This is a genomic window from Sorangium sp. KYC3313 (assembly GCF_052075895.1).
In the GTDB taxonomy this organism is placed as follows: Bacteria; Myxococcota_A; Polyangia; order Polyangiales; family Polyangiaceae; genus Sorangium; species Sorangium cellulosum_B.
The window spans coordinates 5,512,950-5,743,635 of sequence record NZ_CP197255.1; the positions used below are offsets into that span (position 1 = coordinate 5,512,950).

At 71.8% G+C, this 230,686-nt stretch carries 156 protein-coding genes, 4 pseudogenes and 1 CRISPR repeat array (2 of these 161 only partly in view); of the genes and pseudogenes, 93 read left to right on the forward strand and 67 right to left on the reverse strand.

All coding sequences use genetic code 11. From position 1 onward, the window contains the following. Positions 1 to 2,952, forward strand: the 3' portion of a protein-coding gene (locus tag ACSRUE_RS21615; protein ID WP_441292646.1) for a protein kinase domain-containing protein. 1,065 nt of this gene lie to the left of the window's left edge; the window shows 2,952 of its 4,017 coding nt (coding positions 1,066-4,017); its start codon lies beyond the left edge, outside the window; the stop codon is at positions 2,950 to 2,952. Between the two features lie 16 nt (positions 2,953 to 2,968). Here the strand turns inward: ACSRUE_RS21615 and ACSRUE_RS21620 are convergent, their stop codons facing one another. Next, positions 2,969 to 5,032, reverse strand: coding sequence for a hypothetical protein (locus tag ACSRUE_RS21620; RefSeq protein ID WP_441292647.1), 2,064 nt, complete (start codon positions 5,030 to 5,032; stop codon positions 2,969 to 2,971). Between the two features lie 472 nt (positions 5,033 to 5,504). On the opposite strand from ACSRUE_RS21620, the gene ACSRUE_RS21625 reads away from it, so the two are divergent. The 5 genes from ACSRUE_RS21625 to ACSRUE_RS21645 all read left to right on the forward strand — a co-directional run bounded on the left by ACSRUE_RS21625 (position 5,505) and on the right by ACSRUE_RS21645 (position 11,202). Then, on the forward strand, positions 5,505 to 6,212 hold the full coding sequence (locus tag ACSRUE_RS21625) for an alpha/beta fold hydrolase (RefSeq protein ID WP_441292648.1): 708 nt from the start codon (positions 5,505 to 5,507) through the stop codon (positions 6,210 to 6,212). A 117-nt stretch (positions 6,213 to 6,329) separates the two neighbouring features. Continuing rightward, positions 6,330 to 7,838 (forward strand): NfeD family protein, encoded by a 1,509-nt coding sequence (locus ACSRUE_RS21630; protein WP_441292649.1) that lies wholly within the window; start codon positions 6,330 to 6,332, stop codon positions 7,836 to 7,838. Further along, on the forward strand, positions 7,835 to 8,308 hold the full coding sequence (locus tag ACSRUE_RS21635; protein WP_441292650.1) for an NfeD family protein: 474 nt from the start codon (positions 7,835 to 7,837) through the stop codon (positions 8,306 to 8,308). The genes ACSRUE_RS21630 and ACSRUE_RS21635 overlap by 4 nt, the downstream gene beginning before the upstream one ends. A 50-nt stretch (positions 8,309 to 8,358) precedes the next feature. Next, positions 8,359 to 9,351, forward strand: coding sequence for a flotillin-like protein FloA (gene floA, locus ACSRUE_RS21640; protein WP_438031888.1), 993 nt, complete (start codon positions 8,359 to 8,361; stop codon positions 9,349 to 9,351). A 180-nt stretch (positions 9,352 to 9,531) separates the two neighbouring features. Further along, positions 9,532 to 11,202, forward strand: a complete 1,671-nt coding sequence (locus ACSRUE_RS21645; protein ID WP_441292651.1) for a hypothetical protein — start codon at positions 9,532 to 9,534, stop codon at positions 11,200 to 11,202. Between the two features lie 279 nt (positions 11,203 to 11,481). On the opposite strand, the gene ACSRUE_RS21650 is transcribed toward ACSRUE_RS21645, so the two are convergent. The 6 genes from ACSRUE_RS21650 to ACSRUE_RS21675 form a co-directional block, all read right to left on the reverse strand. After that, on the reverse strand, positions 11,482 to 12,378 hold the full coding sequence (locus tag ACSRUE_RS21650) for a fatty acid desaturase (protein WP_437766082.1): 897 nt from the start codon (positions 12,376 to 12,378) through the stop codon (positions 11,482 to 11,484). An 884-nt stretch (positions 12,379 to 13,262) separates the two neighbouring features. After that, a complete protein-coding gene (locus ACSRUE_RS21655) occupies positions 13,263 to 14,252 on the reverse strand; it encodes an FAD-dependent oxidoreductase (RefSeq protein WP_441292652.1) in 990 nt (329 codons plus the stop codon). 309 nt (positions 14,253 to 14,561) lie between these two features. Beyond that, the gene (locus tag ACSRUE_RS21660; RefSeq protein ID WP_441292653.1) at positions 14,562 to 15,896 is read right to left on the reverse strand and encodes a formylglycine-generating enzyme family protein; all 1,335 of its coding nucleotides are present in this window, start codon (positions 15,894 to 15,896) and stop codon (positions 14,562 to 14,564) included. 220 nt (positions 15,897 to 16,116) lie between these two features. Beyond that, positions 16,117 to 18,033, reverse strand: coding sequence for a dihydroxy-acid dehydratase (ilvD, locus tag ACSRUE_RS21665; RefSeq protein WP_441292654.1), 1,917 nt, complete (start codon positions 18,031 to 18,033; stop codon positions 16,117 to 16,119). A gap of 61 nt (positions 18,034 to 18,094) precedes the next feature. Then, on the reverse strand, positions 18,095 to 18,331 hold the full coding sequence (locus tag ACSRUE_RS21670) for a hypothetical protein (protein WP_272094263.1): 237 nt from the start codon (positions 18,329 to 18,331) through the stop codon (positions 18,095 to 18,097). A gap of 100 nt (positions 18,332 to 18,431) precedes the next feature. Continuing rightward, positions 18,432 to 19,175 (reverse strand): class I SAM-dependent DNA methyltransferase, encoded by a 744-nt coding sequence (locus ACSRUE_RS21675; protein WP_441292655.1) that lies wholly within the window; start codon positions 19,173 to 19,175, stop codon positions 18,432 to 18,434. 1,082 nt (positions 19,176 to 20,257) lie between these two features. Here ACSRUE_RS21675 and ACSRUE_RS21680 point away from each other — a divergent pair. From ACSRUE_RS21680 to ACSRUE_RS21695, 4 genes are all read left to right on the forward strand, one after another. Then, complete coding sequence (locus tag ACSRUE_RS21680) at positions 20,258 to 20,776, forward strand: hypothetical protein (protein WP_441292656.1); 519 nt, start codon at positions 20,258 to 20,260, stop codon at positions 20,774 to 20,776. A gap of 220 nt (positions 20,777 to 20,996) precedes the next feature. Next, positions 20,997 to 22,841 (forward strand): type IV pilus twitching motility protein PilT, encoded by a 1,845-nt coding sequence (locus tag ACSRUE_RS21685; protein WP_441292657.1) that lies wholly within the window; start codon positions 20,997 to 20,999, stop codon positions 22,839 to 22,841. A gap of 1 nt (position 22,842) precedes the next feature. Continuing rightward, positions 22,843 to 23,913: a type IV pilus twitching motility protein PilT gene (locus ACSRUE_RS21690; protein WP_437766089.1), complete on the forward strand. Its 1,071-nt coding sequence runs from the start codon at positions 22,843 to 22,845 to the stop codon at positions 23,911 to 23,913. Between the two features lie 101 nt (positions 23,914 to 24,014). After that, on the forward strand, positions 24,015 to 24,830 hold the full coding sequence (locus tag ACSRUE_RS21695; protein WP_441292658.1) for an arylamine N-acetyltransferase family protein: 816 nt from the start codon (positions 24,015 to 24,017) through the stop codon (positions 24,828 to 24,830). Between the two features lie 96 nt (positions 24,831 to 24,926). Here ACSRUE_RS21695 and ACSRUE_RS21700 read toward each other — a convergent pair whose 3' ends face one another. Both ACSRUE_RS21700 and cysS read right to left on the reverse strand, forming a co-directional pair. Next, positions 24,927 to 27,533 carry a LamG-like jellyroll fold domain-containing protein gene (locus ACSRUE_RS21700; protein ID WP_441292659.1) on the reverse strand — a complete coding sequence of 869 codons (2,607 nt, stop codon included), beginning with the start codon at positions 27,531 to 27,533 and terminating at the stop codon, positions 24,927 to 24,929. Between the two features lie 709 nt (positions 27,534 to 28,242). Further along, positions 28,243 to 29,781: a cysteine--tRNA ligase gene (gene cysS / locus ACSRUE_RS21705; RefSeq protein ID WP_441292660.1), complete on the reverse strand. Its 1,539-nt coding sequence runs from the start codon at positions 29,779 to 29,781 to the stop codon at positions 28,243 to 28,245. Between the two features lie 177 nt (positions 29,782 to 29,958). Here cysS and ACSRUE_RS21710 point away from each other — a divergent pair, with 177 nt between their 5' ends. Next, on the forward strand, positions 29,959 to 31,026 hold the full coding sequence (locus ACSRUE_RS21710; RefSeq protein WP_441292661.1) for a class I SAM-dependent methyltransferase: 1,068 nt from the start codon (positions 29,959 to 29,961) through the stop codon (positions 31,024 to 31,026). A gap of 46 nt (positions 31,027 to 31,072) precedes the next feature. Here ACSRUE_RS21710 and ACSRUE_RS21715 read toward each other — a convergent pair whose 3' ends face one another. Continuing rightward, entirely contained in the window at positions 31,073 to 32,617 is a 1,545-nt protein-coding gene (locus tag ACSRUE_RS21715; protein ID WP_441292662.1) for a serine/threonine-protein kinase, read from the reverse strand. A gap of 219 nt (positions 32,618 to 32,836) precedes the next feature. Between ACSRUE_RS21715 and ACSRUE_RS21720 the strand changes: the two genes are divergently transcribed. Both ACSRUE_RS21720 and ACSRUE_RS21725 read left to right on the forward strand, forming a co-directional pair. Continuing rightward, on the forward strand, positions 32,837 to 36,712 hold the full coding sequence (locus ACSRUE_RS21720) for a protein kinase domain-containing protein (RefSeq protein WP_441292663.1): 3,876 nt from the start codon (positions 32,837 to 32,839) through the stop codon (positions 36,710 to 36,712). A gap of 280 nt (positions 36,713 to 36,992) precedes the next feature. Then, entirely contained in the window at positions 36,993 to 37,907 is a 915-nt protein-coding gene (locus ACSRUE_RS21725) for a hypothetical protein (protein ID WP_441292664.1), read from the forward strand. Positions 37,908 to 37,960: 53 nt separating this feature from the next. Here ACSRUE_RS21725 and ACSRUE_RS21730 read toward each other — a convergent pair whose 3' ends face one another. From ACSRUE_RS21730 to ACSRUE_RS21750, 5 genes are all read right to left on the reverse strand, one after another. Beyond that, a complete protein-coding gene (locus ACSRUE_RS21730) occupies positions 37,961 to 40,030 on the reverse strand; it encodes a protein kinase domain-containing protein (protein WP_441292665.1) in 2,070 nt (689 codons plus the stop codon). A gap of 111 nt (positions 40,031 to 40,141) precedes the next feature. Beyond that, complete coding sequence (locus tag ACSRUE_RS21735; RefSeq protein WP_437766098.1) at positions 40,142 to 40,777, reverse strand: hypothetical protein; 636 nt, start codon at positions 40,775 to 40,777, stop codon at positions 40,142 to 40,144. 26 nt (positions 40,778 to 40,803) lie between these two features. Continuing rightward, positions 40,804 to 41,325: a hypothetical protein gene (locus ACSRUE_RS21740; protein WP_441292666.1), complete on the reverse strand. Its 522-nt coding sequence runs from the start codon at positions 41,323 to 41,325 to the stop codon at positions 40,804 to 40,806. Between the two features lie 95 nt (positions 41,326 to 41,420). Beyond that, a complete protein-coding gene (locus ACSRUE_RS21745; RefSeq protein WP_441292667.1) occupies positions 41,421 to 42,521 on the reverse strand; it encodes a fibrinogen-like YCDxxxxGGGW domain-containing protein in 1,101 nt (366 codons plus the stop codon). A 90-nt stretch (positions 42,522 to 42,611) separates the two neighbouring features. After that, complete coding sequence (locus tag ACSRUE_RS21750) at positions 42,612 to 43,790, reverse strand: PAS domain-containing protein (RefSeq protein WP_441292668.1); 1,179 nt, start codon at positions 43,788 to 43,790, stop codon at positions 42,612 to 42,614. A 355-nt stretch (positions 43,791 to 44,145) separates the two neighbouring features. Between ACSRUE_RS21750 and ACSRUE_RS21755 the strand changes: the two genes are divergently transcribed. From ACSRUE_RS21755 to ACSRUE_RS21780, 6 genes are all read left to right on the forward strand, one after another. Then, a complete protein-coding gene (locus ACSRUE_RS21755) occupies positions 44,146 to 45,045 on the forward strand; it encodes a 1,4-dihydroxy-2-naphthoyl-CoA synthase (RefSeq protein WP_437766101.1) in 900 nt (299 codons plus the stop codon). 238 nt (positions 45,046 to 45,283) lie between these two features. Further along, positions 45,284 to 47,227 (forward strand): glycoside hydrolase family 9 protein, encoded by a 1,944-nt coding sequence (locus ACSRUE_RS21760; RefSeq protein ID WP_441292669.1) that lies wholly within the window; start codon positions 45,284 to 45,286, stop codon positions 47,225 to 47,227. Between the two features lie 252 nt (positions 47,228 to 47,479). Continuing rightward, the gene (locus ACSRUE_RS21765; protein ID WP_441292670.1) at positions 47,480 to 49,405 is read left to right on the forward strand and encodes a DEAD/DEAH box helicase; all 1,926 of its coding nucleotides are present in this window, start codon (positions 47,480 to 47,482) and stop codon (positions 49,403 to 49,405) included. Between the two features lie 102 nt (positions 49,406 to 49,507). Beyond that, positions 49,508 to 49,909 (forward strand): DUF4398 domain-containing protein, encoded by a 402-nt coding sequence (locus ACSRUE_RS21770; RefSeq protein WP_441292671.1) that lies wholly within the window; start codon positions 49,508 to 49,510, stop codon positions 49,907 to 49,909. A 17-nt stretch (positions 49,910 to 49,926) separates the two neighbouring features. Beyond that, positions 49,927 to 50,898 (forward strand): OmpA family protein, encoded by a 972-nt coding sequence (locus ACSRUE_RS21775; RefSeq protein ID WP_441292672.1) that lies wholly within the window; start codon positions 49,927 to 49,929, stop codon positions 50,896 to 50,898. Between the two features lie 53 nt (positions 50,899 to 50,951). Next, complete coding sequence (locus ACSRUE_RS21780) at positions 50,952 to 51,794, forward strand: CPBP family glutamic-type intramembrane protease (RefSeq protein WP_441292673.1); 843 nt, start codon at positions 50,952 to 50,954, stop codon at positions 51,792 to 51,794. Positions 51,795 to 51,822: 28 nt separating this feature from the next. Here ACSRUE_RS21780 and ACSRUE_RS21785 read toward each other — a convergent pair whose 3' ends face one another. Continuing rightward, positions 51,823 to 52,584, reverse strand: coding sequence for an SDR family oxidoreductase (locus tag ACSRUE_RS21785; protein ID WP_441292674.1), 762 nt, complete (start codon positions 52,582 to 52,584; stop codon positions 51,823 to 51,825). A gap of 295 nt (positions 52,585 to 52,879) precedes the next feature. Between ACSRUE_RS21785 and ACSRUE_RS21790 the strand changes: the two genes are divergently transcribed. Further along, positions 52,880 to 53,077 carry a hypothetical protein gene (locus ACSRUE_RS21790; RefSeq protein WP_441292675.1) on the forward strand — a complete coding sequence of 66 codons (198 nt, stop codon included), beginning with the start codon at positions 52,880 to 52,882 and terminating at the stop codon, positions 53,075 to 53,077. 58 nt (positions 53,078 to 53,135) lie between these two features. Here the strand turns inward: ACSRUE_RS21790 and ACSRUE_RS21795 are convergent, their stop codons facing one another. After that, complete coding sequence (locus tag ACSRUE_RS21795) at positions 53,136 to 54,389, reverse strand: SLC13 family permease (RefSeq protein WP_441292676.1); 1,254 nt, start codon at positions 54,387 to 54,389, stop codon at positions 53,136 to 53,138. A gap of 54 nt (positions 54,390 to 54,443) precedes the next feature. On the opposite strand from ACSRUE_RS21795, the gene ACSRUE_RS21800 reads away from it, so the two are divergent. Together ACSRUE_RS21800 and holA are read left to right on the forward strand one after the other, a co-directional pair. Then, complete coding sequence (locus ACSRUE_RS21800; RefSeq protein ID WP_441292677.1) at positions 54,444 to 54,995, forward strand: hypothetical protein; 552 nt, start codon at positions 54,444 to 54,446, stop codon at positions 54,993 to 54,995. 91 nt (positions 54,996 to 55,086) lie between these two features. Then, positions 55,087 to 56,154 (forward strand): DNA polymerase III subunit delta, encoded by a 1,068-nt coding sequence (gene holA, locus ACSRUE_RS21805; RefSeq protein ID WP_441292678.1) that lies wholly within the window; start codon positions 55,087 to 55,089, stop codon positions 56,152 to 56,154. A 42-nt stretch (positions 56,155 to 56,196) separates the two neighbouring features. Here holA and ACSRUE_RS21810 read toward each other — a convergent pair whose 3' ends face one another. The 3 genes from ACSRUE_RS21810 to ACSRUE_RS21820 all read right to left on the reverse strand — a co-directional run bounded on the left by ACSRUE_RS21810 (position 56,197) and on the right by ACSRUE_RS21820 (position 59,624). Then, entirely contained in the window at positions 56,197 to 57,180 is a 984-nt protein-coding gene (locus tag ACSRUE_RS21810) for a hypothetical protein (protein WP_441292679.1), read from the reverse strand. Between the two features lies 1 nt (position 57,181). Beyond that, a complete protein-coding gene (locus tag ACSRUE_RS21815) occupies positions 57,182 to 58,942 on the reverse strand; it encodes a MutS-related protein (protein WP_441292680.1) in 1,761 nt (586 codons plus the stop codon). Between the two features lie 157 nt (positions 58,943 to 59,099). Continuing rightward, on the reverse strand, positions 59,100 to 59,624 hold the full coding sequence (locus tag ACSRUE_RS21820; protein ID WP_441292681.1) for a DUF1801 domain-containing protein: 525 nt from the start codon (positions 59,622 to 59,624) through the stop codon (positions 59,100 to 59,102). 964 nt (positions 59,625 to 60,588) lie between these two features. Between ACSRUE_RS21820 and ACSRUE_RS21825 the strand changes: the two genes are divergently transcribed. Both ACSRUE_RS21825 and ACSRUE_RS21830 read left to right on the forward strand, forming a co-directional pair. Continuing rightward, on the forward strand, positions 60,589 to 61,614 hold the full coding sequence (locus tag ACSRUE_RS21825; protein WP_441292682.1) for an AAA family ATPase: 1,026 nt from the start codon (positions 60,589 to 60,591) through the stop codon (positions 61,612 to 61,614). After that, positions 61,611 to 61,823: a hypothetical protein gene (locus ACSRUE_RS21830; RefSeq protein ID WP_441292683.1), complete on the forward strand. Its 213-nt coding sequence runs from the start codon at positions 61,611 to 61,613 to the stop codon at positions 61,821 to 61,823. The genes ACSRUE_RS21825 and ACSRUE_RS21830 overlap by 4 nt, the downstream gene beginning before the upstream one ends. 255 nt (positions 61,824 to 62,078) lie before the next feature. On the opposite strand, the gene ACSRUE_RS21835 is transcribed toward ACSRUE_RS21830, so the two are convergent. Further along, complete coding sequence (locus ACSRUE_RS21835) at positions 62,079 to 62,762, reverse strand: HAD family hydrolase (RefSeq protein ID WP_441292684.1); 684 nt, start codon at positions 62,760 to 62,762, stop codon at positions 62,079 to 62,081. A 938-nt stretch (positions 62,763 to 63,700) separates the two neighbouring features. On the opposite strand from ACSRUE_RS21835, the gene ACSRUE_RS21840 reads away from it, so the two are divergent. Genes ACSRUE_RS21840 through ACSRUE_RS21850 form a run of 3 tightly spaced genes read left to right on the forward strand, consistent with a single transcriptional unit; the run spans position 63,701 to position 65,868 of the window. Further along, entirely contained in the window at positions 63,701 to 63,970 is a 270-nt protein-coding gene (locus ACSRUE_RS21840) for a hypothetical protein (protein WP_441292685.1), read from the forward strand. Positions 63,971 to 64,025: 55 nt separating this feature from the next. Then, the gene (locus ACSRUE_RS21845; protein ID WP_441292686.1) at positions 64,026 to 64,820 is read left to right on the forward strand and encodes a hypothetical protein; all 795 of its coding nucleotides are present in this window, start codon (positions 64,026 to 64,028) and stop codon (positions 64,818 to 64,820) included. Between the two features lie 19 nt (positions 64,821 to 64,839). Continuing rightward, positions 64,840 to 65,868: a helix-turn-helix domain-containing protein gene (locus tag ACSRUE_RS21850; RefSeq protein ID WP_441292687.1), complete on the forward strand. Its 1,029-nt coding sequence runs from the start codon at positions 64,840 to 64,842 to the stop codon at positions 65,866 to 65,868. Here ACSRUE_RS21850 and ACSRUE_RS21855 read toward each other — a convergent pair. After that, positions 65,834 to 66,595: a methyltransferase domain-containing protein gene (locus tag ACSRUE_RS21855; protein ID WP_441292688.1), complete on the reverse strand. Its 762-nt coding sequence runs from the start codon at positions 66,593 to 66,595 to the stop codon at positions 65,834 to 65,836. The genes ACSRUE_RS21850 and ACSRUE_RS21855 overlap by 35 nt on opposite strands. A gap of 374 nt (positions 66,596 to 66,969) precedes the next feature. Between ACSRUE_RS21855 and ACSRUE_RS21860 the strand changes: the two genes are divergently transcribed. Further along, positions 66,970 to 68,256: an efflux RND transporter periplasmic adaptor subunit gene (locus ACSRUE_RS21860; RefSeq protein ID WP_441292689.1), complete on the forward strand. Its 1,287-nt coding sequence runs from the start codon at positions 66,970 to 66,972 to the stop codon at positions 68,254 to 68,256. Continuing rightward, the gene (locus ACSRUE_RS21865; RefSeq protein WP_441292690.1) at positions 68,253 to 71,435 is read left to right on the forward strand and encodes an efflux RND transporter permease subunit; all 3,183 of its coding nucleotides are present in this window, start codon (positions 68,253 to 68,255) and stop codon (positions 71,433 to 71,435) included. The genes ACSRUE_RS21860 and ACSRUE_RS21865 overlap by 4 nt, the downstream gene beginning before the upstream one ends. On the opposite strand, the gene ACSRUE_RS21870 is transcribed toward ACSRUE_RS21865, so the two are convergent. Next, positions 71,412 to 72,776 (reverse strand): Vgb family protein, encoded by a 1,365-nt coding sequence (locus ACSRUE_RS21870; protein ID WP_441292691.1) that lies wholly within the window; start codon positions 72,774 to 72,776, stop codon positions 71,412 to 71,414. The genes ACSRUE_RS21865 and ACSRUE_RS21870 overlap by 24 nt on opposite strands. A gap of 10 nt (positions 72,777 to 72,786) precedes the next feature. Between ACSRUE_RS21870 and ACSRUE_RS21875 the strand changes: the two are divergent. From ACSRUE_RS21875 to ribA, 6 genes and pseudogenes are all read left to right on the forward strand, one after another. Beyond that, positions 72,787 to 73,337: pseudogene (locus ACSRUE_RS21875) on the forward strand (efflux RND transporter permease subunit); the annotation flags it as partial. A gap of 417 nt (positions 73,338 to 73,754) precedes the next feature. Beyond that, positions 73,755 to 75,524: a DUF4268 domain-containing protein gene (locus ACSRUE_RS21880; RefSeq protein WP_441292692.1), complete on the forward strand. Its 1,770-nt coding sequence runs from the start codon at positions 73,755 to 73,757 to the stop codon at positions 75,522 to 75,524. A 369-nt stretch (positions 75,525 to 75,893) separates the two neighbouring features. Then, positions 75,894 to 76,136, forward strand: a complete 243-nt coding sequence (locus tag ACSRUE_RS21885) for an addiction module protein (RefSeq protein ID WP_441292693.1) — start codon at positions 75,894 to 75,896, stop codon at positions 76,134 to 76,136. Further along, positions 76,133 to 76,459, forward strand: coding sequence for a type II toxin-antitoxin system RelE/ParE family toxin (locus ACSRUE_RS21890; protein ID WP_441292694.1), 327 nt, complete (start codon positions 76,133 to 76,135; stop codon positions 76,457 to 76,459). The genes ACSRUE_RS21885 and ACSRUE_RS21890 overlap by 4 nt, the downstream gene beginning before the upstream one ends. 137 nt (positions 76,460 to 76,596) lie before the next feature. After that, complete coding sequence (locus ACSRUE_RS21895; protein ID WP_441292695.1) at positions 76,597 to 78,399, forward strand: acyl-CoA dehydrogenase; 1,803 nt, start codon at positions 76,597 to 76,599, stop codon at positions 78,397 to 78,399. 339 nt (positions 78,400 to 78,738) lie between these two features. Further along, positions 78,739 to 79,416: a GTP cyclohydrolase II gene (gene ribA, locus ACSRUE_RS21900; protein WP_441292696.1), complete on the forward strand. Its 678-nt coding sequence runs from the start codon at positions 78,739 to 78,741 to the stop codon at positions 79,414 to 79,416. Positions 79,417 to 79,431: 15 nt separating this feature from the next. On the opposite strand, the gene ACSRUE_RS21905 is transcribed toward ribA, so the two are convergent. From ACSRUE_RS21905 to glmU, 4 genes are all read right to left on the reverse strand, one after another. Next, positions 79,432 to 80,235, reverse strand: coding sequence for a family 1 encapsulin nanocompartment shell protein (locus ACSRUE_RS21905; protein WP_441292697.1), 804 nt, complete (start codon positions 80,233 to 80,235; stop codon positions 79,432 to 79,434). A 2-nt stretch (positions 80,236 to 80,237) separates the two neighbouring features. Next, a complete protein-coding gene (locus ACSRUE_RS21910) occupies positions 80,238 to 80,621 on the reverse strand; it encodes an encapsulin-associated ferritin-like protein (RefSeq protein WP_437766132.1) in 384 nt (127 codons plus the stop codon). Between the two features lie 18 nt (positions 80,622 to 80,639). Continuing rightward, positions 80,640 to 80,819: an FmdB family zinc ribbon protein gene (locus ACSRUE_RS21915; protein WP_441292698.1), complete on the reverse strand. Its 180-nt coding sequence runs from the start codon at positions 80,817 to 80,819 to the stop codon at positions 80,640 to 80,642. A 373-nt stretch (positions 80,820 to 81,192) separates the two neighbouring features. Further along, positions 81,193 to 82,554, reverse strand: coding sequence for a bifunctional UDP-N-acetylglucosamine diphosphorylase/glucosamine-1-phosphate N-acetyltransferase GlmU (gene glmU, locus ACSRUE_RS21920; protein WP_441292699.1), 1,362 nt, complete (start codon positions 82,552 to 82,554; stop codon positions 81,193 to 81,195). Between the two features lie 229 nt (positions 82,555 to 82,783). On the opposite strand from glmU, the gene ACSRUE_RS21925 reads away from it, so the two are divergent. Continuing rightward, the gene (locus tag ACSRUE_RS21925; protein ID WP_441292700.1) at positions 82,784 to 86,662 is read left to right on the forward strand and encodes a hypothetical protein; all 3,879 of its coding nucleotides are present in this window, start codon (positions 82,784 to 82,786) and stop codon (positions 86,660 to 86,662) included. After that, the gene (locus tag ACSRUE_RS21930; RefSeq protein ID WP_441292701.1) at positions 86,662 to 88,164 is read left to right on the forward strand and encodes an OmpP1/FadL family transporter; all 1,503 of its coding nucleotides are present in this window, start codon (positions 86,662 to 86,664) and stop codon (positions 88,162 to 88,164) included. The genes ACSRUE_RS21925 and ACSRUE_RS21930 overlap by 1 nt, the downstream gene beginning before the upstream one ends. Here the strand turns inward: ACSRUE_RS21930 and ACSRUE_RS21935 are convergent. From ACSRUE_RS21935 to ACSRUE_RS21945, 3 genes are all read right to left on the reverse strand, one after another. Then, a complete protein-coding gene (locus tag ACSRUE_RS21935) occupies positions 88,130 to 88,630 on the reverse strand; it encodes a host attachment protein (protein ID WP_441292702.1) in 501 nt (166 codons plus the stop codon). The two genes, ACSRUE_RS21930 and ACSRUE_RS21935, sit on opposite strands and share 35 nt — an antisense overlap. A 280-nt stretch (positions 88,631 to 88,910) precedes the next feature. Then, positions 88,911 to 89,873: a prolyl aminopeptidase gene (gene pip / locus ACSRUE_RS21940; RefSeq protein ID WP_441292703.1), complete on the reverse strand. Its 963-nt coding sequence runs from the start codon at positions 89,871 to 89,873 to the stop codon at positions 88,911 to 88,913. A gap of 148 nt (positions 89,874 to 90,021) precedes the next feature. Then, entirely contained in the window at positions 90,022 to 91,884 is a 1,863-nt protein-coding gene (locus ACSRUE_RS21945; protein ID WP_441292704.1) for an AMP-dependent synthetase/ligase, read from the reverse strand. A 293-nt stretch (positions 91,885 to 92,177) separates the two neighbouring features. Between ACSRUE_RS21945 and miaB the strand changes: the two genes are divergently transcribed. The 4 genes from miaB (at position 92,178) to ACSRUE_RS21965 (ending at position 96,000) form a co-directional block, all read left to right on the forward strand. Continuing rightward, positions 92,178 to 93,677 (forward strand): tRNA (N6-isopentenyl adenosine(37)-C2)-methylthiotransferase MiaB, encoded by a 1,500-nt coding sequence (gene miaB, locus ACSRUE_RS21950; protein WP_441292705.1) that lies wholly within the window; start codon positions 92,178 to 92,180, stop codon positions 93,675 to 93,677. A gap of 1 nt (position 93,678) precedes the next feature. After that, on the forward strand, positions 93,679 to 94,263 hold the full coding sequence (locus ACSRUE_RS21955) for a gamma carbonic anhydrase family protein (RefSeq protein WP_437766141.1): 585 nt from the start codon (positions 93,679 to 93,681) through the stop codon (positions 94,261 to 94,263). Continuing rightward, positions 94,260 to 94,460 (forward strand): sulfur carrier protein ThiS, encoded by a 201-nt coding sequence (gene thiS, locus ACSRUE_RS21960; RefSeq protein ID WP_441292706.1) that lies wholly within the window; start codon positions 94,260 to 94,262, stop codon positions 94,458 to 94,460. The genes ACSRUE_RS21955 and thiS overlap by 4 nt, the downstream gene beginning before the upstream one ends. A 100-nt stretch (positions 94,461 to 94,560) precedes the next feature. Next, positions 94,561 to 96,000 (forward strand): VanW family protein, encoded by a 1,440-nt coding sequence (locus tag ACSRUE_RS21965; RefSeq protein ID WP_441292707.1) that lies wholly within the window; start codon positions 94,561 to 94,563, stop codon positions 95,998 to 96,000. A gap of 36 nt (positions 96,001 to 96,036) precedes the next feature. On the opposite strand, the gene ACSRUE_RS21970 is transcribed toward ACSRUE_RS21965, so the two are convergent. Together ACSRUE_RS21970 and ACSRUE_RS21975 are read right to left on the reverse strand one after the other, a co-directional pair. Beyond that, positions 96,037 to 97,620 carry a DHA2 family efflux MFS transporter permease subunit gene (locus tag ACSRUE_RS21970; protein ID WP_437766144.1) on the reverse strand — a complete coding sequence of 528 codons (1,584 nt, stop codon included), beginning with the start codon at positions 97,618 to 97,620 and terminating at the stop codon, positions 96,037 to 96,039. Positions 97,621 to 97,635: 15 nt separating this feature from the next. Then, positions 97,636 to 98,877 carry an HlyD family secretion protein gene (locus ACSRUE_RS21975; RefSeq protein ID WP_441292708.1) on the reverse strand — a complete coding sequence of 414 codons (1,242 nt, stop codon included), beginning with the start codon at positions 98,875 to 98,877 and terminating at the stop codon, positions 97,636 to 97,638. 191 nt (positions 98,878 to 99,068) lie between these two features. On the opposite strand from ACSRUE_RS21975, the gene ACSRUE_RS21980 reads away from it, so the two are divergent. Continuing rightward, positions 99,069 to 99,788, forward strand: coding sequence for a TetR/AcrR family transcriptional regulator (locus tag ACSRUE_RS21980; protein ID WP_441292709.1), 720 nt, complete (start codon positions 99,069 to 99,071; stop codon positions 99,786 to 99,788). A gap of 487 nt (positions 99,789 to 100,275) precedes the next feature. Here ACSRUE_RS21980 and ACSRUE_RS21985 read toward each other — a convergent pair whose 3' ends face one another. Then, positions 100,276 to 101,238, reverse strand: a complete 963-nt coding sequence (locus tag ACSRUE_RS21985) for an MBL fold metallo-hydrolase (RefSeq protein ID WP_437766147.1) — start codon at positions 101,236 to 101,238, stop codon at positions 100,276 to 100,278. A gap of 152 nt (positions 101,239 to 101,390) precedes the next feature. Continuing rightward, entirely contained in the window at positions 101,391 to 102,362 is a 972-nt protein-coding gene (locus ACSRUE_RS21990; protein WP_441292710.1) for an aldo/keto reductase, read from the reverse strand. A 267-nt stretch (positions 102,363 to 102,629) separates the two neighbouring features. On the opposite strand from ACSRUE_RS21990, the gene ACSRUE_RS21995 reads away from it, so the two are divergent. Both ACSRUE_RS21995 and ACSRUE_RS22000 read left to right on the forward strand, forming a co-directional pair. Beyond that, entirely contained in the window at positions 102,630 to 103,199 is a 570-nt protein-coding gene (locus ACSRUE_RS21995; RefSeq protein WP_441292711.1) for a hypothetical protein, read from the forward strand. 126 nt (positions 103,200 to 103,325) lie between these two features. Further along, positions 103,326 to 103,418, forward strand: a pseudogene (locus tag ACSRUE_RS22000) (ester cyclase); the annotation flags it as partial. Positions 103,419 to 103,448: 30 nt separating this feature from the next. On the opposite strand, the gene ACSRUE_RS22005 reads toward ACSRUE_RS22000, so the two are convergent. Both ACSRUE_RS22005 and ACSRUE_RS22010 read right to left on the reverse strand, forming a co-directional pair. Then, entirely contained in the window at positions 103,449 to 104,489 is a 1,041-nt protein-coding gene (locus ACSRUE_RS22005) for a methyltransferase (RefSeq protein ID WP_441292712.1), read from the reverse strand. Continuing rightward, entirely contained in the window at positions 104,458 to 105,717 is a 1,260-nt protein-coding gene (locus ACSRUE_RS22010) for a hypothetical protein (protein ID WP_441292713.1), read from the reverse strand. The genes ACSRUE_RS22005 and ACSRUE_RS22010 overlap by 32 nt, the downstream gene beginning before the upstream one ends. Positions 105,718 to 106,172: 455 nt before the next feature. On the opposite strand from ACSRUE_RS22010, the gene ACSRUE_RS22015 reads away from it, so the two are divergent. Beyond that, the gene (locus ACSRUE_RS22015) at positions 106,173 to 106,802 is read left to right on the forward strand and encodes a hypothetical protein (RefSeq protein ID WP_441292714.1); all 630 of its coding nucleotides are present in this window, start codon (positions 106,173 to 106,175) and stop codon (positions 106,800 to 106,802) included. A 166-nt stretch (positions 106,803 to 106,968) separates the two neighbouring features. Here the strand turns inward: ACSRUE_RS22015 and ACSRUE_RS22020 are convergent, their stop codons facing one another. Next, positions 106,969 to 107,712 (reverse strand): formylglycine-generating enzyme family protein, encoded by a 744-nt coding sequence (locus tag ACSRUE_RS22020; protein WP_441292715.1) that lies wholly within the window; start codon positions 107,710 to 107,712, stop codon positions 106,969 to 106,971. A 127-nt stretch (positions 107,713 to 107,839) separates the two neighbouring features. Here ACSRUE_RS22020 and ACSRUE_RS22025 point away from each other — a divergent pair, with 127 nt between their 5' ends. The 3 genes from ACSRUE_RS22025 to ACSRUE_RS22035 all read left to right on the forward strand — a co-directional run bounded on the left by ACSRUE_RS22025 (position 107,840) and on the right by ACSRUE_RS22035 (position 111,160). Then, entirely contained in the window at positions 107,840 to 108,607 is a 768-nt protein-coding gene (locus ACSRUE_RS22025; RefSeq protein WP_437766155.1) for a hypothetical protein, read from the forward strand. Between the two features lie 168 nt (positions 108,608 to 108,775). Continuing rightward, positions 108,776 to 109,615, forward strand: a complete 840-nt coding sequence (locus ACSRUE_RS22030; RefSeq protein ID WP_441292716.1) for a hypothetical protein — start codon at positions 108,776 to 108,778, stop codon at positions 109,613 to 109,615. Positions 109,616 to 109,636: 21 nt separating this feature from the next. Beyond that, positions 109,637 to 111,160 carry an NFACT RNA binding domain-containing protein gene (locus ACSRUE_RS22035; protein WP_441292717.1) on the forward strand — a complete coding sequence of 508 codons (1,524 nt, stop codon included), beginning with the start codon at positions 109,637 to 109,639 and terminating at the stop codon, positions 111,158 to 111,160. 85 nt (positions 111,161 to 111,245) lie between these two features. Here ACSRUE_RS22035 and ACSRUE_RS22040 read toward each other — a convergent pair whose 3' ends face one another. Together ACSRUE_RS22040 and ACSRUE_RS22045 are read right to left on the reverse strand one after the other, a co-directional pair. Beyond that, complete coding sequence (locus tag ACSRUE_RS22040) at positions 111,246 to 111,704, reverse strand: tellurite resistance TerB family protein (protein WP_437766158.1); 459 nt, start codon at positions 111,702 to 111,704, stop codon at positions 111,246 to 111,248. Positions 111,705 to 111,729: 25 nt separating this feature from the next. Further along, the gene (locus ACSRUE_RS22045; protein ID WP_441292718.1) at positions 111,730 to 112,509 is read right to left on the reverse strand and encodes a HAMP domain-containing protein; all 780 of its coding nucleotides are present in this window, start codon (positions 112,507 to 112,509) and stop codon (positions 111,730 to 111,732) included. A 489-nt stretch (positions 112,510 to 112,998) separates the two neighbouring features. Here ACSRUE_RS22045 and ACSRUE_RS22050 point away from each other — a divergent pair, with 489 nt between their 5' ends. The 7 genes from ACSRUE_RS22050 to ACSRUE_RS22080 all read left to right on the forward strand — a co-directional run bounded on the left by ACSRUE_RS22050 (position 112,999) and on the right by ACSRUE_RS22080 (position 134,177). Beyond that, positions 112,999 to 113,562: a hypothetical protein gene (locus tag ACSRUE_RS22050; protein WP_441292719.1), complete on the forward strand. Its 564-nt coding sequence runs from the start codon at positions 112,999 to 113,001 to the stop codon at positions 113,560 to 113,562. 1,016 nt (positions 113,563 to 114,578) lie between these two features. Beyond that, positions 114,579 to 124,397: an aminotransferase class III-fold pyridoxal phosphate-dependent enzyme gene (locus ACSRUE_RS22055; RefSeq protein ID WP_441292720.1), complete on the forward strand. Its 9,819-nt coding sequence runs from the start codon at positions 114,579 to 114,581 to the stop codon at positions 124,395 to 124,397. Continuing rightward, the gene (locus tag ACSRUE_RS22060; protein WP_441292721.1) at positions 124,394 to 129,961 is read left to right on the forward strand and encodes an amino acid adenylation domain-containing protein; all 5,568 of its coding nucleotides are present in this window, start codon (positions 124,394 to 124,396) and stop codon (positions 129,959 to 129,961) included. The genes ACSRUE_RS22055 and ACSRUE_RS22060 overlap by 4 nt, the downstream gene beginning before the upstream one ends. A gap of 44 nt (positions 129,962 to 130,005) precedes the next feature. Further along, the gene (locus ACSRUE_RS22065; protein ID WP_441293113.1) at positions 130,006 to 131,280 is read left to right on the forward strand and encodes an MFS transporter; all 1,275 of its coding nucleotides are present in this window, start codon (positions 130,006 to 130,008) and stop codon (positions 131,278 to 131,280) included. Continuing rightward, complete coding sequence (locus tag ACSRUE_RS22070) at positions 131,277 to 132,119, forward strand: aspartate/glutamate racemase family protein (RefSeq protein WP_441292722.1); 843 nt, start codon at positions 131,277 to 131,279, stop codon at positions 132,117 to 132,119. The genes ACSRUE_RS22065 and ACSRUE_RS22070 overlap by 4 nt, the downstream gene beginning before the upstream one ends. 2 nt (positions 132,120 to 132,121) lie before the next feature. Beyond that, complete coding sequence (locus ACSRUE_RS22075; protein WP_441292723.1) at positions 132,122 to 133,177, forward strand: MupA/Atu3671 family FMN-dependent luciferase-like monooxygenase; 1,056 nt, start codon at positions 132,122 to 132,124, stop codon at positions 133,175 to 133,177. Next, positions 133,170 to 134,177, forward strand: coding sequence for a TauD/TfdA family dioxygenase (locus ACSRUE_RS22080; protein ID WP_441292724.1), 1,008 nt, complete (start codon positions 133,170 to 133,172; stop codon positions 134,175 to 134,177). The genes ACSRUE_RS22075 and ACSRUE_RS22080 overlap by 8 nt, the downstream gene beginning before the upstream one ends. A 283-nt stretch (positions 134,178 to 134,460) precedes the next feature. Here the strand turns inward: ACSRUE_RS22080 and ACSRUE_RS22085 are convergent, their stop codons facing one another. Then, the gene (locus ACSRUE_RS22085) at positions 134,461 to 135,729 is read right to left on the reverse strand and encodes a lamin tail domain-containing protein (protein WP_441292725.1); all 1,269 of its coding nucleotides are present in this window, start codon (positions 135,727 to 135,729) and stop codon (positions 134,461 to 134,463) included. A gap of 552 nt (positions 135,730 to 136,281) precedes the next feature. Continuing rightward, positions 136,282 to 136,482, reverse strand: coding sequence for a hypothetical protein (locus ACSRUE_RS22090; protein ID WP_441292726.1), 201 nt, complete (start codon positions 136,480 to 136,482; stop codon positions 136,282 to 136,284). A gap of 222 nt (positions 136,483 to 136,704) precedes the next feature. On the opposite strand from ACSRUE_RS22090, the gene ACSRUE_RS22095 reads away from it, so the two are divergent. Next, on the forward strand, positions 136,705 to 137,079 hold the full coding sequence (locus ACSRUE_RS22095) for a molecular chaperone DnaJ (RefSeq protein ID WP_437766169.1): 375 nt from the start codon (positions 136,705 to 136,707) through the stop codon (positions 137,077 to 137,079). A gap of 383 nt (positions 137,080 to 137,462) precedes the next feature. Here the strand turns inward: ACSRUE_RS22095 and ACSRUE_RS22100 are convergent, their stop codons facing one another. Further along, positions 137,463 to 138,500 (reverse strand): PA0069 family radical SAM protein, encoded by a 1,038-nt coding sequence (locus ACSRUE_RS22100; RefSeq protein WP_437766170.1) that lies wholly within the window; start codon positions 138,498 to 138,500, stop codon positions 137,463 to 137,465. Between the two features lie 221 nt (positions 138,501 to 138,721). On the opposite strand from ACSRUE_RS22100, the gene ACSRUE_RS22105 reads away from it, so the two are divergent. Then, complete coding sequence (locus tag ACSRUE_RS22105) at positions 138,722 to 139,144, forward strand: cupin domain-containing protein (RefSeq protein ID WP_441292727.1); 423 nt, start codon at positions 138,722 to 138,724, stop codon at positions 139,142 to 139,144. A gap of 117 nt (positions 139,145 to 139,261) precedes the next feature. Here ACSRUE_RS22105 and ACSRUE_RS22110 read toward each other — a convergent pair whose 3' ends face one another. After that, positions 139,262 to 139,708 (reverse strand): CoA-binding protein, encoded by a 447-nt coding sequence (locus ACSRUE_RS22110; RefSeq protein ID WP_437766174.1) that lies wholly within the window; start codon positions 139,706 to 139,708, stop codon positions 139,262 to 139,264. A gap of 83 nt (positions 139,709 to 139,791) precedes the next feature. Between ACSRUE_RS22110 and ACSRUE_RS22115 the strand changes: the two genes are divergently transcribed. Both ACSRUE_RS22115 and ACSRUE_RS22120 read left to right on the forward strand, forming a co-directional pair. Then, entirely contained in the window at positions 139,792 to 140,982 is a 1,191-nt protein-coding gene (locus ACSRUE_RS22115) for a mechanosensitive ion channel family protein (RefSeq protein ID WP_441292728.1), read from the forward strand. A 65-nt stretch (positions 140,983 to 141,047) separates the two neighbouring features. Further along, entirely contained in the window at positions 141,048 to 142,010 is a 963-nt protein-coding gene (locus ACSRUE_RS22120; protein WP_441292729.1) for an L-lactate dehydrogenase, read from the forward strand. 326 nt (positions 142,011 to 142,336) lie between these two features. On the opposite strand, the gene ACSRUE_RS22125 is transcribed toward ACSRUE_RS22120, so the two are convergent. After that, the gene (locus ACSRUE_RS22125; RefSeq protein WP_437766178.1) at positions 142,337 to 143,539 is read right to left on the reverse strand and encodes an FIST signal transduction protein; all 1,203 of its coding nucleotides are present in this window, start codon (positions 143,537 to 143,539) and stop codon (positions 142,337 to 142,339) included. Positions 143,540 to 143,869: 330 nt separating this feature from the next. Further along, positions 143,870 to 149,575, reverse strand: coding sequence for a DNA repair ATPase (locus tag ACSRUE_RS22130; protein WP_441292730.1), 5,706 nt, complete (start codon positions 149,573 to 149,575; stop codon positions 143,870 to 143,872). A 485-nt stretch (positions 149,576 to 150,060) separates the two neighbouring features. On the opposite strand from ACSRUE_RS22130, the gene ACSRUE_RS22135 reads away from it, so the two are divergent. The 6 genes from ACSRUE_RS22135 (at position 150,061) to ACSRUE_RS22160 (ending at position 158,379) form a co-directional block, all read left to right on the forward strand. Then, positions 150,061 to 152,958, forward strand: a complete 2,898-nt coding sequence (locus tag ACSRUE_RS22135; protein ID WP_441292731.1) for a DUF4215 domain-containing protein — start codon at positions 150,061 to 150,063, stop codon at positions 152,956 to 152,958. Positions 152,959 to 153,120: 162 nt separating this feature from the next. Then, on the forward strand, positions 153,121 to 153,975 hold the full coding sequence (locus ACSRUE_RS22140; RefSeq protein WP_441292732.1) for a hypothetical protein: 855 nt from the start codon (positions 153,121 to 153,123) through the stop codon (positions 153,973 to 153,975). 558 nt (positions 153,976 to 154,533) lie between these two features. Then, positions 154,534 to 156,723 carry an RHS repeat-associated core domain-containing protein gene (locus tag ACSRUE_RS22145; protein WP_441292733.1) on the forward strand — a complete coding sequence of 730 codons (2,190 nt, stop codon included), beginning with the start codon at positions 154,534 to 154,536 and terminating at the stop codon, positions 156,721 to 156,723. Between the two features lie 228 nt (positions 156,724 to 156,951). Further along, complete coding sequence (locus ACSRUE_RS22150) at positions 156,952 to 157,644, forward strand: hypothetical protein (RefSeq protein WP_441292734.1); 693 nt, start codon at positions 156,952 to 156,954, stop codon at positions 157,642 to 157,644. A 158-nt stretch (positions 157,645 to 157,802) separates the two neighbouring features. Next, positions 157,803 to 158,087: a hypothetical protein gene (locus ACSRUE_RS22155; RefSeq protein WP_441292735.1), complete on the forward strand. Its 285-nt coding sequence runs from the start codon at positions 157,803 to 157,805 to the stop codon at positions 158,085 to 158,087. Next, on the forward strand, positions 158,077 to 158,379 hold the full coding sequence (locus ACSRUE_RS22160; protein ID WP_441292736.1) for a hypothetical protein: 303 nt from the start codon (positions 158,077 to 158,079) through the stop codon (positions 158,377 to 158,379). The genes ACSRUE_RS22155 and ACSRUE_RS22160 overlap by 11 nt, the downstream gene beginning before the upstream one ends. A gap of 172 nt (positions 158,380 to 158,551) precedes the next feature. Here the strand turns inward: ACSRUE_RS22160 and ACSRUE_RS22165 are convergent, their stop codons facing one another. The 5 genes from ACSRUE_RS22165 to ACSRUE_RS22185 all read right to left on the reverse strand — a co-directional run bounded on the left by ACSRUE_RS22165 (position 158,552) and on the right by ACSRUE_RS22185 (position 165,129). Beyond that, complete coding sequence (locus ACSRUE_RS22165) at positions 158,552 to 160,765, reverse strand: hypothetical protein (protein ID WP_441292737.1); 2,214 nt, start codon at positions 160,763 to 160,765, stop codon at positions 158,552 to 158,554. A 183-nt stretch (positions 160,766 to 160,948) separates the two neighbouring features. Next, positions 160,949 to 161,848, reverse strand: coding sequence for a glycine zipper family protein (locus tag ACSRUE_RS22170; protein ID WP_441292738.1), 900 nt, complete (start codon positions 161,846 to 161,848; stop codon positions 160,949 to 160,951). A gap of 250 nt (positions 161,849 to 162,098) precedes the next feature. Then, positions 162,099 to 163,064: a hypothetical protein gene (locus ACSRUE_RS22175; RefSeq protein WP_441292739.1), complete on the reverse strand. Its 966-nt coding sequence runs from the start codon at positions 163,062 to 163,064 to the stop codon at positions 162,099 to 162,101. Next, a complete protein-coding gene (locus ACSRUE_RS22180; protein ID WP_441292740.1) occupies positions 163,061 to 164,332 on the reverse strand; it encodes a radical SAM protein in 1,272 nt (423 codons plus the stop codon). Before ACSRUE_RS22180 ends, ACSRUE_RS22175 begins: the two co-directional genes overlap by 4 nt. A gap of 443 nt (positions 164,333 to 164,775) precedes the next feature. Continuing rightward, positions 164,776 to 165,129: a BON domain-containing protein gene (locus tag ACSRUE_RS22185; RefSeq protein WP_441293114.1), complete on the reverse strand. Its 354-nt coding sequence runs from the start codon at positions 165,127 to 165,129 to the stop codon at positions 164,776 to 164,778. Positions 165,130 to 165,276: 147 nt separating this feature from the next. Between ACSRUE_RS22185 and ACSRUE_RS22190 the strand changes: the two genes are divergently transcribed. Then, a complete protein-coding gene (locus tag ACSRUE_RS22190; RefSeq protein ID WP_441293211.1) occupies positions 165,277 to 166,515 on the forward strand; it encodes a hypothetical protein in 1,239 nt (412 codons plus the stop codon). A gap of 748 nt (positions 166,516 to 167,263) precedes the next feature. Further along, a complete protein-coding gene (locus ACSRUE_RS22195) occupies positions 167,264 to 168,583 on the forward strand; it encodes a DUF5690 family protein (protein WP_441292741.1) in 1,320 nt (439 codons plus the stop codon). Positions 168,584 to 168,679: 96 nt separating this feature from the next. Here the strand turns inward: ACSRUE_RS22195 and ACSRUE_RS22200 are convergent, their stop codons facing one another. Further along, entirely contained in the window at positions 168,680 to 170,179 is a 1,500-nt protein-coding gene (locus ACSRUE_RS22200) for a VWA domain-containing protein (RefSeq protein WP_441292742.1), read from the reverse strand. A gap of 302 nt (positions 170,180 to 170,481) precedes the next feature. Beyond that, the gene (locus tag ACSRUE_RS22205; RefSeq protein ID WP_437766189.1) at positions 170,482 to 170,994 is read right to left on the reverse strand and encodes a hotdog fold domain-containing protein; all 513 of its coding nucleotides are present in this window, start codon (positions 170,992 to 170,994) and stop codon (positions 170,482 to 170,484) included. Positions 170,995 to 171,427: 433 nt separating this feature from the next. On the opposite strand from ACSRUE_RS22205, the gene ACSRUE_RS22210 reads away from it, so the two are divergent. After that, on the forward strand, positions 171,428 to 172,720 hold the full coding sequence (locus ACSRUE_RS22210; protein WP_441292743.1) for a sigma-70 family RNA polymerase sigma factor: 1,293 nt from the start codon (positions 171,428 to 171,430) through the stop codon (positions 172,718 to 172,720). 40 nt (positions 172,721 to 172,760) lie between these two features. Here ACSRUE_RS22210 and ACSRUE_RS22215 read toward each other — a convergent pair whose 3' ends face one another. The 3 genes from ACSRUE_RS22215 to ACSRUE_RS22225 are packed head-to-tail and all read right to left on the reverse strand — an operon-like array spanning position 172,761 to position 176,739. Continuing rightward, positions 172,761 to 175,025 carry a hypothetical protein gene (locus ACSRUE_RS22215; RefSeq protein ID WP_441292744.1) on the reverse strand — a complete coding sequence of 755 codons (2,265 nt, stop codon included), beginning with the start codon at positions 175,023 to 175,025 and terminating at the stop codon, positions 172,761 to 172,763. Continuing rightward, on the reverse strand, positions 175,022 to 176,428 hold the full coding sequence (locus ACSRUE_RS22220) for a hypothetical protein (RefSeq protein ID WP_441292745.1): 1,407 nt from the start codon (positions 176,426 to 176,428) through the stop codon (positions 175,022 to 175,024). The genes ACSRUE_RS22215 and ACSRUE_RS22220 overlap by 4 nt, the downstream gene beginning before the upstream one ends. Further along, complete coding sequence (locus tag ACSRUE_RS22225; RefSeq protein WP_437708072.1) at positions 176,425 to 176,739, reverse strand: hypothetical protein; 315 nt, start codon at positions 176,737 to 176,739, stop codon at positions 176,425 to 176,427. The genes ACSRUE_RS22220 and ACSRUE_RS22225 overlap by 4 nt, the downstream gene beginning before the upstream one ends. A 364-nt stretch (positions 176,740 to 177,103) precedes the next feature. Between ACSRUE_RS22225 and ACSRUE_RS22230 the strand changes: the two genes are divergently transcribed. After that, a complete protein-coding gene (locus ACSRUE_RS22230) occupies positions 177,104 to 180,508 on the forward strand; it encodes a protein kinase domain-containing protein (protein ID WP_441292746.1) in 3,405 nt (1,134 codons plus the stop codon). A 31-nt stretch (positions 180,509 to 180,539) separates the two neighbouring features. Here the strand turns inward: ACSRUE_RS22230 and ACSRUE_RS22235 are convergent, their stop codons facing one another. Beyond that, positions 180,540 to 181,520, reverse strand: coding sequence for a helix-turn-helix transcriptional regulator (locus ACSRUE_RS22235; RefSeq protein WP_441292747.1), 981 nt, complete (start codon positions 181,518 to 181,520; stop codon positions 180,540 to 180,542). A 134-nt stretch (positions 181,521 to 181,654) separates the two neighbouring features. Between ACSRUE_RS22235 and ACSRUE_RS22240 the strand changes: the two genes are divergently transcribed. Continuing rightward, the gene (locus ACSRUE_RS22240; protein ID WP_441292748.1) at positions 181,655 to 182,110 is read left to right on the forward strand and encodes a GFA family protein; all 456 of its coding nucleotides are present in this window, start codon (positions 181,655 to 181,657) and stop codon (positions 182,108 to 182,110) included. A 211-nt stretch (positions 182,111 to 182,321) separates the two neighbouring features. Here ACSRUE_RS22240 and ACSRUE_RS22245 read toward each other — a convergent pair whose 3' ends face one another. From ACSRUE_RS22245 to ACSRUE_RS22260, 4 genes are all read right to left on the reverse strand, one after another. Continuing rightward, on the reverse strand, positions 182,322 to 183,686 hold the full coding sequence (locus tag ACSRUE_RS22245) for an SGNH/GDSL hydrolase family protein (protein ID WP_441292749.1): 1,365 nt from the start codon (positions 183,684 to 183,686) through the stop codon (positions 182,322 to 182,324). Between the two features lie 237 nt (positions 183,687 to 183,923). Beyond that, positions 183,924 to 185,066 carry a hypothetical protein gene (locus tag ACSRUE_RS22250; RefSeq protein ID WP_441292750.1) on the reverse strand — a complete coding sequence of 381 codons (1,143 nt, stop codon included), beginning with the start codon at positions 185,064 to 185,066 and terminating at the stop codon, positions 183,924 to 183,926. Positions 185,067 to 185,214: 148 nt separating this feature from the next. After that, positions 185,215 to 186,333, reverse strand: a complete 1,119-nt coding sequence (locus ACSRUE_RS22255) for a hypothetical protein (protein ID WP_441292751.1) — start codon at positions 186,331 to 186,333, stop codon at positions 185,215 to 185,217. Between the two features lie 17 nt (positions 186,334 to 186,350). Next, on the reverse strand, positions 186,351 to 187,871 hold the full coding sequence (locus ACSRUE_RS22260) for an RNA polymerase sigma factor (RefSeq protein ID WP_441292752.1): 1,521 nt from the start codon (positions 187,869 to 187,871) through the stop codon (positions 186,351 to 186,353). A 596-nt stretch (positions 187,872 to 188,467) separates the two neighbouring features. Between ACSRUE_RS22260 and ACSRUE_RS22265 the strand changes: the two genes are divergently transcribed. From ACSRUE_RS22265 to ACSRUE_RS22290, 6 genes are all read left to right on the forward strand, one after another. After that, the gene (locus ACSRUE_RS22265) at positions 188,468 to 188,896 is read left to right on the forward strand and encodes a GxxExxY protein (protein WP_441292753.1); all 429 of its coding nucleotides are present in this window, start codon (positions 188,468 to 188,470) and stop codon (positions 188,894 to 188,896) included. A gap of 110 nt (positions 188,897 to 189,006) precedes the next feature. Beyond that, complete coding sequence (locus tag ACSRUE_RS22270; protein WP_441292754.1) at positions 189,007 to 189,372, forward strand: hypothetical protein; 366 nt, start codon at positions 189,007 to 189,009, stop codon at positions 189,370 to 189,372. 663 nt (positions 189,373 to 190,035) lie between these two features. Further along, positions 190,036 to 191,496 (forward strand): hypothetical protein, encoded by a 1,461-nt coding sequence (locus tag ACSRUE_RS22275; RefSeq protein ID WP_441292755.1) that lies wholly within the window; start codon positions 190,036 to 190,038, stop codon positions 191,494 to 191,496. After that, complete coding sequence (locus tag ACSRUE_RS22280; protein WP_441292756.1) at positions 191,493 to 193,697, forward strand: hypothetical protein; 2,205 nt, start codon at positions 191,493 to 191,495, stop codon at positions 193,695 to 193,697. The genes ACSRUE_RS22275 and ACSRUE_RS22280 overlap by 4 nt, the downstream gene beginning before the upstream one ends. After that, entirely contained in the window at positions 193,694 to 194,752 is a 1,059-nt protein-coding gene (locus tag ACSRUE_RS22285; RefSeq protein ID WP_441292757.1) for a hypothetical protein, read from the forward strand. Before ACSRUE_RS22280 ends, ACSRUE_RS22285 begins: the two co-directional genes overlap by 4 nt. Positions 194,753 to 194,783: 31 nt before the next feature. Next, positions 194,784 to 195,854: a hypothetical protein gene (locus ACSRUE_RS22290; RefSeq protein ID WP_441292758.1), complete on the forward strand. Its 1,071-nt coding sequence runs from the start codon at positions 194,784 to 194,786 to the stop codon at positions 195,852 to 195,854. Positions 195,855 to 196,089: 235 nt separating this feature from the next. On the opposite strand, the pseudogene ACSRUE_RS22295 reads toward ACSRUE_RS22290, so the two are convergent. Further along, positions 196,090 to 197,477 (reverse strand): annotated as a pseudogene (locus ACSRUE_RS22295) (IS1380 family transposase). A 158-nt stretch (positions 197,478 to 197,635) separates the two neighbouring features. Further along, positions 197,636 to 199,221: a CRISPR direct-repeat array (repeat unit 36 nt; unit sequence GCTTCAATGGGGCCGCCGCCTTTCAGCGGCGGAGAG). Positions 199,222 to 199,263: 42 nt separating this feature from the next. Beyond that, positions 199,264 to 200,066: pseudogene (locus tag ACSRUE_RS22300) on the reverse strand (IS5 family transposase). Positions 200,067 to 200,881: 815 nt separating this feature from the next. On the opposite strand from ACSRUE_RS22300, the gene ACSRUE_RS22305 reads away from it, so the two are divergent. After that, positions 200,882 to 201,064 carry a hypothetical protein gene (locus ACSRUE_RS22305; protein WP_437766204.1) on the forward strand — a complete coding sequence of 61 codons (183 nt, stop codon included), beginning with the start codon at positions 200,882 to 200,884 and terminating at the stop codon, positions 201,062 to 201,064. Positions 201,065 to 201,154: 90 nt separating this feature from the next. Beyond that, positions 201,155 to 203,572, forward strand: a complete 2,418-nt coding sequence (locus tag ACSRUE_RS22310; RefSeq protein WP_441292759.1) for a hypothetical protein — start codon at positions 201,155 to 201,157, stop codon at positions 203,570 to 203,572. 111 nt (positions 203,573 to 203,683) lie between these two features. Here the strand turns inward: ACSRUE_RS22310 and ACSRUE_RS22315 are convergent, their stop codons facing one another. Beyond that, positions 203,684 to 204,721 carry a hypothetical protein gene (locus tag ACSRUE_RS22315; RefSeq protein ID WP_441292760.1) on the reverse strand — a complete coding sequence of 346 codons (1,038 nt, stop codon included), beginning with the start codon at positions 204,719 to 204,721 and terminating at the stop codon, positions 203,684 to 203,686. A 533-nt stretch (positions 204,722 to 205,254) separates the two neighbouring features. On the opposite strand from ACSRUE_RS22315, the gene ACSRUE_RS22320 reads away from it, so the two are divergent. After that, on the forward strand, positions 205,255 to 205,974 hold the full coding sequence (locus ACSRUE_RS22320) for a Uma2 family endonuclease (RefSeq protein ID WP_441292761.1): 720 nt from the start codon (positions 205,255 to 205,257) through the stop codon (positions 205,972 to 205,974). A gap of 346 nt (positions 205,975 to 206,320) precedes the next feature. Here the strand turns inward: ACSRUE_RS22320 and ACSRUE_RS22325 are convergent, their stop codons facing one another. Continuing rightward, positions 206,321 to 206,458, reverse strand: coding sequence for a glucuronyl esterase domain-containing protein (locus tag ACSRUE_RS22325; protein WP_441292762.1), 138 nt, complete (start codon positions 206,456 to 206,458; stop codon positions 206,321 to 206,323). A gap of 291 nt (positions 206,459 to 206,749) precedes the next feature. Here ACSRUE_RS22325 and ACSRUE_RS22330 point away from each other — a divergent pair, with 291 nt between their 5' ends. Beyond that, positions 206,750 to 208,519, forward strand: coding sequence for a DUF1592 domain-containing protein (locus ACSRUE_RS22330; protein ID WP_441292763.1), 1,770 nt, complete (start codon positions 206,750 to 206,752; stop codon positions 208,517 to 208,519). Further along, positions 208,516 to 210,129: a DUF1552 domain-containing protein gene (locus ACSRUE_RS22335; protein ID WP_441292764.1), complete on the forward strand. Its 1,614-nt coding sequence runs from the start codon at positions 208,516 to 208,518 to the stop codon at positions 210,127 to 210,129. Before ACSRUE_RS22330 ends, ACSRUE_RS22335 begins: the two co-directional genes overlap by 4 nt. A 159-nt stretch (positions 210,130 to 210,288) precedes the next feature. Here the strand turns inward: ACSRUE_RS22335 and ACSRUE_RS22340 are convergent, their stop codons facing one another. Then, positions 210,289 to 210,867, reverse strand: a complete 579-nt coding sequence (locus tag ACSRUE_RS22340) for a Uma2 family endonuclease (protein ID WP_437766222.1) — start codon at positions 210,865 to 210,867, stop codon at positions 210,289 to 210,291. A 126-nt stretch (positions 210,868 to 210,993) separates the two neighbouring features. Between ACSRUE_RS22340 and ACSRUE_RS22345 the strand changes: the two genes are divergently transcribed. The 10 genes from ACSRUE_RS22345 (at position 210,994) to ACSRUE_RS22390 (ending at position 226,136) form a co-directional block, all read left to right on the forward strand. Then, entirely contained in the window at positions 210,994 to 215,577 is a 4,584-nt protein-coding gene (locus ACSRUE_RS22345; RefSeq protein WP_441292765.1) for an nSTAND1 domain-containing NTPase, read from the forward strand. Positions 215,578 to 215,785: 208 nt separating this feature from the next. Then, complete coding sequence (locus ACSRUE_RS22350) at positions 215,786 to 216,319, forward strand: hypothetical protein (RefSeq protein WP_437766224.1); 534 nt, start codon at positions 215,786 to 215,788, stop codon at positions 216,317 to 216,319. Continuing rightward, a complete protein-coding gene (locus ACSRUE_RS22355; RefSeq protein WP_437766225.1) occupies positions 216,300 to 216,677 on the forward strand; it encodes a hypothetical protein in 378 nt (125 codons plus the stop codon). The genes ACSRUE_RS22350 and ACSRUE_RS22355 overlap by 20 nt, the downstream gene beginning before the upstream one ends. Positions 216,678 to 216,697: 20 nt before the next feature. Then, positions 216,698 to 219,175 (forward strand): SpoIIE family protein phosphatase, encoded by a 2,478-nt coding sequence (locus ACSRUE_RS22360; RefSeq protein WP_441292766.1) that lies wholly within the window; start codon positions 216,698 to 216,700, stop codon positions 219,173 to 219,175. Between the two features lie 183 nt (positions 219,176 to 219,358). Beyond that, positions 219,359 to 219,814, forward strand: a complete 456-nt coding sequence (locus tag ACSRUE_RS22365; RefSeq protein WP_437766227.1) for a hypothetical protein — start codon at positions 219,359 to 219,361, stop codon at positions 219,812 to 219,814. Then, the gene (locus ACSRUE_RS22370; protein WP_437766228.1) at positions 219,795 to 220,172 is read left to right on the forward strand and encodes a hypothetical protein; all 378 of its coding nucleotides are present in this window, start codon (positions 219,795 to 219,797) and stop codon (positions 220,170 to 220,172) included. The genes ACSRUE_RS22365 and ACSRUE_RS22370 overlap by 20 nt, the downstream gene beginning before the upstream one ends. Positions 220,173 to 220,189: 17 nt before the next feature. Then, complete coding sequence (locus ACSRUE_RS22375; RefSeq protein WP_437766229.1) at positions 220,190 to 222,679, forward strand: SpoIIE family protein phosphatase; 2,490 nt, start codon at positions 220,190 to 220,192, stop codon at positions 222,677 to 222,679. Between the two features lie 196 nt (positions 222,680 to 222,875). Beyond that, a complete protein-coding gene (locus tag ACSRUE_RS22380; protein WP_441292767.1) occupies positions 222,876 to 223,289 on the forward strand; it encodes a hypothetical protein in 414 nt (137 codons plus the stop codon). Beyond that, the gene (locus ACSRUE_RS22385) at positions 223,270 to 223,647 is read left to right on the forward strand and encodes a hypothetical protein (protein ID WP_441292768.1); all 378 of its coding nucleotides are present in this window, start codon (positions 223,270 to 223,272) and stop codon (positions 223,645 to 223,647) included. Before ACSRUE_RS22380 ends, ACSRUE_RS22385 begins: the two co-directional genes overlap by 20 nt. A 20-nt stretch (positions 223,648 to 223,667) precedes the next feature. After that, positions 223,668 to 226,136 carry a SpoIIE family protein phosphatase gene (locus ACSRUE_RS22390; RefSeq protein WP_441292769.1) on the forward strand — a complete coding sequence of 823 codons (2,469 nt, stop codon included), beginning with the start codon at positions 223,668 to 223,670 and terminating at the stop codon, positions 226,134 to 226,136. A 626-nt stretch (positions 226,137 to 226,762) separates the two neighbouring features. On the opposite strand, the gene ACSRUE_RS22395 is transcribed toward ACSRUE_RS22390, so the two are convergent. Then, entirely contained in the window at positions 226,763 to 227,437 is a 675-nt protein-coding gene (locus ACSRUE_RS22395) for a hypothetical protein (RefSeq protein ID WP_441292770.1), read from the reverse strand. Positions 227,438 to 227,506: 69 nt separating this feature from the next. On the opposite strand from ACSRUE_RS22395, the gene ACSRUE_RS22400 reads away from it, so the two are divergent. After that, entirely contained in the window at positions 227,507 to 229,480 is a 1,974-nt protein-coding gene (locus ACSRUE_RS22400; RefSeq protein WP_441292771.1) for an ATP-binding cassette domain-containing protein, read from the forward strand. A 37-nt stretch (positions 229,481 to 229,517) separates the two neighbouring features. Here ACSRUE_RS22400 and ACSRUE_RS22405 read toward each other — a convergent pair whose 3' ends face one another. Continuing rightward, a complete protein-coding gene (locus tag ACSRUE_RS22405; RefSeq protein ID WP_441292772.1) occupies positions 229,518 to 230,120 on the reverse strand; it encodes a hypothetical protein in 603 nt (200 codons plus the stop codon). Between the two features lie 206 nt (positions 230,121 to 230,326). Between ACSRUE_RS22405 and ACSRUE_RS22410 the strand changes: the two genes are divergently transcribed. After that, positions 230,327 to 230,686 carry the start of a hypothetical protein gene (locus ACSRUE_RS22410; protein ID WP_441292773.1) on the forward strand. It continues 591 nt past the right edge of the window, so 360 of the gene's 951 nt are visible here — the first part of the coding sequence; the start codon lies at positions 230,327 to 230,329; its stop codon lies off the right edge, out of view.

Here is a 230,686-nt window from a genome sequence, read left to right on the forward strand (position 1 = left end):
GATCGGGTGGTCGTGCAGCGCCGGATCCGGGCGCTGGGCGGCGATCTCGCGCACGCCTCCGGCTCGCGCTACGTGGCGGTCTTCGGCCACGAGGGCGCGGCGAGCCCCGCGCGGCACGCGCAGCGCGCGGCCGACGAGCTCCTGCGCGGCGGGCTGTGCGAGCGGGTGCTCATCGATCTCGCGCCCGTCTCGGTCCAGGCCCGACCGGGCGGGGCGACACGCTTCCTGAGCCCGCTCTTCTCACGCGCCGAGCGGTGGCCGGCGGCGCCGGGGCCGCCGGGGCCGTTCCTCACGCCCGCGGCCGCGGCCGCGCTCCCCGAAGCGCCCGTCGCAGCAGACGCAGAGCTCGTGCGCGAGCCCGCGAGCAGCACCGGAGGAGAGGGGCGCGACGCGACGGATCCCGAGGCTTTCATCGGTCGCCACGATGTCCTCGACCCCCTGCTGCATAGCGCGGAGGAGGCGCTCCGCCTCCGACAGCCCACCGTCGTGTCGGTGATCGGCGAGCCCGGCTACGGGAAGAGCCGCCTCTTCGTCGAGCTCGGCAAGCAGCTCCGCGCGCGCTTGCCGCACGCCCACCTGATCGATCTGCGCGGGCAGGAGCCGACGAGCGGCGTCTCGGACGCGACGCTCCAGGAGCTCGTGCGTGAGGCGCTCGACGTGCCCGATGCGCCACCGCAGAGCGGCGCCCGCGCCATTCTCGTGGAGCGGCTCGGTCCGGTGCTCGGCGAGGAGCTCGGCTCGGGGTTGGCGATGGCGCTCGGGTGGGTGGACGAGCGGGCGGGCGGCGAGGTCTTCCCCGAGATCGAGGCGCTCGAGGCCGCGCCTGGTGCGCTGCGCTCCGCGCGCGTGCGGGCGGCGGGCGAGTGCTTGCGTCGGCGCGCGGCCGTCGCGCCCGTCATCGTCGTCCTCGACGATGCACACTTCGCGCATGACGTGACGCTTGCGGCCCTCGAGTACGCCGCGCTTGCGGATGGCGCCGCTCCTCTGTGGATCTGCGCGATGGGGCGTCCGGCGTTCGCGGAGGCGCACCCCGCCTGGGGCGAGCGGGCCGCGCGGCGCGAAAGGGTGCGGCTCGGCCCTCTGGACACCGAGAGCGCGCGGGCGCTGTGCCGGCGGCTGCTGCTGCCTGCGCGGGGCGTGCCCGAGCTGGCGATCGATCGCCTGATCGAGCGCTCGCAGCAGGTGCCGTTGCTGCTCGTGGAGCTCGTGCACGGGCTCAAGCGCGAGGGGATCCTGCGGCGGCATCCGAAGGGCGACGCGTGGTATCTGGCGACCGACGAGCTCGAGCGCCTGCCCGTCTTGCCGCTCATCGATCAGCTGGCGCGGGGCGAGATGGCGGCGCTGGGGCCGGCGCTCGGGGCGCACGCGCGGCTCATCTCGCTGCTCGGCGCCGAGGTGTCGCTCGACGAGATCGAGGGCGTGCTGAACCAGCTGGATCAGCGCGGTGAGGGCGCGGCTTTCCCGCTCGACGCGCGCGTCGGGACCGAGCGCCTTGTCGAGGCCGGCGTGCTGGTCGCCGGTCGGAAGGGCCGGTTCGCCTTCCGTCACTCCCTCGTGCGCGAGGCGAACGCGCAGGGGATCGCCGAGGCGGAGCGGCGGCAGATCCACCTGGCCGCATACGAGCACCACCGGGATGCGGTCCACGAGAGCGAGGAGCAGCGGCGGTTCAAGATCGCATTTCATGCGGCCGAGGCGGGGCTCGCCGCGATCGCGGCCGAGGCCTACCTGGAGCTCGCCGAGCGAGCGCGGGCGCGGCACGCCTACGTCGAGGCGGAGCTCCACTACAGCCGCGCCCTCGCGCAGCCGGTCGAGGAGCGCGGGGTGCGGCGGAGGGCGGCGTACCGGGGTCGGGGCCTGATGCGCTACCGGCTGGGGCGCTACCACGATGCGCTCGGCGATCTCGAGCGCGCGCGTGCGATGGCCGTGGAGGAGGGCGACGCGATCGAGCAGATCGAGATCCTGCTCGACGAGGCGACGGCGCTCGACTGGATGGACGACTACGGGCAATCGAAGGAGCGGGTGGAGCAGGCGATGGCGCTCGTGCGGGGCGGTCTGTCTCCGGCGCTCGCGGCGCGTCTCTCGATGGGGGTGGCGCGCTCGCTCGTCCGCGAGAACCGCGAGAAGGAGGCGGCGCCGCAGCTCGAGCTCGCTGCCGAGCAAGCCGAAGCCTTGGGCGACGAGGCCTACGAGACGTTCGTGGTGTCGATGCTCCTTTTGAGCTTCATCTATCCTGGGCTGGGCAAGCTGGACGAGGCAGGGGTGGCGCTGGAGCGGACGATTCGGATGTGCGAGTCGCGTGGCGACCTCCTGCACCTCGGGCCTGCGATCAGCAACCGCGCGCTCCTGCGCGCGCACCTCGGGGACAACGAGGGGATGATCCTGGATCTCTGTCGCGTCCTGGCCATCTCGCGCGAGCTGGGCCTCGGAGCGATGGAGCTCATGGGGGAGTTCAACCTCGGCGAGTACCTCTACCTGATGGGCAACCTGGAGATGGCGACGCCGCACGTCGAGCGGGTCGTGTCGCTGGAGCGCCAGCAGCGGGGGGACGAGGCGCTGCCGCTGGTGCAGCTCCTTCTGGCCCGGCTGCTCCTTTACCGGGGCGACGAGAGCAAGGCGCGTGAAATCATCGAAGCGATCCGGGTCCAGCAGGCGAAGCTGGCCGCGGAGGGGCGCGAGGGCATGGAGATGGCTCCCGCGGAAGAAGTGCAGTGGTCGATGATCGACCTGGCGACGCGGGACGCGAGCGACGAGGAGTGGGACGAGCTCGAGGAGCGATCGGCCCGCTTTTTCGTGGGGCAGGAGCAGATCGAGGTCATCGAGGCGCGGGCGCGGGCGCGCTCACGGTGCGGTCGTCACGCGGAGGGTGCGGCGGCGCTCGAGCGGGCGATCGAGGTGGCTGGGCGGATCCCCAACGTCATGCGGGAGCGGCTCGATCGGCAGCGGCGCAGCTAGCGCCGGGCGCGCCGGCTCACCGCGGGACAGCCGCCGCGGCGCGGCGCGGTGGGTCGTCGCGGTGGGAGACGCCCGCGACGGCGCCCTTTGCGCCCGGGTGCGCAGCGGGGTCGCCCGTCGCGTCGAACAGGGCGAGCGCCCTCGAATAATCGAGCGCCGCCCCGGCGGTGTCGCCCCGCTCGCAGCGCAGATCGGCGCGCGCGTGGAGCACCGCGGCCTGGCCCGCGCTGTCCCCGAGCTCCTCGAAGAGCCGCAGCGCGTCCTCGTAGTCGCGCTGCGCGCCCGGGAGCGCGCCCCGCTGGCGGCGCAGGTCGCCGCGGGCCTTGAGCGCGGCGGCCTCGCCGCGGCGATCTCCGCTGTCCCGGTACAGCAGGATCGCATTGCCATAGTCGCGCGCCGCGAGCGCCGTCTGCCGCTCTCGCAGGCGCAGGTCGCCGCGGGCCTGCCACGTGCGCGCATGGGTCTGCTCGCACCCGAGCGCCCGGAGGAGATCCGGCTGCGGGAGCACCTCGCGCGCGGCGCGGGCGCGTGAGCTCGCCCCGCGACGCTCATCACGGCTGCTCGGCGGGGGCGAGCGCAGCTGGCTGAGGACGCGCTCCTCCACGCCCTCGAGGATGTAGAGCGCGCGGTCGTAGGCGCGCGCGGCGCCCGCGAGGTCCCCCTCCCTGAAGCACAGATCGCCCTGCGCCTTCAGCACGTTGGCCTCGCCCAGGCGATCGCGGCAAGCCCTGAGGAGCGTGAGCGCGCACCCGTAGTCGCTCGCGGCCCCCGCCAGCTCGTCCTGGTCGAGCCGGAGGTTGCCGCGCGCGAGCAACCCCATCGCCTCTCCGGCCCGGTCGGACGCCGCCTTGAACAGCGACAGCGCCCGCTCATGATCGCGCGAGGCGGCCGCGAGGTCCCCCTGCCGCCGGTGCACGTCGCCGCGGAGCAGGAGCGCCGTCGCCTGGCCACGCCCGTGCATGGCCGCCTCGAACGCGGCGAGCGCTTCGCCGTAGTCCGCCACGGCGGCCTCGAGCGCGCCCTCGGCGAGGCGCCGGTTGCCGCGCGCGAGCAGCTCCTTGGCGCTGCGGAAGACCTCGTCGTCGGCCGGCGGCGAGCTCCGCGCCGCCGCGCGCTGCGCGTTCGCGCGCACCGCCTTGCGGAGGACGTCGCGGTGACCAGGGCGGCCGCGCTCGCGAGCGGCCGGCGTCGCGCGGAGCGTCCCGAAGGTGCCGCGCCGCTTGCTCGCGAGCTCGGCGCGACGCGCGCTCTCGAGCGCCGCGAGCGCGCGCTCGCGCAGCTCGGGGAGCGCGTCGCCCGAGAGCCGCGCCGCCTCGTCGAGCAAGCGCTGCTGGAGCTCGGCCGGGAGCCCGAGATCGACCACCGTGCAGGCGTCGACGAGCGCCCGCGCCAGCACCTCGGCGCCGCGCTCGCCGTCCCGGAACGGCGCGAGGTCGAGGGCCGCGAAGAGCTCGCAGGCGACGCGCCGGCGCGACGCCGCCTCCGGCCGCCCCTCGGCCGCGGCCGCCCAGAACAGCAGCGCCTGCATCGCGTCCGCCGACCCCCGGTGGAGCGCGTCCCAGCGCCTCGCGTCGGCCGCCGCGTCCTCGCGGGCCGCGGCGCGCACGGGAGGCGTCATCGTGAAGGTCTGCGGGCCCTGCTCGAGCGACACCACCCGCCCATGCACGAGCAGCTGGAGCGGCCGCGCCGCGGAGGGCGCCGGCTTCCCCGCCGCGGCGGCGACCACCTCCAGCGGAATGCCCGCCGCGGGCAGCACGGCGAGCGCATGCACCACCCGGCGCGCCTCCTCGCCGAGCGACTCCAGCGCGTCGCCGAGCACCAGACCCACGATCTCCCCCTCGGGTCCCCCCGGGTCCAGCTGCGCCGCGTTCTTCCGCAAATACGCCTCGGCCGACATTCCCGTCCGTCGCAGCGTGGCTGCGGCGATCTCGATCGCGGCTGGCAGATACCCGAGCGCAGCGACGAGCGCATAGGCCCACTGGACCTCCGCGGCGGGCGGCGCGTCCGTCCCCCATGCACCCTGGGAGAGGACGGACATCGCAGCGGATACGGAGAGCGCCGAGACGCTGAGCTCGGCCATCTTCCGATCTCCGGACGTGGAGCGGAACCTCAACATATCGCCTCTGTCATTCCAGAAGAGCTGGTTGTCCGAGCAGGCGCCGTCCGGCTCTCGGCCCGCGGCGACATGCCTGCTGGCCCCCAATCAGCCTGGAGATTGACGTCTCGAAGCCTGTGTCCACGAGCTTAGCGCGGCGCGCGACAGGCTCAACGGCCTTCCAGGTTTTCATGCGATCCCCGCGGCGAATTCGCGGCGAACCAGCCCGCGCTGGCACGCGTCCGGCAACGGCTCGCCGATCATGGGAAAGCGCGCTCGACGAAGCGGAACGACGGGATCCTGCGCCGGACGCTCGCTCCTTGTCGCCGGCTCGTATGTCCCCCGGTCGGGTCGAGGAGAGAAGATCCTGCCCATCTCCGCGGGCCCCGCGGCGAGGCGGGAGGTTCGGGCGGAAGGCCGTGGGCGCGAGATCCGGGTCGGAGACGAGATCCTTTATGTGACCGAGACGGGCACCGGCAAGACCGCGGTGCTTCTGCCCAGCATGCTGATCGACGGCGCGACCTACCAGCCAGCGGTCGAGGCGATGGCGCGCCACGCGCGGGTGGTCGTCCTGGAGCTGCCCGGCTCGGGCCGCGCCTCGCGGCTGCGCGCGCCGTGGACCCTGGAGCGGTACGCGCGCTGCGTCGCCGAGGCCTTGCGGGCTTTGCGCCTCGAGCGCGTCACGCTGATCGGCCACTCGCTGTCTGGCGCCGTGGCGCTGATCGTCGCGGCGCTGCACCCCGAGCGGCTAACCGGGGTCGTGCTCGTCGATTCCATCGGATTCAACCCGCCGGGCTCGGTCCTTTCGCTCGTCCTCGCCCGCGCGGCCGAGGCGCTGCTGGCGCCCCGCTTCGTCGCGCGGGGGACGCCTGCTCTCCTCCACAACCTGCTCTTCCACGCGCGGAGCGCGCTGAGCCTCCTGCGGATCGCCGCGACCGCGGATCTGAGCGGTTACGCGGCGCGCGTGCGGGTGAGGACGCTGCTCGCCTGGGGCGCGCGCGATCTCACGGTGCCGATCGGCTCGGCCCTCGCCATCCAACGCTTGATCCCCGACTCGACCCTTGTCGTCTCCTCGAAGGGAAGCCACGACTGGATCGTGGAGCGACCAGCCGAGTTCGCGGACGCGGTGGCGAGGTTCATGGCGGGCAACGGCGGAGCAGCCTGAGCAGGGGGGTATCGTGGAGCGCCGCCATGCGCTACCCTTGTCGCGGCGGTCTTCGGCGTGAACCTCAGGGAGCATGGCGCGCGGCGCGAGCCGAGCCGCCATAGCAGGGAGCGGGGCTTGACTGGTTTGTGGCGCCTGCTGGAACAGGCCGCGAGGTGGGCGCGGCGCGCGACCCCGCTCCTCGCGCTCCTCGCGACGATGGCGCTGTGCCTCCCCGCCCGCGGCGAGACGGCGGCGCCCGCCGCGGGCCCGGGCGGCGCGGCCGGAGCCCCCGCGCCGCCGGGCCCGCGGCCGCTCCCGCCGATCCCCGGCGCGGGGAAGGTCACCGTGGTCGCGATCTCCGGGACGATCGATCTCGGCCTCTCGCCCTTCCTGGAGCGCGTCGTCGCCGCCCAGGGGGAGGGCGACCTCCTCGTGCTCGACATCAGCACGCTCGGCGGCCGCATCGACGCCGCGCTCGCCATCCGGGACGCGCTGCTCCGGGCGCGCGTCCGCACGGTGTGCTGGGTCAACCCGCGCGCGATCTCGGCCGGAGCGCTCATCTCGCTCGCCTGCGATGTCATCGCGGTCGCCCCCGGCGCCACCCTCGGCGCGGCGACGCCCGTGCAGATCGGCGAGGGCGGCGAGATGAAGCCTGTCGCCGAGAAGGTCGTGTCCTACATGCGGAAGGAGATGCGCGCGACCGCGGAGGCGAAGGGGCGGCGCGGCGACATCGCCGAGGCCATGGTCGACGCCGACGTGGAGGTCCCCGGCCTCGACGAGAAGGGGAAGCTGCTCACGCTGGACGGCGCGCAGGCGCTCGCGTGGGGCGTCGCCGAGGTGCAGGCCGGGAGCGAGGCAGACCTCTTCGGCGCACTGGGCCGCCCCCAGCCCGCGGAGATCATCCGCCCGCGCCCCAGCTTCGCCGAGGAGCTCGCGCGCTTCCTCTCGGATCCCACGCTCTCCGGGGTCCTCATGACCCTCGGGATGCTCGGCATCCTCCTCGAGCTCTACGCGCCGGGCCACGGCGTCCCGCTCGCCGTCGGTCTCTCGTGCCTCGCGCTGTTCTTCTTCGGGCACCACGTCGTGAAGCTCGCCGGCTGGGAGGAGCTCGCGCTCTTCGCCGTCGGCGCGATCCTCATCGCGGTGGAGATCTTGGTCCCGGGGCACATCGTCCCTGGGGTCGCGGGCGCCGCGTGCGTGGCGAGCGCCCTCCTCCTTTCGCTCCTCGATCTCGAGCGCGTGCCGGTCGACGTCGCCTGGCACGCCGGTTGGCTGCCGCGCGCCCTCGCCTCGGTGTGCGGCTCGCTCGCGGCGACGGCGGCGCTCGCCGTGGGCGCCGCCCGCGTCGCGCCGAGGACGCGCTTCGGGCGGCGGTTCGTTCTGGACGCGGCGATCCGCGGCGTCGCCGTCGGAGGGCCTCCCGAGGGCCCCGCGGCGCCCGCGTCGCTCGTGGACCGGCTCGGCACGGCCGCGACCGATCTGCGCCCCTCGGGCAAGGTCGCGCTCGACGGCCGCCGCGTGGAGGCGCTCTCGGAGCTCGGCTACGTCGAGGCCGGCGCCCGCGTGCGGGTGATCCGCGCGGAGGGGGGCCGGGTCGTCGTGAGGGCGGTCGCGCGCAGCGCGGACGAGGAGCGCGGAGCGTGACGCCCGCGCTGCTCGTCGTCGCGCTGCTCGTGGTGGGGCTCGTGCTGCTCGCCATCGAGGTGCTGGTCATCCCCGGCGTCGGCCTCGTCGGGCTCCTCGGCGGCGCCGCCGTGCTCGGCGCGGTCGCGCTCGCATGGGCGGCCCTCGGGGTCGGCTACGGCCTGCTCGCCCTGGGCGCCGGCGTCTGCGTGACGGGGCTCCTGTTCTGGGCCGTCCCGAGGACGCCGGTGGGCCGCAAGATGGTGCTGCTCGAGACCCAGCGGAGCGGGCGTGGCCCGGACGCGCGGCTCGCCGCGCTGGCCGGCAAGGAGGGCAGGGCGCTCACGCCGCTCCGCCCCGCCGGCACGGTCGAGATCGAGGATCGCGCGGTCGATGTCGTGACCGACGGCCTCTACGTGGAGGCTGGCACGCCTGTGCGGGTCGCGAGCGTGGAGGGGAATCGGGTCGTCGTCGAGCCGCGCGAGCCCTAGCGAGCGCGCGAGAGGCGGCCCTTCACGGACAGGGACGGGTGGAGAGGGATATGGAGATCATCTCGGTCATCGTGATCGGCGGGCTCGTGCTCGTCGCCATCGTCGCGACGCTGTACATGGTGCCGCTCCGGCTGTGGGTCGCCGCGCAGGCGTCGGGCGCCGGGGTCTCGATGCTCACGCTCATCGCGATGCGCCTGCGCCGGGTGCCGCCCGATCAGATCGTCAACGCGCGGATCAGCGCCGTGAAGGCGGGTCTCGAGGGGGTGTCCGTCGACATGCTCGAGGCCCACTACCTGGCCCGCGGGCGGGTGGAGGCGGTCGTCAACGCGCTCATCTCGGCCGGCAAGGCGGGGATGGAGCTCGATTTCTCGCGCGCGGCCGCGATCGATCTCGCCGGCCGCAACGTGCTCGAGGCGGTGGCGATGTCGGTGAACCCGCGCGTCATCGAGACCCCGAAGGTCTCGGCCGTCGCCAAGGACGGTATCCAGCTCCTCGCGATCGCGCGCGTGACCGTGCGCGCCAACATCGATCGCCTCGTCGGCGGCGCGGGCGAGCAGACGGTGCTGGCCCGCGTCGGCGAGGGCGTCGTCTCGACCATCGGCTCGGCCGACGACTACAAACACGTCCTCGAGAACCCGGATACCATCTCGAAGAACGTGCTCAAGAAGGGCCTCGACGCGGGGACGGCGTTCGAGATCCTCTCCATCGACATCGCCGACGTCGACGTCGGCTCCAACATCGGCGCGAAGCTCCAGACGGAGCAGGCCGAGGCGGACAAGCAGGTGGCGCAGGCCAAGGCGGAGTCGCGCCGCGCGCTGGCGGTCGCGCAGGAGCAGGAGATGAAGGCCAAGACGCAGGAGATGCGGGCGAAGCTCGTCGAGGCGGAGTCGACGATCCCGCTCGCCGTCGCGGAGGCGCTCCGCACGGGCAAGCTCGGCGTCATGGACTACTACAACATGCGCAACGTCATCGCCGACACCGAGATGCGCCAGGGCATCGCCGGCACCACGGGGGGCAAGCCCGATCCCGTCGGGGAGTCGTGAGGTGCCGCCGCGCGACCCACCGAGCCCGCTCCTCGCGTGGCTCGGCCGCCGCGACGCGCTCGTGCGGCGCTTCGTCCTGGCCGAGGTGCTCGGCCCGCCCCGGGCGCTATCGCCGCGCTCTGCGCGGCCGGAGGGCGGCGCGGCCTGCGAGCCGCGCCCCGACGACGCTGGACGGGCGCCATGCATGACATCGACCTCGAGAAATACGTCGGCGCCCTCCTCGGAGTGATCTGGGCGATCGTCAAGCTCGCGAGCATGTACGGGAGCCTGCAAGCCAGGCGCGCCGAGCGCGCTGCGCGTGCCGCCGCGCGGCCCGGCGGCGCGGACGCCCCGCGGAGCGAACCAGCGCTCGTCGACGCCGCGCCGGGGAGCGGTACGGGGAGCGATACGGGGCTCGCCGATGTCGCGCCGCCGAGCGCCGCGCCGTGGGCGGGGATGGCGTTCGGCGCCCCCCGCGCGCCCGACGCCGACCGGCTGCGCGTGGTGCTCCTGCGGCTCGCCGAGCTCGAGCAGAGCGCCGCGGCGCTCGGCGACGTGGTGCGTCACGAACGGGCGAACCGGCGCTTCACGGACGCGCTCCTCGGGGCCGTCCCGCGCGAGATCGGGCGCCTGCGCGCCGCCGTCGACGCGGGCCTCGCGGCGCGCGAGGCGGAGGACGCGGCGGACACCATCGAGCTCGTCGTGGGCGAAATCGCGGTGCTCGTGCGGCAGCGCCGCGACCCGTCGCTCCTGCCCGAGCTCGGCGACGCGGATGCCCTCGCCGACGCCTGCTACGCCCCCGTGATCGCGTTCGCGCGGGCGGAGGGGCTGCCGCTCCGGAGCGGAGCGCCGGCCACGCAGCTCACGGGTTTCGATCTCGCGATCTGGACGGGCTTCATCCCGACGTCGATCGCGCCCATCTTCCTCCCTGTCGACTTCTTCTCGACCCCGCTGCGCTGGCCGGCGCTCGCGCACGAGATAGGCCACGATTTCCTGGCCTCGGTCGACGGCCTCGAGCCGGCCCTGCGCCGCGAGCTCGGCCTGGGGGGCGAGCAGGTGCGCCCGCTCGCGCCGGACGGCGATCGCATCGCGGCTCCCGCGCTCAGGCGGATGTTCGGCGTGTGGTTCGAGGAGATCTTCTGTGACGTCTTCGGCACGCTCATGTTCGGCCCCGCCTACGTGCTCACGATGAGCGAGCTGTTCTTCCAGGAGGACGAGCCGTACGCGTCCATCGCCGTCCAGACGGACGTGACCGGCGCGCGTTATGACGAGCACCCTCCGCCGCACCTGCGCGTGCTCATCGGGTGCATGGTCCTCGAGCGGGGCGGGCTCAACGAGGACGCGCGCGCCCTGCGGGAGGCGTGGGCGCGCCGCCACGCCGAGGTGAGCCTCGATGACCTGCTCTTGCCCGTGAGGGGCGCCTTTCGCCCCGTCCCGCTGGCGCCCTTCGCCACCATGGCCGCGTGGATCGTGGAGCGCCTCTATGCCGGCCCGCTCACCGCCCTGTCCGGCTTCGGTCTGCAGGACATCAGCGGGCTCGACTACGGCCCGCACGAGCGCCAGGAGGCGTCGCGCGCGCGCGACGCGCTGCTCGCCGGCCGGGTCCCCGCCGTCCTCGACGCCCGGGCGCTCCTCACGGGCGCGGTCCTGGCGGCGCATCGGGCGCCCGCGCAGTCGCTGTCGATCCTCATCAGGGCGCGCGCCGCGATCCCGGCGCTCGGCACGGCCGAGCGGCGACCCGACGCGTTCGGGTCGCGCCTCGACGTGTCCAGCGTCGCGCTGGACCGCCGCGCCGTGGCGGAGGCGCTGCTCTTCCGAGAGGTCCTGCTGCCGCCGCGAGCGCTCCGTCCCCGCCGCCGCGCGCGCCTCTAGAGCGGCGGTCACCCGCTTCGGATACGGGCCCACCTCGACGTTTTCGGTGCTCAGCGCACCGGAGTGCGCTTCCGCGCCGAAAACGCCGATCTGGGCCCGTCTCCTGTGCGGGTGACCGCCGCTCTGCTGGGCATGTAGCGTGGGCCCGTCTCCTGTGCGGGAGAGCGCCGCTCTGCTGGGCATGGTGGCTGGGCCCGTCTCCTGTGCGGGGGACCGTCGCTCTGCTGGGCATGGTGCAGAGGTGGGCGGAAACCGCCGTAGAGCGGGGCGCGGCGCGGATCAGATGGCGTCGAGCTCGGCCGCGCCCTGCGTGGGGTGAGCCGCCTGGATCGTGGGCGCCCGCGGCGCGGCGAGGCTGCCCGCCGCGATCAGGGGCAACGACGCCCGCGGCGGGGGGATGCTCTCCGAGCGGAGCTTCATGAGCTCCTCGCGCTGATGCTTCCACACGGTCCGGTAGCGGAAGAACGGCACGGCCGGGTAGAGGTGGTGGATCAGGTGATACGTCTGCCCGAAGAGCAGCACGTTGAACAGCGCGCTGTCGACCGCGCGCGTCGCGCTGTACCGGTCCTGCGTCGCGGTGATCTCGTGGGGGTAGTGAGGCAGGTAGTCGAAGGCGAATGCGAGGAAGAAGATCGCCAGCCGCGCCGGCAAGATCCAGTAGAGGAGCGCGAGCTCGCCATAGCCGAGCCCGAAGGCCAGCGCCACGAGCGCGAGCATGGCCGCGAGCGACGCGACCGTCTCGATCCGCTCCGCGCGCTTCTGCGCGTGGTAGGAGCGCAAAAATAGATAATAGTAGTGGAGATCCTGTGTCGCCCAGCGGAGCGGCAGGAGGTACCACGGGCCGCGCCCACTCCAGTAGTCGGGATCCCGGTCCGCCTCGTTCGTGTGTTTGTGATGCTCGAGGTGGAAGTGACGCACCGCCAGGAACGGCGCCATGAGCAGCAGCCCGGACAGCCGCCCGATCACGCCGTTCAGCAGCGCGGAGCGCGCCAGCGACCGATGCGACGCCTCGTGCATCGGCGTGAAGGCGGCATACGCGGCGACCGCCGCCGCGAGCACGGCCGGAACGGTCGACACCGAGCCCGCGATGCCCGCGTAGACGGCCGTCGCCCAGAGGGCGTACGACCCGGCGAAGAGCGCCACCGTCGGCCACTCGATCGTCCGGGTCTGCAGCAAGCCGCTGTCGAGCGGCAGGACGCTCCAGAGCGCCGGCCGCCCGGAAGGTCTCCCCGACGGCCTGTCTAAGGGCCGCCCCGACGGCCTGCCCAAGGGCCGCCCGGACGGCCTGCCCGAGGGTCGGCTCGGGCACTTCTCGTCGTTGTTCCTCGTGGAACTCCAGACGGCTGGCCGCCCCGATGGACGACTGAGTCGGTTCTCGTCGTTGTTCATGGCGCTCAAAACTCCCGGGGGAAGCTTCGGATCTTCACGTTGGTGACAGCGAACGGTGGACACCGGATCAAGCGCAAACGAACGTTCGACCACTCGGGACCGCGTTCCAGGGATGGCACCGAGAGGTCGTCAGGGGTTAGCGACCTCCAGAGCGAGGCCGTCCACGACCATTCCCTCGGACGAACAGAGGAGCGCCATGGGCGGTCCCCCTGCGAGAGAAGGCGCGAGACGCTCGCAGGCGAGCACGAATTCAATCTAGCAGCCTAGCAACAGGAGCACAACGGGACTTTCGGAGCGTTGCGTTGAGCTTTCTGGTTGGCTGGATTCCAGAAGCAGCGTCGTTTGTTTCGGTTTGCGACGGTCGCGTCGGTTGCGTCGGTTACGTCGGTTACGTCGGTTGCGACGGTTACGTCGGTCGCGTCGGTTACGTCGGTCGCGTCGGTTACGTCGGTTACGTCGGTTACGACCGTTGCGATCGACGCAACCGTTGCGTTGGTTTGCGACGACTTCGTCCACCTGCGTCAGCTTGCGTTGGCTCGTGGCGGCGTTCGCGGCGGCGTGGGTTGGCGTTGGCGTTGGCGCCGCTGCTGTTGTCCGAGGAACAGGCCCGGAGCGCCGCGCTGACGCTGCCATCATGGCGCGCGTCGAAACAGTGCGCTTGGCACATTCCGCTAGACATGGCCGTGTGTCGACGCGTTGCCGTCCCGCAGCATTGCGCTCACCTCGTGGGCACAACCCCATGCCAGCGTGTATCCCGAACCGCCGTGGCCGTAGTTGTGGATCACACGGCCTTCACGCTCGACCCGCACGGTGCTCCGATAAGGGCGCAGCCCGGCGCGTGAGCCGAGCAAGCGGCCTGGCTTGATCCCGGCCGCGCGCACCCGCTGGAGCATTGCGTCAGCAAGCTCGGGATCAGGCGTCAACGGGCGATCGTCGCGCGACGGGATGAAACAACCGCCAATCACGATCTCGCGACGCCTTGGGATGACATAAACGAGCGCCGATTCGTCCCTTTCATCACCCAGTGCGACATCTGGGGGGATCTCGCCTGGTTCGACGATCGCCACCTGGCCGTAGACACCGATGAGCTCGCCGTCGCCGGTGAGCGCGCGCGCCCCGAGCCCGGTGCAGTTCACGATGCAGTCGCCCTCGACCTCGGCGAGCGATCGCACGTGCTCGGTGCGCACTGGACTGTCGAGCTGCGCCTCCAGCCAGGGCAGGTGCAACGAGGGCTCGATGCGCGGCGCCGTGAATCGCAGGCTGTACGGCGCGCCCAGCGGGTGGGGTCCAGGCTCGAGCGCGAGGTCCGGGACGCTCGGAGCCCACCACGGCAGGCGCGTGTCGTCCGCGGCCTCGCGTGCGGTCAGGAGATCCACGCCCGCCTCCGGGTGTTCGTTCGCGATGCGCGTGAGCTCATCGAGGCTCCTCGAGGACCACGCGTTGACGCGATCGGGCGGGTTCGCCAGGAAAGGATGCCACAGCGCGGCCGCGACCGCGGACGTCGTGCGCGCGCCGCGCGCCGCTGCGATCACCTGCACCCGGTGGCCGTCGCGCTGGAGGACGACCGCCGTGGTCAACCCGATCACCCCTGCGCCCACGACGGTGATCTGCTGCCCTTGAGCCTGGCTCCGCGATGACGCCACGATCGCGCGCTCTAGCACGCCGCGCCTCGGCGTCGACATCGCACACCACGCCCGGCGTCGAATCCGGTCGTGTGGACGTCCCCTGATGTCCCGCGACGTCCCCTGATGTCCCGCGACGTCCCCTGATGTCCCGCGCCGTCCCGCTGTGTCCAGCGACGTCCGATCCACGGCCGTTTCCGCCCACCTCTGCACCATGCCCAGCAGAGCGGCGGTCTCCCGCACAGGAGACGGGCCCAGATCGGCGTTTTCGGCGCGGAAGCGCACTCCGGTGCGCTGAGCACCGAAAACGTCGAGGTGGGCCCGTATCCGAAGCGGGTGACCGCCGCTCTAGATGTTTCGTGCGCAGCGGGCGCCGATGTTGTTGACGCGGTCGATGGGATAACTGAAGTCGCGGTTGCCTGCGCGCACGTCCGTCGCCGGCGCGCGGTAGCTCCCGCCGCGGGTGACCCGCGTGGCGTCGCGATCGCCGTCCACGCGATGCACGCAGTCGATGCACGGCGTGGGGAGCGCGTCCCGCCACCAGTCCATCGTCCACTCCCAGAGATTCCCGGCCAGATCCGAGTGCCCCCATCGCCCGTCGCCGCGCGGCTTCGACCCGACCGGCAGGATGTCGCTCAGCGCGCAAGCCCCCGCGGCGCTTCCATCCCCGGTGCAGTTGTAGGAGGCGCGATCGCCGTCGATCCCGGAGCCCCAGGGGTAAGGTCGATGCTCGTCGCCACCGGCAGCCGCATAGTTCCACTCCGCCTCGGAGGGCAGGCGGCCGCCGTCCCACGCGCAGAACGCGAACGCCTCAAACCAGGTGATGCAATTGATCGGCAGCTCCTCGTTCGACCCGGGGGCGTCGGTCCACGTCCAGAGGCGATCGCCATTGCACTGCAGCGCCGCCCGGAGCGCCGCGGTGTCCGGCGCGAGCCGCGTGTTCCACCCCGCGATCCACCCGCTGCCGTTGACGTGGGGGTGCCGGCCAGCCCCGATGGCCGGCGGGCTCTCCTGCACGCCCTGCCCGGCATCCACGAACGCTCGGAATCGCCCCACCGTGATCTCGTACTTGTCCAGGCGGAAGTCGCTGACGGCCGCGGGGAACGCGTCGTCTGTGCTCGGCGTCCCGTCGTAGCCCCTCAGGAAAGTGCCACAGGGGACCATCCTGTTGCCGCAGCAGCTCGCGTCGCCCGGCCCGCAGCTGTCCCCGGCGCCCGGCCTGCCCCCCGCGCAGCTCGGAGGCATGACCATCACGTCCGTCGATCCGCACGTGTTCGGGCAACCCGGCTCCCCGCACTCGCACTGCATGCCGCCCGCGCACGTCACGCAGTCCCCGGTTCCATCACACGCCGCGCTGCCCTCTGCCCCGCAAGGGGTCCGCGCCGGCCTCGGCCGCTCCGCACACTCACCCTCGCTGCACACCGCTTCCATGCAGGCGCTCTGCGCTGGCGGGCAGTCCTCCACCGGGTCGACGCAGCTATCCGTCGCACCGCCGCTGCTGCTGCTGGCGCCGCTGGTGGTGGTCGTCGTGGTGGTGGCGTCGCTGCTGCTGGCGGTGGCGCTGCTGCCGCCGCCTGCCCCGCTTCCACCGCTCCCGTCGTCGTGGTCACCAGGGAAGTCACGCACCTTCGGGCTGCAACCCGAGACGAGAGAGGTGGCCACGATGAGCGCCAATTTTCTCATGTACGGCATCCTACGCGACCGGGCGCACCCCCGTCGCGATGGATGCCGTACCGGCCCGGAGCGTTGCAGCGCCCCGACCTGCGCCGGGCGCCGAGGCGCTCCGGGCGGCCGGGGTCGGTGGGCACCGTTCCATCGATGGCGGCCGCCGCGCAGCGGGCGCTGTGTCCTCGTCCGCGCCTCGCCTGCGCGCCTCGGCGGCGGGACGGCGGCGGGAGCTCCGTTACTTGCGCTGCGCGGGGGCGGTCGCGGCCGCGCCGTCCCCGGCGCGCCGGCTCGGCTCGATCTGGCCGACGTCGCGGACAGCGCCGTTGGCGGCGCTCGTGGCCATCAGCGCGTAAGCCCGCAGGGCAGGGGAGACCTTCCGGTCGCGGTTCGGCCTGAACGCGTCGGCGCCGCGCGCCTCGGCGGCGCGGCGGCGGCGATCGAGCTCCGCCTCGCTGACGAGGACATCGATCGTCCGGGCGGGGATGTCGATCCGGATGCGGTCGCCCTCCTCGATGAGCCCGATGGTCCCGCCTTCGGCCGCCTCGGGCGAGACGTGCCCGATGCTCAGGCCCGACGTCCCGCCGCTGAACCGGCCGTCGGTGATGAGGGCGCACGCCTTCCCGAGGCCCTTCCCCTTCAGGAACGACGTCGGATAGAGCATCTCCTGCATGCCGGGGCCGCCCTTCGGCCCCTCGTAGACGATCACGACCACGTCGCCCGAGCGGATCTGGTTGTCCCAGATCGCGTCGCACGCCGCCTCCTGCGAGTGGAACACCCGCGCCGGCCCCTCGAACTTCCAGATCTCGGGATCGACGCCGGCGGTCTTCACGATGCAGCCGTCCACCGCGATGTTGCCGTAGAGCACGGCGAGCCCGCCTTCGCGGCTGTACGCGTGGTCGACGTCGCGGATGCAGCCCTTCTGGGCGTCATCGTCGGTGTCGGCGAAGTACTTGTCTTGCGAGAACGCGACCGTGGTCGGCACGCCGCCCGGCGCGGCGAGCGAGCGCTTCTTCGCGGCGGCCGTCGCCGTGGGGCGCCGGATGTCGTTCTCGTCGATGGCCTCGCCCAGCGTGCCCGCGTGGACCGTGCCCACCTGCCGGTGGATGAGCCCCGCGCGGTCGAGCTCGCCGAGGATCGTCAGCACGCCGCCCGCGCGGTGCACGTCCTCGACGTGGTGATGCGACGACGGCGCGACCTTGCAGATGTTGGGCACCTTGCGCGACATCCGGTCGATGTCCGCCATCTTGAAGTCCACCTGCGCCTCGCGGGCGACCGCGAGGATGTGGAGCACCGTGTTCGTCGAGCCGCCCATCGCGATGTCGAGCGCCATCGCGTTCTCGAACGCCTCGAACGTCGCGATGCTCCGCGGCAGCACCGAGGCGTCGCCGTCGACGTAGTGCCGCTGCGCGAGCGCGACGACGCGCTTCGCCGCCGCCTCGAAGAGCTCCCAGCGCGCCGCGTGCGTCGCCAGCAGCGTGCCGTTGCCGGGCAGCGCGAGGCCGAGCGCCTCGTTGAGGCAGTTCATGCTGTTGGCGGTGAACATGCCGGAGCACGAGCCGCACGTCGGGCACGCGGACCGCTCCATCGCGGCGAGATCCGCGTCGGTCACCTTGTCGTCGCTCGCGGCGATCATCGGATCGATGAGGTCGAGCTTCCGGATGAGCGGCTTGCCGTCGCGGTCGTGGGTCCCGACGATCTTGCCCGCCTCCATCGGACCGCCCGACACGAAGACGGTCGGGATGTTGAGCCGCATGGCGGCGAGGAGCATGCCGGGCGTGATCTTGTCGCAGTTCGAGATGCACAAGAGCGCGTCCGCGCAGTGCGCGTTCACCATGTACTCGACGCTGTCGGCGATGAGCTCCCGGCTCGGCAGCGAGTACAGCATGCCGGCGTGGCCCATCGCGATGCCGTCGTCGATGGCGATGGTGTTGAACTCGACGCCCCACCCGCCCGCGGCGTCGATGACCTTCTTCGCCCGCTGCCCGACGTCGTGGAGGTGGACGTGCCCCGGAACGAACTGCGTGAAGCTGTTGGCGATGGCGACGATCGGCTTCTCGAAGTCCGCGTCCTTCATGCCGGTGGCGCGCCACAACGCGCGCGCCCCTGCCATGTTGCGCCCCTGGGTGGATGTACGACTGCGGTATCCGGCCATGCCGGGAACTTACTCCGTTCCGGCCTTCGCGCCTAGCCGGCAGGCGGGGCCGGCCCTTCGATCATCGGCCTCGCGGCTTGGACCACCGATCCACGGCGACCATCGCGGCGCCCAGCCCGTCGATGTAGGTGCCGTGCCGGAACGTCGCGCGCTTGAGCGCCACGACCAGCGTGGCCAGGAGCTCGCGCGCCTCGTCTCGCTCTCGCCGCAGGTCCTGGACCTCATCCCGCGACGGCCGGTTGACGACCGCAGCTTGCCCGGCGTCGTTCGTGCCTGTCTGACTCGCTCTCTCGGACATGGGTCTCATCCTCCCATATCAAGTTAGCGCCGCGCCGCCCGCGCCATCAACCTCCACAGGAGGTATTTGAATCGGTGTTCGTATCCCGGCCCACGTCAGGTCAGGCGCGCGCGACGAGGGTGACGAGGCCGCGCGCGAGCTCGCGATGGATGACGCGGAGTCCGGCCGCGTCGAGCCTGTCGCAGACCCAATCGGGGGCGAGGCGCAGCTTGCGATAGAAGCTCGCTGACAGCGTCCACCGGCCGTCCTCTCGGCCGCGCGTGTGAACGAGGTCGTGCACCTTGACGGTCTCGGGTTCGTACTCGAGGAAACAGGTCATGATCACATCCGCGGAGTCGTGTACTGGGATGAACCGGTCGGCGCCTCCGAGCTCGCGGGTGAGGTCACGGAACGTGAGCGCGAGGTGGCCGCCGGGCGCGAGTCGCCGGGCGCAGCCGGCGAACATCCGCTCCACGTCCGACTTGCTGCCGAGGTGGGGGAGCGTGTCGCCCATGCACACGGCGAGCGCGCAGGGGGGGCCCGAGCGCTCCAGCGCGTCCAGGAGATCTCCTCTCACGATCTCGACGGCGAGGGGCCCGCGGCGCGCCTCGAGCTCGGCGAGCAGCCTGTCCGACGTGTCCACGGCGGTCACCCTGAACCCGAGCTGCGCCAGCGCGATCGACTGAAAGCCGGAGCCGCACCCGAGGTCGATGGCCTCGGGCGAGCCGCCCGACGAGCCTTCAGGGCGCAGGCCGAGGCGCTCGAACAGCGCCCGCTGCTCGGCGACCTTGGCGTCGTAGTCCCCGAACATCCTCGAATAGTGCTCGGCGAGGAGCTTGTCGTAGTGATCGGCGACCGTGGGCATGGGCTCTGTTCCTCCGCGGCCATCCTACAGCCGCAGGGCCCGCCGGCGCACGCCTGCGCCGGCCCACATGGCCAGACCGGCGCACGCCTGCGCCGGCCCACATGGCCAGACCGGCGCACGCCTGCGCCGGCCCACATGGCCAGACCGGCGCACGCCTGCGCCGGCACACATGGACGCACGGGGGCTCACCAGAATCGACTGCGTCCGAAAATTTCTGCTCTGCTTTGACGAAGACATGATATCTTGGTTGAAACGCGTCTCTTACTCCGACATCGATTTTCGGGTCGGCGGTGTTGGAAGGCACCGGGAAGGTTCCCGGAGCGAGGTTGGAGAGGGAGAGATCGCGTTGCTGTGCGCAGCTGGTTTCGTCGGACGGATGGGAATGAGGCACGGCGGGCTTGGACCGAGCCAGCCTGTCGCTCGCGCGGGTGTTTCGCTCTTCGAGAGCGCGCCTCGCGAAGCGCGCTGATGGATCCGTCGGAGAACCAGCGAGGCGAGCCGGAGTGCCCAGGCAGGCGGTCACGCCGGGCGACCAGGCTGCCGGAACGACGGGCGAGCCAGAACGACAGGCAAGCCAGATGACCTGGTGAGCTCGGGCGAGCCGCGCCGCACCCCTGCGTGCGCCGCGCAGCCGGAGCCCGGTCGGCCTCGCCGACGCGGCCAGCACCGGAATCTGAGCGAGGCGCGCCCAAGCGCTCAGGGCGGAGAGAAGCTGACGAGCAGCTGAAGAGCTGACGAGCTGCCGACGATGAAGGTGAAGCGGCGCGGCGCGCGGGAGAGGCGCGGGAGAGAGCACAGCCGGGCGCCGGTGATACGGGCCGCGCCCGGGTCACCCGCGATGATGGCGATGATGGCGGATGTGAATGTGAATGTGAGTAGGAAAGTGAACGAGCGTGTAAAGTGAACGAGAACGAGCGTGTGACGACCGGCTCATGACCGCAAACCCCGTCGAGATCGAGAAATGAGTTGCGAAAGGTGTCAGTTTGCGTCACGATGAGAAGTTTTGTAGCTGCGGTGTTTGCGAGCCTGCGTAGTTCGCGCGGGTCGTGGGATCACGTCGAAGTAGCGAAGGAGCGTGGTGCATGAAGACGGTTGGTGATTGGCTCTCCAGGTGCTCGCGATCGCTCGTCGCTGCGGGCGCGGCCGCGCTCCTCTCCGCCATGCCGATCGCGGCCTCGGCAGAGCACCCCGCCACGCCGCGGCAGGCTCCGCCGGCGGCCGCTGCCGGCGCGGAGAGCGCGCCTACGGCAGAGCCCGCCTCCGCCCCCGGCGCGGGCGAGTGGGACACCTACTCCGTGGAGGTCTACGGCAGGCTGGTCTCGCGCGCAGGGAAGGTCGCGACCCTGCTGCCGCTCGTCTCCACGACCGAGAAGCCGGTCGCCGCGGGGACCAAGGCGGTGCTCTTCCGCAAGGTCGAGGACCCCGACGGACCGAGATCCACGAAATGGGTCGAGATCGCCAGGGTGACCATGAAGAAGATCGAGTCGACCGGCAACATGCAGCTCACCATCGACTCGGAGCAGCAGGCGCCTCCCGGCGAGAAGGGCAAGACGCATGGCCACTTCGTGAAGGGCGCTCGGGTCAAGCTCGCGATCCAGTAGCCCGGCGCCGCGCGCGGCGGAGCGCGCCGCGGGCGTGAGCCGGGTCGCCCCGCTCCGAGGAGGACCGCGCGGTCGCCGAGAGCGGGGAAGGTGGGATGGCGTCGGCGCGGGGGCCGCGCGGCGCGGGTCGCCGCGGCTGAATGTCGCCGCCGTCGCACGACATTTTGAAACGCGGCGCCTCATCGTTGATAGAGTCGGCTTGCGGAGACGAGCGACGACGATGAACGCCCTTCGATCCTGGCTCTCGCAACTGAACCGCCCCGAGGTGACAGAGTTCGCCGTGGCCACCGGGCGCATGCCCAGCGTGAAGGTCTCGGGCGCCTTCCAGGCCGTCGATCCCGGCGCCCTCTCCACGGAGGACATCCTCATGCTCCTCAGCGCGCTCGGCGGCGGCCGCCACATCGAGGCCCTCGGCGCGAAGCCGTCGCAGTGGCACATCCGCATCGAGGGCATCGGCGCCATCTCCGTCGTCGCCGCGCGCCAGGGCGACCTCGTGCACGCCCGCATGACGCGGATGCAGTCGTCCGCCGCGTCGGGGACCGCGGCCGCGGCGCCTCCCGCGCGCCCCTCGCAGCAGCTCTCCATGCGGGAGCACCTCGCGCCCGAGGAGGGGCAGCGCCCACCGCCGCGCGAGCAGGACGCGAGGCGCACGAGCTCCTCGGAGGTCGCGCTCGACCTCCGCTCTCCGCCGCCGCCAGCGGAGCCCCGCGCCAGCCGGCCCTCGGTGGCCCGCTTCGAGGCGCGCGCCGACGACGCGCCGGCCGCCGAGCGCGCCGCGCCGGCCGCCCGCCCGTCATCGCCGTCCCCGGAGCCCCGCGCCGCCGCGCGCGCGGCCCCGGCGGGCGGGCGCGCGCGGCCCTCCTCCGCCGAGGTGCCGGCGGCCGCCCTCGACGGGCTGCTCGCCATGGCGCGCGATCAGGGCGCGAGCGATCTGCACCTCGTCGCCGGCCGCCCGCCGCTCCTGCGCGTGGCGGGCGAGCTGATGCCGCACGGCGAGCCGCTCGACCCGGCGGCCGTCGAGTCCCTCCTCCTGCCGCGCGTCCCGGCGCGCCTCTCGCGGGTGCTCGAGGTCGAGGGCTCCTGCGATTTCGCCCTGGAGCTCGGCGCGCTCGGCCGCTTCCGGGTGAACATCTCGCGCCACCGGCAGGGGTACAAGGGCTCGTTCCGGCTGATAGCGCGCACCATCCCGAGCCTCGCGTCGCTCGGCCTGCCCGACGCCATCGGGCTCGCCACCCGCCACCACCAGGGCCTCATCGTGATCACCGGGCCGACGGGCCACGGCAAGACCACGACGCTCACCGCGATCGTCGATATCCTGAACCGCGAGACCAGCCATCACATCATCACGGTCGAGGATCCCGTCGAGTTCGTCCATGCGCGCGGCAAGGCGATGATCAGCCAGCGCGAGGTCGGCACGCACACCCGCTCCTTCGAGAACGCCCTCAAGGCCTCGCTGCGCGAGGACCCCGACGTCATCGTCGTCGGCGAGCTCAGGGACACGGCGACGGTCCGCATGGCCCTGGCCGCGAGCGAGACCGGCCACCTCGTCCTCGGCACCATGAACACGCCGAGCGCGGCGAAGACCATCGATCGGCTGATAGACCTCTTCCCGCCCGGCGATCAGCAGCAGGTGCGCGTCACCCTCGCGGGCGGCCTCCGGCTCATCGTCAGCCAGCGGCTCCTGCCGAGCGAGGGCGGCAGGCGCATGGTCGCCGCCGCCGAGGTCCTGCCCGGCTCCGTCCCGCTCTGGAACCTCATCCGCGACTCCAAGACGTTCCAGATACCGAGCCTCCAGCAGCGGGGGAAGGGCCTCGGGATCATCCGCCTGGACGACTCGCTGGCCGAGCTCGTCCGCGCCGGCAAGACCACGCTCGAGGCCGCGCTCAAGGTGGCGGAGGCCCCCGACGAGCTCGAGGCCGTCCTCGCCGGCAGGCGGCAGCCCATGCTCACGCCGGACAGGAGGCCGCCCGCCCCCGCGCCCGACGCGTCCAAGTCCGCGCCCGTCGAGGCGGGCAAGGGCCTCTTCGAGCGCGCGGGCGCGCTCTTCGGAAAGAAGGGAGCGTAACGTGGCCCGGATCGACCGCCTCTTCGACGAGCTGCTCTCCAGGAAGGGCAGCGACCTGCACCTCGGCATCGGCTACCCGCCGCTCGTGCGCGCCCGCGGCGAGCTCATCGCCCTGCGCGACACGCCCCTCGACACGGCCGAGATGGAGGCGCTCCTCTTCGAGATCACGACCCCCGAGGAGGCGCGGCGGATCGTCGACGAGCTCGATCTCGACTTCGCCTATTCCTACGCGGACAGGGCCCGCTTCCGCGCGAACTACTTCTACAAGACCACCGGGCTCGCGGCCGTCTTCCGCACCATCCCGAGCAAGATCCTCTCGCTCGACGATCTCGGCTGCCCCGAGATCGTCCGCCGGCTGTCCGAGCGGACGAGCGGGCTCATCTTGATCACGGGGCCGACCGGCTCCGGCAAGTCCACGACGCTCGCGGCGATGATCGATCACATCAACCGCTCGCGCGCCTGCCATGTCCTCACGATCGAGGATCCGGTCGAGTTCGTGCACGGCCCCATCAAGGCCCAGATCACGCACCGCGAGGTCGGCCCCGACGCGGGCAGCTTCGCGAGCGCGATCCGCAGCGCGGGGCGCGAGGACGCCGACGTGATCCTGATCGGCGAGCTCCGGACCAACGAGACCATGAAGCTCGCCTTGCAGCTCGCGAGCTTCGGTGTCCTCGTCTTCGGCACCGTCCACACGAACAGCGCCGCCGCGACGATCGACCGTATCATCAACGCGTTTCCCGCCGACGAGCAGCTCCAGGTCCGCGGCATGCTCGCCGAGAGCCTCGCCGCGATCATCGCCCAGCAGCTGCTCCGCACGAAGGACGGCGCGGCCCGCGTCGCCGCGCACGAGATCCTCGTCGGATCGAGCGCGCTCTCCGCGATGATCCGCGAGGGCAAGACGTTCCAGATCACGAACCTGATGCAGGCGGGCCGCTCCGCCGGCATGCAGACGATGGACATGGCGCTGGAGCGGCTCGTCAAGAAGGACACCATCTCGGTCCAGGCGGCGCTGGAAAAGGCGATCGACAAGGACAGCTTCCAGAAGCTCTTCCCCGACGCGCAGGGGGCGTGACGCAGCGTCGAGCCGCGGAGACGTGCTCTACCGCCGTCCATGTGCTGACCGGCGCGTTGACGGTCGAGCGAGGGGCCGCATATCCTCGCCGCACCGATCCAATGCAACCTTCGACACAGGACAGCGCATCGCTCGACCTCGACGCGTATCTCGCCCGCATCGGCTACCGCGGCGCGCTCGCCGCCACGCGGGAGGTCCTCGACGCGCTCCACGCAGCGCACGTCTACTCCATCCCTTTCGAGAACCTCGACGTCCTGCTCGGCCGGCCGATCCGCCTCGACCTGGCCAGCGTCCAGGCGAAGCTCGTCCGGGCGCGCCGCGGCGGCTATTGCTTCGAGCAGAACACGCTGTTCGCCGCGGTGCTGCGCCGGCTCGGGTTCAAGCTCACGACGCTCATCGCGCGGGTGCGGTTCCAGCGCAGCGACACGGGCCCTCGAACTCACATGCTGTCGCTGGTCGAGCTGCCCGAGGGGCCGTTCATCGCGGACGTCGGCTTCGGCGGTCCGGGGCTCTTGCAGCCGCTCCCGCTCGTCGAGGGCGAGGGGCATGCGCGGGTGCTCGACGTGATCGGCTTGCGCCGGGAGGGCTCGTCATGGGTGCTCGCCTCCAGGGCGAGCGAGGCGTGTCAGGACATCTATGCGTTCACGCTCGAGGAGCACCTCCCGATCGACTACGAGGTGGCGAATCACTACACGTCCACGCACCCGAGCTCGCTGTTCGTGAACAACCTCATCGTGGCGCTGCCGTCGCCGGAGGGGCGGGTGACGCTGCGCAACCGCGAGCTGGGGAATTGGCGGGCGGACGGCGTCGAGCGCGTCTTGCTGCGCGACGACGCGCTCCTCGACGTCCTGAGAGAGCGCTTCGGGCTGGAGCTCCCGGCCGGGACGCGGCTCTCCTGCGCGGGCCTCGACAGCTGAAGGGACGGCGCGTCCTCCTCGGGGCCTGCGCAGGAGGCCGGGCGGGCGCGGCTCGCCGGCCGCGCCCGCCGCCCCTCGCGCCGGGGCGCTACCGGATCAGTGGACGCGCCCGATGCCGCGACGGATGAACGCCGAGCGGCTCGCGGCTGCGCCGGCCGCCGCGCCGCCGGCGTTCGCGGCCCTGAGCGCCGCGAAGGTCGGGGCAGGCTCGCAGACCAGCGCCGCCAGATCCTGGTTCCGGCGCTTCAGATCGTTCAGGGTGCGCAGCTCACCGCTCACCGGGTCACTGACCGTGATCCCCCTCATGAAACCCGACAGCGACGCCTCGTTCCCGGGCGACCTGGGGTTCACGTGCAGGAACCCCGTCCGGGTCTCCGCGCTGCCGTGGCACCCGTTGCAGGTGTTGAGCGAGAACTTGTGTCGCGCCTCGTTGTTGAGGATGCCAGGAGCGGCCCAGGCCGTGAGGTTGTTGAACGACGATCCGCCGAGGAACGGGCTCCCCTGGAACGTGTCGGGCACCGTGTGCTGCTCCGCGATGATCGCGGCCTCGTTCTGGTTCACGAAGTCAGCGAGCGTGGGCGACCCGTCGAAGCCGAGATCCGGCGTCAGCTTGACGGTCGCCGGCTGCAGGAAGCCCGTCTGGGGCGAGAGGACGAACTCGCGCAGCTCCCACGGCCCCGCGAGCGCGATCTCGTTCGTGCGGAGCTGCCCGAGCGAGCTCCCGTTCGGCTTGCCGGGCGCGGCGTCCCGGCCCGCGAACCGCGTGGTGATGTCCTGGAGCGCCGCGTTGTACTGCTCGGACGGGAAGGGCAGGCTGCCGAGGGCGTGCCAGGCGTTCGCCCAGTCGAGCACGTCGGCCTCGGTCGACGCGGGGAGCTTGTACTCCAGGATCAAGGTGAACTGCTGCGGGAAGCCATGGCTGACGACGCCGAACACGAACCTCCCTTCGCCGGCGTGGCCCTCGGCGAGGTCGCGCACGTCGATCCTGTTGACGATGCCGAGCAGCAAGAGCGGCGCCTGCTGGAGGTCGAGCGACCCGTCAGGGCTCCTCGGCCACCCGTCGAACACGACCTGTTGAATCGTCGGGCGCGCCGGCACGGTGAAGCCGTTCACGACCTGATCGGTCAGCCAGGTGCTGAAGAGCTCCTCGACCATGGCCGGCGCGTCGGCGGGCGTGGGCGCCATGTCCTCCATCAGGCGCGCGAAGGTCCATGCGCCCGTGCGGGGGTCGCCCGGCGGCCCATTGAACGTCGTGCGGAGGGGATCCTCGACCACGCTGAGGTCCTTCACGAAGATCTCCCGGCTCGTCCGGACGAAGCACCCCGTCGGCTCGGCCAGCTCGAAGTCGAGGGTTCCGGAGGCGACGACGAACTCGGGCGAGTTGAAGTCGATCACGGAGAAGGGGATCACGTGGGCGCCGGGATCCGCGTCCTCGGTGCCGGTGATGGTGACGGGGAACGTCGCCGTGCTCCCGGGCGGGACGCCGGGGAAGAAGGAGGGCTCGGCGGAGACGTCGATGCCCGCCGACGTGCTGAAGATGTCGAGGAGGTAGTCGCCGGGGGTGCATGACCCGACATCGTTGTTGGTGACGTCGACCTGGTACGTCGCAGGCGTGTTCGGGGCGACCGGGCCGCTGCTCTCCGGCGTGACGACGACCGTCACGGGCCGCCTCAGGCAGGAGAGCTGGGCGATCTCCGGGCCGGTCGTCGGTGAGGCGGAGAGCCAGACCTCGTCGAGCACGCCCGTGAAGCGCTCCTTTTGCACGTTGTTGCCGATCCGGATGGGCGCGTCGATGTCGTGGAGCGTGCCCGCCGCGCTGATCTGGCCGACCTGCTCGCCGTTCAGGAAGAGCCGCACGAATGTGCCGTCGTAGATGCCCGCGACGTGGGTCCACACGTCGGCCTGGATGGGGGCGCGGGAGGTGACCGTCCGCCCGTTGGTCAAGGTCACGGTGAACCGCGCCTGGCTGTTCCGGATGTCGAGCGAGAAGCTCGTCTCTCCGCCGCCCTTCTCCTGCACGATGGTCCGCGGCGTCGACCCTGACACCGCGGTCGGCTTGACCCACGCGGCGACGGCGAGGTTCTGTCCGAACGTGAAGCTGGCATCGTCGTCGACCAGGATCTTGTCGTTGTCCTTGTCGAAGGCGACGCCGAGACCGCTGACACCTTGAGCGCACGCCGCCTTGGCCGAGCGGGCGGCCGTGTTGCCGTTGCCCGACGAGTCGAACAGCGCCGTGCTCGCGGCGTTGCAGTCGTCGAGCTGCCAGAAGCCGGCGGCCGGCGGCCCCACCGGGGGCGGATCGCCGGGGTCGCCGCCGCCGACGCCGACGCCGCCGCCGACGCCGGTGGTGGCGACCGAGCTGGTGCCGAAGCCGCCGGTGCCGACGCCGGTGGAGCTGGCGACCACGCTGGTGCCGAAGCCGCCGGTGCCGACGCCGGTGGTGGAGGTGGCGACCGCGCTGCTGCCGAAGCCGCCGGTCCCGGTCGCGCCGACGCCGGTGCCGACGCCGACGCTGGTGCCGACGCCGGAGACGGCGCTCGACCCGCTGGCCGCCGCTTCGAGAGCTAGTTCTGCATCGTCGAGTGAACCTTCATCGACGTCATAGCTTCCGCACGCGGCGCCCGAGGCGAGCAGGGCGAGGATCGCGGCCGAGCTGGTCTTGATCGAGAGAGGATGGGCGAAGCCGAAGGAGAGGTTCCGCATCTGCGTTCTCGCTGGGTAAGAGTTGACTGCACGAGCGCCGTCCGGCCGCAGCTCGAGCTGCCGCCGGCGACGCGAACAGGCGTCTGTCTGACCCGACCGGGCTGCTCGGGTTTGGGCGCTGGTGCGGAGCACCCGATTGGCAATTGATATGCCTGGTCCCAGATCGTGATTTTCGCCTTGTCGCGTCGAACCCAGCGTGCCTGGGCATGTCGGCGGACTCCGACACTGGCACATCTGGCACACCCATTTTGCGACCCCACGCGGGTGCTCGAGATCAAACAAGCACGCTTTCGACGCGTCCAGATGGTGCGCGGCGGCGCGTGGCAAAGGGGGACAACAAGGTTCCTCCTCGTAGCCGCACGCCCGTCGCACTTCGTCTCGACCGCAGCTCCGCCGTCTTGCGGTCATCCATTGCGCCGCTTCTATATGCCGCGCCGCGCCGCCTCCTCCACGCATCGCGCCGCCGTCTCAATGCATCGCGCCGCGCCGCCGTCGCGCTATGCCACCGTCGCCCTCCGCCGCGCCGCTCCCGGCAAGTTTCCGCCGCGCGATCCTCTCCGCTCGTTCTCCGAGCCCTGATACATCCGTTAGCGGAGCTCTCCCGCACAGGAGACGGGCCCAGATCGGCGTTTTCGGCGCGGAGGCGTACTCTGGTACGCCGAGCACCGAAAACGTCGAGATGGGCCCGTATCCGAAGCGGGAGAGCTCCTCAGGACGAAGACCAGCGGGGCCCGCGGGGGGTATCTTCGAGCACGACGCCTGCCTCGGTCAGCAGGTTGCGGATGGCGTCCGCCTTGGCGAAGTCCTTCGCCTTCCGAGCCGCCTGGCGCATCGCGATCAGCCGGTCGATCGCCGCGTCACCCCCGCGCCTAGCCGCGCCCTCGGCAGGGGCGAGCGCGTAGTCCGGGACGAGCTCCGGATACAGCGCCGGATCGGCGATCTCCACCCCGAACACCGCGAGGTGACGCACGATCGCCCGGTAGGCCGCGAGCAGCGAGGGGCGGTCCTCGCACTGCTCGATCCCCGCCGAATAGAGCGCGCTCACGTAATCGAAAAATGCAGCCACGGCGTTCGGCGTGTTCAGATCGTCGTCCATCGCCTCGATGAAGCGCGCGATGAACCGCTCGGTGTGCTCCCCGAACTGGCCGTGAACGTAGTGGTGGCGCATCCTCGGGAACCGCTCTTCCTCGGGTCGCTGCGACGCGTACGCGCCCGGGGCGAGGGGCGCCTCCGTCGCGCCGCTCAGCTTTTCGGCGAGGACCGTCGCGAGCTTCTTGATGCGCGCATAGCCCTGAGCGGACTGCTGCAGCAGCTCCCAGCCGAACGGGAGCTTGCAACGGTAATGCTGCGTCACGAAGAACCACCGCGCCTCGTCGTGCCCGTGCCTCGACAGGAGCTCCTCGACGGAGATGACGTTCCCGAGGCTCTTCGACATCTTCATGTCCTTGAGATCGAGGTGCTCCGGGTGCAGCCAGTAGCGCACCCAGGGCCGCCCGCAGAGCGGCTCGCTCTGCGCGATCTCGTTCTCGTGGTGAGGGAACATGTTGTCGATGCCGCCCCCGTGGACGTCGAAATGGTCGCCCAGCAGCGCCGTGCTCATCGCCGAGCACTCGATGTGCCAGCCGGGACGTCCGGTCGGCCACCCCTCCTCGCCCGTGCGCCAGCTCGGCTGGCCCGCGCCGGTCGGCTTCCAGAGGCTGAAGTCCGCCGGGTGCCTCTTCCGGGCGAAGTCCTCCTCGACGCGGCCGCTCGCCCCGACCTCCTGCTCGTCGACCTTGCGCCCCGAGAGCTCACCGTAGGACGCCCACGTGCCGACCTCGTAGAAGACCTCGCCGTTCACCGTGTAGGCGTGGCCCTTCTCGATCAGGCGCTTCGCCATGTCGACCTGCTCGTCGACGAAGTCGGTGGCGCGCGTGTAGACGGCGTAGTCCTTGATGTGGAGCTTGCGGCAGTCGCGCCGGAACGCCGCGATGTTCCGCTCGGCGACGTCGACGGCGCCCTCGCGCTCGCTCGCGCGCTGCATGATGCGATCGTCGATGTCCGTGTAGTTGATGATGCTCAGCACGTGATAGCCGCGGTACTCGAGGTAGCGGCGGAAGACGTCCCAGAAGCAGTAGGTGCGCGCATGGCCGATGTGCATCGGAGCGTAGACCGTGAGACCGCACGTGTAGATGCGCACGACCTTCGGCCGGGCGGAGACGAAAGGCTCCTTCTTCCTCGTGAGCGTGTTATGAACCTTGAGCGGCATCGGCCACCTGCGTGAGTGTGCGAGCACCCCCCGGGACCGCGTACGCTACCCTGGCCCCGCCGTCCGGTCAACGCGGAACCTCGCCGGTTTCCCCTGTGGTTTCGCGGTGTCTCGCCTCGTTTAGCGTCGTCTCGCCACGTCTTGCGGCCGTCCTCCGTCCGGTCTACGCAACCGCGCATGCACATCACTTCAAGGACCTTGCTGTTCGTCCTCGCTGGCGCGCTCTCCGCCTGCGCGGGGAGCCCGCCGCCCGTCGAGAGCGCCCCGCCGCCCCCGCCGCCGGCCCCCGTGCAGGCGCCGCCGGCCGCCGCGCCGGTCGCGCAGCCCGAGGCGGCGCCGCCCAAGGCGGACCCGGAAGCCGAGAAGAAGCAGGCGGAGCTCGCCAAGCTCGCCGAGGACACGAAGGCCATGGAGGCCAAGGCCGACAAGGAGGCGGCGCGGTTCGACGACGCGCTCAAGGCCGAGGTCAAGGCGCTCATCGCGGCCAATTACCCGAGCGCGGGCGCCGCGCTGCGGGCGGCGCTCAAGGGGAAGCACCGCACCCCGGGCAACGCGGAGCGCGACGCCGCCCGGCACCCGGTCGAGAACCTGGAGTTCTTCGGCCTCAAGCAGACGAGCACGGTCATCGAGTTCGGGGCCGGCGAGGGCTGGTACACCGAGCTGCTCGCGCCGGTGCTCGCGAAGAAGGGCAAGCTCATCATCACGGCGTTCGATCCGAACGGCCCCGCGGACTCGCGCAGCACGCTCTATGGCAAGCGTGTGAAGCGCATGATCGAGAAGTCGCCCGAGCTGTTCGGCAAGGTCGATGTCGTCGTGATCGATCGCGACAGCCCGAAGCTCGGGATCGAGGGCAAGGCCGACCTCGTCATCGCCATTCGCGAGGCGCACGGCTGGCACCGGAACGGCAAGTTCGACGCCTACGTCGCCGAGGCGTTCAAGGCGCTCAAGCCGGGCGGCGTCTTCGGTGTCGTGGCGCACCGGGCGAAGCCCGACGCCAACCCCGATGAGAGCGCGAAGCAGGGATACCTCCCGGAAGCGTGGGTGATCCAGAAGGTCGAGTCGGCGGGCTTCAAGCTCGGTGGCAAGTCCGAGATCAACGCGAATCCGAAGGACACGAAAGACTACCCGGAAGGGGTCTGGACCTTGCCGCCGAACTTCCGGCTCGGCGACAAGGACCGCGCGCACTACGCCGCGATCGGCGAGAGCGACCGCATGACCCTCAAGTTCGTCAAGCCCGCCCGCTGACCCCATCCTGCGCCCGGCGCCCGCGGCCCCCGCGAGCGCCGGGGCGCTACGCGGGCGCCGCGGCGCGGCCCGGCGGCCGCACGAACACGCGGCGCATCGGGATCGTGGCGCCGGCGGCCCCCGAGACCCGGTGGGACAAGAAGGCGACGCCATCGAGCATCGCCGGCGACGCGTACACGCCTGGCTCCGCCGTCTCCGGGAGGCACGAGGAGAGCTCGAGGAGGTTCCCGCCCACCAGGGCGCCGTCCTCGGTGAGCACCACGTCGCCGGCGTGGAGGCAGAAGCGGACGCGGATCGAAGGATCGCGCTGGCCCGGCCCGGCGAGCCGCGTGTGCAGCGCGACGGCGGCCGCGATCGCGCGGTGGCGCGCCTCTTCGGTGCCGCGCTCGCCGCGCCGAAAGGGCGCCGCGAGCAGCGCGCTGGTGCTCGTGATCGCGAGCGGCGAGAACCCCGAGGGCGCGAGCGCGGCCACGGCGCCCGGGACCATGGCCTCGAGCTCGGTCAGGAAGGCGTCGGTGGGGGCCTCGAGCGCGCGGCTGTCGGCGAGCACCTCGACGAGCAGCCCGATGGCGAGGCGCCGGATGTGCCCCGCCTCCGCCGCGCCGGTCCGCGCGATCCGCGCCGTCGCGGCCCGCACGTCGCCCAGGAACGCGGCGACGTCCGGGTGGCGGCCCGCGGGATCCTTGCTCATGGCCTGCACGACGATATCGTCGAACGCCGGGTCGACCGGCGCGTGCAGGCTCGGGCGGGGCGGCGCCTGGTGCAGGTGCAGGTGGCGCAGCACCGGGTACGTGGTCGCCTGGAACGGCATGGATCCCGCGATCATCGTGTAGAGCAGCGCGCCGAGCGCGTAGACGTCGGTCCGCATGTCGACAGGCCGGTTGAGGAGCTGCTCGGGCGACATGAACGCCGGGGTCCCCACGACGTGCCGTGACGACGTGAGCGAGAGATCCGTCGCGCCGAGCAGCTTCGCGATGCCGAAGTCGAGCAGCACCACCCTGAGCTCCGCGCCGTGCTCGCACAGGATCACGTTCGAGGGCTTCACGTCGCGGTGGATGATCCCGAGCGCGTGGACCGCGGCGAGCGCGCTGCAGAGCGGATCGAGGATCGCGAGCGCCTCGTCCGCCGGGAGCCGGCCGCGCGCGAACAGGTGCTGCTCGAGGCTCCTGCCCTGAAGGAGCTCCATCACATAGTAGGGCCGCCCGTCGTCGAGCCGCCCGACGTCGAGGATCTCCACGACGTTCGGGTGCCGGATCCGCCCGATCGCGTCCACCTCGCGCTGGAAGCGGAGCACCACGTCGGCGCGCGAGATCAGGTCGGCGTGCACGATCTTGACCGCCGCCGGCGCCCTGCTCGTCGCGTGCACCGCGCGGTGGACGACGCCGAACCCACCCTCGGCGATGACGCCGTCGAGGAGGTACTCGCCTGCCCGCAGCGCCGCGGCGCGCGGGGCGCCCGCGCCCTCGCGATCGCGTGTGTCGAGCGCGCGTTGATTCCATGTCCGCGACGCGCCGATCGGCGGCTCGCCCGCGGGGGCGTCGGCCGGCGCCGCGACGGGGGACGGCTCATCGTCTTGGCAGGGGTTCTTCATGGGTGACACCCGCTGACTTCCTACATGACAACTGCTGAGCTCGCGCATTACAGTACGCTTCGCCCGCGTCCAGCGCGACCCTCGGCTGCCCGCAGATCGTGCCCAATCATGCACCGTTGCTCCGTATGTCACGGGCGGCTCGCCGCTGACGCTCGGTGCGTCAGAGATGGTTTTACGCCGCCGCCCGGCGAGCACGACACCGTGGAGCGCGCGGCGCCCATGATAGAGGGCTTCTCGCTGCTCGGGCCGCTCGGTCACGGCGGCTTCTCCGACGTCTGGGCCGCGCAGCAGGACGGCGATGGAGCGCCGGTCGCCATCAAGGTAGGGAGGCACGCGGCGTGGAACCTGCGCGAGCGGTTCCGGCGGGAGGCCGCGCTGCTCGAGCGCGTCGGCGTGCCGCACGCTCCGCAGCTGGTCGCCTGCGGCGAGCTCCCCGGGGGGCGGCCCTATCTCGTGATGGAGAGGCTCTCCGGCCAGACCCTCGCCGAGGAGCTGGCGGCGCTGCGCGCGCCGCTCGATCCGGAGCTCGCCGCCGGGCGCGCGGACGCGATCCTCGCCGTGATCGAGGCGGCGCACGCGCGCGGCGTCATCCATCGCGATCTCAAGCCGGAGAACCTCTTCCTCCTCGGCTCGATCGGGCGCGCGGCGCTGCTCGATTTCGGTCTGGCGCTGCTCGCCGAAGGCGGCGAGCCGCCGGCGGTGTCCGCCGGCGTGACGCGCGCCGGCGACATCGTGGGGACGCCGGAGTACATGGCTCCGGAGCAGCTCCGGGGCGACGCCGCGCGGATCGACGCGCGCGCGGACATCTATGCGTTCGGCGTGATCCTGTTCGAGCTGCTCACCCTGCGCCCGCCGTTCGTCGGCGGCGAGACGGCCGTCGAGCACGGCCACCTGGCGCTGCGCCCGCCGCGCCCGAGCGATTTCGCGGACGTCCCCGAGGGGCTGGAGGCGCTGACGCTCGCCTGCCTCGCCAAGGACCCGAGCCGCCGCCCGGACAGCGCCGCCGCGCTCCGGCTTACCCTGCACGCCCTGCGCGCGCGGCCTCGCGCCGACTCGATCCCGCCTCCGTCCGCGCCGCGATCGCAGCGGCAGGACGAGGGCGCGGCGGCGGCCGTCGCCGAGGGACGGCAGCCGGTCGCGCTGCTCTTCGCGGAGGGCGGCGCCGGGCCGGTGATCGCGGCGATCGGCGGCCGCCGGGGGTTCGTCGCGCGGCAGCGGGGGCAGCGCTGCCTCGCCGTGTTCTCCGCGCGGGACGTCGACGACCCGGCCCGGGCAGCGCTGGCCGCGGCGCGCGATCTCGCGCTGAGCGGCGGCGTGCGCGTGGCGCTGCACCTCGCCAGCGTGCGCCTGCGCAGGATCGCCGGCGGGCTGCACGCCGCCTACGGGGCGCCGGTCGAGCGCCCCGAGGCGTGGTTGCCGGCCGAGCCCTGGGGCGGGCTCGCGATGACCGAGGAGTTCGAGCGCGCGCTGCCCGACGACGAGCTCGCCCCCACGCCGCCGGGCGACCCGGAGAGCCTGCGCGAGCCGGCGCTGCTCGGCCGCGACGACGTGCTCTCGGCGCTCGCGGCGAGCGCGACCGACGCCTTCGACGGGACGTGCCCCGGCCTGTTCACGCTCATCGGCGACGCCGGTCTGGGCAAGACGCGCCTCGCGGCCGAGGCGGCCAGCATCGCCGGCGTTCCGGTCCCGGACGTGCGCGTGGTGGCCGCGCGCGCGCTCCACCCCATCCACGGCGGCGCCGCGCAGGCCGTGCGCGCGCTCCTCTGCGTCGCGCTCGACGCGCCGAGGGAGAGCCCCGGAGATCCGCGGCAGTTCTGCGTGGAGCGGCTCGGCGAGACGCTCGGCGGCGCGACGTGGGAGGCCGTCGCCGCGGCGCTCGGCTGGGCCGGGCCCCGCGGGGGGCGCCTGGACGGGGAGGCCCGCAACGGCCTGATGCTGGCGCTCGCCGAGGCGCTCCGCCGCGGGGCGCGCCGCGGCCCCCTCGCCGTGATCCTCGACGACGCCGACCAGGCGGACGACGTGCTGCTCGACGCGCTCGAGTACGCCACGCTCGACGGCGAGGGCACCCCCCTCTGGGTGGTCGTGACCGCGCGCCCTCGCTTCGAGCAGGCCCGTCCCAGCTGGGGCCAGCGCAACCAGCGCCACACCCGCGTGACGCTCGCGCCCCTCGCGGAGGAGGCGGCGATGGAGCTCGCCTCGCGCCTGCTCTTGCCGGCCGAGTACCCGCCGGCGGAGATCCTCCGCCGGCTGGCCGACTGGGCGGGCGGCAACCCGGATTGCCTGCGGCAGATCGTCCGGTCGCTCAAGCGGGCGGGCGTCGTGCGCCGGCGCGCCGGCGGCGGCTCCTACGTGGCGACCGCGGAGGTCGAGGCGCTGCCGCCCGCGCCGGCGTGGCAATGGCTCGCGGCGCAGAGGCTCGACGATCTGCCGCCGGAGCTCGCGACGTGCGCCCGGGTGTGCTCGGCGCTCGGCATGTCGTTCGATCGCGCCGAGCTCGAGGCGGTGCTGGACGGCCTGGAGCGCGCGGGCGGCGCCGGAGCGATGGTCGACGCGGGCTTCGGGCTCGCGGCCCTGGTCGAGCGGCGGATCCTGCTGCGCGACGGCGAGGGCCGCGGCGGCGGCGTGGACGACCGGCACGCGTTCCAGAACGCGGTCCTCCAGGAGGCGGTCTACGAGATGCTCGACCCGGCGCACCGCGCCGCGATCCACCGGAGCGCCCTCGCGTACTGGCGGGCGCAGGCGGCGGCCGGCTCGACCGACGGCCTCGGCGCGCTCGCGCGCCACGCGGCCGCGTGCGGCGAGCGCGCCGAGGCGGCCGACGCCTACCTCGCGCTCGGCGATCTCGCGTCCGCGCGGCACGACGCCGTCGAGGCGGACCGGCGCTACGACGCCGCGCTCCAGATCGCCGAGCAGGGCGACGCGCCCCGGCGCGCGCGCGCGCTCGCGGGCCGCGGCAGGAGCCGGTACCGGATGTGCCGCGTCCGGGAGGCGCGCAGCGATTTCGGCGACGCGCTCGCGCTGGCCGAGGCGCTCGGCGATGCGCAGGCGAGGGCGGGCCTCCTGCTCGAGGACGCGACCGTGCTCGACTGGGCCTTCGAGTTCGAGGCGTCGGCGCGCCGGGTGGAGGAGGCGCGGCCGCTGGTCGACACGCACGCGCGCGCGCAGGGCTCTCCCGAGCTCGCGCTGCGCCTCCGGGTCGCCGAGGCCCGCACCTCGTGGCGGCGGGGGAGGACCGAGGAGGCCATCGCGGAGCTCACCGCGTGCGCCGATCGCGCCGCGGCGTCGGGCGACTACGACGCGCGCGTCTCTGCGCTGATCATGCTGTCGTTCCAGCTCGCGAGCGCGGGTCGCCGCGACGAGGCCGAGCGCGCCTCCGACGACCTGATCGCCCTGGTCACCGCGGCCGGTGATCGATTTCACCTCTGCGGGGCGTACATCAACCGCATCGCGCTGTGGGCCTGGCGGTGGTCGCTGCCGGGCGCGGTCGGCGACCTGCGCCGCGCCGTCGATCTCGCGCGCGAGATCGGCAATCCGTGGCTGGAGAAGATGGCGTCGTACAACGTCGCCGTGCTGCTCCACTGGAGCGACAGGCAGCGCGAGGCGCTCGCGCTCCTGCGGCGCGCCCGGTGGCTGGAAGAGCAGGCCTCCGAGCGCCCGATGCCCCAGACGGCGATGCTGCTCGCGCAGATCCACCTCGCGCTCGACGAGTACGAGCAGGCCGGCCAGCTCGTGCAGTGGATCCAGCGATCCTGCGCCCTCGAGCCGGGCGACCTCACGGAGTACGGCTTGCTCGAGCTCGTGCTCTCGGAGGTCGGGCTCCGGCCGGCGCCTCCGTCGTCTCTCGCGTGGGGCGAAGCGATCCGCCTGGTGAAAGACCAGTCGATCGCCGAGCAGACGCTGATGTTCCTTTACTGGCGTGCTCGCATGGCGCTCCGTCGCGGACACGTGCGTGAGGCGGAGGAGGCGCTCGCGAGCGCGCGGGAGCACCGCGGGGAGAGCCCCTTCTGGCTATCCCGCTTCGTCGAGCTGGAGCGCGGATTGGCGGAGGCGGAGAGAACGCGGGCGCCGGGCGCTCATCCACCCGTGCCGGACTGATGGGAGCCTGTCGCGATAGGGTTTATTCCGTGTCGTGTTCGGGCACGTCCGTACTTTCACGCGATCCTTTCACGCGATCCTTTCACGCGATCCTTTCACGCGATCCTTTCACGCGATCCTTGTACGCGATCCTTGTACACAACCGACGTGTACCGATTTTCAGCATTGCGCGCCTTCCTGGAAGATGGGAGACTGCCAATTTAAGAAAGATCGACAGTGCTGGTCGATGTCTGGTCCTGGCCCTGTGCCTGGCTGCGCGACCACCTCGGAGGAGAGCCGAATGTCATCGACCCGTTTCATCGTGGTTGGTCTCCTTGGCGCCGGTGTGTTCACGGCGGGATGCGCCGCCTCGCCGGAGACCGGCCCCGACGCCCCGTTCGACACCGACCCCGTCGAGACGGCGGAGCTGCCAATACGGAGCACGGCGGTGCCCATCGGATGCAACGGCCTGCTCCCCAGCGACTTCTGGGCGCCGGCGAACCGCGCGGCGTTCCGCGCGCTCGGCCAGCGGGCGCTCGCCGGCGCCAACGACGTCGTGGCCCCGACGGCGCTGCTCGGCACGTCCGGCGGAAAGAGCGTGCTCGACTACACCGTGCGCTGCGCGCTGTCCTCTGACCAGGTCGTCTACGGTCCGGACGGCCACGAGTTCCACGGCTCCTTCGGGTTCGCGCCCGAATGGACCGAGCGTGCTCTCACCCCCTCGGAGCAGCGCTGGGTCTCGGCGTGCATCTTCCAGCACCTGAACGGCACCGGCGAGCATGTGGATATCCTGCTGCAGGGCGGCCACCCGGCCCTCGATGGCCCCTTGAACGAGGAGCCCTACACGGAGTTCGTCGTCAACGACGCCACGATGTACGGGAACGCGTTCCTTCCCGGGACCATCGCCGGGTATGCCTGCATCGATCCCGATCTCACCGGGCAGCTCTCGGCGCTCTCGCTGAGCTGCCCGCTCGATCTCAGCCTCCTCTCGCCGGAGCGGCTGTGTGGCCTCGCGTCGACGTGCGGTATCGTGTTCCTGGGGCTCTGCGACCTGACCTGCTTGGAGGACGCCTCCGGCAACCAGACGTGCCACACGCTGCCGCTGCTCGGGCCGCTCCTGGGGCCGCTGCTCGGGCCGAGCTACTCGGAGACGATCCGGAGCGAGGTGCGCGACAGCGATCTCCTGCCGCTCTACCCTGGTTGCGGCCTGCTCTGAGCGGCGCCTCCGCGGCGGGGCCCGGCTGAAAGGAGGCGCGCCGCGCGCGCCGGTCACGTCCCGAGGCGCGTCTTCAGCTGCTGAATCGCGTCGGCGATCGCCTTGTCGTCGCGGAAGCAGCACGGATCGTTCCGCCTGCACCGCGCGCCGTGCAGCACCTGGAGCTCGAAGAGCATGCGCTCGTCCCCCTCGGCCGCGGCGCGGCCGAAGAGCGCCCGCTTTCCGCCGCAGCTGGCCCTGCGGAACGCGAAGAGGACGCGGAGCGCGGGGGTCGCGCGCGCCATCACGTCGGGCCGGGCCAGGATCTCGCTGGCGCGCCGGGCCGCCTTGGTGCCTCCGCGCGCGCGCACGAGGTCGAGCAGCACATCCAGCCCGCCGCTGCCGAGCCGGTTCGTGAGCAGGTCGAAGACCTCGTCCGCCGCCGGGTTGTCCTCCTCGAACCCGATGCCCGCCACGGTGGAGAGCACCTCTTCGCGCAGGCCCCTGCTCAGGGCGAGCTCCGGATCGGCCTCGGCGAGGGCCAGCAGCGACCGCGCCCCGAGCACCCAGTTCCTGGTCGCCACCGCCCGGCTGAGCTGCGCGCGCGGGCTCGGGGCGCCGCGGGCGTCGTCCTCGGGCGCCGCGCTTGCCGACGCGGGGGGCGGCGCTGACGGCGCCGGCGGGGGCTCGACGGAAGCGACCGCGGGCGCCTCCGTGGTCGCCGCGGGCCGCCGGACGACGAGCCAGAGCGCGACGCCGAGCGCGAGCGCCGCCAGGGCCGAGAGCGCCGCCGCGAGGGGCACCCAGCGCGCCGAGGCCGTGGGCCCGCGGTGCGCGCGCGCGAGCAAGGTCGCCCGGGGCCCCGGCCAGGCAGACGGCGCCTGCTCCCTGGGCGCCGCCTTCGCAGCCTGCGCGGCGGCCCCGCCCGCCGCGTAGGCTCCGCCCGCCGCCTGGTCCGCCGCGGTGCTCGCGCCAGGCGCGGCGCTCGCGCCGGCTCCCGCCACGGCGGCCCCGCTCGCCGCGCTGTTCCCGCCCGACGGGGCCCGCCCAGCCGCGGCGATCCCGCCCCCTGCCGGCGCCGGCGGCGCCGCCGAACGAGCGAGCGCCGCGAGCCCCTCATCGAGCGCCGCGATGGCGTCGGCAGCCGTCTGGAAGCGGAACGACGGATCGTGCTCCATGAGCCGCATCACGGCCTGCTGGACCTCGTACGGCACCTCCAGATCCGGAGCGCGCGCGCGCAGGGCCGGCGGCCCCTCCGGCCCCTGCTGCTTGAGCCGCTCCACCACGTTCTTCGTGTCGAAGGGGTGCTGTCCGGTGAGCATCTCGTAGAGCACGAGCCCGAGCGCGTACAGATCCGCGCGCGCGTCCACCGCGTCCATCCCGCGCAGCGCCTCCGGCGCGAGGTACGCGAGCGTGCCGAAGACCTCGCCGGCGCTGGTCAGGGCGGGGCTCGGCGTCGCCGTCTTGCGGCTCTGGCTGGACATGAGATCGACGTTCACCTTCGCGAGCCCGAAATCGATGAGCCTGACCTGATCGTGCGCGTCGAGCAGCACGTTCAGGGGCTTCACGTCGCGGTGGACGATGCCCTTCTCGTGCGCCGCCGCGAGCGCCGACGCGATCTGACGCGCGATGCGGAGCGCCCGCGCGGGCGGGAGCCGTCCCCCGGCGATCGCGTCCTTGAGCGGCGTGCCCTCGACGTACTCGAGGACGAGGAAGAACGACGCGTCGTCCAGCTGACCGAAATCGATGGCGGCGACGACGTTCGGGTGGCGGATGTGCGCCCCCGCGACGGCCTCGCGCTCGAACCGCGCCACGAGCTCCGGCATCCGCCGGGCGAGGGGCCGGAGCAGCTTGATCGCGACCTGCTTGCGGAGGTGCACCTGCTCGCCGCGGTAGACGGCGCCCATCCCGCCCTCCCCGATGAGCTCGTGGACGCGGTAGCGCCCCGAGATCAGGCTCCCGATCAGCGGGTCGCCGCCCGCGCTTCCGGCCGCCGCCGCCTCGATCGCCTCGATGTCCTCGGTGAGCGCCGAGCTCGAGAGCTCCTCCATGGGCTGCGCGGCCGGCGCGTTGAGCCTCGGGACCGTGACGTCCTCGACCAAGGCCGAGCCGAGCGTCTCTTCGGATCGCGGCGTCTCCGGCATGCGGCGCAGGATATCAGGTCGGCCCGCGTCGCGGGGAAGCGGTGAGGAGGGGCGCCACGAGCGGGAGGGGCGCGGGGGCGCACGGCGCGGGCGTCCGCGAGCGCGCGAAATTCACAGGAGGAACGAGACGCCCAGCGAGAACGCGGGGTATCCGAGCCGCATCGTGAGCGTCACCTTCTCCGTGAAGTGGAAGCGCCCGCCGACGAACAGGGCCGGTGCGACCCCGAAGACCCCGTCGCGGCCCACGTCGCCGAGGTACAGCGACAGCCCCGGCTCGCCGAAGACCGACCACTTCCGGTGAAGCCAGAAGTTCCACTGCATCACGACCGAGCCGAACACGTAGTCCGAGGGCGCCCCGTACCGGTCGACCTCGGTGCAGATACGCGTGCCCGCGGGCCCGTTCTCGAAGCGGGTGCATTCGCCGCGGTAGTCCGCGTCCCCTCCGTAGTGGATGCCGTCGAGGCCAAAGCCGATCCCGACCGAGTCGTTGATGCGCTTGATGAAGCCGTCGGGCGCGATGTCGATGGTGGCGCGGAGCCCCGCGCCGAGGCCGTTCCCGGCGCCGGGGCCGAGCGGGGCGAACGGCGTGAGGAGGAGGTGCGGCTCCAGCTCGACCTTGTAGTCGGGCCGATCGCCGGGGCGCTTGATCGTCATCTGCGCCTCGCCGACCTCGGTCCACCCGATCGTCAGCGCCGCGAACGAGAGCGCGGCGGCCAGGAGGCGCGGCGCGCGAAGCTGCGATGTCATCGCTCTCTGCATCGGTCTCGGTCTCCTCAGCATCCGCCGCACGAGCGCGAGCCGTTCGGGCACATGACCGCAGCCTCGCCGCCGGGGCAGGTGACGCGGCACTCGCCGCCCACGTTGTTGCAGAACACCTCGCATGAGCCCCGGCACTCGACCTCGCAGGTCGTCACGTTCCGGCAGGTCACGACGCTGCCCGAGCCGACGCTGACGCCGCACCGGCTCGTGTCGTGGCACTCGTACCGGCAGCCACGATCGCAGATGGCCCCGCACGCCGCCGTGTTATGGCAGTTGAGGTCGCAGTCGTCCCCGCAGGAGGCCGAGCACTCGTCGACGTCGAAGCACTCGAACGAGCACCCGTGCTCGCAGACCGCGCCGCAGCGATTCATCTGGAAGCAGCGCTGGTCGCAATTGTCACCGTCGCAGCCGAGGTAACACTCGTCACCCTGGGAGCACTCGCACGCGTCGCCCTCCACGCAGCCGCCGCTGTTCCAGCAGCTCGCCAGGCAGAGGCTCGCGAAGAGCGTCAAAAAAGTCAGTGCATAGAAGCGCATGGCCGGGGCAGCATACCCGAGCCTCCCGAGAATTGTCACCAAATCCGCGAAGGTACGGGCGGAGGTACGCGCCGAGGAACGCCTGAGGGCCCGGCTCACCACCGTGTCCAGCGAGAGATTCGCCGCACCCGGGTATACCGCGTATTGTCGTTCGCGAGCCCGGCCTGATCCGCGATGTGCGTGCCGAGGTGGGGACCCCAGCCGCCGTCGTCGAACGGTGCGTCCCCGTCCGCGCCGAGGTTGTATTCCCAGCACTGCGCGTAGTGCTGCGTGACGTTCATGGCTTCGACAGCGCAGTTATTGTTCGGGGCCGTGTCGCCGTCGTGATCGCCCGACGACCACCCCGAGAGGAAATGCGCGAAGTAGACATTGGCGTTCCCGGAGACGTGCAGGGGGCCGAGGAGCTTCATGGTCGTCGTGTCGATGCCTTCGGCGGTCGCGCGCATGACCTCTGCGACGGTGCCCTCGATATCCGCGATCTCGTCGCGGTACTCCCGGCCGACGAGGTAGAGGGAGCCCCTGTAGAAGTTCCGCTCGAGCGCCGGCTCGCCCCTGGTCCCGAGCCGCTCGGCGTACGGGATGTCCCAGAACGACAGCGTCGCTCCCTCCGCCGAGCCGACGCTGTTGTAGACGAGCGCCCACCCTCCTCCGTCCGTCTCCAGATCGCACAGCACGGGGAACTCCGGATCTCCCCCGGCCCCGTCCAGATCGAGCGAGATCACGCCGCTCGGCAGGCCGCGGGGGACGTCGGCGCACCGGGCGTAGGCGCACCCCGCGTTGACCGCGCCGTCGCAGTCCTCGTCCTCGGCGGTGTCGCAGCGCTCGGCGGCAGGCAGCACCTCTCCGGTGCACGGGCCGTACCCGTTGCCTTCCTCGTCGCAGATCTTCACGCCGGCGCGGCAGGCTCCGCGGTTCAACGTGGCCGGCGGACCACCGTAACAGACCTCCTGGCGACCGGGCTCGCACCCGCTCCCGCCGCTCGACGCAGAGCCGCCGCCGGCGCTCGAGGCAGCGCCGCCGCCGGCGCTCGACGCCGAGGCGCTCCCGCCGCCTCCGGCGTCGTCGTCTCCGAACCTCCGCACCCTGGTCGAGCAGGCCGACACGGCGGTGAGCAGCACGATGGCCGCGCAGCAGGCGCCTGCGACCGAACCTTGGCCGAGCGACATGCGGCCTCCGGGGACACGAACACTCGCCACGCGGCCTTATACACCAGCCCCCCCGGCGCGCGCATCCGCCCCGCGCGGCCGGCCGCTCCGCCGCGGCGCGCCGGCACGTTTCCGACGCTCTTACTGGGCGAGGGCCCGCGGCGCGCCCTGGTCGCTTTGCAGCGCAAAGGCGATGGCGCTCTGGAGCGTGCTCTTGGTCAGGAGGCCGCCCAGGTCGAGCGAGAGCCCGACGAGCGTCTGCGCCACCGCTGGCCGGATGCCGGTCAGGATCGTCCTTGCGCCGAGCAGCTGCAGCGCCTTCGCGGTGTCGACGAGCCCGGCGGCGACCCGCGTGTCGATCTCCTTGAGCCCTGTCACGTCGAGGATGACCGCCTGAGCCTGGGTGGACTGGACTCCAGCGAGCGCGGCCGACATCACCTGATCGATCCGCTCCGAGTCCATCTGGCCCACGAGGGGCATGACCATGATGCGATCGGTGATCGGGATGAGCGGCGTCGACATCGCCTGCATCGTGTCGCGGAGCCGCGCGAGCGTCCGCTCGAGCCTGTCGAGCAGCTCCCTGTACGGCGTGACGTCGTGGGCGGTGCCATAGACGAGGCGGCGCGACGGCTCCTCGGCCGCGTCCAGGTGAGCGGTCCACGCGAGCCACCTGTAGGAGCCGTCCTTGCACGCGTACCGGTTGTCGAACTTGATGGTCGTGTGGCCCTGGAAGAGCGCGCCGGCCTCGGCGAGCGTGGCCTCGCGGTCGTCGGGGTGGACGAACTCGATGAACGGCTTCGCGATCATCTCCGAGGGGGACCAGCCGAGGGTGCGCTCCCAGGCCGGGTTGGCGTGGCGGAAGTACCCCTCTGCGTCCAGGGTCACGAGCAGGCCCACGGACACCCGGAACAGCTTCTCGTAGACCGTGGTCAGCTCCGCCGCCTGCGTGAGCTGCGCCGTCCGCTCCCGGTCGCTCGTCAGGTCGAGCGCCGTGGCGACCATGAGGCGCTCGGAGGGCGCTTCGGCCATGTCCACTCGGGCGCTCCAGCCGAGCCACCGGTACGAGCCGTCCTTGCACACATAACGGTTGTCGAACCGGCCGTTCGCGCGACCCTGGAAGAGGGCGGCGGCCTCGGCGAGCGTGGCCTCGCGGTCGTCGGGGTGGACGAGCTCGATGTAGGGCCTGGCCCTGAGCTCGTCGAGGGACCAGCCGAGGGTCTGCTCCCAGGAAGAGCTCAGATCATGGAAGTAGCCACGCGCGTCCGCGGTGGCCAGGAGTCCTGACGAGACCTGGAAAAGTCGTTCGTAGCTCAAGCCCATGTCATCCCCCTCGCGGGCAGGCAGAAGCGCGCCCCTCGTCGAGGCCGCCCGCCATCAGCGATTCTCCTGTCCGAACCCCGGCGAGCGCCTCCCGCGCCGCCTGGCCAGAGCGCGCATGCGAAATCCCGAGCGGCGCGACGTCGACCGCGCCGCGCGTCGAAGCCTGCTTGTCCACGAGAACGGCTTATGTGTCAAGAGTATCGGGCGGCTTGCGAGCGGGCGTGCAAGGCCGGCAGCGCCCGCAGGGAGCACCGGATCCGGGGAACGCGCGCGCCCGGAGGTCGCCACTGTCATGTCGCCGAGGTTGCCGGCCCACGATGAGGCGGGTACGGTCCGCGCCCCAAAGGAGTGGACCATGACCGTCTCTGCGATTTTCAACCCGGCGCGCTGGCGTGAGGTCGAAGGGTTCTCATTCGAGGATCTCACCTATCACCGCGCCGTGGACCAGGGCACCGTCCGCATCGCGTTCAACCGACCCGAGGTCCGCAACGCGTTTCGTCCCCGCACCGTCGATGAGCTGTACACCGCGCTCGAGCACGCGCGCACGACCTCGGACGTGGGTTGTGTGCTGATCACCGGCAACGGGCCTTCGCCGAAGGACGGCGGCTGGGCGTTCTGCTCCGGCGGCGATCAGCGCATCCGCGGGAAGGACGGGTACAAATACGAGGGTGAGAGCGCGGGGCAGGCCGACCCGGCGCGGCTCGGCCGGCTCCACATCCTGGAGGTGCAGCGGCTCATCCGGTTCATGCCCAAGGTCGTCATCGCGGTGGTGCCCGGCTGGGCGGCGGGCGGCGGCCACAGCCTCCACGTGGTCTGCGACATGACGCTGGCGAGCCGCGAGCACGCGATGTTCAAGCAGACGGATCCGGACGTCGCGAGCTTCGACAGCGGGTATGGCTCGGCGCTGCTCGCGCGGCAGGTCGGGCAGAAGAAGGCGCGGGAGATCTTCTTCCTCGGGCTCGATTACACGGCGGAGCAGGCGGCGGCGATGGGGATGGTCAACGCCGTCGTCCCTCACGCGGAGCTCGAGGAGGAGGCGCTGCGGTGGGGCGCGATCATCAACTCGAAGAGCCCGACCGCGATGCGGATGCTGAAGTACGGCTTCAACCTGCCTGACGAGGGGCTCGTCGGACAGCAGCTCTTCGCCGGCGAGGCGACGCGGCTCGCCTACGGCACGGAGGAGGCGAAGGAGGGCCGAGACGCCTTCCTGGAGAAGCGCCGCCCGGACTTCACCCGTTATCCCTGGCACTACTGACGACGACGCGCCGCCCACGCCACGCCCAGAGCGCACAATCGCGCTTGACACCGACATCCACTTCATTGATGGTGGCGACGCTGCAAGATTCCGCGTGTGCCGTCTGGTCACGCGGCTTCAACTTCACCTGGAGATACGCATCATGCTTTGTTCTTTTGCTGCGAAGTCGGCTCGTCGGGACCGTTCCTGGCTGTGGTTGGGAGGGTCTCTTCTTCTGGCGCTAGCGGGCGGCCTCACCATGGTTGGCTGCGGCGACGACGACAGCTCCTCGGCCGGCGCGGGGGCTGCTGGCGGCGCAGGGGGCGAGGGCGGCGCAGGGGGCGAGGGCGGCGCAGGGGGCGCGGGCGGCGCGGGGGCTGCTGGCGGCGCAGGGGGCGCGGGGGGCGCGGGGGGCGCAGGCGGCGCGGGCGGCGCAGGCGGCGCAGGCGGCGCAGGGGGCGGGGCGCCGTCGGGCACCGAGCTGATCCGCGTCAACCAGGTCGGGTACCTGCCGGCCGCCGCCAAGGTCGCCACGGTCGTCGCCGCGGCCGACGAGCCGCATGCATGGGAGCTCGTCGACGCCGGCGGCACGGTGGTCGCCAGCGGGGCGACCCGCGTCGTGGGCGACGACGCGAGCTCCGGCGAGCACCTGCACACCATCGACTTCAGCGGTTTCACGACCGTCGGCGAGGGGTACACCCTCCGTGTCGGGGAGGTGTCGAGCCACCCGTTCGACGTGGGCCCGACCATCTACTCTCAGATGAAGTACGACGCGCTCGCGTACTTCTATCACAACCGTTCTGGCATCGAGATCCTGGAGCAGTACGTCGGCCCCGACCACGCGCGCCCGGCTGGGCACCTGCCGGACGAGGCCCCTTGCGGCGCGGATCTCGGCTGCACGTACACGCTCGATGTCACCGGCGGGTGGTACGACGCCGGCGACCACGGCAAGTACGTGGTCAACGGCGGTATCTCCGCCTGGACGTTGCTGAACCAGTACGAGCGCTTCGTCGCGCTCGGGTCCACGGCGGACGACTTCGGCGACGGCAAGCTGAAGATCCCCGAGAACGCGAACCAGATCCCCGACATCCTCGACGAGGCCCGGTGGGAGATCGAGTTCATGCTCGCGATGCAGGTGCCGGAGGGCGAGGCCAACGCGGGCATGGTGCACCACAAGATCCACGACCTGGAGTGGACCGGCCTGCCGCTGCCGCCGCACGAGGATCCGCAGCCGCGCTTCCTGCGCCCGGTCAGCACGGCGGCGACGCTCAACCTGGCCGCCACCGCGGCCCAGGCCGCGCGCATCTGGCGCGAGCTCGATCCCGGGTTCTCGGCCCAGTGCCTCGAGGCCGCGACGCGGGCGTGGACCGCGGCGAAGGCGAACCCGAAGGTCGTGCCCAACGAGAGCGGCGTCGTGGGCGGCGGCGCTTACGGGGACGCCGAGCTGAGCGACGAGTTCTACTGGGCGGCCGCCGAGCTCTTCCTCACCACGGAGGACGCCGCGCTTCAGGCCGAGCTCGCGGCGTCGCCCTACAGCGACGAGCTCGCCGGCGTGGACGGCACGTTCAGCGCCATGACCTGGGGGCAGGTCGACGGGCTGGGCGCCATCTCGCTCGCCGTGGTCGAGGCCGAGCACGCCGCGGCGGAGCGCGAGGCGGCCCGGGTCCAGCTGGTCGCCATCGCCGACAAGTACCTCGAGGTCATCGGAGCGGAGGGGTACCGGGTGCCCTTCAAGGCGGACGAGAGAGGGTATCCCTGGGGCTCCAACTCCTTCGTGCTCAACAACATGCTGGTCCTGGCGCTCGCCCACGACTTCACCGGCGAGCAAAAGTACTTCGACGGCGTGGCGTCGGGCGCGGATTACCTCCTCGGGCGCAACCCGATGGACAAGTCCTATGTCTCCGGCTACGGCGAGAGCCCGCTCGAGAACCCGCATCATCGCTTCTGGGCGCACCAGCTGGACGCGTCGTTCCCGTTCGCTCCGCCCGGCGCGGTCTCCGGCGGGCCGAACTCCGGGCTGGAGGATCCGGTGGCGAAAGCGGCGCTCGGCGCGACGGAGGAGAGCGCGAAGTGCGTCCCGCAGAAGTGCTACATCGACCACATCGAGGCGTGGTCGGTGAACGAGATCACGATCAACTGGAACAGCCCGCTCGCGTGGACGGTGGCCTGGCTCGACGAGAAGGCGAAGGCGAGCGCCCAGTGAGCAGGAGCGCGGTCGTGGGGCGCCTTGACTGACGGCGGGGGCTTGAAAACCGCCAAGGCGCCAAGGACGCCAAGAAAAATTTAATAATATTGGCGTCTTATGGCGCCTTGGCGGTTCCATCATCCCGGCAGGGTGGGGGAGTTCCCCCACCACCCGGAGCGCCGTGCAGCCGCGCTGGATGACTGGATGACTGGATGAGATGAGCGATTGGCCGCGACAACCGTCCAGCTTCTGCTAGGTTGCGCGGCTTTCATGAATCCAGACTCACTGCTCGACGCCTTGCCCGCGCCGCTCGCGGGCGCCCTCGCCCGCCGCGGCTTCACCTCCCTCACCTCCGTCCAACAGGCCGTCCTCTCCCCTGAGCTCGCCGGGCGGGACCTCCGTGTCTCGTCGCAGACCGGCTCCGGAAAGACCGTGGCCATCGGCCTCGCGCTCGCCCCACGCCTCGAGCGCGCCCTCGCCGACCGCGCCGCCGCGGCCGCGCCCGACGGCGCGCCCCGCACCACGGCGGCTCCGGCCGCGGTGATCATCGCGCCGACGCGCGAGCTCGCCGCGCAGATCGCCGGCGAGCTCAGCTGGCTCCTCTCGCCCCTCGGCGCGCGCGTCGCGTGCGTCACCGGCGGCACGAGCTTCGGCGCCGAGGCGCGCTCGCTGCGGCGCGACCCCCTGGTCATCGCCGGGACGCCCGGCCGCCTGCTCGATCACCTGGAGCGCGGGACCCTCGACCCGCGCGGCGTCCTCGCCCTCGTGCTCGACGAGGCGGACCAGATGCTCGACCTCGGCTTCCGCGACGACCTCGAGGCGATCGTCGGCAAGATGCCCCAGGAGCGCCAGACCCACCTCGTGTCGGCCACCTTCTCCCGCGAGGTCCGCGCGCTCGCCGATCGCTTCCAGCGGGACGCGGTGAGCGTCGAGGGCACGCGCCCCGGCGCCGCGAACGTCGACATCGCGCACGTCGCCCACCTCGTGCTGCCGGCGGAGCGCGACGCGGCGGTCGTGAACCTGCTGCTCCTCGCGCCCGGCGAGCGCACGCTCGTCTTCGTGCGCACCCGCGAGGGCGCGGCCGAGCTCGCCGACAAGCTCACCGCGCTCGGCCTGCCCGCGGGCGCCCTGAGCGGCGACCTCGAGCAGCGCGAGCGGACCCGTACGCTCGACGCGTTTCGCTCAGGCGCCATCACGACCCTCGTCGCGACCGACGTGGCCGCGCGCGGCATCGACGTCCCCGAGGTCGGGCGCGTCATCCACGCCGATCCCCCGGGCGATCCCGAGATCTTCACGCACCGGAGCGGCCGCACCGGGCGGGCGGGCCGCAAGGGGATGAGCGTGCTGCTCGTCGCGCCGTGGGCGCGCGAGCACGCGCTGCGGCTGTTCCGTCGCGCGCGCGTCGAGGCCACGTTCCGGCCGGCGCCGTCGCCGGACGACGTGCTCCGCGCCGCCGACGAGCGGCTCGCCGCCGAGCTCGCCGCGGTGCGCCTGGAGGGGGCGGCTGCGGGCAATGCGGTCGCGGGCGACGCGGTCGCGGGCGACGCGACCGCTGTCGACACGGCCGTGGTGGACGCGAACGTGCGTGGCCCGCGCGAGGCGTCCGGCCATGCGCCCGAGGCGCGGCACAGGGAGCTCGCTGCCCGCCTGCTCGCGGACATGGACGCGACCGAGCTCGTCGCGGCCCTCCTCGCGCGGGCGAAGCACACCGGCCCCTGCGCTCCGCAGCCCGTCACCGCCGTCGCGCCGCCCCGCTCCGAGCCGCCGTCGCGCGCCCGGCCCTCCGCGCCGCCCTGGTCCGGGGCGCCGTCGCGCGCCCGGCCCTCCGCGCCGCCCTGGTCCGGGGCGCCGTCGCGCGCCCGGCCCTCCGCGCCGCCCTGGTCCGAGGCACCGCCGCGCGCTCGCCCTGTCGCTCGTCAAGGCAGCGGGGAGCAGCCCCCGCGCCTCCCCTTCGTGCCCTTCCAGGTCAACTGGGGGGAGCGCCACGGCGCCGATCCCCGACGCCTGCTCGCCCTCGTGTGCCGCCGCGGCGGCGTGTCGAGCCAGCAGATCGGCGCGATCCGCATCGGCTCCACCGCGTCCGTCGTCGAGGTGGCCTCCCCGGCCGCGCCCGAGTTCGCGCGCGCGGTCAACCAGCCCGACGCGCGTGACGCGCGGATCCGCATCGTCCGCGCGAGCTCGATGCGCGTCGAGTAGCGCCTGTCCTGACGCGGCGGACCGAGGCAGACGGCCGAGATCGCTCGCAGCAGTAGGGGTTTCCTGATTTCTCGGAGACCTCGGGTGTTGTACAACGGCCGGGTGAACCGAAGCCCGAACAACAAGCCACCCCTACGCCGCCTCGCGAGCCCGGCCGCGGTGCTCGCTGCAGTGCTCGGTCTTGCGCTCGCCGCGTGCGGCGGCAGCGTGCCTCCGCCGAACGACCAGCTCGCCTCGTCCCAGGCCGCCATCCGCGCGGCCGACGAGATGGGCGCCGGGTCCGACCCGCAGGCCACCCTCCACCTGAAGCTCGCGCGCGAGCAGCTCGAGAAGGCCAAGCAGCAGATGCAGGCCGAGGACAACGAGTCTGCCACGCGCCTCCTCCAGCGCGCCGAGGCCGACGCCGAGCTCGCGCTGGCGCTCGCGAAGGCGCGCTCCACGCAGGCCGAGGCGCAGGAGGCGCTGAAGCAGGTCGAGAAGCTGAAGCAGGCGGGGGTCAAGTGAAGCGAGAGGTGATGGTGATGGCATCTCCGGTGAAGAACCCGTCCTGGCCTGCCCGGTCTCTCGCCCTGTGCGCCGCGCTCTACGCGGCGTCGGGGTGCGGCGCGGCGGTCCCGCCGAAGGAGCTCGTCGACGCCCGCGCGAGCTACAGGCGCGCGGCGGAAGGCGCCGCCTCGCGCCTCGCGCCCGCCCAGCTCGACACGGCGAAGCAGGCGCTCTCCCGCGCCGAGGGGGCGTTCGGCGAGGATCCCGAGGCCCCGCAGACGCGCGATCTCGCGTACATCGCCGACCGCAAGGCCCAGGAGGCCGAGGCGGCGGCGGCGCTGCTGCAGGCGCAGCGCGACAAGGCCGCGGCCGAGGACGCCTTCAAGGACCTCTCGCAGCAGCAGCTCGCCAGCGCGAGGGAGGCGCTGCACAGCGGCCAGCAGCAGATCGAGCGGGAGCGGCACGCGCGCGCCCAGGCCGAGACCGCGCAGCAGCAGGCCGAGAGCGCGCGGCTGCAGGCCGAGAGCGCGCGCACCGCGGCCGAGAAGGCCCGCCAGGAGGCCGAGGCGGCGCGGCGGGAGGCCGAGCGCGTCGCGAACGCGGCGCTCGCGAGCCTCAAGGAGATCGCCGCGGTGAAGGAGGAGAAGCGCGGCGTGGTCATCACGCTCTCCGGCGCGGTGCTCTTCGCCTCGGGCAAGTCCGACCTCCTGCCGATCGCCAAGGAGAAGCTCAACCAGGTCGCGGCCACGCTGAAGGACCAGGGGTCGCCGCCCCTGCGGATCGAGGGGCACACCGACTCGACCGGCTCCGCCCAGGCGAACCGCAAGCTCTCGCTGGAGCGCGCCGACGCCGTGAGGGCCCACCTCATCACGGCGGGGCTGCCCGGGGACAAGATCGCGACCGTCGGCCACGGGCCGGACCGCCCCGTGGCGGACAACTCGAGCACCGAGGGCCGGGCCAACAACCGGCGCGTCGAGATCATCGTCAATCCCACCACCCAGCAGTAGAAGCGCCTGCCGCACGGTTGTGCCGGGGGCGCCGCCGGTGATAAGCACGGCGCGTGATCGGACGCTTTTTCCGCCGGATCTGGCAGGAGTACGTCATCGACCTGCGCGACCGGCTCGACGCCGAGGCGGCGCACCACCGGGCCACCACGCCCGCGGGGGAGGTCACCCGCCGGATGGCGTGCGTGTTCCTCACCGTCATCGGGGTGCTCATCTTCGTCCGGTTCGCTGGCAACGAGAACGACACGCGCTGGATGGTCGACGGCCTGCGCGCCGTGGGCCTCGACGGCGCCGCGGCGAGGCTCCACGACGCGCTGAACACGTCGCCGGATCGCCGCTTTCACCAGCGGATCGTCTGGGCGCTCGGCCGCCTCGTCGGTTATCTGATACCGACCTTGGTCGTCGCGAAGCTCGTGCTGCGGGCGCCGATCCGGAGCTTCGGCCTGCGCGTCCGCGGGACGGCGCGGCACCTGCCCGTCTATGGCTTCCTGTTCGCCGTCATGGCGCCGTTCCTCTACGCCGCGTCGCTCTCGCCGGCCTTCCAGGCGAAGTATCCCTATTACAAGCTCGCGCCGGGCGAGGGCCTGTGGCCCTGGCTCTGGGCGTGGGAGGCGCTCTATGCCGCGCAGTTCGTTGCGCTCGAGTTCTTCTACCGCGGCTTCTTCCTCCACGGGATCCGCCGCGCGCTCGGCTACTCGTCGATCTTCGCCATGATGGTGCCTTACGCGATGATCCATTTCGGCAAGCCGCTGCCCGAGGCGCTCGGCTCGGTGCTCGCCGGGTTCGTCCTCGGCACGGTCAGCCTGAAGAGCGATTCCATCTGGGGCGGCTGCGCCATCCACATCGTCGTCGCGACGTCGATGGACCTGCTCTCTTTGGCCCATCGCGGGCTTCTCTAGCGAACGGCGCCAGGGGCTTCCGAGGCGGTCAGGCCAGGGTCCTGCCGCCGTTCACGGACAGCTTCTGGCCCGTGATGAACTCGGCGGCGTCGGACGCGAGGAAGGCGACGGCCTCGGCGATGTCGTCCGGCGTGCCCATGCGCCGGAGCGGGTTGCTCGCCCGGTAGGCCTCGATGGCCTCGGCGCTCGCGCCCTCCTGGATGTGGCGCTCGACGACGACCCAGCCGGGGGACACCTGGTTGACGGTGATCCCGTGCGGGCCGAGCTCCATCGCCCAGGAGCGCGTGAGGCCGAGCTGCGCGCCCTTCGCCGAGACGTAGCTGGAGAACTCGGGCACGCCCTGCTCGAAGACCTCGGACCCGACGTTGATGATCCGCCCCGACCGGCGCGCCTTCATCCCCGGGACCACCGCCTTCGCGAGGAGGACCGGGCTCTTCACGAAGAACTCGAGCTGGTCGAGGCAGTGCTTCCAGGTCAGGTCCTCCAGCTTGACGAACGGCTGCGGGCCCGTCGCGTTGAGCACGAGCACCGCGACGGGGCCGAGGCGGGCCTGCACCTCGCCCACGAGGCGGGCGACCTCCTGCTCGTCGCGCACGTCGGCCCGGAACGCCTCGGCCTCGCCGCCGCCCTGGCGGATGTCCTCGACCACGCGCGCCGCCTGCTCGCCGCTGCCGAAGTAGTTGACCGCCACCCGCGCGCCCGAGGCCGCGAGCTTGCGGGCGATGGCCGCCCCGAGGCCACGGGAAGCGCCGGTGACCAGGGCGACTCGTTCGGATAGTTGATGCGCCATTCAGGCTTCTCCAGGAGATAGGTGACCGCGGTTCGCTCGCCGCTGCGAAGGAGATCGGCCGCACAGGCGCGCCTCCAGGGGCCTCCCTGCCGCGCGGGCGCGGACCGCTCGCCGCGCGGCGGAGAGGGGCGACAGAGGGTCGAGGTCGGCCACCCCCAGCTGTAAACGAGCAGGATCCAGCAATACAAGATTTTTCCGCGACGAAGCTTGAACATGGGTCTTTCCAGCAGCACAGTTGAAGTTTTTTAGCTCAATCCGCTGCTGGGCTCGCCGGTGGTGGTGTATGCTGGGCCACATGAACAAGCGCACGATCCGGCAAGCCTTGAGGCTCCTGGTGATGCTCGCCATGGGGCCCGTGTTCTGTGCTGCCGTCGGGATCACGGTGATCCATGCGTGGCTCGACGTGCGGCGCAGGCCGCCGGGGCGGCGCCCTTTGGCGCGCGCCGGGGTGCGTCATCGCCGCCTGCGCCTGCGCGAGCAGGCGCCGTTTTGATCGGCGCGGCGCTTGCTCGGCGCGGCGGCGTGGCGGGGTCGCGCCGTGGCGGCGCAGCTCAGCGCACGAGGAGGAGCCAGGCCAGCGCCGCGGCGGTCGAGGCGAGCGTCACCGGGACACCCACCCTGGCGTAAGCGCGGAAGCCGATCTCGCGCTCGGCGCCGACCGTCTCCACCACGATGATGTTGGCCACCGAGCCCAGCAGCGTGAGGTTGCCCGCGAGCGTGGACACCAGCGCCGTCGTGATCCACGCGAGGTGCGGATCGGGCTGGCTGCGGATGTACGAGTCCGCCAGGAGGATGAAGGGGACGTTCGAGACGATCTGGCACCCGACGAGCATCGCGATGCTCAGGCCGAGCAGGCCCAGCGTCGGCCCGGCGGGGAGGAAGGGGCTGGCCGCGCGCAGCGCCTCCTCGGGCACGCCGGTCTTCTGGAGGCCCGCCACGACGATGAAGAGGGCCCCGAAGAAGATGAGCACGTTCCACGACACCCGCTCGAACAGGGCGTTCGCGTCGCGCCGGTGAAGCAGGATGACCGCGGTCGCGCCGCCGATCGCCGTCCACGCCAGGTTCGCGCCGAGCACGAACAGCGCCGACACGACGACGAGGCAGGCGAGCGGCGCCAGGGCGCTCGGCCGGGCGCCTCCCGCCGGCGCGGGCTCGGGCGCCGCTGGCTCGGCCGTGGGCGCCCGCACCGAGAGGCGGCGCCGGAGCAGCAGGTGCAGCGTCACGGCCGTGACGGCGAGCCCGATCAGCGCGGCGGGGCCCGCCTCCAGCAGGTACGTGCGGTACGAGATGCCGGAGAGGTGGCCTACGAGCATGTTCTGCGGGTTGCCGGCGAGCGTGAGCGCGCTGCCGGCGTTGGCGCCCATCGCGAGCGCGAGGAGGTACGGCGCCCGCTCGAGCCCCGCGCGCCGGGCGGTCCGGTCGACGAGCGGCGCCAGCATCACGCAGACCGAGTCGTTCAGCAGCACCGCGGAGGCGAGCCCGGAGCCCACCGTGACGAGGTAGAGCAGGCGGACCGGCGACAGGTCCCGCTGCGCGACCCACGCGGCGGCGTGCTCGAACACCCCCGCGGCGTCGAGCGACGTCGCCAGCAGCATCATGCCGAGCAGGAGGCCGATGGTGTTCGGCTCGATCGCCGCGAACGCCTCGTGCGGGTCCAGGCCGGCGCCCGGCTGGATCGCGCTCAAGAAGACCATGGCGCACGCGCCCGCGAGCGCGCCGGCCGGGCGTCCGATGGGCAGGATCGACAGGCGCCGCGCCGCGATCAGCATGTACGTCACGGCGAATACGAGCAGGACGGACCACACGGCGCGGATCTAGAGTCGTCGGGGGGGATCCTGTCAAACTGGGAATGCCAAGGCATGGGCAGGCAGCTCTCGACTCCCACCGCGATCCTCCTCGGCAGCGCCATGATCGCCGCTGCGGTCTACCTCGGCCTTCGCCACGGCCCAGCCGGCGTCCCCACGGACCCGCGCCCCGCCGGGGGAGCGCCCTCGCCGCCTGCCGATGCGGCGTCCGCCGCCGGGCCGGCGGCGCGGGCGCCTGGACCGGGCGTGTCGGCGCGTCCGGTCCCCGCGCCCGCACCGGCGCGCCCGGTCCAGGCGCCCGCGCCGAGCGTGGCGCGCGACGAGGTCGCGACGCAGGCCGCGCAGGCGCTCGAAGCGCACCGGCCGGCCCTGATCGAGCGCTGCTACAAGCCGGCGGTCGCGGCGCAGCCGGCGCCGCGCGGGGTGAAGTACGTCTTCAACCTCACGTTCGACGCGCAGGGCCGGCAGCTCGCGCGCGGCATCATCGAGGACCGCGAGGCGTCGCGCCCCGAGGTCACGGCCTGCCTGGTGGACGCGCTCCCGCCGGTCGCCGTCGCGCCGCCGGGGGCGAACGTGCGGGTCGACGTCCCGTTCTCGCTGCCGTGATCGAGCGGAGGGCCGGGCTCGCGGGCTCGCCGGCGCCGGGCGTGAGCGCGGCGCCCTTGACGCACCCGCCTGAACGCCCGATGCCGGAGCGGTGACGCCCGACCAAGCCTTGAAGGAAGCGGCCACCGGCGCCCTCCGCCCCGTCTACCTCGTGCTGGGGGAGGAGCGCTGGCTTGTCGATCGCGTGGTGAGCGCGATCCGGGAAGCGGCGGCCAAGGGGGGCATCGCCGGCTTCAACGAGGACAAGTTCACCGCGGGCGACGCGCCTATCGAGTCGATCCTCGGCGCCGCCCGCATGCTCCCGATGATGGGCCCGCGCCGCTTCGTGCTCGTCCGCAGCGTCGATCGCTGGGAGAAGAAGGATGAAGGCGACGGCGGCGAGGGGGACGACGACCGCGGCGCGAGCGGCAAGCGGGGCGTGTCGAAGCAGCTGAGCCCGCTCGACGCGCTCGCGGAGTACGCCAAGGCGCCGTCGCCGAGCGCGGTCCTCGTGCTCGTCGCGACGAAGCTCCACGGCCAGCGCCGCCTCGTCACCGCGGCCAAGAAGGGCGATTTCCTCGTCGGGTGCGAGCCCCTGAACCGCCGCGCCTTGCCCGGCTTCATCGCGACCGTCGCCCGCGAGAAGGGCAACCCGATCGCGCCCGACGTGGCCGATCAGCTCGCCGAGCTCGCCGGGCCCGAGCTCGGCTACGTGGTCGACGCGCTCGAGCGGCTCTCGCTGTACGTCGGGCCGAAGCAGCCGATCACCGAGGACGCGATCGCCCAGGTGGTCATCCGCGTCCGGCAGAGCACCGTCTGGGAGCTGATCGACGCGCTCGGGAAGCGGCGCCTCGACCGCGCGCTCGCGGCGCTCGCCGACGCCTACGATCCGCGCGACGGCGGGCTGCGGCTGCTCGGTGCGGTCTCCTGGTCGGTGCGGCAGATGGTGAAGTTCGAGTCGGCGCTCGCCGCGGGCGCGAGCCAGGCCGAGGCCGCCCAGCGCGCGGGGGTGGCCCCCTTCAAGGCGAACGACGTGGCGCAGTCGGTCCGCCAGCTCCCGAAGGGCGCGCTCGCCGGCTGGATGCGCGCGCTCGCGGAGACGGATCTCGCGCTGAAGAGCAGCCGCCGCCCGGCGCAGGCGGTGCTGGAGACGATGCTGATGGAGATGTGCGCGCGCTGAGCGGAGCTCGGTGACCGCCTCGCAATCCCGGGATCGAAGCCTTCACTCCTCGACGCTGCGCCGCACCGCGAAGGCGAGGCCGCAGCCCTCGATCTGCTCGCGGTGGAGCACGCCCATCGGCGAGAGCCCTTGCTGGTCGACCCGCCGGCCCACGCGCAAGAGGACCTTCTTCGCCGCGAGATCCACGAGCGAGACGCGCGCCGAGCTCGCGGACGTCGTGCTCTCGACCGGGCTGTCGGCCACGATGATCAGCACCTCCGCGCCGGCGGCCTTCTTCGCCAGCTCGATCGGGGAGTGATCCAGCTCCTTGCGGTGCCTCTTCACCGCCGCGACGTCGCGGGCCGCCCGCACCGAGCCCTCGAACGCGGGGCCGAGCACCGCGAGGCCGAGCCGCGCCTCGGCGAGCCGGCGGACGTTCGCTGTCTCCTCGTCGACCTTGGTCCCGCCGAAATACACGCCTCGCACCTTCGTGAGCAGATCGCGCTCCGAGGGCGAGGGCGGAGGCTTCAGGAGGCACAGGAGGAACGCATCTTTGTCGGATCCGCGTGCGGCGTCGTCGATCCCGCGGGCGTCGCGCAGCTCGGCGCGAGGAGCGCGCACGTACACCGCGGGCCGGCGGAGCAGGGCGTCGAGGGCCCCTGGAGCGCGGAGCGAAGGGTCGACGACATCGGCGGGGTCCCCGTCGCTCGTGGCCTCGGCGATCCAGCGATCCGTCGCCTCGACGAAGCCCTCGTGGCCCGTCGGGAACTCCGCGCGGCGCTCGTCGAGCGCGGCCAGCAGGGCGCGCCGCTCGGCCTCGACGGCGCGGCGATCCTGGACGTACATCGCGATCGCGAGGAGCACGACGGCCGCCGCCGTCAGCAGCGTGAGCAGCCGCGCGCGTCCGAGCCGCTTGTCGCTCGCGAACGTCCCCTTGATCCCGGCGCGAGCCGCGTGGTGGCGCGCGCGCGCCCGGTGGCTGGCCGCCCGCTCCACGCGCGCGCGGAGGGCGGGGTTCATCCGCTCGGTCGTGAGGAACGTCGCCACGTCAGCTCTCCCGACCCACGACGGACAGCGCCCGGGAGGCGAGCAGGTTGCGATCGATGTTGCGATCGATGAGGCCCTCGAGCTCGCCGCGGGTCACGCCGAGCCGAGCCGCGGCCTGGGCCGCGAGCGAGGTCGCGGCCACGCCGTCGACGAACTGGTACGTGGGCTTCTGCGCCGCGTCGAGCTCCACCTGGACGAACCGGAGATTCCTGATCGCCTTTTCCCGCTCGAGCCGCGCCGCGAACGTCAGGAAATGCGTGGTGATGAACGCCTGCGGGCGGAGCTTCTCGAGGAGCGTGACGACGAGCTCGAAGATCTCCTCCCCCTCGGACGGGTTCGTCCCCGAGCAGAGCTCGTCGAGGATCACCATCGCTCCCGGGCCGAGCTCCTCGAAGAGCGCCCGGATCCGGAGCAGCTCCATGCCGAGCCGCCCCTCGCTCTGATCGAACTTCGTCTCCTGGATGAGCGACACAACGAGCCCCGGGACGCGGGCGACGCTCGCCCTGCGCGCCGGCACGAACATGCCCGCCTGCGCGAGGAGCTGCGTCAGCGCCACCGACTGGAGCAGGCGCGTCTTTCCGCCCGAGTTCGGCCCCGTGACCAGGAGCGTCGTGTCGGCCCGATCGGTCACGACGTCGCACGGCACCGCCTTCCCTCCGCCGGCGACGAGGAGCGGATTGAAGAGGCCGAGGAGCACGCGCTCGCCCTCCGCGGCGGACCGGAGCTCCGGCAGGCAGACCTCGAGCCCCGCCGCTTCGGCGAGATCCCGGAAGCCGAGCGCCCCCAGGTAGACCTCCATCTCTCCGACGAGCGGGACCAGCTTGACGACCTGATCCTCGACGCCCTCGAACACCGCGTCGACGAGCCTCGCCATGACCTCTCCGTCGCCGAAGCTGTACCCGCGGAAGAACATCTCGAGCTTCGCGAGCCAGCGCCGCACCGGCGACAGGACGAACGGGTTCTCCTGCCGCTCCCGGACGGTCACGACGTCGAAGCCTCGGATGCGGCCGTCGGCGCCGACGCGGATGTCCAGGCGGAGCGTCGCGAGGTGCTCGTCGTAATCGAGGAGATCGGCCATCGATCGATATCCCTCGGTCGCCTGCACCGCCTGGCCGAAGTCGCGCAGCCGGGAGAGGCCCGATCGCGCGCCCTCGAACGACCCGCTCATCAGATCGAAGACCTCTTTGACGATCGCGAGCACGTCGAGCTGCCGCCGCGTCGGATCGAACTTCTTCCCTGCCACCGCGCCCTCGAGCGCGCCCCGCATCCGGCACGAGGCCGTGTAGAGCCTCTCGAGCTGCCGGCGAAACGTGGGTGAGCCCGAGAGCTCGTGGAGGATCTCCCTCCGGAGCTCGGTCACGCGCGCGTCGCTCGGGGGCCGCGAGAGGACGCGGAGGATGAACCCCCGGTGGACGACGGCCTCGTGCCCCCCGACGCGGACGCGGAAGCACCGGGCGACGAGCTCCTCCAGGAACAGGTCCGGCGCGAAGCTCTTCGGATCCCACGTGGAGGGCGCGATGGGCGCCCGATCGAGCGCCTGGCTGAAGAGCCCGCCGGAGACGCCGCTGGTGAACGCGAACGAGAGGGACTGCCGCAGCTCGTCGAGATCGGCCCGCGCGGGCGGGTCCACGAAGAGCAGGCTGGGGATCCTGTCGGTGGACGGGAGGGCGGGCGCGTGGGGCACGTCGGGCGCGTAGGGCCCATCGGGCTCGGGCGGGCGGGCAACGCTCTCGGTGGGGACATGCGCGCGGATCGGGTGCATGAGCAGACGACCCGCGCCCGCGGGAAAAGTTCCCCGCGCAGGGTCATGACCGCTACATGGCCGCCCACGAGGACGACGACCTGCTGCTCATGAGCCCGGGCGTGCGGGACAAGGTGGTGACCTCACGCGAACCACACGCGTCGAGCCCGCCGCAGCTTCAAACCCATCGGATCCATTCTCGCAGGACGGCCTCCAGCGCCGCCCGCTTGGCCTGGATGTCCTTTCCGTCGCTGAACGTCACGAGGCAACGGTCCTTGGCGAGCCACTCCAGGAGGCCTGCTGGGTCCGCGATCTTCTCCGCGCTCATGGCGCTGTCCTTCACCTTTGCCCCCATGTGGAGAATGAGCCGGACCCCGTCCTTGCCGCGCAAGTTGAACGTCGCGAAGTACTCTGTGGTCCGGAAGCTGGGCGCGTTCCACTTGATCCCTTCGCGGATCTCGGGGCTGACGCCGAGGATGATCTGCCGAATGGCCTCGATGTCCTGCTTGCGCGGAGGATCGAGCGCGCGCAGAAACGCGACGACGGCCTGGTCCTCCTGCGGGCGACCGGGTCCGGGGGGAGCGGGCGCGTCCTCCCGCGTCTTCGCGCGCGGCTTGCCAGGTCTCCCGGGCGTGCTCGTCTTCGTTTTTCCAGAGGGCACGAAGGCAGCTTCGCCGAACGGCGACGGCTTGACCACGCCCATCGGGCCCTCCTCGGGCGCGGGGACCGCCGCGACCGCGGCGCGAGCGCACCCTGTATGCCCGCCCCGCTGGCATCGAAAGACCGGTCAATCCGATCGAGAGCCCCGTCATGGCGTGCCTGCATGGAGGGCGGTCCTTCCTCGATGCAGGCGGTCCGATCGACCTTCCGTCAGGGAGAGCGCGTGATGAAGGGATAGGTAATCTTGGAACTTTCGCCGTCGGTGCTGCGCGATCAGGTCTCGCTTTCAGGGGAAGGAGAGGAGAGCGAGGATGCCGTCCAGTGCGACCGCGTCCTCGACGGTTGCTGGAGCGGTCTCCGCTTCGTCCTCCTCCCCAGGAGCATGCCTCCGTCCCCCCCGCCGTCGCGCCCTCCGGCGCCACGGGCGCCCGGGCGTCCCGTCCCCCTGCCTCCGTGTGCCACGGAGCGGACAGCGCCGTGATCTGTGCCAGGCCGCCATGACCTGTGCCAGATGAGGGGGGTCCGGCATTGGCTCAAACGCAATGCATTGCGACACACCGCGGTCCGGACCCCTCGAGATCGCTCTGCAGAGCGTCTTCGGAAGCAAAAATGTGCCAAAATTCGCCTCTCGCATCGCATTTTTGTGCCAAAAGCCCCGCGAACGCCCTCCTTGTTGTGCCAGAAGGGGGGTCCGGACCCCTCCAGATCGCAGATCAGAGCGTCCGCCGCCGTTCGGGACCCCTCCAGACCGTAGATCAGAGCGTCTGCCGCCGCTCGGGAACCTCTCTCGTCGGGTCGCGGAGCACGATCTGCGCGGGATCCGGTCACCCGCGATGGATGAGCTGGATCGTAAGCGCCGGCGGGGGCGTGACCCACGGCGGCTCTCCGGTTGCTCGGTGGGGTCCAGGTCTGGCGCGGCGCGGACGTCGGCGCAATCCTGGAGCCCGCCCCGTCCTTCGAACGCCCCGTGGCCTGTGCTAGCGTCCCGCGCCCGCGAAGGAGGCCCCTTGCACGCACCGAAGATTCTCCGGATCCGGATCGAGAAATTCCGGCGCATCCAGGAAGCGCTGGAGGTGGAGCTGACCACGCCGCGGGGAGATTCAGTGCAGCAGGCCGTCTTCGCCGGGCCCAACGGCTGTGGGAAAACCAGCGTGATCGAGGCGGTGCTCCTCGGCCTGGGGATGGGCCCGCTCATCGTGCGTGACCTCGAGCGCTCCCGCAGGGAAGAGCACTGGCGTGTCCTCGTGCCCGAAGGTGCCATCATCGAAGTAGACGTCGCCATCGACGGTGCGAATCCGACCACCTGGATCCGCACGGCGGATAAGCACGTCCACCGTCTTCCTGACGGCGCGGAGGAGCCGATTCCTCCTCAGTGGTTGCAGTCTCTGGCCGTCGAGTACTTCTCTTCATGGCGCGCGCCGGAGCTGGTAGGCCCGATCAAGCCGCTCGTCGGGCGCGGCGGGCGTTCCATCGACAACGAGACCAATCGCCTGTGGCGGCTCAAGCAACGGATCAATGACGAGCGCGCGCGAGGGGGGTACAAGGGGACCCTGCCGGGGTTCGGAAGGGCGGATGCTTGGCTCAACCGGCTCAACGATGCGTGGAGGCGCTTCCACGGGGACGACGGCACCTGCATCGACGCCCAGATCGTCGATCCGGACGATGAAGAGCTGCTCGCCGATCTCTTCGTAGTGACCGACGACGGGAGGAGGATCTGCTCCATCGACCAGATCAGCTCGGGCGAGATCGAGCTCCTCTCCTTTGCGGGCTGGATCATCCTCAACGACTGGAAGGGCGGCCTGCTCGTCATCGATGAGCCCGAACTGCACCTGCATCCGCAGTGGCAGGCGACGATCCTCCCGGCCCTCCACGCGCTCGCCCCGGACGTGCAGATCCTCGTTGCCTCGCACGCCGATGCGGTCTGGGATCAGACGGCCAGCTACGCGCGCTTCCTCCTCGTGCCGGACACGGATCCCCGCTCGCGTGCATGGCGCGAAGCGCAGCCTCTTCCGCGCACGCAAGAGGCGTCATGAAGCCATCGTCGGACGTGACGGGCCTGTACCGAAATTTTCCGGCCTATCTCTGGGTCGAGGACGAGGAGACGCGCACGTACCTCCAGACGGCGTGGGAAGGCGAGTTGCACATCAAGGTCCTCGTCGCCGGCGGTCACGGGCACCTCCACGCCGTCGTGAATGTCGGCTCACGTTCGTCCAGGAGATCGCCAGAGCTCAGCTCGATCTGAATCGGGTACCGCAGGAGATCCGCGAGCTGCGAACCGCAATCCGGCGTCGCATCGGTCACTGAGCACAGGTTCTCGTTCGGCGGACCTATGCGGGTTTGACCTCCACGCACCCGCCGCCCCACGTGTCAGAGAACTCGCCGCGCCATCTGATCTTCTTCCGGAGGATCAGTCGACCATTGGCGTGATCCCGCAGAGACCCCCTGTCGTATCGGCGCCGCAGCGGTCAGCCGGCCGCTCGTCGAGAGATCTCGGATCTCAACCGAGCAGCGCCTCGAGCGCGCCCCGCGCCCGGAGGTCGGTGAAGCTGTGGGTCGGGGCGCATGCGGCGAGCTCTGCGAGGGCGTAGGTGCCGGTGGCCACGGCGAGCGACTCGGCGCCGATCGCCCGGGCCGCCGCGATGTCCTTCGGGGTGTCGCCGATGACGACGACGCGGCACGCGGCGAGCGGCGCCTCGAGCATCGCCGCCCCGCGCGCCGCGCCGATGCGCAGGAGCTCGTCGCGGCGCTCGTGGTCGCAGCCGAAGCCGCCGAACGCGAACCGCTCGTAGATGCCGACCCGGGTGAGCTTCGCCTGCGCCCCGGCGCGGACATTCCCCGTGCCGAGGCCGATAGCGCAGGTCGCGCGCCGGGCGGCGGCGTCGAGCGCCTCGATGACGCCGGCGTGGACCCGGGTGTCGCCGGCGACCGACATCTCCTGCGCGAGGAGCTCGACATAGATCGCGAGGAGCGCGTCGATGGCGTCCTCCGTGGCCTCGCGCCCGACCGTCTCGAGCCCTGTCCGGATGATGGCCCGGTCGGTCATGCCGGCGAACGAGAACGCCTCGCACGCGTCGCGCCGGTCGGCGTACCGGGCGAACGCGCGCTCCATGGCCCGCCGGCCTGCGCCGCCGGTGGAGAGCAGGGTGCCGTCGATGTCCCAGAGGAGCACGGTGGGGCGCATGTCCCCATGGTATAGACCGGTGCCGCCCCAGGGCGAGCGCGGAAGGTCGGCGGGCGCGACGGCCTCGTCACGGCCTCGACAGGCGGCTGGGCCGGGGGTCGGGCGTCCAGCCAGCGGAGCGCCGGTCCGCCCGATCGCGGCGCGGCTGTAACGTCGGCGCGGGGCTTCCGGCGGCTGGTTGAGGGGCCGCTGCGTCGGCCGCCCTGCGCCAGCTTATCCAGGCTGGTAATTTCTGGAGCGTCGGCTCACCCAGGTTGAGGCGGCGCCAGCTCACCCAGGTTGAGGCGGAGGCGCCAGCTCAGGTTGAGGCGCCAGCTCACCCAGGTTGAAGAGCGGCGTCACGTCGGCTGACCCAGGTTGAGAATTTTTGGAGCCTTAGCTCATCATGTGTGAGAAATTTATTTCGGACCATGCAATGCAACGTGCTCGTATTGGTGTCCAACTTACATATTAAGTGGTTCAAAGTCCGCTCTGCGGTGATCTCGGGGCGTCGGCTGGTTCAGGTTGAGAACACGGTCAAAATTTCGAAACGAAAGCTCACCTGACGTGAGAATTTTTGTTCGATAAACGCAATGTGTGTTGCTGATCCTGCGCGTTCTTGTCGTGTCGTTCGTCCTCACATCTTGTGTTGGTATCGAGCGTTTCGAGTGCAACCGTGCGGTGATCTCTGGTAGGAGAGGCGCTGGAAATCGAGAGCGCGCGTCGCTCGAGCTCCCTTGCCATGCCCTCGACCCTGAGCCCGAGGCGCGCTGTGCCTGCGGGGCCCTCGCGAGCTCCGCCGGGCGACCTCGTCGCGCGGAGGACTCCCGGAAGACAAGACCATGCGACGCCCGCTTTTCAGCCCGATCACCGTGGTCCTGCTGCTGCTCACCTGCCCAGTACCGGCGGCGGCAGCGCCGCTCCCGCGGCGGCCGCCGCCGACCGGGCCGGAGCGGGAGATGCTCGACGAGGCGAAGCGGCTCCTGGACGAGGGGCGGCTCGCGGACGCGCGCGACATCCACCTGACGCTGTGGGGGCTCACGAAGAGCGCCTCCGACGCGTTCCGCGTGGGGATGCTGTCATTCAGGCTGCACGAGCTCGATACAACGGCGGAGTGCCAGTTCGAGAAGACCGAGATAAGTGGTTCGGCGGGCGCGGCTGGTGCCCTGATCCGAACGAAGAGGAGATCTGCTGCAATCGCGCCGCGAAGGAGGAGGGCCCTCCCCTGAGCAGCACTGGCAGCACGGACGCCCCTTGCAAAGACATCGGATCGTGGAGGAGTTCATGAGCAACATCGTATGGCTAGCTTTGATCACCGTCCTGGGCCTCTCCGGGGCAGCGTGTGGGCCGGACGAGTACCGGCCCCTTGCGGAGAACGAGGCGGTCGTCATCCGGGTCTACGGATACAACGTGCCGATCGTCCGCGATGGAGTCGAATACCTGGGCGAAGCGGAGGCCTACGTTACGAAGCTGGGCGCCAGCAGCGCGTCCGGCGTCCGAGACCCTGGCGACGGGGAGTACCTCCCCGACAGGTTCGTCGTGAGCAACGGCGCGGAGGAGGCCGAGCTCGTCTGCTACTGGTGGCATGACAGCCATCCAGAGGACGACCTCATCGCCGCCAAGTGCCGCGGTTACCTCAAGCAGGCGGAGCCGGGCCGCGCGATCCATGCCCGGTTCAACGACCTCGACGGCTGGGAGATCGTGATGCCCGAGCTCTCGGAGCTCACGTCTCCCGAGCCGGAGAGCGTGTTCAGCGTCGGCTCCGGCGAGGATCTCGTGCTGGCGTGGGAGCCGCTGGGCAAGGACGACATGATGAGGTGGTCCATCGGACCTGTCAGCTTCGATGAGCCGGGTCCTTGTCTGGACGACGTATCCTGGGACGACTCGTCGGGGGAGGCGGACGACACCGGCTCGTTCACCGTTCCCGAAGGCTCGTACCCCACGGGGCTTCCCGCCGAGGGGTGTCAGGCCTTCGTGCGCTTGAGCCGCGGTCGGGACGGGACCATCGATCCTGACGCCCCAGGGAGCGTGATGTTCGGCATGCAGACGTACAAGATGCGGATGACGCTGAAGCCGTAGCGCCGTCCGGCAGGCGCGCGTGCAGGTCGGGCCTGCCCGATCCTCGTCGGCCTTTCGCTGGCGCAGCACAGGGAAGATCTCCTTACTATCCAGCAGCCTGCTCGACGGAGAGCGCCGGCGCTCGCCTCCTCTTCCCGCCGATGTCATCATGGCGCTCATGCCCCCCGCGCCGGCGATCCAGCGAGAAGACCTTGCGGGCGGAGGCCGACCGATCTTTTGTTGCCGGCAGCCTTCCTCAGCGCAGCCGGCCACGCGGGTGTCCGTGACCCACGCCTTCGCCGCGCTGGCGTTCTACACGAGCGGCTCTTCCCGGATCGAGCAGCGCGGTCGATGGAACATCGAGGCTGGAGACGTCCTCCTGGTGCCTGCCGGACAGCCGCACCGCCCGATCGAGAAGGCGGCCCCGGAGTGGATCGGCGTTGGCTTCTGTGTCCCCTGCTTGGCCGCCGAGGAGGCGGGCACCTTGCTCGAGCCGTTCGAGCGCGTGCGCGCCGGCGCATCCCCCGTCGTTCGGGTGCCCGCGGAGCGTCACGCGCACGTCGAAATGCTCCTTCGCGAGCTGATGCGCGCGACGGAATCGCGCGATGGCGGCGCTCCTGACGTCGTCCAGCGGAGCCTCCTTGTGCTCATCCTCGACGAGGTTCGGCAGGCCGCGCGCTCGCAACACCCTGCCTCGCCGTCGCCGGGAGTCGTCGTCGATGCCCTTCGCTTCATCGAGCGGAATTGCCTTCGTCCGCTCTCGCTGAAGGACGTCGCGCGATCCGTGGGGCGGAGCCCGGCGCACGTGACGACGGCGCTCTCCCGGGCGACAGGCCGGAGCGCGGTCGCGTGGATCGTGGCTGGGAGAATGGCGGAGGCTCGCCGCATCCTCCTCCACTCCGACGAGAGGGTCGAGCTCGTCGCCGAGCGCGTCGGCTACGCGGACGCGACGCACTTCATCCGCATGTTCCGTAGAGAGCACGGGGCGACGCCGGCGGCGTGGCGCGCCGAAGCGCGGGGCAAGGGCCGCACGCTCACACAGGAGACGGTGTCCGGCCGCACACGCTGAAGACGAGGTCGCCGACGAAGGTGGTATTGGCCTTCGTCCGTTCGGCGGCGAGACGTTCTTCCAGGGTGTCCACGTCGATCTCGGCCTCCGAGGCCACGCCTTGCTGCACGATGCGCGGGAGCATCGCGCGAACGATGAACGCGAGGTGATGGTGGATCCTCGGCGTCTGCACGACGGCCTCGGCCCTCACGAGCTGCACGGTCAGGCCGGCCTCTTCAAAAACGCTCGGCATCTGGAATCCCATGTGGAGGCTCGCGCCCTCACGCTCGACGGTCCGCCAGATCCACTGGTGCGCCTGGCGGTGCAGCTCCATGGGGAGGAGGCTGCCCTGGCCCATCGTCGGGTCGTTCTCCTGGAGCAGGATCAAGCCGCCGGCGCGCACGGCCCCGGCCATGGCGCGGACCGCAGCGACAGGATCCGGCTGGTACATGAGCACCCTCCGGCCGACGGCGGCATCGAAGCGCTCGGCGGTGGGGGAGAGCGCGCCGAGGTCCCGCTCTTCGAAGGCGACTCGGCCGAGTCCCAGCTCGGCGGCTCGCCGGCGAGCGACCGCGATGGGGGCCGGATCACGGTCTACCCCGAGCACACAGCCCCCTTCGCCGACGATGCGGGCGACCATGAAGCTCACGTCGCCTCGGCCGCATCCCACGTCGAGGACGCGCATGCCGGGAGAGATGCCGGCGTCGCGCAGAAATCGTTCGGTCATGTCGTTGACCAGGTCTGTCATCGTCGTCTCCGCCAGCTCGTGTCAGCTCGCCCGTCGTTGCTGGTTTCACGCCGGGCTCGTGGGTCAGCGTCCCTGCTGTCTGCAGGACTGTACGGACTGCCTGTCCTGCGCGGCAGTGCGTGTCTTTGTGCTGGATCGGCGGGCTTTGCGATCGATGGGCGGCGGAAGTCCCGGGCGCCCGTCGCGACCGCTGCGGTGCGCGCCGCCGGCCAGACCTGGCCGCGCGTCCCGTGCTCCCCGGCGCCCCGCCGCTGCGCGGCGCAGGCCCCGGCGTGCGCGGGCCCCGCTGCGCGGCCTGTGGCCGGCGTGACGCTGCCCGGCCACCCCGCTCGGCCCGCGCACAGCGGCTCAAGTTGCGCTACTCCTCCACCTAGATGGTGCTCCAACCGATTCGCGTGGCCGCGCTTGCCCTGGTGGCGGGGCTTGTCTTCCTCGGATCTCCGGCGTGCAAGAAGGGCGGGGAGGCCTCGCCCGAGCAGGGGCGCAAGCCCGCGAAGCAGGGGCTCGGCTTCCCGGTCGAGGTCGTGCCCGTCGCGGCGGAGCGGGTCGAGTACGCCGTGACGGCCGTCGGCGCGGTCGAGGCGTTCGAGCAGGTGCAGCTCACCGCGCGGGTCGCCGGCGTCGTCGAGGCGGTGCGGTTCATGGAGGGCGCCGAGGTCAAGGCGGGGCAGGTGCTCGTCGAGATCGACCCGGCCCGGTACAACCTCGCCGTCCGCGCGGCGCGCGCGACGCTCGATCGGATGACCGCCACCCAGGCCGAGGCGACCGCGGGGCTCGAGCGGCGCGAGGCCGAGGGCGCCGACGGCGTCTTCAGCAAGGAAGACGTCGCGTCCTGGCGCTCGAGGGCGGCGACGACCGCCGCGCAGGTCGCCGAGGCGAAGGTCGCCGTCGACCAGGCGCTCCTGAACCTGCGCGACGCCTACGTGCGCGCCCCCATCCAGGGGAAGATCCAGACGCGCACCGTGCAGACCGGCCAGCACGTGCCTGTCGGCACCGTGCTCGCGACGCTCCTGCGCCGCGATCCGCTCCTGCTCCGCTTCCAGATCCCCGCCGCCGACGCCCCGCGGATCAGGCCCGACATGGAGGCGCGCTTCACGGTGAAGGGCGACGCGCGGACCTACAGCGCCAGGCTGACGCACGTCGCCGACGCGGCGGATCCGGCGACGCGCATGGTCGCCGTGACCGGCGAGGTCCAGGGCGAGGGCAAGGAGCTGCTCCGCCCCGGCACCTTCGCCGAGGTGACCGTGCCCGTGGGCGCGAGCGGCGACGCTCCCGTGATCCCCCTCACGTCCGTGCGACCGAGCGAGCGGGGGTTCCTCGCGTACGTGGTCGACGGCACCACCGCGCGCGAGCGCGTGCTCTCGCTGGGCCTGCGCACGCCCGACGGGCGCGTCGAGGTCAAGTCGGGCCTCTCCGTGGGAGAGCTCCTCGTGGCGCGCGGCGCGGAGGCGCTGCGCGAGGGGGCGCAGGTCCGCATCGCGGCGCCCGGCAGCGTGCCGGGAGGCCAATCCCCGGCGCGCCACCCCGAGGGAGGCGCAGACGCCAGCGCCGCCCCGTCCGGCGCGTCACCGCCCGCCGCCTCGTCCGGCGCGTCACCGCCCGCCCCGTCCGGCGCGTCGCCGCTGACCGCTCCCGCCAGCTCGTCACGGAGCGTGCCGTGAGCCTCACCGAAGCCTGCCTCAGGAAGCCGGTCTTCGCCTGGATGCTGATGGCCGCGACCATCGTCTTCGGCCTCGTCGCCGTGTCGCGCATCGGCATCAGCCAGTTCCCCGACGTCGACTTCCCCACCATCACCATCTCCGCCACGCTGGAGGGCGCCGCCCCCGAGATCATGGAGCACGACGTGGTCGAGCCGCTCGAGGAGGCGGCCGTCCAGGTCGAGGGGATCCGATCGATCACGTCGACGTCGCGCCAGGGGAGCGCCTCGGTCACCATCGAGCTCGACCTGTCGCGCGACGTCGACGTCGCGCTCCAGGACGTTCAGACGAAGATCTCCCAGGCGCAGCGGCGGCTGCCGCTCGACCTCGACCCGCCCGTCGTCTCCAAGACGAACCCGGAGGACCAGCCGATCATGTGGGTCGGGCTCTCCGGCCCCTTCTCTCCCCAGCTCGTCGCCGACATCGCGCGTTACCGGCTGAAGGAGAAGCTCCAGACGGTGCCCGGCGTCGGAGAGCTCACGCTCGGCGGCTACCTCGAGCGCAACGTCCGCATCTGGATCGACGCCGATCGACTCGCGGAGAAGGGGCTCACCGTCGCCGACGTCACCGAGGCCCTGCGCCGCCAGCACATCGAGCTCCCCGCTGGCCGCATCGAGACCGAAGGGCGGGAGATCAACGTGCGCGTGATGGGCGAGGCGCTCGATCTCGCGACCTTCAGGCGGATCGTCCTCCGCCAGGGCAACCCCGGCGCGGCCGCCCAGCCGGGCGCTGCCGCCCAGGCGGCGGGGCCGCCGTCGTCGGCGCGCGCCACGGTGTACCTGGAGGACGTCGCGCTCGTCGAGGACGGCTTCGAGGACGTCCGCCGGCTGGCCCGGGTGAACGGGGAGCCGGCCCAGGGCCTCGGCGTGAGGAAGCAGCGCGGCTCGAACGCGGTCGAGGTCGCCCGGGGGGTCCGGGCCGCGCTTGCCGAGGTCCAGAAGTCCCTGCCCGAGGGGATGGAGGTCGGCGTGAACTTCGACTCGACGAAGTTCATCGAGGAGTCGGTCCACGAGATCGAGCTCGAGCTCGGCATGGCCATCGCGCTCACGGCCCTCGTCTGCTGGATGTTCCTCGGCTCGCTCTCGAGCACGCTCAACGTCGTCCTGGCCATCCCGATGTCGCTGCTCGGCACGGTCGCCGCGATCTACTTCCTCGGCTTCACGCTGAACACCTTCACGCTGCTCGGGCTCTCGCTCGCGGTCGGCATCGTCGTCGACGACGCGATCATGGTGCTCGAGAACATCCACCGGCACGCCGAAGACGGGAAGGACCGCGTCCGCGCCGCCCGCGAGGGCACGGCCGAGATCACCTTCGCGGCGCTCGCCGCGACGCTGGCCGTCGTCGCGATCTTCCTCCCGATCATCTTCATGGAAGGGGTGGTCGGCCGGTTCTTCCTCCAGTTCGGCGTGACCCTCTGCATCGCCGTGCTGCTCTCGTACCTGGAGGCGATCACCCTCGCGCCCGCCCGCTGCGCGCAGATCCTCGACGTCTCCCGCGAGGGCCGGGGCCGCCTCGGTCGGCTCGTCGATCGCGGCTTCGAGGCGCTCTCCCGCGGCTATGGCTGGCTGCTCGCTCGGGCGCTCCGGTTTCCGGTCGCGGTCGTCCTGCTCGGCGCGATCCTCTTCGCCGGCGCGATCGTCGCCATGCAGCGCCTCCCGACGGAGTTCGTCCCGTCGCAGGACCAGGGGCGGCTCCTTGTCCGCCTCCAGACGGCGGTCGGCTCGGACATCGAGGAGACCGACCGGCTCTTCCGCCGCGCCGAGGCGGCCGTGGGCGCGAACCCGGCGGTGGAGCGGGTCTTCGCCGTCGTCGGCGGCTTCGGCGGAGGGGGCGGCGTCAACACGGGCATCCTGTTCGTCACGATGAAGCCGGCGGAGGAGCGGGCGCTCTCGCAGGCCGACCTCCAGGGCGCGCTCCGCAAGGAGCTGAACGGCTACCCCGGCCTGCGCGCCGTGGTCCAGGACCTCTCGCAGTCGGGCTTCACGGCCCAGCGCGGGTTCCCTGTCGAGTTCTCGATCCGCGGCCCCGACTGGGACGAGCTCACGAAGCACAGCGAGCGCATCCGGGCCGAGCTCGCGCAGAGCGGCGTCGTCGTGGATCTCGACTCCGACTACCAGCTCGGCATGCCCGAGCTCCGCATCGCTCCCGACCGGGCGCGCGCCGCGGATCTCGGCGTGAGCGTCGAGGCCATCGCGACGACGCTGAACACGCTGATCGGCGGCGGGCGCGTCGCCAAGTACAACGACAACGGGCGCCGCCTGGACGTCCGCGCGCGCCTCCTGGCGGAGCAGCGGAGCCGGCCCGAGGATCTCGCGCGCATCCAGGTGAGGAGCGCGTCGGGCGCGCTGGTCCCGCTGACGTCGGTCGTCACCTACGAGGAGCGCCCCGCGCTCCAGGCGATCACGCGGCGCGACCGCGAGCGCGCGATCTCGGTCTTCGGCAACGTCGCGCCGGGGCGCTCGCAGGGCGAGGCGGTGGCGCGCGTCGAGGAGCTCGGCCGGGACCTGCCGGCCGGCTACCGCCTGGTGCTGGGCGGCGCGAGCGTGACGTTCCGCGAGTCGATGGGCGGCCTCCTCTTCGCGCTGGTGCTCGGGATCCTCGTCGCTTACATGGTGCTCGCGTCCCAGTTCAACTCGTTCCTGCACCCGGTCACGGTGCTGACGATCCTGCCGCTGTCGATCGCGGGCGCCGCCTTCGCGCTGCTCCTGACCGGGCACACGCTCAACATCTTCAGCATGATCGGGATCCTCCTGCTCATGGGGATCGTGAAGAAGAACTCGATCATCCTCGTGGATCACGCGATCGAGGTGAGGCGCGGGCACGGCGAGGGGGCAGGGGAGGTGATGGACGCCCGCGAGGCGATGCTCCGCGCCGGCCCGGTGCGGCTGCGGCCGATCCTGATGACCTCGATCGCGACGCTGATGGCCGCTGTCCCGTCCGCGCTGGCGCTCGGCCCCGGCGCCGAGATCCGGGCCCCGATGGCCGCCGCGGTGATCGGCGGCCTCGTCGTCTCGACGGCGCTCAGCCTCCTCGTCGTGCCGGCGTTCTACGTCGTCGCGGACGACCTGCGGGCGCGCCTTGCGCGGCTCCGGCGGTCGGGCTCCACGTCTCCGACGGGCTCACTTGGGGCCGTGGATCGGTGACCAGTCGGGGGGCGGGTTGAAGGCGAGGTCGATGAGCGATCCGAACGCCTCGCTCGTCAGGACGGTGGCTCCCGCTTCCACCTCTCCGCCCGCGACGAGCTCGGCCTTGGCGATCGCCGCCGCCGAACCGACCCGGGAGGGCAACCACAGGTTCCCCTGCTGATCGAAGGCGATGCTCTCCGGAAGCGCCAGCACCCCCACGCCGAGTTGAACCTCGGGGGTGAGCTCCGCCGATGCTTCGAGATCGCCGGGCTCGAACTTTGCGATGGTGTTCGAGCTCCAGTAACCCACCCAGAGCGCGCCCTGCTCGTCGAACGCGAGCCCCGTCGGCTGGCCCAGCGGCCCGATCACCGGCTCGGGGGTGAGCGCCTTCAGCACCACGTCGGCGGGATCCCCGTCGTCTGCGGCGAGCCGCTCGGCCGCGTACATCAGCACCGCGTCCTGCTCGGCGCTCGCCACCCACAGGTTGCCCGATCCGTCGAACGCGAGCGCTTGAACGTTCTCGATCTCGTCTCCGGTGATGGTCACGGAGGGCTCCACCACGCCGGAGCCTTCGAGATCGGCCGCGTCGATCCTCAGCAGATGGTCGCGGATCCCGACCCAGAGGTTGCCGGCGGCGTCGAACGCCAGACCGCCCGCGGCGCAGGGGATGACGCCCGCGCACGCCTCGGACACGTCGAGCACGCGATCCGGGGCGGCCTCGCTGCTCTCGCCCAGCGTGTCGACGAGCCGCACGGTGATCTGGCCCGCGTTGGCCGATACCCACAGGTTGCCGGCCCCGTCGAACGCGATAGCGCCCTGGTTGATGATCTCGGCGCTCCCCTGGAAGGCGACGCTCGGTGTTACCGCGCCCGACTCGAGCAGCGCCTCGCCGTCGAGCGCGCCGACCAGCTGGTCGCCGTTCTGCGCGGTGAACCAGAGCTGGTGGCTCCCGGGCGTGAGCTCGTAGTTGAAGGTGACCTCGGTGGTCGTGCCGTCGGCGACGCAGGCGCTCTGCTCCGGGTCTTCGGGCCGGTACACGAAGCCGACGCGTTCGTCCTCCGGGTAGTCGGCCACGCTGCCTGCGCGCAGCGTGTACTCACCCGCCGGCGTGTCGAGGGACGCGCTCGAGACCAGGCGCTCGTCCGGCACTCCCGGCGAGGTCACGGCGACGTCGCCGGCGTCGTTCGGACTCACGATCTCGACGTCGAGCGTGCCCTCGCCTTCGGCTTCGCACGCCGCGCCACCACCTGCACCGCCGCCGCCGTCACCGCCCGAACCCGTGTCCGACGGGTTGTCGTCGTTGTCCCCACAGCCCGCTGAAATCAACGCTGCGAGCAGAACCCAGGAAAGTCGTTTCATGGGGCACGAGTCTATCCTGCACTCCGTCACGGTGCTGACGATCCGACCGTTGTCGATCGCGGGCGCCGCCTTCGCGCTGCTGCTGACGGGGCACACGCTCAACACCTTCAGCATGATCGGGATCCTCCTGCTCATGGGGATCCTGAAGAAAAACTCGCTCATTCTGGTGGATCACGCGATCGAGGTAGGCGCGACGGGGGGCGCGCGACCCACGATGCAGCGCGCGGCGAGGGCGGGCCGGCGGCCGATGCCACGATGTACCGGGAGGGCGGACGCGCGCACCACGATGCTTCGCGTGGGACCGGTGCGGCTGCGCCCCATCCTGTGCTGTCAATCGCGACCCTGATGGCTGCGGTCCCGTCGGCGCTGGCGCTCGGCTCCAGCGCCGAGATCAGGGCGCCCATGGCTGCGGCCGTCATCGGCGGGCTCCTCGTTTCGATGGCGCTCAGCCTCCTCGTCGTGCCGGCGTTCTACGTGGTCGCGGACGACGTACAGGGGTGCGTCGTGCGGCTTCGCGCCCGACGCACCCGGCAGCGCCCGAGGGCTAGCGTCGGTCGTTGAGTTCGCGGCCAGCAGAGGGCGCGGGCACCTGCGAGGACGGGGGCGAGTTGCGGAGCGTTACCTCGAGCGCGTCGCGAAGCGGCGGAAGCCTGCGACGCTGTAGCGGTTATGGCTCTGCCCGGGAAGGAATACGAAGATGAGCCGCAGCGGCTCGCGGTCTATATGCTGGACCATAGAGATAGGCCGTGCAGTACCGTTGCTTCCGATGTTGGGCAGGCGGACGCCTCGCGAGGGGGGGATGGACGTTGTCGACAAGAGCATCGTCTGGCACGCACGCGCACGTCGTCGGAGAACTGCGCTCGCGGAGGATGTGTTCCCGCTTGCATTCGGGGACGCTAAAGAGTAGAAAACCCGAGTTCGTCGCGCGGCCCTATATGAGCTTCGGCCATTCTGAAGCTGTGTTTTCGAAGGAGAGTCATGCCCGCAGTCGTGTCCGACTTGCTTCAAGGCAAGGCCAAGCCTGTCACTGTAACGCAAGATGAGCCAATCGGATCTGCCCTGGCACAGATGATCCGGTACGACTACAGCCAACTTCCGGTTGTAGGGGGCGACGACCGATGCGTGGCCATTCTAACGGCGGATGCCATCGCTCGAACGCTGAACAACTTCGGCGTAGCACCTGACGCACTGCGGGTGTTCGATGCGATGGACGAGCGCGTCGTGACTTGCCGCGACGATGATGACCTTCTAGACGTGCTCGACGATCTTCACCGCAACCCTGCCGTTCTTGTCCTCGCGCCGCACGAGGCGCTCATCGGGATAATAACCAGTCACGACACGACGGAGTATTTTCGACGGCGAGCACAAGATATCATGCTCGTGCAGGATATCGAAGAAACGGTGAAGGACTATGTGCTCTTGCCGTTTAAGAACGGTGGCGATGAGGTGAACCAAGATGCGCTTCGTTCGGCGATTGACAGTATTACGCCCTCGAACCTGAAAGAGCTTCGAGGTCCTTTTAATAAAGCTATTGGTCGCTACCTGGAACTTCGTGACGGAGCGGACGCGAAGGTCGATAGTAGCGCTGCTAGTACTGCATTTCAGGAGCATTTGTATCGCAAGGAAGCGGTAAAGCCGTTCGACAAGCTGTCGCTCAACGAGTACATCGAGCTGTTCGTTTCAATGGATCGATGGCCTAGCTACGAGCCCGTTCTTCGGATCAAGCGAGAGGCTCTCAGGCGCTTGCTATGGGCTGTTCGTGACACGAGGAACGACCTGGCGCACTTCCGTATCGATATCTCAGAGCAGCAGCGTGATGAACTCAGATTCTGTCGCGACTGGTTGGTGCGACACCAAGAGGCGGTCACGGAGGCATTCGCTGCGAGTTCAGCTCCTCAGTCCACCGCAGCTGGACCCGGCGAGGCTAGCCCGCCTCCTGGACCGCCGCCCCCGGGCGCGGGCGCAGCAGGTGCCACGGGACAGCCACCGCCCGTGCCACCCGTCGAGGAGACGGATCAACCGGATGGGAGCCGCTACGGAAGGCTGAATGCGTGGATGAGGACCTGGCCCGCGAGTCAGGACCGCGTTTCTGTCTCGTTCGCGGAGATCGAGAATGTTCTTGGCGGTAAGTTGCCCGCGTCGGCGCGCGAGCATCGATCATGGTGGGGAAATAACGCTACCGGACACGCGCAATCGAAGCAGTGGCTCGATGCGGGCTGGCGTGTGGTGAGCGTGAGCTCGCGCGGTGAAACCGTAACGTTTGCGCGTAACAAGGAGCGCGAGGCTGCCTATATTGCATTTTACAATGATCTTATCCGCAGACTTCAACATGCCGGCGCTGCTCCGATGCAAACTTCGCCTATCGGAGCTAGTTGGTTCACGTTCGCGCCGCTGCCTGATGTTGTTCCGAGGATCGCTTACTTGAATTTCTCGTTCGCTCGAAGCAAGGAACTTCGAGTCGAGCTCTACATCGATAGCGGCGATAGGGCCAAGAATAAGTCGGTCTTTGATGCGCTCCGCGGTCACAAGGAGGAGATCGAGGCGGCTCTCGGTGAGCCCCTGAGCTGGGAGCGGATGGACGAGAAACGCGCGTCGCGCATCGCGCTGTACTATCCTGGCTCTATTACCGACGAAAAGGGACTGGACGAACTGCGAGAGCGTGCTGTCGCAGCAATGCTTCGCTTTCAGAGGATCATGAGCGGCCAGTTTGCCAAGGTGCTCGGCACAAACGACACGGCTCGTACATAGTTTGAATTCGTAACAGGCGTCCGGCGGCGCAAGTTCTGCTGCGCCAGTCCGCGTGCCCAACGCGGCGCTGGTGCTGTCCGCGCCTACGACGCGGCAGCACACAGCCAAATCTTTAGCCAGCGCGGCCTCGTTGAACTGCTGAAGGCAATCTCGACGCTGCGATGACGCGCACCGCAGCACGGTCGGAATCCGGACGGCGCGACGCGCCGACCTCGACGACAGAACCTCTTTCCGGTCCAGGCGTACGTGCACCGGCGCTGCGGTCCCGGATCGGCGTGACGGTGCGGCGGTGCGCACCTCGCCGTCGGCGCCGCTCGCTCTTGACCACGCGCTGCGCCGCCCCGCGCCCCTTGTGGTATCCTGCGGCTCATGGAGCGAGCCATCCAGAACCCGCCGCCTGGCTTCGACGAGCTCACCGTGAACGAGCAGATCGAGTACGTCCAAGCGCTCTGGGAGCGGATCGCGGCGAGGGAGGACGAGGTGCCGGTACCTGAGTGGCACAGCGCCGAGCTCGATCGCCGGCTCGCCGAGTACGAAGCAGCGCCAGATGCTGGCCGGTCCTGGGAAGAGGTCGAGGCCGACCTTCGTGCGAGCCTCGCGGCGCGTCGATGATCCGGCTCATCGTACGCCCGTCTGCCGAGCTGGACATCCGGGAGGCGGCGGAATGGTACGAGGACGAGGAGGCGGGGCTGGGCGGACAGTTCGTTGATGAACTGCGGCATATCGTCCGCCGGATCCGCGAGCTCCCGTCACAGTTCCCCGAGGTCGGGCGGGGGACTCGCCGTGCACTGCTCAAGCGATTCCCGTATGCGATCTACTTCCTGCTTCGTGGTGAAGCAGACCAGCGGGCGGCGGTGATCCTTGCCGTACTCCATCAGCGGCGCCGCCCGTCTGTTTGGAAGAAACGCACTCGAGACGAAGGTGGAGCGGGCTAATTCGGCGCTGGCGCCGACGCCGGCCGGATCCTGCCGGTTCATTTCCGCCCGCGCTCGCCGGACCCATGACCGAGACAAGCCGCTCGACATCCCGCTTCATGCGCGCCTAGCGTGCGCCACGTCCGGCGAACGACCCCATGACCCCTCCCCAGAACCCCCTCCTCAACGACCGCGACGTCGAGTTCCTCCTCTACGAGGTGCTCGACGCGCCGCGCCTCTGCGAGCTCCCGTATTTCGCCGATCACGCGCGCGACACGTTCGATCTCTACCTCCAGAGCTGCCGGCGCTTCGCGCGGGAGGTGCTGTTCCCGACCTACAGGCAGGTCGACGAGGCGCCGCCGCGCTTCCAGGCGGGCGCCATCACGGTGCACCCCGCCGTCCAGCGGGTCTTCCGGCCGATGGTCGAGCTCGGGGTGCTCACCGCGGCGCGGCCGGCCGCGGTGGGGGGCCAGCAGCTGCCGCTCGTCGTCGCCACGCTCGCGGGGGCCTACCTGCAGGCGGCGAACCTGAGCGCGTGCGGCTACCTCAGCCTGACGGCCGGCGCGGCGCACCTCATCGAGACGTTCGGCGACGACGCCCTGCGGTCCGCCTTCATGACCCGGATGTACGCCGGCGAGTGGACCGGGACGATGGCGCTCACCGAGCCCCAGGCCGGCTCGAGCCTCGCCGACGTGCAGGCGAGCGCGGTGAAGACCGACGCGGGCCACTACCTCGTCCGCGGCTCGAAGATCTTCATCTCGGGCGGCGACCACGACCTCACCGAGAACATCGTCCACCTCACGCTCGCGCGCATCGAGGGCGCGCCTCGGGGCATCAAGGGCGTGAGCCTGTTCGCCGTGCCCAAGCGGCGGCCCGAGGGCGGGCAGCTCGTCCCGAACGACGTCGAGGTCGCCGGCATGATCCACAAGCTCGGCTGGCGCGGGCTCCCCAGCCTGTCGCTCAGCTTCGGCGAGAAGGGGGACTGCCACGGCTACCTCGTGGGCAGCCCCCACCAGGGCGTCGCCTGCATGTTCCAGATGATGAACGAGGCCCGCATCCTGGTCGGCGCGAACGCCGTGGCGACCGCCTCCGCGGCCTACCACGAGGCGCTCGGCTACGCGCTCGTCCGGCCGCAGGGCCGGCCGCTCGGCGCGAGGGACCCGGGGGCGCCGCAGGTGCCCATCATCGAGCACGCCGACGTGCGCCGGATGCTGCTCCGGCAGAAGGCCATCGTCGAGGGCGGCCTCGCGCTCGTCTCCACGACCGCGCTGTACGCCGATCTCGCGGCCCACGCCGCGGACGCGGCGGAGCGGGAGCGCGCCCAGCGGCTCCTCGACCTGCTCACCCCCATCGCCAAGACCTTCCCCGCCGAGAAGGGCTTCGAGTCGAACGCCCTCGCGCTCCAGGTCCACGGCGGCTACGGCTACTCGAGCGAGTACCTCCCGGAGGCCTGGCTCCGGGATCAGAAGCTCAACTCGATCCACGAGGGCACGACGGGGATCCAGGGCCTGGACCTGCTCGGCCGCAAGGTCGTGGCCGGGAACGGCGCCGCGCTCATCGCGCTCGGCGGCGAGATCCGGCAGACGATCGCCCGGGCGCAGCGGGCCGGCGTCGAGCCCGCGTGGGGCGAGCGCCTCGGCGCGGCGCTCGCGCTGCTCGGCGAGGTGACGGTGCAGCTCGCCGAGGCGGGGATGCACGGCGACACCGAGCGGATGCTGCGGCACAGCGCCGATTACATGGAGCTCGTCTCCGTGGTCGTGGTGGCCTGGCAATGGCTCGCGATGGCCGCAGCCGCCCGCGAAGGGCTCGCCAGGGGCGCCGCTCCGGCCGGCTTCTACGAAGGCAAGCTCTGCGCGGCGCAGTACTGGCTCTCGACGGAGCTGCCCCGGGTCGAGGCGCTCGCCGCGCTCTGCCGCGCCGGCGAGGACTCGTACGCCAGGATGCAACCCGGGTGGTTCTGAGGCGGGCGCGCGGCTCCCGGCCGCTTCGGCACCCCCGGGTGGTTCCGAAGCGGCGGCGGTCCCCCGGCTTCCTCGCCGGTCCGCCGGTCCGCCGGTGTCTCGTTGGTGAGTTCGCTCACCGCCGACGGCACCGGCGATGGCGCGGGACGAAGCGGATCGGCTGCTCCAGGTATGTCCTTGGAGCAACATCTTGGAGAGCTTACCTTGTTCCGGCCGGGTGCTTACGCTACCTGATTGACGCCACCTTCAGGGGTGGCCGGACAAGGGCAAGGCAGCGGGCTACCCAGGCGCGCTCCTTGCTTGACAGGCGACCCAGGATTCCTCCACCAGGAGAGCGAGATGCACGTCCCGACGACGGCGATCCGGCCTCAGCTCGATATTCGTGCCCAGGCGCCCGTGCCCACGAAGCACGGCGTCTTTCAGATGTTGGTGTTCCACTTTGGCGGGGCGACGAGCCCCGACCAGGGGCTGTCTCCCGATCACGTCGCGCTCGTCATGGGCGACGTGCGCGGCCGGTCGGACGTGACCCTGCGCGTCCACTCCGAGTGCCTCACGAGCGAGGTGTTCGGCTCCCTCAAGTGCGACTGCCGCGAGCAGCTCGAGGCGGCCCAGGCCGAGATCGGGCGCCGCGGGCTCGGCGTGGTGCTCTACCTCCGGCAGGAGGGGCGCGGCATCGGGCTCGCCAACAAGATCCGGGCGTACCAGCTCCAGGCGTTCGGCCACGACACGGTCGACGCGAACCGCATCCTCGGCCTGCCGGACGACGCCCGCGGTTACGAGCCCGCGGCCGCGATGATCGAGCACCTCGGCATCGAGTCGATCCGGCTCCTCACGAACAACCCCGACAAGGTCGACGCGCTCCGCGCGCTCGGCGTCCGGATCGCCTCGCGCTCGGCGGCCATCGTCCCGGCCAACCCGTTCTCCGCGCCCTACCTCGAGGCGAAGCGCCTCCGGATGGGCCACGTCATCCCGTCGCTGCGGGACGGCGAGAGCGCCGCGGCCGGCGACGCCGAGTAGCCGCGGGGCCTGATTTCAGCCCCGCCGCAGCGCCACGGCCGCGGCGCGCTCGAGCACGCGGAACGTGAAGCTCTCGGTGAGGAAGAGCTCGACGACCTGTCTGTCGTGCCCGTCGTAGCCGATGGACAGGTCTTCCCCCACGGTCAGCTCGAAGTCGCCGCCTCGCGTGCTCAGGAGCACGCCGCCTTCGAGCGCGGGCGCCCATACGATCGGCCCGTCGATCAGCTGGCCCTCGATGTGCTTGCGGAGCGGATAGCCGTCCTCCGCGGCCGCGGCCAGCTCGTCGTACGCCTTCGGGCCCAGCGCGAGCGCATAAGGACCGTCGACGCCCGCGGCGCGGAGCACCTCTCTCGCCTCCACCACGGCGCGCGGCCACGCCTCCGGTGCAGGGATCCCCACGGGCTTGTGCGGCGCGACCTCCAGGATCCCTTCGATCCCGGCGGCCGCGAGCCCGTTGAAGATGGCGCCGTCCTCGAAGCGCGCGGCGTGCTCGGCGGCGCGCACGACGTCCTCGATGTTGGGCTCCTGCGCGCCGCGCCCGACGGCGTCCAGCTCGGCGAGCTCGAGGCGGATGGGCGCGCGGAGCTCGACGAGCGGCCGCACGAGGCGGACGCCCGCGCTCACCGGGGACGCGTCCTTCCGCTCGATCGCGCGCAGGCGGCCCGTGTTGACGGCGGCGACCTCCCACCCGAACGGGCCGCGGAAATCGACGACCTTGCGGCCGGCGAGGTGCAGCTTGAGCACGCGCGTCGCCTCGTGATCGATGAGGTCCCACGCGGCGGGGAGGATGGGAGCGAGCTCGCGCTTGAGGAGATCCATGATCATGCCCCCTTCAGGCTCCCGATGCCGAGCGCGCCGCCCGGCGCCATGGCGCCGGCCTTGGCCGTGGCGCCGAGCTTCGCCGCCTCCTCGGCCGCTTCCACCTCGACGATCGGCCCCTGGCTGTTGAGATAGATGTCGATCTTCTCCTGGAAGACGCGATCATTCCGCCGGAGCCACTCGAGGTTCATCATCGCGTGCTCCACCTCCTCCTCGAGGTGGTGGAGCAGCACGGCACGGAGCTCCGCGTCCGAGCACGCCTCGGCGCGCTGCTGGTACCAGTCGATCGCCTCGAGCTCCTCGATCAACGAGACGATCGCGCGGTGCCGTTCCTTGGTCGCCTCCGACAGGAGCTCCGGCAGCTCGTGGTAGTTCTCGCTCGACACGCCGCTTCGTCCTTCTGCCTAGGCGCTCTTTCGCGCCGTTTGCACCTGGAACGCCACGATCTCTGGCTCGACGTTCGAGCGGCCGCAGGCCGTGCACTGGACCGTGCGCTCCCGCTTCTGGCGCTCGAACTCGGAGAGCGGCGCGACCACCTCGAACTCGGCGCCGCAGTCGTTGCACTTGAACTCGTACGTCGGCATGGGGGCTCCGTCCTGCAAATGTGAACTGAATCACATACGCGGGCACAGGCGAGATCCGTGCCCTCCCAGGATTCGAGCCGACCCAGGTTGCAGCCGGACGAGCACGAATGTCTTCGGCGTCGCGCGAAAATGACCTACGCGGTCGTCGCCGGAGGCCGAGCTACAGCCGCGGCCGGAAGCTCGGGCCGGCGCGCCGATGCGCTCGCGGCGCGCCTCCGGGCGCTGGAAGGTGTGATCCCGAGGGGCCGGCCGGTCGCCTCGGCGCCCCCCACCGTGCGTGAACAGCACGGGGGCACGTTGACCTCGCCCGCTTCTGGCCGGTCATCTGCGCTTCTCAGCGACGCCGTCCACATGCGACAGGGCGATCCCGGGCCTACTTCTTCGACGCGTCCTTCAGCCGTGCCTTGAGCCGCGTCGCGTATCCCTCCTTGTTCTCCTGCTTCACCCGGCCGATCGCCAGCGCCTCGTCCGGCACGTCGCGGGTCACGGTCGTGCCCGTCGCCACGTAGGCGCCCGCGCCGATCTTCACCGGGGCGACGATCTGCGAGTCGCTGCCGATGAAGGCGCCGGCGCCGATCTCGGTCCGGTGCTTCCGGAAGCCGTCGTAGTTGCAGAAGATCGTCCCGGCGCCGACGTTCGCGCCCTCGCCGATGTCGCCGTCGCCGAGGTAGGCGAGGTGGTTCGCCTTCGCGCCCTTCCGGACCACCGTCTTCTTGGTCTCGACGAAGTTGCCGATGTGCGCGTCGGCCTCGATCTGGCTCTCCGGGCGGAGGTGCGAGAACGGCCCGATCTGCGCGCCGGCGCCGATCGACGACTGCGAGGCGACCGTGTACGGCTTCACGGAGGCGCCCGCCTCGACGACCACGTCCGTGAGCACCGAGCCCACGTCGATCCGCGCGCCCGCGCCCACGCGCGTCCGGCCCCGCAGCACCACGGCGTGCTCGATCACGGCGTCCGGCTCGACGGCCACGCCCGCGTCGACGCGGGCGCTCGTGCGGATCGTGACGCCGCTCTTGCGCAGCCGGTCGGCGACGCGGCCGTAGAGCACCTCCTCGGCGGCGGCGAGCTGCGCGCGGTCGTTGATGCCCACGAGCGAGCCGGCGTCCCTCGCCACGACCGCCGCGGCGCCGCCGGCCTTCGCCGCCTGCGCGACGATGTCGGTCAGGTAGAGCTCGCCCTGCGCGTTGTCCGTCGTCAGCCCGGCCAGCGCGCGCCCGAGGAACCCGCTGCGGGCGAGGTACACGCCGGGGTTCACCTCGGTGATCGCGCGCTCCTCGAGGGTCGCGTCCTTGTGCTCGCGGATGCCGATCACGCGGCCCGACGCGTCGCGGAGGATCCTGCCGTACCCCGTCGGATCGGAGACCTCCGCGGTGAGCATCGCGATCGGCGCGTCGCCCGCGCGGTCGAGCGCCCCGCGGAGCTGCGTGAGCTGCTCCGGGTCGAGCAGCGGCGTGTCGCCGCACAGGATCAGGATCGCCTCGGAGGTCGGGTCGATGTGCGGCATGGCGCAGCGCACCGCGTCGCCCGTGCCGCGCTGCTGGGGCTGGAGCGCGGTGCGGACCTTCTTCCCCTGGGCGCCGAACGCCTTGTCCAGGGCCGCCGAGACCTCGTCGCGGCCGTGGCCGACGACGACCACCACGTCGGAGGCGCCGGCGGCCAGCGCCGCGTCGACGACGTAATGGAGCATCGGCCGGCCGCAGAGCTCGTGGAGCACCTTCGGCCGGGCGCTCTTCATCCGGGTCCCTTGTCCAGCAGCGAGAACGACAGCGGTGAGCGGGGTGGGTTGGGTCGCCATCGCTCCTCAGCCTATACCCACGAGCCCGCCGCCGTCCCCGTCGCAGCGCAGTGAACCCTGGAGAACGTGCGCTCCGCGCAGCCCATCCCACACCCCCCAGGGGCGCCAAGCCTCTACGCACCTGGAGTGGAATCGTCTACCCTGGGGGCAACTGGGGGAGGTTGTCGTCATGCGCAGGCGCGCGCTGGGTTCCTCGGCCGCTGGGATGCTCCGGCTGGTCGCGCTCGTCTCGGCCGGCGGGGTGATCGCTTCGTGTCACGAGCCGCTCGACACGACGCGGGTGGCGCCTCCCAGGGTCAAGGAGGGCGGCGGGCTGGGCGACGACGTCTTCGGCATGCTCTGCGACCGCGTGGGCGCGTCGAGCCTCCACGAGGACCCCACGGGCGCCTCGTACCAGCGCGTCTGTCACTACGATCGCGAGGGCAGGTACGAGGACGACGTTGACGTCTCGCTGCTCCCGCCGGTCTCCGGCGCGCGGGCGGAGCAGGCGCGCAGGCTGGGCGTGGCCAAGGTGGAGGCCATGGCGCGGTGGCGCAACGCCCTCGTGGACGCCGTCAACGCCGCGGTGCCGGACATCGAGATCGACAACGTCGCGCCCGGCGAGGGGGGCGGCACGATCCGGCTGCACGATGCCGTCCTGAGCCTCTCGCAGACCCTCGCGCCGCTCTACGAGACGAACCCGTTCGACGCGGCGGGGCCGCCGGTCCTGCCCGCGTCGACCCGGGGGATCGCCCGGCTCCTCGACGCGCTCATCCACGGCGGCGAGGAGAGCGCGCGGCCGGCGGAAGCGGAAGCGGAAGCGGAAGAGGAGAGCGACCAGAAGAGGCAGCGGGAGCGGGCGCCGATCGCCTGCGACCGGGCAGAGGGGCGGGAAACGCCCGTCTGTGCGCTCGCGAGCATCTGGGGGCGCCAGGGCTATCGCTCGGCGGAGGTGGGGCTCGGCATGGCGGGCGCGGCGCTCGCGTACCCCGGGCTGCGCCCGATGACCGTGGCGGCGCTCGACGTGCTCGGCCCCGGCGGCCCGGGGGCGCCCGCGCTCCAGGCGCTGCTCGCGGCCGGCGAGCAGGCGCTGGCCACGCTGTCGCCGCCGGAGCGGGCGCCGCTCGCGATCGACACCGCCACCGCGCAGCCGAGCCGCCCGCGCACGACCCTGGAGCTCGCGCAGGCGGCGCTGCTCGCGGAGCACCCCGCGCTCGCCGCGCCGCCGTCGATCTTCATCGCCCGCCGCGACGGGCGCGGGTGGGTCCTCCCCCAGGGCGACGCGGTCCCCGCGCCTTTCGCCGACGCGGACGGCGACGGCCTCGCCGACGTCGACGCGTCCGGCAGGTTCGTGGACCGGACCGGCGCGCCGCTCGCGATCGAACCGCCGTTCGCCATCCCCGGCGTCACCGAGCCGCCGCGGGACCCGTTCGGGGGCCTCTCGCCGGAGCTCTACGCCTACGTCGACACCTCCCGCACCGTCCTCGGCGCGGCGCTGCGGTCGATCGTGCCGCTCGTCGACGGGACCCGGTACGCGGGCAAGGGCGATCCGGAGCCGTGGAAGACCGAGCACGAAGGGCTCATGTACGCGCTCTCCGGCGCGTACCTGCTCTTCGGCGACCGCGAGGAGGCCCGCTACGACGTCCGCCGCGGCAGGGTCGTGCCGACGGACGAGCGGTGCGACGGCTGCCTGTCGTACCGCCGCTTCCGCGGCGAGGACTCGCCGCTCGCCGACCTCGCGCACGCGGTCGGCCAGGTGCTCGCCGACAGGGACTCGGACGTCCTCCTGCTCACGCTCATCGATCTGCTCGAGAACCGCGAGGCGGAGCTCGCACGCATGACCGCCGCGGCGCTGCGCATCCGGGACGTCGCCCGCGAGCACGACCGGCTGGCCGCCCAGGGCAAGGAGGCCCCCGCGCGGATCGACGACGAGGCGCCGCTCTGGGACGAGCTCGCGGCGGCGCTCGGCAGGGCCGTGGAGCAGCCGGGGCTCGTGGCGCGCTTGCTCGAGGCGATCGCGGGCGGCGCGCTCCTCACCCCGCACGGCAGCGCGCGGCACGCGGGCGACGCGATCGCGGCGATGCTCACGACCCGCGACCAGTACGCGTACAACCCGGCGGACCTGAACGGCCCGGCCATCAACCTCACGGTCGGGGCGCCGTCGACGGCGGCCCCGAAGACGCCGGTCGACCCGAAGAAGCCGAGGGGCGGCGACAACCGCTCGGGCATGGAGCGGCTGATGCAGCTCATGCACGACACCGCCGGCGTCAGGCAGTGCAACAAGGAGGGCGCCGTGGTGAGCGCCTTCGAGATCACGGTGCCTTTCGTCGAGTTCGCCGAGTGCGAGCTGTTCCAGATCGACGACCTGGCGGCCTTCTACCTCGACTCGCTCCTCCCCGACGGGGACCCGAAGCGGGCCGAGCTCGAGGTGAAGCCCTCGGCCCTGGCGCTGCTCGTGACCGACTCGGTGCTCGTGGACTCCAGCGGCATCGGCGGCCTGACGAGCCACCCCACGCCGGCCGCGCTCAGCCGGCTCATCTACTTCGGGGCGGACTCGGGCAGGTTCCCGGGGCTGCCGGACCTGGATCCCTTCCGGACCGGCGCGAACCTGACGACGAACCTGTTCATCTCGGGGACGCTCGAGCCGGCCGGCACGATCCATTGCCCCAGGAACGCGCTGGGCGTGAACGCGTGCAGCTCCCCGGAGAACCTGATCCGGGTGCGCCACCCGGGGACGACCTACCTCCTGGAGCAGCTCGGGCTCGCCGCGTACCTGGGCCCCATCGTGAAGGCGTTCGCCGACGTCGACCAGGGCACCACCGGCGAGGCGATCCTGACCGATCTCTTCAGCACGGCGTACCGCCACTGGCCGGGCAAGGAGCACGGGCCGGAGTGCGTCAAGGCCGGCTCGCCCGAGACCAACACCGCGTACTGCTCGGAGGCAGGTGTCAACAGCTACGAGCCGCTCGTGGCCGACGCGCTCCGGGCCGAGGACGTCCTGGCGTCGTCGGTGGCGTTCGCCCGGATGGCGCGCGACACGTCCGTGACCGTGCGGCGCGGCCCCGCGGCAGATCGGCCGCTGACGAAGGCCCAGGTCATCGAGAAGCTCGCGCGCATCCTCTTCAGCGCCCGCTACGCGGCCGGCGTGGGCATGGTCGACCGCTTGGGGAAGAAAAATGCCACGTGGACGGATGGACGGGTCCAGGACCAGCTCACCGTGTTCACCCTCCTCGCCGGCGCTCTGAACGGCGTCGACGCGCGCTTTGCGCAGCGCAATGCGCCCGGCGCCGCCGAGCGAGAGGGCCAGTGGAAGCGCGGCGTGGACGAGCTCGTCGATGCGCTGCTCGCGGTCGAGGGGTCGGGGCCCGAGGCCCGGTTCAAGAACCGCGCGCTCCCGAGGATGGGCGCCCTCGTCCTGCGCGTCCTCCGAGAGCAGCTGAACGCCCGCTGCCCCGATCGCGAGACGACCGGGCGGTGCGCCTGGGCGCAGAAGGAGCTCGGCGCCACGGTGAGCGACCTCCTGAGCCACCCGCTGTTCGCCGCCGCCGCCGACGTGATGGAGGCAGTCCGCGCCCACGAGCCGGCGCGGCGGGAGATCGAGCGGTTCCTCACCTACCTGCTCGACGCGGACGCAGCCGGCGCCCCGTTCCAGGTGCTGCCGACGGCGCTCGCCGACGGCCTCCAGCTCCTCGCCGACGACGACGCCTTGCGCCGGATCCTGAAGGCCGCATCGACCGCGCTGACCCCGGCGGGGGCCGCCGGCGGGCCGGGCGCGGCCGACGCGGGGCTCGTGGCGCTGAAGGCGCTCCACGACGATCGCTACGACAGGTACCGCGCGATGGAGCGCGTGCTGCCGGCGCTCGTGACGCCGATGGCGGACGGCCGAGCGCCGCTCGACGTGTTCCTCGACGCGTTCGCGGACGTGAACCGCATCGAGGCCGGGAGCGGCGCGCCGCTGACGGCGGAGGACTACCGGCAGCTGTTTGTCTCGGCCAGGGACTTCCTGACGGACGAGACCCGCGGGCTCGAGCAGATCTACGCCATCGTCAAGAACCGGCCGCACGAGTGATGCACGTGCGAACGCCCACGATCCGCGCCGTGCTCTCCGTGGCGTCCGCCGCGGGGGCGCTCCTCCTGCCCGCGGGCGACGCCGGCGCCGCCGGGCTGTACTTCACCGACCGCGGCGTCCGCCCGTCGTCCCGCGGCGGGGCGTACATCGCCGGCGGCGACGATCTCGGGGCGATCGCCTACAACCCCGCGGGCGTCTACGAGGCCGGCACCCAGGTCCTGTTCGACGTCGGGCTCTTCGAGTGGCGCAGCCGGCACACGCGCCAGGCGATCGTACGGCAGGTCGACCCGAACACCGGCGAGCCGACGGGCGCGAGCTTCGTGCAGACGATGGAGCCGGTGACCGGCAGCGCGCCGGTGCTGCCGATCCCCACGCTGGCGGCGTCGTTCAAGGTCGATCCGCGGTGGGTCGTCTGGGGCGGGACGTGGGCGCCGTACGCGGCCCTCTCCAGCTATCCGGAGCAGGTGAACGGCATGCCGGCGCCCCAGCGCTACGCGCTGCTCACGCTCGAGGGCTCCGCGCTCGCCCTCGTGGGGGTTGGGGCGGCGTACGCGCCGTCGCCCGAATGGCGCTTCGGCGCCGGGCTCGGCGCGCTGGTCGGCGCGTTCAACAGCCGGATGGTCGTCTCCGGGTGCCTCCCGGAGCGGATGTTCTGCGCGCCCGAAGATCCGGAGTGGGACATCCATTCCGAGCTCAGCGTCGCGCCCATCGTCGCGCCCACGGGCCAGCTCGGGGCGCTCTTCGTCCCGACGCCGCGCTGGCGCGTCGGCCTGGCCTTCCAGCTGCCCATCTGGGTGCGCGCGCCGGCCAAATTCAGGGCGCGGCTCCCCGCGGCGCCCGTCTTCGAGCGCGCCGTCCAGGAGGGCGAGGACGCCGACGTCGCGTTCGATCTGCCGTGGATCCTCCGCGCCGGGGTGGAGGCGCGGGTCGTGGACGACCTGCGCGTGGAGCTCGGGCTCGGCGTCGAGGGCTGGAGCATGCACGACGACATCCTCGTCGAGCCCGACGGCGTGGTGCTCCGGAACGTCGCCGGCCTCCCGGAGGAGTTCCGCGTGCCAGCCGTCTCGTTCCCGCGGCGGTTTCAGAGCTCGCTCTCGGCGAGGCTCGGGGGTGAGTATTCCTTCGATCTCGCGGGCGCGCGGTGGGATCTGCGCGCCGGCGTGAGCCTCGAGCAGAGCGCCGTCCCGCCCGGGTACCTGTCGGTCCTCACGATCGACGCGACGAAGCTGACGACGGCGGCCGGCCTCGGCGTCCACCTCGGCCGGTGGCGCCTCGACGCGAGCTACGCGCACGCCTTCGCCGCGGACGTGAGGGTCGATCCGAGGGAAGCGCGGCTCCCGCAGGTGAGCCCGGTGCGGGCCAATCCGCCGGAGGACCCGAACACCATCAATGGCGGCGCCTACAGCGCCCGGGCGAACGTCGTCGGGCTCGGCGTCGCCTACACGTTCGAGACAGCCGGGAGCGGCGTTATCCGGCCCGCAGCTCGCGCAGCCGCTCCGTGAGCCGGGGGCCGTCCAGCCAGCTCAGGTCCTTGTCCACGCTCGTCTCGATGTGGTTGCTCACCTGCTTGCTCACCGTGCCGCGGAGCAGGCCCAGGAAATGCGGCGGCGCGACGAGCACCAGCGTCTCGTAAGCGTGCTCGTTCAGACCCTTCTCCAGCACCTCCGCGAGCTCCAGGGCGAACTTCTGCTTCTCGACCTCCTTGGGATCGGTGTCGGGGGCGGCGCCCGGACGGCCGAGGTACTGACCCCCCGGGCCGCCGACAGGGCTGCCGCTCCCGCCGGGGGTGCCGTTCGGCTTGCGGCCGTGCGCGTCGGCCATCAGATCCCGCACGCGCGCCCGGCTCTCGTCATGATTGTACGACTCGAGCAGGGTGAAGCCCTTGCCAGCAGGCTCTTCGCGATAGAGCTGGGCACGGCTTGCGTCGGAGACCAGGATCCATGTCTTCCGTGCTGCCTTCTTTGCCATAAGCCTCCACGGGGGAATCAACCTTCCCTTGGTTTACGTTAAAGACCGACCCCACGCGGCGCAAGCGGCCGGAGGGCCGAGTCCGACGCAATTCGGTAGTCGCACCCCGAGAGGCAGGCTCCAGCAGGCTCGACCACCTGCGCGCGGCCTGAATCCATGGAGAGCGAGAGGGGGCGAGCGGCGCTCGGGAGGTGGTTGACCGCGAAATACGGTGTTTGGTGTACCGGGCGTGTCCACCGAGCGCGGCCGCGCCGCCGCGGCCGCGCTCGTTGACCGCCGGTCAACGGAACCGGTCGGTCGCCTCGACCAGCTCGTGCAGGATGCCCGGCTCCATCGCCGAGTGCCCTGCGTCCGCCACGATGCGCAGATCGGACTCGGGGAACGCGCGGTGGAGCGCCCACGCGCTCTCCGGCGGACAGACCACATCGTAGCGGCCCTGCACGATGACGGTCGGGATGTGGCGGATCCGGTGGACGTCGTCGAGCAGCTGCGTCTCCGCCGTGAAGAACCCCTTGTTCATGAAATAGTGGCACTCGATCCGGGCGAACGCGAGGGCGAACTCATCACCTGACGTCCTCGCGACGAGCTCGTGGTTCGTGAACAGGCAGCTCGTCCGCCCCTCCCAGACGCTCCACGCGCGCGCCGCCCGCTGCTGCAACCCGGGGTCCGGGCTCGTGAGGCGCCGGTGGTACGCCGTGAGAAGATCGTCCCGCTCCGGCTCGGGGATGAACGCGAGGTACTCCTCCCACGCGTCGGGGAAGATGGCGCTCGCGCCCCGCTGATAGAACCAGTCGAGCTCCTGCTTCCGCAGGAGGAAGATGCCGCGCAGCACGAGCTCCGTCACCCGCTCCGGGTGCCGCTCGGCGTAGGCCAGCGACAGCGTGCTCCCCCACGAGCCGCCGAACACCTGCCAGCGCTCGATCCCGAGGTGCTCGCGGAGCGCCTCCATGTCCGCGACGAGGTGCCAGGTGGTGTTCTCCTCCAGGCACGCGTACGGCGTGCTCCTGCCGCAGCCTCGCTGGTCGAAGAGCACGATCCGGTAGGCGGCCGGGTCGAAGAAGCGCCGCTGCTTCGGCTCCGTGCCGCCCCCGGGGCCGCCGTGCACGAAGACCACCGGCTTGCCGCGCGGATTGCCCGACTCCTCGAAATAGATCTCGTGAAGTTCCGAGACGCGCAGCCTCCCGGCGCGGTACGGCTCGAGCTCGGGATACAGCGTTCGCCTCTGGGTGCCTGTCGTCGTCATGCCGCTCCCGTTCGCCGGTCGACGTCGCGCGCGCCGGCGCGCCCAGGGTACGCGAAGGCGCGCCGGGAGGGGAGAGGGCCTGGACGAGGGGAGGGCAGGTCGCGGCGGGGGAGCGGCGAGGGACCGCCGGTCGGGACGCGCGGGCGGCTCAGCCGGGCTGCGCGGCGTCGCGCGCAGCGGTTTTCTCCGCGCCGCCCGCGCCGCCCGCGCCGCCCGCGCCGCCGTAGAGCGCCTCGAGCGCGGGCCCGTACTTCTGGAGCGCCACGCGCCGCTTCAGCTTCAGGGTCGGCGTGAGCATCCCGTTCTCCGCCGTGAAATCCTCGGCCGCGAGGGCGATCTGCCTGATCTTCTCGAAGGACTTGAAATCAGACGCGTACCTGTCGACCTCCGCCTGGACGTGCGCGACCACCCGCGGGTGCTTCAGCATCGCCTCCGTCGACTCGAACGAGAGGCCCTCGGCCCGCGCCCACTCCGTGAGCGCCGTCATCTCGGGCGCGATCACCGCCACGTTGAAGGGGCGGTTGTCGCCGTAGATCATCGCGCCGTTGATCAGCGGAGACAGCTTGAGCTTCTCCTCGAGCGGGGCCGGCGCGACGTACTTGCCGTTCTCCAGCTTGTACTGCTCCTTGATGCGGCCCGTGACGAAGAGGTAGCCGTCGTCGTCGAGGTAGCCCAGATCGCCTGTGCGGAAGCCGCCATCCTCCGTGAAGACGGCCTTGTTCTCCTCGTCGCGCTTGTAATAGCCCACCATGACGTTCGGGCCGTAGACGACGATCTCTCCCTGCTTCGGGTCGTGCGTCTCCGACCTGTCGATGACGATCTTCACGCCCGGGATCGGCTTGCCCACGCTGCCGAGGCGGCGGGCCCCCGGGTAGTTCACGGTGGCGACGGGCGATGTCTCCGTGAGGCCGTAGCCCTCGTAGACGGTGATGCCGAGCGCGTCGACGAACTCGGCCACCTGATAGGCGAGCGCCGCCCCGCCGCTGATGGCGTACTTCAGCTTGCCGCCGACACTGGCGCGTATCTTCGAGAAGATGACGCGGTCCGCCGCGACGAGCGCGAGCCGCTCGACGACGCCGAGGGGCTCGCCCTTCTGCTTCTTCGTCGCGGCGCGCATCCCGGCGCGGAACAGGGCCTGGATGACGGCGGGCTTCCCCGCCATCTTCTTCTGCACGCCCTCGTAGATGCGGTTGAAGATCCGCGGGACGCTCATCAGCACGGTGGGGCGCACCTCGCCGAGGTTCGCGAGGATCTTGTCGACCGACTCGCTCAGCGCCATCGACGCGCCCACCGTGATCATCACATGGAGCTCGCCGGTGTGGCCGAACGAGTGGGCCCACGGGAGGAACGACAGGCTCCGATCGTTGCCGCCGAAGGGGATGAGATCCAGCACCGCGCAGACGTTGGAGGCGATGTTGCCGTGCGACAGGATCACCCCCTTGGGGTTGCCGGTCGTGCCCGACGTGTAGATGAGGCACGCCGTGTCCTTCGATGTCGGCTGGATGGCCGGGGCCGGGCCCCCCTCGCCCGCGGCGAGGAGCTCCTTGTACGAGCTGGTCTTCGCCCCGGGGACGCCGTCTCTCGCCCCGTCGGGGTCGAACAGACAGACAACGTGCTTCAGCGAGGGCGCCTTCTCGGCGAGATCCTTGCATTTGCCGTAGATCTGCGGCGTGGCGACGATCGCGGCCACGGCCTCGCAATCGTTGATGATGAACGCCCACTCGCTCGGGAGCTGCGCCTCGTACATCGGCACGACGGCGACTCCCATGCTGAAGCAGGCGTACGCCGAGACCGCCCACTCGACGCGGTTGTTGGAGATGAGGGCCACCCGATCCCCCCGCTGGACGCCGAGCGACGCCAGCCCGCCGCGGAACCTGGCGACGAGCTGCCCGAACTCCGCGTACGTGATCCAGTCCCAGCGGCCATCGGTCTTCGTGCCGAACAGCGGCCGCTGGCCATGAAGCTTCAGCGCGCGATCGAGCAGGTCTACCAGGTTCTCCAGTTTCGCCATCGGTCTCCTCCCGAGCCGAGTGTTAACATGGTACTGCGCCGCGCCAGTGTCCTTTTGGCGGCGCGTGGCGCCGGCTGTTATCGCGCCGACGCTGGAGCGACGCCGCGCGCGTCGCGTGGGCGTGGGGTCGGCGGTGCCCGCGCGGGGTGGACGAGGGGGGAGCGGGGAAGGGGGAAGGGGGAGGGGGAGGGGGGAACGGGAGCGCTCGCGCGGCGTCGCGGCGTCGACCGCGGGGCTCCTGGCGCGCGAGGTGGCGGCCTCGGGCCCCTTCTGTTAGAGCGTTCATCGCTTCGATGCCCCGGTATTCCATCACGACGTTCGGCTGCCAGATGAACGTGCACGACTCCGAGCGGATGCACGACGTGCTCCGCTGCGCCGGCTACACGGAGGCCGGCAGCGCCGACGAGGCGGACGTGCTCGTGCTCAACACGTGCAGCGTGCGCGAGAAGGCCGAGCAGAAGCTGCGGAGCGAGGTCGGTCGGCTCGCGCGCTGGAAGCGGGAGCGCGCGGATCGGGTGCTCGTCGTGGCGGGCTGCGTGGCGCAGCAGGAGGGGGAGCGCCTCCTCAAGCAGATGCGCGCGATCGACGTCGTGGTGGGGCCCGACAACATCCCGGAGCTGCCCGGCCTGCTCGGCGACCTCGCGATCGGCGGGCTGCCGATCGCGCGCACGGTGTTCGACCTCGACGCGCCCCGGTTCCTCGTCGCGTCGCCGCCGTCGCCCTCCTCCTCGCCGCGCGCCGCGCCGACGGCGTTCGTGACCGTCATGAAGGGCTGCGACGAGCGCTGCTCGTTCTGCATCGTCCCCCACACCCGCGGGCCGGAGCGGTACCGGCCGAGCGACGAGATCGTCGCCGAGATCGCGGCGCTCGTGGCCGCGGGGACGCGCGAGGTCACGCTCCTCGGCCAGACGGTGAACAGCTACCGCGACCCGCTCGGCGCGCTGCCGCGGGCCCCGGGCGCGAGCGCGGACGACCCGGACGAGAGCGAGTTCGCGGCGCTGCTCCGGCGCGTCGCGGCCGACGTCCCCGGCCTCGCGCGCCTGCGCTACACGAGCCCGCACCCGCGGCACCTCACGCCCTCGCTCGTCCTCGCCCACGCCGAGCTCCCGGCGCTGCCGCGCCACGTGCACATGCCGGTGCAGTCGGGCAGCGATCGGGTCCTCCGGCGGATGATCCGCCGCTACACGCGCGCCGAGTACGTCGCGCGGACGCGCGCGCTCGTGGAGGCGGTCCCGGGGCTGACGCTCTCGACCGACGTCATCGTCGGCTTCCCGGGCGAGACGGAGGACGACTTCGCGGCGACGCTGTCGCTCGTGCGCGAGGTGGGGTTCAAGGGGCTGTTCGGCTTCAAGTACTCGCGCCGGCCGCACACGCCCGCGCTGAAGCTGCCGGACGACGTGCCCGAGGCCGTGAAGGGCGAGCGGCTCGCGCGCCTGTTCGAGGAGAGCGAGGCGCTGCTCGCCGCCCACCTGTCGGCCCTCGTGGGGACGACGCAGGAGGTGCTCGTCGAGGGGCGCGACAAGGAGCGGGGCGCGAGTGGTGAGCGCGGAGCCGGCGGCGCGCTCTGGTCCGGCCGGACGGGGCGCCACGAGATCGCGCACATCGACGGCGCCGGGGAGCTCGATCTGCTCGGCGAGGTCGTCGAGGTCTCGATCGCGCGGGCGAACAAGCACTCGTTGCAGGCCGAGCTCACCGAGGCGGCGCGCGCCGCGGCCCGGCCGCGGCAGCGGGGCGGCCTGGAGGCGCGGCCCGCCCGGCGCTCGCTGCCGGTGGTCGCCGCCGAGGGCGGGTGACGTGGCGCTCGTCCTGGATCTCGGCGGGGTGGCCCCGCGGCTCGGGCGCGACGTGTTCCTCGCGCCGAACGCGACGGTGATCGGCGACGTCGAGCTCGGCGACGAGGCGAGCGTGTGGTTCGGCGCGGTGCTGCGCGGGGACATCGGCGCGATCCGCGTCGGCCCGCGGACCAACGTGCAGGATCTCGCGTGCCTGCACCTGACGGGCGGCGTCTCGCAGACGATCGTCGGCGCCGACGTGACCATCGGGCACAGCGCGATCCTGCACGGTTGCCGCGTCGGGGACGGGTGCCTGATCGGGATGGGCAGCATCGTGCTCGACAACGTCGAGATCGGCGAGCGCTCGGTGATCGCGGCGGGCGCGGTGGTGCCGCCGGGGCGGGTGATCCCGCCGCGCTCGATGGTGCGCGGCAACCCGGCCCGGGTGGTGGGCGAGGTGCGGCCGGACCAGGCCGAGCTCGGGAAGCTCGGCGCTGCGGGCTACGTGGAGAACGCGCGGCGCTTCCGGGCGGCGCTCGCCGGCGAGGCCGTCGAGCCGCCGGAGGTCGCGGCGCGCTTGGTGATGCGAGAGGTGAGGAAGCCATGAACATCACGGTGAACGGGGAAGCGCGCGACGTGCCGGCGGCGCTCACGGTGCGGAGGCTCGTCGAGCTGCTCGGGCTGACCGAGGGGCCGGTCGCGGTGGAGCGCAACGGCGAGGTGATACCGCGCGCCGAGCACACGGCCGCCGAGCTCGCCGAGGGGGACGTGGTCGAGATCGTCCATTTCGTCGGCGGCGGTTGAGGCCGCCTCGGCGTTCTTGGCGTCCTGACGGTTTTTTCTCTTCTCAACGGTCTGGCGATCTTCCCGATCGTCCGCGATCCGGCTAGCATGTCGAGCTGCCGTGGATACGAGGGCCCTCGTTCTGGTCTTGGCGCTCGGCGGGTCGGCCGGCGTGGGCGCCGCCATGGCGGTGCGCCATGCGTTGCCGGCCTCTCCGGTGGTCCGCGGCCTCTCGGTCGGCGAGCGCTTCCTGCCGGACGGCGCCGCGCCGGCGGCCTGGCTCGCGGCGCGGCGCGACGCGCTTCGCGAGCGCGTGGTCCGGCTGCGCCACGACGACGTGGAGCTCACCGCGACGCTCGGCGAGGCGGGCGTCGAGGTCGACGTCGACGAGACGCTCGCGGCGGCGCTGCGCGTCGGCCACGAGGGGCCCTGGGCGCGGCGGCTCCGGGAGGCCCGGGGGGCGCGGCGCGGCGAGATCGACGTGCCGCTCGCCTGGGCCGTCGATGCGCCGCGGGCGCGGGCGTTCCTCGAGCGGCTCGCTCCGCAGATCTACCGGGCGCCCGTGGACGCGCGGCTCGATCTCGCGAACCGGCGCAAGATCCCGGAGCAGGCCGGCCGGGCGCTCGACGTCGAGGCCTCCCTCGCGGCGCTGCGGGCCGGGGAGCACGGCGACGAGGAGCTCATCGAGCTCGCCGTCCGGCAGATCTTGCCGCAGGTCGCCGTCGCCGACCTGGTGAGCGTCGACGTCACCAGGGTCGTCGCGGCCTACGAGACGAAGTTCAAGCACCACGGCAAGGAGGCGGGGCGCGCCCGCAACATCAGGAACGCCGCCTCCAAGATCGACGGCACCATCCTGGCCCCGGGCGATACCTTCTCGTTCAACGCCCATGTCGGCCCCCGGACGGCCAAGAACGGGTTCACGATCGCCCCGGAGATCCTGGGGGACGAGACCGTCCCCGGCTACGGCGGGGGGACATGTCAGGTCTCGAGCACGCTCTACGCCGCGTCGCTCTTCGGCGCGCTCGACACGCCGGACCGCCAGAGCCACTCCCGCCCGAGCGCCTACATCCCCATGGGGCTCGACGCGATGGTGACCTACCCGGAGTCGGACCTGAAGATCAGGAACACGCTCCCGTTCCCGATCATGATCCACGCGTATCTCCCCGAGCCGACGGTGCTCCGCGTCGAGATCCTGGGCGGCGACCCCGTGGCGGAGGTCGAACACCACGTCTCGGCCGAGCACACCGACGATTTCATCCGGCGCATCTACGTGAAGTCCGAGCTCGCCGAGGGCAAGGTGAAGCGCCACCAGAAGGGCTCGTGCGGATACGACGTGAGGTCCTTTGTCACCGTCCGTTACAAGGACGGCAAGGCCTCGGAGCGCAGCTATTCGAGCGAGTACAGGCCCGCGCCGGAGGTCTTCTGGGTCGCGCCCGACTACGACCCGCAGGCGCTGCCGGCGCTCTCGGAGCACGCGAAGGCGGTGGAGGAGCTCCGCGAGGGGGAGTCCCCCGCCGAGGCCCCCGCTGCGGCGGGGCAGGGCGGCGCCTACTCGATGTGAGCCCGGTCGAGGGCGCCGGACCCCTCGGCGAGCGGCTCAGTGCCCCGCGGGCGCGGGGCCGCCCCGGCCCTTCCCCAGCAGGAGCACCAGCGGGAGCGTCGCGATGACGAGCACCGCCGTGACCCAGAACGTGTCGTTGAACGACATGACGGCGGCCTGCAGGTTCACGATCCCGTCGAGGACGTGGAGCGCCTTGTCGCGCGCGTCCGCCGGATCGAACCCCTTCGCGGCGAAGCCCGCGGTGTACGCGGCGACGCGCTCCAGGGTCCTCGGGTCGCTCGCCCCCATGTCGCTCACCAGGACCGCGCGGTGGAACGCTTGCCGGTCGGCGAGCACGGTGGTGAGCAAGGCGACCCCGACGCTGCCGCCGAGCTGCCGTGTCAGGCTGAAGAGGCCGGTCGCGGCGGCGATGTCCTTCTTGGGGAGCGGCCCCAGCGTGGCCATGCTCAGCGGCAGGAACATCAGCGTCGTGCCGAACGACCGGATGATCAGCGGCCAGAACAGGTCGCCCGAGCCCGTCATCGGGGTGAGCGTCTGGAGCTGGAAGAGCGCGGCGAGCAGGATGAGCCCCCCGACCACGAGGAGCGCGCGCGGGTCGAACCGGCCCAGGAGCCGCGCCACGAGCGGCATCGAGAAGGCGGAGGCCAGCGCGCCGGGGAGCAGGAGCAGGCCGGTCTGCTGCGACGTGAAGCCAAGGATCGACTGGGCGAAGATGGGCACCGCGAAGAGCGCGCCGTAGAGGCCCATGCCGATGACGGCGGACAGGAGGCTCCCCGCCCAGAGCGAGCGGTGCCGGAGCACGCGCAGGTCGACGATCGGGCTCTTCGACGAGAGCTCGCGGTGGATGAACAGGGCGAGGCTCGCGGCCGCGATCACGGAGAACGCCAGGATGAACGGCGAGTCGAACCACGCCTCGGAGTGCCCCTCCTCGAGCACCGTCTGCAGCGAGCCGACGCCGGCCGCGAGCAGGGCGATCGCGATCCAGTCGACGCCGCCGCGCTCCCGCTCGCCCGCGGCGTCCGGCGGCAGGAAGGCCAGGCACATGAGCACGGCCGCGATGCCGAGCGGGACGTTGATGAAGAAGATCCAGCGCCAGTCGATGTTCGTGACGATGTAGCCGCCGAGCGTCGGCCCGATCGTGGGGCCGGCGATGACGATGGCGGAGAAGAAGCCCTGCGCCATCGCCTGCTCGTGCTTCGGGAACGTCTCGAACAGGATCGACTGCGCCTTCGCGAGCAGGCCGCCGCCGCCGAGCCCCTGGAACACGCGGGCGACGATGAGCATCGGGAGGCTGTGGGCGACGCCGCAGAGGACCGACGCCGCGGTGAAGGCGATGAGCGAGAAGACGAAATAGCGCTTCTTGCCGAAGCGGTGCCCGAGCCACGCGGTGAGCGGCAGGATGATGACGTTCGCGATGGCGTAACTCGAGACGACCCAGCTCACCTGCGTGAGCGTGGCGCCGAGCGAGTTCTGCATCTCGGTGAGCGCCACGTTGACGATGCTCGTATCGACGATCTCGAGGAGCGCGCCGAGGGCCACCGCCACGGCCACGAGCCACCTGTTCGCGCTGGCGGGCGCGTCGGCGTACGCCGGCGGGGCCGCGATAGCCACCTCTGCCACAGCTCCCTCCTCATCCTATTGCCTCGTGTCGACCGTCAGCTCGACGCTCATCCCCGGGCGCAGCACGACGTCGGGCGGCGCGTCGTGGAGGCGGATCCGCACCGGCACCCGCTGGACGACCTTCGTGAAGTTGCCCGTCGCGTTGTCCGGCGGCAGCAGGCTGAAGCGCGCGCCCGTGGCGGCGGAGAAGCTCTCGATCTCGCCGTGCACGGTCACGCCGGGGTAGGCGTCGATCGACACGCGCGCGGGCTGCCCGACGCGCATGTGCGCGAGCTGCGTCTCCTTGAAGTTGCCGGTCACCCAGACCTGTCGCGCCGGGACCAGCACGCCCACGGCCTGGCCCGGGGAGACCATCTGCCCGACGGAGAGGGTCTTCTTCGACACGGCGCCGTCCTGCGGCGCGACGATGCGCGTGTACGAGAGCTCGAGCGCGGCCAGGTCGCGCGCGGCCTGGGCGGTCTCCACCTGGGCGTGGGCCACGCGGGCGCGGGCGCGCGCCTGCGCGATGAACGCGTCGACGTTGCTGGCTTGCTGGACCTTCGCGTTCGCCTCCTCGACCCGGCTCCACGCCTGCGTGGTCGTCGCCCGGAGCGCCGCGAGGCGCGCCTTCGCCTGCTCGAGCGACGCGCGGGCGACGTCGACGGACGCCTGCAGCTGGTCGAGCTGGGCCTGCGCGAGCGCCCCGGTCTCCACGAGCTTCCTCGCGCGGTCCCGCTCGAGCGTCGCCTGCTCCAGGGTCGCCGTCGTCGAGGCGACCTGCGCCTCGCCCTCGGCGATCTGCTGCTTCGACGCGCTCGCGCTGCTCGCCGCGCCGTGCAGCGAGGCCTCGGCCACCGACTTGTTGCTGCGCGCGTTGGTCTCGGCGATGCGCTCGTCGGCGTCGGCCGCGTCGGCGCTCGCCCTGGCCGCCGAGAGGCTCGCCTCCGCCTGCGCGAGCCGCGCGCGCGCGGGCTCGGCGTCGAGCTCGGCGAGCACGTCGCCCGCCTTCACCGCCTGGTTCTCCGCGAAGAAGACCTTCACCACCACGCCGGCCGCCCGCGCGGGGACCGACACCACCTCCGCGTCGATCTGCGCGTCGTCCGTCGCCTCGACCCCGCGGTGGGTGACGTACCAGCCCGCGCCCGCCGCGACGGCGAGCGCGGCGACCGCCGCCATGATGCCGGCCGCCTTGCTCGGCTTCCCGGCCTTGACCGCCCCGGAGATCGCCTCCGGGGCCGCCCCCGGTTCTCCAGGGAGAGCGCTCGTCGTCGTGGACATGGTCGCCGCCTGCTCCTCGTCGCCCCCGACAGCGGCGATCGAGCGCCGCGTCTCTAAGGCAACCCATGGTTGCGATAGTGGTACCACGGGGGCTACCAAAGGCAACCAATTGTTGCCATAGTTCGATCGAAGGCCTCGCCACCCGCCTGCGTGGTCGTGGTTCAATGAGCGCCCTCGCGATGCGGAGCGTGATGCCGATCACCCCGAGAGAGCCGTCACCGGCCGAGCCGGTCCCAGCGCTGGAGCGCCGTCGCACCGGCGCGCGTGGCGCGCGGCGCGGCGGCCGGAGCGAGCGCGTCGTGCGGGCGGTGATGCACGCGGCCGCCGCGGAGATCGCGCGGGCGGGCTACGCGGCGCTCCGGGTGGAGGACGTGGCCGCGCGGGCGGGCGTGAACAAGACGACGATCTACCGCCGGTGGCCGACCAAGGCCGAGCTCGTCAAGGCGACGCTGCGCTCGCTCCTCGACGATGGCGGCGCGCCGCCGGACACCGGGGCGGTGCGGCTCGACCTGCTCGAGCTCGTGCGGCGCTTCGTCGCCTCCGCGTCCACGCCGGAGGGGCAGGGCATCTACCGCATGCTCCTCGCCGAGCTGCACGTGCCCGAGGTCGACGCGTTCGCTCGCGCGCTCCGCGACGAGCGCCTCGCCCCCTGGCGGGAGGTGCTCGAGCGCGGCGTCGCGCGCGGCGAGCTGCCGCCGGGCTCCGACCTCGACCTCCTGGTGGAGATGATCCGCAGCGTCGTGACGAACCGCCTGTTCCGCCTGCGCGGGCCCGTCGACGACGGGGTCCTGGAGGCCGTCGTCGACGTCGTGGTGCTCGGCGCGAAGGGCGGCGGCGCGCTCCGCCGCGCCGCCAGCTCGCCGGCTTCGCCGCAGGCGACCGCGCGGCCGCGCCGTCCGGCCCCGCGTTGACCGGGGCGCACGCGCACCGCGGCGCCACGCGTGCCGGCCTGTCGCGACTCACCCTCTCGGCGCGACCGTGTCGCCGATGACCGCCGTGTCCTCGGTGACCTGATGGATCAACTCTCTCCCTCATCAACAGAAGAGAAGGGGATGAGCTCTAGAAAATTGTGCTGACTCTATCGGCTCGATCCGGGGGCGCCGCGCGCGTCGGCCTGAAGGGGTGATCGGCGTCGCGACGGGGATGTCTTGACGAATGGAGAATGCCGGCGCGACGGCAAGGACATTGGCTGTCCGCGCGCCCCTGGCGTCGCTTGACCAGGAATCGTCCTCAGGGGAAACTCTGTGTCCATGGCGGCGGGCGGCGCCCCTCTGTGCGCGGCCGAAGCGCCGAGGATCGCCTGCTGCCAGGGACGACGACGGGCGTGATCTTCGCTTAGCTTAACTTCGCTGTTCGCGACGATAGACTCATGACGATCGTCGTCTTCTTCTGGCTCGCTCAACGTGGCCGGCGCGCGAGCTCGGCCATGAGGCCGAAGAGCTCGATCGGGCCCGGCGAGGGGAGCTTCCCGCCGCTGAACTCGCGGTAGAGCGTGTGCACGTTGACCACGATGCGCTCGGCGTCGCTCCAGCTCGCGTAGTCGGCGAGCGCGATGTCGCGGGCGGCGTCCGCCGCGGGCATGCCGGCGTCGTAGCGGCGCCGGGCCTCGTCGCGGATGTACACGAGGTAGTCGCGGACCGCGCGCACGCCCGCGCGATCCGTGATGGGGCCGTGTCCCGGCACGATGACGTCGACGTCGGCCGCGAGGAGGATGTCGCAGGCCTTGAGCCAGTTGCCGACGGGCCCTGCCCACATGATCGGCGTCGCGTCGATGAAGAGGACGTCTCCCGTGTAGATCACCCGGTCCGCCGGGACGTGCACGAGCAGATCGCCCTTCGTGTGCGCGGGGCCCACCTCGACGAGGCGGACCTCCTTGCCCCCGACCGCGACGGTCAGCTCCCCGTCGAACACCCGGGTCGGCGGCGCGGGGGCGATCCCGTCGAAGTCGAAGGCGCCGAAGCAGTGGACGAGGTACTCGCCCAGCGCGCCCGCGGCGCCGCTGCGCGCCTGTCGCATCAGCATGGCCAGCATCGGCGCGGGGACCTCGTCCATCTCGGCGGCGCCGGCGCGCGTGGCGATGAGGGTCGCGCCCTCGACGAGCGCGTTGCCGTAGCAATGATCGCCGTTCGCGTGGGTGTTCACGACGGTGCCTATGCGCGCCGCGGCGGGGGCCGCCGCGCGCATGGCGTCGAGCATCTCGCGCGTGCGCTTCAGGTCGAAGAGCGTGTCGACGAGCAGGGCCTCGCCGTCCGAGGTGACGAGCCCTGCGTTGCTGAGGCCCCAGGTGCCGGCGGGCTGGAGGTAGGCAAAGCAGCCATTGCCGATGTCCTCCAGCCCTCGTTCATACCGCCATCGACCCATGGCCGCTCCCTCGTTCCCGGGCGCCGCCCGGCGCTTCTCCGAGCCTCGAAGGTAGGCCATCCGCCGGCCGCCATGGAATCGAAATCAGCCCCTGCACGCCGCCGTGAGCGGAGGGGCCCGGGGGATTTGTCAGGAGGCGGTCGCGGTCGCTGTCACCACGCGTACGCCTCCGGCGCCTCGCCGCCGGGGCCGGGGAACATCGCGTCGAGCCGCCCGAGGTGCTCCGGCGTCAGCGTGATCTCGAGGGCGCGCAGGCTCCCGTCGAGCTGCTCGGCGGTGCGCGGGCCGAGGATGGGCGACGTCACGACGGGGTTCCGGAGCAGCCAGGCCACGGCCACGTCGGCGGGCCGCTCTCCGATCTCGGCGCAGAACGCCTCGTACGCCTCCAGCTTGGCGCGGTTCTTCTCGATGCGCGCCTGCGCGTCGGCGGAGGAGCGCCGGCCCTCGCGCGCCTTCTGGAGGGCGCCGCCGAGCAGCCCGCCGGCGAGCGGGCTCCAGGGCAGGACGCCGAGGCCGAGCGCGCGGCACGCGGGCAGGACCTCCAGCTCGACGGTGCGCGCGTTGAGGTTGTACAGGCTCTGCTCCGAGACGAGGCCGAGGAAGTGCCGCTGCGCGGCGAGGCCGTTCGCCTGCGCGATCTGCCATCCAGCGAAGTTGCTGCTGCCGACATAGAGGACCTTCCCCTCGCGGACGAGCTGCTCCATCGCCTGCCAGATCTCGTCCCAGGGCGTCTCGCGGTCGATGTGGTGCATCTGGTAGAGGTCGATATGGTCTGTCTGCAGGCGGCGCAGGCTCGCCTCGCAGGCGCGCCGGATGTGATAGGCCGAGAGCCTCCTGTCGTTGGGCCCTTCGCCCATGAGGCCGTAGACCTTCGTGGCGAGCACGATGCGGTCCCGGCGCCCGTCGCCCTGGGCAAGCCAGCGCCCGACGATCTGCTCGGTGATCCCCTCTCCGCGCTTCCGCCCGTAGACGTTGGCTGTGTCGAAGAAGTTGATCCCGTGCCCGAGCGCTCGGTCCATGATGGCGAAGCTGTCGGGCTCGCTGGTCTCCGGGCCGAAGTTCATCGTGCCGAGGCAGAGGGGGCTGACCTTCAGGCCGGTGCGTCCGAGATTGCGGTAGTCCATGGCGCCGGAGGGTAGCAACGCGCTCCGCGGGCCGTCCACACCGTAGGGCTGAACCCGTCGTAGGGTTTTGCCGGAGTCGCGCCGTCATGAGCCGGCCCGGCGGGCGGCGGCGCGCGGCGTGTGGCGCGCGACAGGCACCGCGCGCGGCGCGCGGCGCCGGACACCTTGCCGCGGTGTGGCGGCGGCGCGGATCCAGCGCGGAGGGCCGCTTCCTTGATGCGCAACGGTGCTTCACTTATGCTCGCTCGCCGGGGCGAGGAGACGACCATGTGGCAGCAGGAAGACACGGAGATCGCGCATGCCGAGAGCGTCCACGACGAGGCGCGGGGCATGCGCGGCGTCCGGTTCGTCATCGATGTCGGGAGCATCGACCCGCTCGACGCCGCCGCCATGTGGTGGGATCAGCAGGGCTGCGCGCGGGAGCTCTTCCCCGGGACCGCGTGCGAGATGCAGTCGGGATCGTTCCGTGAGCCGCGCTTCGTCGTCCGGATGAGCGTGCCTCTCCCGGGCGTCGGGCATTTCACGCAGACGTTGCGCTTCTCCGCGGAGCGCGTCTCGCCCGAGGTCTTCGTCCTCGTCGTCGATGCGTTCGAGGAGAACGTGCTGTGGACGCGGGGGCTCGGGACTTACCGCTTCTCGCCGGGCTCGGGCGGCACGACGCTGATCGAGGTGACGAGCCTGTACGCGCCCAAGGTGCCGATCATCGTCCTGAATCAGGCGTCGCTGGCGGCGGCCCGCGCGCACCAGCGGCGCTACCTCTCGGGCCGGCGCCCGACGGACGAGGAGAGAGCGCAGTTCCTGTCGGCGATCGGCGCAGGCCCACAGGCCGACGCCTGAAGCGCGCCGCTCGTCGCGGCAGCGGCCGGCAGCGGCCGCTCCTTGCCCGGCGCGGGCCGCCCGCGACGGCGCACACGAACAGCTGCATGTCCTCGAGCTCGACCATCGCGCGCGCCCCTCGACGCGGCGATCGCGCCGACGTTCACCGACCGCACCTTGCCCAAGGGGCGCCCGCAGGGCCCCGAGGGCCCGGCGTTCGCGTCGAAGAGCTTCCCGGCGCAGTGACCGCCGAGGGGGGCGGAGCGGGCCTCAGCGATCGAGGGGTTTCCTCGCGCCGATGAGCGAGTATCCGGCGCACGACGGCGTGACCGATACGTCGTCGAATCCGCAGCCGCGGAGGAGTTCGTCGAGCTCGCCGGCCGTGAACTGCTTGCCGGGGGTCAGAACCACCATGTTCATGGAGCTCAGCGCCGCCGTGAGCGGGCCGTCCTGCCCGTCCGAGAGCAAGAGCTCGAAGACGAGGACCCGGCCGCCCGGCGGCAGCGCATCGAAGCTGTGCCGGATCAGCTGCTGCCGGCGCGCGCTGTCCCAGTCATGGAGGACATTGGCGAAGAAGATCACGTCGTGATCCGGAGGCCACATGTGGCGGAACATGTCGAGCTCCAGCACGTCGATGCGATCCTCGAGGCCGTGCTCCGCGACGTATTGCCTCGTCGCCTTGCACACGGGCGGCAGCTCGGCGACCGTGAACCGGACCTCGGGGTTGTGCCGCGCCAGGGCGATGCTGAAGCAGCCGGAGCCGCCGGCGACGTCGAGCAGGCGGCGGGCGCCCGCGAGGTCCGCGCTCTGCGCGAGCCCGACCGCGGTCGCGAAGGAGTGGCCGTGCATCCCGCGGGTGAAGGCGAACGCCTGCTCCTCTGACAGGTCCGCCTCCGCCCACTCCTCCGTGATGACCTTGCCCTGGTCCCACGCGAGCGCCCCGTCCCGCCGCAGGATCTCCAGCAAGGTGCCGTGCGAGACCGGAGCCTGGCGGAGCAGCCGCAGCATGTGGCCCCAGTAGAACGGCTTCGCCGGGAGCAAGAAGTTGCGGGACACCTCGGTGAGATGGAACTTGCCACGAGACTGCACAAGGAGCCCCATCCCCGCCAGGGAGGCCAGGAGTGCCTCGGTCGCGCGGAGGCTGAGAGACAGCTTTCCGGCCAGCGCCGCGATGCTCGCGGGCTCTCGTTCGAGGAGCGGAAACACACCGAGCTCGTCGGCGACGCTCATGATGGGCAGCTGATAGGCGGACATACAGAGCTGCCGCATCAGCGAGTCGTCACAGGTGGGTTTCTCGAGATCCACGGGCATCGATGGTTCCTCCTCTCTGCTCGAAAAGGGATGCGCACGCCGGAGCGGCCTGCGATCGAGCTACTACCCATAGCCGAGTTCGGTCGCTCCTGCCCAGGTGTCGCGTCCCTCTGAACCCTGGAGCCCGCCGTTCTCGCCGGAAGTCCGTCGCCACGAGTGTTCCCGCGTCGGTGCCGTCCTTGTTCACGGCGTAGATGGCGTAGCCGCTGATCCAGAAGATCCGCTCGCCGACCGCGATGTCTCCGGGGAGATCGCCTTCGTGGATGGGGATCGACGCGACGATCTCGGTCTGGCCGGGCTCTCCGAGCGCCATCCGCCGAACGGTGCTGTGCGTCCCGCCGGGCGGGAGCTCGGTCCAGTAGAGATGGGCGGCGTCGAGCGCGAGGCCTCCGACGTACGTGTCCCGGTCGAAGACGGAGAGGCCTGTCTGATCGGTCGCGTCGGCTCGCGCCGCCCAGATGCGCTTCGGGACATCGCGCGCGTCGGGATCCTGCTCCGGGTCCTCGATCACGCCGGTGATCCAGTAGACCCAGCCGCCGCCGGCCACGGGCCGCCGGTAGCCCGCCGCTCCCTGGGCGCTGGCGACCGTCGAGACGGTGACGTTCCCCGTGAGCGGCATCCGGTACACGTCCGGCTCGGTCTCGTCGGTGATGAGCAGCGAGCTCTCCGAGCGCGCGAGCATGGTCGCGAGCGGGTCGAGCACCATCAGCGGCTCGGTCGAGCCGGAAGCCGCCTTCTCGGTCGCGAAGATCGTGCTGCCGTAGCCGCTCGCCCAGAGCACGCGCCCGTCGTCCCCGTCCCCATCCACAACGAGGCCGATCGCTTCGTGCTCCTCGTCGTTGGCCGTGGCGAGGACGACCGGCAGACACCTGCCCTGCTCACAGGCGCCGCCGAGGCAGCTCCTGCCGGGCACACAGCAGTTCTCCGGATCGGAGAGGTAATCGTGGTCGCCGTCGGCGGCCTGGCACGCGCCCGGCGCGCGCCCTGTGAACGGCGCGATCGGGCACTCCGCGGAGGGCCCGCCGGCCGCGCCGCCCCCGCCCTCGCCGGCCCCCGAGCCTGCGCTCGCGGTGGCCCCTGCGCCCTCCGAGCTGCCCGAGCTCCCCGCGCCGCCTGCCGCGGGATCCCCGCTGGCCTCTCCGTCGGGGATCCCCCAGATCGCGTTGCAGCCAAGCGCCGTGCTCAGGGCGGCGCACGCCGCCAGGCCGGCCCGACAGGTGGGTCGCATCGCGGTACTCTAGCGCCGCGTGGTTCCGGTGGAGAAGCCGGACGCGCGCGATGTCGGTTTCTGATCGACACGCGTCGACTCCCGCCGGCAGGCAGACGCTCAAGGCGCCAGCTTCGCTGCCACGGTTGGAATTTGGCGACCACCTCGTCCACCATCACGCGATTGCGTCGCGCGCGTTCACATGCTTTCCAGCACTGCTGCGGGAAGTCGGACGGGGAAGCGAAGCGCCATGACGCCAAGGGCGCCAGGAAACCAGGGCAATGGGAGGGGAAATGCCGGAACCGCACCTCCTCTCTCCCCTTGGCGACCTTGGCGACCTTGGCGGTTTTTCTGGCGATCCGGGGCGACTGCCCGCAGTAGTGCTAGTCTCCGCGTGAATCGCTCGCGCGGCGAACGCCGCGTGACCAACACCATCATGAAGAGGTACCTTGCTTTATCACAACAATCCGCTTCGATTGGTCCTCTGCCTGGCTCTCGGGCTCTCGGCGGTGGCTTGCTCCGATGACGAGTCCACGGGCACCGGCGGCGGTGCCGCCTCCAGCACGACCAGCAGCGGCGGTGCTGGCGAGGGCGGCGGCGGTGCGTCTGCCGGCACCGGGGGCGAGGGCGGCGGCGGTGCGCCGGCCGGAACGGGGGGCGAGGGCGGCGGCGGTGCGTCTGCCGGCACCGGGGGCGAGGGCGGCGGCGGTGCGCCGGCCGGCACCGGGGGCGAGGGCGGCGGCGCGCCTCCGAGCGATCCCGCCTGCGGCGCGGACACCGCGGCGTTCGCCGACGTCGAGCCCATCCTGACGAGGAGCTGCGCGAACCAGTACTGCCACGGCAGCGCCGGCGCGCCGTCCGGCGGGCTCGACCTCCGCGCGAGCGCGGCCGCCGGCAAGCTCGTCGATCAGGACAGCGCGTCCTGCTCCCGCGAGCAGGCGCTCGTCGTGCCGTTCAAGCCGAGCAGCAGCTATGTCATGAACAAGCTGAAGGATGTCGGCCTGTGCGACCCTGACGAGAGCAGCATGCCGCCGGGCGCGCCCCTGTCCGAGGCCGATATCAAGACGATCAACGACTGGATCTGCGCGGGCGCTCCCGCCCGCTGAGCTCTGCCTCGTCGAGATCGTCGATGCGACAGCGCCTGCCGGCGCACGCCGAGCACTGGCAAACCGGGCGCTGCGATGAGGTGAGTCGCTCGGCGGTGGTGGTATTCTCCGCTCTGTCCACTCGGGCGACCGATTCTCTCGACGGTTCGCCCTCGGGGACCCTGTGCTACGGCCCTGGCCGCGGATCCTTGCAGCAGCGAAACCCGATCTCGTAGAACCGGAACATCGGTCCATGCGAGTCGTTGGTCCCCCGGCACCCCGCCCACGGCTTGGACCAGTAGCCGCCCTTCAGCGACGAGCGGTGTGGCCACTCGGGGCGCGAGGTCGACACCCACTCTTCGACGTTGCCGACCAGGTCGACCACGCCGTAGGGGCTCACGCACGCCGGATACGAGCCCGACGGCTCCCCCTGCCAGAGCCGCTGCGTCTCGGCGGCCCGCACCGCCGGGTCGTTGGACGCGAGCCGCCGCTCGCTGATCCCACGGTACGGCTTGCTGACGTTGCAGGCGGCCGGATCGTGCGCGTAGCCGTAGGGGAAGGGGAGCGCGGACGGCCCCTCGCAGGCGAGCTCCCACTCGAACTCGGTGCAGAGGCGCTTGCCGACGGCGGCGCACTCCCGCTCGGCCTCGATGAAGCGGAGCATCACGACCGGCAGCGCGCCGGCCCGGTTCGGCCACTCGTGGCGGTCCATGCACGTGCGCACCGGCGTGAAGCGCGGCTCGGCGGCGAACAGGCCGGGGAAGAAGTCGAAGCAGTGGCCGCCGCGGTAGCTCGTGCAGACCCGCTGCACGTTCTCGGCGTGGGTGCCCTCGACGAGCACCATGTCGGGCGGGCAGGACGCCGCGGGTCCGGGCCGGGGCGGTGCGTCGGCCTGGGCGAGCAGCGGGGCGAGCAGGAGGTCGAGGAGCACGCGGCGGGTCTCTATCGCAAAGCCGCGCGGCGGACGAGAGGCCGCGCGGCGGCTCGCCTCGATCCGGGCCCGTCGCGCCCGTGCCGCGCTCGCGTTCGGGCGCCCGCCTGGGGTATTCTCGCGTTCCATGCGAATGGCGCTGCTCAGGATGCGCGCCGCTGCGCTCGCCGCCCTGGCGTGGGGAAGCGCTTGCGGTGGCAACGTGGTGGTCGACGGGATGCCGGACGGGTCGGGAGGCGCCGGGGCGACGAGCTCCAGCGCCAACACCACGGGCGCGTTCGGCTCCAGCGCGATCAGCACGGGCACGGTCGCCGCAAGCGCGGTCAGCGTCGGCGTAGGCGGCACCAGCGGGGGCGGCTCCGGCGTGGGCGGTTCCAGCGCGACCGGGATGGCCACGTCGGGGACAGCGAGCGCCTCCACCGGGGCGGGCGGCGGCGATGCCTGGTCGGCGTGCATGAAGTTCTGCGAGACCTATACGGGGGCCTGCGAGCTGGTGGAGCCGGGGCAGTGTGAGGGGTTCTGCAAGGGGTATGTGAACGAGGCGCCCCAGTGCAACGAGCCGCTCGCGCTGTTCTTCGACTGCGCGACGAACGGCAGCATCGACTGCGACTTCGTCCTGGAACGGTGCCGGCCGTTCCTGGCCGCGTTCGATGCGTGCCGGGCCGGCGGCGGCTGCACGCCGCTCGAGTGCTTCGCCGATCGCAACCGGGCCTGCTCCTGCAAGGGCTCGTGCCCGAACGCGGTGTTCGCGGTCGAGTGCCGCCCCGACATGCGCAGCGGGATCGCCTGCTCCTGCTTCGTCAACGGCGAGGAGCTGGCCAGGTGCCAGGATGTCGGCCCGGCGTGCGACCTCGCCCAAGGCTGTTGCGAGCCGTTCTTCGACGAGTTTCGCTGAGGGGCGCCCGCGGCGTTCGCCATGGAGGGCCAGCAGGGGAGCGGGGCGCAGGGCGGAGCGCTCGCCGAGGCGAGCGCGCGCTGCGTGGGGGCGCGGGTCGACGCGGCGCTCGCGCCCGGGCGCGCTCCTGGGGTACTCTCGCGGCTCATGAGAATGACGATGCTCGGGATGCGTACCGCTGTGCTCGCCGCCCTGGCGTGGGGGAGCGCGTGCGGTGGCAACGTCGTCGTCGATGGGATGCCGGACGGGTCAGGAGGCGCCGGGGTGACGAGCTCCAGCGCGATCGGCGCGGGCGCGTTCGGCTCCAGCGCGATCAGCACGGGTGCAGTCGCCGCAAGCGCGGTCAGCGTCGGCGTAGGCGGCACCAGCGTGGGCGGCTCCGGCGTGGGCGGGTCCACCGGGGTGACCGTCGGCGTGGGCGGCTCCAGCGCGGTCGGCACCGGCGTGGGTGGCACCGGCGGGAACGGCTCCAGCGCGGTCAGCTCCAGCGCGACCTGGATGGCCACGTCGGGGACAGCGAGCGCCTCCACCGGGGCGGGCGGCGGCGAGGCCTGGTCGGCGTGCATGCGCTACTGCGAGCGCTACGAGGACATGTGCGGGGCGCTGGAGCCGGGCGACTGCGGGACGATGTGTGACACGGAGCTGGACCAGGCGCCCCAGTGCAACGATCTGCTCATCCCGTTCTTCGACTGCCTGATGAACGGCAGGTACGACTGCGACCTCATCGGGCCCCGGTGCAAGCGGTTCCTGGACGAGTACAACGCGTGCGCGAACGGCGGCCCCGGCTGCCCGGGGATCGCGTGCGCCGGCGATCCCGGCGGGGCCTGCAGTTGCAAGGGAGCGTGCCGGGGCGTGGTCGTCGCGGCCGAGTGCCGCCCCCAGAGCTTCGGCAGGACCCTCTGCTCCTGCTTCGTCAACGGTGAAGAGGTGGCCTCGTGCGAGGACCGCGGCGAGGCCTGCGAGCTCGGGCTTCGCTGCTGCGGGCCGTACTTCGAATCGTTGCGCTGAGGGGCACGAGCGGCGTTCGCCATGGAGGATCGCTCGGGGGGCGCGGCGCAGGGGGGGACGCTCGCCGAGGCGCTCGCGCGCTGCGTGGGGGCGCGGATCGACGCGGCGCACGCGAACCCGGCGACGGGGCTCGTCGCGCTCGCCGTCTACGACGGGACGAGGCGCGTGCTCGGCGCCGGCATCGGGCCGCGCGTTTCAGGGGTGGGAATCCTGCCGAGGCTGCCCCGGCTCCGCGCCGGCGCGTCGCACCCGCTCGTCGCCGCCATGAGGGCGCACCTGGTCGGCCGCCGCGTGCTGGCGATCGAGGTGCGGGGCGACGGCATCGTGATCGTCGCGGGTGATGTTGATGCGGTCGTGACGGAAAATGACCGAGAGGGTGCAGAGGGCGCACCCAGGTTGGGGTTGGCCGCGCCCGAACCCGGGTTGGGGCCGGCGGCGCTCCCACCCAGGTTGGGGTCGTCCCCGGGAGCGCGGCTGGAGCTCACGCCGGGACGCCGCGGCGAGGCGCGGCTGCTCGACGCCGCCGGCCACCTGATCCTCCGCTGGCCGCCTCAGGGGGGCGCCCCGCAAGCGGCGGTCGCTTCCCCGGCGGATCCGCTGGCCGCCGGCGCGGCGCTCGTCGAGGCGAGCGACGACGCCGCCGCCGGGCAGGAGAAGGCGGCGCTCGCGCGCGCCGTGAGGGCGCGGCGCGTGGCGCTCGAGCGCAGGGCCGAGGCGGTGCGCGGCGATCTCGGGCGGCTGGCCAGCGTCGCGCGCCTGCAGAAGACGGGGCAGCTCCTGCTCGCGCAGGGCGCCCGTGTGCCGCGGGGCGCCGCGAAGGCGCTCCTCGACGACTGGGAGACCGGCGGCAAGATCGAGGTCGCGCTCGACCCGTCGCGCCCCGCCAAGGCGCAGGCCGAGGCCTTCTTCGCCAAGGCGCGGCGCTACCAGCGCGGCGAGGCGGTGATGCGCGCGCGCCTCGCCGACACCGAGCGCGCCCTCGCGGCGATCGCCGCGCTCGAGGCGGACGTCGCCGCGGCGGAGGCGCGGCCCGAGGCGCTCGAGCCGCTCGCGCAGCGCGCCCGCGCCCTCGGCGCCTCGCGCGCGGAGCTCGCCGGCGAGCCCGGGACGTCCGGCGCCCGCGCCCTCGGGGCCGGGCGGCCCGCGCCGCGGCGGCCGTTCCACGCCTACCGCAGCGCGTCCGGCGCGGCGATCCTCGTCGGCCGGGGCGCCGAGGACAACGACGCGCTGACGACGAAGCACGCGCGGCCGCACGACCTCTGGCTTCATGCGAAGGGCGTCACAGGCTCGCACGTCGTCGTGCCGCTCGCGAAGGGGGCGAGCTGCCCCGCGGACGTGCTGGTCGACGCCGCGACCCTGGCGGCGCACTTCAGCGACGCGCGCGGCGAGGCGGTGTGCGAGGTGAGCTACGTCCAGCGCCGCTACGTGCGCAAGCCGCGCGGCGCGGCCCCGGGCGCGGTGGTCTTCGACCGGGAGAAGGTCATCGCCGTCCGCATCGAGGGCGATCGCCTCGCGCGGCTGCTCGCGACCAAGGAAGAGGGCTGACGCCGCGCACGGCCGGCGGAGGCCACGCCCGCCGGCGCAGGTCTTCGCCCGCCGGCGGAGCCCGCACCGCCGGTCGAGGCCGCCGTCAGGTCGCGAACGCCGCCCGGACCTGCTCGTTCAGCTGATCGAGCCGGCGCGCGGGGAGCTCGGCCGCGCGGGCGAGCGACTCGACGACCGCGCGCTCCGCGTCGGAGATCCCCTCGCTCGCGTGGGCGACCGCCAGCGCGACGATGATGCCCTCCTCCACCGCGTCGCAGTCCATGAGGATCTCCGCGAGGAGGCGGACCCGGGGCTCGACGCCCGCCGCCGCGATCACCTTCAGGCTCGCCTCGATGAGGTAGCGGACGAGCTCGGCGTTGAGCTGGGCGCCGAGCATCGGCTCGATGAGCTGGCGCAGGGCGTCGATCTCCTCGGCGTCCACGGTGCCGTCGGCGTTCGCCACGAGCGCGCCGAGGTCGACGATCGGGGTCGGGTTGTACTCGTTGAGATCGAAGCGGGCGCGGAGCAATCCGGCCGCCTGCTGGACCAACTCGGGAGGCTTCATGTCGCAACCGCCCCGGCGATTCGCCTCATGACTGACCACCTTTCGGGCCGCGGCGGCGCACCGCCTCGGATTCGCTGAGGCCGAGGCAGAGCTGCGCCCGGAGCGCGCGCAGCCCTGCGAGCACCTCGGCCGAGGCCGACTCGGCCTCGGCCCGCTCGATGGTCGCGTCGAGCGTCGCGAGCCTGCCTGTCTGGAGCGCCTTGAGCGAGTAGGTCATCTGCACGAACGTGTCGAACAGGTCCCCGAGCTCATCGCCCTTTCGCAGCCCGCCTCCGATGGTGAGCCGCGTCGTGCCGACCTGGCGGCAGAGCCGCTTCAGCTGGTGGACCGGCCCCACGATGCGCTGGGTGATGAAGACCCCGAGCACGCCGAGGACGGCGAGGAGGAACGCGCCTCCGCCGACGAGGATGCCGAGGAGGCGGCCTTGCAGCGCCTCGACGTCGGCGCGCCGCCTGGCGACCTCCGCCAGGTTGCGCTCGTACTCGCGGTTCGTCTTCTCGAGCTCCTCGTCGAGGGTGCTGCCGAGGTCGGCGCCGTCGCCGCCCAGGGCGGCGGTGCTCATCCTGAGGATCTTGGCGCTGTTCGCCGCCTCTTTGAGCGCGAGCTCCGCCTGGGTCGCCGCGTAACGCGCCTGTTCGTTCGCGACGCTCGCGGTCTGCCAGATGACGAGTCCGAGCGCCACCATGACGGCGAGCACCACCGAGACGAGGAGCCCGGTATATTTGAGCTGGAATCGCGGGTTCAGGAGCAGCTTGCGGCGGGATGCCGGGCGGGCCGTGGCGCGATCCTGGGCAGGTGAGGTCATGAGGGCTCGTCAGCGGGCGCGCGGCATCGCCGCGCGTCCAGGATAGACCAGGAGCGGGCCGCGCCGGTGCGACCCCCCACGAAAACGCACTGCGGTCTCCGTGGTACAGCATTCCGTTCGCCGATCGCAAGGCCCAATCCGCGGCCGTGGGTTCGCGGAGCGCCTGCGTGCCTTGTGAGGGCCATGAAGCCGCGTCGTTGGTGATCCGGAGCCGGTGCGTCACCGCCGCGAACGGCGCGGCGCGACGGCGGCACACGGTTGGAGGGGGGCGTCGTGTGCGCTTCTGTAGGGCCCGTTCGCGGAGCGTGCGGTCGCAGGAGCTCGCGGGAGGCGGCTCGGCCTGAGGCAGCGAGCGCGCGTGACCGGGGCTGTTGCGTCGCAGCGTGCACCTGCTGGGCGTGCTCGCGCATGATAGGAAGATGAAAGACGCCTGGTGCCAGGCCACGAGTCGCGGTATTCACCGAGGCCAAGCGCATCGATGATTCGGTCATGGAAGTGCAGGTCACCAAGCTCGGCGGGAAATATTGTTTTGCCTCGAACGCCGCCGGTCAAGGGAACAACCGCGCTCATCTCGCCGCTGCCCTCACCAACCTGGCGCATGCGCACACGCTGCAGTTCGACGGCAAGGAGGTGAAGGCGGGCCAGATCGAACGGGTGGAGGGGCCCTTGCACGCCGGGCAAAACCTCCTCCGGGCGCTCGCGAGGCGTCTGAGCGCCGCCGGGAATGACTTTGCCAAGTACCCCGAGCACGTCTTCGTGGTCGGCTCGAAGAAGCCATGTACGGTCTGTCGAAGGGTGCTCCTCTCGTTCAAAGCGGCGCTGGACGCAGACTGCCCGTTCGTGACGCTGCATCTCGTGAACGAGTCGGGGGCGAGCACCGACGTGCACGCGCTCGATCTCTCGGATCTGTCCGCCGGCGGCGTGCCCAGATTCCAGGCATTCGTGCAGGACTACACGAATCGACTGGCGGGGCAGCCGGCGCAGCCCGCCGGTGAGAGCGTGGCCGCAGGCGTTCGAATGGCAGCGGCGATCGATTTCATGCAGCTCGCTTGACCGGAGGCGCGTTCACCGAGAGACAATGGCTCGGCACGCGCGAAATCCAGGTTGGATCTTACCACGAGCGTTTCGCCTGCTGGCACCCATTCCGAGTTGGGCAGCTTTTCTTGCCGATGGGGCACGAGCTCCTGCGCAACCTGGCACTCAAACCATGGTCCCCTTCTCACGAGAAGCATCCCACAGGGACGAGAGCCGCAGCAGCCGCGCTCAGGCGTCGATCATGCATTGAGGCGGAAGTCGTCAAGTCGTCGGCGAACGCTCCGAAGGGCTCGGGGGCGTTTGGTGCTAGCTCGCCGGCGCCACGCAGCCAGCCGTTTGTCGGATTGGTCGGGGCTACGACTGGCGATCTCGTTCAGCTGACGCGGTTTGCTGCACAGGCGCTCGGCGTCCTGCCGCCGAGCCCGAGCCGCGCCCGCGCACGGCGCAACTCCTCCTCTGTCCTTGGCGCGCACCGCGAGGCTCCTCTGATCGCGCTCGCGCTTGTCGAGCGTGGCGAGCTCGGGGCAGAGCTCTGCGGGCGACATCTTGCTCCTCGTCGCGCGCGTGATGAGCGCCCGGATGGCCTCTGCGGAGGCGCGGAATCCCAGGGCGCGGAGCGCCTCGGCGGGGTCAGCTGGCGTTCGAGCAAACGCCTATTGGTTTGATGGCCCCATGAGGCTGCAAACTGGCAGGCCTCGGCTGGCTCACCTCGGATCCAGGGACGAATTGGGGGAACGCTGTTCGAGCCGGCGCCCGCCTACCCAGGGGGCAAGAACATTTGCACTGGTGGCGTGGGGCGAGCGGAGGCAGCGTAGATGATGTAGATGATGAGGGGTCCCGACCGCTTTCGGTGTGGAGGAGGTCGCCCGGGCAAGAACGAACGGCACGCCATCTCGACGGCATCCGAGCGGACATGCAACGCCCCCGCCGGGCTGGACTGGGCCCATTGTTTCGCTGGGCTCGCGCACTCCGGTCGCTGCATGCGCCCGGAAAATACATATTCATTCTTACCGCTCCAACGAGAATCATCCGATATGGCGAAGATCGAGACCCTGGTAGAGAGCCTGTCTCGCCACCTCCAGCTGCAACCCGAGGCCCTGCTGTACCGCTTCCTGCCGGACGGCGACCCGGCGCGCGCGATCGAGTGGTCGTACGCGGAGACGTATCGCCGGGCCGCTGCGGTGGCCCGCCGGCTGACCGACGAGGGGCTCACGGGCCGCCAGGTGCTGCTCGTGCACGCGCCCGGTCTCGATTACATCGCTTCATTCTTCGGCTGCCTGCTTGCGCGCGTGATCGCGGTGCCGGCCTATCCGCCTCATCCGGCCCGCCTTGCCCAGACGCTCCCTCGGCTGCTGGCGATCGCCCGCGCGGCCGAGGTCGACGCGGTGCTGACGGTCTCGGGCATCCGCTCCATGGCGCAGGCGCTGCTCAGCTCGGCCCCGGACCTCGCGGGTCGACCGTGGCTATGCACTGACGAGCTGCCGCACGAGCCCGATCTGGACGGGCGATGGCTCGAGCCGCCCGACGCCGATGCGCTCGCGTACCTGCAGTTCACATCGGGCTCGACCGGCGATCCGCGGGGCGTGATGATCTCCCACGCCAACATCGCCCATAACTCGCGCGCGATTCGCGACAAATTCGGCAACTCGGAGGCCACCAACGGGATGAGCTGGTTGCCGCCGTACCACGATATGGGTCTGATCGGCGCCATCATCCAGCCACTGGCCGTGGGCGGCATGACGACGCTGATGTCTCCGGTGGACTTCATCATGCGACCCATGCGCTGGATCGAGGCGATCTCGCGCTACCGCGTGACCACCACGGGCGGCCCCGACTTCGCGTACGAGCGGTGCGCGAAGCTGCCGCCATCGTCCGACGCCCAACTCGACCTGTCGTCCTGGGTGCTGGCGTACACCGGCGCCGAGCCGGTTCGCGCTCGCACCCTCGATCGGTTCGCCGAGGTGTTCGCGCCGTTCGGCTTCGATCGGCGCGCGTTCTATCCCTGCTATGGCCTGGCGGAGGGCACGCTGCTGGCCACCGGCGGCAAGAACGGCGCCGGCGCGTCGATGCTGGCGGTGGCTGCTCCGGCGCTCGCGCGAGGCCAGGCCGAGCCGGCGTCCGGCCCGGGCACGGCCCAGCGGCTCGTGTCCATGGGCACGCCGCCTGCGGGGCACGAGCTCGTCATCGTCGCTCCGGACACCGCGCGGCGCGTGCCCGACGGGACCGTCGGGGAGATCTGGCTTCGCGGTCCGAGCGTGGCGGGCGGATACTGGGGCCATACCGAGGCGACGCAGCGCACGTTCGGCGCGAGGCTCGCGGACGAGCCGGAGGCAGGCCCGTTCCTGCGCACCGGAGATCTCGGGTTCGTTCGAGGCGGCGAGCTCTACGTCACGGGCCGTCACAAGGACCTGATCATCGTTCGCGGCCTGAACCACTACCCGCAGGACATCGAGCACACCGCGCAGGCCTCGCACCCAGCCATCCGCGCGTCCGTGGCGTTTGCCACCGGTGACAAGGGCGTTGCCCTGGCGGTGGAGGTGCGCGCGGACGCGTCCAGTGACGGGGTCGTGGATGCGCTGCGACGGGCCGTGGCAGCGGCGCACGATCTGGCCCTGGACGAGGTGTACCTGCTCGCGCCACGCACGCTGCCCACGACCTCGAGCGGCAAGCCGATGCGCTCGGCCACCCGCGCGGGCATTGCGGACGGGACGCTGTCGCCACGCGAGACGTGGCGTCTCGCCGACAGCGAGCCCTCGCCCGCCTCCGACCGCAGCGACAGCGGGCCCTCGCCCGCCTCGGACCACGGCGACCGCGAGCCCGCGACCCCATCGAGCCACGTCGATCACGAGCTGCGACGCTGGTTGATCGAGGAGGTGGCACGGCGGACCGGGCGATCGCCCCGGGACGTGGATCCGGCGCGGCCGCTGATCGAGACCGGGCTCGACTCCAGGGGCAGTGTGGAGCTCGCGGGCGCGATCGAGCAGCGGCTCAACCGGCGTATGCCGGCCAGCCTGGCCTGGGACTACCCGAACATCGACGCGATCGTCCGCCACCTGTCGGGTGCGGACTCGCCGGCCCGGCAGCTCGCGCGGCCCGCCGAGGACGAGCGCATCGCGATCGTGGCCATGGCCTGCCGCTTTCCTGGCGACATCGAGCACCCGGACGACCTTTGGCGTCTGCTGTCGAGCGGCCGCGACACGATCACCGAGCTGCCCGCGGATCGCGGCGGCGCCGGGGCGCCTTTCGGCGCGCGGCCGGATGCGGCCGGGCAGACGAAGCTCCACGGCGGGCGGCTGGCGGGCTTCGATCGCTTCGACGCCGAGTTCTTCTCGATCTCGCCTCGCGAGGCTGCGAGCCTCGATCCGCGCCAGCGCCTGCTGCTGGAGGTCGCCTGGGAGGCGCTGGAGCAGGCCGGCCTCGCGACCGAGCGCCTGACCGGCAGCAACGTCGGCGTGTTCGTCGGGCTGTGCGGCAACGACTACCAGCAGGAGCTGCTCGACGCGGGCTCCCTGGATCAGCGGTACGCGCTGACCGGGAACATCGCGAGCGCGGCCGCCGGACGCCTGTCCTACGCGCTCGGCCTGGTCGGCCCGGCCATCGCGATCGACACCGCGTGCTCCTCGTCGTTGGTCGCGGTGCACCTGGCCTGCCAGAGCTTGCGCAGCGGCGAGTGCGAGGTCGCGCTCGCGGGCGGGGCCAACCTCGTGCTGTCGGCGCTGCCCACCGAGTGCTTCCAGGCGATGCGCGCCCTGTCGTCCATCGGCCGCACGGCCGCGTTCGACGCCGACGCCGACGGTTATGTGCGCAGCGACGGCTGCGGGCTGGTGGTGCTGAAGCGCCTGGCCGACGCGAGGCGGGACGGCGATCACATCGTGGCCGTGATCCGCGGCAGCGCGGTCAACCACGACGGCCGCAGCAACGGGCTGACAGCGCCGAATGGCCCGGCCCAGGAGGCGGTGATCCGCGCGGCGCTGCAGCGGGCCAGGGTCCAGCCCGAGCAGGTCTCGTACGTCGAGGCCCACGGCAGCGGCACCCCGCTCGGCGATCCGATCGAAGCCCGAGCGCTCGGCGCGGTGTACGGCGCGGTCAAGATCGGTTCGGTCAAGACCAACCTGGGCCACAGCGAAGCCGCGGCCGGCATCGCCGGGCTGATGAAGGCCGCGCTGGCGCTCCAGCACGAGCAGATCCCGGCCAGCCTGCACTTCCGCACCCCCAACCCCCACGTGGACTGGGCGGGTCTGGGCCTCCAGGTCGTCGCCGAGGCGCAGCCCTGGCCGCGGAGCGCGGTCGCGCGCCTGTCCGGGGTGAGCTCGTTCGGGTTCGCGGGCACCAACGCGCACGTCGTGATCGAGGAGGCGCCGGCGCACGAGTCGCCGGCGCGCTCGCTCGAAGGTCCGCCGGCTGCGTACCTCGTCCCGATGTCCGGGACGAGCGATCGAGCGGTCGCGGCGCAGGCGCAGCGGCTTGCCGCTCACCTGCGCGCCCACCCCGAGCTGCCGCTGGCGGACGTGGCGTTCACGCTCTCGACCGCGCGCCGTCACTTCGGCAAGCGCACGACCCTGGTCGCCTCGTCGACCGCTGCGCTGTGCGACGCGCTCGACCGGCTCGCCGGCGCCTCGGCCGCTCACGCAGCCGCTCCGGCCGAGAGCGGCCAGCCGGAGACCGGCAAGCTCGCGTTCCTGTTCGGAGGACAGGGAAGCCAGCGCGTCGCCATGGGACGCGACCTCGCCCGGCGCTTCCCCGTGTTCGCCGCGGCGATCGAGCGCTGCGATGGGCTGTTTGCCCGCATCTCGGGCCTGCCCCGCTCTCTGCGGGACGTGATGTGGGCCGAAGCGGGCACGGCGGATGCGCGCCTCCTGGAGCGCACCGAGTACACGCAGCCCGCGGTGTTCGCCGTCGGCTACGCCCTGGCCGAGCTGCTCGCTTCGGCGGGGGTGAGGCCGGATCTCGTGGCGGGCCACAGCGTGGGCGAGATCACCGCGGCCTGGGCCGCGGGCGTGCTGTCGTTCGAGGACGCGCTCGGGTGGGCGGTCGAGCGCGGGCGGGCCCTTGGCGCGTTGGCGTCGGACGGAGCCATGGTCGCGGTGTCCGCCTCCGAGCGAGAGGTGGCGGGGTTGCTCGCGGACGGCGTGTGCATCGCCGCGCTGAACGCGCCCGAACGCGTGGTGCTGTCCGGGCCGCGAGGCGCGATCCAGACGATCGCCACGGCGCTGGCGGGCCGCGGTGTGAGGGTCACGCCGCTCGATGTTTCGCACGCGTTCCATTCCTCGCTGATCGAGCCTGCGCTCGCCGGCTTGCAGGCGCCGGCCCGCGCCCTGAACCTGCGCCCCGCCCGGCTGCCGATCGCCAGCACGGTCACGGGCGCGCTCGCGGCCGAGGCCCTCGCGTCGCCCGCGTACTGGGTGGAGCAGGTGCGCGCGCCGGTGCGCTTCGCCGACGCGGTCAGGACCCTGGGCGGCCAGGGCGTGGACACCTGGCTCGAGCTCAGCGGCCACCCGGCGCTGCTGTCACACGTCGCCGCTGCCGCGACCGCCAAGGCCCAGCCCACGCTGTGCGCCGTCCTGCACCGCCGGCGCCCCGAGGACGAGACCTTGCTCGAGGCGATCGCGGCTTGCTATGGCCGCGGCGGCGCGATCGATCTCCGCGCCCTGTTTCCGCACGGCGGATCGCGGCTGGAGCTGCCGGGCTATGCGTGGCAAAGGCGACAGTTCGCGGTGCCGAGGCCGAGCGCGACCGCGCGGTCGACCCTCCCGGCTGGCCAGCCGGCGCGACCCGACCAGCCGGCGAGCCCGGCCGTGGCCGCACGCGGCGTCGAGGGCTCGGTGCTCGAGGCGGTGCGCGGGTTCATCGCCGGCCAGCTCCGCCTCGAGTCGAGCGCCCTGGCCGTGGACGTGGCGCTGCTGGACGTGGGTGCGGACTCGCTCGTGTTCGTCGAGACGGGGCACTTTATCGAGCGCACCTACGGCGTCCGGCTGGCGCTCCACCAGCTCTTCGGCGAGCTCGCCACGCTGCGCGCGCTGGCGGCCCACATCGAGGCCAGCCTGCCGGAGCAGCCGCGCGCCCCCGTGGTCACGTCGTCCGAAGACGAGCGCGCTGCGCCGACCCCGCGCGTGGACGTGCCGCCGCGGCGCGCGGCTGCGGACCCCTCGGTGCGAGAGCTCATCGACGCGCAGCTGCGGATCATGACGCAGCAGCTCGAACTGCTGCGGAGCGAGGCCGCTGCGCCCGCGCCGCAGGTGGCCGCGTCATCGGCGCCGGGGGTGACCATGGCGCCCGCACCGCGGGTGGCCGCTGCGCCCGCGTCCACGACCCCGACCGCCCACCACGCGCGGCCGCTGAGCGACGCGCAGCGCCGTCACATCGACGATCTCGTTGCGCGGTACGCGAAGCGCACAGCGGGGTCGAAGGCGCAGGCCGCGGCCTGCCGGCCGGTGCTCGCCGACCGCCGGGCTTCCGCTGGTTTTACTCTCGAAACCAAGGAGATGCTCTATCCCATCGTCGCGGCCCGGGCGGCCGGCAGCCGGATCTGGGACGTCGACGGCAACGAGTACATCGACCTCGCGATGGGCTTCGGTGTGCACCTCTTCGGGCACCAGCCCGCATTCGTGCGCGGCGCGCTCGACGAGCAGATCGAGCGCGGCTTCCCGATCGGCCCGCAGTCGTCGCTCGCCGGCCGGGTCGCCGCGGCGCTGTGCGAGCTCACGGGCATGGAGCGGGTGACGTTCTGCAACTCGGGGACCGAGGCCGTCATGACCGCGCTGCGCCTCGCGCGCGCCACCACCGGCCGGACGCGCGTGGTCCAGTTCAAGGGCTCGTACCACGGCCACTTCGATGGCACGCTCGCGCTGGCGCAAGGGGAAGGCACGGCGCCGATGGCGCCCGGGGTCGCGTCGGGGTTCGTCGCGGACGTGTTGGTGCTCGATTACGAGGATCCGCGCTCCCTCGAGATCATCGCGCGGCACGGGGCAGAGCTGGCGGCCGTGCTCGTCGAGCCGGTGCAGAGCCGGCGACCGGGGCTGCAGCCGCGCGCGTTCCTGCACGAGCTCCGGCGGATCACGCGCGAGCGAGGCGTCGCGCTGGTGTTCGATGAGGTGATCACCGGGTTCCGGATCGATCCCGCCGGTGCGCGGGGCCTGTTCGGCGTCGAGCCGGACCTGGCCACGTACGGCAAGCTGCTCGGCGGCGGGCTGCCGATCGGCGCGGTCGCCGGCGCGCGGCGCTTCCTCGACCGCATCGACGGCGGCGAGTGGTCGTTCGGCGACCTCAGCGGGCCGGCGGTGAGCACCACGTTCTTCGCGGGCACCTTCTCCAAGAACCCGCTGACCATGGCGGCGGCGCTGGCCGTACTCGAGCACGTGCGCGAGCACCGCGACACGATCTACGCGCGCGTCGACGCGCTGGGCTCCCGCCTCGAGGCGGCGCTGAACGAGCGCTTCGAGGTCATGGGCGTGCCGCTCCAGCTCGTCCGTTGCGGCTCGATCTTCCGCATCGCGCCCACCGGGCGGGAGGAGCGCGTGTCGTACCTGTACGAGCCGATCGAGCTCACGCTCCTGTATCACCACATGATCGCGCGCGGGGTGTACGTCTGGGAGGGCCGCACCGGCTTCCTGTCGACCGCGCACACCGAGGCGGACATCGACGTGGTCGTCCGCGTGGTCGAGGAGAGCCTGCGCGCGCTACGCGACGGCGGATTCTATCCTGATGCCCGGCCGCGCGCGCCCCGGCGTCGGGTCGAGCGCGCCCCGCTCTCGTGGGGCCAGCAAGGCCTGTGGTTCCTGTCGCAGATCGAGGGCGCCGGCCAGGCCTACAACCTGCCGTGCGGCGTCCGCCTGTCGGGCACGCTCCACGTCGATGCGCTCGAGCGCGCGATCCGGACGATCGTCCAGCGTCACGACATCCTGCGCACCACGTTCGTCACGGACGACGACGACGCGGTCGTCGCGGTCGTGGGAGAGGAGCGCCCGCTCAGGCTGGCGCGGCTGGACTTCAGCGCGCTGTCCCACGAGGAGCAGCAGCGCGAGATCTCGTCGCTCATCCGGCGCGAGGCGCGCGCGCCGTTCGACCTGTCCGCCGGGCCGCTGCTGCGGGCGACCTTGGCGCGCCTGGCCTCCGACCGGTGGATCCTGCTCGCGACGCTGCACCACATCGTGGCCGACGGCTGGTCGCTCGGGATCTTCGTGCGCGAGCTGTCGCAGCTCTACCAGGCGTTCGTGGCCGGTCATGCCTCGCCGCTGCCGCCGCTGGCCTCGCAGTATGCCGATCACGCGATCGCCGATCGGGCGCGCGATCTCGAAGCCGACCTCGCGTACTGGCATGCGCAGCTCGCCGACGCGCCCACGGCGCTGGAGCTGCCCGGCGACCACCCCCGACCGCAGAGCCATGCCGACCAGAGCGCCACGCTGACCCGCACGCTGTCCGCGCAGGTGCTGGGCGAGCTCCAGGCGCTGGGCCGGCGCGCGGGCACCACGCCGTACATGACGCTGCTGGGGCTGTTCGTGCTGCTGCTCCACCGCCTCACGGGCCAGGTCGACCTGGTGGTCGGGTCCCCGGCCGCGGGGCGCTCGCGCGCCGACGTCCGTGACCTCATCGGGTTCTTTGTCAACACGCTGGCCCTGCGGTTCCGCCTGGATCAGATCCCGGACGCGACCGCGCTGCTGCGCCACGTCCGCGAGGTCACGGTGGGCGCGTACGCCCACCAGCAAGCGCCGTTTGGCCGCGTGGTCGAGCGGGTCGCGCCCGCGCGCCTGGCCGGCCGCCATCCCTTCTTCCAGGCGTGGTTCAACCTGGACCTGGGCGAGGCCGCGTTCGAGCTGCCCGAGCTCGCGGTCGAGGTGCTCGACGACATGGTCGATGCGCCGACGCAGGTCGATCTGAGCCTGGTCGTGCAGCAGCGCGGGGACGCGCTGCGGCTGAAGTGGCTGTACGACGCGCGGCTGTTCGATCGCGATCGCGTCGAGATCATGGCCGACCAGTTTGAGCAGCTCGTTCACCAGATCACCGCGGATTCGACCCGCGCGCTGGGCCGGTACACGCTGGTGGCGCCGGCGCACGCGGCCCGGTTGCCCGAGCCGCACGCCCCGCTCGCGCGCACGCGACACCCGGCCGTGACCGAGGCGTTTCTGGCCTGGGCCGAACGCGCGCCAGACCGGCCGGCGATCACCCGGGGCGAGCAGACCTGGAGCTACGCCTGGCTGCGCGAGCGCGCGCTGGGCATCGCGCGGGCGCTCGCGGCTCGATCGGACGGCGGGGCCGTGGCGATCACCGGCGAACCTGGTCCCGGGCTGGTGGCGGGCCTGGTCGGGACCATGCTGAGCGGGCGTGTGCTGGTGCCGATCGACGCGGCCCTGCCGGAGGCGCGCCGGGCGCTGATGCTGCGCGAGGCCGGGGCGGGCGGCCACGGCGCGCCGGGCCTGGTGCTGGTGGGCAGCGCGGCCGAGACGCCCGGCGCGGCCTGGGTGCTGCGGGTGGATCCCGTCAGCGGCGAGATGCCCTCGGACATCGGTACGGCGGAGCTCCCGCACGAGCCGGAGCAGGACCGGCCGGCCACCATCTTTTACACCTCGGGCACGACCGGGACGCCCAAGGCCATCCTCGGCACCCGCGATGGCATCGCGCACTTCCTGGCCTGGCAGCGCTCGACCTTCGCCGTGACGCCAATGGACCGGGTCTCGCAGCTCACCAGCCTGTCGTTCGATGCGATGCTTCGCGACGTGTTCCTGCCGCTGACCAGCGGCGCCACGCTGTGCCTGCCCGACCCGCGGGCCGAGTCGACGATCGCCTGGCTGCGCCAGGCGCGCGTCACCGTGGTGCACGCGGTCCCGAGCCTGGCCGAGCACTGGCTCCGACAGGACGAGGGGGCGACGCGTCTTCCTCAGCTTCGGCTGACCTTCCTGTCGGGCGAGCCGCTGAACTCCGATCTGGTGCGCCGCTGGCGCCTCGTCGCCCCGGACACCGAGATCACCAACCTGTACGGGCCCACCGAGACCACGATGATCAAGTGCTGCTACCGGGTGCCCGCCGAGCCGATCGACGGCCCGCAGCCAGCCGGATGGCCGTTGCCGGAGACCGGCCTGCAGGTGATCGGTCCCAGCGGCGAGCCGTGCGGGATCGGCGAGGCCGGCGAGATCGTGATCCGGCCCCCGTTCGACACGCCCGGCTACCTGAACGCACCGCAGGAGCAGGCAGCACGGTTCACCAGCGCCGGGTACCGGACAGGCGACCGCGGGCGGTTCCGCGTGGACGGGAGCCTCGAGGTGCTCGGCCGCGCCGACCGGCAGATCAAGCTGCGCGGCGCCCGCATCGAGCTCGGCGAGATCGAGGTCGAGCTCGCGCGCCACCCCGAGGTCGAGCGGGGCCTCGCGCTGGTCACGGACGGCGATCCGCTCCAGCGCAGCCTGGTCGCCGTCTTCACCGGCGCCAGGCACGCGGGGGACACGCTTCGCTCGTTCCTCGAGGCCCGGCTGCCGCCGTGGATGGTGCCCAGCCGCTTCGAGTGGATGCCCGAGCTTCCGCTGAACGCGAGCGGCAAGGTCGACCTCGGCGCGCTGCGGGCCATGATGTCGCGGCCGCGTGCCGCGAGCACGGTGACCGCGCCGATTTCGGACAGCGAGCGGCTGGTGATCGAGCACTTCCGCGCGCTGCTCGGGACCGACCAGATCGGCGTCGAGGACGACTTCTTCAAGCTCGGGGGGCATTCGCTGCTGGCCGCCCAGCTGGTCACGCGGCTGCGCCGCGCGAACGGCGTGTCGATCTCCCTGCAATCGCTGTTCGAGGCCCCGACGCCGGCCGGCATCGCTCGTCACCTCGACGCAGCCGGCGATGTCCAGAAGGACATGGAGCGAATCGAGCTATGACCGACCTCCCGCTGCACACGTTCCTCGCGGATCTCGCGGCGCAGGGCATCCGCCTGTCGATCCACGACGACCGCCTGCGCTGTGACGCCCCGCGCGACCGGCTGAGCCCTGCGCTGCGCGAGGCGCTGGCCGCGCGCAAGCACGAGATCGTCCAGCACCTGTCGCGCAGCGCGTCCGCCCGCATCGAGCGCGCCCCGGAGGGCCCCGTGCCGCTGTCGCCCGCGCAGCAGCGGCTCTGGGTGCTCGCCCGGATGGACGAGGCCAGCGCGGCGTACAACATGCGCACCGCGCTGCGGATCACGGGCCCGCTCGACCCGGCCGCGATCGAGGCCGCGCTGGCCGGCGTGGTCCGCCGGCACGCCGTGCTGCGCACCGCGTTTTCGACCATCGCGTCCGAGCCGGTGCAGGTGGTTCACGAGGGCGTCGCGCTCGCGGTCGACCGGATCGATCTCTGCGAAGCGGCCGACGGTGACGCGGCGCTGGAGCGGGTCCTGGCGGCGTCAGCCACGACCCCGTTCGATCTCGGCCGCCCGCCGCTCGTGCGCGCCGCCATCGTCCGGACCGCGCCGCTCCAGCACGTGCTCGTGCTGACGCTGCACCACCTGGTCGCCGACGGCGCATCCCTCGGGATCCTGGCCGCCGAGATCGCGGAGCTGTACACGGCCGCAGTCCGGGGACGGCCGCACCGGCTGCCCGCGCTCCCGGTGCAGTACGCCGACTTCGCGGTGTGGCAGCGCCGGCGCCTCGACCCCGAGCGGCTCGCGCAGCTGCGCGCGTATTGGCTCGGCCAGCTCGCCGGCGCGCCGCCGCGGCTCGAGCTGCCCACCGACCATCCCCGCAAGCAGGACGGCGCGAGCCGGCAGGGCGCGATCGCGCGCTTCGTCCTGCCCCAGGCGCTGGCCGAGGCGGTGCGCAGGACCAGCCAGACCAGCGGCGCCACGGTGTTCGCCACGCTGCTGACCGGCTTCGTGCTGCTGATGGCGCGCTACACGAACCAAGACGACATCGTGATCGGCGCGCCGGCCTCGCTTCGCGACCACCCGGATCTCGAGCCGCTGATCGGCATGTTCGTCAACACGGTCGTGCTGCGGGTCCGCCTCGACGGTGATCCCACGCTCGAAGCGCTGCGGGGCCGCGTGCGGCAGACCGTGGCCGAGGCCTACGCCCACGCTGACTTTCCGCTCGACCGGCTGGTCGACGCGCTGCAGCCCGAGCGATCGCCGACGCACCACCCGGTGTTCCAGGTGATGTTCATCCACGACAACGCGCCGACCGCGGTGGGCGGCGTCGCGGACCTCGACCTCGAGATCCTCGAGCACCGGACGTTCGACGCCAAGTTCGACCTGATGCTGGCCATGAGCGAGGGCGCCGACGGCATCCGCGGCGTGTGGGAGTACCGGCGGGATCTGTTCGAGCCCGCGACCATCGCCCGCGCCACGCAGCACTTCCTGCGACTGCTGGAGGCGCTGGCGCTCACGCCGCGCACGCGGGCGCTCGAAGCGCCGCTGCTGAGCGGCGCGGAGCGACACCAAGTCCTGCGCGCGTGGAATCGCACCGAGCAGGTGTATCCGGACGATCTGCCGGTTCACCGGCTGTTCGAGCGCCAGGCCGGGCGCACGCCGCACGCGCTCGCGGTGCGAGAGGTCGCGGGTCCCGGGCAGTGGACCTACGCGGAGCTCGACCGGCGCGCCAGCCGGATCGCCAGCCATCTGGCAGCCCAGGGGGTGGGCCGGGGCGACCGGGTAGCCGTGCTCCTGCCACGCTCGCCCGACCTGCTCGCCACCCTGCTCGGCGTCTGGAAGGCCGGCGCCGCGTACATCCCGCTCGACCCGAGCTATCCGGCTGCGCGGCTCGACTTCATGCTCGGCGACGCGGCGCCGGCCTGCCTGGTCACGACCGACGCGCTGGCCGCCCGGCTGGGCCAGACGCCCGCGCGCGCGATCCGGCTCGATCGCGACCCGATCTCCGACGACGTCGCGGCTCCGGAGGTCGAGGCCGCGCCGGCGGACCCCGCCTACCTGATGTACACGTCGGGCTCCACCGGCCGCCCCAAGGCCGCGATCATCAGCCACGCCGCACTCGCGAACTACCTGCGCTGGTGCGTGACCGCGTACGCGGTGGACCGAGGAGCCGGCTCGGCGGTGAGTACGTCGATCGCGTTCGATGCCACGGTCACCAGCCTGTACACACCGCTGCTCGTGGGCCGCCCGGTGCTGCTCCTGCCCGAGGGCGACGAGATCCATCACCTGGCGGCGCTGATGTCGGGCGATCGTCCCCTGGCGCCGATCAAGCTGACTCCCGCCCACATCGACGCGCTCCGCGCCGTGTCCGGCGAGCAAGTCCGGCCGGGGTGCGCCCACGTCGTGGTGGTCGGCGGCGAGCAGCTCCTCGGCGAGCACGTGACCTGGTGCCGCACGATGGCCCCGCAGGCGCGCATCTTCAACGAGTATGGCCCGACCGAGACCACGGTCGGCTGCTGCGTGTACGAGGTCCCGCACGGCCAGCCGCCGGACGTCGTGCCGATCGGGAAACCCATCGCGAACACCCGCCTGTACGTCCTGAACGAGCGGCTCGAGCCGGCTCCGATCGGCGTCATCGGAGAGCTGTACATCGCGGGCCACGGCGTCGCTCGAGGGTATCTCAATCGTCCCGAGCTCGTGGCCGAGCGGTTCGTCCCGGATCCCTTCTCGCCGGATCCGGAGGCCCGGATGTACCGTACCGGCGATCTCGCCTTCTGGGCGCTCGACGGCGACCTGCGGTTCATCGGACGGCGGGACGGCCAGGTCAAGCTGCGCGGCTACCGCATCGAGCTGACGGAGATCGAGGCGGCGCTGCTGCAGCACCCGAGCGTGCGCCAGGCTGCGGTGGTGGTGCGCGCCGGGGCCGGCCAGCGGCCCCACCTGGTCGCGTTCCTCGTGGCCGCCGAGCGACGAACGCCGGACGCCAACGCGCTGCGCGACCACCTGGCGCACCATCTCCCCGAGCCGATGGTGCCGGCCGTGTTGCACTGGATGGCGGCGCTGCCGCTGACGCCCAACGGCAAGGTGGATCGGGCAGCGCTGAGCGTGGCGCCGATCGAGGCTGCCGCCGAGCCTCCGCCCGCCGCGACCGCCGAGCACCAGGCGCTGATCGAGCTGTGGTGCGGGGTGCTCGGGCGCGACCAGGTCGGCGTGACCGACAATTTCTTCGCGCTCGGCGGCGACTCGATCCTGGGCATCCAGCTGGTGGCGCGAGCGCGCGAGCGAGGCATCCACTTCACGCCGCGCGATCTGGTCGAGAACCAGACCGTCGCCGAGCTGGCGCGCGTGGTGCGCAGCGCGCCGCAGGCGCCGGTGTCCGCAGGGCCGGGCGCTGGTCCGGTGGTGACCACGCCGATCCAGCGCTGGTTCTTTGCCCAGGCGCTGCCCGAGCCCCACCACTACAACCAGTCTCTGCTGCTCGAGGTGCCGGGCGACATCGACGCGGACGCGCTCCACGCGGCCCTGCGGGCGCTGGTGGAGCACCACGACGCACTGCGGATGCGCTTCGCGCCCTCGGGCGAGGCGACGCTCGCGCGCGAGGCCAACGTGAAGCTCGAGGTCGTGGACCTGTCCGACCTGCCGGCCGAGCGGCGACGCAGCGCGCTCGAGGCCGAGGCGGACGCGCGCCAGCGCATGCTCGATCTGGCCGGGCCGCTGTTCGCCCCCGCGCTGTTCCGGCTCGGCGAGAGCGCGCGGCTGCTCCTGACCACCCACCATCTGATCGTCGACGGGGTGTCCTGGCGCATCCTGCTCGAAGACCTGGCGCGATCGTACGAGCAAGCCACCGCGCGCCGGCCGATCGCGCTGCCGCCGCGTACGAGCTCGGTCCAGGCGTGGGGCCGGCGGCTGCGGGAGTGGGCTGGCTCCGCCGCGCTCGCCGCAGAGCGCGCCACGTGGTCGCACGTCCCCGCGCTGCCGGAGAAGCGGCTGCCGGTCGACGACGCTGGCCCTGGCGAGGCCAACCTGGCCGGGCTCACCGCGGTGGTGACCCGTACGCTCACGGCCGGGGAGACCGAGCGCCTGCGCGCCACGCGCGCGCTCGCGGACGCGGACGTGCAAGAGGTGCTCATCGCCGCGCTGGCGCGCGCATTCGCCGAGGGGGACGACGCGACCACGCTCGCGGTCGATCTCGAGAGTCATGGTCGCGCCGACCTGTTCGACGACCTCGACGTGTCGCGCACGGTAGGCTGGTTCACCGCCGTCTACCCGGTTCACCTGGAGCTCCGCGGGGCGGCCAGCCCGGCCGAGACGCTGAGCGCGGTGCGCGCGCAGCTCCGGGCCGTGCCGAACCTCGGGCTCGGCTACGGCGTGCTGCGGTCTTTCGGCGACCTGCCCGGTGCGCGCCCGGCGCCGATCCGCTTCAACTACTTCGGCCAGCTCGATCGCGCGCAGCCCACGACCAGCGGCTGGCGTCTGGCCGACGAGTCGTGCGGCGCGCAGCGGAGCCCATCGGGCGCGCGTGTCCACCTGATCGAGATCGATGCGTCGATCCTCGACGGCCGTCTGACGATCGAGTGGCGCTACGCCGGGCGCTCGTTCTCGCGCGCGACCATGGAGTCGCTCGCGGCCAGCTTCGTCAGCGCGCTGCTAGGGCTCGTGCGCCACTGCCACGAGGCGAGCGTGCCCGCGCCGTCGGACGCCGCGCACCCGGCGGCGCAGCGCTGGTCTCCGCTGGTTCCGGTGGGCAGGCACGCCCGCGGCCCGGCGTCCTCCGGCGAGCGTCCGCTCGTGCCTCTGTTCTGCGTCCCCGGCGCGGCCATGGACGTGATCTCGCTGCATCCGCTGTCGCAGGCGCTCGGCCCAGACCAGCCCCTGTACGGGCTGCAGCCGCGCGGGCTCGACGGAGCGCTGGAGCCGCACCGCACGGTCGAGGAGATCGCGGCGTGCAACGTGGCGGCGCTGCGCGCGGTCCAGCCGCACGGCCCGTATCGCGTCGCCGGACACTCGTTCGGCGCCTACGTCGCGTACGAGATGGCGCAGCAACTGCGCGAGGCCGGCGACTCCGTGGCCATGCTGGCGATCTTCGACGCCGAGGCCTGCGACCATCGCTCCGCGGCCGCCGCGGTGGCCCGGACCCGGACCGACCGGCTGCACAGGCTGCTGTCGCTGGTCCAGCGGTTCGTCGGCCGCGCGCTGCCGCTGCGCGTCGACTCGCTGGCCAGGCTCGCGCCTGAGGAGCTGGTGCAGCAGGTCGCGGCCGCGCTGGTCGAAGCCGGGATCTTGCCGGTCGAGGTCAGCTCGAAGCAGGTCGAGCGCTACCTGCGGGTGGGCGAGGCCAGCGCGCTCGCGTTCGACGCCTACCGCCCGGCCGGCCGCCACCCGGTGCGCACGCTGCTGTTCCGGGCGCGCGACCGACACGCCGACGACGACGCGCTCGGCGCAGGGCGTGCGTCCGACGAGACGCTCGGGTGGCGGGCGCTGGTGCAGGATGCGACCACCCACTGGGTGCCCGGCGACCACGTCACCCTGCTGACCTTGCCGCACGTGCACGAGGTGGCGGCCGTTCTCCGGCGCACCATCCAGGACCGGACGGTGGCGGCGTGACCCACCGCGCTCCGGTCCTCCGCGGGCCCGGCGCGTTTCGCTTGATGTGGGTCGGGCAGTCCGCGGCCGCGCTCGGCGCCGGCCTCACGGGCTTCGCGCTCGCGGTGTGGGCGTACCAGCGCACCGGGTCCGCGACGCAGCTCGCCATCATCGCCGCCTGCAGCGTGTTGCCGGGGCTGGTGCTGTCCCCCGTGGCCGGCCCGCTGGTGGACCGCTGGAGCCTGCGCACCGCGCTGCTCGTGAGCCACGCCGGCGCGGCGGTCGGCGCCGTCGTCGTGACCGCGCTGCTCGCGCTGGACCAGCTGCACGTCTGGCACCTGTACATCGTGGCCGCGGGCAGCTCGGCCGTGGGCGCGCTGCACTGGCCAGCCTTCAGCGCGGCGACCGTGCGGCTGGTGCAGCCGGCGCAGCTCGGCCGTGCCAGCGGCCTGGTGCAGCTCGGAGATTCCACCGCCCAACTGCTGTCCCCGGCGCTCGGCGGCGCGCTGCTCGGTCTGGTGGGGCTCCAGGGGGTGATCCTGATCGAGCTCCTCACCCTCCTCGTCGCGCTGTCCAGCATCGCGTCCAGTTCCTTCCCGGACCGAACATCCGGTATCGCCGGGCATCCCCCGGGCTCGGCGGGCAACGGCGCGTTGGCAGGCCTCGCGTACGTGGTGCAGCGGCGCGGGCTGCTCGGTCTGTTCGGGTTGTCGTGCGTCCTCAACGGCGCTTTGAGCTTCCTCGAGGTGCTGAGCGCGCCGATCGTGCTCGCCATCGCCTCGAGCAGCGTGCTCGGGGTCGTCCGGTCCGTGGCCGGCGCGGGGATGCTCGCCGGCAGCATCGTGATGAGCGTCTGGGGTGGTCCGCGCAATCGGATCGCCGGGCTGGTCTGGTCTCAGGCGTTGCTCGGCGTGTTCCTGGTCGCGATGGGCCTGAGCGCCACCCCGCCGCTGATGGCGCTGAGCGGCTTTTGCGGGCTGTTCTTCATCCCGCTGGCCAACGGATGCGGTCAGATCCTGTGGCAGACCAAGGTCCCGCCGCATCTTCACGGCCGGGTGTTCGCCCTGCGCCGCTGCGCGGGTCTGTTCCGGCCGCTCGGCTTCCTGGTCGCGGGCGTGCTGGCCGAGCGTGTGCTCGAGCCGCGGGTGCAGAGCGGCGAGCTCGCGTGGCTCGCCGGGGCCGCGCCGGGACGGGGCAGCGCGCTGCTGCTGGTGATCGCGGGCGTGGCCACGGCGCTGGCCACGGCGCTCGCCATGCGGTTCCGGTCGCTGCGCGAAATCGAACGCGTCCTGCCCGACGTGGGCGTGGCCGCGCCGCTCCCTGCAGGAGGTGAACTGTGAAGCCGAAGCAAGTCGCAGTGCCTGGGATCCTGGGCGGCCTCGGGCCACTCGCTCATGTCGAGCTCGAGCGCGACCTGATCGACGAGGGCACGCGTCGCGGGGCGAGGGGCGATCTCGACCACCCGGTCTGGATCGTGATCAGCGCGACCGACGTCCCGGATCGGACGCGCAGCCTGCAGTCGCGGGCCGACGAGTGCGCGGCGGCCCTGGTCCGCTACGGCAATCGCTTGCACGCCGCCGGGGCGGACTTCATCGTCGTGCCCTGCCACACCGCGCACGCGTTCTACGACGTGGTGCACCGCGAGCTGCGCGTCCCCTGGGTGCATCTGGTCGATCACACCGCGCACCACGTCGCGCGCGCGCACGGCGGCGTGCGCAAGGTGGGCGTGCTGGCCACCGACGGCACGCTCGGCTCGGGCATCTACCAGCGGAGCCTGCGCCGGCTCGGGCTGGAGGCGATCACGCCCGACATCGGCTCGACCGTGCAAAATCACGTGATGCAGGCGATCTACGACCCGGGCTGGGGCATCAAGGCCGTGAGCTCCGATCTGCATCAGCGCGCGCGCGCGGTGCAGCTCGCGGCCGCGGCCTCGCTGGTCGAGCGAGGCGCAGAGGCGGTGATCCTGGCCTGCACCGAGCTGTCGGTCGCCATGCGGGGGATCTCGTCGCACGCGGGCGTGCCGCTCATCGACCCGCTGAAGGTGCTCGCCTCGATCATGCTCGACCTCGCCTTCGGCGCGCCTACCGCGTCCGTCGATGCACCTCGCCCGAGCCGTCGCGACACGTCCGCCACCTCGCCGCCGGCGAGCGCACACCCCCTCATCGATCCCGGAGTCTAGCCATGAAGTTCAGCCTCTTCTTCTTCTCGTCCGACTCGGGCGCTGAAGACCCGTACCGACTCATGATCACCGCCAGCCGGTATGCCGATGCCAACGGCTTTCGCGCCGTATGGACGCCGGAGCGGCACTTCGATCGCTTCGGCGGCGCCTTCGCGCACCCGGCGATCACCAGCGCCGCCCTGGCCATGGTGACCGAGCGGATCGAGCTCCGCTCGGGCAGCCTGATCTCGCCCCTGCATGACGTGATCCGCATCGCTGAGGCCTGGGCCATGGTCGACCAGCTGTCGCGCGGCAGGGCGGCCATCTCGTTCGGCTCTGGGTGGAACGCCAACGACTTCGTGTTCTTCCCCGAGCGCTACGAGCGTCGGGGCGCGGTGATGTACGAACAGATCGACGAGCTGCGCCGGATCTGGCGCGGCGAGCCGATCTCGCGACAGACCCTGTCCGGGCCGCAGACGCTCGAGATCTTCCCCAAGCCGGTCCGGCGGGATCTGCCGGTCTGGATCACCACCTCGGGCTCGCTCGAGACCTGGCGCGCCGCGGGAGCGCGCGGGACCAACGTGCTCACGCACATGATGTTCCAGGACCTCAACACGCTTCGCCAGCGCATTACCGAGTACCGCGAGGCGCGGCGCGCCGCCGGCTTCGACCCGAGGTCCGGCGTGGTCTCTCTGATGCTGCACACCTTCGTCGGCCCGTCCGACGAGCTGGTGCGGGCCGCGGTCCGGCCGAGCATGCGCGAGTATCTGCGCGCTGCCGTGCAGCTCGAGATCAAGGCGGCGAAGGCCGGCAAGATGAGCGGCTCGCTGTCGATGCCCGACGGCGATATCTCGGACGATGTGATGGAGGACCTGCTCGACCTGACGTTCGAGCGCTATTACCGGTCGAGCTCGTGCATGGGCACGGTCGACGCCCTCGAGGCCAGGCTACGCCTTATGAACGAGGCCGGGGTGGACGAGATCGCCTGCTTGATCGACTTCGGGGTGGAGCGAGGCCAGGTGCTCGAGGGCCTGGACGCGCTGCGCACCCTGAAGCGGAGGTTCGATGCCGATGCGTGAGCTCATCGCCGAAATTCCTGGAGTCCTGGCCAGCCAGCTGGTGCGAGAGTCGGATCGCCTGCAGCTGGTGACCTGCGACCGGCCCGGCATGCGCCTCGCCGAGCTCGCCCGTCAGCACAAGGGTGCGCTCGAGGCGCTGCTCGCGCGGGCAGGGGGCGTACTGTTCCGCGGCTTTGGCGTGACCGAGGCAGAGTTCGCGGAGGTGGTGGGCGCGCTGTGCGAGCCGCTGCCCTACGTGTACCGGTCGACGCCGCGAACGGAAGTGGGCGAGCGCATCTACACCGCCACGGAGTATCCCGCGGCCCGGGATATCCCGATGCACTGCGAGAATGCCTACCAGCGCGACTGGCCGCTGCGGCTGTTCTTTTTCTGTGATCGGGCGGCGTCGCGCGGCGGAGAGACGCCGCTCGCCGACGTGGCTCGCGTCACCGAGGCGCTCGATCCCGCCCTGGTGGACCGCTTCGCGCGCAAGCGGGTGATGTACGTGCGGAACTATCGTCCGGGGCTGGATCTGCCGTGGCAGACGGTGTTTCAAACCAGCGAGCGCGGCGAGGTGGAGCGCTACTGCACCGTGCACGACATCGCGTGGGAGTGGATCGAGGGTGACGCGTTGCGGACCCGACAGGTGTGCGACGCGCTGGCCGCGCACCCGGTCACCGGCTGCGTGCTGTGGTTCAATCAGGCGCACCTGTTCCACGTCTCCAGCCTGCCGGCCGCGGCGCGCAATGCAATGCTCGCGGTGTACGCGGAGGACGAGCTGCCGAGGCATGCGCTGTTCGGCGACGGCTCGCCCATCGACGAGGCCGACCTCGATCGGATCCGCGCGGCGTTCGCGGCGCACACGGTGACGTTTCCCTGGCGCACGGGCGACGTGCTGGTGCTGGACAACATGTCCTTCGCGCATGGACGGCGTCCCTTCGAGGGCGATCGGCGCGTCCTGGTGGCGATGGGAGACGCCTTCTCCCGCGCGGGATTTGTCAGGCGCTCTCAATTGCAATAGGCGCGGGGATTGGTTTCTGCGGAGGCGCCGAGGACCCTGTCGAACCACGACCACACGATCTCCGTGGTGTCGCTGGTCGCCTGCGCACCGCCGCTGCGGATGGGGAAGCGAGGCTTCTGCTGTCAGGCTGGGGTCGCTACCTCGATCTCTTCAAGGAGGCTGTCGGGCAGCTCTTTCGGGTTCTGGAGAAGCGTCGGATGAGGCGGACGGTGTTCAATCCAGATACGGAGATGATGTGACAATGGACACCCGAGGCGCTGCCGCTCTACCACACGACCTTCAGTCACTCGAGGCAACCGCAAGCGAGCGAGCCTTCGCGCAGGGAAAAGCCGCCGGCATCGGCGTCGTCGGTCCAGAAGAACGGCTTGACGCCGCCGCTGCACTCCGCGTCCGGCGCGAGCGCGATGCCTTCGTTGTTGGAGTCCGGCAGCCCGCCGGGGGGCCTGAAACGCCGCTCCAGCACGAAGCGCCCGAGCGCGTCGTCGATACCGAACACGGCGGATTGGTTGTCGCACGTGTCGTCGCAGGATGCCCACAAGCTCCCGGTGTCACGGTCGAGCTCGAGCCCCATCACGCCCGCGAGCGGCGTCGAGAGGCTGGCCACCAAGGTGGCCGCGCCGCTCCCGTGATTCAGCGCGAAAGCGTACACCTTGCCGGTCTCTTCCACGCCCACCAGAAACAGACCGGCGCCGTGCTCGCCGTAGTCGCTCGGGACGTAAGCTCGGGCCTTGCTCTCGTCGAAGAAGCGGCGCGCCGTGAGCAAGCCGTCAGCCGCCCAGGTGACCGCTTCAAGACCCGCGTTCGCGTCGACCTCGGGCAAGAGCGCGGTGAGGTTCCACTCGTGAGTCGCGGTCAGCGTCGCTCCGGCGGCCGTCACGTCGTAGCGCAACACGGAGAGCCGGCTCACGGACGGAGCGTCCGTGTCGCGCTCGGCGCACACGTAGACGCCCGCGGCGCTCGTGGCGGCGAGCGTCACTCCCTCCGCGTCGGGGGTGCCCTTGCCGTTCGGGTAACGTAGCCGTTTGCCGGCGGCCCAGCCATTGGACGTGTCCGGCGCGTAGCTCGCTCCGCTCTTCAACAACCGAAACAGCCTGGCGGAGAGGTTGTCGGTCGCCCACAGCACCCCGGGCGCCTCGTAGGTCAGCCCGCTCAGATCGCTCTCGAACGCGTCCTCGCTGTCGAGCGTGCGTACCTCGGCCTTGCCAGGCCACGGCGACAGCTGCGTCGAGCCCGCCGGGCACGCGCCGGCACCGCCCGCCCCCGCGCTCGCACCGCCGGCTCCGGCGCTGTCGGCGGCTCCGGCGGCGCCGCCGGCGTTCGGGCTGCCGGCCACGCCGGTCGAGCCCGCGACAGCCGCAGCGCCGCCGCCCATTCCCGCGCCGCCTGCTTCTGCTGCGCTCCCGCTCGAGCCGCCTGCCGCGGGCGAGGCACCGGCCGCCGACGTACCACCTGCTCCGCCCGACGGCGCTGGCAGAGGCGGCTCGCTCGAGCCGCTGCCGCACGCGGCCAGCCATGCCATCGCGACGACGGTCGCGTGAGACCGGAGGTTCATCGTCCTCTTCCCCTCGACCTTCAACTCTCGCCAGCCGGTCGCCGGCACCAGGCAACGATAGCACTCGAGCGCGCCACGTCACAACGGACGATATTCGAGATCCTCCGCGCGAGCGCCAGCGTGGTGTAATATTGCAGAGTCGAGTGAGCTCGTTCGATCCGTCGGGCTTTGTCGGGAAGTTGCCCCGGAGCGGCAGAACAACCGCCAAGCCGCCAAGGACGCCAAGGGGAGAGGAGGAAGGGGCGGTCCGGGCATCCCCCCCTATTCCCCGGTTTTCCTGGCGCCCTTGGCGGCTTGGCGGTTCGCTTCCCCGGCCGACTTCCCGCAGTAGAGCTAAGCTGGGTCGGAATGGCATGATGGCCTTCAAGGCAGCTGCGCCATCACCTGCACGCTCGCGGGCGAGCCCGTCGTCGAGGTGACCGGTGATCACGCTCGAGTCGGCGACACGCTGTATCTGCACGTCGGCTGTAGCGTCCTCATCGCCAAGCTCGACCGGCAGGACACCACCGAGATCCTCGTCGCCGGCGCCTGCCTCAGCCGCGGCGGCGAGCTCTACTGCTTCGACGCCGCGAGCGGCGACGCCCACGACATCGCCACCGCCGACATCACCTTCACGAGCGACGGCACCGGCACGCTGACCACCGAGGTGACCGGTCTATCGCCGGGGGTGGACGGCAGCGTCGAGGTCGCGCGCGGCGGCTCGCGGCAGGCTGTGACCGAGACAGCGACGCTGATGGATGAGGGGGCGGGCACCCACGTGGTGACGGCGGTGCGCGTCGCCGAGCACGATCAGATCGTCCGCCCCGTCCACGAGCCGAACGACGCGGATCTCGCTCACGCGGCGCGACGCGGAGCACCGCCGCAACGCACAAAATGGAGGACCGCCCCAGGCAAAGCTTCCACGAGCCACGATCGGCTGTATGCTCTCGCGCATGAAGGACCCGAAGCACCTGCCCCGACCCGAGGGCCAGGCTCATGGCTGGTGAATCCTGCGGCATTTGCGGCGGCGACGGCCGCATCGCCAACTCGTTCTCCGGCACCACCGCCACCTGTCCGGGCTGCCACGGCACCGGCCGGCGCTCGGACGACACCGGCATCCGCGACGTCACCAAGACGAAGCCTTCCCACTTCCGGCAGCCGAACAAGCAGGCGGCCGTCGAGAAGCCGCAGGGACCTGCGTCGCTGGAAGGCGTCCAGCTCGCCAGGGAGGTGAACGCGGCCGCACATCTCTCCAGCGGGACGAAGACCAAGCTCACGCTCGAGATCGTGGAGCATGAGGCCACCCACGGAAAGTGCACCCAGACCTTCATCAAGAAGGTCCGCAAGCAGCTCCGTCCGCCCGGATCGTGAGCGGCGGAGGGCAGCCGCGAGCGCCATGTCCTGCATCTGATGCCGAGATCATTCGGCAGGAATTCCCCTTCTCGGGTGCTGGCTACGCCACGAAACGCCACGGCGCAGGCGACAGAGAGGATTTCAGCCCTGACTCCTTGAGGCACCCGCCGCCGCGGTGCCCGCTCGGGTCGGCCACCACGACCGCATGGGCGGCGGCGAGATGCCGACCTCGTGGGTCTCGGCCCGCACCACCGAGCGGTTGCTCGGCCGAACGCTTCGTCCAGACCGGCGGCGCCGGCCGGATCTGCTGCTTCGTGGCGCGCTGAGCGGTCAGCAGCGAATCCGCCGGCAAGCACCGCGCTGCTCGTCGTGCACGAACACGACGAGCCCGCAGGCTACGCTCACAGGTCGAACAACGTCCCTTGCCGGGTCGGCCGCCTGAACGTCGACTCGCCCTCTCGCTCGATGTACTCGCCGCTGCCGCGCGCCACGTTGAGCCCGAGCCGCTGGCAGTGGACCTCGAACAGCCGCTGGATCGCCGCCCAGCGCGGGCCCGCGCCCTGGAAGCGCGCCCCGAAGGCGGCCTCGTTCATCTTGCCGCCGCGCATCTCCTGGATGCCGCGGCGGACCTTGGCGGCGCGGTCCGGGAAGGCCTCCTCGAGGCGCTCGTCGAAGACCGGGAGCACCTCGCGCGGCAGGCGCAGCGGCATCATGAACGCGCTCTCCGCGCCAGCGGCCCGGGCGCGCTCCAGGAGCTCCGGGACATCGCTGTCGTTCAGGCCGGGGATCATCGGCGACAGCGAGATCCCCGTCGGCACCCCCGCGTCGGAGAGCGCCCGCATCGCCTCGAAGCGCAGCGACGAGCGGCTCGCATACGGCTCCATCTTGCGCGCCACCGCGTCGTCGGCGAACGGGATGCTGAAGTGGACCCGGGCGCGCGCCCGGCGCGAAAGCTCGCCGAGCAACGCGGCGTCGCGTCGCACGAGCGCGCCCTTCGTGATGAGCCCGACCGGATTCCTGAACGCGAGGCACACCTCGAGGCAGCGGCGGGTGAGCTCGTAGCTCGCCTCGAGCGGCTGGTAGCAATCGACATTGCCCGAGAACACGATCGTGTCTCCCTGCCAGCTCGGCTTGTTGAGCTCCTTCTCGAGCAGCTCGGGCGCATTCGACTTGACCACGATCTTGCGGTCGAAATCCGTCCCGGCGCCCCACCCGAGGTACTGGTGCGACGGCCGGGCATAGCAGTACGCGCACGCGTGGAGGCAGCCCCGGTACGGGTTGACGCTGAACCGGAAGGGAAGATCGGGGCTGTCGTTCGCGGTCACGATGGAGCGGGCCTGCTCCTCGAAGATCTGCAGCGTCGCCGGGGGCGCCTCTTCGAGGTACTCGACCTGCGTCGACGACCACGGGTTCGGAGGGTTGTTCACGGGGCGCGGCATGGTGCGGAGTACTCCGGGCGAAGAGGCGAGCGCTGCGAGCGCAGTCTAGCGCGTCCCGGCCGGGATGGGAGCGTTTGTTCAGTAGAGCCCGGCGGGCCCGGTCGGGGCGCCTGGGGCGCACCGGTCGTGCCGGCGGGGAGGCCACGGCGGGAAGAGCAGATTGACACGGTGGGGGAGCCCTGCTGGCATGGACGCCCTCAGTCGAGACGGGGGAGGGAAAGATGGCCGAGCCGAGACAGCCTGGGTTCGATCTCCGCAGCACGTACCTGCACCTCGCGGACGGGGGGGATGCGCTGCAGATCGAGGTGAAGCCGACGTTCTGGCAAGAGCTCATGTCCGACGAGCCGGAGGGCGCCGACATCCGGCGGGTCAAGCGCGTGGATGGCTGGCTCGTGACGCGGTTTCACATGGCCGAGGACACGCCCCGGTGGGAGATGCACCCGGCCGGGGACGAGATCCTGTACCTCCTCTCGGGCGCGATCGACGTGGTGCTGCAGGACCAGGCCGGCGAGCGGGTCGTCGCGCTGCGCGCAGGGACGGCGTGCACGGTGCCGCAAGGGGTGTGGCACCGGATGATCGTCCACGAGCCGGGGGATTTCGTGGCGATCACGTACGGCAAGGGGACGCAGCACCGAGCGGTGTAGTCGCCCCACGGCGAGCCCGCCGTCCGACATGCCGGGGCCGAGCATCGCCGGGCTGCCGCAGAACGCGGTGAATGGGAGTCGAGGAGGAAGTCGATGTCCTCGACGGCGTTCGACGCCTCAGCCCCGCCCTGCGTGGCGGCGGTGCTCCACCATCAGGCAGCGGTCCTGCACGACCAGGATGCCCGCCTCGACCAGCCGCTCGGCCACCTGGTCGTTCCGGATGCCGCTCTGCAGCCAGACGGCGCGCGGCCGGGCGGCGAGCAGGTCGTCGAGGTGCCCGGCGACGTCCTGGCCCCGCCGGAAGACATCGACGATGTCGATGGGGCCCGGGACGTCGGCCACCCGGCGATAGACCTGCTGGCCGAGGATGGTCTTCACGTCAGGGTAGTAGACAGGGACCGGGATCACCTCCACACCCGCGCCCTGGAGATAGCTGGCCACGTAGAACGCTGGCTGATCCGACTGCGCCTCGGTCTTGATGCCGAGCACGGCGACGCGCCGCGCCGAGCGCACCAGCTCCGCCACCCGGGCCTCGTCGTCGCTTATATCGCGAATGTCGTTCATGGAAGGAGTCTACGCCCCCGGGCGCGGCTCGGCGACGGATCCCCGCGCTCGGGCCGTTGCAGAGTTGTGGCAGACTCGGCCGCGTGAACCTCGACCGGCTCCCGGCGCTCTGGGCCGACCTCATCCGCTCTCCCGCCTCGCTGCCCGTCGCGCTGGCGGCCTCGGCCTCCGTCCTCGCGCTCGGCTTCGTCGTCTACCGCGTGGTCTTCGCCTCGCTCTCGCGCCTCGCGGGCGCCACGCAGACGTCGCTGGACGACCTCCTGGTCCGCCGCATGCGGCTGCCGGCGCGCATGCTCGTCGCGCTGCTCGCGCTGCACGCGTTCATCTCCCTTCGCGGGGGAGAGCTGCCCACGCTCCACAAGGGCGTGCTCCTCCTGGAGCTCACCCTCGCCGCGTACCTCGCCATCGAGATCGCCGAGACCCTGGTCATCGACTACTGGCTCGCCGAGCGCCGGAAGGTGCTGCTCCCGGCCCTGGTGCGGCACCTCCTGCTCACGATCCTCTACCTCGTCGCCGGCCTCTCGATCGTCGGCGCGGTCACCGGGGTCGACCTCGTGCCGCTGCTCGCGACCTCGACCGTCATCACGGTGGTCCTCGGCCTGGCGCTACAGGACACCCTGGGCAACCTGTTCGCCGGGCTCGCCCTGCACTCCGAGCGCTCGTTCGGCGTCGGGGACTGGATCCTCGTCGACGGGGTCGAGGGGCAGGTGATCTACGTGGGATGGCGCTCCACGCGCCTCCGGACGTTCTCCGGAGACGTGGTGATCCTGCCGAACTCGATCATCGCCAAGGCGCGCGTCCAGAACTTCTGCGCGCCGGACCGGAACTGCGCGCGCAACGTCGAGATGCTCGTCGCGCTCGCCGCCCCGCCCGAGGCCGTGGAGCGCGCCGCCCAGCGCGCCTGCGGCGAGGTGCCCGGGGTGCTGCGCGAGCCCGCGCCCAGGCTCTGGCTCGCCGCCGTCACGCCGCTCTTCCAGCGCTACGTCATCAAGTTCTGGATCGCCGACTTCGAGCGCCACGATGTGCTGGAGTCCGACGTCATGAAGGCGTTCTTCCGGGCGTGCCGCGACGAGGGCGTGGCGCTCAGCCCCGCCGCGGCGCAGCCGGCCCTCGCCGTCGAGATACGGCCCCCGGCTGGCGCCCCGGGGCCCGCCGAGGGCGCCGCAGGGCCTGCCGGCGCCGCAGCGCCCGCCGCAGACCCGAGGGCGGCGCCGGCGGTCCTGGCGGCGATCGTCGTGGCGCCGGCCGCCCCGCCGCCGGGCGGCCACGGCTGACCCCGCGCGGGCGCAGCGGCCCGATTTGCCTTGGTGCAGCCGTCCCGCCGCGGTACCCCGGCGGTATGCCTGATCACCAGACCATCTCTCCCAGCAAGGTCGCGATCGTGGGTGCGGGCAGCGTCGGCGCGACGATCGCCTATGCGTGCCTTCTCCGCGGCGTGGCGAAGCAGATCGCCCTGTTCGACGTGAACCGGGCCAAGGTCGGCGCCGAGGTGCTCGACCTCAACCATGGGCTGCAGTTCGTCCCGGTGGCCACGCTCGACGGCAGCGATGACGTCGAGGTCTGCCGCGGGGCGGCCGTGGTCGTGATCACCGCCGGCGCGAAGCAGAAGCCCGGGCAGAGCCGGATGGACCTCGCCACCGCGAACGTCGCGATATGCCGCGAGCTCCTGCCGAGGCTGCAGGCCGTCGCGCCGGGCGCGCTCTACCTGCTCGTCACCAACCCGGTCGATGTGATCACGTATGTCACGCTCAAGCTGACAGGCCTCCCGCCCGCCCGCGTGATCGGCAGCGGCACGGTGCTCGACAGCAGCCGTTTCAGGTTCCTCATCGCGAGGCAGCTCGACGTGGCCGTGCAGAACGTCCACGCGTACATCGCGGGAGAGCACGGGGACAGCGAGGTGCCGCTGTGGAGCAGCGCGAACGTGGCGAACATCCCGCTCGACGCGTGGTCCGTGCCCGGCCACGGCCACCTCGGCGCGACCGAGCGGGCCGAGATCTTCTCCAACGTGAAGAACGCCGCCGCCCAGGTGATCTCCGGCAAGGGCGCGACGAACTACGCTGTCGGCCTCGCGACCGCCAAGATCCTGGAGGCCCTGCTCCGCGACGAGAGCCGCGTGCTGCCCGTCAGCACCCTGCTGAGCGGCTATCGCGGGATCGACGATGTCTGCCTGAGCGTGCCGTGCGTCGTGAACCGGTCCGGCGTCGAGTCACAGCTGCCCATTCCGATGAGCCCCGAGGAGGAGGCTGGCCTCCGGGCCAGCGCGGACACGATCCGCAAGGCGATCCGATCGCTCGGATTCTGAGGCGACCCCGGGTGTGCCGCGACTGCCATCGCGCCCCGTGATCCCGTCGAGCTCAATCGCCCGTGCCCGCCGCCGATGCCGGGGAGCCCGCTATCGCCGGGAACACCGGAGACGCCATCTTGGCCGCATCCATTGCTGTCGACCTCGCCCCTTCGTGAACGTCGAGGGCGTCTATCGTCCGTCTGCAGGCCAAACCCAGCTCGTCTGCTCATCCGTAGCAAACCAGCGCGTTCGCCCTTCTTGGCAAGGCCGGTCAGCTCGGCAAAGCCCCCACACCGCGCAACGATCCCCCCGCCTCTTCGTCAGCCCAGGCAGCCCAGCAAAGCTCACCCGCCAGCAGTCCCCTGGTCCGACTCCCCCCACGCCACCATGACCGCGCTCGTGTTGTAGAAGCCCTCGACGCTCCCCCCGAACTTCGCGATCTGCCCGTAACACGCCATCCCGAACATCGGGTTCGACGCCGCGTTCGGCGAGAGAAACGCCCGCACCTCCTCGCGGTACCGCTCCCCCAGCATCCGGAACCGCGCCGCGCAGTCGAACACCAGCGAGCCGGCCACCCCGGGCAGCGGCCCCAGCACCTTCGTCGACAGGCTCTTCGCCGCCTGGAGCACCGCGTCGGTCGCCGCGTTCACGACGCGCACCACCTGCCCGCGCGCCAGCCCCCCGGTCAGCACCACCGCGCCGTCCCCCCGGATCGCGATCGGCGACCTGATCTTCAGCGACTCGCCGAACGGCGTCTTCGCCCCGAGCGCGTGCTTCGCCATCGTCTGGAGCAGCCCCTCGCCGCTCGACCGGAAGCCGAGCCGCGAGAGCTCCTCCTCGTACACCCGCGCCGCCGGCTGCCCGTCCAGCGTCCTGAGCACGTTCCGCTCGATGTCCGTGATCGTGAAATCCCGCCCGCCCTCGGCGGCGCGGAACCCGTGCACCACGTCGATGTTCACCCGCTGCCGGTGCGTCAGCCGCACGAGGACCGCCGCGTCCGTCAGCACCTTGCGGCCGAGGAACACCCGTGCCCCCTCGAACGTCCACCCGTCGCCCGCCGTCCCGCCGAAGACGCGCGTGTGCGGCGGCACGCCCTGGCGGAGCGCGGCCACCAGATCGTCGCCGTCGCACGCGAACGCGTCCGCCAGCACCAGGATCGAGCTCGTCGCCCCGCTCCGCCCGCTGCCGCTCGAGACGGCCTCGTCCATGTCGCTCAGCGCCGCCCTGATGCTCTTGGCGTGATCCGAGCGCAGCTCGCGCGCCGCCGTGCACGCCACCTCGACGTTCGCTCCCCCGAGGAACGCGCACGTCACCCCGCTCCTGCTGAAGCCGCGCTCCGTGAACGACACCCCGCCGGTCGTGGCTCCGACCACCGGAACGCCCGTCGCGTCCTCGACCGCGGCGAGGTACTCCTCGTGCTTCGTCCCGCTCGGCATGGCCACGATCGCGAGCCGCGCGGGCTCCTTCCACTCCGCGACCGTTCGCTCGATCTTCCGGCCGAGCAGCCACGCGTTCCCGTCAAAGGGTCCGAGGGTCATCATCTTCATGCGCTGAAGCTCCTGCGTGCCCGGCGCCGGAGCGCGGGCTTCGGATCCAGGCCATCACCGACGAACCGCGTCGTGACCGTGATATCACGCACGAGGGAGGCCGCTCTACTCCTCATGGAGAGGCGCCCGCCGCCGGAGAGGCGCCCGCCGCCCGCGGCTGCTCGCTCGGGTGACGAGCATTGCGCAGCATCGGCTCAGCTCGGGTGCTGTGTTCGGGCCGCATACCTCCGCGCCGGAGCACCGCGCCCCGCTCTGCGCCCTGCGCGCGCGAGCGCGGCGTCGCGTCGGCGTCACCAGGCGAGCGCGTGAGCGCCAGCTCTGCGAGCCCGCTCACATGCCGAGCAGCATCGGCTCCCGCTGCCGCACGAACCCCTCCACGAGCTGCCGCTGCTCGCCCGAGAGCCGCACGAAGCGCGCCCCGAACCCAGGCGGGCCCTCCTGCTCCGTCTCGCGCGTCCATTCGACCACCCCCACCGCGTCGATCTCGCCGCCCTCCGCGAACGGGATCTTGAGCGCCACCGTCGTCCCGCGCGCCGGCGGCGGCCGGAAGGTCGGCACGAAGATGCCGCCGTGGTCGACGACGTCGGCCGCGGGCGCCGTCCGGTAGAAGTTCGCCGGCGACGCCGCCCCGACCCGCGCCTCGAAGCGCGGCGGCGGCGGCTGGCTCTGCGGGCGCGCCGCCGCGCGGACCTTCTCGTCGAGCGACCGGAGCCCCTGCGCGAGCTCCGAGACCTGCGCCTCGATCGCCCGGATGCCGAACGCGCTCTGCGTCGTCGCCTTCGCGAGCGGCGCCACGAGCCGCTCCACCAGCGACAGGTGGTGCCCCACGAACTCCGACACCGAGCGATCCGTCTCGACCTTCACGTCGACCCGCGGCTGCGCCGCCCCCTTGAGCGCCGCGGAGAGCCGCTCCATCTCGGGCGCGAGCCACTGCTTCATCTCCCGCGCCCGCGCGTCCCCCGCCTGCGCCACCGCGGCCGCCTTCCCGATCGCGCCGCGGATGCCCTCCAGCTGCTCGCCCAGCATCGACAGCGTGCCGGTCACGCGCACGACCGGGTCGTCCTCCTTGCCGCCCATGCGCTTGATCCGCACGAAGCCCTTCTTGATCTCGTCCCACCGCGCCGCCTGCTCCGGCGTCATCCGGCCGCGCAGCTCGGCGAGCTTGAGGAGGTTCTGCTCGGCGCCCGTCGTCAGCGTCTGCGACTCGCTCACGTAGTGATCGTCGATGAGCCGGTCGACCTCCTCGAGCGTGTGCGCCGCCACGACCTTCTCGGCCAGCTTGTTCATGTTCCGGTAGCTGCCCTGCAGCTTGAACGGCGGCTCCGTCCGGAAGGCGTCGTCCTGCGACGCGCTCCGGATGTACTCGAGGTTCACGGACAGGAGCACCTTCTGCACCCGGAAGAGCCGCTCGAACACGGCGACCATCTCCGAGACCTCCGCCGCGGAGTAGGCGTGCTCGAGCTCCGACGCGGCGATGGATTCGCCCTGCGCCATCCGGATGAGCTTGTGCGTGTCGCCCGGCGCCCGCCCGGAGAGCGGCGCGAGCGTCGGGTTCGACGTGAGCGCGTTCTCCAGGTAGCTCAGCGCGAACAGCGCCTGCTTGCCGTCGAGGACGTCGCCGAGGTTGTACGTGTCGGCCCGGTTCGACAGCATGTCGGGGATCTGGAACCGCGCGCCCGACTCCGTGTACGGGTTGCCCGCCATCACCACGCAGAACTTCTTGCCGCGCAGGTCGTACGTCCTCGTCCGGCCCCGCCACACGCCCTCGATCCGGCGCTGCCCGTCGCAGAGCGAGATGAACTTCTGGAGCAGCTCCGTGTTCGTGTGCTGGATGTCGTCCAGGTACAGCATCACGTTGTTGCCCATCTCGAACGCCAGGTTGATCTTCTCGACCTCCTGGCGCGCCGTCGCGTTCGGGGCCTCGGCCGGGTCGAGCGACGTCACCTCGTGGCCGAGCGACGGCCCGTTCACCTTCATGAACACGAGGCCGAGCTTGCTCGCGACGTACTCCATCAGCGTCGTCTTGCCGTAGCCCGGCGGCGAGATGAGCAGCAGCATGCCCATCAGGTCGGTGCGCTTCACGTCGCCCGCGGCGCCGAGCTGCTTCGCGAGGTTCGCGCCGACGAGGGGCAGGTACACCTCGTCGATGAGCCGGTTGCGCACGAACGACGTGAGCACCCGCGGCGCGAACTCCTCGAGGCGCAGCCGCTTCCGCTCCCGCTCCGCGATCTCGCTCCGCACCTTCCTGTAGGCGCGGTAGCGCGGCGCCCTCTCGTGCAGGAAGTCCTCGATCCTGCTCAGGAATTCGTCGAGCCGGAGCGCGATCGCGCGCTCCTTGATGCGCGGGTGCTGCCCGAGCAGCCCCTCGACGCGCGCCTCGGTGACGGCCCCGCTCGGCTCCCGCTCGATGTGCCGCTCCGTCACGACGACGACCGCCGCCTCGAGCGCGAGGTGGCTTAGCGCAGCCGGGGGGTTGGGGGCAGAGCCCGGCTTGCCGGGCGAGCCCCCATCGTTGGCCAAGGGTTTGGGGGCAGAGCCCGGCTTGCCGGGCGAGCCCCCATCGTTGGCGACCGCGGCGAACCCCTTCAGCCACGCGAGCGCGAGCTCCAGCCGCTCGGCCGGGTGCTTCTCGAGCTGCCGCAGGTCCTCCTCGAACGCCGCCCGGCCCCCCTCGAGGTCGAGGCGCGCGAGCAGCGCGTCGCGCAGCGAGAGCGCCGCGTCGCTCGTCACGAACCGGGGGCGCTCCGCCGCGAGCTCCTCCACGAGGTACCGCGCCGCCACGCGCACGTCCGCCGCGCTCGCCGCGAGCCTGTGCGCCGCCGCCGCCGCCGCCACGCCCTGCGCGAGCTCGGCCGCGAGCGCCGCCCGCGCCTCGCTCTCGCCGAGCTGCGCGGCGAGCCGGCCGAGGCTCCGCGACCGCCGGTGCGCGAGGTCCCGGGCGCGCGCGTCGAGCCCCGCCCAGTAGAGGCACGCGAGGGCCCGCGGCGCGCTCCCGAAGCGCAGGAGCCCCGCCGTGGACCGCAGCGCGAGCAGCTTCTCCAGGATCAGCGCCGCGTCCGCGTCGTGGACGCCGCGCTCGTAGCCCTCGTCGTGCCGGCCCTCCGCGTACGCGCGCACCGCGCCGAGCAGCCCGCCCGGGCCGAGCGACGCCTCGCGCAGCCGCTCGATCGAGAGCCCGCCGCGCCCCGCCTCCGCGTCCGCGAGCATCGAGCCCGCGAGGAGCTCGCCCCGGTAGACCTCGGGGGTCTCGCTCGCGAGCTCCTGGCCCCAGAGATCGCGCGCGCTCTCGAGCGCCGGGTCCTCGATCGGCTCGAAGAAATCGGTCCCGGTGAGGTGCAGCGCGAGCCCGTCGCCGCGCGGGACCAGCGTGAGCTCCAGGGCCTGCGTGCTCACGTTGAAGCGGTGGCGGCCCAGCTTGATGACGTCGCCGCCGCCCTCGAACAGGTCCTCGCGGTCGCGCAGCGCCCGGAGCGCGTCCTGCCGCGCCGACTTGAGCCGCGCCTCGACCTCGTCCCCCTTCACGCTGTCGCCGAGCGCGTGGAGATCGGCCGCGAGATCGCGGAGCTTCGCGACCATGGCGTCGGACGCGAAGTACGTGTTGAGCTCGTCCACGCCCGGGAAGGTGCGCGCCCGCCGCGCCACCCCCTGGACGATCCGGTCCGCCGCGGCGACGAGGTTCGAGACGCGTCGCTGCCGCTCGTCGAGCAGCGCCTGTCGACGCGCCGCGATCGCGTCGTTCACCTCCTCGCGCTTGGCCGCGAGCTCGCCCAAAAACTCGTCGAACTCGCCGAACTTCCCCTCGAGCTCCTCGAGCTGGACGAGCAGCTTCGACAGCTCGGCGTCGCAGCGCTCGGGCGTGTCGCACACCGCGATCGCGCTCGAGACGCTCTGGCCGAACACCTTGAACTGCGCGCCGAACTCGGCGCGCCCCTCCGCGCCCCGCAGGTCCTTGCCGCGGGCGCTCAGCGTCGCGCGCGCGCGGTTCAGCTGCGCGTAGACCTCGCTGATCCCCTCCAGGATCCGGGTCCGCGCCGTGGGGTCGTCGACCTTGAGGCTCGCCACGATCTCGGCGAGGACCGAGAGCCCCTCGTTCACGGCGTCGAGATCGGCGGCGAACGGCGCGAGCTCGGGCGACTTCGCGACGGCCTCGATCTTCGCGATGAGGCCCGCGAGCCGGTCGGCCAGCGGGCGGAACGCCTGCTCGCCGAGGAGGAACGTCACGCACGCCTGGCTCACCTCGTCGGCGCGCGCGACGATCTCGGCCTCGAGCGCGTCGACGCGGCCGAGGTCCATGTACTTGAGCTCGCGGAGCGTGATGAGGTGCCCCCGCTGCCGCCGCAGCGCGGTCAGGGCCTTCAGGAACGCGTCGACGCTCGCCGCGTCCTCGGGCCGCACCCCGGAGAGCAGCTGCCGCTGCGCCGCCTCGGCCTCGGCGAGCGCGGCCGCGGCGCGCGCCTTGATGCCCTCGACCTTCTCGAACTCGTCGACGATGCTCTCGGAGACGCCCCGGAGCTCGTTCACGACGGACAGGAGATTGCCCGCCTCGGCGTGGCCGAGCCAGTAGTAGGCGTCGGTCATCCGCTCGGCGGTCCTGATCAGATCCTCGTACGTCTGCCGGGTCGGCGACCCGTCCAGCGCCGCGCGCCGCATGCTGAGCGCGTCGGAGATCCCCCGCACGAGGTCGGCGTTGCCCACCTTCGCGAGGTACGAGCCGTCGGTCGGCGCAGACGCCGCGAACTCCGCGGTCATGAACGGCGTCTGCCAGATCTGCATCGGGTGGACGCGGGTCGCCTCGTCGCTCGACGCCCGGAAGATCACCATCTTGCCGTCGTCGAAGAGGCTGTACCCGTGGCACTGGATCGGCGTCGCGATCTCCTTGCGGATCAGGTTGTACGGGAAGAGCACGTACCGCCCGTCCACGACCTGGTGGAACACGTAGAGCACGTCTTCCCCGTTCGGAGAGCGGATGACCCGCTCGAAGACGAGGCTCTCGGTGCTGCCCTCGAAGCGCTTCGTCTCGCCGGTGATGAGGTAGTAGCCGTTCGGGAAGACGATGCCCTGGTCCTCGGGGAGGCTCAGGCAGGCGAGGCCGATCGCGTCGATGCGCGTGACCTTCCGGGTGCGGCCGTTGTAGACGAAGTAGCGGTACGAGGGCTCCCGGAACGGCTTGATCTTGAGCAGGATGAGCGGCCCGAGCCGGGCGTACTGGATGTCGGCGTCGTCGAGCGCCTGGCCCGCGTCGTCGACCGGCTCGCGGTAGATGCCGAGCCCCGTGGTCGTGTTGTTCTCGATCTTGACCGTGAGATCGCCGCCGACCGTCTCGACGAAGATCTCGCCGAGGATCGCGACGTGCGGGTGCTTGCCCTGCACGTGGTCGTCGCGCGTGGCCTGGGTCCAGGCGAAGTCGTGGGCGCGCGGCCGGACGTTGTCCTCGTCGCCGCGCGCGTCGAGGTACCGGATGCGCCCGGTCGCGTCGATGTTCCACCGGAACACCTTCACGTCGCGCTCGGTCGCGCCGACCTGGAAGATGGCGAGCAGCCGCGTCTCGCCGCTGCGCCGCAGCTGGAGAAGCCGGGGCTCCTTGACGTAGCGGTGGAGGTCCTTGAACTCCTTGACGAAGCTGGGGTCGCCGAGGAACGCCTCGCCCTCGTCGAGCGGCACGTGGGTCAGGTCGAAGGCGCCGCCGTCCTTCGCGAAGCGGTGGAGGCTGAAGACGTCGCCGACGTCGACCTCCTTCAGCCCCATGAACACGAGGTAACCGACGAGCAGCTTGCCCCGGATGCTCACGATGTCGCGCGGCACGCAGTTGTTCTCGGTCCTGACGCGGGCGTTCTCCAGGAGCGCGAGGTCCGTGCCGCCGAACACCTCCTTTCGCCGCGCGTTGAGCGCCTCGGCGCGGCGGGCGAGCTCCTCGGCGCGCTCGACGAGCCGCCGCCGGATGACCTCGTAATTGCCCCCGTCCAGCGGCTCCGCCGCCTGCGGCGGGGACGCCCCCGCCGCTCGGGCCGCGCCGTCCAAGGCCCCTGTCGACACCATGCATGCTCCCTGTGGTCAGCCGAGAGGCCCGCCCCGCGTCGAATCCGCGCGGGCCTCGGCCTGCCCGCGGCCAGGTTACAGCCGTTCGCCGCGTCCGGGGGGCGAGATGGCGAGCGCGCGGCGGGGCCGGGACGTCTTCCGACGATGTCAAGCCCGAGCGCCGCCGCCGTCGTTCGCGCGCCGCCATGCCGCCGCGCCGCCGCGCCGCCGGCGGATTCCGTCGCGCCCCGACGGGCGGCGCGTCGGGAACCCGCTATACCGTGAAATCCGCTTGCTCCACGCGGGTGGCTGCGTTGCGATGAGCGGGAACGAGGGCGACCCACATGTCGATGCAAGCGCGCGCCTGTGCGACGCGCGCTTACTCTGTCTCCAGCGGCGTACCTCGTCGCTCGAGGCGCCTCGCGGCGTGGCTTGGACAGCGTGACGACCTTCTGAAGCAAGTTGGGATGGTGGCGTCGATGGGCTTGGGAAAGAGACTTACTTCCGTGCTCCTCGTCATGCTCGCCGGTCCGCTCGTCGCCTGCGGTGGCGGCGGCGAGGGTGGCGGCGGCGAGGGCGGCACGGGCAGCGGCGAGGGCGGTGCGGGCGGCGGCGGGGCTTCAGGCACCGGCGGCGAGGACCCCAGCGGGGGCTTCGGCGGGTTCATGACGGTCGGATCGGGCGGGAGCGGGGGCGCCGGGGGCGATCCCTGCGAATCGCCGGATCCTCCGCCGGAGTGCGACGCGGTGGAGCCGGCGTGCGGCGACGGCGAGATCAACCAGGGGAGCGAGGCGTGCGACGACGGGAACAGCCTCCCCGGGGACTGCTGCTCTGGCGCCTGCAAGGTGGAGCCGTACTGCGTCTGCGAGCCCGGGGAGCTCTGTCACACGACGATCGTCTGCGGCAACGGGGCGGTGGAGCCCGGCGAGAGCTGCGAGGACGGCAACACCGTCTCGGGCGACGGCTGCGACGATCGCTGCCAGAGGGAGCCGGGCGACTGGGTCTGCCCGAGCCCGGGGGAGCCGTGCGTCCGGCTCCACTCGTGCGGCGACGGGCGCGTCTCGGGCGGGGAGAGCTGCGACGACGGGAACGCGGTGTCCGGAGACGGGTGCTCCGAGGTCTGCGCGCTGGAGGACCCCGGCAGCGTCACGTGCCCTGTCCCCGGGCAGCCTTGCAAGCCGGTCGAGCGCTGCGGCGACGGCCGCCTGCGGCCGACCGAGCGGTGCGACGACGGGAACACCGAGCCGGGCGACGGCTGCTCGCCGAGCTGCCTTGTCGAGGCCGGCTGGAAGTGCCCGGACGGCGTGCACTGCACGTTCACGGTCGTGTGCGGCGACGGCCAGATCGGCGTGGGCGAGGCGTGCGACGACCGCAACACGGTCTCGGGCGACGGCTGCTCGTCGACCTGCGCGCTCGAGGCCGGGTTCGACTGCGCGCGCGCGGGGAGCCGCTGCACGGCGGTCTGCGGTGACGGGCGCGTCGTCGAGGGCGAGGACTGCGACGACGGCGACACGAAGAATGGCGACGGGTGCGACGCCACCTGCAAGTGGGAGCCTGGCCTCGTGTGCCAGTCCGCGCCCGGCGGCTATATCTGCCGCGCTACCGTCTGCAACGACGGGAAGAGGGAGGGCTCGGAGCCGTGTGACGACGGCAATGCCAACCTCGGCGACGGCTGCACGCCGTTCTGCCAGGTCGAGCCGGACTGCGGCGACAGCGGGTGCTCGTCGGCCTGCGGCGACGGGCTGCGCCTCGGCGGCGAGGAGTGCGACGACGGCAACACGAGGAGCGGCGACGGCTGCTCGAGCGCGTGCACGATCGAGCCGGGGTACAGCTGCAGGAACGATTCGACCCTGGGCGACGAGCTCCGCGTGCCGATCGTGTACCGCGACTTCAAGGCAGGTCAGCCGAATTTCGAGCCCGGGACCAACCCCCCGGACGCCATCGTCACGGGCATCGTGCAGAGCGCGCTCGGCGCCGACGGCAAGCCCCAGTTCGCGGCGGCGCGGCAGAACGCCTTCCTCACGAACGCCACCGATTTCAACCGCTGGTACAACGACTCGTCCCTCTCGAAGACGGTCGTGGACTGGCTCCCGCTCGCGCGTGTCGGGACGTCGAACGTGTTCCGCTTCGAGGATCACCTGTTCTTCCCGCTCGACGGCAAGGGCTGGCAGGACCCGTCGGTGCCGGTGGCGCAGCGCGAGGCGAGCCGCGAGGCCCGCGATCCGTTCAACGACTGGGCCGTGGCGGGCAACCACAACTTCTACTTCACGAGCGAGGTCCGCTATTGGTTCGAGTACCACGGCGGGGAGCGGCTCGACTTCTACGGGGACGACGACGTCTGGGTGTTCATCAACAACCGGCTCCGCATCGACCTCGGCGGCATCCACACCCCGATGGGGACCGGCGAGGTCGCCGGTGTGGCGGACGATCGCGGGACGGTGCGCATGGATGACCTCGGCCTCACGGAGGGGCGCGTCTACGAGGTCGTCGTGTTCCAGGCGGAGCGCCACACCACGGCGTCGAGCTACAAGCTGACGCTCGGCGGCTTCAACGCGGCCTCGTCCGTGTGCGAGCCCGTGTGCGGCGACGGCATCGTCACGCCCGACGAGCAGTGCGACGACGCGGACGAGAACGGCCCGGGGTACGGGAAATGCTCGACGAGCTGCACGCTGGGGCTCTACTGCGGCGACGGGGTGGCGACCTCGCCGTACGAGATCTGCGACGACGGCACCAACCTGGGCGGCTATGGCTCCGAGGCTTGCGCGCCGGGCTGCGTGGCGGCCCCCCGCTGCGGGGACGAGGAGATCGACAGCCAGTTCGGCGAGGAGTGCGACGACGGCGTGAACGACGGCCGCTACGGCGGGTGCACGCCGGAGTGCCTGACCGGGCCGCGCTGCGGCGACGCGGTCGTCCAGGAGCCCAACGAGACGTGCGACGACGGCGTGAACGACGGCCGCTACGGCGGGTGCACGCCGGAGTGCGGCGACGCGGCGAAGTGCGGCGACGGGGTCACCCAGGACGCGTGGGGCGAGGAGTGCGACGACGGCGTGAACGACGGCAGCATGGGCTGCCTCGGTTGCCGGATCGGCGCCGTCTGCGGCGACGGGAGCGTGCAGCGGGAGCTCGGCGAGGAGTGCGACGACGGCGAGAACGACGGCGGCTACGGCGAGTGCGCGCCGGGCTGCGTGTACGGCCCGCGCTGCGGCGACGGCGTGACCCAGGCGCCGCCCGAGCAGTGCGACGACGGCGAGAACGACGGCGGCTACGGCGAGTGCGCGCCGGGCTGCGTGTTCGGCCCGCACTGCGGCGACGGCGTGCGGCAGGCGGCGTTCGAGGCGTGCGACGACGGCAACACCGCGAGCGGCGACGGCTGCAGCGCCACGTGCCACAACGAGGTCCACTGATCCGGCGCGAGCCCTGACGGCGACGGGAGCGCGGCGGCTCGCCTGGGCCGCCGCGCTGCCCTCTCGACGGCTCAGGGCACGTGAACACGCGGGCTATCGAAAGGGGGGTACCATGCGAAAGTCGACATCTGGCGCGCTCACATTGCTCGCGCTCGTCCCGGGTTGAAGGAGGAGGAGATAGCGGTCCTCGAGGCGTGGGCCGCCTCGGGCGCTCCCGAGGGGGAGCCGGCGGACGCGCCGCCCCCGTTCGTAGCCGAGGCGCCGGGGCTGCCCGGCGTCGATCTGGAGGTCGCGCCGAAGGAGCCGTTCGTCGCGAGCGGCGATGCCGATCAGTTCCGGTGTTTCGTCATGGATCCTGGGCTCACGGAGACGCGGTACATCAACGGCGTGCACCTCATGCCGGGCAACGGCAAGGTCGTGCACCACGCGCTCGTGTTCATCGACAGGGATGGCGTGACCGACGCGCTCGTGGATGAGCACGGCGGATACGACTGCTTTGGCGGCCCCGGGTTCTCGGGCGAGCTCGTCGCCGCGTGGGCGCCGGGGGGCGTCCCCATCGAGCTCGAACCGAACATCGGCGCTGAGCTCCCGGCGGGGGCGCGGCTGGTGATGCAAGTCCACTATCACCCGGCCGGGACGACCGCCGAGCCCGACGCGACGCGCCTCCAGCTGCGCTTCACCCAGGGCGTGCCGGAGTGGCTCATGGGCATCGCGCTGATCGGCAACTTCGAGTCTCCCTTCGCGCAGGGCCGCGGCCTCCTCCCCGGGCCGAACGACGCCGATGGCGTGGAGTTCCTGATCCCCGCCGGCGCGACGGATCATGTCGAGACCATGCAGTTCAGGCTGCCCGCCGCGGTATCTCTCTCGGAGACGTACCTCTATGGCGCCGGCACGCACATGCACTATGTCGGCACGGACATGACCTCGCGAGGGCGCTCAAGGAGCAGCACCTCCCCGCTCCGGTGGACGTGCACCTCGGCGAGAGCACCCTCGACGAGATGTGCCTCGCCGCCGTGATCCACGTGACGAGGAAGCCGTAGCGGTCATGGCTCGATGACATCGGGAGATCGGTAGCGGTCGGCGAGAAGCTTGCCCTCGAGGCGGCCGGGAGCGCCGTCCGCTCGGGCGAGCTCTCGCGGATCCCGAAGGCGGCCGTCGGCGACGCGCGCCGGCGTGCAGCGGCGCGTGGGGGGACGCCCGCCGGCATGCAGCGGCGCGTCGGCGACGCGCGCCGGGGAGCCGCCGCCGCGTCGGCGATGCGCGCCGGGGAGCCGCCGCCGCGTCGGCGACGCGCCCCGGGGACACGGCAACGGCGGGGGGACCGCCGCCGCGTCGTCACGGCGCGGTCGAGAACGTGGAGGAGCTGCGCGCGGGTTGTGCTCGGCACTCCCATCGCCGAGCATGCCCGCATGGCGCGAACGGCCCCGTTTGCGGGGTGCTGACGCGGTACGCGTGGGGCTACGCGCTCGCAGCGGAAGGGCTGGCGTACCTGTTCGCGGAGCCGCGGGGCACGCGCACCGCTTCGCCTACGACGAGGACCATCGCCTGGTGCGGCGGGAAGAGCCCGGCGGGGTCGTGGCGGAGTTTCGCTACAAGGACAGGCGCTGCATCGAGGCGTGGTGTCACCGCGAGGGCAACGACGCGCTCGACGACCGCGAGCAGGACCTGGTGCGCATCGTCAACGAGGCCGGCGAGGAGCACCGGATCGAGCGCGACGCCGAGGGGCGCATCACCGGCGAGCGGACCTTCGACGGGCGGGAGATCCGGTACAGGCTCGATCTGCTGGGCAGGATCGTCCGGAGGGAGTGCGGTCTCGAGCGCGTCGACCTGGAGTACGATCCGCTCGGCAGGCTCGTGAAGCGGAGCACCTCCGACGGGCGCGAGGACGTGTTCGAGTACGATCCGCTCGGCCGGATCGAGCGCGCGGTCAGCGGCGATGTCGAGTGCGAGTACACCTACGATCGGCGGGGGCGGGTGACGGCCGAGGTGACACGGCGGGGCACCGAGGTGCTCGCGGCGTTCGCGTGGACCTACGATGCCATGGGCAAGGCCAGCTCCCTGCGCGGGCCGGGCGGCGAGATGAGCGTGCAGCGCGACGTCCGGGGGCGGCCCGTCGCCGTGCAGATCGGCGGGGAGAGCGCGCCGCTGCGCCTCGCCTACGACGCGCGCGGCTTCGAGGTCGAGCGGCTCTTGCCAGGCGGCGGCACGATCGCGACCGACGTCAACGCGGAGGGGTGGATGGAGCGGCAGCGCGTGCTCGGCATGCCTGCGGCGCCGCGTATCGGGCCGGGAGAGCCCGCGTGGGTGGGGCCGCTCATCGCACCCGAGACGTGGCGCAGGACGTACGCTTGGTCGCCCGCGGGGCTGCTCCGCGCCGACGAGGATCTCCGCGGCAAAATCGGAGAGCTGCTCCGCGATGCGAACGGCCGCGTCGTCGAGCGGCGCAAGGCGGGCAAGGCGGTGGAGCGCTTCCGCCTCACCGTGGCAGGGGAGATGGAGAGGGAGGGCGAGCAGCGGACGTACACGCCTGGGGGGCGGTTGACGGCGCGCACGACGGGACAAGAGACCGTGCGTTACGACTACAGCGAGCGTGGCGATGTGGTGCGGAAACGCGTGAGCGAGCTGGACGGTCACGGGGAGGTGCGGCGCGAGCTCGTGTGGACCTACGACTGGAGCAGCGATGGGCGGCTCACGCAGGTGCGGACCCCGGAGGGGAGGACGATCGCGTTCGCTTATGACGCCTTCGGCCGCAGGATCGAGAAGCGCGTGGCGCGGCTCGGGAGGACCGAGAGCGTAACGCGATATGCCTGGCGCGGCGATGTGATGGTGCACGAGCGCAGCGAGCGAGCGCGGGATGGGGAGGCGCCGGTCGTGGAAGAGCGGAGGTACGTCACGCTGCCCGAGAGCGTGCTGCCGCTCGCGCAGCGGGACGGTGCGGCAGGGGCGCTCAGGTACTTCGTCCATGGCGTGAACGGGTTTCCGGAGGCGATGGTCGGGGGCGATGGGAGCGTCGCGGCGGAGATCGAGACCGGGCTGTACGGCGACGTGCCGGCCGAACAAACCAGGATCGCGCCGCTCAGGCTTCCGGGGCAATATGCGGACGAGGAGACGGGGCTCTGCTACAACTGGCACAGGTACTACGACCCGGTAACAGGGGTGTACCTCAGCCCGGAGCCGATCGGGATCCAGGGCAGCCTGCGGGCCTATGCGTACGCCGATGGATGGCCGAGCGAGCTCATCGACCTGGATGGCTTGCGTCCTTGCGCGACGACGATCATGCGACGAGACCGAACCGTCGTGACAGGGATGAGCGGCAATGCGAATGCGCTTCATACTGCTGTACTCGCTGCCCTGCCGCCTTCCAATGCTCGAGGTACGACCTCGAGGGTAAGTCCTGAGCACTGCGCTGAACCAGCGGCACTTTCCGCTCACTTGAGCGACTGGGAGCAGCGAAATCAGCCGCGAACATGTAGGCCGGGCGACCCGAAGTGGCGACAAAACCTACGCGCGGCCATGAACGAGATCGATCGCGAAGGGGGCATCTCTTCACATCAAGGCGATGTCCCTCGAGCATCGTGCCCCAACTGTTCTCAGACGATACCTCGACTCTACGCGTTGGCCGGAATGATGCCCCCCCACGGGAGTCATCGCACCGGGATTCGACAATTCGCAAGGCAGAGGACCAACATCATCTACGACCACGCCGTCCGCCGAGTTCAACATGAGGGCCAATCAGCGCCCCCGGGGCGACGTTCCTGGGGTTGACAATCTAGGCGCGTGGCACCTCGATTCACGGCGAGGATGGCAGCGCTCTGCGCGTAGCTAACATATACTATGTCACGACCTTCGTCAGCTCTATTCAGCGATCGCCTATCGTCGCGTGCACGGAATTTTCTTGAGAACGAGGGGGTATTCCGAGACGTGTCCCGCTCGTGTGATTGGGAGACGCTCGCCGCGGAGCTAGAGCGCTTGGGCGTCCCGTGGTACGATGCCGTGTTCGAGGTCGAAGAGGACTTCGGTGGCATGGTAAAGCGCGCCGACAAGGCCCACAGGCAACCCGAATTCGCCATAGGCTTGTATCAGATGATCGCACTGACGCCTCCCGAGCAGCAAGCCATGGAGCTTCCGGGATATTCGTCGGCAACGCTCACTCCACGACCATGGCCCCGCGTCATGCACGCACAGCTCGGGCGTGAGCTGATACTGATCGGTCTATACGCAGACGAAAGCCATCTATACATCGATGATACCGGGAGAGTCTGGCTACACATTGGAATTATTGACAAGGTAGAAGCCGAGGCCGGCTCGATGCGCGCCTTTCTGGAAAATATCGCACTTGAGTCCGAAATGATGTCGCAGATTCCGGACCATGCAACCGTTTCGATCGACACGGACGCAGGCCATGATCTGGCAGGCTCATTCCCGCTGCAGAGCGTCGAGGAGGCATCTGATTCTGTCGTCGCGAATTGGCGCAACTCCACCATGTGGGTCCGGGTCGTCGGGTCACCGGAGACTGGAAATAAAAAGACGCTCATCGTTGCGAGTTCCCCGGCGGAGGTGGTTGTTCTTGTCCAGCGTGCCGTGCAGTCCTGCCCAGGTGTCAGCGTCGCAGTAGACACATACCGCCCCGGTGGTGCAGCCAGGCTGGCGGCGCTTCGCAAAGCAGGGATCGAGGCAATGGGATAGAATTGCATGAGCCAACCTCGTCCGTCGCTGGAGGCTTTCGGCGGGCATCTCTCGGAACGCGTGAGAACATTCTTCATGCGGGAGCGCGTATTTCGGGATGCCTCGAGAACATGCAGCTTCGAGCGACTCGCCGAGGAGCTCGATCTGCGAGGAGCGCCGTGTTCGACGAAGTGTTCGAACTGGAAGAAGATTTCGGTGGCCTGGTGCGTCGAGGGACCCATCCAAAGACGCCTTCACTGGCCCTCGGACTCTTTCAGTTGATATGCCTCGGTCTGGACTCTCCGGGCGGCGAAGAGCCTGAGGACGACGCCGCGCTCGTCTCGTCGACGTGGCCGACGGCACGTTTGTCAGCGACCGGCGATCCGATGGTCCATGTAGGCTTGTACACGGCGGAAGAGGACCTCTACATGAACGAGGCTGGCTGGCTATTTCATGGCAGATGAAGGCCTCACGATCGCGCAGGCTCTCGACCTGCCCATCATCGAGGAGGCTTCGGACACGCTGGTCAAGCACTGGATGAATCCGGAACTCTTCGTCTCACGCTTACCTTCGGCGTCCGCATCGGGCACCTGCCGGACGCGAATCGTCTCCCGCACTGTGGAAGATCTCCTCCTCGCCGCTCGCGCTTTGACCCAGAAACACCCAGGAGCGCGGGCGACCGTGGAGACTTATCTGCGAGGTGGACGCGAGCGATACGACGCGCTCCGGCGCGAAGGGTTCGCCGTCGATGAATGATCGAACGCCGGTGCTGGTCGCCTCGCACGGTCGGAGCGCGTTCGCCGTGAGCTCGCCCGGGGCCCCTCCCTGAGCGCGCGATTTCGGAGGGGCAGCCCGCGCGCAGGCGCGCTCCGGTGCGCCGGGCACCGAAGACGTCGAGGTGGGCCCGTCTCCGGAGCGGGAGCGCCGCTCAGGCGCGCGGGCCGCGCAGCTTCGCGAGCTCGTCGATGCCGAGCTCACGCGCCTTCTGGGCCAGCGCCTCGATCTTCCTCTTCCCGTCGGCGTCGGCGCTCGGCAAGAGCGACGTCAGGAGCCCCGACAGCGTGCCGTCCGAGGGCTTTCCCCCGGGCGCGACGAGCTGCTTCAGGTCCTCCGTGACGCTCGCGTTGCCGTTCAGGTAGTCGCCGGCCAGGGCGCGCACCGTCGCGCTCTGGTCGACCAGCCCGTCGACCGACTGGCCCAGGGTGACCGCCTTGACGAAGCGATCGAAGAACGCCCCGTCGCCGCCGACGATGTTGATCTTCGCGTGCTCGAACGCCCCGTGCAGGATCTCGGCCTGCGCCTTCGCGATCTCGGCCCGGATGCGCAGCGACTCGAGCTCCACCGCCCGCTCCTTCTCGAGCCGGAGGCGGAACTCCTCGTGCTCGCGCCCGACGCCGTCGAGCGCCTTCATCGCCGCCGCCTTCTCCGCCGTGCCGGCCGCCTCGGCCAGGAGCCGCTGCTTGATCGCGGTCGCCTCGGCGAGGCCCGTCTTCTCCAGGGCGAGCGCCTCGGCCTCGCGCGTCCGCGCGGAGGCGAGCCCCTTCTGCTCGATGCCCGCCGCCTCGGCGAGCAGCCGCTCCTTCGCGACCGTCGCCTCGGCGCGACCCTGCTTCTCGATCGCCATCGCCTCGGCCTCCTTGACCATCACCCGCGCGAGGCCCTGCTTCTCCTCGCCGGCGGCGGCGGCGTTCATCTTCTCGAGCGCCACGCGCGCCTCGGCGAACCCCTGCTTCTCGATCGCCTGCGCGTCGGCCTCCTTCACCCGGATGCGCGCCAGCCCGTCGGCCGCGGCCTCGGCCTGGTGGCCCTCGGCGAGGCGGATCTTCGCGCGCGCGGCCTTGTCGCTCGCCTCGAGCTCGGCGTCGGCCGTGATGAGCTTCTCGCGCGCCCGGAACTTCGCCGCCTCCTCGCTCGCCTCCGCGCCCTTGAGCTGCTTGACGAGCTGCTCCTGCGCCTCGGCCTCCGCGTTGATGCGCGTCACGTCCTTGAGGCGCGTCGCCTCGGCCACCGCGCGCACGTCCTTGATGCGCTCCTCCTCCTCGGCCACCGTCTTCTCGACCGCGATCCGCGCCCGGACCACGTCGGCGATGTCCTTCCTCTGGACCTCGAGCTCCTTCTCGCGCGCGATCTGCTGGAGCGTCACGTCGCGCTCGCGGCTCACGATCTCGAGCTGACGCGCCTTCTCGACGCGCTCGGTCTCGACCGCGACCTCCCGCTCCTTGTTCTTCTGGGCGACCGAGACGCCGCGCTCCTTCGCCTCGCGGGCGACGAAGGCCTCCTCGTCGTTCTTCTCCTGGAGGAGCACCGTCTTCTTGCGCTCGTCGCTCACGATGCGCGCGGCCTCGTTCTGCTCGCGCGCCTGCGCCACCGCGATCTCCTTGGCCTTCTTCGCCTCGGCCTCGGCCCGGCGCTGCTCGAAGCGGAAGATGGCCTCGTCGGAGTTCAGGTTCTGGCTGCCGATCTCCATCCGCTCCTTCTGGCGGAGCTCGTTCGTCAGCACGTTCTGCGCGACCGTGAGCTCGGTGATCTTCCGGATGCCCTCGGCATCCATGATGTTGTCCTTGTCGAGCAGCTCGATGGGCGTCTGCTCCAGGTAGTCGATCGCCGCGTCGGCCAGCACGAACCCGCTCAGGTCCTTGCCGATGACGTCGATGATGTCGTCCTTGAACTTCTGCCGCTCCTTGTAGAGGTCCTCGAAGTTCAGGCGCTTGCCGACCGTCTTGAGCGCCTCGGAGAACTTCGCGGCGAAGAGCTGCTCGAGCGTCTCCGGGTTCGACGCGCGGACGCAGCCGATGGTCCGCCCGACCGTGCGCACGTCGTCCTGCGTCTTGTTCACCTGCACGAAGAAGGTGACCTTGATGTCCGCTCGGATGTTGTCCTTGCAGATGAGGCCTTCCTTGCCGCGCCGGTCGATCTCGATCGTCTTGACCGAGATATCCATGTACTCGGCGCGGTGGATGATCGGCAGCACCAGCGTCCCGGTGAAGGTGACGATGGGCTCCTGGCCTCTCGTGTTGATGATCAGCGCCTTGCCCTGATCCACCTGGCGGTAGAACTTGGCGTACATCACCAGCATCCCGAGGGCGACGAAGGCGAGGACGCCGACGAGGACGATGACTAAGGGGACGGTCACAGGGGGCACGCGGAGCTCCTTCGCGTTTCGGTGGAGGGGAGGGCGCCGGCCCCCGCGTTCACGTCGGTGCGGGGCGGACGGCCAGGCCCGCTCAGAGCCGGGGCGGGGGCGGAATGACGCCCCCTCGGGGACGAGCGTACACGAAACCGCCCGCCCGACAGCGGCGTTCAGCGGCGGCGCCCGCGCCGGCGTTCAGCCGCGGCGCTGCCGCTCGTCGGCTGCGCGCGCCGCGGGCGCGTCGTCCTCCTCGACGCCGGCCGGGCGTGCCTCCACGCGGGACGCACCCCGCTCGGCCAGGGGAGGGGGAGGGCCGAGGAGGGCGTCGAGCGGCTCGACGCTGAAGACCTCTCGGTCCGGGTCCCAGCTCACGAGCAGCGCGCGGTCGCCCCGGCGGAGCGCGCCGGGCGTGTCGCACCGGACGTCGAGGATGTGGCTCGCCCCGCCCTCGTCGATCGTCGCCTGGCCGAAGCGCTCGTCGACGCGCCCGGTGGAGACGACGCACACGCGGCCCACGAGATCCTTCTTCGACTGGGCGTGCCGGGTCACGAACAGCGGGCCGAGCGGCCGCACCGCGAGCGAGGTCGAGATCACGGCCGCGGCGAGCGAGCCGGCGAGCACCGCGACGCCGAGCGTCCAGCGAGGCAGCCCCCAGCCGAGCCAGAGCGGCTCGACGAGCACCGTCGACAGGGCGCTCGTGAACCAGCCGAACGCCGCGATCAGCGTGAGCGTCACGGTCGCCGGCACGCGGTGGAGCTGGAGCGCGGCGAGCAGCGAGCCGGCATCTTCCGCCGTGCCCGTGGCAGCGCCCTCGAGCGAGCCCTTGGCGGCGCCTTCGAGCGAGCCCTTGGCGGCGCCTTCGAGCGCGCCCTTCGCTGCGCCTTCGAGGGCGCCCTTCGCTGCGCCTTCGAGGGCGCCCTTCGCTGCGCCTTCGAGCCCGCCGAGGTCGGGGGCAGCGTGGCCGTGGGCGCCGCCGAGCAGGTCGAGGTCGACCGCGCCCAGGAGGACGAACAGCCAGTAGATGAGCGCGAGCGCGAGCGCGACCGTGAAGATCACGGCAGGGAACGCGAGCGATGCGGCGAGCACCTCGGCCATAGGCAGACGCGAGCAGGGTGCAGGATGCGGCGCCTGCGACCGGCGTCTCCGATAGGATCACAAGGAGGGGAGGGATGGGGCCAAATTCGGTCGCCCGGCGTGCGGCCGAAAAGACTTGACAGGCATGGACAGGCGCCCGCCGCGAGCCTTCCTGCTGGGGGCTACCGGGATCGCACAACCAGGATGCGATACGGCCCTCATGGAAAGGTGACGCCGGCTCAACAAGTATCCGTGCGCCGAGCGCCGTGGCTCAGCGGGCTTCCTGGCTTTCGAGGCTCGAGAGCACGCTGAGGTCCTCGGGCCCGCCGAAGACCGGCGCCGGAACGCCGAGGATCCCGAGCTCGAGCAGTTCCCCGAACGGCCTCGCCGAGATCGCGAAGTAGCCGGTGCACCGGGAAGCGCTCAGATCGGGCCTCGCGCTCGTCAGCGTGTCGAGCCGGCGCGCGCGCTCGCACAGGAGCGCGCCGACCTCCCGCGGGCGCGAGGCATGTTCGGTGAGCGCCGCGTACCCGATCCGGACCCGCGGCTCGTCCTTCGGCAGCCTCGCGAAGGCGTCCCGCGCCTCCTTCTGAAAACGCTCGGGCACGATGCAGAGCCCCGCGTGATCCGGGATGAGCCAGCCCTTCGACAGCGAGGCGAGGAGGATCGCGCTCCCGTCGTCGAGCAGCGCCCGCGCCTGCTCCGTCGGCGGCGTCGCATAGGCCGAATCGAGGATCAGCATGCGCCGCTCGTCCGCGCGCGCCCAGCGCCGGAGCCGGTCCGCTTCGAGCGGCGACAGGTGCGAGCCCCACGGCTTCAGGGGCTCGCAGAGCAACACCGCGTCGAGCCCGTCGAGGGCAGGTAACCCGAGGCGAGCATTCCACGGGACGAGGGTCGCTCCCGCCTCGGCTGCGAGCTGCTGGTAGACGGGGTAGACGTCGGCGGGGACGCCGACGCGCGCTTCCCGCTTCGCGAGGAGCCCGAACAACGCGCGGAGCGAGCGACGGATACCATGGCTGACCTGCGTGCGTGGCCTGAGCGCCTGCGGGAGCTCGAGGTGCGCGAGGAACCGCTCCGCGAGGTGACAGCGATACGGCGCCTCCGGGTGGGTCGAGGGCGCGATGACCGGGAAGAAACGCGCGAGGCTCCGGTAGACGTTGAGCTCCGAGAGATCGACGAGCGAAGGGCGCGTGGCCCTGAGCTCCGCGCGGCGGGCGAGAAACGCTTCGTGCTTCATAACGTGGAGCTCGGATCTTCCAGGGAGGCGAGGCAGGACCCGTCGGCCATCACGTTCCACGAGCGGACGAGGCCATGTGTCCGTTCCCAGCCGACCGATGGCTCGGTGTAGGCCGCCACGCGGAGCACGCGGCCTCCCACGGTTCCTTCGAAGACCTGGCTCCCCCAGGGGAGCTCCGCGCGTCGCTCGAAGCCGAGGTCCGCGAGCGTGTGGAGCACGAGCGAGAGAGGCACCTGGTTCGCCTCGCAATACCGGTTGGCCGCGCTCGGCGCCCACGGGTTCTCCGAGAGGCTCGAGACGTAGAGCTCCTTGAAGCACACCTCCTGAAACCCCTCTCCGGCGCTCCGTTCGAGGTAGGCGCGCACCTTCGCGGCGTCGTCGACGCCGCCGCGCTGGAGCACGCAAATGGCCCGCGTGCGGAGGCCCGGCGCGCTCCCCAGCGCGCCGGAGTCGACCTCGATCCCCAGGATGCGCGCGTCGTCTTCGCGCGTCACGCCGTGCCGGCTCACCGCGAGGGTGGTGAGCCCTGCGTCCCGGAGCCGCTCGAGCTGCGCGAGGTCGAGGCGCGCGCCGTTCGTGATGAGGAGGGTCTTCGGTAGCAGCTCGGAGAGGCCGTGAACGAGCGCGCGGAGCCGCTCGGGCTCGAGCAACGTCGGCTCGCCGCCGCCGGTGATGACGGCGCGCTCGGCGCCGCGCTCCTTCGCGCGCTTCGCCCAGTCGACGTAGCGCTCCAGCGTGGCGCTCCGCTGGCGCGCGAGATCGGAGACGCTCGCCTTCGAGAAGCAGAATGCGCAATGCGCCTGGCAGGCATTCGCGACGGGCAGCACCGAGAGGCTCCGCGGCCGACATCTCGCCCAGTCGATGAGGCCGGCGTCATCGAGGCGAAAGGCCTCCGCGGTGATCTCCTCGTGCCGGGTGGGCACGAGGGCGCCATGCCCATCGACCCACGCCACGCCGCTCAAAGGGATCTCGCTCGACGGCCAGCGCCAGCCGATGCCCGTGCCCGTCACGTCGTTCGGGCGCATCGCGTCGGGCCCGACGGGGAGCCGCGCCCGCAGCGCCACGACGCGATCCTTCGGCCGCCCGAGCCTCGTCACGAGCCTCCGCGCCTTCTGGAGCCCGGGCGCAAAGGGCTCGTCTTCCTTCAGCATGTAGAAAGCGTCGGGGAAGGTGGATTCGCGGATCAACGCCTTCGAGTAACGCATCTCGTAGCGATCGAAGCCCCGCAGCCAGTTCGACAGCGGAATGAAGGCAACGAAGGGGACCATGATGGACGACATGGTCGATGAGTCACCGAGTCGAGTCAACGGGACTCGAGGGGGCGGCCGTCCGCGGCGCGGGCGAAGCCGGCGCCGGCCTCGAGGACCAGCTGGCGCCGGTCAGGAGAGCGCCCTCGCCGCGCCGCCGCTCCGGGGAAACTTCCCGCAGAGTGCTTGAGCACCGACCAGCTTGGAAACCAGGGGAATGAACCGCCAAGAACGCCAAGGACGCCAAGAAAACCGGGGAATAGGGGGGGATGCCCGGACGGCCCCCTTCCTCTTCTCTCCTTGGCGTCCTTGGCGGCTTGGCGGTTGTTCTGCCGCTCCGGGGCAACTTCCCGCAGCCGCGTAGGCGTGGCTGCGGCGGCTCCCGCCGCCACATGTGCCACGCGCTCGGCCCGCAATCGACCGCTGCGCGGCGGTCCGCCCACCTTGGCCATTCGCTCCGGAGCTCAGGAGGCGTTCCGGCGCGAATCGTTGTTCTTCGCCTCCGGGGGTGACGTCGCGCCGATGGAGGTCGCGGAGCCCGCCGTGACACCACTCGTGCCCGCGGCCGCGCGCTCGCTCGACGACGACCCCGTGCTCGTCCTCGCCTCGCCCTGCTGCGGCTCGCGGTAGAGCCGGATCTCGTTCCGCACGTCGACCACGCCCGAGATCCGCTCGGCGAGCGCCTCCAGCTGGTGCTTGAAGCGACGCTCGCGGACGGTCCCGGAGAGGATGACCTCGCCGCTCTGCACCTTCACCTCGACGTCGCTCGCGTCGAGGTCCGGCTGATCGAAGATCTGGTCGCAGAGTTCCTCGCGGATCCGCTCGTCCGAGCGCTTGTACCCCTTGGGCGGGCGACCACGCGAGCCGCTGAGCCCGCCGCCCTGTCGAACGGTCTCGAGGAAGCTGCGGCCGCCTGAGGCCTGTCCGCCGGATCCCTGTCCGCCGTAGGGCTGAGGGGAAGGGCCTTGATCGCCGCCGAAGGACGACCCGTGGCCTTCGTACCCGCGTTGCTGTCCTGGCCGCTCGTTCCAGCCGCGCTCGTCGTCGGCCCACTGCCGGAGGCCGCCGCGGGCTCCGTATCCTTCGTGCTGGACTCCGCCCAGGCCTCCCTGGCGACCGAAGCCGCCCTGGCCGCCACCAGATCCACCCTGGCCACCGAATCCACCCTGGCCTCCGAGGCCGCCCTCACTGCCCTGGCCGCCGCCGAAGTGGCCCTGTCCGCCGAAGCCGCCCTGGCCAACCTGGCCGCCGAATCCACCCTGGCCACCGAAATAGCCCTGACCGGCGCCATGACCGCCCTGGCTGCCGCCGAAGCCACCCTGTCCGCCGAAGTGCCCCTGTCCGCCGAAGCCACCCTGTTCGCCCAAGCGGCCCTGTCCGCCGAAGCGGCCCTGTCCGCCCTCATCGCCATAGGCGCCCTGGCCACCGGCGAATCCACCCTGGCCGCGGCCGAATCCCTCTCTGCCGTAGCCGCCGAAGTGGCCCTGTCCACCGAAGCCGCCCTGGCCGCCGCCGAGGCCGCCCTGGCCGCCGCCGAATCCGCCCTGGCCGCCGCTGTAACCGCCTTGGCCGCCGCCGAAGCCGCCTTGGCCGCCGTAGCCGCCCTGGCCGCCGCCGAAGTGACCTTGGCCGCCGTGACCGCCCTGGCCGCCACCGAAGCTGCCCTGGCCGCCTCCGAAGCCGCCCTGGCCGCCGCCGTGGCCGCGCCCGGCGTCAAGATCGTCGCGACCTCCTCGCTGGAAGTCATCACGCTGGCCGCCCCAGTCCTTACGCTGGGCGTCTTCGCGCTGCCCCCAGGCGCGATCCTGTCGGCCTTCCCAGCCGCGTTCGCCGCCGTGGCCGCGCCAGCTCGGGTCGCCCTCGCCGCCGCGCTCGCCCTCGTGGCCGCGTCCGACAGACTCTCGCTGATCGGAGCGACCGCGGAGATCATCGTGACCTCCGCGGGAATGGCGCCGATCGTCTCGCTGGAGGACTTGCTCGTAGTTGCCACGATGCCCGTAACTAGCATCCCCGCTCGCTCCACGCTCGCCACGATATCGCTCATCGCCTCGCTGACCCTGGGTTGGCCCAAACCGCTCGTCGTCGCGCCCCGGCCCATCGTTATGTTCCTCGTCGATCCATCCCTGACGATTCGGCATGACTCCTCCGCCTTTCTTGCGAGGAGAGCGACACGGCAGCGAAACTGGGCCGCTCCTCTCCGGTGATCCAGCCGACGCTCGGGCCACGTTCGGGCGACGCACGAGCGTGCGGGAGGACAGCCGTATCGGGCCGCCTGTCGTGCGTGCCTGTCCGGCGCCGCGTGGGCTGAAGCGCCAGGGCCCCGACGCCCCGGCGCGATCCGAGCATCGCAAGGGGTGTTCCAGGACGGCGAGGGCGGTATTTCGCTCCGTTTTCAGGGAGATTTCACCCGGTCAGGCCCGCTGCGAGGCGCAAGGCGCCCCATGCCGGATCGACCAAACCGTCTCACAGAGACGTTGTGCCACAGTGACGACGCCATGACTTAGGGCTTCCCCTGAAGGCGACTCGGGAGCCGGCGGACGAGCTCACATGACTTTCCGGGCCGCGCGCCGGCGTCGCTCGCCGAGGTGTCGATTTCAGGCCATCCGATCTCGACCACCACGCCGCGGATGAGCCCGCCTCATCGATTGCCGATGAGCTTCCTCGAACGCCGCACGCTCGCGGGCGCCCCACGAAAGGCGCGAGAGGCGAAGAGCGAGGACCGAAAAGCGGAGCGATGACGGGCGAGCAGCGACACGAGCCGGAAGAAACAAGAGCAAGGCGGAAGGCGAAAAAGTTGACCATCGCGGTATACCGGCTGGACGCTCGGCAGATCACGGCGAGATCCGCGGTTCGCGTGTTCGCGTGAGGGCGGGAGACCGGCCCGCTCCTCACCGAAAATCCATGCGCTCGCCGCGCGGCCGCGATTACCCTCGCGCCTTCCTCGGAGCTCCCATGCCGGCCCAGCGAAGCGTGACGAAATGGCTCGAGCGAGCCCCTGCGCCGGTGTTCACGGCCTTCGCCGTGATCGCCGCGTTCTCGACCTACTTCTGCATGTACGCCTTCCGCAAGCCGTTCGCGGTCGGCTCCTACAAGGGGATGGTCGCGCTGCCGCTGCTCCCCGCGCTCGATCTGAAGAGCCTCTACATCATCGCCCAGGTGCTCGGGTACTGCGCCTCCAAGTTCCTTGGCATCAAGGTCGTCTCCGAGATGCCGCCCGAGCGGCGCGCGCTCGCCATCCTCGCGTGCATCGGGGTGAGCGAGGTCGCGCTCGTCCTGTTCGGGCTCGCGCCGGCCCCGTACGCCGCCGTCTTCCTGGCGCTGAACGGCCTGCCCCTCGGCATGGTCTGGGGGCTCGTCTTCGGCTTCCTCGAGGGGCGCCGCGTGAGCGATCTGCTCGGCGCCGGCCTCTGCGCCAGCTTCATCGTCGCGAGCGGCTTCGTAAAGACCGTTGGCAAAATCACGCTCGGCTGGGGGGTCCCGGAGGTGTGGATGCCCGCGGTGACGGGGGCCCTCTTCTTCCCGCCGCTGCTCTTCTCGGTGTGGATGCTCGCGCAGATCCCGCCGCCCTCGGTGGACGACGAGGCGCTCCGGACCCGGCGCGCGCCGATGGACCGCGCCGCGCGGCGCGCGTTCGTCCGCGCGAACGCGGGCGGGCTCGCGACCCTCGTCCTCGGCTACGTCGTCCTCACCGCCTACCGCGATTTCCGGGACAACTTCGCCCGCGAGATCTGGGACGCCCTCGGCTACACCGACCAGCCGGCCATCCTGACGACGGCCGAGATCCCCGTGGCGATCGGCGCGCTCCTCTCGGTCGCGGTGATGATCGGCATCCGCAACAACCGCGCGGCGCTCGTCGCGATCCACGGCGTGATGGTCGCCGGGGCGGCGCTCGCGGGGCTGAGCACCGCGCTCTACCAGGCGGGCGTCATCGGCCCCGTGGCCTGGATGATCAGCGTCGGGCTCGGGCTCTACGTGGGGTACGTCCCGTACAACTGCGTCCTCTTCGACCGGCTCATCGCGGCCGTGGGCTCGGTGGCGACGGCGGGATTCCTGATCACCGCGGCCGACGCCTTCGGCTACCTCGGGAGCGTGGCGCTCCTGCTCTACAAGAGCTTTGGCCAGGCGAAGCGCTCGTGGCTCGAGTTCTTCCTCGGCTTCAGCTACGCGACCGCGCTCGTCTGCGGGGCCCTGTTCGCCTCATCCGCGGCGTACTTCTGGCTGCGCACCCGCGGCCCGTCCCCCACGGTGCGGCGCGCGGCGCTCGACGCATGAGCGCGCCGCCGGCTGCCGGCCGCGCAGGCGGACGCGCGGCGCGGGCGAGCGTGGAGGGCGCGGCGCGGGCGAGCGCGCGGCGTGGGGGGAAGGGGCTCAGTTGATCGGCGGGATCTCGGTCTTGCAGCCGACCTGGAGCTGGACCTGCCCGCCCGCCTGGAAGTGGGTGCAGGTCGCGGGGCACATCACGATCTTCGTCGGCGTGCCGCCGGTCGTGGGGTCGACGTCGTAGTACCAGCCGCCGGCGGTCGCGTCGCAGCGCGCCTCGCTGGCCACGTAGAAGATGGTCGACGGGTCGGCGCCCTCCGGCGGCGTGTGCTGGACGTTGAGCGTGCCGTAATCGAGCGTCTGCCCCGCCGACGGCGCCGGGACCTGGTACTCGCACGCGAGGCTCGTCCCGCGGATCTCGCTGAGCGCGTCGAGGAACGCCTGCGTCACGTCGGAGCTCGTGTCGATGAAGTAGGCCGACGTCGTCCCGCCGCCCTCGGCGATGCGGTTCATCGTGGCCTGGGCGCCGTCGTCGCCCCTGCCGAAGACACCGATGACGAAGGTCGAGATGCTCGGCGAGCCGCCCAGCCCCTCGGCCGCGATCTCCGCGATGCCGTCGGCGGACGTGGGATTGCACTCGGTGGGCATCCCGTCGGTGGCGAGCACGGTGACGACCCTGTGGGTCGGGTTCGCCTCGGCGTGGGACCGGGCCTGGGCGATCGCGCCGGACAGGGCGCCGGCGGTGGGCGTGCCTCCGTTGGGAAATGTCCGGTCGATCGACCCGATGAGCTCGTCGGCCCAGGCGGCGTCGAGCGGCGCGATCGAGACGGCGGGCGTCGCGTAGTCCTCGGTGACGCACGAGTACGGATGCGCGCAGGTGCTCCGGGACACCCTGCTGCACGTGCCCGCGCGGTTGGGACAGCGCTCGCCGATGTCGCCGCAGACGACGTTGCCGTTCTGGGAGCATACGCCGATGTCGATGCACGCGTCGCCGTCCGGGCAGTCCGAGTCGGCGGCGCAGACCTGGAGGCCCGTGCGGGCGTCGAACGAGTTGCGACAGGCCCGGAGCGCGCACGGCCCGCTGACGCCGCACTCCTCGTTGGTCCTGCAGCTCATGGGCTGGCCGGGGTTCAGCAGAGGGAAGTACTGGAGCCCGACGCCGAGCCCCTCCGACTGCGGGTCGGTGAAGAAGGCCTCGAGCGCGTCGGTCACCGCGCGCCACTTGGTGCCGCCCGTCGCGAGCCGCTCATCCATCGACCCCGACGCGTCGAGCATGATGTAGAGGTCGAGCGGCACGAGCTCCGCCGTTTTCGTCTCCCCGGCGCACGACGCCTCGCCGCCGGCGCCCTCTCCGGCGCCGCTGCTGGGCCCGGTGGTGATCTCTCCAGGCCCGTCGGTGCCATATCCGGTGCTCGTCACTCCGCCTGTTCCCGGGCCGTTCCCCGAGCCGTTCCCCGAGCCATTCCCCGGGCCTGTCCCCGAGCTGGCCCCGGCGCCCGCTCCGCCGGCTCCGCCGGCGGAGACCGAGCCATCGGTCCCCCCGCACGCCGCGAAGATCACGCTGATCCCCGTCGCGGCGAGCGCCACCATCGCTGACCGGTTCCTCATTCGAAGAATCGAAACACCCTGGAAGCGCTTTGTCGAGCGTGTTGACTCGAACCCTCTGTCCGCGCTCCGGCTCGGTGTGGGGCGGGGTGAGACGCTTCCGTGGAAGTCAGGTGATAATAGCTGCGCTCACCGTGTGCTTGCGGGCACAGGATTGCTCCGAAGCACAGAATTGCTCCGGTCCGCAAGGTGCTTTGGAGCACATGGCTGCTCCGGAGCGTAGGGCTCCGCCGGAGCGCGTGGCGCTGCGCCGGAATGCAGGGGCGGTAGCTCCCGAGGGCTCCGGGGGCGGCGGGGCGCCGAGCTCAGGGGTGCTTCTTCGGACCGACGAGGCTGCGGAGGACGGCGCGGGCGACCTCCGTCCCCGTCGCGTCGCGCAGGCTCACCGGGATATCGTACTCCCTGCGCTCGCTGGTCTCCGGCAGAGGGCACTCGCAGACGGCGCGGATCGTCCCGCGGGCCTTCTTCACGTACTCGATCGAGAGGCCCGCGACGATGAACCGGGCGTCATCGGGCAGCGCGTAGGACAGCGCCGTGTTGCCGGTGAGCTCGGCGAGGTTGACGAGCGCGACCGCGTGCACCGAGCGGAGGTGGTTGCGCAGCCCCGGCCGGTCGCGCATCGACACCTCCGCGCGGCCGCGCTCGAGGACCTCGACCTCGGCGCGGATCGTCCCCGTGTACGGGGCCATCGCGCCGATGAGCCGGCTGAACAGGCGCTTGCCCCCCGGCAGGGGGCTCAGCTTGTCCCAGACGTCGCGGATGGTGTTGCGGCGCGAGCTCGCCGCGATCGATGCGAGAGAGAAGTCGGTGAGCTTCATGCGCTGGATCCGCGGGGCGGGGGCGGCAGCCTGCCTCGAATCGCGCGCGGGCGCACCCGGAATCCCCGGCCAGCCGGCCAGCCGGTGCGTCCCGGCGCCTCCGCGCGCCGCACCCTGGGCGCAGCACAGATCATTCGTCGCATGAATTGTATTTAACAATTCTATTCGATAATCGGATGGCTCCGGAGCGCCTTGGCGCCCCGTTCTCGCGAGGATTCTGCGGCATTTCCGGCCTCCGGACGCCCGTGAGCCGCCGTCCGGCCTCCGGTCCGTCGCGCGCGACCTGCTTCGGGCGGCAATCTCCCGTCCGTGCCCGGAACTGGACTTGTGTATGACAAGACCTCGACGTCCGGGCCAAGGCGGCCCACCCGAGAAAGAGCGCGCGTTCGAGCTTCTCTTTCGTGAGCAAACCTCCGCGCTCGTAGGGCGCTGGTTGACGGGTCTGGGGGTCCCGCTGCGTGATCGCAAGGACCTCGCCCAGGAGGTCCTGTTCGCGGCGTACCTCAGCTTCAACAAGTACAACCCCGAGATCTCCCGGCCCGAGCGCTGGCTGAACCGGATCACGGTCCACACGGCCTCGCACTACCTGCAGCGGGCCCAGCACCGCTACGAAGAGCTCGTGCCCGACGATGAGCTCCCTCCCCTCGTCGACCCCGCCATGACCTCGGAAGAGCTGCTGATCTCGGATCAGGAGCGGCTCGTCGTGCTGGAGCTCATGCAGCAGCTCGACGCCGACGCGCACTGGATCCTGGTCGGGCACGATCTCCACAGCACCCCGATGGCGGATCTCGCGCAGCAGCGCGGCATCCCGCTGTCCACCGCGTACAAGTGGCGCGCGCGCGCCATCCGCCTGTTCCACGCCATCGTCCTGAAGCGCCGGCGCGAGGACCGGAAGAGGGAGGGCTTTCGCCTCGTGCTGCCCCTGGATCTGGCGGCGCTCCTCGCCACCGCGCGGATCTCGCCGCGCGTGCCCGACGACGTCCGGGCCTCGATCCTCCGCGGCGTGCAGGAGTCGGTGGGGGCGCTCGAGGCGGGCAGCGCCGGGAACGCCGCCGGGGGCGTCGGCCGGGCGCTGAGCGACGCCGTGACGTGGCTCAAGGGCCTCACGAAGCTCGTCCAGCTGCCGACCCTGGGCGTCGCCGCCCCCGTCGCGGCCACGGCGGCGGCGGCCACGGGGGCGGCCTGGCTCGCGCTCCAGGCCCCGGAGCCGCCGCCTCCGCAGGAGGTGAGGCACGTCGTGCCCGCGCTCGTCGCCGCCATGCCGCCGCGCCGGCCCGCCGAGCCGCCGGCGCCGCCCGTCGCGCCGCCGGCGGCCCCGGCGCCCGTCGAGGCGCCGCTGCGGGGCCCCCCGGCCCTGCGGCGAGCGCGCGTGCCGCCGCCCGAGCGGGGGGAGCGCGCGCCGGCGCCGGTCGCCGCCGAGCCGATCGAGAAGCTCGAGATCGAGATCGACGGGCCCGGCAGCCATCACGACATCGCCCTGTTCGACGCGGTCACCGGGGCGCTGCAGGCGCGCGATCCGGACCGGGCGATCGCGGCGCTCCAGCGCTACGAGCGCGAGATGCCGAACACCCTCTTCACGTCGGAGCGCAAGGTGCTCTGGATCCGGGCGTTCGTGATCGCGAGGCGTTACCCGGAGGCGCGCGCCCTGCTCGAGGAGGTGCGGCTCGATACCGCGATCCCACGGCAGGCGATCGAGGAGCTGGACGCGATCCTGAACCGCCGGTGAACGGGCGACCGGGCCGCCGCGCGCCCTGCGCCGCGGTGGCTCAGTCGCCGGCGTAGGTGCCGAAGCTCGCCCGGCCGCCCGTGGAGACCTGCGGGGCGGCCTGGCCCACCTGCACGACCGCGGACACGAACGCGGCGGGCTTGAGCCCCTCGTCGGGCCCGGCCTCGTTGGTGATGTACTCCAGCCCGAGCCCGGCCAGGAAGCCGAACGACGTGGTGTTGCCGCCCGAGCCGAGGATGGGGATCGTCGGCGCGACGCCGACGTAGCCGAGGAGGCCGACCCGCCCCTCGCCGAGCGTCTGCACGAAGCCGCCGAGCTGCGCCGCGATCGGGAAGGCCCGGCGCTCCACGGGGTCGTAGCGGTCGATCGCGAGCGCGACGCCGACGGCACTGAGCACGCTCCGCGTGACGAGGGGCTTCTCCACCCACGGCGCGCGGGTGACCTGCAGCGTCGCCAGCATCGCCGGGACGGTGAGGTACGCGCGGAAGCAGGTCCCTGCGGCCTCGAGCGTCTGGAAGTTGTCCTCGCCGCACAGCGGGACCGAGTGGATCGCCACCGATCCCACGAGGCGCCGGGCGCGCTCCGGCTCGCCGGGCTCGTTCGAGCGCAGCGAGCTCGCGACGCGGCCCGCGTCGGAGACGAGCACCACCTTGCCCTGCGGGCTCAGCGGATCGCTGTAGACGGCCAGCCGGAGCCGCGCGTCCCCGTCGAAGTCCTCCGCGAGCGGCGGGAGCGGGAACTCCGCGCTGCTCGGCGTGACGATCCACGTGCCGTTCTGGAGGAGCTCGATCGGCGTGCCGCTCCGCATCTGATCGGTGCGCGTCAGCGAGACATGGAGCGCGAGCGGCGCCACGAGCCGGTGCTTGGCCTGGCCCGTCAGCCGGATCCGGCAGTTGCCCAGCCGGAGCGGCGCCGGCGAGATGACGACCGCGCCGTGCGCGAGCGGCTGCGGCCCGGGGCGCGATGGATCCACGTCGGGCGCCCGGCGAGGAGGCGGCAGCCCGGCCGGCGGCTGGGCCTGCGCCGGAGGCGGGGCCTGCTCCGCCGCGCCGGGCTGCGCCGTCGGACCGGCCTGCGCCGCCGCCGAGGGCCGCCGGCCGGCGCCTGCGCCACCCTGGAGCTGCCCATCCGCGCGGGCGGGCACCCGGCCCCCCGGCGGGGCAGGGGACGCCGCCCGCGGCCCAGGCGGACGGGCGCTCCCCGGCGGCGGGAGGCTCCCGGCATCGGTGCGGGGCGCGATCGGCGTGGGGCCGCAGTCGACCTTCAGGTCGTCGGCGAGCGGATCGGGGAAGAGGAGCCGCGCGGGGTTCGACTCGACGAGGTTCTCGAGCGGCGGGACGGTGACCCGGTACGTCGCGTTGATCACGTTGCCCGCCGCGGGCGCGTGGAGGTTGAAGGCGGTGACCCGGAGCCAGCCGCCGCCCGGGAAGACGCGGAGGACCTTGCCATCGGGGCGCCCGCAGCCGCCCGAGGCGACCTCGAGGACCGGCACGGTGAACGTGCGCTGGAACGGCTGCACCCGGGCGTTGCCGCAGCTGTCGACGATGGCGAGGTAGTGGAAATCGGCCATCTCCGACTGCTTCGGCCACTGCATGCCCAGCGTGAGCTCGCCCGCGTCGGCCGGCGGCGGCTCGGGCCGGCCGTCGCGGCAGACGTCCACGCGATCGGGTGACGGCGGCGACGGCGCGGCCGGCGCGGCCGGCGCGCCCACGGGAGACCGCGGCGCGTCGGCGACCGGGCGGTAGGCGCAGACGTGCCGGTACGAGCGGCGGCCGAGCAGCACCGGGTCGAAATCGAGCAGGCGCTGGCCGTCCTCGGTGAGCCGCCCCCACACCGTGAGCGGCAGGGGGAGCGTCGGGGTCTGGAGCTTGATCGAGCGCAGCATCTGGTCGCCGATCGGGCTCTGCCCGGGATCGCCGGTCTGCGCGGCGCAGCCGCCGCCGCTGCACAGCCAGCGGCCGCCGCGGCGCGCGGCCTCGATCGGGACCGGATCGGTGTCGCGGACGCTCATCCAGACGCGGCGCGCGTCCGGGAAGATCTCCGGCCCGCCGGCCGACGACGCGGCGCTGGCCGTGCCCGCCGGCGCGCGCACGACCTGCAGGCTGCCGCCGAAGTCGGCGGGGACGGCCATCGGCGCCGCGCCTGTCGAGCGCCTCAGGGAGGTGGCCGTCTCCGGCGTCTCCCCGTCTCCGGTCTCCCCGGCGTCCGTCCCGGGATCGTCCTGCGCCGGCGCGGTGGCGGGCGCGGCGATCGCGAGCGCGAGCGCCACGGCCGACAGGAACAGGGCGGATCTGCGTGCGCTCACGGCGAGCCTCCCCCTCCGGCGCCCGGCTCCGGCTCCGGCTCCGGCTCCGGCTCCGGTTCCGGCTCCGGTTCCGGCTCCGGCTCCGGCGTGACGGTGATGGGCTCGGAGGAGCACTCGGGGCTCGCGAGCAGGCGGGGCGTCACACGGAGCGCCGTCGTCCCCGGCGCGACAGCGACGCCCTGGATGATCGTCGCCTCGCTGTCCTCGCCGCGCAGGGTCACGGACGCCCCGCCGAGCGCGATCACCTGGTCGTCGCCGACGGCGAGGTCGACGGGGACGGCGATGCGCACGCGCTCGGCGTTGTAGGCGCTCACCTCGAAGAGATCGCCGGGCGTCCCCGCGGCGACGACGCTCCGGAGGGCGCGCACGCGGAGCAGGCGCGGCTCGGGGTCGACGGTGAGCGAGGGGATCGGGTCGAGCGCCTTCTGCCCCGAGCTCACGGCGATCTTCACCTCGCCGCCGAGGTCGCTGAAGCACAGGATGAAGGGCGGGCTCTCCCCGGTCGCGCCGAGCAGCACGCGCAGGCGCGAGGTCCGCTCGAGGCAATCGGGGGCGAGCGAGAGGGCGGCCTCGCTGTGCAGCGACTCGATGATCACGGGCGCGTGCTCCACGACGCCCGGCGCGTTCAGGGGGGGTGACGCGCGGACGCGCGCCTCGCGCGCCCGGATCGCGCCCGGCCGCCAGCTGGCGCCGAGATCGTCCGGCAGGGGGCCGATCGTGCACATGAGGGGGACGTAGGTCGCGAGCACCCGGTCGCTGGCGCCGAGGCCCCCCGCGATGAGCGCGAAGTTGGTGGCGTCCTCCGGCAAGCCCGCGGGGAGGATCGTGATCGGGAGCTCCTCGGTGCGGTCGGCCCACGAGACGACGAGCCGCGCCTCGCCGGACCAGTCGCCCTCCGAGGCGGCGGTGAAGCGGGCGTAGCCCTGGGTTCCGGCGGTGCAGCGGAACGCGCCGTCCTTCACGCCGCACGAGGCCCCGGCTTCCTGGTCGCGTTCCACGGGGTGCAGCGTGAGCGCCTCGCTCGGGACGGCGCGGACCTCGACGTAGCCGCCGTACGCAGGCTCGTTCGCCTCGGTCAGCTTGAGCGAGACCGCGGTCCGCCAGGGGCTCTGGCGGGGCAGCACCGGCTTGCCCGCCTCGTCGAGCGTGTCGGCGGCGAACAGCGGCCCGGCGACGTCGGCGCGGAGCTCGACCTGCCCGCTCCCGGCGAGGGGATAGCCGCGCTCGATGCAGGCCGAGGCGAGCGAGGCGAGGAGGAGCGCGCCGGCGGCCGCCGCGAGGAGCGGCGCGCCCGGTCGGCGCAGGCGGCGCAGGCGAGCTATCGCGTGGAGCGCGCGTGGAGCGGCGGGTGCGCGTGGAGCGCGCGGGCGGGAGAGGGGCACGGCCGGCCGGGGCGCGCTCACTTCTGGTAGATCTCGGTGTACTCGGTCCCGAGCGGGTGGCGGTGCCAGGCGTAGGCGCTCTGCGGGAACCCGCTCTCGTCGGTGTAGTCGCAAGGGCCGAGCTCCCATTCGGTGTGCCAGACGCTCGCGCCCGTCGCCGGGTCGACGGACATCCCGTGGGCGGTCACGTCGCTCTCCGGCTCGGCCGGGTCGTGCACGACGCGCGTGGCCTCGTCGAGGTAGCGCTCGAGGACCGCGATGGGGATGCGCGCCACGCGCTTGCCGGGCATCGGGATGAGGAACACGTCGCTCTTGTCAACGGTGCTGGTCATGGAGCTCTCTCCTGGCGAGCAGCGGGGGCGGCGTTCCTGGCCGCGGAGCGCCGGCGCCGTGGCCGCGGGTCGCGCCGGAGCGCGGGCTCTCGCTGGTGCTCGTCGCCATCCCTCCAACGCGGCGGCGAGCATACCTGCTTCCCGCAACGCGAGGGAGCGCTTCGCGCGGCGCGGGCACGCTTCGATGTCATGGACAGGCCCTCTCCCTCGCGCGGATCCGCCGCGCGGGCGCGTCGCGCGGGGAGCATCGCCCCCGGGACATCGGCGCAGAACGGAGGCCGCCGACGGCGGGGCGCCGGCGCCCCCTGTGGTAAGCTGCCGCCGCCGTGGCCCCTCCCGAGCTCGTCCCGGTCGCGGCCGCCTCATGCTCTCTCCGGATTGCCCGCTCGTCGTTGGTGGCCGCTACCGTCTCCTGAGCGAGATCGGCCGCGGCGGCGCGGGCGTCGTGTACATGGCCGACGATCTCGACGGAGGCGGTCGGGTCGCGGTGAAGGTCCTGCTCCGGACGCACGCGGCCGGCACGGCGGCGGCCTCCCGGTTCGAGCGCGAGATCCGGGCCATGCGGCTCCTCGACGCGCCCGGGTTCGTGCGCATGCTCGACGCCGGCTTCGCCCGCGAGCTCGACGATGCCCCCTTCCTGGTCATGGAGCTGCTCCGGGGCCACGACCTGGAGCAGCTCGTCACCACCCGGGGCAGGCGCTCGCCCGGCGAGGTGCAGCGCTGGCTCGGCGAGGTCGCCGAGACCCTCGAGCTCGCCCACGCGCGGGGCCTCTCCCACCGCGATCTCAAGCCCGCGAACCTCTTCCTCGCGATCGGCGACGACGGGCGGGAGCGCGTGAAGATCCTCGACCTCGGCCTGGTCAAGGCGGTCGAGCCGGGCGCGCTCGGCGCGTCGGGCGGGATCACCGCCACGGGCACGGCGATCGGCACGCCCATCTACATGGCCCCCGAGCAGGCGCGCGGGCGCTCGGACCAGATCGGCCCCGCGGCGGACGTGTGGGCGATCGGCCTCATCGCCGTCCGCCTCCTGACCGGCGACATCTACTGGACCGCGAACAGCATGGCCGAGCTGATGGCGGCGCTCCTCGTGATGCGGCTCTACCCGCCGTCGACGCGGTGGCGGTGGCTCCCGCCCGCGTTCGACGCGTGGTTCTTGCGGTCGTGCGACCGCGACCCGGCCGGGCGTTTCCCTTCGGTCCGCCAGCAGAGCCTCGCGCTGCGCGCGGCGCTTGAGGCCTCCTCGGCGGCCGCCGAGCCGCCCGGCGCCGGCGGGCCGGCGTCGCGCAGGGGCGGCGTGCCCGCGGACATGCTCAGCACCGACACCATCGAGCTCGCGGGCACGCTCGAGGCCCCGCCCCAGGCGCTCCCTGGCGGCGCGCACCGCGACTCGGACCGCTTCCTGCCGCCGCCCGGCCTCCACGGCACCTCGCCGCCCGCCCTCCACGGCGCTCCGCCGCCGGGCCTCTCCGGCGCGTCGCTGCGCGGCACCTCGCCGCCGCTCGGCTCCCACAGCACGCCGCCGCTCGGCCTGTTCGGCTCGCCGGAGGCCGAGCGGCCGCGCCACAACCTGCCGGTCCAGCGCACGCCGTTCGTCGGCCGCGCCCGCGAGCGCGCCGAGATCGCCGCGCTCCTGCTCGACCCCAGCGCCGGCCTGCTCACGCTCACCGGCGTCGGCGGCACCGGCAAGACCCGGCTCGCGCTCCAGGTCGCCGAGGAGCTCGTCCCCGCGTTCCCCGGCGGCGTCTGCTTCGTGCCCCTCGCGTCGCTGCGCGAGGCGGCGCTGGTGCCCTCGGCGATCGCGCAGGCGCTCTCCCTCGGCGAGGGCGGCGCGCGGCCGGATCTCGAGCGCGTGGTCCAGTTCCTCCGCGACCGCCGCGTGCTGCTCCTGCTCGACAACCTCGAGCACCTGACGGCCGCGGCGCCGGCGATCGCGCACCTCGCCGCGAGCTGCCCGCACCTCTCGCTCCTCGTGACGAGCCGCGCCGCGCTGAACCTCTCGGGCGAGCGGCGCTACGTCGTGCCGCCGCTCGAGGTGCCGGAGCCGCGCGACGTCACGGTGGACGCCGCGCTGGCGAGCTCCGCGGTGAGCCTGTTCTGCCGCCGGGCGGCCGCGATCAAGCCTGGCTTCCAGCTCGGCCCCGACAACGCCGCGGAGATCGTGGAGATCTGCGCGCGCCTCGACGGCCTGCCGCTCGCGATCGAGCTCGCCGCGTCCCGCCTCCGGGTCCTCACCCCCGCGGCGCTGCTCTCGCGCTTCGGCGACCGCGGGGCCGCGGGCCGCGCCTCCGCGCCCGCGGGCTCGTTCCGCCTGCTCACGGGCGGCGCGCGCGATCTGCCCGAGCGCCAGCAGACCATGCGCGCCGCCATCGACTGGAGCTACGGCCTCCTCGATCCGGAGGAGCAGCTCGCCTTCCGCACGCTCGCGGTGTTCGCGGGCGGCTTCTCGCTGGCCATGGCGGACCAGCTGTGCGCCTCCCGCGATCCGGCGCTCGACACGCTCGGGATCCTCGAGTCGCTCATCGACAAGAGCCTCGTGCTCCAGGTCGCGGGCGAGGAGCCGCGGTTCCAGATGCTCACGATCCTCCGCGAGTACGGCCTCGATCGGCTCGTGGAGGAGGGCGCCGCCGGGGCGTGCAACCGGCGCTTCGTCGAGCTGTCGCTGGAGCTCGCCGAGCGCGCCGCCGAGGCGCTCTGCGGGCCCGAGCAGGCCGCGTGGCTCGCGGCGCTCGATCTCGAGCACGACAACCTCCGCCTCGCCCTGGAGCTCGCGCTCGCGGGCGCCGACGCGGGCGCCGCGGTGCGCCTCGCCGCCGCGCTCTCGCGGTTCTGGTACATCCACGGGCACTACCAGGAGGGCCGCGCGTGGCTCGGCCGGGCGCTCGCGGGCGCCGCGGGCGTCGCGCCCGAGCACGTGGCCTCGGCGCTCCGGGGCGCGGGCAGGCTCGCGCTCCTCCAGTGCGACTACCGCGAGGCCCGCGCGCTGCTCGAGCGGGGCGCGGCGCTCTACCGCGAGCTCGGGGACGAGGGCGGGCTCGCGTCGGTGATCCAGATCCTCGGGAGCGTCGCCCGCGAGCAGGGCGACTACGAGCGCGCGCTCGCGCTGCACGGCGAGAGCCTCGCGCTGGCCACGCGCCGCGGCGACACGCTCGAGGCGGCGCGCGCGCTCGGCTACTCGGGCTTCGCGGCGTGGCTCTCGGGCGACACCGCGCGCGCGGAGGGCGCGTGCCGCCTCGCCCTGCCGGAGCTCCGCCGCGCGGGCGATCGCGAGGGGACCGCGACGGCGCTGCTCTACCTCGGCTGCGCGGCGCTGTACCGCGGGGAGCTCGGCGAGGCGGCCCGCCTCTGCGAGGAGAGCGAGGGCCTGTCGCGGCAGGTGAAATTCAAGGAGGGGCTCGCCTGGACGAGCAACATCCTGGGCCTCATCGCCGTCGAGCGCGGCGATCTCGCCCTCGCGGAGCGGCGCCTGCGGGCGAGCCTGCGGCTGCACCGGGAGCTCGGCGACCTCTGGCGCTCCGCGAGCGTCCTGGAGGCGCTCGCGCGCGCGGCGGTGCGGGCGGGGAAGGCGGAGCGCGGCGCGCGCCTGCTCGGCGGCGCCGCGGCGCTCCGCGAGGCCATCGGCACGCCGGTGCCGCCCATCGAGCGGCCGGCGCTCACCGAGTGCGCCGCCGCCGCGCGGGCGGCGCTGGGGGGCGCGGTCCACGAGGCCTGCCTCCTCGAGGGCCGGGGCGCCGGGCTCGACGCGACGATCGCGGCGGCGCTCTCGGAGTGAGCCGGTCCGCGTCGCGTGAGGGAACGGGACTTCACGAGCCCTCTCCCGCCGCCCCGCTCCGCCCCGCGGCCCGGCCGAGGCGCTCGGCCAGGCGGCGGAGCTGGTCGATGAGCTCCTCGGGCTCGTGCACCTCGAACTCGAACCCCATGAACCCGAGGTGGAACGCGAGCGCGTCGAGGCTCCCGCCGCCGGTGTGGACCACGCAGCGGTCCGGCGAAAGCGCCTCGATGCGCCCCGCCACGCCCGAGAGCCGCTCCGAGACGGCCTGCGCGGGGGCGTGCACGGTCACGCGCGCGCGGATCGGGTAGGCGTCCGTGGAGACCGACCTCGACACGTAGTCGGCCACGTCCTCCGCGGGCAGCGGGCGCGGCTTGAAGCGGCCCGCGGCCTTCGGCCTGCCCTGGATGCGATCGACGCGGAATGTCCGCCATGCGTCCCGGTGGAGATCGTACGCGAGCAGGTACCAGCGGCGGCTCGTGTGCACGAGCCGGTACGGCTCGACGGCGCGCGTGCTCGCGGCGCCGCTGTGGCTGCTGTAGTCGAAGCGCAGGACCTCGGCGTCGCGGCATGCGTTCGCCATGACGGCGAGCGCGTCCGCGTCGACGGTGGGGCTGCCGTCGCCCAGCCGCACGCTCACGGCGCCCAGCGCGGTCACCTTGCGCCGGAGCCGCTTGGGGAGCACCTGCTCGAGCTTCCCGAGCGCGCGCACCGACGCCTCCTCCAGCCCCCTCACGGGTCCGGTCGCCGCCGCGCGCAGCCCCACGGCGACGGCGACCGCCTCGTCGTCCTCGAGCGGCAGCGGCGGCAGCTCCTTCCCGGCGCCGAGCTGGTATCCGCCGCCGATGCCGGTGGCCGCGTGGACGGGGTACCCGAGGCTCCGGAGCCTGTCCACGTCGCGCCGGACGCTGCGCTCGGTGATCGCGAGCTCGCGGGCCAGCTCGCCGCCCGTCCAGAAGCGCCGGGATTGCAGCAGCGACAAGAGCTTCAGCAGCCGCGCGGACGTCTGGACCATGTACCGCCTCTCTCCTTGCGGACCGAATCTGTCCGCAATCCAGTCTAGCTTCCTCTCCTCCCGCGGGCGAGGCGCCCGAAGGCGCGTCTCGACGAGCCTACGGCCCCCGCCCCCACCCTTTGGAGCTACCGCCCATGAGCAACGCCGCTTCCGAGCACACAACGACGACCCCCGGCTTCCGGACCTACAAGGGCAGCTGCGCTTGCCACGCCGTCCGCTTCGAGGCCGACTTCGACCCGAGCGCCGGGACGACGCAGTGCAACTGCACGATCTGCACGAAGACGAGGTGGTGGGGCATCCTCGTGAAGCCGAGCGCCTTCCGCCTGATCGCCGGCGAGGAGGTCCTCGGCGACTACTCGCGGCACGAGGCCGGCCATGCCCGGTTCTGCAAGACGTGCGGCATGCGCGTCTTCGGGCACGGGAACATCCCGGAGCTCGGCGGGGAGTTCTGCTCCGTGAACCTGAATTGCCTCGACGACGCGGACCTCACCGGGGTCCCGGTGGCGTACCTCGACGGGCGTCACGACACCTGGGCGCAGATCGGCGCCACGACGTACGTGGATCCGTTCTCCGCCGCCAAGAGGGCTTGAGCCGGAGCGCGCCGCCGGCGGGCGCTTGCCTGGAGCGACAAGCGGGTTGAAACCCCGGAAAAGAGCAGGAATTTGAACCGCCAAGCGCGCCAAGGACGCCAGGATTGTGGTTTGCTCCTGGCGTCCTTGGCGCCTTGGCGGCTCATTTCTCGCTCGATCGACGTGATTGGTGTCCTGGCGCCCCGGGCCGGCGGCGCCGGGAGCTCGAGGTTTACGGAGATGCTCCCTTGACGACGGCGTTGATGATCGCGTCCAGGTCCACCGCGTTGGCCATCGCCTGGTACCCGGCGTCGTTCGGGTGCAGCTTGTCCGCGTCGTAGGCCGGGAGCAGGCGGCTCGGATCGGCCGGGTCGCGCAGGGCCTTGTCGAAGTCGATCACCCCGTCGAAGGCGCCGCTCGTGCGGATCCACGTGTTCAGCTTCTGCCGCTCCTGCTCGCCCTTCGCGGTGCCATAATCGCCCTTGTAGGTGCCGTTCGAGCCGGCGAACGGCACCAGGGTGCCGCCGTAGATCTTGAGCCCGGCGGCGCGGGCAGACTGGATGATCTGCTGGACCGCCGGGATCAGATCCGCGGCCTTGGCGGAGCGGTCGCCGATGTCGTTGATGCCTGCCAGCAGGATGATCGCGCGCGCTCCGGGCTGGGTCAGCACGTCGCGCGCGAGGCGGGCAGGGACGGGGTACCCGAACTGGAGCTGGGGACGGACGGTGAGCAGCTCGTTCCCGATGATCCCGGCGTTCGCCACGGCGAGGGTCGGCCCCTTCCGGCTGGCGAGGCGCTGCGCGAGGTAATCGGGGTAGCGATGGTTGTCGTTCTTTGTCGACAGGTATCCATCCGTGATCGAGTCGCCGAGCGTGATCAGGGTGCCGACGACGTCCGGCGAGGCCTTGACGTCGACGCCCGACACGGCCATCCAGCACGAGATCTTCCGTGTGAACTGCTTGTCGGCGCCGTTCCCTGTCCGGTTGCCCGAGGCGAGGAAGTTGTCCTGTGCCGCAAAGTAGTGTTGCGTGATCGGCCCGGTCTTGCCCGGGAGGTAGACGTTCACCGCCAGCGCCTGCAGCGGCTGGACCTTCAGCGCCACCGGGTCGCTCACCGCCTCGCCGCCCGCGGCGATGACGATCGAGGTCTGGCCTCCGAAGCGCAGCGGCAGCGAGCTCCCCGCGACCGTGGCGGCTCCACCGGCCGAGAGCGCGACCGACGCCGAGCCCACCTTGAGCGGCTCGCTGCCGCCGGCGTTGGAGATGCGCACGCGCACCGAGCTCCCGCCGGCGCTCACGCGGACGATGTTCCGGACCGTCTGGTCGGCGAGGCCGACGTCCGACGGACAATCCTGCGAGTTGAACGTGCCGCCGGGCGTCGGGCTGCTGTGCCATCCAGCGACCCATCGCCCCTCGGGCGCCTTGTCCGCGGCCAGCGCGGGGCGCCCCGGCGCGGCGGTCATCAGCGCGATCGCCGCGGCGAGGAGGAGGGGAGCGCGCGGCGAGCGACCGTGCTTCGGCTCGGGCCGCGCGGACGAGGAGCGCCGGGCGTCGCGGCGCGTCGAGGTGACTGCGTTGTGTCTCGGTGAATTATCCATCGGTCCTATCCCGGTTGTTTGCCTGGAGCCGTGGAGCGCGGAGGACGCCCACAGAGTCTCAATCCTCACGACCTCACGGCGTCCGCCGACTGTATTCCCGATCCATGGCTCCAGTCGTCACACACTTCGCAGCACGTCGGCGCCCCCGCCGACCCTCTCGCCGGGCGCAGGGGCACCGTGCGAATCCACGCCCTGCTCGACGATGCTTCGCGCTTCAGGCTTCCGGGAGCGCCCCGCTCAGGCCGTGCAGCAGAAGGTCGATGGCGCGCTCGCCTGGAGCTCGCCCACGGGCTCGCCACCGTGCGGAGCGCACGCGCCCGGCTCGACGGCCGAGATCACGGCCGACTTGCTCCCCAGGCCTGCGCCGGGAGGCGTCACGACGCAGAACGGGACGCTGGAGCTGACGAGGTTCGACGCGAGCAGGTCCGTGCAGGCGGCGTCGCGGAACACGGACGCCATGAGGGTGCACGAGGCGCCGGTCGGGTCGCCGCAGCCGCAGGGGGTGCACTCGCGGCCGTCGATCACGTGCTCGAAGAAGACGTGCCTGGCGGCGTACCCCTCGGGACAGCCGGCGTCGCCGCCCTCGTGGTAGACGCAGGTCAGGAAGCCCGACGGTGCTGCTGGCACGCACGTCGTCGCGTCCTCGCACGCGGTGTACGCGCCGGCGAGGCACGCCCTGGCCCGCGTCGCCCACGGATCCAGCCTGGGGACAGGCGGCGGCGCGTCGATGCGCGGCGTGCACGCGCCGGTCGTGACCGAGGGCGCCGCGATCGTGAGCGACTGCACGCAGGGCTCGCCGTCGCAGAGCTGGCCTTCGGGAATCGGGTTCGCCGCGGTGCACGCGCCGTCCCAGCCGTCGGGCGCGGCGAACGAGGTCATCACGGTCCCCGGCTCGTCGCCGGGGCACGAGGCGGACGAGGATGCGGCCCAGCCGGTGGGGAGCGCGCACGAGGCCTCGGGCGGATCGCACGCGCAGCTCGCGCAGTCCATCGGCGGCTGCTGGAGATCGGCGAAGCCTTGGTAGCCGAGCGTCGGCGCGTCGGCGGGGCAGTCGGGGACAGCTTCGGGTGGGCCGAACCAGAGCAGCGCCGGGCCGAACCAGCCGAGCGGCGCAGGCGGGGCGCACTGGCCGGAGCACAGCGAGCTGTGCATGTCGCCGCCGGCGCCGCCCTGGCCGCCGGCGCTGGCCTCGCCGCCGGCCGCGCCTTGGCCACCGGCGCCGCCCTCACCGCCGTCGCCGCCTTGGCCGCCGGTGGTGGCCCCCGAGCAATAACCCAGCGCCTTCTCTTGGGGTGTGCAGGGGCCCGTGATGATGGTGGGCTCTACCTCGCAGCCAGCGATGAGCAGCAGCCCTGGAAGGACGAATCGTGCCGTGCGCATGGCTGAAACCTTACGTGAACGCCATTCTCCAGCACAAGGCCGATGACGTACGACGATTCTCATGAACACCATTCCCTGAAGCGAGAGGAATTTCTCTTTCCGTTTCAATTTGTCGGAGCGTTCTGCAGCGTTCGCCGTCGAATCACGCTCAGAAGCTCGCCTGTAAACCGGCGCCGAGTGCCACGGCGACAGCAGGAGCGCTCCAGACAGGGCGCTCGGGCTCAGGATCGCCTGGGTGGCGAAGGATGGCGGCGGCGGCCACAGGATGAACGACATCCGCGTGTGCTCGGGCTGATAAATTTTCTGAGAGAGGCCACTCGATACCCGCCCGTGCACCGAATCCGGCGCGGAGATTCAGCCGTGATGTCGTGTTGAACGGAACGGCGGCGACCGCATGGCGTACGCCGAGCTCGGCGAGGCCGCACGCGAACAAGCTCCGGCGGTCCAGACAGAAGACGACATCGGTCGTGAGGGTGGAGACCGACATGGCGACGGCGTCGACGTTTCCTGACAGCGCGGCGAGCCCGCGGACCTCCAGCGCTACGGACCACGCCGGCCAGCGTGCCCCGACGGACAGCGCCGGCCCAGCGGCAACGCCGGGTGTCATCTCGAGGCCGGCCACCGCGCCGAGGCCGGCCACCCAGCGGAAGCGTTCCGCCGGCGCTCGCAGTACTGCGCTGCTCCGGGGCGGCGCGCGCACGGGTGACGCCGTGCGCGGCGGTGATGGCGGCGCAGGGGCCGGCTTCGGCGGGCAGGGCCGCTCCGGCGAGCAGGGCTCTTCGGGCGGCATCGCCTGCTCGGCGGGCCTCGCTGGCGCCGCCGGTGGTGCGGGGAGCTCGGTGGCCTCGTCGAGCACCAAGGCGATGGACAGGGCCATGGAGGTGACGAGCACCTTGCAGTCGTCGCGCGCGCTGAACCCGTCGGCCCAGCGCCCGTGACCGTCGCGATCGCGGAGGAACAGTGATGCGGCGAGCTTGCCGTGCCGGCGCTCGATGGACGCCGTCATCGTGAACGGAGCCTCCGCATCATAGGGGTCGACCCCGCCCATCGCCCGGGCCGTCTCCGCGCGCAGGAACGGCTCGTCCGGGCAATCCTCGGCGCCTGGCCCGCGGATGAACTCGAGCCGCACCCGGAGCGGCGCGGGCGTGGGCTCGGCCCGGACCGGCGTGACGCCAGCGACGGAGATCGCCCCCGCGGCCATCGAGGCGAGCGCCGCGCGGGCCGCCCGCTTCATGCGCGCGCTCTCGCCGTGCGATGTCCGGCGCACGTGCCTCCTCCGCGCGGTCACGGAAGCTTCTGCCCCGCCGCGCCGCCGGCCGGCGTCGCCTGCGCCGCCGCCGCCTTCGTTCGCAGGCGCTCGCGTATCAGCTTGAGCTGCCCCTCGGGGAACCGTCGCTCATGGGCGGCGATGCGCTCCAGCGCGGTCGCCCTGTCGCCTTGCAACAGCGCCTGCCTGGCGGTGTCGAGCAGCTGCAGCTCGTCGGCGAGCGGCTCTTGATGCCGGTCGGAGGGAGCGCGCTGCTCCGGCGCGGCGGGCTCGCGCCGGCGGAAGGCACTTGCCGGCGCGGGCGCGGGCGCGGGCGCGGGCGCACGAGGGGGTGGAGCTTCCTTGTCCGAGATCGCGTCGGAGCGCGGCGCATCGGAGCGCGGCCGCCCACCGGGACCCGTCTCCGGTCGCGCCTCGGGGTGGACGGCACGCGAGAGGAGGAGCGGTGTCGCGATCGGGCCCAGGCGGTGGGCCCAGAGGGCCGGCGCCGGCGCGAGCGCGGCGAACAGCACGGCGCCGCCGACGCCTGCCGCCGCCAACGCCAGCGCCGGGCGGATGAGCCGGGCGAGCGGGCGCGCGAGGCGAGCGGCGCGCCCGGGTCGATCTGCGAAGTCCTGGGGTCCGGGCTCGCCTGGCAGCTCGGGGCGGGTCACGGGCGCGTTCGTCTCGACGATGGCGGAGGCGCCGGACTGAAAGGCCGGCGACGCGACGGCGGGGCGCGAGGAGGTGAGGGAGAAGAGCGGGAGGATGAGCAGGCCGGACCGGAGCGCGCGCTGCTCCTCGGGGCGCAGGCGCTTCACGGCGGCGCGGTAGTCTTCGCGCGCGAGGCGCAGCCGGCTTGCAGCGGTGTTCTCGTTGAGCTCGAGGGAGCGCGCGATCTCGCGCACCGGGATCTCGACCCCATCGGCCATGATCAGGATGGCGCGCCGTTCGGGCGCGATCGTCGCCAGCAGGCGGGTCGCGATCGCGATTCGCTGGTTCGTGGCGATGCGCTGCTCGCTGGTCGGCGCGGCGTCGGTGCCCTCGAAGCACGCCTCGCTCGCGAGGCCCACCGGCACCTCGAGGCGCCGGTAGGTGCGCTCCAGATGGCGCCGGACCTTTCGCCAGGCGATCCCGAAGAGCCAGCTGGACTCGGCTCGCCAGCGCGGGCCGAGGCCGTGCGGGCGCGATGCCCGAGGGGGATTGCGCGGCGCCGGCGGAGGGAGCGACGCGGGGTCGTCCTGCCCCTGCTTCTCCTGGACGGTGCCCGCGGCGGCAGCTGGCATGGCGGACGCGAGGTCCTGGAGGAGCGGCGAGGCGGCCGGCGGCGGTGAGGCAGCGCCGCGCGCCGCGGCGGGATAGGCAGGGTTGTACCGGCGGAGGCTTGTGTAGGCGCCGAGGAGGACCTCCTGGGACAGGTCGTCGATGTCGTCCTCGGCGACGCCGAGGTACCGTAGCATCCCCGGGAGCACGTGAACGGCGGTCGCGTGCATGGACGTCCAGGTGCTGTGCTGGACGAGGTCCTCGGGAGGAGGCGGGAGGGGAGAGAAAAGGCTCATGCTTAGAATTGCGGTGGATTTCTGGGATCGTCACAGAATCGACCGGGCTGGTGCCGAGGGGTGGGGCGGGAGCGTGGCCGATGGTGGCCGGAGGTCGGAACGATGCGGGGCGCTGGGCGGCGGGTGCGCAGGGGGTCGCGGGTGACCTCCTCGGGCGTCATGGCCGGCGGGCTCGACCATGGCAGGCAGGGCGACGCCTCGTGATAGGTGCCCGTGACGCCGAGCGGAGGCGCGGCGGAGAGGGGGCGACGAGTCGAAGCGGTGGAGAGGGCCGAGCGCCTCCGTGATGCCGCCTCGCGGGTTGGTGAGCTTCAATGAGGCCGCCGCCTTTCAGCGGCGGAGAGTCCCGGTCTTCGGAGCGATGGAGGGGGGAGGAGGAGTTGCTTCGATGGGGCCGCCGCCTCTCAGCGGCGGAGAGGCGTTTAGCCGACGCCTTCACCGCTCTTCGCCTCGCCATCGCGTACGTCCTCATCGCGTGGCATCCCTCGATGCACTCTGTGTCACCGTCGAGGGATCCCACACTCTCCAAAGGGTCAACGGCGTTCTTTTGCAGCGGAGTGCACAACTGAGGGCGTGGTTGTGTCGATAGACACGAGATGAACCGCCAAGACACCAAGGACGCCAAGGAAGAAGTGAGGAGCGAGCCCGACGCGGAGCTGGACCGCCTCGCCCACTGCGTGATCGGCGCTGCGCTCGAAGTGCACCGAACTATCGGCCCTGGCTTCCTCGAGGCTATCTACGAGGAAGCGCTCTGCGTCGAGCTTTGCTTGCGCCGCATTCCGTTCGCTCGGCAAGTGCCCATCGGCGTGGACTACAAGGGGAATCTGGTGGGCAAGGCTCGTTTGGATCTCGTGGTGGATGGTCAGCTCGTCGTCGAGCTCAAGGCGACCGAGGGTATTGCCCCGATCCACGTTGCGCAGCTTCTGTCGTATCTCAAGGCGGCAAGGCTACGGCTTGGCCTCTTGATCACTTTCAAAGTGGCCTTCCTCCGTACCGGTGTCAGGCGCGTGGTTCATTCTCCGTAAATTTGGCGCTCTTGGCGTTCTTGGCGGTTCCTCTCTGAGGGATCCCCTCGTTCGTCACGAAGCCGGGAATCCATCGCCCGGCGGATGGTTGATGCGGCATGATGCCACCCGTGACCGTTGCCGATTCGCTTTCGACCCAGAAGCCCGACCGAGACAAGCTCGGTCTGGAGCACACCCGGGAGTTCGTGGACCGCGTTTTCGGCGCCGACTTGCACGCCTTGCGCGTGCTGTCGCTGGCAAACGGCGTCGCCGGGGTCCTGAACGCCGCCGTCCTGTCGATCCACGCCATCGGGCAGGCCTACGCGAACGTGGCGAAGATCACCGCCAAGAGCGGCGTCAAGCAGGTCGACCGCATGTTGGGTAACGACGCCCTGTCGCTCGACATCGTGCTGGCGCGCTGGGTCCGGTTCGTCGTGGGAGAGAACGCGTCGATTCTCATCGCCCTCGACTGGACCGACTTACGCTGGAGGGCGTGACCTACGAGCTGGGACCGCCGGGAAAGGGCGGCGTGAGCTGAGATTGGTCTGGCGAAGAGATCCGGGGGGAGGACGGCACCCGGGTCGAGACGCTGCGTTTCCCTGACTAGGATCACGACACTTCAGGCGAACCCTGGTGTGACAGGGCGCCGACGGTGGCACGCTCGGAGCTCCACGAGGGGGCCCGCGGGCCTGCCGGTGGCGACGTGGACAGCCGCGCGGCGCCCCAGGAGCACGACGCCGAGACCTCGTTCGCGGAGCTCGCCGGCGGGGGTCACGAGCTCAGCGGCGTCCGCCTCGACCCCGCGGCCGGTCCGCAGGCCGTGGCGCCACGCACCCCCAAGCACACCTCTCCGGTTCCGCGACTGTCCGCGCATTGAGGACGGACAACGTGGCGCTCGGGGCGCGATCCACGGCCGAGCAATGTCCTAGAGCGACAAGCGCGTTGAAACTGCCTGAAAAGCGCAGAATTTCGAACCGCCAAGACGCCATAAGACGCCAAGATTTTTGTGTTTTTTTGGCGTCTTATGGCGCCTTGGCGGTTCATTTCTCGCTTGATCAACGTGATCGATATTCTAGCGCTCTGGTGGGGACGCTTGCTTCCGGAGAATGTGCGGGCGAGCGTGCGCGGGCGAGGAAAATCGCGGGGTGGAGGCAATGAGCATGGGCGAAAGATCCAGACCGGCGCGACGCAGGGCGATCCCTGCGGCGGCCATCGGCGCGCTGGCATTCGGCGCGACGGCGGCCGGGTGCTTGTGGAAGTTCGGGGACGACACGTTCGGGAGCTTCTGCGCGGCGGCGGTGGGCGGCGAGGAGCACTGCGTGGGCGAGAATCAGGGGCCGGGCGCCGCGTGGGCCCAAGCCGAGAAGGACGGCGCTCTGCCCATCGAGATGTGGGCTACCTGGCCGAACAACAAGACGCCGGAGGAGATCGTCGCGAGCGAAACCTCGCTCGGCGTCTGGTTCGGCCACATCGACGAGGCGATCGCGTACGTGCGCGACGACGCGAGGAACGCCGAGTCCCTGCGGGCGACGCTCGCGGGCAAGCTCGCGTGGCTGCTCGACGAGGCGAGGGACCGCCAGAGGGTGCTGCTCGCGGAGGCGCCGGTCGACGCGGCCGGCGACTTCAAGGCGGCAATGATCGACAAGGCCGGCGCGGAGAGAGAGCCGATCGCCGCCGCGCTCGCGGCCGACAGGCAGGCCATGGCGGCCGTGCAGGTGATCTTCGACCAGGCCCGGGACGAGGCCGCCCCGCTCCGATCGAAATACGCGGGCGTCGCGGCGCGCTTCGCCGCGTACCGCGCGACCGAGGCGGCGGAGACGGCGGCGTACGCGGCGCTCTCGGCGCAGGCGTCGCGGTCGGACATCGATGGCCTCGACGGCGTGGAGCAGGCGGTGCTCGCGGCGGCGCGCGAGGCGAGCCGCTCGCCCGGCGAGCTCACGGCGGAGATCCTGAGGTGGTCGGCGACGCTCCAGGTCTTCGCGGCCTCCTTCGATGAGGCGATGGCGCCGCACAGGGAGCTGCTCGCGACGCACGGCGCGGTGCTGCCGGACATGACGTCGGGCGCGCTGCGCTCGCTGAACGCGATGCTGGGTTACGTGAAGGGTCGCGTCGCCCGGAGCGACGCGACCGCGGCGGCGCTGCTCGGCGGCATCGCGCTGCGCCGGCAGGCGCTCCGCGTGCTGCAGATGGACGAGGGGGCGCGCGAGGCCGTCGCAGGGGCGCGGACGCGCAAGGCGTCGGACGCCTTCGAGCGGCGTGCGCGCGCGCAGGTCGCGGCGCTGTCGGCGGCGCCGCCGGTGAGCGAGAAGCTCGGGCTGCCGCTGCTCGCCGAGCGGTGCGGGGAGCTCCTGGCGCTGGCGCAGCTGCGACCGCTCTGCGAGGCAGCGGGGTCGTCCTGGCGCGAGGCCGGTTGCACAGCGCTTCGAGGAAGGTTCGACGCCGCGGAGGCCGAGCTCAGGACGGGGGTGCCGCAGAAGATCGCGGCGGGTCTCGCGGCGCTGCGGGAGAAGGGCATGGCCGCGGCGGAGCTCGACGCGGCTCAGGCGAGGCTCGACGCGGGGGACGTGAAGGGCGCCGCGATCGCGTATGACGCCGCCGTGCGCGGCGCGGAGGGGGCATGAGAGGCGCCAAGGACGTTGCGCTGCGCGGCCGGAGCGCCGCGGTGTTCCAGACGCTCGTCGCGCTGGTCACGGCGCTGGCGGTGCTGGCGCCGTCGTTCGCGTGGGCCGGTACGCCGTACAGGCTGGACTGGGAGCGCACGGAGCTCAGCTCCTCGTGCGAAGGGGCGTTCCTCGTCGGACACAACTTCTTCAGCGTCAACGACACACCGCTGACCACCTACGAGGTCCCCGGCGCGCTGCTGGATCTCCCCGACGGAACGCAGACGAACAGGGCGGAGACGGAGTTCGACTCGGTGCTGCTCCAGATGGGAGCGAACGACTTTCACTTCCATGTGAAGAACTCCGCCGGCGATGACTGGTGCACCGAGTCGCGCGAGGTGGTGCACCTCGTCTCGGAGCCGCTCGGGCTGAACAAGCCGCTCTTCGATGTCCAGCGCCGCGGGGAGAAGTTCTCCGGCAACACCGAGGTCGACCTGAGCCTCGCGGAGATCAACCCGGCGCTTGCGCGCGACATCGAGATCCTGCTGGCCGAGATCGCCAAGGAGCGCGCGGCGCTCGTGGCGAACGCACGGGCGGTGGGCCTGCTCGCGGAGAGGATGGACCTGCTCCGGCAGCTCGACACCGAGCTCAAGGACCTTGTCGGCCGGCCGCTGGACGAGATCTCGCGGACCGATCTCGAAGCGATCCTGGACCGGTACAAGGACGCGGTCGCGCCGGAGACGCGCGCGGCGATGGAGCAGCTCGTCGACGACCTGAAGAAGAGCGTCAGTGATCTCGAGGACGAGCTCGCGCGGCTGATGGACGAGTTCGGCGCGCAGGCCGACGAGATGGCGGACCTGGCGACGGAAGACGCACGCGCCGAGGGGTGGGACCCGGACGACCCGCAAGCGTACGCGCTCGGGGAGAGCGAGGTGCCGTGGGTCGAGGTGCCGGACATTGCGGAGGTGGAGGGGGCGTTCGACGACGGGAGGGATCCCTACGCGGCGTACGCGGACGCGGTGCTCGCGGCGCTGGAGGCGGACGTCAGCGGCCGGGTGGTGGTCTTCCGGGCGGACTTCGTGGCGAACGTGCGGGCGTGGAGGTCCAACAGCGCGGCGCTGGAGATCGCGCTGCGCGACCGGATGGGGGTGTCGCTGGCGGAGACCAACGCGTTCCTGAAGGCGCAGAACCGGATCACCGGGTTCGTGCGGCAGTTCATGGATGCGTCGGACTGGTTCGAGGACTCGCCGGTGCCGCCGGACCTGCGGGCGCAGGTGGACATGGTGCTCAAGCCGCGGTTCGACGCGCTCGCGGACCAGATGAAGGACAACCTCAACCTGTGGACAGGGGACGGATTCGACCTGGAGCAGACGCAGCTCTACCAGACGATCAGCGCGTTCGCGGGGGCGATGTCGACGGTCGCCGAGGGGTTCGGGGCGTACGCGGAGGTGATGCAGACGCTGGTGCACGCGACGACGCGCCTCGGGGTGGGGTTCGTGCCGGTGGTGGGGCCGGCGCTCGATTTGTGCGAGGCGGTGACGGGCAAGGCGTGGTGCTTGCCGTCGGGGGAGGAGCTCAGCGACGAGGAGCGGATCTTCTCGGGGGTAGGATTCGGGGTCGCGGCGATCGGGCCGATGTGGCGGGTGATCAAGACCGCCAGCGGGCTGCGGCCGTCCGCGATCCGGGTGGCCGGGGAGATCGCCGAGATCGAGGAGGTTTTCGCCAAGATCGTGAAGACGAAACGCGTCCGGGGGTACAAGAACCTCCGCGGCGCGATCACCAAGCAGAAAAAAATCGACATTTTCGAGAAGAAAGCGGCCAAGTTCCTGGTGGACGACGGCAGGTCGCTCGTCGGGGTCGGCGACGACGGGGTGCGCACGGTGCTCGACATTCCGAGGGAGTCACGGACGGGTACCATCGAGGGGAAGGCGCCCGACTTCCTGTCGGTGTCCAGCGGGCACAAGCTCATCCTCAGCGAGGCGAAGGGCGGAACGATCAACGCTCGCGAGGTGCGCGCTCAGCTCTCGAACGCAATGGTGGCGCTGAGGGACAAGTGGGGGCTCGCTGGAGACGTACAGCGGGTCGAGCTCATCATGGAGCAAGGAGCGAAATTCGATCCGAAGAAATTCACCGTCAAGGACGGCTACCTGTTCGATTCGGACGCGCGCAAGAACGTCACGCTGGAGGGCTTCGACATATTCATCATGGTGATCCGACTATGAGCTATTCAGGACCTCACTTCTTTGCTTGGTGTAATGAGCCAGAACGGGTCGATGCGTTCGCGGCGGCGCTGTCCGCGCTGATGATTCCGGGGGATCTCATCGACCTGATGATGAGCGCGACCATAACGAGCAGGACACGATCCACTGACGACGTTCTTGCCACGGTTCGCGCCAATTTCGGAGGACAGAACAGCGCTCACCTAGGATCCGGCGTGATGCTGCGCGCATCGGAGCGCGTCATGGTGTTCAGCCTCGCTTGCTACCCCGAAGACAGCGAAGATGACCATCCTTACGGCCCCCTCAAGGCCAAGGCGGGCGAACGCAAGTGGGATTTCTACCCGTACGAGCTCGCCGTGAGCAGGGGCCCCCGCTCCGTGGAGGCCGAGGCCGCGGCCGCCTACCACGTGGTCCAGGGCGACATCGAGGACCTCCTGCTCCGCCTCTGCGCGCCGGACGCGAGCGGGCGCGTGCCGACCGGCGCCTGCACGGGCGAGGAGGAATGGATCGCCCCGGTCGAGATGTCCGCGACCTACAACGCGAACGCCGCGGAGGTCGCGCGCGACCTCGCCCTGTCGTGGGTCAGCCTCCACGACAAGGAGAGCGTCTCGCGCATCGCGGGCACGTCGCTGGAGGCGCTCCGCGCGCGTGTGGAAGCCGCGCCGTGCGGCGCGCGCGTGCCCATGAAAGGCACGAGCGAGCTCACGAGCTCGCTCTCGCGCGAGACCGTTCTCAAGGCGCTCGCGACGCCGCCGGCCACGCTGCTCGAAGCGCTCGAGGCGGCGGCGGTGCCTGATGACGCGTGGCGCGCGGCCGACCCGAAGGCGCGCGAGCTCATGGAGCTGCGCCGTCAGCTCGGCGACGAAGACGCGGGGGAGGTCCCTCCCGCCTTCTGGGTGGACGTGACCACGCGTGAGCACACCCGCTTTCTCGAAGAGCACGCCCCCTTCCACGTCCGCCGCCTCCCGAGCGGCGGCGTGGTGCTGGCCACGCACCCCTACCGCACGCTCTGGCCGCTCTGGGCCGACGCGCTCTTCGTGCTCGGCCTGATGTCCTGACAAGAGGCTACCTCATGAGGATCATGAAGCGATGAGAGAAGGGCCGTTTTTCTTCGCGTGGTGTGACGAGCCACAGAGGGTCGACGCGTTCGGCGCGGCGCTGTCGGCCCTCATCAAGGAGCCCCAGTACGGTATCCGCGCGATCATGGACCGCGACACGGAGTGCAACACGACCTCCGTGGAGGAGGTGGTCGCGCTGCTCCGCGCCCACTTCGGGCGCACGGACGCCGAAGCCTACTTCGTCGCGTCGCTGAGCTACGAACACTTCGTCCATTGCATCCTTCGCGGCTATACCGACAAGAGCGAACGTCTCAAGCCGATGGGCCCCATCCACATGCACGCCCGCGAGATCGAGGACTTTTCCCCCATGCACATGGACCTCGCCCTGGGGAGGGGCCCGCGCTCCGTGCAGGCCGAGGCCGTGCTCGCGTGGCACATGGCCCTGGAAGACATCGACGACGTCCTGCTCCGCCTCTGCGCGCCGGACGCGAGCGGACGCGTCCCGACCGGCGGCTGCACGACGGCGCGGACCTGGCTCGCCCCGGTGGCCATGTGCGCCACGTACAACGCGGACGCCCGCGACATCGCGCGCGATCTCGCCCTGTCGTGGCTGTGCCTCCATGACAAGGAGAGGGTGTCGCGCACCGCGGGCCTGCCGCTGGAAGCGCTCCGCGCGCGGGTGGAAGCCGCGCCGCCTGGGGCGTGTGTCGCGCTGAGACATGGCAGCGCGCACTCGAGCTCGCTCTCCCGTGAAGCCGTCCTCAAGGCCCTGGAAATTCCGCCCTCCGCGCTGCTCGAGGCGCTCGAAGCAGCGGCGGAGAAGCCCGACGGCGCGTGGCGCGCCGCAGAGCCGCGCGCGCGCGAGATCTACGAGCGGACGCTCCCATTCAGGGGGCGCGACGAGCAGGGCACGGAGACGGGCAACGGCTCGCCCCTCTCGCAGGTCGAGATCACCCTCGACCACTTCGAGTTCCTTGTCGACCACGCCCCATTCCGCGTGCGCCGCCTGCCGAGCGGCGGCGTGGTGCTCGCGACCCACCCGTACCGCTCGCTCTGGCCGCTCTGGTCCGACGCCCTCTTCGCGCTCGGCCTGATGCCCTGACGCAGGTCGTACACGTTCTCCCTTCTCCGGACTTCGCACTCGGGGAGCCCTTGCCAGACGGCGTACCCCTCCCTGAGCCTGGATTTCGCGCCCACGGGGCACGAGCGGGCCGACGGCGATGCGCGAGCGGCGTTTCGCCGACAAATGCGACATCGATTACAATTGAACGCGCTCAGCGCGTCGCGAAGGCACACGCCCCCCTTACCCCCCACCGTGATTTCGGCTGGTTCCGGACTCAATTCAGCCGGCGAGCGAGCTGCGTGCGCTCCGGCACGTGCAGCTTCGTGCCCCGAGCCGAGCGGGCCAGCCGCCCCGGGACGAGGATCAGCGCTCGGCGCAGCCACGGCGTTCGCCAGCTTGCCAGGTGCGGAACGTGCTCCAGCACATAGCGGCGCATCAGGTTGGCGGACAGCAATTTCAGTAGCAGCGCGGCGTGATTGGCGTTGAAGCTTTGGCCCGGCACGCGACCGCATCCCCATCCATGCTTGAGATCGCCGATGAGCGGCTCGATACCCGCGCCCAGGTCATACCGCGCCGCGACGTCTTCCGGCGCTTCGACCGGCTCGTTGGTCAGGAAGACCTGCACCGTGTAGTCGAGGTCCCCCCAGAGGTAGATCTGCTTGCCGTTGTCCCGGTCGCGCGTGCGTACGGCGATCACGCGGACCCCCGCCGGCCAACCGCTGCGCCGGAAGGGGACCTCGGTCACCTGCCGTCGAGGGCGACCGTCGGCATCCCGGTCGATGGTACGCCATCCGGTGGCGTAGGCGACCCTGCCCACCAGATCGGGGCTCATCCGCGCCTTGGTCAGGAAAAAGCATCCCTTCGCGGCGACGGCGTGCATCAAGGCGCTGCAATCCCCTGCGCCATCGATCCGCACGTAGATGGCCGCACTCGGCGCTGCGGCGCGCGCCCGGTCGATGCACTCCTCGACGAAGGGCACATCGGCTTCGCCGAAGCTCGTGTCGCCCGATCGCAGCTTGGCCCCGACGATGGCCTCGACCTCGGCGACGCGCGCCAGGATCGGATGATAGCTCGGCCGGCCGCGGTAGCGTGGGTTCGGGCCCGGAAGTGCCCCCTCTTGCATCCCGAAGAGCGGCTCCACGGTCGTGTCGACGTCGATGTGCAGGAACCGGTGCTTTCGGTGAGCAACGAGGGCGAGCCCGTGGTCGACGACCATGCTGTGCAGCGCTTCGAGCGCATGCTCATCGAACCGGCACAGGTCCCGGTAGACGGTGTCGATGCTCGGGACGACCCCGCCTGCGAGATGCACGAAGAGCGGATCGACGGCGAGCGCCTCGATGCCGAAGACGCGCTCCTCGCCGGCGAGCGCGCTGTCCATCAGCAGGCGCATCTGCGCGGCTATGGGGTAGATGACCGAGCGGCCCGTCTTGAGCCGGGAGAACCTGCGGCTCAGGGCCGCGTCGACGCCGAGTTCGCGAATGAAGGCGCCGAAGGGGCAAGCCCTGCGACGCCGGTCAGGTTCTTCTCCGTGAGCTCGACGTGGATCCTACGAGGGTCTGGCCGCCGGATTCGCTCCTGGTCCCGCCCGTCGCCTTTTCTCTTGAACCCGAGCTCGCGTCGCCGCACCTTGGAGGTGCTCGGCGTGTGCCTTCGTTTGGTCATAGCAACCCGGACGGGTCGCCACGCCGAGCCTTTCTTTCAAGGCTTTCCGTTTACGACGTCGGATTTCTCACGCCTCGGATCGGTTTCGTAGGCGCGAAATCCAGGTTCAGCGGCGGAGAGCCCGAGCGACTCTTCCCGCTGCCGCGGCCGGCGAGGTAGCTTCAATGGGGCCGCCGCCTTTCAGCGGCGGAGAGCTCCGACCTGTTCCGTGCCACGTACGACGCGATGAAGAGGCTTCAATGGGGCCGCCGCCTTTCAGCGGCGGAGAGCGCCGTCGATCGGATAGGGCCCCTTCTGGCTCCGATCGCTTCAATGGGGCCGCCGCCTTTCAGCGGCGGAGAGATGATTCCACGTACTTCTGCAAGGGGATCGTATTCCAGCTTCAATGGGGCCGCCGCCTTTCAGCGGCGGAGAGATTCGTCGAGTGGCTGCGCGTGACGGGGGCGCTGGAGCTTCAATGGGGCCGCCGCCTTTCAGCGTCGGAGAGCTATTGGGGCACGTGGGGCCGCGTGCTCATGATGCAGCTTCAATGGGGCCGCCGCCTTTCAGCGGCGGAGAGGGTGGCAGAGCGCGACCGCGAGCAGCGCGCCGTCCTGCTTCAATGGGGCCGCCGCCTTTCAGCGGCAGAGAGCAGCGGGGCCCATGCCAACACCAGCGCGACCGGTCGGTAGCTTCAATGGGGCCGCCGCCTTTCAGCGGCGGAGAGATCACCGTGCGCGGCGGCCGGCCGCGGGCGGTCCCGATCGTGCTTCAATGGGGCCGCCGCCTTTCAGCGGCGGAGAGCAGAGGAGCTCGTGCCCGCGCTCATGCCGCTGGTTCCGCTTCAATGGGGCCGTCGCCTTTCAGCGGCGGAGAGCATCCCGCCGCATCCCGGTCCGCACGACACCTGATCGCTTCAATGGGGCCGCCGCCTTTCAGCGGCGGAGAGCGCTCGATGCGACGCGCTCCGCGCTCGCAACGGACGCGCGCTTCAATGGGGCCGCCGCCTTTCAGCGGCGGAGAGCGCGCTCCTGGCGTATCAGGCGTCATGGCCCAAAGACGCTTCAATGGGGCCGCCGCCTTTCAGCGGCGGAGAGGCTTGATGCATGGGTGGGCACCCATGACCTACGTCTAGCTTCAATGGGGCCGCCGCCTTTCAGCGGCGGAGAGTCGGAGGGAGCGCAGCGGCAGCAATCGTCACCGCTCGGCTTCAATGGGGCCGCCGCCTTTCAGCGGCGGAGAGGAACGTCTGGCCGTTCGCGTCCGTGTTGATGTGCCCGTGGTAGCTTCAATGGGGCCGCCGCCTTTCAGCGGCGGAGAGCTCCAGAGCGCGCACCGCGTCCTGCGTCGAGCGGATAACGCTTCAATGGGGCCGCCGCCTTTCAGCGGCGGAGAGTCGTGGCGAAGGGGCTCGCGGGCCCCGTTGGACCGGACGAGCTTCAATGGGGCCGCCGCTTTTCAGCGGCGGAGAGACGAGGAGCGCCGGGCGAGGCGCGGGGAGACGGACGTGCTTCAATGGGGCCGCCGCTTTTCAGCGGCGGAGAGCCGCGATGGGCGCCCTCACCATGCTCGGCTTGGAGCCGCTTCAATGGGGCCGCCGCTTTTCAGCGGCGGAGAGCCGGAGGAGGCGCGCGCAAGGTCGCTCGAGGCCAGGGCGCTTCAATGGGGCCGCCGCTTTTCAGCGGCGGAGAGAGCGGTGGGATCGCCGTCGTGCGGAGCGATGAGCGCGGCTTCAATGGGGCCGCCGCTTTTCAGCGGCGGAGAGAGGTCTCCCACGCCTACCTGACATTTCGCGTACTTAGAGCGCCTAACAAAAGCCCGTCGGGATATAGTTGAGGCAGATCAGGCATACGGCGAGCAGGAGGAACGCTCGGTGAATGTCGGCACGGCGCTCATACCGCACGGTCAAGCGCCGGAAGCGCCGGAGCCAAGCGATCGTCCGTTCGACGACCCAGCGGTAACGGCCGAGTTTCTCCGACGACTCGATGCCCTTGCGAGCGATGCGGGGCACGATGTGGCGCAGATGACAAGCCAACCGCAGGGCCGGGTCGTCGTAGGCCTTATCGGCATGCAGTTTCTTGGGGCGGCGCCGCGGTCGGCCGTAAGGACGCGCGATCGGCGGCACCGCGTCCACCATAGGAGTGAACATCCTCGAGTCATGGACGTTCGCCGGCGTCATCTCGACGGCGAGCGGGATACCATTCTGATCGACCAGAAGGTGATATTTCGTGCCCGGCCGGCCGCGATCCGTGGGGTTCGGGCCAGTTTTTTCACCCCCCTTTTTGCCGGAACCAGCGAGGCATCCAGCGCAGCACGCTCCCAGTTGATCCTATCGGCTTCGCCGAGCTCATCGAGCAAGACCTCGTGGAGCCGATCCCAGACGCCAGCCTGCTGCCAGTCGCGCAACCTGCGCCAGCACGTCATGCCGCTGCAGCCGAGCTCTTGCGGGAGATACTCCCAAGGGATCCCGGTCTTGAGCACGAACAAGATACCGGTCAGCGCGATCCGATCAGGCGTACGCGGCCGGCCCCCCTGCGGCTTCGGCTCCGTTTTCGGCAATAGAGGTACAATTCGTTCCCAGAGTTCGTCCGGCACCAACAGCTTGCCCACGCTGTATTCTGCCGCACCATCGGCTTCCCTCAAGCAAGCGGGGTGAACGGGCTTTTGTTAGGTGCTCTTACAACCCGGTTTGCGAGAGGTTCCCGTTCCGGCCCCCCGCGCGGGCCGTCCGAGGCCCCTGGCGTGGCCTCGGCCATCCAGAAATTCTTCCTGATTTCAAACACCTGCCCGCCTTGCGAGCGCCCCCCGGGGTTTTCGCGTCACGCCACCGCTCGCAGCCGGTGCTCCCGCCCTCGTCATAACACACCCCGTCCTCTCCTCGGGCAGCCCTTCCGCTCTCGCCGGCGGCTCCGCCAGTACAACCCCCCACCTCCGCCGCTCGCTGCCCTGCCTCCGGCGTTGTCGCCCCCGGCTCGGACGACGCATGCCCCACCTCCGGCCACGTCGCCCCCCGCCTCGCCCGACTCATCCCCCACCTCGCCCGACTCATCCCCTGCGGGGTGCTTGCCCTCGGACCCGGGGGAGACGCCTTCCGCCTCGGGGCGCCCGTCTGCCGCCTCGGGGCGCCCGCGCTTTCTGCGGGGGACCTCGCCTTCCGAGGCCCCGCGTGCATCGCCCGCCCTGGGGGGCCGCCCTGTCGAGGCAGGTGTCCCTTCACCCGGGCCGGAGCGCAAGCTCGCCCGGCGCGCCCCGGGCGCACGCGATGACGACGGCAGAGCACCCGACCTGAACGCGCTCCCCTCCGCGAGGATCGCCGCCATCGACTCGCGCGCTGGCTCTGAGGAGGCGCCCCGCTCTCGGCGAGGGGAGCCGTCCTGTGCCGGCTGCTGCGCACGCAAATGCGGCCGGCTCCGTTCGGAGGATGGGTGAGCAACCAGGCGAATGCGACCACGCTCGCTGCCGCCGGCAGGATGGCGGATTCGGCTCGGCGCAAGGCGCGGGGCGAGGCCCGCGCGGTGAGGCAGGCGGCGCGGCCAGCGCAGGCGGCGCGGGGCGGCATCGCGGAATTGGGCGGCATCGCGGAATTCGCCGCGGCGCATTTGCGTTGAATTTGCCGCGCCGCAGTGCGGTAATCGCCCAAGGAGCCCCCCGGATGCTCGGGCGGCGCGGCTCGCGGGCATCACCATGGACAGGGACGCGTGACGGGCGGAGAAGACAGCGGCGGGGACCTTCCGGTAGGCGAGAGCGTCCCGCCCGCGCCCGTCGAGGCGGGCGGCCCCGAGGGCGCGCCCGGCGCCGAGCTGCGGTCGGTCGCGGCGGGCGGCGCCACGCTCTGGCTCACGCAGGCGCCCGGGTTCTCGCTGTGGCGCGGCGAGGTGGCCGCGCCGGATCGGCTGCGGATCGAGGGGCGCGACGGCTACCTCCACGAGCTCCGGCTCGAGCCGGTCGGCGCGCTGCGGCTCGGCCGCGTGGAGCGCGTGGGCGACGAGCGCAACGAGCTCGTCTACGCCGACGTGGCGTCGCGGCTCGCGGCCTCGCTGCGCCACGACGGCGTGCGCTGGTGGCTGCGCCGCCGCGAGGAGTGCAGCGTGCCCGTGCAGGTCGGCGCGCGGCACCTCGCGCGCGGGGAGGAATCGCCGCTCGTGCACGGCACCTTCGTCTGCGTCGGCGGCATGCGCGCGACGTTCTTCGACCGCCGCTACGCCGCGCTGTCGGTCCCCGCCGGGGCGGTGGACCCGGCGACGGGCCTGCTCGCGCGCGCCGGGCTGGAGCAGGAGTGCGCGTCGCTCCTCGCGCGGAAGGGCCAGGGCGCGCTCGTCCTGCTGCGGCCGATCGAGGCGGGCGCGCCCTCGCGCGCGGCGGCCGCCCTGGTCGCGGTGCACCGGCTGTGGCCGGATCTGCCCGTCGGCGACGCGGACGGCACGGCGGTGGTGCTCGTGCGGGGCGGCGCCGCGGAGGCGGCCGCCGCGGCCCGGCAGGCCCTGGAGGCCGCGGAGGCCGCGGGGCTCGGGGCGTTCGCGTGCGGCTACTTCACCATCGCCGGCGAGGCGGACGTCGCCGGCCGCGAGGTCGAGCTCGGCCTGCACGCGATTGCATCGCTCGCGGCGGAGCGCGAGCGGGGCGCGTCGCTCGCGGCGGAGCGCGAGCGGGGCGCGTCGCTCGCGGCGGAGCGCGAGCGGGGCGCGGCGGGCGCGAACGGCGCGTCCACCCCCGTGGTGGAGCTCCGCGACGGCGCGGCCAGCGCGCGTTTCGCCGCGCCGTTCGAGGTGATCGAGGCGTCGCGGAGCGGGCGCCGGGCGACGGTCCTGTTCGGCATCGAGGAGCAGAGCGCGCTCGGCGGCGTCGGGCCGCACGTCATCGGGGCGCTCGCGCAGGAGCTCGCGGCGGTCGTCGCGACCCACGCGGGCGCCGGCGCGCTGATCGCGCCGCTCGCGCCCGGCGTGGTCGCCGCGTGTGTGCCCCGCAAGGCGGATCCTGCGGTGATGGCGAGCGCTGTGCAGTGCGACTGGCACGGCCGGCCGCCCATCCTGGACGGGAGGGTCGAGCACGCGCGGACCCTGTCGTGGGAGCTCCTGCACGACGCCGACGCGGGCGCGCGGGCGGCGGAGATCTCGCGCGAGTGCGGCGATCCGCACGGGGTGCTCTCGGCGCTGAGCGGCGGCCTGCCCTATCCCATCGCGGGGCGGGTGCGAGCGGCGATCGGGGCGTCGAGCGCGATCGAGCGGGTGAAGATGCTGTTCGACGTGCTCGAGGGCACGTGGCGCTTCATCGCGACGGTGCTCGTCTCGGCCTTCTTCAGCGGCGGCAGCGCGCCCCCGACCTCGGCGCGCAGCGGCGTCGCGAGCAGTCCGGGGGCGGGCGCGAGCGGTCCAGGCGCGGGCGCGAGCGGTCCGGGCGCGAGCGGTCCGGGCGCGGGCGGGGCGCCTCCCGGGTGGGGCGCGTTGCTCGATTTCCACGGCCGCACGCGCACGCGCGACGGCCTGGCGCTCGGCGCGTGGCGCGAGCTCGCGCGCACGGCCGCGCGGGCGTTCGGCGATCGCGACGATCCGATCGGCTCGATGGCGAGGGAGGTGCTCGACGTCAAGCTGTCGCACAACCAGACGTTCGAGACGCTCTCGAACCTGATGCAGGCCGAGCGCAACCAGTTCGCCCACGGCCACTACACCGAGGCGCGGGCGGCCGCGGATCTGCCCGACTTCGAGCAGATGACGCGCGCGCTCCTGCGGGCGCAGCGGCCGCTCTGCGCGTGGACGCTGGTGACGGTCGAGAAGACGGAGCCGGACCTCTACGGCGATCTCCAGACCGTGGAGTTCATCGATCACACGGGCCCTTACGCGTCCGGGACGCGGCGGCGCATCGGGCTGAACTCCCCTGTTCGCCTGTCGAACGTGGTCTATCTGGCCCGCTTCCGCGAGGGGCTGATGCTGCCGCTCGAGCCGATGGTGCGGCGGCTCGCGCCGGACGACAGGTTCGATCTCTACTGGATGGATCACCTGCCGCGGCCGGGGACGTGCCATATGAGCGCGGTCGTCGCGGGCCGGGCGGTGAAGGCGCCCTGCGATCCGCGGCGCACGCCGCCGCTCCTGCGGGCGATGCTGGACGCCGCGGGCGGATGACGGGCTGAGCGCGGCGCGGTCGCGCTGGCGGAGCCGAGCAACCCCGAGGGAGGCTGCGATACGAGCGCTCGCGGCGCGCGAAGGGTGAGGGACGCCCCTTTCCACGCGCGATCAGGGCAAGAGGACGAGCCGCACGCCGAGGCTCAACCATGCGTGAAGCGCCGTCTCGGGGATCCGGCCGCTCGCGTCGGGCACCTCCACGCCATCGAGCTCGAGGGTCATCGACGAATACTCACCCAGCGACATGGCGAGCACCGGCCCCATGCCGAAGGCGCTGTTGATCCGGAGATCGACGCCGGCCATGAGGTGCGCGAACTCGAGCCCCACCAGGGACAGGCTGGCGTCGCGACCGCTGCCGCTCATGGAGAGCGTCGCGATCTCCAGGCCGGCGCCATAGCCGAGCCAGGGGTTTACCTTGCCATCCGGATTGAGATGCACCTGCATCTCGGGGCCCATCCGGAAGGTCCGCGCCGAACAGGAGATGAGGCCCGAGCTGCACTGCGCTTCTATCGCGCTGCCCGGGGTACCGAGCCCCAGACCCGCGTAGACGCCGATGAAGAGGTCGGCGCTGGCCTTGCCGCCCAGCTCGACCAGGATAGGCGCCTGCCCTCCGAACGTCCTCGAGAGATCGTTGGAGCTGGCGCCGGTCGCGCCACCCATCGGGATCGCGTAGCCCAGGCGGATCGCCATCTGAAACCCGTTCGCCGTCGGCGGAGCGCCGTCCGCGGGCTCCCTGACGGCGAGATCGCCGTACGCGGGATACGCGACCGGGAGAGCGTTGTACACAGGGGCCGCGATGGGAGGAGCGACGCCCGTCATGGGAGGACCACCGCCCGCCGGCGCTGCGCCGGGGGATGGACCTGCCGTGGGCGCGTACGGCGCAGGGGAGACCGGCGATGCCACGCCGGCCTCGCGGTCCGGCGGGGGGATCGGTGCGGGAGTCGGCGCAGCGGCCGGCGGTGGCGGCGGGTCCCCCTGCGGCGCGGCGCTCGGTGATGGCAGCGGGGCCGCCTGCGGCGCGGCGGTCGGCGATGGCAGCGGGGCCGCCTGCGGCGCGGCGGTCGGCGGCGGGGAAGGCGCAGGAGCCTGCGCCAGGACCGAGCCGGCAAGGAGCAGCGTGAGCGAGAAAGAGAGCGCCGCGAGTGCCATGGGACGCTGCTCCAGAGTTGTCATCGGAAGACCTCTACACCGACGCCGTGACCGATGGAGAGCTCGTCAGGTGGAGCGTCGGATGGACTTCATCCGCCAGGCGATGGGCAGACGGCGCTTACGCCTCATCGACCCGTAAATGTCCAGTTGCTGTCGGCATGTCAGCACAACCGCCGTCCGCGCACCAGCGCTTCACGTCAGGGCGATGTCGAGAGGGCTCGCGCGGCCGTCGCCGCGTCGCGCGGACGCGCGGGAGCGACCCGGAGGGCCGATGACCTCCCCGTGAGCCGCGCCCGCCTCCTCTCAGGAGGTGACGCCCGCGCCTGAGGAGGTGACGCCCGCGCCGCTCTCGGTTCACTTCGGGGCTCGACGGCGCCGCGAGGCGCGTTCCCTCGCCCGCCAGCCGCTCCCTCGGCCTGTCGATGCCGCAGAGGTGGCGGTCGTGGTATCCTCCGTGCCAGGCCATGTCAGACGTCGAGTCCACGGCCCGTCCGCCCGCTGCACCTCGTCCGGCCGCCGCACCCCGCCGCCGGATGGGACCTCACGTCTACAGCCGCCCGCCCGAGCCGGTGTACTTCCCCGAAGCCGAAGAAGTGCCCGAGACGAACCGCCACCTGGAGCTCCACACCGCGCTGTACCTCATCCTCAAGCGCGAGCTCGCGCACACGGCGACCCTCGGCTCAGAGCAGTTCGTCTACTGGGACCCGAGGACCTCGAAGAAGCGTCTCGCCCCCGACGCCTTCGTCCGGCTGGGTATGCCTCATCGGACCTTCCGCACCTGGAAGATCTGGCTGCACGGGGCGCCTGACCTCGGGGTCGAGATCGTGAGCGACTCGGACGAGGGCGAGCCCGACTGGGACGAGAAGCTCGAGCGCTACCGCGCCGCGGGCATCCCGGAGGTCGTGCGCTTCGATCCCGAGGATCGAGAGCGACCGATCCGCGTCTGGGACGCCCTGGAGGGCGATCTCGTGGAGCGGGCGTCCGACGATCCCGATCTGCGCGCTTGCGAGACGCTGGGCCTCTGGTGGACCGTCGTGCAAGACCCGTCGCTCGGCCCGATGCTCCGGCTCGCGCGCGACCGCGAAGGCCACGATCTGCTGCCGACGCCGGACGAGGCGGAGAGCAAGGCGCGCGAGGCCGAGAGCAAGGCGCGCGAAGCGAACGACAAGCTGCAGGCCGAGGTGCAGGCGCTGCGGGCAGAGCTGGCGCAAGCCCGAGGGAAACGGAAGACGCGGCGACGCTCCCCGGGATGAGGCGCTCGCCTCGCCCCGGGGGGGGCCGTCTCCCCGCGGGAGCTCCCGATGCGTCCAGGGCTCTTGGCCACATCCTGGGTGAGCGTGCTCGGCGCTTTGTGCGCGAGCTCTGCGGTGAACCTCAAGCCGCGCGGGCGACGCTCGTTCTCCCGCTCCCTGTTGCTCCCCAGCCGCTGCCCGCCCGGACGACGCCGCACGGCGGCGCCCGTGTATCTCGTCTAGAATAGCGATCACGTTGATCGAGCGAGAGACAAACCGCCAAGACACCAAGGACGCCAAGATAAGATTCTCTTCTTGGCGTCCTTGGCGTCTTGGCGGTTCGAAATTCCGCGCTTCCCAGGCAGTTTCAACCCGTTTGTCGCTCTAGCCCGTCCCAGATCGCGTGGGCGATGGCCCCGGCCGTGAAGGTGCTGTCGATGCCGCGCCAATCGATTCGATTGTCGACGACGAGCAGCGCGCGCGGAGCGACGAGGCCCATGACCATGTGATGATCGAACGGGAGCGTCGCGTGGCGCTGTCCGCTGTACGTCGATGTCCATGTGAACGCTCACAATATCGTGGCACTCTCACGCAATAATTGCTGTATCACAAGAGAAGTCGAAATTCTACTCACGCGCCTCGCCCCGGCGCCTTGCAAACCAGCGGATTTGCCGGGCGAAAGCAAACTTGCGCCAAGACGAAAATACGAGAAAACTCGTGATCTGCGACCCGCGACAAGGCATCCTGATGCGTGGGCGATGCTCGATGTGAGAATCCCTCGGATGAGGTGAGTTCCATGAACAGGTGGGCGAGACGGTTCATCGTTCCTGTGCTGCTCACGGCGAGTTACGCCGCCATGGGCGGTTGCACCGCGATGATCGGCGGCGATGACCCGGAGGCGAGCAGCGGCTCTGGCGACGGGCCCGGGAGCGGGTCTGGCGATGGGCCTGGGAGCGGCTCTGGCAGCGGAGACGGCGCCGGAGGGAACGGCTCGGCGGGGGGCGGCCCCGGCGTCGAGCCGACGGTGTGCGTGCCGGGCGTCCCGCGAACGTCGGCGCTGCCGCGTCTGACGAGGGCGCAATACGACAACACGATTCGCGATCTGGTCGGCATCGACAACCAGCCGTCGTCGATGCTCGCGCCGGACGGCGTCGGGAGCGTCGATCAGCGCGCGTGGGACGGGTACAAGACCGCCGCGGCGACGGTGGCGGCGGCGGTGATGGCGGACGCCAGGGCGCGCGCCAAGACCATCCCGTGCACGCCGTCAGGCGACGGCGCCGCGTGCGCGCACCAGCTCATCGATACGCTGGGGCGGCGCGCCTTCCGGCGCCCGCTCACCGACGAGGAGAGGGGGCTCTTCCAGGCCCTCTACGCTCGCCGCCAGGCGCTCACGCCGACCGGCTCGTTCGAGGACGGCGCCCAGCTGATCATCGAAGGGTTCTTGCTCTCGCCCTCCTTCCTGATGCGCGCAGAGATCAGCGAGAAGCCCGAGGGCGAGTACTTCGTGCTGAACAGCCACGAGGTGGCGTCGCGCCTCTCGTACCTGATCTGGGGGACCATGCCGGACGACGCGCTGTTCGCCGCGGCGGACGAAGACGCGCTGCAGACGCCGGAGCAGATCCTCGCGCAGGCGCAGCGAATGCTGGCGGATCCCAAGAGCCGCGGGATGGTCAAGGCCTTCCACGAGCTCTACCTCCACATGGGCCCCGGCACGCGCTGGTCGGACATCCAGCGTGATCCGGCCGCCTTCCCGGACTTCAAGGCGTCGATGATCCCGCTCTTGTCGGAGGAGACCGATCGCTTCATCGAGCACGTGGTCTTCGATCAGGCCGGGACGTTCCAGGATCTGGTCACCACGCCGGTGGGCTTCGTCAACGCCTCCCTGGCGCCGCTCTATGACCTGGATCCTGCGGAGTTCAACGGCGCGGAGCTCGTGCCGGTCGAGCTCGACCCGGCGCAGCGCTCCGGCCTCTTCACGCGCCTGGGCTTCCTTGTGTCGCACTCGGGGTACGACAGGACGTCGCCCATCCTGCGCGGGGCGTTCTTGCAGAAGGAGGTCCTCTGTGCGGCCATCCCGCCGCCACCCCCGATGGTGGAGGGCACGCCGCTGCCCACGGACGCCAATCTCACGACCAACCGGGCTCGGGTCGACGCGCAGACGTCGGGAGACGACTGCAAGTTCTGCCATCACACGTACATCAACCCGGCGGGCTTCGCGTTCGAGGCGTACGACGCCCTGGGCGCCTACCAGCAGACCGAATCGTTCTCGGGCGCGCCCATCGACACACGGGTGGACGTCGGCGTGGGCGAGGACGTCGTGGCGGTCGACGGCCCGGTGGCGCTCTCCGAGGCCATCGCGAGCTCCCCGGCCGCGCACACGTGCTACGTGCGAAAGTGGGTCTCTTTCGCCTACCAGCGCGAGCTGAACAACGAGGACTCGTGCACCGTGGACGAGCTGACCGCCAAGCTCACCCAGGGCGGCTACACGGTGCTCGACCTCATCGCGGACCTCACACAGAGTCAATCGTTCCGAGTTCGTGCCCTGCAGGCGGAGGTGGAGCCGTGAACCGAAGACTGTTCCTGCGCGGAATCGGCGGCGCGGCGCTCGCCGTCCCCTTCTTGAACTCGCTCGGCCGCTCGGCGCGAGCGCAGGAGGCGCCGTCGCCGCGCCGCCTGGTGATCTTCTACACCAACAACGGTTGCCTGACGAACCGGTGGTTCCCGACGGGGATCGAGAACGGGGCCGGGAACGTCACCGCGTCGTCCCTGGAGACGGCGCAGGCGGACGGGAAGCCCCGGACCCTCGCCCCGCTCGCGCCCTTCGCGGCGAAGCTGCTCTTCCCGCGCGGGCTCGCGATGCCGCTGAACGGCTTCAACAACAAGGTGGACGGCACGGAATATTTCGATCCCCACGATCAGGCCATGGGCAGCAAGCTGACCTGCGCGCCGATCGATCCCACCGGGGATCACTGGGCGCTGTCGCACTCGCTCGACCACGAGATCGCGCAGCGCTTCAACCCGGGCACCAACAAGGTCCCGCTCGTGCTCTCCGTCGGCAATGCCTTCACCAACGTCAAGGGCATCGTGTCGTACTCGGCGCCGAAGACGCCGTACGCGCCCGTGACCAACGCGCGCACGGTCTACAGCAGCCTGACCGGGCTCTTCGCGAGCGGCTCCGAGACCGAAGCGGATTATCGCGTGGCTCGCGGCGAGAGCATCATCGACCTGGTGAGCCGTGACCTGAACGCCTACAAGACCCGCAAGATGAGCGGCGCCGATCGGAAGAAGATCGACGACTGGCTCTCCCTGCTCCGCGAGACCGAGCAGCGGGTCATCCCCTCTGCTTGCACCGCGGAATCGGCGACCGCGCTCGGCGTCACGGACGCCGCCCTCACGGAGGCGGGCTACCCCGCTCGCGGCGGCGGCTTCCCCAACAACGAGAAGGTGTACACCCTGGGCAGCGAGATGATGATCCGCCTCATCGCCCTCACGATGATGTGCGATAGCAACCGATCCATCGTGCTCCAGTGGCCGGGATTCGTGACGTTCAAGTGGGACGGCATCGCGCACACCCACGATCATCACGGGCTCTCGCACCGGAACGGGAGCGCCGCTGTCGGCGGCCAGTGCGTGAGCGGCGTCATCGAGCAGATCCACGAGATCGACTGCTGGTATGCGGGTCGCTACGCCAAGCTGGTGAAGACCATCGACAGCATCGAGGAGGGGGGCGGCACCATGCTCGACAACTCGGCGGTCATGTGGCTGCCGGAGCTCGCCGACGGCAACGCGCACAACAACAACAACCTGCCCATCGTGATCGCCGGCAGCGCCGGCGGTTACCTCAAGCAGGGCGTCTCGGTGAACGTCGCTGGCGGGAAGCTCGAGGCAGGCAACAGCGAAGCCACCTGCTCGAGCGGCGCGGAGGGCGAGAACAACAGCGGCAACACCGGCTCGTCGGGCGGAACCGTCCCGCTGAACAAGCTCTACACGACGTTGATCAACGCGCTCGGCGCCGGGACGCCCGACTGGACTCCGGTCGATCGCTTCGGCGTCTCGGATGCGGTCGCGGCTGGCTTCGGCGGCAGCGGGCCGTCGTTCACCACCGACGGCGCAGGCAAGGTCACCGACGGGCCTGGCATCAGCAAGCCGGGGGAGCTCGACGCCATCAAGGCGTGAGGCGACCGAAAGTCCGCCGCAGGCCCGGGCCAGCACGCGCACGAGTGCGCCGTCGGCGCGCCTCGACTCCGACGATCGGCTCGAGCGTGACGGCCCGACTTCACCTCGCCGGCGGGCGCGTCCGTCCCTGCAGGCGCGCGATGGCGTGCATCAGGAAGCTCATCTGGCGGCCGCGAGCACGCCCCGGTACACGTCGTCCACGCCGAGCTCGCACCCCACCGACGACAGCGCAGCCCGAGCGCCGGGGCCATAGACGCGGAGCACCCAGCTCCCGTCGGCCTGGCGCGCGAACACCTCGATGCGAGGCGCCTTCTGTGACGCCAGGACGACCTCTCGGATCGACGCCACGGTCTGGTAATGCGCGAACTTGTCGCCGCGATCGTACGCCTCGCTCGAGTCGGAGAGCACCTCGATCACGAGGACCGGGTTCAGGAGGGTGTCGCGCCGCTCGTCCTCGAACTCGGGGCGGCCGCAGACGACCGAGCCGTCCGGGTAGACGTAGCGATCCGCGGCGGGGATCTTGATGCGCATGTCGGAGTTGAGCGCCACGCATCCGCGCTCGCCCAGCGCGTTGCCGAGCAGTCGGCCGATGTTCGCGGCGACGGCGCTGTGCTCGAACGTGCCGCCAGACATCGCGAAGAGCTCGCCGCCAGCGTACTCGTGCCTCACCTCCGATGCGCGCTCGAGATCGAGGTATTCTCCCGGCGAGAGCTTCCTTCGCGGCGCGGCTTCTCCCATGTGCGGCAGTGTCGCGCGCCGGGCTTCCGATGTCCACGCGCAGCCGGGCGGACCGCCGCGGCGCCGGGGGCCGCGGTGAGCGGGACCGTCCACCTCTCGCTGCGCCGGTGATACCGTCGTCTCGCGATGGACCGCACGCTCGTCGACGAGGGGAGCTCCTCCCGCGATCCGGGCCCGGTGCCCATGCCCGCGGGCGGGCTCGCGCACGCCCCCGGCGACGTGCTCGACCGCCGCTACCGGCTCCGCGTCCGCCTCGGGCGCGGCGGCTTCGGCGACGTGTGGCGCGCCGAGGAGCTCCTGCCCGACGGCGCGCCGTTCCGCGAGGTCGCCCTCAAGCTCCTCGTGTCGGACTTCGCCGACGCCGCCGACTGGGCCGACGAGGCCAAGCTCCTCGCCTCGTTCCGCCACCCGTCGCTCGTCACCATCTACGCCGCCGGCATCCTCCACGGCGCGCCGAAGACCCCGTTCGTCTCGATGGAGCTGCTCGAGGGCCGGAACCTCGCCGATGTGATCCGCTTCCGCCGCCGCATCCCCTGGCGCCGCGTCGTCGCCTGGGCCCGCGACGTCGCCGGCGCGCTCGACGTCATCCACGCGCGCGGCGTCGTCCACCTCGACCTCAAGCCCGCCAACCTGTTCCTCACCCAGGACGGCGCCCTCAAGGTCCTCGACTTCGGCATCTCTCGGCGCGCAGGCGCCCCCGTCTCCCGCGCCGCCGCCGTCGCCGTCGGCGGCGGCCATGACAGCGGCGGCAGCGACCTCGGCACGGCGGCCTTCCTCGCCGAGCGCGACGTCTACGCCTCCACGCGCCGCGCCTTCGCCGGCGCGGACAGCCCCGCCGCCGCGCGCGGCGTCATCGGAACACCGGGCTTCATGGCGCCGGAGGTGCTCGAGATGGCCGAGCCGACCGCCGCCACCGACGCCTACGCGCTCGCCGTCTGCATCGCGCAGCTCGCCACCGGGCGCCTCCCGCACGCCGTGCCCGACGAGCCGGACGACTGCTCCGACCCCGCGAGCGTCTCCGCCTGGTGGACCGAGCTCCGCGCCGCGACCCTGCGCGGCACGATGCGCGACCTCGAGCGCGACCCCGCGCGGCTGCCGCGCGGCCTCGTCGCGCTCCTCCAGCGGCTCCTGTCCGTCGATCCAGCGCACCGGCGCGTCGCGCCAGGGAAGCTGACGCGGCTGATCGACGAGGTCTGGGAGCGGCCCCACGGCGTGCCCGAACGGCCGTACAGGGGCCTCGCGCCGCTCTCGTCCACCGACGAGGGGCTCCTGTTCGGGCGCGACGACGACACCGCGCGCCTCGGGCGCGAGCTCGAGTTCGAGCCGTGCGTCGTGCTCCAGGGGCCGCGCGGATCGGGCAAGAGCTCGCTCGCCTCCGCGGGGCTCGTGCCCCACCTCGCGCGCCGCCACGTCGACCAGAAGGACGACTGGATCGAGGCGCGCCTCACCCCCGGCGGCGACCCCGACGGCGCCCTCGCCTGCGCGCTCGCCGCCGTCTCGCCGGAGCTCGAGGCCGCGGACGTCGACGCCCTCACCCGGTTCTGCATGGCGTCCGCCGTCGGCGTCGCGCTGGTCGTCGACCCCATCGCGCCCCTCGGCGGCGGGCGCCTCGCCGCCCTCGTGGGCGCGCTCGCGACCGGCGAGCCGCGGCGAGGCCTCCGGCTCATCGGCGTGCTCGACGAGGCCGACGACCGCACCGCGGCCCTCCTCGCGACGCCGGCCGGCGAGGGCCTCCGGGCCGCGCTGCGCTACGTGGGGCTGCCCGCCGCCGCCGCCGTGAAGGACCTCGTCGCAGGCCCGGCGAAGCTCGCCGGCGCCGAGGTGCGCGGGCTCGCCCAGGTCGCGGCCGAGGCGCAGCGCGAGCTCCGGAGCGGCGGCGCGGCGCTCTCGTTCATCGCGCTCGCCCTCGCGGCGTGGTGGGAGCGCGCGCGCGACCCGCGCGGCGCGCTGAGCGGCGAGGCCTGGCAGGAGCTCGGCGGCGTGCGCGGCGCCCTCGCGCGGCACGCCGACGCCGCCCTCGCCGCCCTCGCCCCGGGGGACCGCGCGATCGCCGACGAGGCGCTGCTCCGGCTCGGCGCGATGGACGGGTCGCGCGTCCGCTGGGCCGAGGCAGAGCTCGCCGAGGCCGTCGCCGCGCCGCCCGCCGACGTCGACCGCGTCCTCGGCGCCCTCGAGCGCGCGCGCCTGCTCGTCCGCCGCGACAGGTCCGTGGAGCTCGCCCACGAGTCGCTCGTCTCGAGCTGGCCGCACGCCGCCGCCACCCGCGCGCTGCACATGGAGCGGCTCATCCTGCTCGAGCGCCTCCGCGAGGCCGCCGACGTGTGGGATCGCTCCGGCGAGAGCCGCGATCTCCTCCTGCGCCGCGACCTGCTCGAGCAGGTGCGCAAGAGCGCGGCCTTCGCCTCGCGGCTGCCGCGGCGCGAGCAGGCGCTCGTGCGCGAGAGCCTCCGGCACGCCCGCGCCCAGCGCGCCAAGAAGATCGGCGCGGCCCTGGCGCTCGGGCTCACCGTCGCCTCGGCGTTCGTGGCCGAGCGGTGGGTCGCGGCGCGCCAGGCGCAGACCGAGGCCAAGGCGCGCGAGGCCGAGGAGCGCGCCGAGCTCGCCGAGCTCATCGGCAAGGCGCGCCGCACGGAGGACCCGTACCACCGCGCCGCGTGGATCGCCGCGGCCCTCGCGCGGCGCGCGGACGACGCGGCGCTGCCGCTCGATCTCGCGTCGGCCGCGGTGGGCCTGCCGCGCGCGCGCTTCCTGACCGTCGACGGCGTGGTGGGGCCGGCGCTGCCGTGGGACGATCGGTGGGTCATCGCCGGCGGCCCCGGGGGCTCGCTGCTCGTCGCCGACCTGCGCCCGCCGGACCCGGAGGTCATCGACGACGTGGCGCTCGACGCCGACCCGGAGAGCATCGAGCGCGCCAAATCGCCGCGCGTCCTCGCGCTGCGGCCGCACGACGCCCCGCACGTGGAGCGCGTGCCGTTCGCGTTCGACACGGCGCTCGCGACGCGCTCGGTCACCGGCGAGGTCCGCGTCTTCCGGCTGCGAGAGGGCGGCACCGTCGCGCTGGCCGCGGTCGCGCCGGTGCGCTGCAGCAGCGCCGTCCACGCGGCCGAGGCGGCGCCCGTCCTCGCTTGCTCGACCGACGGCGGGATCGCGCGCTGGGACATGCGGCGCGGCGGCGGCGCCGAGGCGGTCGATCGGCACCCGTTCCGCGGCAACGTGCTCGGCGTCTCGCCCGACGGCGCGCACGTGGCGGCGGTGCTCGGGCGCAGGGCGCTGCTCTGGGGGCCCGGCGGCGGCGCGGACGCGGAGATCACCCTGGGCGCGCCCGCCGTGCTCGGCCGCTTCGGCCCGCGCGAGCCCGTGATCGCGCTCGTGCAGCAGAGCAGGACGTCGATCTACGCCCTCGACCGGCCCGAGGCGCCGCTCTTCGAGCTCGACACGGATCCGGCGCCCGCGTCGGCGCGCTGGGACGCGGGCGGGCTCGATCTGGGCGTGTGCGGCAGCGGCGGCAGCGTCTGGCACTACCTCCGGAAGGGCGGCCGCGCCGCGGGCGATCCGCCGCCCGAGGGCTCGCCGTGCGAGGCGTCCCCGGGCAAGGGCGCGCCGCGGCCGCTGCGCGCGCGCGGCGAGATGGCCGACATCGTCGAGCGCGACGTCGGCCCGCACGCGCTCCTCGGCGGGTGGCGGCTGCCGGACCGGCGCGTGCTCACGCGCGACCTCGTCCTGTTCAGCCCGGGCGCGCCCGCCGCGGAGCGCCTCCTCGGGTTCGAGGGGCTCGACCCGGAGGGGAGCCCCGAGGTGCGCGGCGCGGCCGCCTCGGCCGCCGTCGCGCTGCGGCGCGGGGGCGCCGTCGCCTTCGAGATCGGCGGCGAGGTGCGCCTGTACGACGAGGGCTCGCGGCGCCGCACGGCCGCGCGGCGGGGCCACCTGCTGCGCGCCTGCGACGACGGTCGGCTCATGGCGTACCGGCGGGACGAGGGGGTGTGGACGCTGTTCGACGCGACGACCGGCGCGACGGTGGAGGTGGTGCCGAGGGCGCCGGCGCTGGTGCTCGGCGTCGACGCCGCCTGCCGGACGCTGTTCACGCAGGAGCTCGACGGAAACGTCGTCGCGACGTCGCTCCGCGACCTGTCGTCCCGCACGATCGCGGTGACCGACGGCTATGTCTACGAGGCGCGCCCGAGCGCCGCGCGGGGCGACGTCGGCCCCGGGCTGTGGCTGGCGTTCAGCTCGGGCGCGCTGGCGCGCATCGACGAGGCGCGGGGCGAGGTGCGGGTCCTCGGGTACGCCACGCCGCGCGCGACCGCGATCGCGGACGGCCCCCTGCCGGGGGACGCGGCCTTCGCGGACGCGACGGGCGTCGTCGTGATCCGCCGCGCCGGCCTCACGGAGCGGGTGCTCGAGGGCGTGAGCGGGGCGGAGTGGGAGGACATCGCCGCCGCGCCCGACGGCAAGACGCTGCTGCTCTCGTCGGCGGACCGGATCGCGGCGCTCGACCTGGAGCGGCACGAGATCGTCGGCGCCATGCCGTCCGACGGCCGCGAGCGGCTCGCGCCGTGGGACGCCGACGGCTCGGTGCTCTCATGGTCCTTCGGCCGCGTGGGCGGGGCGACCGGCCTCGTGGTACCCCGGGGGCTGCCGCTCGCCCAGCGCATCGGAGAGGCGGTGTCGAACCTGAGGGCCCAGGGCACGCGGCTCGTCGCGCGGCCGTGAGGCCGCGCGCCAGTGAAGGAGCGCGGCCTCACGGCCGCGCGCCAGTGAAGGAGCGCGGCCTCACGGCCGCGCGCCAGTGAGGCCGCGGCCGACGCGCCAGGTCAAAACCAGAGCCCGCCGTCGCGCGCCGTATTGTAGGGCCTGCCCTCACCCGCGCGCTCGCGCGAGAGCAGAAGGCGTTGGCTCCGCTGCGGGAACGACGTAGGCTGTGGCAATCGTGCCCGCGTCCGAACCGAACCTGAATGCATCACTGTTCCTTTGCATCACGTTCTTCCCGAGCGACCGCATGGCGACGGCGGTGCTGCGGCTCGTGTCCAGTTTCTGCGGGATGATCCTGGACGACGCGAACGTGAGCTCGCGGTTCTACATGGCCGCGCACGAGCTCGCCGAGAACATCACCAAGTACTCGACGGGCCCCAAGGTCAGCCTGGAGCTCGCGCTGGAGGAGGCCGAGAGCTCCTGTATCCTGAAGATCCGCGCGCGGAACGAGGCCTCTGCCGATCGCCTACGCGAGGTGGAGAGGCGGCTGCTCGAGCTGAAGACGACGAGCGATCCTGTGAAGCACTACGACGAGCTTATCCATGAGACAGCGATGGTAGACGGGGTGTCGGGGCTCGGCCTCGCGCGGGTGCGCGCGGAGGGCGGGCTCGACGTGGACTACAAGATCGAGGGGAACGAGCTGACGATCATCGCGCACGCGCCGGTTGGGAGATGGAGGGGAGATGAGCAGCTTGAGGGTTGAGTCCGTCGTCACGGACAGCTTCGGGATCGAGCCGGCCCTGCGGGAGGACACCCTCAGCGTCAAGCTCACCGGCACGGGCGACATGGCGGCGGCCGCGCCGCTCGGCTCCTATTGCAAGGCCCTCCAGGCGGAGGTGGTGCGCCTCTCCGTGAGCGCCGTGGAGTTCGACGTAAGGTCTCTTTACTTTCTGAACTCGAGCTGCCTGAAGGCGTTCATCAGCTTCATCTGCGGGCTCGCGGGCCAGGGGCTGAAGTGCAAGGTGCAGTTCCTCACGGACGCGAGGCTGGGGTGGCAGCGGCGGAGCCTGACGGCGCTCGAGCGCATGTCCCCCGAGCTGGTCTCCATCGCGGACGTCTGAGGCGAGCACTGCAGGACACGATGAAGAAGCGCCGGACCATCGCCCTCCTGATGGATTACGTACGAGGCGAGTACCAGTCCGAGGTGCGCTTCGGCGTCGAGCGCGCCGCCGAGGCGCACGACGTCAATCTCATCATCGCCTTCGGCGAGACGCTCGCCCTCCCCGGTGCCGCCAGCACGGCCCAGAACAGCATGTATCACCTCATCGGCGCGGAGACGGTCGACGGCATCATCGTCGCCTCGACGACGCTCTGCCACCACGTCGGCATCGAGGGGATGAAGCGGTTCTGCCGGTCCTACGCGCCGCTGCCGATCTGCAGCCTCGGGATGGCGATCGACGGCATCCCGAGCCTCCTGGTCGACAACGGCCTCGGGCTCGATCTCTCGGTCGGACACCTCGTCGACGACCACGGGTGCCAGCGCGTCGCGTACATCGGCGGGCCGCCGAGCAACGAGGAGGCGGAGGTCCGCGCCGACGCCTACCGGAGGGCGCTCGCGGACCGCTCGCTCCGCGCCGACGAGCGCCTCGTCGCGTTCGGCAGCTTCACGATCGACACCGGGCGCGCCGCGATGCGGGAGATCCTCGGGCGCGGGGTCGCGTTCGACGCCGTGGTCGCCGCCAACGACAACATGGCGCTCGGGGCCATCGAGGAGCTCAAGGCGCACGGCCTGAGCGTCCCGAAGGACCTCCCCGTGTGCGGCTTCGACGATGCCGTCATCGCGCGCTTCGCGAAGCCGTCGCTGTCCACCATCCGCCAGCCCATCAAGCGCATCGGCGCGCGCGCCGTGGACATCATCGTGCGCATGATCGAGGGCGAGCCGGTCCCCGAGTACAACCTGTTCCCGGTCGAGCTCACGCTGCGCGAGTCCTGCGGCTGCGGGTACCAGGTGGAGCCCGCCGGCGCGCCCCCGAGCAAGGCGTGGAGCGCGCCGCTCCCGTCCGCTGGCCAGCGGGGCGATCTGGAGCGCCTGCTCGAGAAGAGCGTCGTGATCCCCGCCGGATCGCTCGACGGCTGGGCCGGCCTGCTCCTCTCGGCGCTGGAAGAGGAGCTCGCGGGGACCGAGGGCCGCTTCCTGCGCGCGGTCGAGTCGCTCCTCGACGCGGCGGGGCGCGAGGGCGCGATCCTCGAGCACTTCCAGGGCATGATCACGCTGCTCCGCGAGCAGTTCCGCCGGGGCCACGGGGCCCTCCGGGACGCGGTCCTCGACGAGGCGCTCGAGCGGATCTGGCACGCCTCGCGCATCGTCATCGGGAGCGCGTCGGTGCGCGCCGAGGGACAGCAGCGGCTCAACGTGGAGCTCGCGTCGCTCTACCTGAGCTGGAGCGCGAGGAGCTTCTCGACCTGCCTGAGCCTGCCCATCCTGCGGCGCATGATGGCGTCGGAGCTGCCGCGGATGCAGTTCTCGCGGGTCGCGGTGTCGCTCTACGACATCGCGCACGACCCGCAGCGCACCACGATGAAGGCGCTCTTCCTGATGGAGGACGGGCGCGAGCTGGAGCCGCCGGCGGAGAGCTTCCCGGCGCGCCGCCTCGCGCCCGAAGGGTTCCTGGGAGGACGGGAGCGCACGAGCATGATCGCGCTCCCCGTCGCGTTCGGCGACGAGGAGAAGTTCGGTGTCGCGGTGCTCAACAGCGGCGCGAACGAGATGGTCTATGACGCCCTCCGCCTCCAGATCGGCTCGGCGGTCAAGGCCGCGGCGCTGCACTGGGAGGTCGTGCGGCAGGTGGAGCTGCGCGAGCGGCTGGAGCAGGAGAAGGTCCGCCAGGAGAGCGTCGTCGCGGCGCGCATCCAGACGACGCTGGTGCCGGCGCAGCTCTCGGTCGAAGGCCTCGAGCTCTCCGCCCTCATGAAGCCGGCCGCCGAGGTCGGCGGCGATTACTACGACGTTCTCGCGACGGACGAGGGCGGGTGGCTCGGGATCGGCGACGTCGCGGGGCACGGGCTCGCGGCGGGGCTCGTGATGCTGATGATCCAGAGCATGATCTCGGCCCTGACGCGCAACGACCCGCGCGCCAGCCCCGGGGACATCCTCTCTGCGGTGAACGGGGCGGTGTACGAGAACGTCCGCAGTCGGCTGAAGCGGGACGAGCACGCGACGCTGATCCTCTTGCGGTACGAGCGGAGCGGGCGGGTGACGTTCGCCGGGGCGCACGACGACATCATCGTGTGCCGCGCGAAGACCCGCCGCTGCGTGTGCATCCCGAGCTCGGGCGTCTGGATCGGCGCGCTGCCCGCCATCGACGCGATGACGCGAGACGCCGAGTTCGTCCTGGAGGACGGGGACGTCCTCGTGCTCTACAGCGACGGCGTGACGGAGGCGCGCAACGCGCACCACGAGCAGTTCGGCCTCGAGCGGCTGTGCTCCACCATCGAGTCCTCCCAGAGCGCGCCCGCCGAGGCGATCCGGGACCGGATCCTCGGCGAGGTCGAGGGCTGGTGCCCGAGCCCCGATGACGACATCACGGTCGTCGTGGCGAGGTACAGCGCGCCTCGATGACTGTAATTGTGGCAACTGTGGCCTTAGGCCGCCCGCTTTCCTACATGAGCGCTATCGTCGGTGTCAGCAGAAGGGATTGGATCCGGGTTGAGAACCACGTACGCTGCGCCAATCGTGTCAGTGTCCGAACCGAGTCTGAACGGGTCACTGTTTCTATGCATCTCGTTCCATCCGAGCGAGCGTATGGCCAACAGTGTGCTTCGGCTGGTGTCCAGCTTCTGCAGCATGGTGCTGGACGACGCGAACGTGAGCTCGCGGTTCTACATGGCCGCGCACGAGCTCGCCGAGAACATCATCAAGTACTCCTCGGGCCCCAAGGTCAGCCTCGAGCTCGCGCTGGAGGAGCGCGAGAGTTCCTGCGTGATGAAGATCTCCGCGCGGAACGAGGCGTCGCCGGAGCGGCTGCGCGAGGTGGAGAGGCGGCTCTTCGAGCTGAAGGCGGCGAGCGATCCTGTGAAGCACTATGACGAACTCATCTGTGAGACGGCGATGGTAGAAGGGGTGTCGGGGCTCGGCCTCGCGCGGGTGCGCGCGGAGGGCGGGCTCGACGTGGACTATACAATCGAGGGCAACGAGCTGACGATCATCGCGCACGCGCCGGTGGGGAGGTGGAGGGTCGATGAGCAGCTTAAGGGTTGAGCCCGTCGTCACGGACAGCTTCGGGATCGAGCCGGCCCTGAGGGAGGACACCCTCAGCGTCAAGCTCACCGGCACGGGCGACATGGCGGCGGTCGCGCCGCTCGGTTTGCTGCTCAAGGATCTCCACGCCGAGGCGGCGCGCCTCCGCGTGAGCGCCATCGAGTTCGACGTGAGGGCCCTTTACTTCCTCAACTCGAGCTGCCTGAAGGCGTTCATCAGCTTCATCGCCGCCCTCGCGAGCCAGGGGCCGAAGTGCAAGGTGGAGTTCCTCACCGACGCGCGGCTGGGCTGGCAACGGCGGAGCCTGACGGCCATCGAGCGCATGTCTCCGGAGCTGGTCTCCATCGCCGACACCTGACGCGAGAGCCGCGGGAGATGAGCGAGAAGCGCCGGACGATCGCCTTCCTGATGGACTACGTCGGGGGAGACTACCAGTCCGAGGTGCGCTTCGGCATCGAGCGCGCCGCGGAGGCGCACGACGTCAATCTCATCATCGCCTTCGGAGAGACGCTCGCGCTGCCCGGCGAGGGGGGGGCGGCCCAGAACAGCGTTTATCAGCTCATCAGCCCGGAGACGGTCGACGGCATCATCGTCGCGTCGGCGACCCTCTGCCACCACATCGGCATCGAGGGGATGCGCGAGTTCTTCCGGGCTTACGCGCCGCTGCCCGTCTTCAGCATCGGGATGGCGGTCGACGGTATCCCGAGCCTCATCGTGAACAACGGCCTCGGGATCGAGCTCTCCGTCGGGCACATGCTCGACGTCCACGGGCGCCGGAACATCGCGTACGTCGGCGGGCCGGCCAACAACGAGGAGGCCAAGGCGCGCGCCGACGCCTACTGGGGGGCGCTCGCGGGGCGCGGCCTCCCGTTCGACGAGCGTCTCTTCGCGGTGGGCGCGTTCACGATCGACAGCGGCCGCGTCGCGATACGCGACATCCTGGACCGCGGGGTCGAGGTCGACGCGGTGGTCGCCGCCAACGACAAGATGGCCCTCGGCGTGATCGAGCTGCTCGCGGAGCGGGGGCTCCGCGTCCCGCAGGACATCCTCGTGTCCGGCTTCGACGACGCCTTCATCGCGCGCTTCTCCAAGCCGTCGCTCACCACCGTTCGCCAGCCCATGAAGCGGCTCGGGGCCCAGGCGATGGACACGATGCTGCGCATGCTCGACGGCGAGGTCGTCGAGGACGTGGCGCTCCTCGACGTCGAGCTCACGTGCCGTGAGTCGTGCGGCTGCCGGGTTCAGGCGAGCGCCTCGCTCGCGCCGTCGGCCTCGGCGCCGCGCGACGGGGCGTCCCTGGTCGCGGCGCGGCGGGAGTCGCTGGAGACCGCGCTCAGGAGGAGCGTGGCCATCCCGACTGGCTCGCTCGATGGCTGGCCTGGCGAGCTCCTGTCGGCGCTGGAGGACGAGCTCGCGGGGCGGGAGAACCGCTTCCGGCACGCGCTCGAGGCGCTCCTCGACGCGGCGGGGCGCGCGGGCGCGATCCTCGATCACTTCCAGGGCATGATCGATGTGCTCCGGGAGCGGCTCGGCCGGCCGCCGTCGGTCGGCGGGGGCGTCGCTCTCTACGATGCCCTCGAGCGGCTCTGGCACGTGTCGCGCATGGTGATCTCGAGCGCGTCGATGCGCGTCGAGGGGGAGCGGCGGCTGACCGTGGAGCTCGCGGCGACGTACCTCAGCTGGAGCGCGCGGAGCTTCTCGACGTGCCTGAGCCTGCCCGGCCTGAAGCGCGTGCTCGCGTCGGAGCTGCCGGTCCTCGGGATATCGCGGGCCGCGGTGTCGCTGTATGACGACGCTCCCGAGGCGCAGCGAGGTGTCATGAGGTCGCTCTTCCTGATGGAGGACGGCCGCGAGGTGGACCCGCCGGCGGCGAGCTTCCCGGCGCGGCGCCTCGCGCCCGACGGGTTCCTGGGAGGCCGGGAGCGCACGACCATGATCGTGCTCCCCGTCGCGTTCGGCGACGAGGAGAAGTTCGGTGTCGCGGTGTTCAGCAGCGGCGCGCACGAGCTGATCTACGACGCGCTCCGCCTCCAGATCGGCTCGGCGACCAAGGCCGCGGCGCTGCACCGGGAGATGGTCCGTCAGGTGGAGGCGCGCGAGCGGCTGGAGCAGGAGAGGGTCCGCCAGGAGAGCGTCGTCGCGGCGCGCATCCAGACGACGCTGGTCCCGGAGCGGCTGTCGGTCGCGGGGCTCTCGCTCTGCGCCGTCATGAAGCCGGCCGCCGAGGTGGGCGGCGACTACTACGACGTGCTCGCGACCGCCGACGGCGGTTGGCTCGGGATCGGCGACGTGGCGGGGCACGGGCTCGCGGCGGGGCTCGTGATGCTGATGATCCAGAGCATGGTCTCGGCGCTGACGCGCAGGGACCCGAGGGCGAGCCCCGCCAGGGTGATCTCGGCCATCAACGCGGCGCTGTACGAGAACGTCCGTGGCCGCATGATGCGGGACGAGCACGCGACGCTGATCCTCTTGCGGTACGAGCGGAGCGGGCGGGTGACGTTCGCCGGGGCGCACGACGACATCCTCGTGTGCCGGGCGAAGACCCGCCGCTGCGTGTGCATCCCGAGCTCGGGGGTCTGGATCGGCACGTTGCCATCCATCCGCGAGTTGACGCGAGACGCCGAGTTCGTCCTGGAGGACGGCGACGTCCTCGTGCTCTACAGCGATGGAGTGACCGAGGCGCGCGACGCCCACCATGAGCAGTTCGGCCTCGAGCGGCTCTGCACCACCATCGAGGCCGTCCAGACCGAATCCGTCGTGGCCATTCGTGACAGGATCCTGAAGGAGGTCGAGGGGTGGTGCCCGAGCCCCGACGACGACATCACGGTCGTCGTGGCGAGGTACCGCGCCCCCCGGCAGCCCTGACGCGATCGTTCGCTCGCCTACATGGGCACACGGCCGACCAAGGAGGATTGGATCCGGTGCAAGAATTACGTACGCTGCGTGAACCGTGTTAGCTTCCGGACTGAGCCAGGACGCTTCACCGTTCTTGTGCATCACGTTTTTCCCGAGTGAACGGATGGCTAGCGCGGTGTTACGGCTGGTGTCCAGCTTCTGCGGAATGGTGCTGGACGATGAGAGTGCGAGCTCGCGGTTCTACATGGCCGCGCACGAGCTCGTCGAGAACCTCATCAAGTACTCGTCCGGCCCGGAGGTCAGCCTCGCGCTGGCGCTGGAGGGGGGCGAGGGCGCGCGGGTCCTCGTGATCCGCGCGCGGAACGAGGCGTCGCCGGAGCGGCTGCGCGAGGTGGAGCGGCGGCTCTCCGCGCTGAGGTCGGCGAGCGATCCTGTGAAGCACTATGACGAGCTCATCTGTGAGACGGCGATGGTAGAAGGGGTATCCGGGCTCGGCCTGGCGCGGTTGCGCGCGGAGGGCGGGCTCGACGTGGACTGCGCGATCGAGGGGAACAGGCTGACGATCATCGCGCAGGGGCCGGTCGCGGGATGGAGGGGAGATGAGCGGTTTACGGGTTGAGCCTGTCGTCACGGACAGCTTCGGGATCGAGCCGACCCTGAGGGACGACACCCTCGGCGTCAGGCTCACCGGCACGGGCGACATGGCGGCGGCGCCGCCGCTCGGCCTTTGCCTCAAGGCCCTCCAGGGAGAGGTCATGCGCCTCTCCATCAGCGCGGTGCAGTTCGATATAAGGGCTCTTTACTTTCTCAACTCGAGCTGCCTGAAAGCGTTCATCAGCTTCATCTGCGGGCTCGCGGGCCAGGGGCTGAAGTGCAAGGTGCAGTTCCGGACGGACGCGCGGCTGGGATGGCAAAGACGGAGCCTGGCGGCGCTCGAGCGCATGTCTCCGGAGCTGGTCTCGATCGAGGACACCTGACCGGAGAGCCGCAGGACAAGATGAAGAAGCGCCGGACGATCGCCCTCGTGATGGATTATGTGCGCGGAGAGTACCAATCCGCGCTGCGGATCGGGGTCGAGCGCGCCGCCGAGGCGCACGACGTCAACCTCGTGATCGCCGTCGGGGAGACGCTCTCCGCCCACGGTCCCTCCGAGGCCGCCCAGAACAGCATCTACCGCCTCGTCAGCGCGGAGGCGGTCGACGGCATCGTGGTCGCGTCGGCGACGCTCTGCAATTTCGTCGGCGCCGAGGGGGTGCAGCGCTTCTGCCAGGACTACGCGCCGATGCCCCTCTGCAGCATCGGGATCCCGCTGGAGGGCATCCCGAGCATCCTCGTGGACAACGGCCTCGGGATCGAGATGGCGACCGGCCACCTGCTCGACGATCACGCGTGCCGGCGCGTCGCGTACATCGGCGGGCCGGTCAACAACGAGGAGGCGAGGATCCGCGCCGACGCGTTCCGCAAGGCGCTCGCCGCGCGCGCGATCCCGTACGACGAGCGCCTCGTCGCGAGCGGCCAGTTCACGATCGACACGGGCCGCACCGCGATGGCCGAGATCGTGGATCGCGGGGTCGAGATCGACGCCGTGGTCGCGGCGAACGACAACATGGCCCTCGGCGCGATAGAGCTCTTGAAGTCGCGGGGCCTCCACGTGCCGAGGGACATCCGGGTGTGCGGCTTCGACGACGTGGGCGTGGCGCGCTACGCGAAGCCGTCCTTGACCACGGTTCGCCAGCCGATCAAGCGGCTCGGGGAGATCGCGCTCGAGACGGTCCTGCGCGTGCTCGACGGCGAGGCCGTCCCCGATCGGAACATGCAGCAGATCGAGCTCACGCGGCGCGAGTCCTGCGGCTGCGCGTACCAGGCGGTCGCGATGCGGCCGCTCACGAACCCGCCGCGCCTCGGGGCGATGTCGCTCGGCGGCCGGCGCGACGAGCTGGAGCGCGCGATCGAGCAGGCGGTGGGGATCCCGGCCGCGTCGCTCGACGGCTGGGCCGGCGGGCTCCTGTCGGCGCTGGAAGAGGAGCTCGAGGGCCACGACGGGTGCTTCCTGCACGTGCTGGAGCGCGTCCTCGACACGGCCGGGCGCGAGGGGGTGTTCCTCGATCTGTTCCAGGGCGTGGTGACGCTCCTGCGCGCGCGGCTCCGGCGACCGGTCGAGGAGGGGGGCGACGCCGCCGTGAACGAGGCCCTGGAGCAGCTGTGGCATGCGTGCCGCGTCCTCATCGGGAGCGCGTCCGTGCGCGTCGAGGGGCGGCAGCGCCTCGACGTCGAGGTCGCCTCGATCGATCTGAGCTGGAGCGGGCGGTGGTTCTCGACGTGCCTGAGCTTGCCCCTCTTCCAGCGCATGCTGGCCTCGGAGATGCCCAGGCTGCACTTCACGCGCGCCGCCGTCTCGCTCTACGACGACGCCCAGCGAGCCACCCTGAAGACGCTGTTCCTGATGGAGGACGGCCACGCGGTGACGCCGCCGACCGAGAGCTTCCCGTCGCGCTCCCTGGCCCCTCGCGGGTTCCTGAGCTCGAGCGAGCGCACGAGCGTCATCGTGATGCCGCTCACGTTCGGTGACACGGAGTATTTCGGGGTGATGGCGCTGAACAGCGGCATGAACGAGATGGTCTACGACGCGCTGCGGCTCCAGATCGGCTCTGCGGTGAAGACGGTGGCGCTGCACCGGGAGATGGTGCGTCAGGTGGAGCTGCGCGAGCGGCTGGAGCAGGAGAGCGAGCGGCAGGAGACGGCGCTCGCGGCGCGCCTCCAGACGACGCTGGTGCCGGAGCAGCTGCACATCGAGGGGCTGGAGCTCTCCGCGGCCATGACGCCGGCGGCCGAGGTGGGCGGCGACTACTACGACGTCATCGCGACGCCCGAGGGGGGGTGGCTCGGGATCGGCGACGTCGCGGGGCACGGGCTCGCTGCGGGGCTCGTGATGCTGATGATCCAGAGCATGGTGGCGGCGCTGACGAGCAGGGACCCGGGCGCGAGCCCGAGCGAGCTGCTCGCGGCGCTCAACAAGGCGCTCTACAAGAACGTGCGCGGCCGCCTGAAGCGGGACGAGCACGCGACGCTGCTCCTGCTCCGGTACGAGCGGGGCGGGCGGGTGACGTTCGCCGGGGCGCACGACGACATCATCGTGTGCTCGGCGCGCACGCGGCGGTGCGTGTGCATCCCGAGCTCGGGCGTCTGGATCGGCGTGTTGCCCGTCATCGACGAGGTGACGCGGGACGCCCAGTTCGTCCTGGAGGACGGGGACGTGCTCGTGCTCTACAGCGACGGGGTGACGGAGTCGCGCAACGCGCACCGCGAGCAGTTCGGGCTGGAGCGGCTCTGCACCGCCATCGAGGCCGTGCAGACCGCGCCGGTCGAGGCGATCCGCGACAGGATCCTGAGGGAGGTCGAGGGGTGGTGCCCGAGCCCGGACGACGACATCACGGTCGTCGTGGCGCGGTACCGGGCGCCGGCGTAGCGCCGGCGGCTGCTGTTGCCGCTGCGTCGCCTCGGCAGGGCGGCGCTCGATGACGCTGCCGTGGAGGAACGGAGACGTTCTGTCCTCGGCGGCGCTCTTGCGGCGTGGGGCGCTGGACTGGCGTTGCGCGCGGCGCGGCGCGCGGCAGCGGGCGCGAGGGGCTGCGCGCCGGAGCCCGGAGATCGCGCCGGGGTGGACCCAACCCCGGTGGACCCAACCCCGGGATCGACCCAACGCGGTGGACCCAACCCCGGGATCGACCCAACGCGGTGGACCCAACCCCGGTGGACCCGACCCGGGTTGAGGGAGGGCGAGACCCGGGTTGGGCGCCCCGAGGTTGGGCGCCCCGACCCGGGTTCGCTTTCCGCTTTCAGCGGTCGGCGGCGGTGGTCGGCGACCCAACCTGGGTGCGGTCGGGTGACCCAATCTACCCAACCTGGGTGGGCAGCCCGGATGACCCAACCCGGGTGAGCGGTCCGGTCCGACCCAACCCGGGTGGGTGGCCCCGGGGGGTAGCCCCGAGCCCGGGTCGGCGGTCTGCGGTCCGGCAGCCCGGAGCTGGCAGCCTGCATGCCCGCCGGATCCGCGGAGCTGGCAGCCTGCATGCCCGCCGGATCCGCTCCGGCTCAGTCGACCGAAGGCACGGTGGCGTCGACCCGGGTTGGGAGCCCGCGCGCGCCTGCCGGCGCGCGGAACGCTGCGCCCGACAGCTCCCGCCGCATGCAGGTGGCCGCCTCGTCGTAGCGGGGGTCGGACGCACTCCCGATGATCGTCGGCACCACGATATAGCCCTCGGCGTCGACGTTGAACTCCACCCGGATGGCGTCAGGCGGCAGCAGGCTCCCGCCCGGGCCGCGGCAGCGCTGCACGAGGTCCCAGTAGAGCTGCGCCCGCGCCGCCTTCTCGATCGCCGGGCTCGACATGTTGGCCTGCACCATGGGCGCGCCGATCTCGACGCGCGAGCGGGGGGCAGGGGTGGGGGCGGGCGCCGGCTCCGGCGGGAGCGCGGAAGGCGCCGGGAGGCCGGTGCTCGTGCCGATCTTCGCGACGCTCACGCCATCGGCCGGCCTGGGGGCGGCCTCCCGCGCGGCGGCGAGGATCTCTGCGAGCGCATCCGGCTCGACGGACCCCACCGCCGGCGCGCTGTCCGTCCGGAGGCGGGCGCCGCGGTCGTCCAGCGACGCGGCGGCGCCGCGCGCCCAGGGGGTGAGCGCGCCGGCGTCGGCCCCCGCCGGCGGCGCGGGCGGCGGGCGCTCGCAGGCCGCGAGCAGCGGGAGCAGGACCACGAGCGCGGTGCGCACGAGGAGAGCGTCGATCGAATGCGCGTCGCGCGCAACGGCGTCGGCAGTGTACCGTGGCATCGCACGTCGATGCGCGCGCTCCTCGCGATCCTGCGGATCGGTCTTCGCTCGCTGCGCGAGGAGGGCGTGTCGCCCACGTCGTCGTCATCGGGAGGCCTGCGCGGCGGCTCGTCCAGCGCCGCCGCGCGCCTCGCCCTCGTCGTGGCGCTGTCGTCGCTCGCGGGCGCGCTGTCCGGCCTGCTCCCGGCGATCGCCGGCGTGGCCCTCGGCGCCGTCTCCGGGCGCGAGGCGCCGCCCTCGGGCGGCATCGGCGGCGCGCTCGCCCGGCTGCTCGCCGGCGCACCGCCGGCGGCCGTGGTCCTCGCGGCGCTCGGCGCCACGCTCGTGTCCGCCTCCCTGGCGGTGCTCTCGGGCCGGAAGAGCTCGGAGCTCGGCGGCGCTCTCACCGCCGCGCTCCGCGTCGCGCTCTTCCGGGCGGCGCTCTCCGCCTCGCCCCGCGACGTGGACGCTGCCGGGCGCGCACTCATCGCGGCGCAGGCGGCGGGGCCCGCGCCGCGGCCGCCGAGCGCCGGGTCCGCGCCGCCCGTCCGGGGCGCGGAGGTCGTGCGGCTCGCGATCGCGCGGGACGCCGGCCTCGTCGCCGATTTCGCGATCGCCGTCGCGACCGGCTTGCCCCAGGCGCTCGCGACGCTCGCGGTCCTGGCCGGGTCGCTGGTCTCGAGCGGCATGGCCCTCGTCCTCGCGGGCGGCGCGGCGCTGTTCGCGGCCTCGCGCCTCGCGGCGGACCGGGCCTCGGGCCGCGTGGCGCGCGCGATGCGGGAGGTGCAGCACGCCGACACGGCCGTCTTCGGCGCGGTGGGCGAGGCGCTTTCGGGAGCGGAGGACCTCCGCCTGCTCGGCGCGCGCGCCCAGGCCGAGGGAGAGCTCGCTGTGGCCGCGGGCCGGGTCGCTGACGCGCGCCGCCGCTTCGGCCAGGCGCTCGCCGTCTCCGGCCAGATCAAGGGCACGCTCGCGGCGCTCTCGCCGCTCGTCATCGTCGCCGCGCTCGCGGCCTCTCGCGGGGGCACCGGCGCGGGCGAGGTCGGAGAGCTCCTGCTCGTGGTGCCGCTGCTGATGGCGCGCCTCGAGGCGCTCGACGCCCTCCGCGCCGGCTTCATCGAGCGCGCCCCCCTGCTGCGAGCGACGCTCGCGCTGCTGCGCCTGCCCGAGCACCCGCCGCGCCCCTCCGGCGGCCTCGCGATGCAGCTGGACGGCGAGGCGAGGCGCCCCCTGTCGATCGCCTTCGAGGGGGTCACGTTCACGCCGCCGGGCGCGAGCCGCCCCGTCCTCGACGGCGTGTCGCTCTCGATCCCCGCCGGAGCGGTGGTCGGCGTCTGCGGTCGCTCCGGCAGCGGCAAGTCGATGCTCCTGCGCCTGCTCCTGCGCCTCGACGAGCCGTCGTCGGGCGCGATCGCCGTGGGCGGCGTGGATCTGCGGCAGATCCCGCCCGAGGAGCTCCCGCGGCTGTTCGGGGTGGTGGGGCAATCGGCGCGGCTGTTCGAGCGGAGCATCGCGGACAACCTGGCGCTCGGCCTCGAGCCCGCGCCCACGGAGGAGCGCATGCGCGAGGCGCTCCTCCGGGTGGAGCTCGACGAGCTCGCAGGCGCGCCGCCGGCGGAGGGCGAGGCGCGGCCCGCGCGCGGCCTCGCGACGGAGGTGCGCGCCTCACCGCCGAGCCTGTCGGGCGGTGAGGCGCGGCGGCTGCTGCTCGCGCGGGTGCTGCTGCGCGAGCCGCGGGTCTTCGTGCTGGACGAGCCGGAGGCGGGCCTGCCGGGCGCCACCGCCGAGGCGGTCCTCCGCACGGCGTGCGAGGTCGCCGCCGGGCGCACGGCCATCGTCGTGACCCACGCGCCGCACCTCCTCAGGTCGACGTTCAACGTGCTGCTCGACGGCGGTCGGGTCGCGGCGGTGGGCACGCACGAATCGCTCCGCGAGAGCTCGCCGCTCTATCGGTCGCTTCTGGCCGAGGCGCTGCAGCGATCCTCGAGGTCGGCGGCGGGCTGACGAAGACGCGCGCGCGGTCCCCCCGCTCGCGCGGAGCTCACGGATCGCAGGGACCGCCTGCCCGCGCGGCCTGGCGGGCGAGGTGCTCGGCGTCGACGGCGCGGCCCGCATCTTCGGGCACGTCCGCCGAGATGCCCAGCGGGCGGCCCGCGAGCCCCCGCGCGAGCCAGACGAGGATGGATACGGCCCCCCAGGCGAGCGCGAAGGCGACGCCCGCGTCGACGATCGCGCGGTAGGGCGGGGGCATCTGCCGCACGAGCAGGATGAGCGCCACGATGCCCGCGACGAGCGCCCACGTCGCGATCAGCCGGCGGCGCGTCGCGTGGAGGAGCGCCATGCAGTAGAGCGGCGCCAGCGCCACGTGGAGGGGCCGCCCGTGCTCGGCGAGGTGGAGCGCGCGCGCGACGACCCGCGGCGAGAAGCGCTGCTGAAAGCCGCGGTACCCCTCGAAGTAGGCGATCGTGACCGTCCAGGCCGCGAGCAGGACGAGCTGTCCCGTCGTGAGCGTGTACCCCGTCAGGATGCGCGCCGCCGTCGCGCCGAGGCGACAGATGGCCTCGACCAGGACGGCCACGACGCCAAGGACACCCCACAGGACGACGGCAAGGCGACGCCGCCCCTCGCGGACGGGCGGGCTCATTGCGCCCGCGCCGGATCGACGGGCCTCGCGGCCGTGGATCGCGCTCGAACGGCCGCGCGCGCGGACCAACGCTTCGGAGGGTGCGCCGGACAGCCGAATCGCCGCATGTCGCTGCATGCTAGGAGAGGAGCTCGGCACGTCAACCGGTTCCCACGGGTGTCATGGTGGTTCGCTCCGGCGCGGTCCGGCGGTAGCATCGGCGGTCCATGCCGCTCGCCGACCGCTCCGCGCCGGGTGTCCCGCCCGCCCCGGCGCGGGCCCTCCCGCCCCACCCGCACGCGCTGCGCTCGCCGCTCGCGCCCTTCACGGCGCGCCTCCGCGACCTGCTCTCGACCGTCGAGTCGGCGGCGCTCCTCGGCGCGGTGGAGGCGCGGGTGCGCGGGCTCGGGGAGCACCTGCGCTTCGCGTGCCTCGCGATGCCGTGCTCGGAGGCGCTCGTCGCGCTCGAGATGGAAACGCTCGGGCGGCTCACGGTCCCCGTCGTCGCTGACGCGGTCGGCTTCCGCGCCCCGGGCGCGGAGCTGCCGCCGAGCGGTACCCCGTTCGCGTACCTGCTCGGTGGCGGC

Excerpts from the sequence above, each read along its gene's own strand:
- ACSRUE_RS21620 (WP_441292647.1), bottom strand. The coding sequence starts at position 5,032 with ATGGCCGAGCTCAGCGTCTCGGCGCTCTCCGTATCCGCTGCGATGTCC.
- floA (WP_438031888.1), top strand. The coding sequence starts at position 8,359 with ATGGAGATCATCTCGGTCATCGTGATCGGCGGGCTCGTGCTCGTCGCC.
- ACSRUE_RS21645 (WP_441292651.1), top strand. The coding sequence starts at position 9,532 with ATGCATGACATCGACCTCGAGAAATACGTCGGCGCCCTCCTCGGAGTG.
- ACSRUE_RS21660 (WP_441292653.1), bottom strand. The coding sequence starts at position 15,896 with ATGAGAAAATTGGCGCTCATCGTGGCCACCTCTCTCGTCTCGGGTTGC.
- ilvD (WP_441292654.1), bottom strand. The coding sequence starts at position 18,033 with ATGGCCGGATACCGCAGTCGTACATCCACCCAGGGGCGCAACATGGCA.
- ACSRUE_RS21670 (WP_272094263.1), bottom strand. The coding sequence starts at position 18,331 with ATGTCCGAGAGAGCGAGTCAGACAGGCACGAACGACGCCGGGCAAGCT.
- ACSRUE_RS21675 (WP_441292655.1), bottom strand. The coding sequence starts at position 19,175 with ATGCCCACGGTCGCCGATCACTACGACAAGCTCCTCGCCGAGCACTAT.
- ACSRUE_RS21680 (WP_441292656.1), top strand. The coding sequence starts at position 20,258 with ATGAAGACGGTTGGTGATTGGCTCTCCAGGTGCTCGCGATCGCTCGTC.
- ACSRUE_RS21685 (WP_441292657.1), top strand. The coding sequence starts at position 20,997 with ATGAACGCCCTTCGATCCTGGCTCTCGCAACTGAACCGCCCCGAGGTG.
- ACSRUE_RS21695 (WP_441292658.1), top strand. The coding sequence starts at position 24,015 with ATGCAACCTTCGACACAGGACAGCGCATCGCTCGACCTCGACGCGTAT.
- ACSRUE_RS21700 (WP_441292659.1), bottom strand. The coding sequence starts at position 27,533 with ATGCGGAACCTCTCCTTCGGCTTCGCCCATCCTCTCTCGATCAAGACC.
- cysS (WP_441292660.1), bottom strand. The coding sequence starts at position 29,781 with ATGCCGCTCAAGGTTCATAACACGCTCACGAGGAAGAAGGAGCCTTTC.
- ACSRUE_RS21710 (WP_441292661.1), top strand. The coding sequence starts at position 29,959 with ATGCACATCACTTCAAGGACCTTGCTGTTCGTCCTCGCTGGCGCGCTC.
- ACSRUE_RS21715 (WP_441292662.1), bottom strand. The coding sequence starts at position 32,617 with ATGAAGAACCCCTGCCAAGACGATGAGCCGTCCCCCGTCGCGGCGCCG.
- ACSRUE_RS21720 (WP_441292663.1), top strand. The coding sequence starts at position 32,837 with ATGATAGAGGGCTTCTCGCTGCTCGGGCCGCTCGGTCACGGCGGCTTC.
- ACSRUE_RS21725 (WP_441292664.1), top strand. The coding sequence starts at position 36,993 with ATGTCATCGACCCGTTTCATCGTGGTTGGTCTCCTTGGCGCCGGTGTG.
- ACSRUE_RS21730 (WP_441292665.1), bottom strand. The coding sequence starts at position 40,030 with ATGCCGGAGACGCCGCGATCCGAAGAGACGCTCGGCTCGGCCTTGGTC.
- ACSRUE_RS21735 (WP_437766098.1), bottom strand. The coding sequence starts at position 40,777 with ATGACATCGCAGCTTCGCGCGCCGCGCCTCCTGGCCGCCGCGCTCTCG.
- ACSRUE_RS21740 (WP_441292666.1), bottom strand. The coding sequence starts at position 41,325 with ATGCGCTTCTATGCACTGACTTTTTTGACGCTCTTCGCGAGCCTCTGC.
- ACSRUE_RS21750 (WP_441292668.1), bottom strand. The coding sequence starts at position 43,790 with ATGGGCTTGAGCTACGAACGACTTTTCCAGGTCTCGTCAGGACTCCTG.
- ACSRUE_RS21755 (WP_437766101.1), top strand. The coding sequence starts at position 44,146 with ATGACCGTCTCTGCGATTTTCAACCCGGCGCGCTGGCGTGAGGTCGAA.
- ACSRUE_RS21760 (WP_441292669.1), top strand. The coding sequence starts at position 45,284 with ATGGTTGGCTGCGGCGACGACGACAGCTCCTCGGCCGGCGCGGGGGCT.
- ACSRUE_RS21765 (WP_441292670.1), top strand. The coding sequence starts at position 47,480 with ATGAATCCAGACTCACTGCTCGACGCCTTGCCCGCGCCGCTCGCGGGC.
- ACSRUE_RS21775 (WP_441292672.1), top strand. The coding sequence starts at position 49,927 with ATGGCATCTCCGGTGAAGAACCCGTCCTGGCCTGCCCGGTCTCTCGCC.
- ACSRUE_RS21785 (WP_441292674.1), bottom strand. The coding sequence starts at position 52,584 with ATGGCGCATCAACTATCCGAACGAGTCGCCCTGGTCACCGGCGCTTCC.
- ACSRUE_RS21790 (WP_441292675.1), top strand. The coding sequence starts at position 52,880 with ATGAACAAGCGCACGATCCGGCAAGCCTTGAGGCTCCTGGTGATGCTC.
- ACSRUE_RS21800 (WP_441292677.1), top strand. The coding sequence starts at position 54,444 with ATGGGCAGGCAGCTCTCGACTCCCACCGCGATCCTCCTCGGCAGCGCC.
- ACSRUE_RS21815 (WP_441292680.1), bottom strand. The coding sequence starts at position 58,942 with ATGCACCCGATCCGCGCGCATGTCCCCACCGAGAGCGTTGCCCGCCCG.
- ACSRUE_RS21820 (WP_441292681.1), bottom strand. The coding sequence starts at position 59,624 with ATGGGCGTGGTCAAGCCGTCGCCGTTCGGCGAAGCTGCCTTCGTGCCC.
- ACSRUE_RS21830 (WP_441292683.1), top strand. The coding sequence starts at position 61,611 with ATGAAGCCATCGTCGGACGTGACGGGCCTGTACCGAAATTTTCCGGCC.
- ACSRUE_RS21835 (WP_441292684.1), bottom strand. The coding sequence starts at position 62,762 with ATGCGCCCCACCGTGCTCCTCTGGGACATCGACGGCACCCTGCTCTCC.
- ACSRUE_RS21840 (WP_441292685.1), top strand. The coding sequence starts at position 63,701 with ATGCTCGACGAGGCGAAGCGGCTCCTGGACGAGGGGCGGCTCGCGGAC.
- ACSRUE_RS21845 (WP_441292686.1), top strand. The coding sequence starts at position 64,026 with ATGAGCAACATCGTATGGCTAGCTTTGATCACCGTCCTGGGCCTCTCC.
- ACSRUE_RS21855 (WP_441292688.1), bottom strand. The coding sequence starts at position 66,595 with ATGACAGACCTGGTCAACGACATGACCGAACGATTTCTGCGCGACGCC.
- ACSRUE_RS21860 (WP_441292689.1), top strand. The coding sequence starts at position 66,970 with ATGGTGCTCCAACCGATTCGCGTGGCCGCGCTTGCCCTGGTGGCGGGG.
- ACSRUE_RS21870 (WP_441292691.1), bottom strand. The coding sequence starts at position 72,776 with ATGAAACGACTTTCCTGGGTTCTGCTCGCAGCGTTGATTTCAGCGGGC.
- ACSRUE_RS21880 (WP_441292692.1), top strand. The coding sequence starts at position 73,755 with ATGCCCGCAGTCGTGTCCGACTTGCTTCAAGGCAAGGCCAAGCCTGTC.
- ACSRUE_RS21885 (WP_441292693.1), top strand. The coding sequence starts at position 75,894 with ATGGAGCGAGCCATCCAGAACCCGCCGCCTGGCTTCGACGAGCTCACC.
- ACSRUE_RS21890 (WP_441292694.1), top strand. The coding sequence starts at position 76,133 with ATGATCCGGCTCATCGTACGCCCGTCTGCCGAGCTGGACATCCGGGAG.
- ACSRUE_RS21895 (WP_441292695.1), top strand. The coding sequence starts at position 76,597 with ATGACCCCTCCCCAGAACCCCCTCCTCAACGACCGCGACGTCGAGTTC.
- ribA (WP_441292696.1), top strand. The coding sequence starts at position 78,739 with ATGCACGTCCCGACGACGGCGATCCGGCCTCAGCTCGATATTCGTGCC.
- ACSRUE_RS21905 (WP_441292697.1), bottom strand. The coding sequence starts at position 80,235 with ATGGATCTCCTCAAGCGCGAGCTCGCTCCCATCCTCCCCGCCGCGTGG.
- ACSRUE_RS21915 (WP_441292698.1), bottom strand. The coding sequence starts at position 80,819 with ATGCCGACGTACGAGTTCAAGTGCAACGACTGCGGCGCCGAGTTCGAG.
- glmU (WP_441292699.1), bottom strand. The coding sequence starts at position 82,554 with ATGAAGAGCGCCCGGCCGAAGGTGCTCCACGAGCTCTGCGGCCGGCCG.
- ACSRUE_RS21925 (WP_441292700.1), top strand. The coding sequence starts at position 82,784 with ATGCGCAGGCGCGCGCTGGGTTCCTCGGCCGCTGGGATGCTCCGGCTG.
- ACSRUE_RS21930 (WP_441292701.1), top strand. The coding sequence starts at position 86,662 with ATGCACGTGCGAACGCCCACGATCCGCGCCGTGCTCTCCGTGGCGTCC.
- ACSRUE_RS21935 (WP_441292702.1), bottom strand. The coding sequence starts at position 88,630 with ATGGCAAAGAAGGCAGCACGGAAGACATGGATCCTGGTCTCCGACGCA.
- pip (WP_441292703.1), bottom strand. The coding sequence starts at position 89,873 with ATGACGACGACAGGCACCCAGAGGCGAACGCTGTATCCCGAGCTCGAG.
- ACSRUE_RS21945 (WP_441292704.1), bottom strand. The coding sequence starts at position 91,884 with ATGGCGAAACTGGAGAACCTGGTAGACCTGCTCGATCGCGCGCTGAAG.
- miaB (WP_441292705.1), top strand. The coding sequence starts at position 92,178 with ATGCCCCGGTATTCCATCACGACGTTCGGCTGCCAGATGAACGTGCAC.
- thiS (WP_441292706.1), top strand. The coding sequence starts at position 94,260 with ATGAACATCACGGTGAACGGGGAAGCGCGCGACGTGCCGGCGGCGCTC.
- ACSRUE_RS21975 (WP_441292708.1), bottom strand. The coding sequence starts at position 98,877 with ATGTCCACGACGACGAGCGCTCTCCCTGGAGAACCGGGGGCGGCCCCG.
- ACSRUE_RS21980 (WP_441292709.1), top strand. The coding sequence starts at position 99,069 with ATGCCGATCACCCCGAGAGAGCCGTCACCGGCCGAGCCGGTCCCAGCG.
- ACSRUE_RS21985 (WP_437766147.1), bottom strand. The coding sequence starts at position 101,238 with ATGGGTCGATGGCGGTATGAACGAGGGCTGGAGGACATCGGCAATGGC.
- ACSRUE_RS21990 (WP_441292710.1), bottom strand. The coding sequence starts at position 102,362 with ATGGACTACCGCAATCTCGGACGCACCGGCCTGAAGGTCAGCCCCCTC.
- ACSRUE_RS21995 (WP_441292711.1), top strand. The coding sequence starts at position 102,630 with ATGTGGCAGCAGGAAGACACGGAGATCGCGCATGCCGAGAGCGTCCAC.
- ACSRUE_RS22005 (WP_441292712.1), bottom strand. The coding sequence starts at position 104,489 with ATGCCCGTGGATCTCGAGAAACCCACCTGTGACGACTCGCTGATGCGG.
- ACSRUE_RS22010 (WP_441292713.1), bottom strand. The coding sequence starts at position 105,717 with ATGCGACCCACCTGTCGGGCCGGCCTGGCGGCGTGCGCCGCCCTGAGC.
- ACSRUE_RS22025 (WP_437766155.1), top strand. The coding sequence starts at position 107,840 with ATGCGAATGGCGCTGCTCAGGATGCGCGCCGCTGCGCTCGCCGCCCTG.
- ACSRUE_RS22030 (WP_441292716.1), top strand. The coding sequence starts at position 108,776 with ATGCGTACCGCTGTGCTCGCCGCCCTGGCGTGGGGGAGCGCGTGCGGT.
- ACSRUE_RS22035 (WP_441292717.1), top strand. The coding sequence starts at position 109,637 with ATGGAGGATCGCTCGGGGGGCGCGGCGCAGGGGGGGACGCTCGCCGAG.
- ACSRUE_RS22040 (WP_437766158.1), bottom strand. The coding sequence starts at position 111,704 with ATGAAGCCTCCCGAGTTGGTCCAGCAGGCGGCCGGATTGCTCCGCGCC.
- ACSRUE_RS22045 (WP_441292718.1), bottom strand. The coding sequence starts at position 112,509 with ATGACCTCACCTGCCCAGGATCGCGCCACGGCCCGCCCGGCATCCCGC.
- ACSRUE_RS22050 (WP_441292719.1), top strand. The coding sequence starts at position 112,999 with ATGGAAGTGCAGGTCACCAAGCTCGGCGGGAAATATTGTTTTGCCTCG.
- ACSRUE_RS22055 (WP_441292720.1), top strand. The coding sequence starts at position 114,579 with ATGGCGAAGATCGAGACCCTGGTAGAGAGCCTGTCTCGCCACCTCCAG.
- ACSRUE_RS22060 (WP_441292721.1), top strand. The coding sequence starts at position 124,394 with ATGACCGACCTCCCGCTGCACACGTTCCTCGCGGATCTCGCGGCGCAG.
- ACSRUE_RS22065 (WP_441293113.1), top strand. The coding sequence starts at position 130,006 with ATGTGGGTCGGGCAGTCCGCGGCCGCGCTCGGCGCCGGCCTCACGGGC.
- ACSRUE_RS22075 (WP_441292723.1), top strand. The coding sequence starts at position 132,122 with ATGAAGTTCAGCCTCTTCTTCTTCTCGTCCGACTCGGGCGCTGAAGAC.
- ACSRUE_RS22080 (WP_441292724.1), top strand. The coding sequence starts at position 133,170 with ATGCGTGAGCTCATCGCCGAAATTCCTGGAGTCCTGGCCAGCCAGCTG.
- ACSRUE_RS22085 (WP_441292725.1), bottom strand. The coding sequence starts at position 135,729 with ATGAACCTCCGGTCTCACGCGACCGTCGTCGCGATGGCATGGCTGGCC.
- ACSRUE_RS22095 (WP_437766169.1), top strand. The coding sequence starts at position 136,705 with ATGGCTGGTGAATCCTGCGGCATTTGCGGCGGCGACGGCCGCATCGCC.
- ACSRUE_RS22100 (WP_437766170.1), bottom strand. The coding sequence starts at position 138,500 with ATGCCGCGCCCCGTGAACAACCCTCCGAACCCGTGGTCGTCGACGCAG.
- ACSRUE_RS22105 (WP_441292727.1), top strand. The coding sequence starts at position 138,722 with ATGGCCGAGCCGAGACAGCCTGGGTTCGATCTCCGCAGCACGTACCTG.
- ACSRUE_RS22110 (WP_437766174.1), bottom strand. The coding sequence starts at position 139,708 with ATGAACGACATTCGCGATATAAGCGACGACGAGGCCCGGGTGGCGGAG.
- ACSRUE_RS22120 (WP_441292729.1), top strand. The coding sequence starts at position 141,048 with ATGCCTGATCACCAGACCATCTCTCCCAGCAAGGTCGCGATCGTGGGT.
- ACSRUE_RS22125 (WP_437766178.1), bottom strand. The coding sequence starts at position 143,539 with ATGAAGATGATGACCCTCGGACCCTTTGACGGGAACGCGTGGCTGCTC.
- ACSRUE_RS22130 (WP_441292730.1), bottom strand. The coding sequence starts at position 149,575 with ATGGTGTCGACAGGGGCCTTGGACGGCGCGGCCCGAGCGGCGGGGGCG.
- ACSRUE_RS22160 (WP_441292736.1), top strand. The coding sequence starts at position 158,077 with ATGGCAGATGAAGGCCTCACGATCGCGCAGGCTCTCGACCTGCCCATC.
- ACSRUE_RS22170 (WP_441292738.1), bottom strand. The coding sequence starts at position 161,848 with ATGGCCGAGGTGCTCGCCGCATCGCTCGCGTTCCCTGCCGTGATCTTC.
- ACSRUE_RS22175 (WP_441292739.1), bottom strand. The coding sequence starts at position 163,064 with ATGAAGCACGAAGCGTTTCTCGCCCGCCGCGCGGAGCTCAGGGCCACG.
- ACSRUE_RS22180 (WP_441292740.1), bottom strand. The coding sequence starts at position 164,332 with ATGGTCCCCTTCGTTGCCTTCATTCCGCTGTCGAACTGGCTGCGGGGC.
- ACSRUE_RS22195 (WP_441292741.1), top strand. The coding sequence starts at position 167,264 with ATGCCGGCCCAGCGAAGCGTGACGAAATGGCTCGAGCGAGCCCCTGCG.
- ACSRUE_RS22200 (WP_441292742.1), bottom strand. The coding sequence starts at position 170,179 with ATGAGGAACCGGTCAGCGATGGTGGCGCTCGCCGCGACGGGGATCAGC.
- ACSRUE_RS22205 (WP_437766189.1), bottom strand. The coding sequence starts at position 170,994 with ATGAAGCTCACCGACTTCTCTCTCGCATCGATCGCGGCGAGCTCGCGC.
- ACSRUE_RS22225 (WP_437708072.1), bottom strand. The coding sequence starts at position 176,739 with ATGACCAGCACCGTTGACAAGAGCGACGTGTTCCTCATCCCGATGCCC.
- ACSRUE_RS22230 (WP_441292746.1), top strand. The coding sequence starts at position 177,104 with ATGCTCTCTCCGGATTGCCCGCTCGTCGTTGGTGGCCGCTACCGTCTC.
- ACSRUE_RS22235 (WP_441292747.1), bottom strand. The coding sequence starts at position 181,520 with ATGGTCCAGACGTCCGCGCGGCTGCTGAAGCTCTTGTCGCTGCTGCAA.
- ACSRUE_RS22240 (WP_441292748.1), top strand. The coding sequence starts at position 181,655 with ATGAGCAACGCCGCTTCCGAGCACACAACGACGACCCCCGGCTTCCGG.
- ACSRUE_RS22245 (WP_441292749.1), bottom strand. The coding sequence starts at position 183,686 with ATGGATAATTCACCGAGACACAACGCAGTCACCTCGACGCGCCGCGAC.
- ACSRUE_RS22250 (WP_441292750.1), bottom strand. The coding sequence starts at position 185,066 with ATGCGCACGGCACGATTCGTCCTTCCAGGGCTGCTGCTCATCGCTGGC.
- ACSRUE_RS22260 (WP_441292752.1), bottom strand. The coding sequence starts at position 187,871 with ATGAGCCTTTTCTCTCCCCTCCCGCCTCCTCCCGAGGACCTCGTCCAG.
- ACSRUE_RS22265 (WP_441292753.1), top strand. The coding sequence starts at position 188,468 with ATGAACCGCCAAGACACCAAGGACGCCAAGGAAGAAGTGAGGAGCGAG.
- ACSRUE_RS22275 (WP_441292755.1), top strand. The coding sequence starts at position 190,036 with ATGGGCGAAAGATCCAGACCGGCGCGACGCAGGGCGATCCCTGCGGCG.
- ACSRUE_RS22280 (WP_441292756.1), top strand. The coding sequence starts at position 191,493 with ATGAGAGGCGCCAAGGACGTTGCGCTGCGCGGCCGGAGCGCCGCGGTG.
- ACSRUE_RS22285 (WP_441292757.1), top strand. The coding sequence starts at position 193,694 with ATGAGCTATTCAGGACCTCACTTCTTTGCTTGGTGTAATGAGCCAGAA.
- ACSRUE_RS22290 (WP_441292758.1), top strand. The coding sequence starts at position 194,784 with ATGAGAGAAGGGCCGTTTTTCTTCGCGTGGTGTGACGAGCCACAGAGG.
- ACSRUE_RS22315 (WP_441292760.1), bottom strand. The coding sequence starts at position 204,721 with ATGGCACTCGCGGCGCTCTCTTTCTCGCTCACGCTGCTCCTTGCCGGC.
- ACSRUE_RS22320 (WP_441292761.1), top strand. The coding sequence starts at position 205,255 with ATGGGACCTCACGTCTACAGCCGCCCGCCCGAGCCGGTGTACTTCCCC.
- ACSRUE_RS22325 (WP_441292762.1), bottom strand. The coding sequence starts at position 206,458 with ATGGTCATGGGCCTCGTCGCTCCGCGCGCGCTGCTCGTCGTCGACAAT.
- ACSRUE_RS22330 (WP_441292763.1), top strand. The coding sequence starts at position 206,750 with ATGAACAGGTGGGCGAGACGGTTCATCGTTCCTGTGCTGCTCACGGCG.
- ACSRUE_RS22340 (WP_437766222.1), bottom strand. The coding sequence starts at position 210,867 with ATGGGAGAAGCCGCGCCGCGAAGGAAGCTCTCGCCGGGAGAATACCTC.
- ACSRUE_RS22345 (WP_441292765.1), top strand. The coding sequence starts at position 210,994 with ATGGACCGCACGCTCGTCGACGAGGGGAGCTCCTCCCGCGATCCGGGC.
- ACSRUE_RS22355 (WP_437766225.1), top strand. The coding sequence starts at position 216,300 with ATGAGCAGCTTGAGGGTTGAGTCCGTCGTCACGGACAGCTTCGGGATC.
- ACSRUE_RS22360 (WP_441292766.1), top strand. The coding sequence starts at position 216,698 with ATGAAGAAGCGCCGGACCATCGCCCTCCTGATGGATTACGTACGAGGC.
- ACSRUE_RS22365 (WP_437766227.1), top strand. The coding sequence starts at position 219,359 with ATGGCCAACAGTGTGCTTCGGCTGGTGTCCAGCTTCTGCAGCATGGTG.
- ACSRUE_RS22370 (WP_437766228.1), top strand. The coding sequence starts at position 219,795 with ATGAGCAGCTTAAGGGTTGAGCCCGTCGTCACGGACAGCTTCGGGATC.
- ACSRUE_RS22375 (WP_437766229.1), top strand. The coding sequence starts at position 220,190 with ATGAGCGAGAAGCGCCGGACGATCGCCTTCCTGATGGACTACGTCGGG.
- ACSRUE_RS22380 (WP_441292767.1), top strand. The coding sequence starts at position 222,876 with ATGGTGCTGGACGATGAGAGTGCGAGCTCGCGGTTCTACATGGCCGCG.
- ACSRUE_RS22385 (WP_441292768.1), top strand. The coding sequence starts at position 223,270 with ATGAGCGGTTTACGGGTTGAGCCTGTCGTCACGGACAGCTTCGGGATC.
- ACSRUE_RS22390 (WP_441292769.1), top strand. The coding sequence starts at position 223,668 with ATGAAGAAGCGCCGGACGATCGCCCTCGTGATGGATTATGTGCGCGGA.
- ACSRUE_RS22400 (WP_441292771.1), top strand. The coding sequence starts at position 227,507 with ATGCGCGCGCTCCTCGCGATCCTGCGGATCGGTCTTCGCTCGCTGCGC.
- ACSRUE_RS22405 (WP_441292772.1), bottom strand. The coding sequence starts at position 230,120 with ATGAGCCCGCCCGTCCGCGAGGGGCGGCGTCGCCTTGCCGTCGTCCTG.